This is a genomic window from Clostridium paraputrificum, assembly GCF_900447045.1.
GTDB classification, from domain to species: domain Bacteria; phylum Bacillota; class Clostridia; order Clostridiales; family Clostridiaceae; genus Clostridium; species Clostridium paraputrificum.
The window spans coordinates 57,672-220,567 of the sequence record NZ_UAWH01000018.1 but is presented as its reverse complement, the minus strand read 5'-3'; the positions used below and the strand labels follow the sequence as shown (position 1 = coordinate 220,567).

Annotated in this window: 186 protein-coding genes, 4 pseudogenes, 1 CRISPR repeat array and 1 riboswitch (1 of these 192 only partly in view); of the genes and pseudogenes, 32 read left to right on the top strand and 158 right to left on the bottom strand. The window is 28.8% G+C overall.

Annotated elements, in window-relative coordinates:
* Window positions 1-407: 407 nt before the first annotated feature.
* The 4 genes from DR024_RS16850 to DR024_RS16835 all read right to left on the bottom strand — a co-directional run bounded on the left by DR024_RS16850 (window position 408) and on the right by DR024_RS16835 (window position 5,014).
* Window positions 408-1,499 carry a DUF871 domain-containing protein gene (locus tag DR024_RS16850; protein ID WP_111919365.1) on the bottom strand — a complete coding sequence of 364 codons (1,092 nt, stop codon included), beginning with the start codon at window positions 1,497-1,499 and terminating at the stop codon, window positions 408-410.
* A gap of 157 nt (window positions 1,500-1,656) precedes the next feature.
* Entirely contained in the window at window positions 1,657-2,019 is a 363-nt protein-coding gene (locus tag DR024_RS16845) for a hypothetical protein (protein ID WP_027097771.1), read from the bottom strand.
* Window positions 2,020-2,046: 27 nt separating this feature from the next.
* Window positions 2,047-4,170: an ATP-binding protein gene (locus tag DR024_RS16840; RefSeq protein ID WP_051195917.1), complete on the bottom strand. Its 2,124-nt coding sequence runs from the start codon at window positions 4,168-4,170 to the stop codon at window positions 2,047-2,049.
* A gap of 265 nt (window positions 4,171-4,435) precedes the next feature.
* Entirely contained in the window at window positions 4,436-5,014 is a 579-nt protein-coding gene (locus tag DR024_RS16835; protein ID WP_055183835.1) for an HD domain-containing protein, read from the bottom strand.
* Between the two features lie 142 nt (window positions 5,015-5,156).
* Here DR024_RS16835 and DR024_RS16830 point away from each other — a divergent pair, with 142 nt between their 5' ends.
* Window positions 5,157-5,657, top strand: a complete 501-nt coding sequence (locus DR024_RS16830) for an HD domain-containing protein (RefSeq protein ID WP_055183836.1) — start codon at window positions 5,157-5,159, stop codon at window positions 5,655-5,657.
* A gap of 432 nt (window positions 5,658-6,089) precedes the next feature.
* Here the strand turns inward: DR024_RS16830 and DR024_RS16825 are convergent, their stop codons facing one another.
* The 6 genes from DR024_RS16825 to DR024_RS16800 all read right to left on the bottom strand — a co-directional run bounded on the left by DR024_RS16825 (window position 6,090) and on the right by DR024_RS16800 (window position 12,684).
* Window positions 6,090-8,984, bottom strand: coding sequence for a cellulose binding domain-containing protein (locus DR024_RS16825; protein ID WP_055253923.1), 2,895 nt, complete (start codon window positions 8,982-8,984; stop codon window positions 6,090-6,092).
* A 306-nt stretch (window positions 8,985-9,290) separates the two neighbouring features.
* Window positions 9,291-9,827 (bottom strand): flavodoxin family protein, encoded by a 537-nt coding sequence (locus tag DR024_RS16820; RefSeq protein ID WP_147589347.1) that lies wholly within the window; start codon window positions 9,825-9,827, stop codon window positions 9,291-9,293.
* A 23-nt stretch (window positions 9,828-9,850) separates the two neighbouring features.
* Window positions 9,851-10,435 (bottom strand): TetR/AcrR family transcriptional regulator, encoded by a 585-nt coding sequence (locus DR024_RS16815; RefSeq protein WP_027097767.1) that lies wholly within the window; start codon window positions 10,433-10,435, stop codon window positions 9,851-9,853.
* A gap of 379 nt (window positions 10,436-10,814) precedes the next feature.
* Window positions 10,815-11,219, bottom strand: a complete 405-nt coding sequence (locus DR024_RS16810; RefSeq protein ID WP_055183839.1) for a hypothetical protein — start codon at window positions 11,217-11,219, stop codon at window positions 10,815-10,817.
* Window positions 11,220-11,385: 166 nt separating this feature from the next.
* Window positions 11,386-11,727: a zinc ribbon domain-containing protein YjdM gene (locus DR024_RS16805; RefSeq protein ID WP_027097765.1), complete on the bottom strand. Its 342-nt coding sequence runs from the start codon at window positions 11,725-11,727 to the stop codon at window positions 11,386-11,388.
* Between the two features lie 69 nt (window positions 11,728-11,796).
* Window positions 11,797-12,684: a LysR family transcriptional regulator gene (locus tag DR024_RS16800; RefSeq protein WP_055183840.1), complete on the bottom strand. Its 888-nt coding sequence runs from the start codon at window positions 12,682-12,684 to the stop codon at window positions 11,797-11,799.
* A 118-nt stretch (window positions 12,685-12,802) separates the two neighbouring features.
* Here DR024_RS16800 and DR024_RS16795 point away from each other — a divergent pair, with 118 nt between their 5' ends.
* Entirely contained in the window at window positions 12,803-13,996 is a 1,194-nt protein-coding gene (locus DR024_RS16795; RefSeq protein ID WP_111919363.1) for a coenzyme F420-0:L-glutamate ligase, read from the top strand.
* 52 nt (window positions 13,997-14,048) lie between these two features.
* Here the strand turns inward: DR024_RS16795 and DR024_RS16790 are convergent, their stop codons facing one another.
* The 3 genes from DR024_RS16790 to DR024_RS16780 form a co-directional block, all read right to left on the bottom strand.
* Window positions 14,049-15,644, bottom strand: a complete 1,596-nt coding sequence (locus DR024_RS16790) for a beta-N-acetylhexosaminidase (RefSeq protein WP_111919361.1) — start codon at window positions 15,642-15,644, stop codon at window positions 14,049-14,051.
* Between the two features lie 146 nt (window positions 15,645-15,790).
* Window positions 15,791-16,381, bottom strand: a complete 591-nt coding sequence (gene plsY / locus DR024_RS16785; RefSeq protein ID WP_034865941.1) for a glycerol-3-phosphate 1-O-acyltransferase PlsY — start codon at window positions 16,379-16,381, stop codon at window positions 15,791-15,793.
* 72 nt (window positions 16,382-16,453) lie between these two features.
* Window positions 16,454-17,086 carry a pentapeptide repeat-containing protein gene (locus DR024_RS16780; protein WP_027097761.1) on the bottom strand — a complete coding sequence of 211 codons (633 nt, stop codon included), beginning with the start codon at window positions 17,084-17,086 and terminating at the stop codon, window positions 16,454-16,456.
* Between the two features lie 176 nt (window positions 17,087-17,262).
* On the opposite strand from DR024_RS16780, the gene DR024_RS16775 reads away from it, so the two are divergent.
* Window positions 17,263-17,583 carry a hypothetical protein gene (locus DR024_RS16775; protein WP_027097760.1) on the top strand — a complete coding sequence of 107 codons (321 nt, stop codon included), beginning with the start codon at window positions 17,263-17,265 and terminating at the stop codon, window positions 17,581-17,583.
* Window positions 17,584-17,672: 89 nt separating this feature from the next.
* Here DR024_RS16775 and DR024_RS16770 read toward each other — a convergent pair whose 3' ends face one another.
* A complete protein-coding gene (locus DR024_RS16770) occupies window positions 17,673-18,356 on the bottom strand; it encodes an ABC transporter ATP-binding protein (RefSeq protein WP_027097759.1) in 684 nt (227 codons plus the stop codon).
* Window positions 18,357-18,365: 9 nt separating this feature from the next.
* Entirely contained in the window at window positions 18,366-19,523 is a 1,158-nt protein-coding gene (locus DR024_RS16765; protein WP_055183844.1) for an ABC transporter permease, read from the bottom strand.
* Window positions 19,524-19,680: 157 nt separating this feature from the next.
* On the opposite strand from DR024_RS16765, the gene DR024_RS16760 reads away from it, so the two are divergent.
* Complete coding sequence (locus DR024_RS16760) at window positions 19,681-20,382, top strand: response regulator transcription factor (RefSeq protein ID WP_242983116.1); 702 nt, start codon at window positions 19,681-19,683, stop codon at window positions 20,380-20,382.
* Window positions 20,372-21,745, top strand: coding sequence for a sensor histidine kinase (locus DR024_RS16755; RefSeq protein ID WP_055183845.1), 1,374 nt, complete (start codon window positions 20,372-20,374; stop codon window positions 21,743-21,745). The genes DR024_RS16760 and DR024_RS16755 overlap by 11 nt, the downstream gene beginning before the upstream one ends.
* Before the next feature lie 45 nt (window positions 21,746-21,790).
* Here DR024_RS16755 and eno read toward each other — a convergent pair whose 3' ends face one another.
* From eno to DR024_RS16740, 3 genes are all read right to left on the bottom strand, one after another.
* Complete coding sequence (eno, locus tag DR024_RS16750; RefSeq protein WP_027097755.1) at window positions 21,791-23,083, bottom strand: phosphopyruvate hydratase; 1,293 nt, start codon at window positions 23,081-23,083, stop codon at window positions 21,791-21,793.
* A 300-nt stretch (window positions 23,084-23,383) separates the two neighbouring features.
* Complete coding sequence (locus DR024_RS16745) at window positions 23,384-24,055, bottom strand: potassium channel family protein (protein WP_027097754.1); 672 nt, start codon at window positions 24,053-24,055, stop codon at window positions 23,384-23,386.
* A 9-nt stretch (window positions 24,056-24,064) separates the two neighbouring features.
* Window positions 24,065-25,357, bottom strand: coding sequence for a TrkH family potassium uptake protein (locus tag DR024_RS16740; RefSeq protein ID WP_027097753.1), 1,293 nt, complete (start codon window positions 25,355-25,357; stop codon window positions 24,065-24,067).
* Between the two features lie 203 nt (window positions 25,358-25,560).
* Here DR024_RS16740 and DR024_RS16735 point away from each other — a divergent pair, with 203 nt between their 5' ends.
* Window positions 25,561-27,666, top strand: a complete 2,106-nt coding sequence (locus DR024_RS16735; RefSeq protein WP_172458966.1) for an ATP-binding protein — start codon at window positions 25,561-25,563, stop codon at window positions 27,664-27,666.
* 122 nt (window positions 27,667-27,788) lie between these two features.
* On the opposite strand, the gene DR024_RS16730 is transcribed toward DR024_RS16735, so the two are convergent.
* The 3 genes from DR024_RS16730 to DR024_RS16720 all read right to left on the bottom strand — a co-directional run bounded on the left by DR024_RS16730 (window position 27,789) and on the right by DR024_RS16720 (window position 30,116).
* Entirely contained in the window at window positions 27,789-28,643 is an 855-nt protein-coding gene (locus tag DR024_RS16730) for a YitT family protein (RefSeq protein ID WP_027097752.1), read from the bottom strand.
* A gap of 14 nt (window positions 28,644-28,657) precedes the next feature.
* Window positions 28,658-29,161 carry a GNAT family N-acetyltransferase gene (locus DR024_RS16725; protein ID WP_055183848.1) on the bottom strand — a complete coding sequence of 168 codons (504 nt, stop codon included), beginning with the start codon at window positions 29,159-29,161 and terminating at the stop codon, window positions 28,658-28,660.
* 85 nt (window positions 29,162-29,246) lie between these two features.
* Window positions 29,247-30,116 carry a methionyl aminopeptidase gene (locus tag DR024_RS16720; RefSeq protein ID WP_027097750.1) on the bottom strand — a complete coding sequence of 290 codons (870 nt, stop codon included), beginning with the start codon at window positions 30,114-30,116 and terminating at the stop codon, window positions 29,247-29,249.
* A gap of 216 nt (window positions 30,117-30,332) precedes the next feature.
* On the opposite strand from DR024_RS16720, the pseudogene DR024_RS18105 reads away from it, so the two are divergent.
* Window positions 30,333-31,175, top strand: a pseudogene (locus DR024_RS18105) (Cof-type HAD-IIB family hydrolase); the annotation flags it as partial.
* Window positions 31,164-31,985 carry a MurR/RpiR family transcriptional regulator gene (locus DR024_RS17870; protein ID WP_423236503.1) on the top strand — a complete coding sequence of 274 codons (822 nt, stop codon included), beginning with the start codon at window positions 31,164-31,166 and terminating at the stop codon, window positions 31,983-31,985. The pseudogene DR024_RS18105 and the gene DR024_RS17870, both read left to right, overlap by 12 nt.
* Window positions 31,986-32,084: 99 nt before the next feature.
* On the opposite strand, the gene DR024_RS16710 is transcribed toward DR024_RS17870, so the two are convergent.
* From DR024_RS16710 to DR024_RS16690, 5 genes are read right to left on the bottom strand one after another with little or no spacing between them, the layout of a single operon-like run.
* Window positions 32,085-33,329: an MFS transporter gene (locus DR024_RS16710; RefSeq protein ID WP_027097747.1), complete on the bottom strand. Its 1,245-nt coding sequence runs from the start codon at window positions 33,327-33,329 to the stop codon at window positions 32,085-32,087.
* Window positions 33,326-34,120, bottom strand: coding sequence for an ABC transporter ATP-binding protein (locus DR024_RS16705; protein WP_111919353.1), 795 nt, complete (start codon window positions 34,118-34,120; stop codon window positions 33,326-33,328). Before DR024_RS16705 ends, DR024_RS16710 begins: the two co-directional genes overlap by 4 nt.
* Before the next feature lie 2 nt (window positions 34,121-34,122).
* Window positions 34,123-35,130, bottom strand: coding sequence for a FecCD family ABC transporter permease (locus DR024_RS16700; protein WP_111919351.1), 1,008 nt, complete (start codon window positions 35,128-35,130; stop codon window positions 34,123-34,125).
* A complete protein-coding gene (locus DR024_RS16695; RefSeq protein ID WP_111919349.1) occupies window positions 35,130-36,122 on the bottom strand; it encodes a FecCD family ABC transporter permease in 993 nt (330 codons plus the stop codon). Before DR024_RS16695 ends, DR024_RS16700 begins: the two co-directional genes overlap by 1 nt.
* Window positions 36,109-37,059: an iron-hydroxamate ABC transporter substrate-binding protein gene (locus DR024_RS16690; RefSeq protein ID WP_111919347.1), complete on the bottom strand. Its 951-nt coding sequence runs from the start codon at window positions 37,057-37,059 to the stop codon at window positions 36,109-36,111. The genes DR024_RS16695 and DR024_RS16690 overlap by 14 nt, the downstream gene beginning before the upstream one ends.
* Window positions 37,060-37,262: 203 nt before the next feature.
* Here DR024_RS16690 and DR024_RS16685 point away from each other — a divergent pair, with 203 nt between their 5' ends.
* Window positions 37,263-38,267, top strand: a complete 1,005-nt coding sequence (locus tag DR024_RS16685; RefSeq protein WP_111919345.1) for a helix-turn-helix domain-containing protein — start codon at window positions 37,263-37,265, stop codon at window positions 38,265-38,267.
* Window positions 38,268-38,316: 49 nt separating this feature from the next.
* On the opposite strand, the gene DR024_RS16680 is transcribed toward DR024_RS16685, so the two are convergent.
* From DR024_RS16680 to DR024_RS16655, 6 genes are all read right to left on the bottom strand, one after another.
* Window positions 38,317-40,410, bottom strand: a complete 2,094-nt coding sequence (locus DR024_RS16680; protein ID WP_111919343.1) for a PAS domain-containing sensor histidine kinase — start codon at window positions 40,408-40,410, stop codon at window positions 38,317-38,319.
* Between the two features lie 256 nt (window positions 40,411-40,666).
* Entirely contained in the window at window positions 40,667-41,038 is a 372-nt protein-coding gene (locus DR024_RS16675) for a hypothetical protein (protein WP_111919341.1), read from the bottom strand.
* 421 nt (window positions 41,039-41,459) lie between these two features.
* Window positions 41,460-42,386, bottom strand: coding sequence for a 2-keto-3-deoxygluconate permease (locus DR024_RS16670; protein ID WP_111919339.1), 927 nt, complete (start codon window positions 42,384-42,386; stop codon window positions 41,460-41,462).
* Window positions 42,387-42,389: 3 nt separating this feature from the next.
* A complete protein-coding gene (locus DR024_RS16665; RefSeq protein ID WP_027097734.1) occupies window positions 42,390-43,844 on the bottom strand; it encodes a glycoside hydrolase family 1 protein in 1,455 nt (484 codons plus the stop codon).
* 22 nt (window positions 43,845-43,866) lie between these two features.
* The gene (locus tag DR024_RS16660) at window positions 43,867-45,723 is read right to left on the bottom strand and encodes a beta-glucoside-specific PTS transporter subunit IIABC (RefSeq protein WP_027097733.1); all 1,857 of its coding nucleotides are present in this window, start codon (window positions 45,721-45,723) and stop codon (window positions 43,867-43,869) included.
* A 171-nt stretch (window positions 45,724-45,894) separates the two neighbouring features.
* Window positions 45,895-46,725: a PRD domain-containing protein gene (locus DR024_RS16655; protein WP_027097732.1), complete on the bottom strand. Its 831-nt coding sequence runs from the start codon at window positions 46,723-46,725 to the stop codon at window positions 45,895-45,897.
* 280 nt (window positions 46,726-47,005) lie between these two features.
* Between DR024_RS16655 and DR024_RS16650 the strand changes: the two genes are divergently transcribed.
* The 3 genes from DR024_RS16650 (at window position 47,006) to DR024_RS16640 (ending at window position 49,237) form a co-directional block, all read left to right on the top strand.
* Entirely contained in the window at window positions 47,006-48,040 is a 1,035-nt protein-coding gene (locus DR024_RS16650; protein ID WP_027097731.1) for a TFIIB-type zinc ribbon-containing protein, read from the top strand.
* Window positions 48,033-48,854, top strand: coding sequence for a TPM domain-containing protein (locus tag DR024_RS16645; RefSeq protein ID WP_055183862.1), 822 nt, complete (start codon window positions 48,033-48,035; stop codon window positions 48,852-48,854). Before DR024_RS16650 ends, DR024_RS16645 begins: the two co-directional genes overlap by 8 nt.
* A 137-nt stretch (window positions 48,855-48,991) precedes the next feature.
* Complete coding sequence (locus DR024_RS16640; RefSeq protein ID WP_099313436.1) at window positions 48,992-49,237, top strand: TM2 domain-containing protein; 246 nt, start codon at window positions 48,992-48,994, stop codon at window positions 49,235-49,237.
* A gap of 351 nt (window positions 49,238-49,588) precedes the next feature.
* Here DR024_RS16640 and DR024_RS16635 read toward each other — a convergent pair whose 3' ends face one another.
* Window positions 49,589-50,488: a DUF7916 family protein gene (locus tag DR024_RS16635; RefSeq protein WP_099313437.1), complete on the bottom strand. Its 900-nt coding sequence runs from the start codon at window positions 50,486-50,488 to the stop codon at window positions 49,589-49,591.
* 47 nt (window positions 50,489-50,535) lie between these two features.
* A complete protein-coding gene (locus DR024_RS16630) occupies window positions 50,536-51,831 on the bottom strand; it encodes a PTS sugar transporter subunit IIC (RefSeq protein ID WP_027097728.1) in 1,296 nt (431 codons plus the stop codon).
* A 226-nt stretch (window positions 51,832-52,057) separates the two neighbouring features.
* Between DR024_RS16630 and DR024_RS16625 the strand changes: the two genes are divergently transcribed.
* Entirely contained in the window at window positions 52,058-53,245 is a 1,188-nt protein-coding gene (locus DR024_RS16625; RefSeq protein WP_027097727.1) for an ROK family transcriptional regulator, read from the top strand.
* 92 nt (window positions 53,246-53,337) lie between these two features.
* On the opposite strand, the gene DR024_RS17845 is transcribed toward DR024_RS16625, so the two are convergent.
* A complete protein-coding gene (locus tag DR024_RS17845) occupies window positions 53,338-53,502 on the bottom strand; it encodes a hypothetical protein (protein WP_155849286.1) in 165 nt (54 codons plus the stop codon).
* Between the two features lie 178 nt (window positions 53,503-53,680).
* Between DR024_RS17845 and DR024_RS16620 the strand changes: the two genes are divergently transcribed.
* The 4 genes and pseudogenes from DR024_RS16620 (at window position 53,681) to DR024_RS16605 (ending at window position 56,607) form a co-directional block, all read left to right on the top strand.
* Window positions 53,681-54,673: a sulfide/dihydroorotate dehydrogenase-like FAD/NAD-binding protein gene (locus tag DR024_RS16620; protein WP_111919337.1), complete on the top strand. Its 993-nt coding sequence runs from the start codon at window positions 53,681-53,683 to the stop codon at window positions 54,671-54,673.
* Window positions 54,670-55,668: pseudogene (locus tag DR024_RS18185) on the top strand (FAD-dependent oxidoreductase); the annotation flags it as partial. The gene DR024_RS16620 and the pseudogene DR024_RS18185, both read left to right, overlap by 4 nt.
* A gap of 17 nt (window positions 55,669-55,685) precedes the next feature.
* Window positions 55,686-56,093 (top strand): helix-turn-helix transcriptional regulator, encoded by a 408-nt coding sequence (locus DR024_RS16610; protein WP_111919335.1) that lies wholly within the window; start codon window positions 55,686-55,688, stop codon window positions 56,091-56,093.
* Between the two features lie 187 nt (window positions 56,094-56,280).
* Window positions 56,281-56,607 (top strand): hypothetical protein, encoded by a 327-nt coding sequence (locus tag DR024_RS16605; RefSeq protein WP_111919333.1) that lies wholly within the window; start codon window positions 56,281-56,283, stop codon window positions 56,605-56,607.
* 273 nt (window positions 56,608-56,880) lie between these two features.
* Here the strand turns inward: DR024_RS16605 and DR024_RS16600 are convergent, their stop codons facing one another.
* Together DR024_RS16600 and DR024_RS17840 are read right to left on the bottom strand one after the other, a co-directional pair.
* Entirely contained in the window at window positions 56,881-57,084 is a 204-nt protein-coding gene (locus DR024_RS16600; protein ID WP_111919331.1) for a hypothetical protein, read from the bottom strand.
* Window positions 57,085-57,332: 248 nt separating this feature from the next.
* Window positions 57,333-57,494: a hypothetical protein gene (locus DR024_RS17840; RefSeq protein WP_172458965.1), complete on the bottom strand. Its 162-nt coding sequence runs from the start codon at window positions 57,492-57,494 to the stop codon at window positions 57,333-57,335.
* Window positions 57,495-57,886: 392 nt separating this feature from the next.
* Between DR024_RS17840 and DR024_RS16595 the strand changes: the two genes are divergently transcribed.
* Window positions 57,887-58,129 carry a hypothetical protein gene (locus DR024_RS16595; protein ID WP_111919329.1) on the top strand — a complete coding sequence of 81 codons (243 nt, stop codon included), beginning with the start codon at window positions 57,887-57,889 and terminating at the stop codon, window positions 58,127-58,129.
* A 625-nt stretch (window positions 58,130-58,754) separates the two neighbouring features.
* Here DR024_RS16595 and DR024_RS16590 read toward each other — a convergent pair.
* The 38 genes and pseudogenes from DR024_RS16590 to DR024_RS16410 form a co-directional block, all read right to left on the bottom strand.
* The gene (locus tag DR024_RS16590) at window positions 58,755-59,588 is read right to left on the bottom strand and encodes an N-acetylmuramoyl-L-alanine amidase (protein ID WP_111919327.1); all 834 of its coding nucleotides are present in this window, start codon (window positions 59,586-59,588) and stop codon (window positions 58,755-58,757) included.
* Between the two features lie 47 nt (window positions 59,589-59,635).
* Window positions 59,636-59,887 carry a phage holin family protein gene (locus DR024_RS16585; RefSeq protein WP_055253826.1) on the bottom strand — a complete coding sequence of 84 codons (252 nt, stop codon included), beginning with the start codon at window positions 59,885-59,887 and terminating at the stop codon, window positions 59,636-59,638.
* 1 nt (window position 59,888) lies between these two features.
* On the bottom strand, window positions 59,889-60,119 hold the full coding sequence (locus tag DR024_RS16580) for a BhlA/UviB family holin-like peptide (RefSeq protein ID WP_055253824.1): 231 nt from the start codon (window positions 60,117-60,119) through the stop codon (window positions 59,889-59,891).
* 124 nt (window positions 60,120-60,243) lie between these two features.
* Window positions 60,244-60,498: a hypothetical protein gene (locus tag DR024_RS16575; protein WP_055253822.1), complete on the bottom strand. Its 255-nt coding sequence runs from the start codon at window positions 60,496-60,498 to the stop codon at window positions 60,244-60,246.
* 470 nt (window positions 60,499-60,968) lie between these two features.
* The gene (locus DR024_RS17835) at window positions 60,969-61,106 is read right to left on the bottom strand and encodes a CD1375 family protein (RefSeq protein WP_156333927.1); all 138 of its coding nucleotides are present in this window, start codon (window positions 61,104-61,106) and stop codon (window positions 60,969-60,971) included.
* A 1-nt stretch (window position 61,107) separates the two neighbouring features.
* Entirely contained in the window at window positions 61,108-61,449 is a 342-nt protein-coding gene (locus tag DR024_RS16570) for a hypothetical protein (RefSeq protein ID WP_055253820.1), read from the bottom strand.
* Window positions 61,450-61,458: 9 nt separating this feature from the next.
* The gene (locus tag DR024_RS16565) at window positions 61,459-62,262 is read right to left on the bottom strand and encodes a hypothetical protein (protein WP_111919325.1); all 804 of its coding nucleotides are present in this window, start codon (window positions 62,260-62,262) and stop codon (window positions 61,459-61,461) included.
* A gap of 16 nt (window positions 62,263-62,278) precedes the next feature.
* Entirely contained in the window at window positions 62,279-62,743 is a 465-nt protein-coding gene (locus tag DR024_RS16560) for a collagen-like domain-containing protein (protein ID WP_111919323.1), read from the bottom strand.
* Between the two features lie 19 nt (window positions 62,744-62,762).
* On the bottom strand, window positions 62,763-63,467 hold the full coding sequence (locus tag DR024_RS16555; protein WP_111919321.1) for a BppU family phage baseplate upper protein: 705 nt from the start codon (window positions 63,465-63,467) through the stop codon (window positions 62,763-62,765).
* 14 nt (window positions 63,468-63,481) lie between these two features.
* A complete protein-coding gene (locus tag DR024_RS16550; protein WP_111919319.1) occupies window positions 63,482-65,317 on the bottom strand; it encodes a phage tail spike protein in 1,836 nt (611 codons plus the stop codon).
* Window positions 65,317-66,018 carry a distal tail protein Dit gene (locus DR024_RS16545; RefSeq protein ID WP_111919317.1) on the bottom strand — a complete coding sequence of 234 codons (702 nt, stop codon included), beginning with the start codon at window positions 66,016-66,018 and terminating at the stop codon, window positions 65,317-65,319. The genes DR024_RS16550 and DR024_RS16545 overlap by 1 nt, the downstream gene beginning before the upstream one ends.
* Window positions 66,019-68,157: a phage tail protein gene (locus DR024_RS16540; RefSeq protein ID WP_111919315.1), complete on the bottom strand. Its 2,139-nt coding sequence runs from the start codon at window positions 68,155-68,157 to the stop codon at window positions 66,019-66,021.
* A 67-nt stretch (window positions 68,158-68,224) separates the two neighbouring features.
* Window positions 68,225-68,389 carry a Com family DNA-binding transcriptional regulator gene (locus tag DR024_RS16535; RefSeq protein ID WP_111919313.1) on the bottom strand — a complete coding sequence of 55 codons (165 nt, stop codon included), beginning with the start codon at window positions 68,387-68,389 and terminating at the stop codon, window positions 68,225-68,227.
* Window positions 68,390-68,407: 18 nt separating this feature from the next.
* Window positions 68,408-69,004 carry a bacteriophage Gp15 family protein gene (locus DR024_RS16530; RefSeq protein WP_111919311.1) on the bottom strand — a complete coding sequence of 199 codons (597 nt, stop codon included), beginning with the start codon at window positions 69,002-69,004 and terminating at the stop codon, window positions 68,408-68,410.
* Window positions 69,004-69,348 carry a DUF6673 family protein gene (locus DR024_RS16525; protein ID WP_111919309.1) on the bottom strand — a complete coding sequence of 115 codons (345 nt, stop codon included), beginning with the start codon at window positions 69,346-69,348 and terminating at the stop codon, window positions 69,004-69,006. The genes DR024_RS16530 and DR024_RS16525 overlap by 1 nt, the downstream gene beginning before the upstream one ends.
* 197 nt (window positions 69,349-69,545) lie before the next feature.
* A pseudogene (locus DR024_RS16520) lies at window positions 69,546-70,022 on the bottom strand (hypothetical protein); the annotation flags it as partial.
* 1 nt (window position 70,023) lies between these two features.
* Window positions 70,024-70,455, bottom strand: coding sequence for a chloramphenicol resistance protein (locus DR024_RS16515; protein ID WP_111919307.1), 432 nt, complete (start codon window positions 70,453-70,455; stop codon window positions 70,024-70,026).
* The gene (locus DR024_RS16510) at window positions 70,452-70,811 is read right to left on the bottom strand and encodes a minor capsid protein (protein WP_111919305.1); all 360 of its coding nucleotides are present in this window, start codon (window positions 70,809-70,811) and stop codon (window positions 70,452-70,454) included. The genes DR024_RS16515 and DR024_RS16510 overlap by 4 nt, the downstream gene beginning before the upstream one ends.
* Complete coding sequence (locus DR024_RS16505) at window positions 70,811-71,221, bottom strand: DUF6751 family protein (RefSeq protein WP_111919303.1); 411 nt, start codon at window positions 71,219-71,221, stop codon at window positions 70,811-70,813. The genes DR024_RS16510 and DR024_RS16505 overlap by 1 nt, the downstream gene beginning before the upstream one ends.
* A 6-nt stretch (window positions 71,222-71,227) precedes the next feature.
* Window positions 71,228-71,500 carry a hypothetical protein gene (locus tag DR024_RS16500; protein ID WP_111919301.1) on the bottom strand — a complete coding sequence of 91 codons (273 nt, stop codon included), beginning with the start codon at window positions 71,498-71,500 and terminating at the stop codon, window positions 71,228-71,230.
* A gap of 50 nt (window positions 71,501-71,550) precedes the next feature.
* A complete protein-coding gene (locus tag DR024_RS18180; RefSeq protein ID WP_111919299.1) occupies window positions 71,551-71,892 on the bottom strand; it encodes a collagen-like protein in 342 nt (113 codons plus the stop codon).
* An 80-nt stretch (window positions 71,893-71,972) separates the two neighbouring features.
* Entirely contained in the window at window positions 71,973-73,004 is a 1,032-nt protein-coding gene (locus DR024_RS16490; RefSeq protein WP_111919297.1) for a major capsid protein, read from the bottom strand.
* Between the two features lie 15 nt (window positions 73,005-73,019).
* Window positions 73,020-73,379 carry a hypothetical protein gene (locus DR024_RS16485; RefSeq protein WP_174887832.1) on the bottom strand — a complete coding sequence of 120 codons (360 nt, stop codon included), beginning with the start codon at window positions 73,377-73,379 and terminating at the stop codon, window positions 73,020-73,022.
* Window positions 73,380-73,382: 3 nt separating this feature from the next.
* On the bottom strand, window positions 73,383-73,571 hold the full coding sequence (locus tag DR024_RS16480; RefSeq protein ID WP_111919295.1) for a hypothetical protein: 189 nt from the start codon (window positions 73,569-73,571) through the stop codon (window positions 73,383-73,385).
* A gap of 13 nt (window positions 73,572-73,584) precedes the next feature.
* On the bottom strand, window positions 73,585-74,220 hold the full coding sequence (locus DR024_RS16475; RefSeq protein WP_111919293.1) for a DUF4355 domain-containing protein: 636 nt from the start codon (window positions 74,218-74,220) through the stop codon (window positions 73,585-73,587).
* A 191-nt stretch (window positions 74,221-74,411) separates the two neighbouring features.
* Window positions 74,412-74,738, bottom strand: coding sequence for a hypothetical protein (locus tag DR024_RS16470; RefSeq protein WP_111919291.1), 327 nt, complete (start codon window positions 74,736-74,738; stop codon window positions 74,412-74,414).
* Window positions 74,726-75,886: a minor capsid protein gene (locus tag DR024_RS16465; RefSeq protein WP_111919289.1), complete on the bottom strand. Its 1,161-nt coding sequence runs from the start codon at window positions 75,884-75,886 to the stop codon at window positions 74,726-74,728. Before DR024_RS16465 ends, DR024_RS16470 begins: the two co-directional genes overlap by 13 nt.
* Window positions 75,886-77,226, bottom strand: a complete 1,341-nt coding sequence (locus tag DR024_RS16460; protein ID WP_111919288.1) for a phage portal protein — start codon at window positions 77,224-77,226, stop codon at window positions 75,886-75,888. Before DR024_RS16460 ends, DR024_RS16465 begins: the two co-directional genes overlap by 1 nt.
* Before the next feature lie 12 nt (window positions 77,227-77,238).
* Entirely contained in the window at window positions 77,239-79,032 is a 1,794-nt protein-coding gene (locus DR024_RS16455) for a hypothetical protein (protein ID WP_111919286.1), read from the bottom strand.
* 19 nt (window positions 79,033-79,051) lie between these two features.
* On the bottom strand, window positions 79,052-80,656 hold the full coding sequence (locus DR024_RS16450; RefSeq protein ID WP_111919284.1) for a hypothetical protein: 1,605 nt from the start codon (window positions 80,654-80,656) through the stop codon (window positions 79,052-79,054).
* The gene (locus tag DR024_RS16445) at window positions 80,646-81,680 is read right to left on the bottom strand and encodes a hypothetical protein (protein WP_111919282.1); all 1,035 of its coding nucleotides are present in this window, start codon (window positions 81,678-81,680) and stop codon (window positions 80,646-80,648) included. The genes DR024_RS16450 and DR024_RS16445 overlap by 11 nt, the downstream gene beginning before the upstream one ends.
* A 286-nt stretch (window positions 81,681-81,966) precedes the next feature.
* Complete coding sequence (locus tag DR024_RS16440) at window positions 81,967-82,737, bottom strand: hypothetical protein (RefSeq protein ID WP_111919280.1); 771 nt, start codon at window positions 82,735-82,737, stop codon at window positions 81,967-81,969.
* A gap of 51 nt (window positions 82,738-82,788) precedes the next feature.
* The gene (locus DR024_RS16435) at window positions 82,789-82,989 is read right to left on the bottom strand and encodes a hypothetical protein (RefSeq protein ID WP_111919278.1); all 201 of its coding nucleotides are present in this window, start codon (window positions 82,987-82,989) and stop codon (window positions 82,789-82,791) included.
* A gap of 94 nt (window positions 82,990-83,083) precedes the next feature.
* Window positions 83,084-83,701 (bottom strand): recombinase family protein, encoded by a 618-nt coding sequence (locus DR024_RS16430; RefSeq protein WP_111919276.1) that lies wholly within the window; start codon window positions 83,699-83,701, stop codon window positions 83,084-83,086.
* 235 nt (window positions 83,702-83,936) lie between these two features.
* A complete protein-coding gene (locus DR024_RS16425; protein ID WP_111919274.1) occupies window positions 83,937-84,353 on the bottom strand; it encodes a helix-turn-helix domain-containing protein in 417 nt (138 codons plus the stop codon).
* Between the two features lie 144 nt (window positions 84,354-84,497).
* On the bottom strand, window positions 84,498-84,935 hold the full coding sequence (locus DR024_RS16420; protein WP_111919272.1) for an RNA polymerase subunit sigma: 438 nt from the start codon (window positions 84,933-84,935) through the stop codon (window positions 84,498-84,500).
* Window positions 84,936-85,276: 341 nt separating this feature from the next.
* Window positions 85,277-85,552 carry a hypothetical protein gene (locus tag DR024_RS16415; RefSeq protein ID WP_111919270.1) on the bottom strand — a complete coding sequence of 92 codons (276 nt, stop codon included), beginning with the start codon at window positions 85,550-85,552 and terminating at the stop codon, window positions 85,277-85,279.
* Window positions 85,553-85,554: 2 nt separating this feature from the next.
* Window positions 85,555-87,456 carry a phage/plasmid primase, P4 family gene (locus DR024_RS16410; protein WP_111919268.1) on the bottom strand — a complete coding sequence of 634 codons (1,902 nt, stop codon included), beginning with the start codon at window positions 87,454-87,456 and terminating at the stop codon, window positions 85,555-85,557.
* Window positions 87,457-87,535: 79 nt separating this feature from the next.
* On the opposite strand from DR024_RS16410, the gene DR024_RS16405 reads away from it, so the two are divergent.
* A complete protein-coding gene (locus tag DR024_RS16405) occupies window positions 87,536-87,904 on the top strand; it encodes a DUF2513 domain-containing protein (RefSeq protein ID WP_111919266.1) in 369 nt (122 codons plus the stop codon).
* 22 nt (window positions 87,905-87,926) lie between these two features.
* Here DR024_RS16405 and DR024_RS17825 read toward each other — a convergent pair whose 3' ends face one another.
* The 30 genes from DR024_RS17825 to DR024_RS16275 form a co-directional block, all read right to left on the bottom strand.
* Window positions 87,927-88,103 carry a hypothetical protein gene (locus DR024_RS17825; protein WP_156333926.1) on the bottom strand — a complete coding sequence of 59 codons (177 nt, stop codon included), beginning with the start codon at window positions 88,101-88,103 and terminating at the stop codon, window positions 87,927-87,929.
* A 103-nt stretch (window positions 88,104-88,206) separates the two neighbouring features.
* Window positions 88,207-88,467, bottom strand: a complete 261-nt coding sequence (locus DR024_RS16400) for a hypothetical protein (protein ID WP_055253759.1) — start codon at window positions 88,465-88,467, stop codon at window positions 88,207-88,209.
* A 279-nt stretch (window positions 88,468-88,746) separates the two neighbouring features.
* Complete coding sequence (locus DR024_RS16395) at window positions 88,747-88,977, bottom strand: hypothetical protein (protein WP_055253757.1); 231 nt, start codon at window positions 88,975-88,977, stop codon at window positions 88,747-88,749.
* A 457-nt stretch (window positions 88,978-89,434) separates the two neighbouring features.
* Complete coding sequence (locus tag DR024_RS16385) at window positions 89,435-89,707, bottom strand: hypothetical protein (protein ID WP_111919264.1); 273 nt, start codon at window positions 89,705-89,707, stop codon at window positions 89,435-89,437.
* A 28-nt stretch (window positions 89,708-89,735) separates the two neighbouring features.
* Window positions 89,736-89,945 carry a hypothetical protein gene (locus tag DR024_RS16380; protein WP_055254742.1) on the bottom strand — a complete coding sequence of 70 codons (210 nt, stop codon included), beginning with the start codon at window positions 89,943-89,945 and terminating at the stop codon, window positions 89,736-89,738.
* A 4-nt stretch (window positions 89,946-89,949) separates the two neighbouring features.
* Window positions 89,950-90,321 carry a hypothetical protein gene (locus tag DR024_RS16375; RefSeq protein WP_111919262.1) on the bottom strand — a complete coding sequence of 124 codons (372 nt, stop codon included), beginning with the start codon at window positions 90,319-90,321 and terminating at the stop codon, window positions 89,950-89,952.
* Complete coding sequence (locus DR024_RS16370) at window positions 90,318-90,572, bottom strand: hypothetical protein (protein ID WP_055254738.1); 255 nt, start codon at window positions 90,570-90,572, stop codon at window positions 90,318-90,320. The genes DR024_RS16375 and DR024_RS16370 overlap by 4 nt, the downstream gene beginning before the upstream one ends.
* 6 nt (window positions 90,573-90,578) lie before the next feature.
* Complete coding sequence (locus tag DR024_RS16365) at window positions 90,579-92,282, bottom strand: hypothetical protein (protein ID WP_111919260.1); 1,704 nt, start codon at window positions 92,280-92,282, stop codon at window positions 90,579-90,581.
* On the bottom strand, window positions 92,282-93,028 hold the full coding sequence (locus DR024_RS16360) for an SANT/Myb-like DNA-binding domain-containing protein (RefSeq protein ID WP_111919258.1): 747 nt from the start codon (window positions 93,026-93,028) through the stop codon (window positions 92,282-92,284). The genes DR024_RS16365 and DR024_RS16360 overlap by 1 nt, the downstream gene beginning before the upstream one ends.
* A 5-nt stretch (window positions 93,029-93,033) precedes the next feature.
* A complete protein-coding gene (locus DR024_RS16355) occupies window positions 93,034-93,630 on the bottom strand; it encodes a DUF5651 domain-containing protein (RefSeq protein WP_146742891.1) in 597 nt (198 codons plus the stop codon).
* Window positions 93,599-93,886: a hypothetical protein gene (locus DR024_RS16350; protein ID WP_111919254.1), complete on the bottom strand. Its 288-nt coding sequence runs from the start codon at window positions 93,884-93,886 to the stop codon at window positions 93,599-93,601. The genes DR024_RS16355 and DR024_RS16350 overlap by 32 nt, the downstream gene beginning before the upstream one ends.
* A 57-nt stretch (window positions 93,887-93,943) precedes the next feature.
* Window positions 93,944-94,396 (bottom strand): DUF669 domain-containing protein, encoded by a 453-nt coding sequence (locus DR024_RS16345; RefSeq protein WP_111919252.1) that lies wholly within the window; start codon window positions 94,394-94,396, stop codon window positions 93,944-93,946.
* 61 nt (window positions 94,397-94,457) lie between these two features.
* Complete coding sequence (locus DR024_RS16340; RefSeq protein WP_111919250.1) at window positions 94,458-96,164, bottom strand: AAA family ATPase; 1,707 nt, start codon at window positions 96,162-96,164, stop codon at window positions 94,458-94,460.
* 13 nt (window positions 96,165-96,177) lie between these two features.
* Window positions 96,178-96,342 carry a hypothetical protein gene (locus tag DR024_RS17820; protein WP_172458964.1) on the bottom strand — a complete coding sequence of 55 codons (165 nt, stop codon included), beginning with the start codon at window positions 96,340-96,342 and terminating at the stop codon, window positions 96,178-96,180.
* Window positions 96,343-96,344: 2 nt separating this feature from the next.
* Entirely contained in the window at window positions 96,345-97,151 is an 807-nt protein-coding gene (locus DR024_RS16335) for a hypothetical protein (protein ID WP_111919248.1), read from the bottom strand.
* Window positions 97,144-97,473, bottom strand: a complete 330-nt coding sequence (locus DR024_RS16330; protein WP_055254723.1) for a hypothetical protein — start codon at window positions 97,471-97,473, stop codon at window positions 97,144-97,146. The genes DR024_RS16335 and DR024_RS16330 overlap by 8 nt, the downstream gene beginning before the upstream one ends.
* 124 nt (window positions 97,474-97,597) lie before the next feature.
* A complete protein-coding gene (locus DR024_RS16325; protein ID WP_111917940.1) occupies window positions 97,598-97,894 on the bottom strand; it encodes a VRR-NUC domain-containing protein in 297 nt (98 codons plus the stop codon).
* A 98-nt stretch (window positions 97,895-97,992) separates the two neighbouring features.
* Window positions 97,993-98,247: a hypothetical protein gene (locus DR024_RS16320; RefSeq protein ID WP_055254719.1), complete on the bottom strand. Its 255-nt coding sequence runs from the start codon at window positions 98,245-98,247 to the stop codon at window positions 97,993-97,995.
* A 1-nt stretch (window position 98,248) separates the two neighbouring features.
* Window positions 98,249-98,743, bottom strand: coding sequence for a siphovirus Gp157 family protein (locus DR024_RS16315; protein WP_055254717.1), 495 nt, complete (start codon window positions 98,741-98,743; stop codon window positions 98,249-98,251).
* A gap of 13 nt (window positions 98,744-98,756) precedes the next feature.
* Window positions 98,757-99,134, bottom strand: coding sequence for a hypothetical protein (locus DR024_RS16310; protein WP_055254715.1), 378 nt, complete (start codon window positions 99,132-99,134; stop codon window positions 98,757-98,759).
* 2 nt (window positions 99,135-99,136) lie between these two features.
* Window positions 99,137-100,384 (bottom strand): DEAD/DEAH box helicase, encoded by a 1,248-nt coding sequence (locus DR024_RS16305; RefSeq protein WP_111919246.1) that lies wholly within the window; start codon window positions 100,382-100,384, stop codon window positions 99,137-99,139.
* Complete coding sequence (locus DR024_RS17815; RefSeq protein ID WP_172458963.1) at window positions 100,381-100,524, bottom strand: hypothetical protein; 144 nt, start codon at window positions 100,522-100,524, stop codon at window positions 100,381-100,383. The genes DR024_RS16305 and DR024_RS17815 overlap by 4 nt, the downstream gene beginning before the upstream one ends.
* Window positions 100,508-100,897: a DUF3846 domain-containing protein gene (locus tag DR024_RS16300; protein WP_111919244.1), complete on the bottom strand. Its 390-nt coding sequence runs from the start codon at window positions 100,895-100,897 to the stop codon at window positions 100,508-100,510. The genes DR024_RS17815 and DR024_RS16300 overlap by 17 nt, the downstream gene beginning before the upstream one ends.
* A complete protein-coding gene (locus DR024_RS17810) occupies window positions 100,869-101,027 on the bottom strand; it encodes a hypothetical protein (RefSeq protein ID WP_172458962.1) in 159 nt (52 codons plus the stop codon). Before DR024_RS17810 ends, DR024_RS16300 begins: the two co-directional genes overlap by 29 nt.
* Window positions 101,024-101,221, bottom strand: coding sequence for a hypothetical protein (locus tag DR024_RS16295; RefSeq protein ID WP_111919242.1), 198 nt, complete (start codon window positions 101,219-101,221; stop codon window positions 101,024-101,026). Before DR024_RS16295 ends, DR024_RS17810 begins: the two co-directional genes overlap by 4 nt.
* Window positions 101,208-101,429 carry a hypothetical protein gene (locus DR024_RS16290; protein WP_111919240.1) on the bottom strand — a complete coding sequence of 74 codons (222 nt, stop codon included), beginning with the start codon at window positions 101,427-101,429 and terminating at the stop codon, window positions 101,208-101,210. Before DR024_RS16290 ends, DR024_RS16295 begins: the two co-directional genes overlap by 14 nt.
* Window positions 101,429-101,704, bottom strand: a complete 276-nt coding sequence (locus DR024_RS16285; RefSeq protein ID WP_055254704.1) for an AbrB/MazE/SpoVT family DNA-binding domain-containing protein — start codon at window positions 101,702-101,704, stop codon at window positions 101,429-101,431. The genes DR024_RS16290 and DR024_RS16285 overlap by 1 nt, the downstream gene beginning before the upstream one ends.
* A gap of 55 nt (window positions 101,705-101,759) precedes the next feature.
* Entirely contained in the window at window positions 101,760-101,909 is a 150-nt protein-coding gene (locus tag DR024_RS17805; RefSeq protein ID WP_172458961.1) for a hypothetical protein, read from the bottom strand.
* A 60-nt stretch (window positions 101,910-101,969) separates the two neighbouring features.
* On the bottom strand, window positions 101,970-102,779 hold the full coding sequence (locus DR024_RS16280) for an ORF6N domain-containing protein (protein WP_172458960.1): 810 nt from the start codon (window positions 102,777-102,779) through the stop codon (window positions 101,970-101,972).
* Between the two features lie 13 nt (window positions 102,780-102,792).
* Window positions 102,793-102,987 (bottom strand): helix-turn-helix domain-containing protein, encoded by a 195-nt coding sequence (locus tag DR024_RS16275; protein WP_111919236.1) that lies wholly within the window; start codon window positions 102,985-102,987, stop codon window positions 102,793-102,795.
* A 190-nt stretch (window positions 102,988-103,177) separates the two neighbouring features.
* On the opposite strand from DR024_RS16275, the gene DR024_RS16270 reads away from it, so the two are divergent.
* From DR024_RS16270 to DR024_RS16250, 5 genes and pseudogenes are all read left to right on the top strand, one after another.
* Window positions 103,178-103,537: a helix-turn-helix domain-containing protein gene (locus DR024_RS16270; protein ID WP_111919234.1), complete on the top strand. Its 360-nt coding sequence runs from the start codon at window positions 103,178-103,180 to the stop codon at window positions 103,535-103,537.
* Window positions 103,534-104,565: an ImmA/IrrE family metallo-endopeptidase gene (locus DR024_RS16265; RefSeq protein ID WP_111919232.1), complete on the top strand. Its 1,032-nt coding sequence runs from the start codon at window positions 103,534-103,536 to the stop codon at window positions 104,563-104,565. Before DR024_RS16270 ends, DR024_RS16265 begins: the two co-directional genes overlap by 4 nt.
* 102 nt (window positions 104,566-104,667) lie before the next feature.
* Window positions 104,668-106,095, top strand: coding sequence for a GIY-YIG nuclease family protein (locus DR024_RS17910; protein ID WP_242983115.1), 1,428 nt, complete (start codon window positions 104,668-104,670; stop codon window positions 106,093-106,095).
* Between the two features lie 70 nt (window positions 106,096-106,165).
* Complete coding sequence (locus DR024_RS16255) at window positions 106,166-107,731, top strand: recombinase family protein (protein ID WP_111919230.1); 1,566 nt, start codon at window positions 106,166-106,168, stop codon at window positions 107,729-107,731.
* A gap of 63 nt (window positions 107,732-107,794) precedes the next feature.
* Window positions 107,795-108,085 (top strand): annotated as a pseudogene (locus DR024_RS16250) (FAD-dependent oxidoreductase); the annotation flags it as partial.
* Between the two features lie 43 nt (window positions 108,086-108,128).
* Here DR024_RS16250 and deoC read toward each other — a convergent pair.
* Together deoC and DR024_RS16240 are read right to left on the bottom strand one after the other, a co-directional pair.
* Complete coding sequence (deoC, locus tag DR024_RS16245; RefSeq protein ID WP_027097724.1) at window positions 108,129-108,794, bottom strand: deoxyribose-phosphate aldolase; 666 nt, start codon at window positions 108,792-108,794, stop codon at window positions 108,129-108,131.
* Between the two features lie 72 nt (window positions 108,795-108,866).
* Entirely contained in the window at window positions 108,867-109,727 is an 861-nt protein-coding gene (locus DR024_RS16240) for a D-alanyl-D-alanine carboxypeptidase family protein (RefSeq protein ID WP_055183866.1), read from the bottom strand.
* A gap of 140 nt (window positions 109,728-109,867) precedes the next feature.
* Here DR024_RS16240 and DR024_RS16235 point away from each other — a divergent pair, with 140 nt between their 5' ends.
* The gene (locus DR024_RS16235) at window positions 109,868-110,431 is read left to right on the top strand and encodes a DUF2953 domain-containing protein (RefSeq protein WP_172458959.1); all 564 of its coding nucleotides are present in this window, start codon (window positions 109,868-109,870) and stop codon (window positions 110,429-110,431) included.
* Window positions 110,424-110,909 (top strand): GerW family sporulation protein, encoded by a 486-nt coding sequence (gene ytfJ, locus DR024_RS16230; protein ID WP_027097721.1) that lies wholly within the window; start codon window positions 110,424-110,426, stop codon window positions 110,907-110,909. Before DR024_RS16235 ends, ytfJ begins: the two co-directional genes overlap by 8 nt.
* Window positions 110,910-110,972: 63 nt before the next feature.
* Here the strand turns inward: ytfJ and scpB are convergent, their stop codons facing one another.
* The 10 genes from scpB to DR024_RS16180 form a co-directional block, all read right to left on the bottom strand.
* A complete protein-coding gene (gene scpB / locus DR024_RS16225) occupies window positions 110,973-111,593 on the bottom strand; it encodes an SMC-Scp complex subunit ScpB (protein ID WP_034865976.1) in 621 nt (206 codons plus the stop codon).
* On the bottom strand, window positions 111,574-112,323 hold the full coding sequence (locus DR024_RS16220; RefSeq protein ID WP_027097719.1) for a segregation/condensation protein A: 750 nt from the start codon (window positions 112,321-112,323) through the stop codon (window positions 111,574-111,576). Before DR024_RS16220 ends, scpB begins: the two co-directional genes overlap by 20 nt.
* A gap of 118 nt (window positions 112,324-112,441) precedes the next feature.
* On the bottom strand, window positions 112,442-113,623 hold the full coding sequence (locus DR024_RS16215; RefSeq protein WP_055183869.1) for a D-alanyl-D-alanine carboxypeptidase family protein: 1,182 nt from the start codon (window positions 113,621-113,623) through the stop codon (window positions 112,442-112,444).
* Between the two features lie 170 nt (window positions 113,624-113,793).
* Window positions 113,794-115,098 (bottom strand): pyrimidine-nucleoside phosphorylase, encoded by a 1,305-nt coding sequence (locus tag DR024_RS16210; RefSeq protein ID WP_111919226.1) that lies wholly within the window; start codon window positions 115,096-115,098, stop codon window positions 113,794-113,796.
* Window positions 115,099-115,118: 20 nt separating this feature from the next.
* On the bottom strand, window positions 115,119-116,288 hold the full coding sequence (locus DR024_RS16205; protein ID WP_027097716.1) for a phosphopentomutase: 1,170 nt from the start codon (window positions 116,286-116,288) through the stop codon (window positions 115,119-115,121).
* 53 nt (window positions 116,289-116,341) lie between these two features.
* Window positions 116,342-117,220 (bottom strand): tyrosine-type recombinase/integrase, encoded by an 879-nt coding sequence (locus tag DR024_RS16200; protein ID WP_027097715.1) that lies wholly within the window; start codon window positions 117,218-117,220, stop codon window positions 116,342-116,344.
* 85 nt (window positions 117,221-117,305) lie between these two features.
* The gene (spoIIM, locus tag DR024_RS16195) at window positions 117,306-117,938 is read right to left on the bottom strand and encodes a stage II sporulation protein M (protein WP_027097714.1); all 633 of its coding nucleotides are present in this window, start codon (window positions 117,936-117,938) and stop codon (window positions 117,306-117,308) included.
* A gap of 271 nt (window positions 117,939-118,209) precedes the next feature.
* Window positions 118,210-118,743, bottom strand: a complete 534-nt coding sequence (locus tag DR024_RS16190) for an NUDIX domain-containing protein (protein WP_027097713.1) — start codon at window positions 118,741-118,743, stop codon at window positions 118,210-118,212.
* Between the two features lie 117 nt (window positions 118,744-118,860).
* On the bottom strand, window positions 118,861-119,697 hold the full coding sequence (locus DR024_RS16185) for a hypothetical protein (RefSeq protein ID WP_065254356.1): 837 nt from the start codon (window positions 119,695-119,697) through the stop codon (window positions 118,861-118,863).
* Window positions 119,698-119,722: 25 nt separating this feature from the next.
* Window positions 119,723-124,825: a M60 family metallopeptidase gene (locus DR024_RS16180; RefSeq protein WP_146742890.1), complete on the bottom strand. Its 5,103-nt coding sequence runs from the start codon at window positions 124,823-124,825 to the stop codon at window positions 119,723-119,725.
* A 116-nt stretch (window positions 124,826-124,941) separates the two neighbouring features.
* Window positions 124,942-125,025, bottom strand: a riboswitch (cyclic di-GMP riboswitch).
* Between the two features lie 243 nt (window positions 125,026-125,268).
* Here DR024_RS16180 and DR024_RS16175 point away from each other — a divergent pair.
* The 4 genes from DR024_RS16175 to DR024_RS16160 all read left to right on the top strand — a co-directional run bounded on the left by DR024_RS16175 (window position 125,269) and on the right by DR024_RS16160 (window position 129,027).
* The gene (locus DR024_RS16175; protein ID WP_055183877.1) at window positions 125,269-126,933 is read left to right on the top strand and encodes a hypothetical protein; all 1,665 of its coding nucleotides are present in this window, start codon (window positions 125,269-125,271) and stop codon (window positions 126,931-126,933) included.
* A 17-nt stretch (window positions 126,934-126,950) separates the two neighbouring features.
* The gene (locus DR024_RS16170) at window positions 126,951-127,487 is read left to right on the top strand and encodes a hypothetical protein (RefSeq protein WP_027097710.1); all 537 of its coding nucleotides are present in this window, start codon (window positions 126,951-126,953) and stop codon (window positions 127,485-127,487) included.
* Window position 127,488: 1 nt separating this feature from the next.
* Entirely contained in the window at window positions 127,489-128,277 is a 789-nt protein-coding gene (locus DR024_RS16165; RefSeq protein ID WP_055254681.1) for a hypothetical protein, read from the top strand.
* A 63-nt stretch (window positions 128,278-128,340) separates the two neighbouring features.
* Window positions 128,341-129,027 carry a hypothetical protein gene (locus DR024_RS16160; RefSeq protein WP_055183879.1) on the top strand — a complete coding sequence of 229 codons (687 nt, stop codon included), beginning with the start codon at window positions 128,341-128,343 and terminating at the stop codon, window positions 129,025-129,027.
* A gap of 73 nt (window positions 129,028-129,100) precedes the next feature.
* Here the strand turns inward: DR024_RS16160 and DR024_RS16155 are convergent, their stop codons facing one another.
* The 38 genes from DR024_RS16155 to DR024_RS15985 form a co-directional block, all read right to left on the bottom strand.
* Window positions 129,101-129,346 (bottom strand): hypothetical protein, encoded by a 246-nt coding sequence (locus tag DR024_RS16155; RefSeq protein WP_055183880.1) that lies wholly within the window; start codon window positions 129,344-129,346, stop codon window positions 129,101-129,103.
* Between the two features lie 128 nt (window positions 129,347-129,474).
* Window positions 129,475-129,978, bottom strand: coding sequence for a hypothetical protein (locus DR024_RS16150; RefSeq protein ID WP_111919222.1), 504 nt, complete (start codon window positions 129,976-129,978; stop codon window positions 129,475-129,477).
* An 84-nt stretch (window positions 129,979-130,062) separates the two neighbouring features.
* On the bottom strand, window positions 130,063-130,923 hold the full coding sequence (locus DR024_RS16145; protein ID WP_111919220.1) for a M15 family metallopeptidase: 861 nt from the start codon (window positions 130,921-130,923) through the stop codon (window positions 130,063-130,065).
* 256 nt (window positions 130,924-131,179) lie between these two features.
* Complete coding sequence (locus DR024_RS18295) at window positions 131,180-131,311, bottom strand: hypothetical protein (protein WP_423236504.1); 132 nt, start codon at window positions 131,309-131,311, stop codon at window positions 131,180-131,182.
* Between the two features lie 113 nt (window positions 131,312-131,424).
* Window positions 131,425-131,862, bottom strand: a complete 438-nt coding sequence (locus DR024_RS16140) for a sigma-70 family RNA polymerase sigma factor (RefSeq protein WP_111919218.1) — start codon at window positions 131,860-131,862, stop codon at window positions 131,425-131,427.
* A gap of 55 nt (window positions 131,863-131,917) precedes the next feature.
* A complete protein-coding gene (locus DR024_RS16135) occupies window positions 131,918-132,160 on the bottom strand; it encodes a hypothetical protein (RefSeq protein WP_111919216.1) in 243 nt (80 codons plus the stop codon).
* A gap of 6 nt (window positions 132,161-132,166) precedes the next feature.
* Complete coding sequence (locus DR024_RS16130) at window positions 132,167-132,367, bottom strand: hypothetical protein (RefSeq protein ID WP_111919214.1); 201 nt, start codon at window positions 132,365-132,367, stop codon at window positions 132,167-132,169.
* A 25-nt stretch (window positions 132,368-132,392) separates the two neighbouring features.
* The gene (locus DR024_RS16125; protein WP_111919212.1) at window positions 132,393-134,282 is read right to left on the bottom strand and encodes a phage tail spike protein; all 1,890 of its coding nucleotides are present in this window, start codon (window positions 134,280-134,282) and stop codon (window positions 132,393-132,395) included.
* Window positions 134,283-135,002, bottom strand: a complete 720-nt coding sequence (locus DR024_RS16120; protein WP_111919210.1) for a hypothetical protein — start codon at window positions 135,000-135,002, stop codon at window positions 134,283-134,285.
* A 47-nt stretch (window positions 135,003-135,049) separates the two neighbouring features.
* Window positions 135,050-135,796: a hypothetical protein gene (locus DR024_RS16115; RefSeq protein ID WP_111919208.1), complete on the bottom strand. Its 747-nt coding sequence runs from the start codon at window positions 135,794-135,796 to the stop codon at window positions 135,050-135,052.
* A gap of 14 nt (window positions 135,797-135,810) precedes the next feature.
* Window positions 135,811-137,268 (bottom strand): phage tail tape measure protein, encoded by a 1,458-nt coding sequence (locus DR024_RS16110; RefSeq protein WP_111919206.1) that lies wholly within the window; start codon window positions 137,266-137,268, stop codon window positions 135,811-135,813.
* A gap of 18 nt (window positions 137,269-137,286) precedes the next feature.
* Window positions 137,287-137,568, bottom strand: a complete 282-nt coding sequence (locus tag DR024_RS16105) for a hypothetical protein (protein ID WP_111919204.1) — start codon at window positions 137,566-137,568, stop codon at window positions 137,287-137,289.
* A gap of 38 nt (window positions 137,569-137,606) precedes the next feature.
* Window positions 137,607-138,116 carry a hypothetical protein gene (locus DR024_RS16100; RefSeq protein ID WP_111919202.1) on the bottom strand — a complete coding sequence of 170 codons (510 nt, stop codon included), beginning with the start codon at window positions 138,114-138,116 and terminating at the stop codon, window positions 137,607-137,609.
* A gap of 57 nt (window positions 138,117-138,173) precedes the next feature.
* Window positions 138,174-138,734, bottom strand: a complete 561-nt coding sequence (locus tag DR024_RS16095) for a hypothetical protein (RefSeq protein WP_111919200.1) — start codon at window positions 138,732-138,734, stop codon at window positions 138,174-138,176.
* A 15-nt stretch (window positions 138,735-138,749) separates the two neighbouring features.
* Window positions 138,750-139,127 (bottom strand): hypothetical protein, encoded by a 378-nt coding sequence (locus DR024_RS16090; RefSeq protein WP_111919198.1) that lies wholly within the window; start codon window positions 139,125-139,127, stop codon window positions 138,750-138,752.
* Entirely contained in the window at window positions 139,127-139,456 is a 330-nt protein-coding gene (locus tag DR024_RS16085; RefSeq protein ID WP_111919196.1) for an HK97 gp10 family phage protein, read from the bottom strand. The genes DR024_RS16090 and DR024_RS16085 overlap by 1 nt, the downstream gene beginning before the upstream one ends.
* A complete protein-coding gene (locus tag DR024_RS16080) occupies window positions 139,440-139,754 on the bottom strand; it encodes a hypothetical protein (protein WP_111919194.1) in 315 nt (104 codons plus the stop codon). Before DR024_RS16080 ends, DR024_RS16085 begins: the two co-directional genes overlap by 17 nt.
* An 8-nt stretch (window positions 139,755-139,762) precedes the next feature.
* Window positions 139,763-140,050 carry a hypothetical protein gene (locus DR024_RS16075; RefSeq protein ID WP_111919192.1) on the bottom strand — a complete coding sequence of 96 codons (288 nt, stop codon included), beginning with the start codon at window positions 140,048-140,050 and terminating at the stop codon, window positions 139,763-139,765.
* 65 nt (window positions 140,051-140,115) lie between these two features.
* Window positions 140,116-140,976, bottom strand: coding sequence for a hypothetical protein (locus DR024_RS16070; protein WP_111919190.1), 861 nt, complete (start codon window positions 140,974-140,976; stop codon window positions 140,116-140,118).
* A gap of 127 nt (window positions 140,977-141,103) precedes the next feature.
* Entirely contained in the window at window positions 141,104-141,724 is a 621-nt protein-coding gene (locus DR024_RS16065; RefSeq protein ID WP_242983117.1) for a DUF4355 domain-containing protein, read from the bottom strand.
* A gap of 48 nt (window positions 141,725-141,772) precedes the next feature.
* Window positions 141,773-142,435, bottom strand: coding sequence for an NUMOD4 domain-containing protein (locus tag DR024_RS16060; RefSeq protein WP_111919186.1), 663 nt, complete (start codon window positions 142,433-142,435; stop codon window positions 141,773-141,775).
* A 124-nt stretch (window positions 142,436-142,559) separates the two neighbouring features.
* Window positions 142,560-143,444, bottom strand: a complete 885-nt coding sequence (locus tag DR024_RS16055; protein ID WP_111919184.1) for a minor capsid protein — start codon at window positions 143,442-143,444, stop codon at window positions 142,560-142,562.
* Complete coding sequence (locus tag DR024_RS16050; RefSeq protein ID WP_111919182.1) at window positions 143,431-144,816, bottom strand: phage portal protein; 1,386 nt, start codon at window positions 144,814-144,816, stop codon at window positions 143,431-143,433. The genes DR024_RS16055 and DR024_RS16050 overlap by 14 nt, the downstream gene beginning before the upstream one ends.
* Window positions 144,817-144,831: 15 nt before the next feature.
* Window positions 144,832-146,112, bottom strand: a complete 1,281-nt coding sequence (locus DR024_RS16045; RefSeq protein WP_242983114.1) for a PBSX family phage terminase large subunit — start codon at window positions 146,110-146,112, stop codon at window positions 144,832-144,834.
* Between the two features lie 62 nt (window positions 146,113-146,174).
* Entirely contained in the window at window positions 146,175-146,855 is a 681-nt protein-coding gene (locus DR024_RS16040; RefSeq protein WP_111919180.1) for a hypothetical protein, read from the bottom strand.
* A 443-nt stretch (window positions 146,856-147,298) separates the two neighbouring features.
* Window positions 147,299-147,700 carry a terminase small subunit gene (locus tag DR024_RS16035; protein WP_111919178.1) on the bottom strand — a complete coding sequence of 134 codons (402 nt, stop codon included), beginning with the start codon at window positions 147,698-147,700 and terminating at the stop codon, window positions 147,299-147,301.
* A 29-nt stretch (window positions 147,701-147,729) separates the two neighbouring features.
* Complete coding sequence (locus DR024_RS16030) at window positions 147,730-147,942, bottom strand: hypothetical protein (protein WP_111919176.1); 213 nt, start codon at window positions 147,940-147,942, stop codon at window positions 147,730-147,732.
* Window positions 147,943-148,098: 156 nt separating this feature from the next.
* Window positions 148,099-148,431 carry a hypothetical protein gene (locus DR024_RS16025; RefSeq protein WP_111919174.1) on the bottom strand — a complete coding sequence of 111 codons (333 nt, stop codon included), beginning with the start codon at window positions 148,429-148,431 and terminating at the stop codon, window positions 148,099-148,101.
* 870 nt (window positions 148,432-149,301) lie between these two features.
* Window positions 149,302-149,538 carry a hypothetical protein gene (locus DR024_RS16020; RefSeq protein WP_111919172.1) on the bottom strand — a complete coding sequence of 79 codons (237 nt, stop codon included), beginning with the start codon at window positions 149,536-149,538 and terminating at the stop codon, window positions 149,302-149,304.
* A gap of 198 nt (window positions 149,539-149,736) precedes the next feature.
* Window positions 149,737-150,066, bottom strand: a complete 330-nt coding sequence (locus DR024_RS16015) for a hypothetical protein (RefSeq protein ID WP_099327556.1) — start codon at window positions 150,064-150,066, stop codon at window positions 149,737-149,739.
* Between the two features lie 360 nt (window positions 150,067-150,426).
* A complete protein-coding gene (locus DR024_RS16010) occupies window positions 150,427-152,157 on the bottom strand; it encodes a DEAD/DEAH box helicase family protein (protein WP_111919170.1) in 1,731 nt (576 codons plus the stop codon).
* A gap of 27 nt (window positions 152,158-152,184) precedes the next feature.
* Entirely contained in the window at window positions 152,185-152,352 is a 168-nt protein-coding gene (locus DR024_RS17800) for a hypothetical protein (protein WP_172458958.1), read from the bottom strand.
* Window positions 152,353-152,454: 102 nt separating this feature from the next.
* Window positions 152,455-155,496 carry a hypothetical protein gene (locus DR024_RS16005; RefSeq protein WP_111919168.1) on the bottom strand — a complete coding sequence of 1,014 codons (3,042 nt, stop codon included), beginning with the start codon at window positions 155,494-155,496 and terminating at the stop codon, window positions 152,455-152,457.
* A 46-nt stretch (window positions 155,497-155,542) separates the two neighbouring features.
* On the bottom strand, window positions 155,543-155,674 hold the full coding sequence (locus tag DR024_RS18175) for a hypothetical protein (RefSeq protein ID WP_278335691.1): 132 nt from the start codon (window positions 155,672-155,674) through the stop codon (window positions 155,543-155,545).
* Window positions 155,675-155,692: 18 nt separating this feature from the next.
* Window positions 155,693-156,160, bottom strand: coding sequence for a hypothetical protein (locus DR024_RS16000; protein WP_111919166.1), 468 nt, complete (start codon window positions 156,158-156,160; stop codon window positions 155,693-155,695).
* Entirely contained in the window at window positions 156,160-157,011 is an 852-nt protein-coding gene (locus DR024_RS15995) for a type II toxin-antitoxin system HicA family toxin (protein ID WP_111919164.1), read from the bottom strand. Before DR024_RS15995 ends, DR024_RS16000 begins: the two co-directional genes overlap by 1 nt.
* Window positions 157,011-157,730 carry a hypothetical protein gene (locus tag DR024_RS15990; RefSeq protein WP_111919162.1) on the bottom strand — a complete coding sequence of 240 codons (720 nt, stop codon included), beginning with the start codon at window positions 157,728-157,730 and terminating at the stop codon, window positions 157,011-157,013. The genes DR024_RS15995 and DR024_RS15990 overlap by 1 nt, the downstream gene beginning before the upstream one ends.
* A gap of 464 nt (window positions 157,731-158,194) precedes the next feature.
* Complete coding sequence (locus tag DR024_RS15985) at window positions 158,195-158,536, bottom strand: hypothetical protein (protein WP_111919160.1); 342 nt, start codon at window positions 158,534-158,536, stop codon at window positions 158,195-158,197.
* A gap of 152 nt (window positions 158,537-158,688) precedes the next feature.
* Here DR024_RS15985 and DR024_RS15980 point away from each other — a divergent pair, with 152 nt between their 5' ends.
* Both DR024_RS15980 and DR024_RS15975 read left to right on the top strand, forming a co-directional pair.
* Window positions 158,689-158,904 (top strand): LLM class flavin-dependent oxidoreductase, encoded by a 216-nt coding sequence (locus DR024_RS15980; protein ID WP_111919158.1) that lies wholly within the window; start codon window positions 158,689-158,691, stop codon window positions 158,902-158,904.
* 81 nt (window positions 158,905-158,985) lie between these two features.
* On the top strand, window positions 158,986-160,332 hold the full coding sequence (locus tag DR024_RS15975) for an RNA-guided endonuclease TnpB family protein (protein WP_172458957.1): 1,347 nt from the start codon (window positions 158,986-158,988) through the stop codon (window positions 160,330-160,332).
* A 220-nt stretch (window positions 160,333-160,552) separates the two neighbouring features.
* Window positions 160,553-160,844: direct repeats of the CRISPR family, unit length 31 nt; unit sequence GTTTAATATTAACAAAGGTTGTATTTAAATT.
* Between the two features lie 175 nt (window positions 160,845-161,019).
* Here the strand turns inward: DR024_RS15975 and DR024_RS18170 are convergent.
* The 3 genes from DR024_RS18170 to spo0A all read right to left on the bottom strand — a co-directional run.
* Window positions 161,020-161,145 (bottom strand): hypothetical protein, encoded by a 126-nt coding sequence (locus tag DR024_RS18170; protein WP_278335690.1) that lies wholly within the window; start codon window positions 161,143-161,145, stop codon window positions 161,020-161,022.
* Between the two features lie 523 nt (window positions 161,146-161,668).
* Window positions 161,669-162,673: a tyrosine-type recombinase/integrase gene (locus DR024_RS15970; protein ID WP_111919154.1), complete on the bottom strand. Its 1,005-nt coding sequence runs from the start codon at window positions 162,671-162,673 to the stop codon at window positions 161,669-161,671.
* Between the two features lie 158 nt (window positions 162,674-162,831).
* A protein-coding gene (gene spo0A / locus DR024_RS15965) for a sporulation transcription factor Spo0A (protein ID WP_027097704.1) crosses the window boundary here: on the bottom strand, window positions 162,832-162,896 show its 3' end. Its footprint extends 748 nt past the window's final position; only the last 65 of its 813 coding nucleotides appear in the window; its start codon lies beyond the right edge, outside the window; the stop codon is at window positions 162,832-162,834.

The window sequence follows — 162,896 nt, the reverse complement described above, 5'->3', positions numbered from 1 at the left end:
ATAAACTAATTTGCAGTCTACCATCTAATGAGTCAGCTAACTTTTCCTCAGCCGGAAAGCTAAAATTATCTCCTGAATATGCATACAAAGCATTTTCTTCATCAATAGAAATTAATTTGTATATGCCCTCATATCCCCCGCTCATAATACTTCTCCTTATTTATTTTAAAAGATTTTATATTTCATATTTTAGCATATATATACATTTATATAGATATCCATATTTATTCTCTTAGTATATATTTTTTAACATTTTATGAATCATTTCTGCGCTTTGTTTACATTATATTAACCTTTTTACCGATTTATGTTTGGTAATTTTATATCTCTCTTCCATTATTATTACATATATTTTAATATATTTATCCATAATAAAAGAGGAACTAACTATCGTTAGTCCTTTTATTTTAATCTTCAATAATGAACTTTTTGCCATACTTAATGTAATCTAATAAATCTAAATAATCCTCTTCAATAGAACCTATTACACTTCTTCTATTATCTATTTTTAATTCTTCTCTTGCAATTATTAATTCACCTTTATAATTTAGATATTCATCATTATTTATAAGAACAGTACCTCTTTTAACCACCTTGTTTCCAGTATTATCACTTGGAATAGATGTATTCTTAAACTCTACTCTTCCCATTGAATATCTTATTATTTGCTCACTACTTTCATGTCTATCATTAAGAACCTTATTAAAGAAACTTTTTTCCACTTCTGTTAATTTCTTTGATGCTTTAAACTTAAGATTAATTATATCTTTATCTAGATTTGCCAAAGCTTCTAACTCTTCATTGGTAGCAAAAGCATTTCCTATTATTACATCATCAACACCTAAGGCAAATAATTCATCTGCTTGAGCTACTATATCTTTATATCTGTGTTTTTCTAATGTTGGAAGACCATCATTAGTAGGCCAAGGTCCCATCTTGCCCCCCTTAGTTCCATTTACAAAAGCTGCAGTCTTTAATCCTAATGATTTATGTCTCTCCATACAGCTATTAAAAAACTCTAAAGAAAGACCTGTATACTCTTCAGGATAGAAATTATGGCATACAACTAGCTTCTCTTTCTTGCATCCAAAATCAACTATATTATTTGCATAGGATGTATTTAAGGAACCATTTATTTCTATATCTAAATTATACTCATTATATGTCATCATCATTTCATGAATTCCATTAAATATTCCATCTAACCTTATTCCTGTAACACCCAAGTCAAGGAAAAACTTCAAGTCAGTTGGATCTACTCCAATATTCTTAAGAACCTGAGGATTTATATCTATAAACACTCTCATTCCTAAGTTTTTAGCATAATTCATTATTTCTCTATAACACTCTATTTGTTTAAGTGCCTTTTCCTTTTCAGAATCCACCTCAAGCATTGATGTAAAAATTCTTGAATAACCTAAATCATAAGCTTTTTTTATGTAATTTATGTTATCCTCTTTTGAACTTAATAGTGGATAAATACTTATTCCTATTCCCATAATCCCCCTCCTAATACTAATATTTATGTTTACAATTACATGTTATACAAATTTTCTGTGTTTATCAATATTAATATACTTTTTCATAAAAATAAGATGCAAGATTTACTTTTGCACCTTTCTATAAATTAAACTTTTTCTTTATCGCCTTAATACTCTAGTCATTTCTTTCTTTATAATTTAACCTTCTACCAAAATATATATTACTATCTTCAATATATTCTCTCTTATATCCATATAACAATATATCTTCATATAGTTTTGTCTCAATATCATCGGTATTAAGCTTAGTTAGTATATCTCCTACCTCATTAGTATTTTCAATAGAATTTACATTTATCAATTGGTACATTGTATTTACATCTTCTACTGAAAAACTGCTAAACCCATAATATTTTAACATTTGTAAAATAAACCGAATCTGCTCATAAAATGACATACAACTAAAGTTAACTTTGCTATATTTACTATTACATGCAAACTTTATCTCATTTAAGTTTAAATTTACCCATCCCTTCACAATTACACCTCTTATCTTTTTTATAAACTAAATTTCATATATATCAGAAAACTCAATCTCAGCACTTTTAAATGATGAATCCCAATTTTTTTCTATATTATATACTATTTCTTTTGGCCCAATTCTATCTATAGGTAAGTAAAAGCCAAACTTAGACCCAACCCCTAATTTACTTTCTAATAATATTTCTCCACCATGCATTTCAACAAATGCTTTTATTAAAGAAAGTCCTATTCCACTTCCCTCTACTCTTCTTGAAAATGTATTATCTACTTGTTTAAATATTTTAAAAATTTTCTTTATATTTTTCTCTGAAATACCTATACCATCATCTTTTACATATATATATACTTTACTTTCTTCCCAATCTGTTTCTATATAAACCTCTATATTTCCATTCTCATCAGTAAACTTAATAGCATTTGAAATAAGGTTTAAAATTACTTTTTCTATTCTTTTAATATCTATAGATAAAAAAACTTCCTCTTCATCAGTATCAAATATAATTCTTCTCTTCATCCTAGCAACATAATCAACTATAGAATCAACTATGTCTTCTATAAATGAAACAATATTTATAATTTCTTTATTAAGCTTAATTTTTTTACTTTTAATATTATTTAAATCAATTAAATTATTTATAAGGCGTAATAATCTATATCCATTATTTTTAACAGTAGAAAGATATCTATATCTTTGACTATTTTTATTATCTCCTTCATATAATTCTAAGAGCTGTATCGTTGAAAGTATTATGTTAATTGGAGTTCTAAATTCATGAGAAATATTAGATATAAATTTTGATTTATAAACCTCCTCCTTCAGTTTATTTTCAATATCTTTTAGTTCCTCCTCTAATCTAAAAACAAAGCTTATCTCTCTTCCAATTATGTATATCTGATCAGTAGCTGATTCATGATAATAATACCATTCCATAACTTTTAAAAATCCATTTTTACATCTAAGCTTAAATATACCTCCATAGCATTTATGACTATGATTCATATAAATTTCATTTAAATTTATACTTCGCTCTGTTAACTCCGTAATATTATCAATTGTCATCTTAGATAGTTCTTCTTTTGACCACCCTAAAAGTTCTATTGCATTAGAACTAACTTTCTTTATATTTCCTTTTAAATCTAATATAATACATAAGTCAGTTGAAAGTTTCAAAAAAATATTTAGATCATTTTCTATTTTCACTTTTTTAGAAAACTGTTCTGCTATTACTTTTGATAACTTTATATTTTGAATTCTATAGGCAATTCTACTAGCTACACTTTTTAAATACTTTTCAGTTTTCTTTGTATAAGTTTCCATATTACAAAATAAATTTATGATTCCTAATAAATTGTTGTCTGCTAGTATAGGAATAACTAATTTGTCTGTATCCTTAAATAGCTTATCATAAATTTTATCAAGTTTATTTTTTCTGTAAAAGTCCGCTATAATTTCCCTGTATTTAGGTAGTAACAAATCTGAATTAACACTCTTTAAATAATGAATATCCTGCCTAGATAAGTTTACTTCATAATCATATAAAAATTTATCTAATACACCAACCCCCACCATCTTATTAAGTTTTGACTTATCTTTAAGTATCCATACACTAACACCAAAAACAGATTCATTATCATTAACTTCTTCTATATAACTTAATACATCATTATAGTTATTTAAGTTAATCTTCTCTCTATTTTCTGTAATAATAGCTGTAAAGTCGCCATAATCCAAATATTTCTCATCAGTAAGCTTATTACTATCTAACTGTTTTGCTATTGCAATTAATGATAAGCATTTATCATCATTATCAATTATAGGAATCTTGTGAACATGCAGCAAACACTCTTTGCCATTTATACACAGATACTCATTTATAATACTATATTTCTTATTTTTAATTACCCCTCTGTCATTTTCCATATCAATCTTATAACATCTTCTATCAAATATTTCTTTGCAATTATTTTCTAGTAAATACTCTTTTTCTAGTCCTATAACATCACAAAAACTATTATTAACATAAAGATATTTACCATTTATATTTTTAATCCATATGCACTCATCATATTTATCAATAGAACTCTTTAATAATTCCTCAATCTCTGTTGAAGTAACATAACTCTTATTAACAAAACTATTAAGCATATTATGCCTCCTAAATCAACTATATAATATATTATAACTTTAGCCTTACATTTATCAACATTTTTGTAATATTTTATATATATAATTTTAAAAATATTCATATTTCTACCTTCCTATACTTCTTAATTAATATATACGAAAGCAATAATTACACAAAAAAGGACTATGAATATTTAATTACATAGTCCTTTTTACTATTTTAAATTTTCAAGTTCTAACACCTTTTGTATACATTCATCATCCAATTAATTCTCTTTCTTTCATACTACACTGTAATTTCTTCATTAACTCTTCCTTCACAAGATCTCATAGCAATAATTGTCATTTCCATAAGCTTCTCTAAGTCCCATCCCAACATTTCAGCACCTTGTCTTATAACATCCCTTGAACAACCAGCCGCAAATTTCTTATCCTTAAATTTCTTCTTTAAGCTTGATACTTCCATATCCATAACACTCTTTGATGGCCTCATTCTTGCTGTTGCACCAATTAGCCCTGTTAATTCATCAGTTGCAAAAAGAACTTTTTCCATTTGATGCTCAGGCTTTATATCAACTGTAATTCCATAGCCATGACTACATACAGCATGTATTAACTCATCACTTCCCCCTTCATTCTTTAATAGTTCAGGGGCTTTAATACAATGTTCATCTGGATACATCTCAAAATCTATATCATGCAAAAGTCCTGCCATTGCCCAAAAGTCTTCCTCTTCCCCATATCCTAGTTCTTTTGCAAAGTATCTCATTACCCCTTCAACAGTTAATCCATGTAATATATGAAAAGGTTCCTTATTATATTTCTTTAATAAATTTAATCCTTCTTCTCTAGAAATTGTGTTCATTACTTTCCCTCCTAAAACTTTGTATATATATAATTTTAGCATTTAAATTTTATAATACAATAATTTACTATTTGTTGAATATTATCCATCATTGTATTATAATTAATCCAATTAAATTCATTTTATAAATAGGAGAAGACATATGAACAAAGAATCTAAACTTATGCTTTCAGCACTTAATTTTGAAGAAGGTCATAACCGTAGAAGCAATCACATTTTAAAAGTCTATGCTCTAGCAAAAACCATTGCAGACTGTGAAGGTCTTTCAGAAAAAGAAAAACTAGTACTACATGCCTCAGCTATATTACATGATATAGGGATAAAAATTTGCAAAGAAAAATATGGAGATGCAAGCCAAGAACTTCAAAGAAAAGAAGCTCCCCTATTAGCTCGTGAGTTCTTAAAAAATGCTGGGTATGAAGAAAAAGCAATTCATAGAATACTATATTTAATAAAAATGCATCATAGCTATGAAAAAATTGATAGAATGGATTTTCAAATTTTAGTTGAGGCTGATCTTATGATTAATGTTTTTGAAGAAGGATATTATGAGATTGGTTTGGATAGAATGAAAGAAATTATAAAAACTAGAACTGGCAAAGATTTATTACATAATTTTCTTAAAACTAAATTGATATCTTAAATATGCAGCTTGCTCTCTTTAACTAATTTATTGGTTATATTGCTTCACAAAGAAAAAACCAGCTTTCTAGGTTTTTCTTTTATGATAGATAAGGACATGCTATCTTATTCTATATATCTTTATATTTTCAAATATAATTTACCTTATTTAAATACATCTCATGTTAATGTTAATCCATTGGAAATAAGCCATTCAATAAATCTATTATCCCCCTAATCACTTATTAATTCAAGATTCACATTTTTTTACCAGGTAAATGAACATTAGGTATAGTTTTTCTTCTTTCACCTCCTATCACTGTAATATCAACAACTTCAAGATTTCTCACTTAAAAATCACTTGGTAAAATTGCTCTTATTAAGGTTATCAAAAAATATTGTTAAATAATAAAAAGAGCTTATACTAAATCACACTTTAGTATAAGCTCTTTTCCTAATTTACTTTTACATTATATATATTTAAGTTATTTACGTTACCTTCACATCCACCAAACAAAACAAGCTTTCCACCCTTAGGTATAACATTATTCCATGATTTTGGTGTTATAGTATAAGTACTTCCATTCTGTGTGAAATTAACATCTGGAAGTGAATTTATTTTTTTATCAAAATCAAAGCATAAAGTCCAATTTACTAAATCCATGTCTGTATTATTAAATATAGTAATTTGGAAGTTTGCACCTGTTCCCCAGTCAGCTGTTGTAGCATATTCAACCTTTATTCCATTTTCAACTACTGTAGGATTACAACTTACAGTTATAGTATCACTCTTAGTTGTAGCATCTTTATTAATTAAATCCACTCTATAAACATATGTGCCCTTAATCTTATTAGTAAAATTAACATTAATTACTTGTGGAAGAATTGAAACATCTCCTGTTTTTATAATTTTGTCATCTTCATACAAATTGTAGGAAATAGCATTAGACTTTTCGGGTATAGAAATAGCTAAGTTATAATTACCATCATTAGAACTTTTATCAACTGTTAATGTAGCTTTTAGTGGAACATCTATAGGTGGAACCACATTATTACTTACTTTTACTGTTATAATTTGACTTGTACTAGATGCACTTCCATTAATAAGTTCAACCTGATACATATAAGTTCCAGTTGGTTTATTTAATATTTCATGTCTTACTGTTGTTTCAGAAGTAGCAACAGAGCCATTCTTTATAACCTTACCATTTTCATATAGCTTGTACTCTTTAGCTTTAGAGTTTGATGGAATTTTAATATTTAAAGTATAATTGCCATTACTCTCCAATGATGATGAAGATATTTCAGGACTTAATGGCTTTTCATCAGAAGGTGCTGGTGGATTTATTGTAATATCAAGACTTAAAGGATTTTTTAAATATCTTTGTGCTTTTGTAATCCACCAATAATTATCTGGGGCTGGTGATCCCACTGCATCAGTACTTGCATTAACGCCAGCACCAAATAAGATTGATACAACACCAGCATCCTTTGTCTCTTCCATATGCCCTCCCCAAGTAATTTTATTTCCTTCTACCTTTATTTTTGAATCATTAGCAAGGTTTTTACTAAAATATTCTTTTCTTGCATCAGAACTAGCATTAAAAGTATCTCCAAAGAAATAAGTTGGTGCAGAGTCTTCATAGTTTCCTACAGCGTTGGTTAAATCATCAAATTTGCCTCCATTATATGGGTTAGGCTCTTCACTACTATTTAAGTGCCCTACTGGAATTTGCCATAGAATAACTGGTTTTTCTGTGACTTCATGCAAAGTTTTGGTATATAGCAAATAGTTATTCCATATATCTGCATTCCACAACCATTTTGACCCTTCAGGATTTGTTGCTGCGTTGTCTTCATATGCACCATCTAGTCCATATTTATCAATAGATATAAAGTCAGCATCATATGAAGTAATTCCAGCTGATTTATAGTAATCTGCAGTTTCTTGAGCAACTTGTTTTATAAACTGTCTACCATTATCCCAGCCAATAAACTCTGTTTTATGAAGTAGTCCTTGATTAGGTATTTCTGTACTATCATAAGACCAAATATTAAATTGCCATCCAAAATATGAATTCTTATACTCTTTTCTTACTGTATAGTTTATAGATTCTACTAATCCCTTAACTGAATTTTCAAATGTCGGATCTTTTCCTTTTTCAAGGACTCCTGAAGTGTATGCTGTATCTACTAGTGCACTTATTGTTGATGGATCTTTCTTATTCTGTTGCATCATATAACCTAAAAAGTCTGGTTCAAAAATCATCCCAACAGTCTCGTCACCTGCATACTCATTACAAATATCTAAAAAGAATTTCAAATCTTTATAATATCCTTCCATATATGCTTTGTCATTTATATGCTTTAAATCTAATTCATAGCTTTCACCACTATCTGGTATATTGTAATAAACAAAGAATGGTATCATACCAAGCTTTAAACTTTCACGAATGTAGCTTTTTACTCTATCTCCATCTTCTGTTGTCCAACTTCTCCATCCACCAAATGGTCCTCCATTAACATAAATATATCTTATGTCGCAACGTTTATTAGTATCATTATTACTTGTATCTTTCCAAAAGTTCAAATCATTATCAGTATCCTCTGATACTTGTCCAATTGATAAATAATCTGGCATACCAGGTAAAGATCCATCAGAATTCTTTACTCTAAAACCAATTTGTCTTATATCACCAGTAGATTCATCTACAATTTTAATTCCTGATCTTCCTGCTGATACTCCTTCAACTACTAAAGTATTACCATCTTTAATTGAAGCTTTTACAACAGAAGTATTACTTGAAATAACACTAAATTTTGATGAAGTATTTTTTCTGTTAGTTATCTTATAACTTTCTTTACATTGAGCAATTGTAGTTTGATATTGAATGCCTTCATTATCAACTTTATCTATAATAATCTTAGCATCCCCATCTTTTCCTACTCTTACCTCAAGTACATCACTACAAGCACTTCCATAACTATTTATAAACTCTGCATAGTAACTGTAAATACCTATATTTTGTCTACCTCTTACCTCTATAACCTTTGATTGAACTGCAGGTGTACCATCTGTTAACTCACCTTCTGAGATAACCTTATACTCTCCATTAATTCCATACCTCTCATAAAGCTTATAGCTTGTTGCATTATTCCCATAATACATGTTCATTGTAATGTTATAGTCACCATCATAATCAACTCCATACTGATCAGATGACAATGTTGGTTTTCCAGGTACTCCCGAAGCAGAAGCACTAGTTAGTTTACATGGCATTAGTGTAAATAGTATTCCTAAGAATACTACAAAGGCTGCCATCCTTTTAATTCTTTTTTTAATATGCATAGCATATTCCCCCTTTATACCTTTAGTATTTTTATTTACCAGACACTTTGGTAAATACTGTATACAATTTATATTTTAAAAACTACTCTGTTCATATTCAAGTTATTTTCAGAAAATTCACATAATGTTTTCCAAACTACTTTGTGATTTTATAAATAAGAAACTTCATTAGTAATATAATTTTGAAACTATCACAGTTTAATTCCAATTACAATTTCCTAAATATAAAACGAAAAGCCCTAGCGTAATTCTAGAGCTTCCCATATTTATATATTGATATATTTATAAAAATATATATTTACATATTTATTTGTTTATGCACTTTTCTATAAAGCTTTTTATTACCTCCTCTTGTCCCTTAGACACTTTGATACCCTTAACGCTCTTTGCTCTAGAAGCTTTACCTTTCAGCAATTCCAATTCCTGCTTTTCATCCAGTGAACCTCCAACAGAATAAACTATAACGTCCTTCCCTTCTAAAGGAGCATTATTCATATATTTTTGTAATGGCCCTGATATTGTTCCCATATATACAGCACTACCAAATACTAAAAGATCATAATCATCAACATTATAATTCAATTCTGAGGATGGATGATTTATAACTACAGTGTATCCATTTTGGTTTAACTCTTCAGCTAATGCCATAGTAATATTAGTAGCAGTATCATGCTTTGATTTTTGATATAGTACTAAAGCTTTCTTATCAGTGTTTCCATTTAACATCTTTTCATTTGGACTTAATTCTTTAGTGTTAAGATTTAAATAGCTCTTGAAAAATAACATAGCTGCAATAAACAGTACAATTAAAACACCTAAAATAATTAAAATAACTTTTCCCATTCTTTTCAATTCCCTTCTCTCCCTTATTTTTTTAATCCACCAAAAATTAATGATGTTTGAACCTTAAATAACTCTTCAGCTTCTTCCATAGTTATACCATTAGTTTTACTCATAATTAAATTGAAGCCTAAAAATGAACTCCAGATACAAATGGCTGTTTTCTTCACATCTACCTTTTTGATTTCTCTAAGCTCTATCCCCTTTTCAATATTAGCTTCTAGTAGCTGAAGAAATTGACTATTCTCTTCATTCTTATTTGTAGAATACTTATCCAAAACAATAAGATTGTATCTTTCCCTTTCATTAATGGCTAATTCCATTACGCTATGAAAAACTCTAGTAGCATTCTCTATAAATCCCCTATCTGGCTTTAGTACTGCTAAAATTCTTTTCTTCATCTCTAAGTTAGCATTTTTTTGAATCTCATCAATTATTTCTTGCTTATCCTTAAAGTGATGGTATATAACTCCTGTTGTATAATCCATCCTATCACTTATTTTTCTAACTGTTAGAGCTTCAAATCCTTCTTCTATCCCTATTTCCATAGCTGTATTTAATATCTCTTGCTTAATACGTTCACTTCTCTTACTTTGTCCTTCTCTTCCCATTCACTTTTCCTCTTCTTATATCGTAATTATTTTTAATAACATTGTTATGTTTTTATATTACCATTATCTTCCGCACACTGCAACATTCATTTTATAAAAAAGGTGTGGCGGATATTTATTTCCCTTGTTCCGTAGCAAGCTCCAAGTCACATGGAAACAAATATCCACCCCACGCGTACTAAAGTTAAGGAAATTATAAAATTACTATCCTTTATTTTATATTTTTTAATATGAAAATATAATAATACCTTTGATTTATAGCTAATTGAAATTTTATAATTTACTAGACGGTAAAAAAGAAGAAACACTAGCACAAGCAGCGTTTCTTCCACATCCTTTTTACCTTCTCTATTTTATCCTAAGTATCTAGATTACCTTTTTACCTATCTTCATTATCCAAATTAATAGTTCCGTAATTTCCTTCTTCTTTTACTTCTTCAAAATCTACATTCTTAACAACAGTACCTTTTTTTGCATCTGTTGTTTTTGTCTTAACAGAGCTTATCTTTTCACTTATTCCATCTCCAATATTCTTGCAGATTTTACTTCCTGATTCTACTGCATTATCAACCACATCTAATGAAGTATCAGCTATTTTACTTGCACCACTCTTAATATTAGCACCAAGCTTCTTTCCCATGTTTTGATATTTTTCCTTGCTCTCTGGGTTATCATCAATCTTTTCTGCTATTGCACCAACAGCATCAGCCCCAAGTTCAACCCCAACCTTAGCAGCAGTACCAACAACATTTATTGTATTCTTTACAAATTTACCTAACCCCATATTCATCACCTTTCAAAAAATGTACTTTATATTATTATATTCCAAATTACACCTTACGTTAAAGAGTAAAATGTATAAAATTCAATTAATATCTCTACTTTCATCATTTTATGTATATAAAACAAAAAATTAACTGGACATCTGTTTTGTCCAGTTAATTTTTATACTAAAGTTTTTTTACAAATTCAGATTTAAGACTCATAGCACCAAATCCATCAATCTTACAATCTATATTGTGGTCACCTTCTACTAATTTTATGTTTTTAACCTTAGTTCCCTTTTTTAAAGCAGATGATGCACCTTTTACTTTAAGGTCCTTAATTATTGTTACAGTATCTCCATCACTTAAAATGTTTCCATTAGAATCTTTAACAACTAAAACATCCTCGCTAGCTTCATTGTTTCCTTCTTTACTCCATTCATGAGCACATTCTGGACAAACAAAAAGACTTCCATCCTCATAAGTGTATTCAGAATTACATTTTGGACAATTTGGAAAATCGCTCATAATCTACATTTCTCCTTCGTATCTTATATTGAGATTTTATAATATCATAGTATTATGTTATTTACAATTCTATATGCCATTATTAATTATTTCAACAAACTTAGTTGAGGCTATAGACATAGGAACACTTTTCAAATGACAAATACCTATACTTCTTCTTGGAATATCTTCTTTCAATTTCACTTGGTATATAGTACCTTCATCTAAATATTCCTTAGTGAATTCTTTTACAACACATGCTACCCCTAAATTTATCTTTGCAAATTCTAAAAGTAAATCATATGAGCCAAGCTCAAACTCTGGAGATATTTTAACACCCTTAGATAGCAAAAACTTTTCAACATACTTTCTTGAATTAGAATTAGGCTCTAAAAATATTAAAGGATATTTACATATCTCACTAAATTCTATACTTTCTCTTGATAAATGCTTAAATTTTTCACCACATATAAAAATATCACCTACTTCAAAGCAAGAACTGGATTCAATTGAAGGATCTTCTATAGGAAGATTACATATAGCAATATCAATATCTCCTGATTTTAATAATTCACAAAGTTCTAATGTTGTACTATTGTTAATTTTAAACTTTATATTAGGATATTTATTATGAAACTTTTCTAAAAAAGGTACTAGAAAATATTTAGATATTGTATCTCCCACTCCAATCTTTAACTCTCCAATTGCAAGGTTCTGAAACTCTAATATCTTTTCTTCACCAAGTTTTATTAAATTCATTGCTGAATTAATATATTCAAATAATAAACTCCCCTCATTAGTAAGAGATACTCCCTTAGGAGTTCTATTAAACAATCTTATATCCAACTCTCTTTCAAGGGCCATTATAGCTTGGCTAACAGCTGGCTGTGTCATATACAATTCTTTAGCTGCTTTAGAAAAACTTTTACTTTTTACTACTTGGCTAAATACTTTATATAAATCTAACTTTGTAATCATATAAGCACTCCTTATACCTACTATTTAATCTATTTATTTTACTTATATCATTATATGGAGTATATTACAAGCATATGGAAATAATTATTATATTTTTTGAATAAGGGGAGATTGTATAGTGGAAAGAGTAGTAGGAACTGTTGTTAGAGGGTTACGTTGCCCTATTATTAAAGAAGGTGACAGTATTGAAAATATAGTTGTTGAAAGCGTATTAAAAGCATCTGAAGTTGAAGGATTTGAAATTCAAGATAAGGATGTAGTTACAGTTACTGAATCAATAGTAGCTCGTGCTCAAGGTAACTATGCTTCAATAGATAATATAGCTAAGGATGTACAAGCTAAATTTAGTGAAGATACAATAGGTGTTATATTCCCAATTCTTAGCCGTAACCGTTTTGCTATATGCTTAAGAGGAATTGCTAAAGGAGCTCATAAGAAAATAGTTCTTATGCTTAGCTACCCTTCTGATGAAGTTGGTAATCACTTAGTTGATTTAGACATGTTAGATGAAAAGGGAGTTAACCCATGGACTGATGTTTTAACAGAAGCAAAATTCCGTGAGCTATTTGGATATAATAAGCATCCTTTCACTGGTGTTGACTATGTTGAATACTACAAGTCATTAATTGAAGAATATGGTGTAGAATGTGAAGTAATCTTCTCTAATGATGCAAAGACAATTTTAAATTATACAAAGAGTGTACTAGCTTGTGATATTCACTCAAGATTTAGAACTAAGAGAATCTTAAAGGCTAATGGTGGAGAAAAGATATACAGTCTTGATAACATATTATCAGAATCAATTGATGGAAGTGGATGTAATGAAGCTTATGGTCTTTTAGGTTCTAACAAATCTACAGAAGACAAAGTTAAGCTTTTCCCTCGTAACTGTCAACCAATAGTTGATAAAATTCAAGCTCTATTAAAAGAAAAGACAGGAAAAGAAGTTGAAGTTATGGTTTATGGAGATGGTGCTTTCAAGGATCCTGTAGGTAAAATATGGGAACTTGCTGACCCAGTTGTATCTCCTGCTTATACTGCTGGATTAGAAGGAACTCCAAATGAAATTAAATTAAAATACCTTGCTGATAATGATTTCGCTGATTTAAAGGGTGAAGAATTAAAGAAGGCTATATCTGAATACATTAAGAATAAGGATGCAGACTTAGTTGGTAATATGGCTTCTCAAGGAACAACTCCAAGAAGACTTACTGATTTAATAGGTTCTTTATCTGATTTAACATCTGGTAGTGGTGATAAAGGAACTCCTATTATATACATCCAAGGATATTTTGATAACTATACTAAATAGTATAATAATTAAGGGTTAAATTCTCACAATGAGAATTTAACCCTTTTATTTCTTATTTCCAAAGGCTTGGATCTTTATAATAATTAACTCCCTGAAGTTCTAATCTCTTTGCATTTTCTTTCATTCTTTGAATATATTCTCCAGTATTTCTACCTTCTTTAGGAGTCCATCCTATTTCTGCATATCCTAAGACTCTTGGGTAAATCATATAATCCATATCCTCTTGATTTCTTAAGGTTTCACTCCAAAGAGGAGCTTCAATTTCTAAAATCAACTCCTTAGGAGCACAATTAGTAGGATCCCAATCATATCCTTTAATTATTGAAATATATCCAGCCCATTTTAACCCAAGCTTTATATCTTCATGATACTTCATATCTAAATATGATTTTTTAGCTATTGAAATTATCATTTTTAAATTCTTTTCCCTTGCTACCTTATTAGAACCAGACCAGTTTTGAAGAATGAAGTTAGAAGATATATCTTCTGATGTATCTGCTGGATCCCATCCAATTGGAACTTTTCCGTGATTCTCTACTATTTTAGAAACTCTACCCATAAAATACTTATAATCTTCTTTTGATGTACTATCAGCCTCATCACCACCTATATGAATGTATTTAGAAGGTGATATTTCTGAAACTTCCCTTATTATATCTTCAATAAATTTATAAGTTTTCTCATCTCTACACATTAAAGAACTAAATCCAATATCTATACCTGTATAATGCTCCTTCTTCTTACCATCAGAATTTAAGAACCCATAGGATGCTAACGCAGAATTTGTATGACCCGGCATATCAAATTCTGGTATAACCTCAATATATCTATCAGCAGCATATTTAACTATTTCCTTAAAATCATCTTGAGTGTAATAACCACCTTTTCCTCCACCAACCTCACTTTTAGAGCCAATATTAGTTAAATCAGGCCACTTTTTAATTTCTAACCTCCACCCTTGATCATCACTTAAATGTAAATGAAGCTTATTAATTTTATATTGAGCCACTAAATCTATCTGCCGCTTTATGTCTTCAACAGGAAAAAAGTGCCTTGCTACATCTATCATTATCCCTCTGTATTCATATTCTGGCATGTCCTCTATTTCTACAAAAGGAATGCTCCAATGATGATTTTTTACAACCTCCCTTGACTCTATCTCTACTGGTAATAGCTGTCTTAAACTTTGTATTCCTCTAAATATTCCTTCAGGTGAGTATGCAACAATTTCAATCCCTTTCTCTGTTACAAATAACTTGTATCCCTCATCACCTAAGTTTTTTTCCCCATTTACAGTAGTTAATGTTATACTATTATTCATTTCACCTAATGACTTATGAATAATTAGTTCAAAGTCTGTAGATGGTTTAATCTTATCTTTAAAATACTTCCCTATCTTATATATCTCTTCTGTTTCTTCTTCACTATTTCCTTTTACATATATAATTGTATCCTTTGATAATGAAAATTCCCCTTCTCCTTTTTTATAACTTAAAGGTTTAGGTAGAATATAATTATCTAACTTAGGTGTTTCCTTAACAGTTAGTTCATTATTATCTGCACAACCTATAAAATTAAATATTAGTATTACCCCAAAAAATAAGCATAAAGTTGAAATATTAAAGTTACTTTTGAATTTCCCACTCATAACCTCCCCCCTTTGAAATTACTCATTATAAATTCCTATTGCTTCCATATAATCAATATACACTAATATCCTAAAATATTGTATATAGTAGTAGTTTCCTTAAATTAAAAACCACCTAAAATTAGGTGGTTTATTACTATACCTTATTATTTTTCAGTACCATTCATTATTCTAATAATATTTGATTTATGCCTTACAATTAATAATAGTGTAGATAAAAACGCTGAAATTGTAATTGTCATATCTGCTCCTGTTAATAAACAAGTGATTGGCATAGATATTCCAAGAGCTATAGACCTAATAGATACTATTTTAGTAAAATACTTTAATATAAAATAAGTAGCTACTCCTACTACTACTGATAAAGGACTTAATAAAAAGAAAGATCCTAGAGTTGTGTTAACTCCCTTTCCTCCCTTAAAAGATAGAAAAGGTGTAAAATTATGTCCTAGTATAGAAGCTAATGCTACTAATGATACATATAGAGAATAATCCATATCTATAAGTCCACTTTTATGTATCCCTATTGCTATTGCTACAGGTACAAGCCCCTTTAATACATCAATAACCTGTGTTGCTACTGCCAATTTATGACCTAATACTCTTCTAACATTTGTCGAACCAATATTTCCACTACCTTCAGTTCTTATATCTACTCCCTTAAACTTCTTAGCTAAAATAAATCCTGTAGGTATAGCCCCTATAAAAAATGAAGCAATAATACTTAATATTGTCATAAACTCCTCCATCTGTCTTAGTTTTTTTCGTCTTATTATAACAAAATTTGCGCTTATAGTCAGTTAAAAATCCTATTTAATTTGCAAATTTAATAACTTTGTTAGATGTAACGCTTGCATCGTTGTAACAATAGCTCCCCTAACATCTTCAATATCTACATTTATACCATCTATGTCACAGGAGGTTAAATCCACCTTTTCAAAGGAAGTTTTGTTACAATATGCATTTATAAAACTACTTTCCTCAACTGATAACTTCTTATGTTTAACCTCTTGAAAGGTTGCTTCTTCAAAATCACTATTTAATATATTCATCCCATTTACTTTTGAAAAAGAGAAATTAGAATATCTTCCTATAGAATCTTTAATTAGTACATCCTTTATATTACTTTCATCAAACCTTGTACCAACAAGCTTACAATTTACAAATTCTACTCTATGAATTCCACTATTACTTAAGTTAACATTTGATAAATCACAGCTTTCAAATCTAGTATCTATTAAATCAAGATTTTCAAAAGAACAATTTGTAAATACAACATTTTTAAACTTGCATGAATCTATAGTTAATCCTCGTTCATTTTTTCCTTCTATAGAATATCCCTCAACAATCTTACTTACTATTTCTTCTGCATATATAACTTCATCATAAAAATCTTGAACATCTTCTAAATTTATAAATTTAGGCTTCTGTATCTTAACCATATACCTCTCCTACTATCTATATAAATTCTTTATTAAGCTAGTCTACTTTATATAATTCCTTAGATATTATACTCCTACATGGTGCAGATGCCAATTATTTATTTTATATTTAACTAGCATTTAAAAGCTATCTATATTATTATTAATTTAAACATTAATTAAAGGTAGGTACAAAAATGAATACATATTTAATAACTTATTATTTAAAAGAAGAATCTCATTCTTGTGGATGTGAAAACCACGGTGACCATGATCATCACCACCATCATCATGAAGAACGTGATGACTATGAAGTAACAGCACATATTAAAACATTAGGAGCATGGGCTCATTTAATGCCTACAAGTTTCTTAGTAAAAACTGATAAGAACTCTGAAGAAATAGTTTCATTCTTAAAAGACTTCTTAGAAGAAAAAGATATGATTTTTGTAAATAAAGTTGATAAAGAAGATTTAGCTTCACTTACACCTGGTGTTGTAGAATGGATTAGACAATAAAATTAGAGAGGGTATTTATTTTGCTTATTCTGTTCAAAATAAATATCCTCTCTTTTTATAATAAAATCAATGATTTATTACTTCTTCAACTAATTTAAATAGTCTTTTATTATATTTCCATCTAATACTTCTATAACTCTATCTGCCTTTTCAGCTATTCTGTTATCATGAGTTATTATTACAAAGGTTGTATTATACTTTTTATTAATATCTCTAAGTAGATTATATATATCATTAGTCGTATTTGAATCTAAATTTCCTGTTGGTTCATCTGCCAAAATTATTTTAGGACTATTTATTAATGCTCTAGCTATTGCTGCTCTTTGTTGCTGTCCTCCAGATAAATCTGTAGCCATGTTATTTTTAACTTTAGTTAATCCTACTAAATCTATAAGCTCATTAGCCCTTTCTAGGATTTCCTTGTTTACTTTCTTTCCTGATATGGAATAAGGCATTAATATATTTTCAATAACTGTAAATTCAGGTAAAAGATAATGAAACTGAAATATAAAGCCTAGTTCACTATTTCTTAAATCAGCAAGTTCATTCTTGTTCATACCTTCTACATTAATACCATTAATATAAAGTGTTCCACTACTTCCTTTAGATAAAGTTCCCATTATGTTTAGCAATGTACTTTTACCACTTCCACTTTGTCCTATAATAGAAACAAATTCTCCTTCGTTTATTGTTAGATCTGTATTATTTAATACCTTAGTTTTTACTTTTTCTCCATATACTTTTGTTATATTTTTAAGCTCTAATGCACTCATAACTTCCTCCTAATTGTTTCTTATAATATCTATCGGATCTAATTTAAGTGACTTTTTAGCTGCTATTATTGAAGCTAAAACTGCTGCTAAAATTGAAATAACTATGCTCATTAAAATAAACCCATAATACATATTTCCTGGAACTAATGGACTTCCATCAGATGTTTTAACCATAACTGTGAATATTTTAAATAAGGTTATTCCTAATATTCCTCCAGATAAAGCTCCAACTACACCAAAAATTAATCCTTGAAGTATAAAAATAGCTGCTGCACTTCTATTTCTTATTCCCATTGCCTTAAGTATTCCTATTTGCTTTGACTTTTGAATAACTGAAATAGCTAACACTCCAGCAATACTCATAGTTACAGATATTATAATAAATACTTGTATTGTAATACTTGATGTCTTCTGTCCACTTAATGCATCTAATAAACTTTCATTATCCTCTTTCCAATTTACAATATCTAAATCACTAGGAATGTAGGAAGATATACTTTTACTAATTTCATCACTCTCAAAAACATATTCATTATTAATCCTCATTTCTATAGAAGACACTTCCCCATCTTTAGAAAAAATATTTTGAGAGTTAGTTAATGTTGTAATTACCCATGAATCATTCATTCCTTTTACTTTCAAGTCAACTATTCCAGTTACCTTAACCTTCTTTTCCCCAATGCTAGGTGATGAAAACATTAATTCATCATCCACTTTTAAACTTAAATCTTCACTTAATCCCTTACCAATTAACACTTCATTTTCATTTTCAGGAAATTTACCTTCACTTATTTTATTAGTTAAATCATAGATATCATTTTCTTTAGATAAATCTAATCCTCTAACTATAATTGATTTATTAGAATCTCCTTCTTTTACTATTGCAGGATTATCTAATACCCCCATTATATTTGTAATCTTATCTTCTTTATCTTTTATATTAGATATAATCTCATTATAATTAGATATCCCCTTATCTTTTGAAGAAACTGTTATCTGAGAGGTATTACCTATTGTTTTATTTAATAAATTATCATTTAAGTTATTAATAAGTAACCCTAAGAAAAGTTGTACTGTGACTCCTAAAGCAATACCTAATGCTATTAAAATTGTCTGAGCTTTATTAGACTTTATAAATCTATAAGCTATTTTAAAATTATTTCTCATTGTTTTTCCCTCACTTTTTTCTTTTGTCACTACTACTTTAATGGAGAGATATTTATTCTAAATAAAAATGGTCTTAATTCCATCTTAATTAATTTACATAAATATTTTAGGAAAAACTATTTATGTTATAATTTATAAAAAACAAAGGATGATTGAAATGAATAAAATTTTATTAATAGATGATGAAATTGAAATTTTAGATATTTTAACTACTGTTTTAGAAATGGAAGGTTTTAAGTATATATATAGGGCAACTTCAGGAAAAGAAGGAATAGAATTATTTAGAAAAGAAAATCATGATATAGTACTTTTAGATATAATGCTTCCAGACATTATAGGATATGATGTTTTTAAAGAAATAAGAAAAATAAGTGAAGTTCCAATACTCTTTCTTTCAGCAAAATCAGAAGAAGTAGATAGACTTCTAGGCTTTGCCCTAGGAGCTGATGATTATATTACAAAACCTTTTAGTGCAAGAGAAGTTGCTTTTAGGGTTAAAGCTCGTCTTAGAACCTTTAGTAAAATCAGTATAGATGATAATAAAATAATTAAATTTGACAATATAGAAATACATAAAGATAAAGGAACAGTATATAAGGATGGTAACCTTTTAGAATTTACTGCAAAAGAGTTAAAGCTTCTTTTATACTTTATTGATAATCCTAATAGAATTTTAAGTAAAGAGATGATCTGTAATGAAGTTTGGGGTGAAGATTTCTTTGGATATGACAATACTATAACTGTTCATATTAGAAAGCTTAGAAAGAAAATTGAAAAGGATCCCTCAAATCCTAAATATATAACTACAGTAATAGGGCTTGGATATAAATTTATAAAGGAGGGTAAAAATGATATTTAAACCTTCATTAAAATTTATAGTTTCTTCTATAATTGCAATAATATTAATTTGCATAACAATAGGACTATATGATGTAAGTGTTAAACATAGCTTTGCTTCAGACTATTATCCTTCTGACTTTATTAATTCATTTAAAACACATATACATTTAGATAATAATGATAATATTTATGTAGATTCTGAAGGTTTAGCTTTACTAAATAGTAATGATGTAAAACTACAAATACTAGATAAAAATAATAAGGAAGTTTATAGCTATAATAAACCAAAGGACTATCCAAAAGAATATAATAATGAAATCTTAATTAATCTATATACAAATACAGATCAAACTATGTTTTTATTTTCCAATTATTTCCAAGGAAATGATTATACTACTATTTTGTTTTTTAATCCTAATAAAGTTGAAAGATTAATATTTGCTTATAATAAAGACCAATTAATTAAAGCTCATAACTTTCCATTGTTTATAGCAATAGTTATAATTTTTATACTACTTATTAGCTGCATTTATTTAATACATATTACCCGTCCAATTAAGAGATTAGTCCATAGAATTAATAACCTATCCAAAGGGAAATATTCTATAGAGAATGTTGGGAAAGGAATATATTCAGATGTTAGAGAAAGTCTAAATATACTTTCAAATAGGCTGTATACTAATGAACTTGAAAGAAATAAACTAGAGGAAATGAGAAAAGAATGGATTTCAAATATATCTCATGATATAAAAACTCCCTTAACTTCAATTAGGGGAAATGCAGAAATAATGTCTGTAAAAGATTATAAAATTAATGATGAACAAAGAATTCGGTATTCTAACATAATTATTAATAAGGTTGATTACATTAAAAATTTAGTTGAGGATTTAAACCTTTCCTCTCATCTTAAAGATAAAAATTTACTATTAAATAAAAAAGAAGTTAATATTATTTCCCTAATAAGACATGTAATAATAGATATAATGAATGATGACAAATTTAATAATGGCTCAATTAATTTTACTTTTTATGAGAAAGATATAAAGATTAATTTAGATGAAAACTTAATTAAAAGAGTTTTTATTAATTTAATTATAAACGCCTTCCTTCATAACGACTATAAGGTTAATGTAGAAGTAAAGGTTGAAAGAATAAATAAGTCTAAGGTGAAAATTGTAATAAAAGATGATGGCAAAGGTGTATCCCCAAAAGACTTAAGATACATTTTTGAAAGATATTATAGAGGCACTAATACATCAAGCCAGATAGAAGGTTCTGGATTAGGTATGGCAATAGCTCACGATATAATAGAAGCACATTCAGGGGCTATTTATGCTGAAAGTCTTGAAGGTAACGGAATGAAAATAACTATACTTTTATAGACGTAAGAAAAGAACTGCCTAAGGCAGTTCTTTTAAAATTCTTTACTATTTTATATTGAAAAATGCTTTTCTTCCTCTATATTCAGCTACATCTTCTAATTCTTCTTCAATTCTAAGTAATTGATTGTACTTAGCAACTCTTTCAGATCTTGCTGGTGCACCAGTTTTAATTTGTCCTGCATTAACAGCAACAACTAAATCAGCTATTGTTGTATCTTCAGTTTCTCCTGATCTATGAGAAACTACTGCAGTCATTCCTGCTCTGTTAGCCATTTCAATAGCATTTAAAGTTTCAGTTAAAGTACCGATTTGATTAAGCTTAATAAGAATTGAGTTAGCAACTCCCTTTTCAATTCCCATTTCTAATCTTTCAGTGTTAGTTACAAATAAGTCATCTCCAACTAATTGAACCTTCTTACCTAATCTGTCAGTAAGTAGCTTCCATCCTTCCCAATCTTCTTCAGCCATACCGTCTTCGATTGAAATTATTGGATACTTATCAACCCAAGCTTCTAAGAAATCAACCATTTCTTCAGCAGTTAAAGTCTTTCCTTCGTGTTCTAATACATACTTACCATCTTTATAGTATTCTGAAGATGCAGCATCGATAGCTATAAACATATCTTCTCCAGCCTTATATCCAGCCTTAGTTATAGCTTCGATAATAACTTCGATAGCTTCTTCGTTTGATTTAAGGTTTGGAGCGAATCCACCTTCATCTCCAATAGCTGTTGAATATCCCTTATCATGTAATGTCTTCTTTAAAGTGTGGTACACAGTAGCGCACATTCTCATAGCATCTGAAAAAGTTTTAGCCCCTACTGGCATAACCATGAATTCTTGTAAATCAACTGAGTTGTCTGCATGTGAACCACCATTTATAATGTTCATCATTGGCACTGGTAAAGTCTTAGCATTAACTCCTCCAATATACTTATAAAGAGGTAATCCTAATGAGTTAGCAGCTGCTTGTGCACATGCTAAAGATACACCTAAGATAGCATTAGCACCAAGCTTTCCTTTATTTGGTGTACCATCTAATTCAATCATAATTTTATCAATATATGTTTGGTCAAATACATTGCAACCTATTAATTCTTCTGCAATTATATCATTAACGTTTTTAACAGCATTTTCTACGCTCTTTCCTAAATAATTATCTTTGTCACCATCTCTTAATTCCACAGCTTCGTATATACCTGTTGATGCTCCTGAAGGTACAGCTGCTCTTCCTACTGTTCCATCTTCTAAGTAAACTTCAACCTCTACAGTAGGGAAACACCTAGAATCCAAAATTTGTCTTCCAACTATGTCGATTATTTCTACATAAGTTTTCATAAATATCACTCCTTTAATCTATATAAATAAAAATTTAGCTATTTTACAAAAGAGACCTACACATAGTGTATAGGCCTCCAACTATTTATAATTATGCAGTACAATTTATATGATTCATGATGTATTCAATTAAGTCAATGTAGTGTGTAAGTACATTGATAAAAATATTGTACCTTTCCATAATTGTAATTACTAATCACTATTGATTATTCTTCTCACCTAGATAATACTATTGTATAAATATTTTGTCAATACTTTTATTTAAATACCAACTGTGTATACTTTCTCCTAAAGTATTTACTAATCAACTAAATATTCTTCGAAGCTAGTTATATTATTCTTTTTCCCTATAACTACTATTAGTTCACCAGTCTTTAATATATAATCAGGTGATATTTCTAATATGGTTCCCCCCTTTCCTTCAATGGCAATAATATTAAGCTTGTACTTTTTTCGGATGTTTGACTCTCTTATTTGAATTCCATCAAGTTTTTTAGGAACCTCCATTTCACAAATATTTATATCATCGTTAAGCTCTATAAAATCTAAAGCCTTTGAATATAAAAGTCTATTAGCAACTCTTATAGCCATATCATTTTCTGGATATACTACTTCTGCCCCAATCTTTGTTAACACAGATCCATGGTCAAAACTTACTGCCTTTGCTATAACTCTTGGGATTCCCATATTAATTAAATTTAAAGCTGTAAGAATGCTAGCATCCATTTTTTCACCAATACATACAACTGCTGTCTCACAATTTTGTATTCCTGTCTCCTCTAATGTTTCTCTATCTAGTATCTCTACAACAAAAGCATTATTTGTATATTGCCTTATTTGTTTTATTTTGCTCTCATCACTATCTATAACTAATACTTCTTTTCCAGCTTCTATTAAAGTTTTTGCTAGAGCAAACCCAAACCTACCAAGTCCAATTATTCCATACTCCATAAATTTATTCTCTTTAAACATAAAATCCTCCTATCCAATAATTACAGACTCTTCTGAGTAATGTGCTTCTGGAAGCTTCTTTTGATACCAAATTGTTGCCATGGTAATAGGTCCAAGCCTTCCAATAAACATAATTAATACAATAATAAATTTACTTAATGAGGTAAGATGTGGCGTTATACCAGTAGATAATCCTACAGTTCCAAAGGCACTTGTAACCTCAAATAGTAATTGCATGAATGAATTTTCTGGCTCTAAGATACATAAAGTAAAAGTTCCTATTATAACTACTAAGAAAGCTAGAATAATAAGATTAAAAGCCTTCCATATTATACTTACAGGAAATTTCCTTTTAAATGCTCCACAGTGTTTATTAGTAGAATTAGCATACAAACTCTTAGCTATAATAAAGGCCGTAGTAGTCTTTACACCACCACCTGTTGATCCAGGGGATGCTCCTATAAACATTAAGATTATCAATGTAAATAACCCCGCATTTGTAAATGTACCTAAGTTATATGTACTAAATCCTGCTGTCCTAGCTGAAGTACTAAAAAAGAAAGCTCCAAGCCAAGATATATTTTCTGTCATCTTTAATAGAATGGTACCAACTACAAGCAATAAAGTAGTCATTAACAATACAACCTTTGTATGAAGACAAAACTTCTTAAAAGATCTTTTTTCAAATATCTCCTTTATTACTAAAAAACCTAAACCGCCAAAGATAATAAGAAAACATGTTGTTAAATTTAAAAGAATATTACTTTGATATGGGATAAGATTTTGTAATCCCCCTAATATATCAAATCCAGAATTATTAAATGCAGCAATGGAGTGAAAAATACTTATTCCTAAAGCCTTTAATGGCTCGTAATCCTGGGAGAATACAATGTAACTTAGTATTACTCCTACTAATTCAAATAGTAAAGTCATTAAAAGCACCGCTTTAACTATTTTCACTAATCCTTTCATGCTCTCTAAATTCATAGCTTCTTTAATTATTTTACGTCCTTTAATACTTACCTTCTTACCTACTAGAAGTATAAAACCAACCCCTACTGAGGTAACACCAAGTCCACCAACTTGAATAAGCATTGCTACTACAGTTCGTCCAAAAACATTAAATGTATCTGCTGTATCAACAGCAATTAACCCTGTTACACATACAGCACTAGTAGAAGTAAATAATGCATCTATAAAGGATATTTCTACTCCTTCATTTAGCGAAATTGGTAACATTAATAATATGGTTCCCATAATTATAACTAGTGCAAATCCTAATACAATTAATCTGCCTGGACTAATCTTTTTTATTAGCGGCATACGATACACTCTCCTCAACAATAATTAATATTATTAAAATATTAAATGCTATTATATATCTGGTTTGTTTCCATAAATAAAATATAATGTTAAATGTTGGTTAACTTTTTTAAAAACCTCTTTATATACATTTCAAAAAATACGATACTATAATTATGGCTTTATTTTTATTAAAGAGATGGTATAAAAAGGAGGAGACTAAAATGTTTAAACTGCTAGATAAGATAACTACTTTATCATATGATCCATTTTATAATTTCATCAATTTATTTATGAATGATCTTGAAGATTGTATATGTATAAAAGACATTAATGGCAAATATATTAATGCCAATAATGCTTTTTGCAATTTACTTGGAGAAAAAAATAACAGTGGAGTAATCAATAAAACGTCTAAAGACTTCTTAGACTATTATAGTAATATGCAGGCTGAAAAAAATGATAAAAAAGCTTTTGCTAGTAAAGAAAAGTCTATAGTTGTGGAGAAAATTAAAATAAACAATACTACTATTTTCACCAAAGTTCATAGAATCCCTATAATAGATAATAATGAAGAATGTTACTCACTAATTATTATTCGTCAGATTGTACAACTTCATAATAAAGCTCATAATATTGATTTTAATAACAATTACACTATTCCATACCCGCAAAATAGCCTTTCAAATCCTATTAATGAAATATATGAATACATTGCTGATATATATAAAAACCTTAACCTAAGTGGCATTAGTCTATGGATATATGACCATACTACAAACCAGCTAAAAAAAGACTATGCATTAGGAATTTCAGAACTAACTCCAAAGAATCTTTGTTTCACTTTAAACTATAGTGCTGAAGAAATTCTATTAGATTGTAGTACCTTTAATAATTCTTTCAGTTTAGCAGAAGATTATTTATGGAATAATTATAATATTTTAAATCACCCTTATTATAAAAGAATGTTTAAAAATGAATATATGACTGTTTATCCACTAGTATCTGGTCATAATCTTTTAGGACTTATAACTGTTTATTTTACTAAAGATAATTTTAATTCTACTGTGAATAATTACATAAATAGCATAATTAAACGACTTATATTATCTCTTGATAACTTATATCTAACCAACTCATTAAAAAAAGAGTTAGAAGTTAAAGAGGAAATTAAAAAAGAATTTGAATACTTTCTAAATATATCAACAGATTTATATATAATCACTAATGATGATGGTATTATAAAAAAAGTTAGTAATAGCTTTTTAAAACTTTTAGGATGGTCAAATATAGATGTAGAAAATAAAAATTTAAATCTTTTATTAAGCCCTTTTTATAAAAATACATTACCCTCTATTAGTGAAATGAAAGAGAAATGTAACGATACTCATATCTATTGTAAGATATTAGCTAAAGATAATAGTACAAAACTAATAGAGCTTAGCTACTCTTATGATAAAAGCACTAAGCAAATTTTTATTATAGGAAAAAACATGGATGAATTATTAACTTTGCAAAATAGAATAAACTTAGAAACTCATAAATCTGAGTTTTTGGCAAATATGTCCCATGACTTTAAAACTCCTTTAAATATAATTATATCTGCTTCTCAATTAATTTTAGAAAATTTCGAAAACGATACCACAAGCGTTAATAATAAATATTGTAACTATCTAGAAAGCATAAAACATAATTCTTATCGACTGTTACGTCTAATTAATAATTTAATCGATGTAACAAAACTAGAAGATGGAGCTATACATTTATCTAAAGAAAATGTAAATGCAGTATATTTTTTAGAAAGCATTGTAACTTCTATTTCAGATTATATACATACTCTTGGTAAAAATATAATTTTTGATACTGACGAAGAAGAAGTATACTTATGCTGTGACCCTGAAAAAATTGAAAGAGTTATTTTAAACTTAATATCCAACTCTCTAAAATATACAAGTGATAATGGAATCATAAACATAACTATATCAACTGATTGGAAAAATAAAAGACTATATGTTTCAGTAAAAGATAATGGTATTGGTATATCAAAAGAAAATTCTCATTATATATTTAAAAGATTCACTCAAGTTAATAATGAAATAACAAACTCTAATAAAGGTAGTGGTATTGGTTTGAACATTGTAAAATCTATTATAGAGATGCATAACGGAGAAATTTATTTAAATGAGAAATATACCGAAGGAACAGAATTTATTTTTTATCTTCCTATTAAAAAATGTACTAATAACGAAATCAATTCTAAAACAAAATCTATTGATTCAAGAGTAGAAAGGTTTAACATAGAACTATCTGATATATATAAATTTAATTAATATATTAAAAATTGGCAGTAATAAGAACTATACTGCCAATTTTTATACTATATGACACCCCATACTTTTTATGCAAATATTTTATCTATAATATTATATTCCAAATTAATTCTTTTGTTAACTTATATAAGAGACTTATCTATAAACTTTCCTACAACTTCTACGGTAGGTTGAACATTAATAAATGCTTCCTCGTCAACCTCCATAAGAACTTTCTTTATAAAAAGTAATTCATGCTTTGAAATTACAGTAACAATTGAAGATAAAGGATCATTAGTATATCCACCTTTTAATGCAGTATGGACAGTAACACCCCTTAAATTATTAGCTAATAATGCTTTAACAACTTCCTTTTCTTTTCTTGTATATATATTTACTGTAAGTTTATATTGTTGAACATAGAATATATCCACAAGCTTTGTTGTAGCAAATATAGATACTAAACTATAAAGCCCCATCTCTATTCCATACATTATTCCTGCCAGAGAAACTATAATACCATTTAAAATAAATCCAATAACTCCAACTGATTTACCTGTAAGCTTTTGTACAACTAAAACAATTATATCCGTTCCAGCTGTTGAAAAGCCCGCCCTAAAACAAAGTCCTGATCCTACTCCAGTTAAAGCTCCTCCAAATATTGCAGCTAAGAAAATATTTTCAGTTATTAATGTCTCTGGTATAACCTTAATAAATAATGAAGCTGAAATTACAGCTAATAAACTATATATAGTAAATTTGTTGCCAAGCTTCTTCCAAGATAAATATAAAAGTGGCAAGTTAATTATTAATACCCAAGCAGATATATCAATATTAACTCCTATAAAGTCATTTCCTATTGATGATAAAAGCATAGATAACCCTGTTACCCCACCTGAATATACCTTTGCAGGTGTTAAAAAGCAATTTACACCTATTCCTGCTAGTATTCCATATAATAAAATTATTCCTATCCTTTGTAAAACTTTTTTATTCATTTTCAGCCCTCGTCCTATATTAGTTTTTCAAATGCTATTCTTTTGTTTCCATCTTCTAAATATATAATTCCACAATATTTAAAATCATTCTTTTCTAATAACCTTTGCATAGATATATTATCTTCATGTGTATCCACCTTTATACTATGTACATTCAAATCTAATGCTATCTTCTTAACACATTTAATCAAATAAGAAGATATTCCATTACCCTTTAAGTCATTATCTACAGCTATTCTATGTATTACAGCGTATTTTTCATTACTTAACCATTCTCCCTCATATATCTTATTATAAGTTACCTCCCCATTAAAGGATAAAGCTAGAGTCGCAATAATTTTATTATCCTTTTCTAGTACATAACTATAGCCATTATTAATATCCTCCATTATAGTATTCTCATTAGGATAATTATTTTGCCATTGATCGATACCTTTTGATTTAAAGTAACTTTGCGATTGGGATATTATTTTCATAACACTATTTACATCACTTATATTAGTCCTCCTAAATTCCATAACTCTCCTCCTTTGTTTTTTATTTTATTATACATAATACTTAAAATAAAAAAAACTAGCAAAGTTGCTAGTTTTCTTCATTTTATTAATAAGTTAATATCTCTGCTCCATCTTCAGTTATTAAAACTGTATATTCCCATTGAGCTGATGGTGAACCATCTTCTGTAATAGCTGTCCAATCATTATCAGAATCTACATATATATCTTTCTTACCCATATTAATCATTGGCTCTATTGTAAATATCATTCCTGGAACTAAAAGCATATCTGTTCCCTTCTTACCTACATGGGCAACAAATGGATCTTCATGGAATTGTATTCCAACTCCATGCCCCCCAAACTCTCTAACTACTGAATAACCATTTTTCTCAGCATGTGTTTGACAAGCCTCTGAAACATCCCCTAAGAATCCCCATGGCTTAGCTGCTTGAAGCCCTAAATCTAAACATTCCTTAGCTACTTTAACAAGCTTTTTAACCTCTGGATGCACGTTACCTATCATAAACATTCTTGATGCATCTGAAAAATATCCATTATATATAGTAGATACATCTACATTTATTATATCTCCATCCTTAAGTATTATATCCTTACTTGGAATTCCGTGACATACCTCTTCATTTATAGAAGTACAAACACTCTTAGGGAATCCTCCATAATTTAATGGTGCAGGAATTGCACCCTGTGAAACTGTAAAATCGTGTACTAATGTATTTATATCTTCTGTAGACATTCCTGCCTTTATATTTTCAGCAACTAAATCTAATACAGCTGTATTTATTTTAGCACTTTCTTTTATCCCTTGGATTTGAGCTTCATTTTTTATAATTTGTCTAGGTGGAACAATAGCACCTCTTAATCCATAAGATAGGATTTTTTCATCAAAGTTTAGGTGACAGTTCTTATATTTTTTTCCGCTACCACACCAACATGTGTCATTTCTACTTAATTTCATCCATATCTCTCCTTTTCCTTATCTATTATATACTATACTCCTATATTAACAAAATATAAACATCATACAAGATTATTCTACAATGAAAAATTTATTCCATTGTTTTGTTAGATAACTTTACTATTTTTGATATATATTATTCAATCTTAAGTTAACCTGTTTATTCCTAAACTTAGTATTAGTATAATGAAATATATAACAAAGGGGGAAAGATATATGAGTAACATAAAAGTAATTATTATGGATGTTGATGGTACATTAACAAATAACAGAAAAGAAATTCCTAAAAAAACTAAAAATGCTCTAATTAAATCCCAAGAGCTAGGAGCTATCCTAATATTAGCTTCTGGAAGACCTACATCTGGATTAATGGATTTTGCAAAGGAATTAAAAATGAATGAAAATCATGGTCTTTTAGTTTCGTTTAATGGATCAAAGGTAGTTGACTGTGAAACTAATAAAGTACTATTTAATGAAACCATGACCGTAGAACAAGGACAATCAGTTCTTGAACACATGAAGAAATTTAAAGTAAAACCTATGATTGATAAAGATAACTACATGTATGTTAATAATGTTTTTGATAATGAAATCCAATTTAATGGATCACCTTTTAATGTAATTAAATACGAATCTCGTGGGGGCAAGTTTAAACTATGTGAAGTAGATGATTTAGCTGCTTTTGCAAACTATCCACTAAATAAAATTTTAACTGCTGGAGATCCTGACTATTTACAAGAACATTATAAAGAAATGATGGAGCCTTTTAAGGATACATTAAACTGTATGTTTACAGGACCTTTCTATTTTGAATTTACTGCAAAAGGTATTGATAAAGCAAAGGCATTAGACACTGTCCTTATTCCTATGGGATATAAAAAAGATGAAATGATTGCTTTTGGAGATGGCCACAATGATGCTTCAATGGTTGAATATGCTGGTATTGGAGTTGCTATGGAGAATGCTGTAGATGATTTAAAAGCTATAGCTAATGAAATTACATTATCTAACGAAGAAGATGGTATTGCTTATACCCTAAGCAAATATATAAAAGGATTAGAAAATGAAAAAACATTAGTATACTATATGCAGAATAATTCTGAAGACTTTATAAGAATGAGTGCTTCTGAAATTAGTAAAGCTTGCTTTATTTCAACATCAAGCATTTATAGACTATGTAAAAAAGTAGGTTTAGCTGGCTTGGCTGAATTAAAAGTACAAGTCTCCCTATCAATTAATGAGTATTTAAAGGAACAAAATTCTCTTAATTTTGATTATCCATTTAAACAAAATGAAACACAAAATCAAGTTGTATTAAAAATGAAAGAACTATATGAACAAACTATACAGTCTTCTTTAAATTTGATAGATTTAAATACATTAAAATTGGTAGCAAGTATTCTAAAAAAAGCTATATATATTGATTTTTATACTTCTGCTGGAAACATATATTTTGCAGAAAATTTTAAGTTTCAAATGCAAGAAATCGGCACTTTTATAAATGTTCCTATAGAAGAATATCATCAACTTTTAACTGCTTCTACTAGTGATGAAAAACATGTTGCAATAATTGTTTCTTTTGAAGGCAGAGGACTAATAACAAAAAACTTAGCTAATATTTTAAAAAAGAATAATACCCCTATCATTCTAATTTCTTCTACAAATGATAATCCAATTACTAAATATGCTGATTATCATTTGTATTTAAGTTCAAATGAAAATCATTTTAATAAAATTTCATCCTTTTCAACAAGACTATCATTATTATATCTTTTAGATTGTATATATACTTGCTATTTTAAATTTGACTACGAAAAAAACGTTAACTATAAATTAAGCACATACAAAAAATTATCTAGTAAAGTATAAAAAGGTGTAGCGGATATTTATTTTGCTTGTTCCGTCGCTGCGCTCCAAGTCTCATCAAAACAAATATCCACCCACTTATACAAAATATAAATGAAATGTTTAATTTAATTCTCTTACATTCCACTTAACAAATAAAATAAGTCCACCGTTAACTATAGCTGTTATTATCAATATAACTCCTATATGTATTCCCATATCTATTACTTGTCCAAACAATAACTGTCCAGGAGCTACACTTATAGTTGCTACTGCTGTAGAAAAGGCTGATACACGTCCTAGCATATTTGAAGGCACCTCTTGTTGAATGAAAGTTAATGTTAACACATTTGATAATGATAGAGATAGCATAATTGCCATACCACTAACACCAAAAAGTCCAGCCAAAACATAATTATTTAATCTAATAAATCCTAACGTAGCCATTAAAGTAACCCCTACTATCATAGGAATATATGTATAATGTACTTTCTTCATTAAGAACATCTTTGGTTTTATACTTATCCAAAAACCACCTAAAATCATACCTAAAACGCATATTCCTTCTACTACTCCATAAACTTGTGAAGGTAGTTCAAGTAATATATTGATAAAGTATGGTGCTACTATTGATAATATAGGTACTAAGAATATATTACATAAAGCATATGAAGCTATAATTCCTAATATTATCTTCTTTTCTTTCTTTAAGTATATAAAGCTATCTCCCATATCTATAAAGGATTTCTTTATAAAGTCCATAGATAACACCTTGCCCTTATCTGTATCCTCATCTGTCTTAACCACATCTGGAATATCTAAGAATAGCTCCATTATTGCTGATACTAAAAAGCTTATAGCATTTATTATTACTATTAATTTTATACCTACTAATCCATAAAGTACTCCTGCAAGTATTGGCCCAAGGAAGTTAACAACAGATCCTACTTGATTAATTATTCCATTTGCTGATGTTAGCTTATCTTCTTCAACTATTTGTGGAATTGAAGACACTACTGCAGGTCCATACAGAGTATAACATACAGATAACATAAACATTACTATGGCTACTATTAACTCACTATCTCTTCCTCTAAGTAATATAAGTGCATATATCCCTATCAAAATTGAGCAGAATAGATCTAAATAAACCATTATCTTTTTTCTATTTATTTTATCTGAAAGCCTTCCTGCAATTGGTGCAAATAGTATATAAGGTATTGTTGATATTGCTAATATATTAGCAAAGGCAGCTGTACTCCCTGTAAATTCTAATAAGTATAGAGACATACTAAATCTTTGAATAGCATTTCCAAAAAGTGAAATAATCTGCCCTATAACTATTATTATAAAGTTTTTATTTCTCATGCACCCTCCCTAAAAAGCTCATACTCTGTACATATTGGATATTCACCATTTTCACTTTCTTTAAGATTTGCATCTATCCCGTAAATTTCTTTTAATGTTTCTTTATTAATTACATCCATTGGTTTTCCTTGACATATTACTTTACCTTTTTTAAGTCCAATAATGTTATCTGCGAATCTACATGCATTATTAAGCTCATGTAAAACTATAACTACTGTAATATTCTTTTCTTTATTAAGCTTTTGAAGCACCTCTAATACTTCAAGTTGATAAGACATATCTAAATAAGTAGTAGGTTCATCAAGCATTATAATTTCTGTTTCTTGTGCTAAAGTCATAGCAATCCAAGCTCTCTGTCTTTGACCACCAGAAAGATTTTCAACTTCTCTATCAGCAAATTCACTAAGACCTGTTTCTTTTATAGCCCAATCAATAACTTCCTTATCATGATTATTAAGTCCACCTATCATTTTTTGATGAGGAAATCTTCCAAAGGCTACAAGCTCTCTTACAGTAAGACCACTTGGACAAACAGGTCCTTGAGGAAGAAAGGCAACTTCCTTTGCTATATTCTTTTCCTTTATCTTCTTTATATTTTTATTATTTATAAAGATATCTCCTGCTTTAGGCTTATTAATTCTGGATATGGTCTTAAGCAAAGTTGATTTTCCACATCCATTTGCTCCAATTATTATGCTTATTTTTCCCTTCGGAAAACTTAAATCCATATTTTCAATTATTGTATTATTTTCATATGATACTGATAAGTTCCTTACACTAATAGCTTCCATAATTATTTCTCCTTCATCATTAAATAAATAAAATATGGTACTCCAAATATAGACACTGTAATTCCCACTGGAATTTCTATTGGAGAAAATAGATTTCTTGAAACTGAATCCGCAAGAAGAACTATTATTACGCTAATCATTGCTGATATTACAACAAAGTTCTTATGATATGGACCAACTAACTTTTTAGCTATATGAGGAGATATAAGTCCTAAAAATCCAATATTTCCTGCAAAAGCTGTTGCTGTACCTGCTAATATAACTGCATAGCTTAAGAACTTCTTTCTTTCCCTTTCTAAATTTAGCCCTAAAGATAAGGCAAGTTCATCAGAAAGATTTAAAACATCTAGTTTCTTATGATTTAACATAACTACCCCAAACATAAGTGTAACTATTGGAATAATTACTTTAGCATAGCTCCATCCTGATCCCCAAAGGCTTCCTGATGTCCATACTAATACTCTATTATAATCTCCAACTCCTCCTCTAAAAGTGAAGAAGGTTATAAAGGCATTTAATCCTGCATTTAGTCCTATACCTATTAATAAAAGTCTTTTAGGCCTTATTCCATGTCTACTAGATAGCATGTATATTACAAATGAAGTTAATGCTGCACCTATAATAGCCATAAGTGGCAATACAAAAATTGAAAGTTGCCCAAGCTCACTATAATAATTAGATGTTTGATATGTAATAAATAAAACTGCTGCTACTGCTGCACCAGCATTTATACCTATTATTCCTGTATCTGCCAAATCATTTTTAGTTATAGTTTGAAGAATTGCTCCTGCTGTTGATAGGGCAATTGCTACAAATGCACCAACTAAAAGTCTAGGTAACCTAATATTTAATATTGCTGTATTTTGAAGTCTTGTACCATTACCAAGTAAGGTATTTATGACTTCTCCTACAGAAACCTTATAAGTTCCCCAACATAAGGTAACTACAAAAGAGAGAACTAATAAAGCTAGTAAAACTATTAAAGCAATTTTAAATCTTTTTTTCTTCATTATCCTCTCTCCTTTCTAGCTACTGATATAAAGAATGGTATTCCTATTAAGGCTGTAAACACACCAATTGGAGTTTCATAAGGAGCAAATAACATTCTTGCTGCAATATCTGCATAAGTTAAAAGAACTGCTCCTAGTAAAAAAGCACAAGGTATGTTTCTTCTATAATCTTCACCAAGTAACTTTCTAACTATTTGGGGAACTATAAGTCCAACAAAGGCTATATTTTTCCCTACTGCAACTGCTGCTGCACACATTGGTATCATAACCATAAGAGTTAAAAATCTTATCTTTTCAGGACTTTCACCAAGACCTATGGCAACATCGTCCCCAAGATTTAAAATATTTATTTTAGGTGATAATAAAATTGCTATAATAAGTCCAATTATTCCTACAATAAATACAAGTTTAAAATCAGACCAGCTAGCATTTCTAAAGCCTCCTGATACCCAAAAACCTATCATTTGAGATTGATTTGATAATAATCCTATTACTGTTGTTAATGAAAGAAAAAATGTACTCATAGCTGTTCCTGCTAAAAGTATCTTTGCAATAGAATTATTATTTGCTTTCTTAGATATAAATCCTAAAACTATAATTCCTGTTATTAACGCTCCTATAAAAGAAGCTATCATTACATTTTGAGTATTTATAGCAATACCCATTGCATAAAAAATAGCTATTACTAAGGTTGCCCCTTGGCTTACACCTAATATAGATGGTTCAGCTATTGGATTTCTAGTAACGCCTTGAATCATGGCACCTGTTACTCCTAAAATACCTCCTGTTAATAATACAGAAAGTGCTCTTGGAATTCGTACATCCCTAATAAGCATAAGCTCTAATGTTTCACTATAATTAAAGATACTATTCCAAATGTCTGAAAAATTAATATGGACGGATCCTAGCCTTATAGCCAGAATCAGTCCTCCTATTAAAAGTAACAAACTACCAATTACAAAAATTGTTGTATGTTTCTTACTTTGTTCCATTTAACATTTCACCTATTTCATCTACTAATAATTGTCTACCTATTGAGCTATATCCTTGGTTAAAGTAAGGTGATGATTCTAATACTACAACCTTACCTTCTTTTACTGCAGGTAAGCTATTCCATATAGCATTACTTTCAAGTTGCTTTAAATCCTCTGGTGTTGAAATTAAGAAGATATAATCTGATTTAATTGAAGCTAACCCTTCATAAGTTACAACTGGTAAACTAATATCACTTTGTTCTGGCATTCCTTCAGGTTTAGCTAGCCCCATATCTTCATATAATACGCTACCAAATCCTGCTCCATCAAAGATAAAGAATTGTCCTCCACTTGCTAAGAATGAAAGATAAGTTGTATTTTCACCATATTCTGCTTTAATCTTATCTCCAGCTTCCTTAGCCTTTGCTTCATAATCTGCTAACCACTTATTAGCAACATCTTCTTTATTAAATACCTTTGCAAAAGCCTTAACATCATCTTTCCAGTTTAATGCTTCTAATTGAATCATAACTGTTGGAGCAATTTCACTTAATTGATCATACATCTTTTCTTGAACTGTTGATATAACAATTAAATCTGGATTTAAGTTCATAACTGCTTCTACATCCATAGTATCTTGCATGCTATAACCTAGAATTTCTGCTCCCTTTAAAGTTTCTTCTAAATATGTAGGGAACTTAGTGTAATCATAAGCATCACTATTTGCAGTTCCTACAACCTTATATCCTAAGATTGATAATATATCACTATTTCCACTTAAATCTACTATTCTTTCAGGGTTTGCAGGTATTTCAACTTCCCCTCTTACATCAGTAACAGTAATCTTCTTTTCTGATGATTTATCATTATTTGACCCACCATTAGTTCCACATCCTACTAACATCATAGCAGCTAAACATGAAACAACTAATGTCTTTAATATATTCTTCTTCATATCATACCTCCGTATTAATCTATAACTAAATTCTATCTTTATTTTACTGGTCTAATTGTATGTGAGATTGATTCTCATTTCAATCTCTTCACCTAATTTAATAATTTTATCATCCAATATGATTATTTTCTGCTATAATAATCTAAGCTCTTAACAATATTATAACCAAGAGCTAAATAAATATTTTAACAAAGGAATAAGCTATGATTTGCAAAACAACGAAAGAATTTCAAAATAAAGTTTTAGAATATATTACTTTTACTCCATATCCTATGGGAGATTACACCATATACAAAAATAAAGAAAAACCAGAACTTGGTTTTTTTATTAAATATTCAAGGGAGGGATATTATGATTTTGGAATTGGAGATTATACAATTCCCTCTAACTTTTCACTTTCCTTTAACCATGAAGAAGAGCTAATACGTTTTGGAACAGTATATAAAGGTGAAACTAATTTTCAAATTGAAGATAGCCCCCTTTCCTCTTTTTCTCCCTCTTCCTTCTTTGTGGCAGAGAGAGGTTTAAAGGGAAAACAGGCATGGAAGAAAGGTCAGCACTTCCACGGAGCAGAAATAACTATATATAAAAAGTATTTTGATGAAATTATTAATCCAAACTTTCCAAATACAATGAGTTTTGATAGTTTTATCATAAACTATACTTATCACTATCTTCCTCTTGAAATAGCTACAATTATACAAAACTTAAGAAGCTTAGCAGAAATTAATGAACTTAGTCTACTATATTTAGAAAGTAAGATTCTAGAATGTATAGCTTTAATTAATAAAGAAATAAAGTCCTCTTCTAAAAATGTTTTTACCAATCAATTAAATTATGGAGAAATAAAAATAGGAAAAGATAGATATGTAACATTAACAGCTTCAGATGCAAATGCAATACAAAAAGCTCATGAGATTTTAACTAAGGAGGCATGCAATCCCCCTACTATAAAAAGCTTAAGTAAGATGGTTTTTCTAAATGAACAAAAATTAAAGGCAGGTTTTTCTGCTAAATATCATATGTCCATTAGCCAATATACCACTTCTATAAGAATGACTATTGCAGAAAACCTACTATCTACTACTCAATTAAGTATAGATGAAATAGCTAAATTAGTTGGATATAACTATAGTGGAAACTTTATAAAGATGTTCAAAAAAGTTCACGGAAAAACTCCCTTGGAATTTAGAAAGATAAAAACTTAATATAGCAAGGCTGCTTAACTAGTACTTAAGCAGCCTATTAATAATATATTTATTCAACATTATATATATCTGAAAACTCTATTCTACACTTTTCTACTCTACTTGAGTTATCTAAAATATTTCTTACCTTTTCCTTTTTATCCTTAACTAAGTTTTTAGGAATAGTAAAAATAAACCTACTTCCTACTCCCTCTTCACTTTCAACCCATATTTCTCCACCATGCATTTCTACTAAACTCTTAGCAAGAGCAAGACCAATTCCACACCCTTCTCTTTTCTTAACAAGTGTTCCCTCAACTTGTTCAAACCTATTAAATATACTCCTAACTCTATCCTTAGGAATTCCTGTTCCCGTGTCCTCTACTGATATTTCAACTACACTTTCCTTTGACATTATATTAATTAATATATTTCCACTTTCATCAGTATATTTTATAGCATTAGATAATAAATTTAATACTATTCTCTCAATTTTATCAGGATCACAAGCCACTATTTCTTCTTCTGTTTGTGTATCAAATACAAATTCTATTTTTTTTGATGCCATATAGGGTTCAACAGATTGAGCTATTTCCTCTACAACACTAACTATATTTATATTTATAGGATCTATTTTATAAAATCCCGCCTCTATTTTACTTATATCCAAAAAATTACCTACCAATTTTAGTAACCTATATGAGTTTTGCTTTGTTATATTAATATAATTTCTAAGTTTCTCCTCTTCTATATTATTATTTTTATGGTTTAACTCCATTAATTGACTACTGCCAAGAATTATATTTATAGGTGTTTTAAGCTCATGTGATATATTAGCAAAAAAGTCATTTTTCATATTTTCAATTTCAATTTCTTTTTCCATTTCTCTTAACTTGTTTTTTATGGTCACATTCTCTGTAATATCCTTGGCAATAATAATGTATTCTTCCATATTCTCAATATACTTACTTCTTACATTTAAATATTTATAAGAATTATCTTTTGCTAAATATCTATCAGTAAAGCTATATGACTTACCATTATCCCCTATATTACTGTTATACAATTGAAATCTATCTGGACTATCTGAATCAATTAAATCATAAAAGTTCATTTGTAAAAGTTCATCACTACTCCATCCTAAGACACTAGTCCATTCTTTGTTAACCTTCTTAAAATTCCCCTTCCTATTAAGAATAGCTATTAGATCTGTTGACGCTTCTATATAGCCCTCTAATTCTTCCTCTATATAAAACCTTTCTTTACTTTCATTTATTATATTCCCATTAATCTCATAACTTTTATATATGATAGCTATTTCTGAACAAATAGATTTTAAATAATCATGTTGAATGTTCATTAAACTATCCTTCTCCTTAAATTTCACACATAAAATACCTATTATCTTATTTCTTAAGATAATTTTATACATAGCAAATTGACTACCACTTATTTTTACTCCCGTTCTTCTTTCTAAATACTCCTTATCCTTTTTATTAAGAAGCCCATCATCTAAAAGATTTAAATCTTCATATTTAAAAACTTCATCATTAAACTTCATAGAGTCTACACCCTTAATATCTCCAGCTTTAGCATACATCTCCATACGATTTTCTTTAGAATTATACAGCCATATATTAATACCTATACAATCTATATAATTCTGGATTCTTGAAGCTATAAAGTTAAGAGAATTTTTTAAGTTGAGCTTGTTTGAAAAATAATTGGTATCTAGTTCATTACTATTAATCATTTTTACAATTTCTCGCCTAATATTCATCTCCATAGGCAATAATTGGAATACCCCTATGATTCCAATTATATTCTTTTCCTTATCTTTTAAACTATTTTTAACAATGCTCATTTGCATCTCTTTGCCATTTTTAATTATTGTAAATTCACGTCTTATATTCTCATCATTATGAATAACCTTCAAATCTTCTTCTTTTATTATCTCCTTATGTATTTTTCTAGCTTCATGTAAATTGCTATCTTTAAGTAACTCTTTTAAGAATCTATTTAAATATACTAATTTTCCATCTATTCTTTTTATATAAATACCACACTTTAAATTATCAAATATATTTTGAAAATCTATTGATTGGCTTATTAGCTCTTCCTCTATCATAAAATCACTATTATATTCTCTTATATCATTACCCATAACACCATCCCCCTTATATACAAAATTATACAACCCATAACTTATGCTGTAAATATAGACAATATTTTCTTATACTACGCATAATATTTTTCTGAATATTTAAAAATATAAATAATTTTACACTAAACTTAATAAAGAAAATAATGAACCTAAAAAGATATGGTCACTAGGGGTAAGTATTCCTTCAAATAATGACAAAGAAAATATACTTACTTAATAACTATATGGTAGAATTATATTTACTTTTTGTTAATTATTATCTATAAGTAACTTCATCATCAAAGATTATCTGATAATACTTAGATTTACCTTCTGAGCTAATTAATGAAATTGAACAGACGTTATCCTTCCAAGAATATCGTACTGAATCTTCAGTAGGATGTGCGCCATCATTTTCTAGACTTGTAGAAAAAAGCTTCTTTTCAAATATCATAGAATCCTTTTTATAGTATACTTTTATTCCTGTTGATCCAAACAAAAAGGCATCTTTATAGTAAATTATAACTTGGTTATTTGTTTCACTTTTTAATGTCTTTAAATGAGTTTTATTAAAAATTATTAATATAGATAATATCAAAAATATAAAAATAAAAAGCCTTCTGAAAAACCTCCACATCTCTTTATCCATAAAAAAATATCCTCCCATATAATTTTTTTCTTCTTATCATAAATATAAGTTTCTATTATTCATATGTAATATAAGTTAATTTAACTTCTGCTACTATATCACTATTAGTTATATAGTTTGTCTAGTTTTCTTCACTCATATTTGGTAACAACTAAACAAAGTTTTTTTGTTTTATTTTACCATATTTATATATTTATCTCTAAACCCTTGTGTTATATTCCAACAACAAAGTTACAAGTATTATAATTTATTAAATAATACTATTTCTGTATTAGCCTTTATTGATAAAATATTAAACGCAACAAAATTTCTGCTTCTGCCTCCCTCTTAAAGTGTAGTAATACTATCTCTACCGAAATTATAAAAAAGAATAACGCTAATATTGCGATTAAAAAAACAGATACCCCAATAAAGGTATCTGTTATTTATTAATTACATATTTAATTATTGTAGGAGTTATTACACTTGTTATTATTGATGCTAGTGCTATCTGAGACATTGCAACATCCATAGAAGGAAGATATACTTTACTCATCTCAGCAGCCAAAGATGGTACTGAAATAGATAACCCTGCTACAGATGACATTGCAATAGCTGCATAACCAGGGCGTTTTCCAACCTTTCTATCTAATATTAATAGAGGAAATAAACATACTAAATAGAATAATGCTGTAAGAACTATTCCTGATACTCCTGATTTTAAAGCTACCATAATATTTATGCTACTACCAAAACATATTCCCATAAAAGGTAGTAGTATTATTGTAGCAGGTGCATAAAGTTTCTTAAAATCACTATCTAAATTTCCTAAAATCATTCCTAATATAAATGGAAATAGATTTGCTATTATTGTTTTTAAATCTATTCCTTGTCCATTAGCTGAACTTAATATCATTATTGGAACTGCAGGTACCACTATTAGATTTAAAAATCCAAAAGCGGCTCCATCTATTTCATCTCCATAATCATTAACTAAAGCTAGGTATAAACCTGGATTACAGCTTGTTACTGTAGCAATAATTGCAACTGCTGATATTCCAAAGACTCCTTCTATTCCAAAAACTTTAATTACTAATAGTCCAATAATATATGATATTATCAACTTTCCAACACATAATAATCCAGCTCTTTTTATAACATCTACTATATTTCTTATACTAAATTGAGTACCAGAAGCAAATAGCATAAGACCTATTAAAACCATAGTACTTTTATTAGTAAAAAGTGCTGTAGTTGGATTCCCTATTTGAAAGATATTAGGAAAGAAAGTGTTAATTATTGCGGTAAGTATCATGGGAACTATAAGCAGTCCCCCTGGTACTTTCCTAATACTCTTTAGTATTTTCATATACTATAGCTCTTCTCCATTTGTGGCTATAACATTTTTATACCAATAGAACGAATCCTTCTTGTAACGTTTCATTGTTCCATTACCATAGTCATCTTGGTCTACATATATAAATCCATAGCGTTTTGACATTTCTGAAGTTCCTGATGAAATCATGTCAATTGGTCCCCACATTGTATAACCAATAACTTCTACTCCATCTTCAATAGCAAGCCTTAATTGTTCAATATGCTTACGTAAGAAATCTACTCTATATGGGTCATGAACTTTATTATCCTCTGTTAATTCATCAAAGAACCCAGAACTATTTTCAAGTATGAATACTGGTAATCCAAATCTATCGTATACATGATTTAATGTATATCTTAATCCTATTGGATCAATTTGCCATCCCCATTCATTTGCATCAAGGTGTGGATTCTTATAAACACTGTGAACATTACCAGCAGTAAGTTCTAATTGATCTCCATCATTACTTGATATCATAGAATTGTAGTATGACATTCCTACAAAATCAGCTGTATGCTCCTTTATAACTTCTAAATCTCCCTCTTTAATATCTAGGTTAATATTATGTTCTCTAAAATATGTCTTTGAATAATAAGGGTACTTACCACCATTTAGAATATCTAAATAGAATAGATTTTTCATTTGGTCATCTTTTTGCATTGCTAAAGCATCTGCAGGCTTACATGTATAAGGGTAAGTAGTAAAGTAAGCCACCATGCTACCTATCTTATTTTCTTTATCTATTTCATGAGCAAGTTTTGTAGCCCTTGCAGCTGCAACAAATTGATGATGTAACGCTTGGAATAACATCTCTTCATAGTTTTCTTGCCCTTCATCAATTACTCCCATTGTTTTAGGACCAGCTTTAATACTCATGTTTATTTCATTAAATGTTACCCAATACTTAACTTTTCCTTTATATCTATTAAATATTACTTCACAATATCTTAGATATAAATCTATTAATTCTCTGTTGTACCATCCACCAAATTTTTCAACAAGAACTATTGGAAAATCAAAATGTGATATTGTTATTAATGGTTCCATTCCATTTTTTAAACATTCATCTATAACACTATCATAGAACTTTAATCCTAATTCATTTGGCTCTTTATCATCACCATTTGGGAATAAACGTGCCCAAGAAATTGAATATCTAAATACCTTAAATCCCATTTCTTTAAATAAGGCCATGTCTTCCTTATATGTATGATAAAAATCTATTCCTCTTCTCTTTGGATACTTAACTGTATCTGGATCATTTTTAGCTTCCTCTATCATTTCTCTTGTAATTTTAAGCTGTTTAGTTACTTTTCTGTCATTCTTAGCGTTAAATTGCATCACTTCTGGAATAGTAAGTGACTTACCATCTACATTGTAGGCACCTTCAGCTTGACAAGCTGATAAGGCACCTCCCCATAAAAAGTTTTCTGGAAATACTGTTTTCATATTAATCTACCTCTTTTACTACTTATATTAAATTTAATAAATCATCTTTATTTGTTACTTCACCATTTTTTACTGCCATAACATCCTTAAAGTTATCAGAGTTTGTTATTATAACTGGAGTTATAACATCATATCCTTCTTTCTTAATTGCATCTATATCAAATTCTACTAACAGGTCTCCTGCTTTTATAGCTTGACCTTTTTCTATATGACTCTTAAAATGGTTACCTTCTAAATTTACAGTATCTAATCCAATGTGAATTAAAACTTCTGCACCATCCTTAGATTTTAAACCAATAGCATGATTTGTTTTAAAAATAGCTTCTACTATCCCATCAAATGGAGCTACAACTTTACCAACCTTAGGTTCAATTGCAATTCCTTTTCCCATTAAACCTTCTGCAAACACATTATCATTAACTTCTGCTAAATCTTTAACTGTCCCTTCAACTGGGCTCTTTACAATAATTCCTTCATTAGAAACTACAGTTTCTTCTTTAGCTTCTACTTTCTTATCTTCACCCATTACAAAATCGTCAACCCCTGCAATAAGTGTAAATACACATCCTAACACAAATGCTGCTACAACTCCAATTATGATGTAAATATATCTATCAGCATTATAAGTTGAAAGTGATAAAATACCAGGAAGAGCAATAGCATTTGCATTTGCATTTACTAATCCAAAGAATCCACTTACTAAACCTGCTGCTAAACATCCAGCAAAGAAAGGTTTCTTATATCTTAAAGTAACACCATAAATAGCTGGTTCTGTAATACCAAAAAGAGCTGTTAGAGAACTTGAACCTGCTGCTGCCTTCATAGTCTTATTTCTAGTCTTTAAGAATACCCCAAATGCTGCACCTGCTTGTGCAAGATTAGCTGCTAAAGCACTTGCAGTTAATACAGTAACTCCTGTTTCTGCAACTTGTTGAATTTGCATTGGCATAATTGAGTAGTGCATACCAAACATAACAAGTATAGGTCTAAAGAATCCTAATAAAGCACCTGCAACAATTCCACTTTTTGCAAACAATATGTTTAATCCTTCAGCTATCCATGTACCTACATATGAACCAAATGGTCCTATTGCTATCAATTGAACTGGAACCATAATTAATAAAGTTATCATTGGAACAAGTAATACCTTAAGTAAATCTGGAACTATCTTTTCAACAAACTTATAAACATAACTTAAAAGCCATACTGATAAAATTATTGGTATTACTGTTGAAGTATACTTAACTAATAAAATAGGTAATCCTAAAAAGTCTATTTTATCAATACCAGTTTCAGCAATTTTACCTGCAGCATCTAAAATTGTTGGGTGTAATAAACATCCTGCTAAAGCTATTGCTAAATATTCATTAGTTTTAAATTTTCTTGCTGCACTTACAGCTAAGAAGAATGGCATAAAATAAAATACGCAGTCAGCTATCATATTAAATACTGTAATAAAACCTGTAGAAGGATCTACCATACCTGTTGATGTCATTAGTGATGATAAACACTTCATCATACCACATCCAACTAGTGCTGGAAGTATTGGAGTAAATATTCCTGAAATAGTTTCAATAAAGGCATTGACTGGATTTTTCTTTACCTTTGGCATATCAGATTCATTATTATTTGTAAAGCTTCCAAGCTTAGTGAATTCATCATAAATCTTGTTTACCTTAGCTCCAATTACAACTTGTAATTGACCACCACTATGTTGTGCTTTTAAAACACCTTCTAAACTATCTATTGCTTTTAAATTTACTTCTGCTTCAGATTTCACTACAAGTCTTAATCTAGTAGCACAATGAGTAACATATGTAATATTTTTTTCTCCACCACTTAACTCAAGAATCTTTTGAGCTAATTCTTTATTATTCATGTATCTCTCCACCTTTGTTTAAAATATATATTTAAAACCTTTAAATCTTAGCTAGCATTGATTTATTAGTTATTAAACTAAAATAGAAATGACCAAAGACTAACATAATTGTAGTTATAGCTATACAATCACATTAATTTTTGGTCATGCCTGATCGAATCAGTAACAGTCCTAGTTATTTTGTTTTCTTATTCTTTGAATATGAAGCATCAAATATAATTTTTCATCATTTGTACACTTCCATCCATAATTTTTATTTAAATGTTTCTCTATCATATCAACACACTCTAACTCTTCAGTCAGTTTATCTTGCATAAGAGTAAACATATCACTATTTTCATTTTCTAATGGCTTATTATTTACCTGCCTCATTATAAAGTATCTTATATGAGTTACAAACCTTGTAAATTCAAATGAATCTTCATCAAACTCTATTTTGAATTTATACTTTATTAAACTAAGGATTTCTCCCATTATACTTGTTATCTTGGTTGTTTCAGTCATATCATGCTTACCCAGTTGAGCATTTATAAAATGTAATGCTATAAATGCAGCTTCATTTTTATGAAGTCTAATACCCAATTCTTTTTCAATAATATCTAAAGAATTATTTCCTATAGTATACTCTTTAGGGTAAAGATGTTTTATTTCCCACTGAAGTGGGTTTCTCATTTCTATCCCTTCTTTATTTCTTTGAATAGCAAAATTAATATGATCTGATAAGGCTAATAAGATATCTGGACTAAATCCTATATTAAGTTCTTTATATCCATATCTCATAATCATTTCTGTTACTTTGATCACTTCATTAGGGATAGAATCTAATATATCAAAAGCCTTTGTGTTTTCAGGAATTACATACTTCTTTTCAATTAATGATAAATCCTCTAAAACATATGGTGTCTTACGGAAACCTAATCCCTTTCCAACAACAATGATTTCTTCATCTTTATCATTTAAAGCTAAAACAACATTATTATTTAACTTTTTAATTATCTTCATCTTTATTATCTCCATCCCTTGTTATATTTGAAAATAAAAAATGACCAAAGATTAATATAATCACCCATAGATAATCACATTAATTTTTGGTCATGCCTGATCGAATCAGTAACAGTCCTTACAATGTATACGATAACAAGTTTTTGATAGCTTGTCAATACTTTTATTAAAATATTTTTTAAGTTCATACAATAGTCCTAATTTCAATTTACACCACATATAAGATTATGATACCATTTGTATGGAATATACTATGGATTATTTTATCGGAGGAGAAAATATGAGTACTATAACTGAATATAATTGTCCTAATTGTAATGCAGGATTAGAATTTAATCCTGAAATTCAAAAATGGAAATGTAATTACTGCTTTAGTGAATTTAATGAAGATGAAGTTGATGCTATAACTAAGGAAAATACCAGTCATACTGAAGAACATATAGGTGATTTAGATAGTTATACTTGTACAAATTGTGGTGCAGAATTAATAGCAGATGATACAACAGCAGCAACATTTTGTATTTATTGTAGAAGTCACTCTATAATAAAAACTAGATTTTCTGGAAAATTCGCACCCAAAAGTGTTATCCCATTTAAAATAGGTAAAGAAAAGGCTCAAGAAATCTATAGAGCTTGGATTAAGAAAAAGAAATTTGCCCCTAAAGGGTTTAAGGAAAAGAAATGTATTGAAAAAATCACTGGTATATATGTGCCTTTTTGGTTATTTGATAATAATGTAAGAGGAGAACTTAGTGGTAAAGGTACAAAAGTTCATTCTTGGTCAGATGGTGATTACAATTATACAAAAACTAAGTACTATAATATTATAAGGGAATGTACTTCTAAATATAACGGAATACCTGTAGATGGACTAAAAAAATTAGATGATTACTTAATGGAGGAAATAGAGCCATATAATTATGGTGAACTAACAGATTTCTCTATAAAATATATGTCTGGATTTATGGCTGAAAAATATAATGTAGATGCAACAGAAGCAAAAGACGTTGCAAGTAAGAAAGTTGAAAAATATCTAAGCTCTAGATTAGCTGAAACAGTATCTGGTTATAGCACTTTTAACCCAAACTCTAATAGAGTTACCATAACTAAAACTGATTATAGTTATGCTATGTTACCAATTTATTTACTAGTTAATGAGTACAAAGGTAAAAAATATGAATTTATTATAAATGGACAAACTGGGAAAGTTATAGGTGAAGCTCCTACTGATCATGGCAGTCAAATTAAATATGCATCAATTATATTTATAATAACTTGGTTAATTATTGTGTTTGGAGGTGCTGCAATTGTCTAGAAAATTTAAATCACTTATTTGTTTATTTATATTTTTAATAACTTTATCACCCATTAATGTTAAGGCAACTGAAACTAAAAATATAAAGGACTATTTAAATTATTTATCAGAACCTGAAGTTCAACAATTACAAGGTAGTATTGATGAAATTGCAAATAAATATAATTTAGACACAGTAATAGTTATTACTGATAATACAGAGGGTAAAACTTCAATGGAGTATGCAGATGATTTTTATGATTATAATAATTATGGTTTTGATTCCGAAAAATCAGGTGTTTTACTATTAGTAAATATGGATGCTAGAGAAATTTGGATTTCTACAACAGGAAAGGCAATTAATATATTTAGTGATACTAGAATAGATACTATGATAAATGATATAACACCTTATTTATCAGATGGAGATTATGAAGGTGCTAGTAGCAAATTCCTAGAAAGCATTGATTACTATGGTACTAAAGGAGTAGTTACTGATGATGAGGATTTAAGTATTGAAGAGAACTCTACTCCACCTTCTTTTTCTAGTAGATTAAAAGAGAAAATTATATCTCCAGCTACTTATGCTATTGCTTTAATAATATCACTATTAGTTACATTAGTAGTTACATTAAAATCTAAGCGAAATGTTACTGTTAACAATAGAACTTACGAAGATAAAGGATCTTTCTCCTTAACTAATAAGCAAGATATATTTGTTGGAGAAAATACCACTAGAAGAAAGATTCAAAAGCAATCTAATAATTCAAGTCATAGTACAACTCATACTAGTAGCAGTGGAAGTACTCATGGCGGAGGCGGCGGCAGCTTCTAAGATTAATTTTACAAATAATATATGGAAAGCAGATAGTTGTATAAACTTACTCTATCTACTTTCCTTTTTTATTTTTATAAATTTACAATTAATGGTGTATAATATAAGCAAATAGTATTTTAGATTGGAGGATACATATGAAAATTATAGATCTATTAAGAGATCCTTATGAAGAATATAATAGCTTACCTAAAAAAGAAAAAAGTAAATGGACTGCCCTTTTACTTTGCCTATTCTTTGGTTTCTTAGGAGCACATAAATTTTATGAAGGCAAACCTACCGTAGCTGTTCTTTATGCTTGTACTGCTGGTTTGTTTGGATTCGGCTGGCTCAAAGATACTATAACTTATATTTTATTTACACCATATGTATACACTCCTTAATTATAAAAAAGGTTTAGCGGATATTTATTTTGCTTGTTCCGTCGCAAGCTCCAAGTCACATGGAAACAAATATCCCCCCACGCCTACTAAAGGTAAGGAAATTATAAAATTACTATCCTTTGATTTATAGCTAATTCAAATTTTATCCTTTCCTCGTATAATAAAAGTAAGAGGATAGCTAGTTGCTATCCTCTATTTTTGTATCTTAATTTAAAATTTAAATTCCTTAATAATAAACTCCTACTATGATTTAAAAAAACAAATTTTAGAGTTCCTCTCAAAAAAATTCTAAGAATCCTAATTTTAACTATATATTTATATATTTATAACAATATATAAATATTTATTTAATTAACGATTTATTGAACGTGCAATCATGGATACAGTATGACGAACACCACGAATAGCCTTGCTCATGGCCAAAATATTCTCATAAGGTGCAACCCCACCATAACCTGCATCTCCAATATGTTGAATATCCACTCCACAAATCTTGTTACGAATAGCAATTTGTTTGATAGTATCCTCATCAGAGCTTTCTTGGCTAGTTCCAATTGCACTTAATACAAGCGCACCTTTACTATGTGCTAGTTTAACTACTTCTTTTAATTCACTTTCATCAAAACCAGGTACTGTTCCAACTGCTGGAACCAAAATAACATCTGCACCTGCCTCAATGAATGACTCAATAGCTTTCATATCAGCAACTGGTTCATCAACACCAGCACCATGCATCTTGCCTGCAATAATTAAACCAGAGAAATATTTTTTTGCCAACTTAATTGTCTTTTCAATCTCTGTATTTGTTACACCTGTACCAGGATTTCCAGTAAAGCAAACAAAATTCATTCCAAGTCTTTCAATCTCTTTAATTGTCTCAAGATTAGCTTGTCTACCCTTACTGATTGTTAAACGATCCTCGGCCATATTTGCCTCTAAATCTACTGGCTCTAAGTTTACACCTATAGGACGTCCCACTAAATTTTGTAGTTCCTTTACAAAGGATTCTTCCTTAACTTCTAGTCCAAATATATATGGTTTTAAAACATCTACTCCATTAAGAAGAATTAGATCAGCTCCAAAAGCTCTAGCAATTTCTGAATTAGTAATATCTCCTATAAATGATTCCCTTGTTGCTACATTTTCTGAAAGAATAACCCTTCCTTCACTTGCTTTAATACTTTGTTTTAACTCTTCTGCGTTCATTCCTAATATTTCTGAAGCATTTGCACTAATTAATCTTTTACCCATAACTATTCCTCCAAAACTTTATCTATATCAACTGCATTTATTTTAACTTAATTTATTTCAGCTGCTTCTAATTCTAAATTCTTCTTTTCAACACTTTGATAGAAGAACCAATAAATTGCTATATCAACAAGTATTAATACTATTTGTAAAATAGAACCGCTTATATGTCCTCCAGTTGTAAGGAATCCACTAATAATTGGTGGCATTGTCCATGAAACAGCAATACCTGTGGTAGTAGCAACTAATCCTGAAGCCATCGCTGTATATGAAATTACTGCATTAGCTATTGGTGCTAAAACAAATGGTATCAATAAAGAGAAATTCATTACTATTGGTAATCCAAACATAGCTGGCTCATTAATATTGAAGATACCAGGTGTTAATGTTAAAGGTGCCATCATCTTACTAATTTGGCTAGCTCTCTTACGTCTTGCTACAATAGCAATAACTATTACTAAACCTAATGTAGCTCCACCACCACCGATATATACAAAGTTATCCATAAATGGCTCTGTAATAATATTAGGTAATTTTGCAGTAGCATCAGCTTGGAATATTAGACGGTTTGCATCTGAATTCATAAGCCAAATTGGCTTAAGAATGCTATTTACAATATTACCACCATGAATACCAACCATCCAGAATAAACTATTTAAGAATACTGCAATAATTGTTCCAAAAATATTGTTACCAAGTAATCCTAATGGACCTCCTAGGACCTTTAAAAGTAAATCATGTATATTTCCAATACTAGCTTTATCCATAATTCCAAGAACAACTAGCCATAATGTTATAATAACTGCACCTGGAATTAATGCACTAAAGCTTCTTGCAACTGCAGGTGGAACTGCATCTGGCAACTTTATTTGTATATCTTTTTTAATGAACCACTTAAAAATTAAAGATGAAATAATACCCACTATCATAGCTACAAATAAACCTTTACTTCCCATAAATCCTACTGGGATTCCTGCTCCTGCTTCACCACTTACAAAAGGTGTTACAACAACAAAAGAAGAAAGAGATATAATTCCTGCTGAAACACCATCAACATCATATTGACGTGCTAAGCTATTAGCAATACCAAAACTTGCAACTAATCCCATTAATCCAAAACTACTATCAACGCCCTTCCATAAATAAGCATCAACACCTACAGCTGTTAACCAATCAGTCCAAGCCTTTACTGGAAAACTTGCTATAATCATAAATAAAGAACCAATGATAATTAAAGGCATGCTTAATGTAATACCATCACGTATTGAAATAAGCACTTTGTTTGAGCCTAATTTTGATGCTATAGGCATCAACTTTTCTTCTAAAAATTCACTTAAATTTTTCATATTAACCTCTCCCTCTTTTAGTTAATTATAAAATATAATTTAATAATTATATTTAAACATTTTCAAAAGATATATTGATAATAAATAATTATTTATTAACTAAATAATATATTATCAGCTATAATTTGTCAACAATATTTTCAAGTTTATATGGATAGTTGTTTATAAATTATAATTAATATATACTTATATTAATAGGAATATTAATATTGAAAGGATGACTATTATGAAAATCACCAAAACACAAAGAAACATAAGATTTAAAATTTTAGATAAAATTTATTCTAAAGGACCTATTTCTAGAATAGATATTTCAAAAGAAACTAACATAACTCCTGCAACCGTTAGCGAAATTACTGGAGAAATGATCAATCAAAAGCTTATTCACGAAATTGGAGAAGCTATCCCTGAACAGAGCAAATCTGGGAGAAAAAAAATACTACTAGATATTTCTCCTAATCATAGTTTTTATATAGGAAGTGAATTATCTCAAAAATATATATCTTTCTGTCTAACAGACAATACAGGTAAAATTATTAAAGAAAATTCCTTTGTATTAAGTCATTATGATTTAAACAACACTTTAAGCGAATATTTTTATACTAATAAATTACAAGAATTCATAGAATCATGTGCTGAATACAACCCTAAAGGAATTGGAATAGCAATTCCAGGTCACTTCCATGATGAAAGTAAATCCATTATTACTAATAATCCATTTTGGAAAAACTTTAATATTAAAGTCTTACTAGATAATATTCAACTACCAATCTTTTTTGAAAATAACGTTAAATGCATGACTTTAGCAGAAAGATTACTATTTAATAATGGTAATGATGATAACTTTATATTTTTCCATGTAGGTAGAGGAATGTTTTGTTCATATATGTATAATGGTGAACTATATGCTAAAAATAATTATCTAGTTGGAGAAATCGGACATATAGTTGTTCACCCAGATGGAGAACTATGTGAATGCGGTAAGAGAGGCTGTCTTCAAACTTATGCAAGTGAAGCCTGGATAATAAAGAAAGCTCAAATTATTTTTGATAACTCAGAAAGTACATATCTAAAGCAATTAGTTAGTGAAAAGGATAAGATAACAATAGATACTATATTAAAAGCTTATCTGTTAGGTGATGAAGGTATAATACATATACTTCATTCTGCAATTAAATATCTTGCAATTACACTTAATAATTTATATATGATGATTGATTCAAATAAAATTATTATTCATGGAGAGTTATTTAAAGAACCTTTATTATCAAGTTTATTAAAAGAACACTTAGATAAAGAATTAAATTTACTAGGTTTACAGAATAATAAAGATGTTATAATTAAGAACTATTATAATTATACTGGAGCTTTAGCTGCTTCTGCTCTTTGCATAAATGAACTACTTATTAAATAATAAAACCCACCTGTAAAACAGGTGGGTTTCTCTGTATTTATAAGACCATTTATAACTTATTAATTTGACATAGCTTCTTCTAAAACAATATCTCATATATACATAAAATATAATCCTTTTTTAGTTTCTACATTAATTCTATAGAATGATAGTATATAACTTTCAGTTTCAATACCTTCCATAGTCTTGCAACTTTCTACTTCTATCTTATTATTATCAAATACAACTTCATTTACATTGATATTTACAAGTTTCATCCCTATTATTTACTTTACCAAAGCCCGTTCCCTTCTACCCTCTTCTATTAAAAGCATAATCACTTAATAAAATTAACTTTGTTCTACTTTTATGAATTAAACATTAACAGTGTAACAAAATATTCTACAGAAAATACCTTAGTATAAGAAGTAATTTTCTTTAAAAAAGGAGTGCTTAATGATAAAAGAAAGAATGGACTGTATAGATTGTGGCACTGAATATTGTCCTTGTCATCTGGCAGAATCAGGAGAATGTATTATGTGTTCACAACTTCAAGGGGAATGCTTTTGCGACTGTGTAAATTGGAAAGGTGTCTGTGTTTATCAAGAACTTTTTAATAATGGAATGAAGGCTAAAGAAGGAAGAAAAACATACAATTGTGAAGTTACATTTGCAGAAGAAATAGACGAAGGTGTAATTATGATTAAATTTATAGCACCTCATAAACTAGCAATAGATCTAGTTAAACCTGGTAGCTACATTTTTATTAGGACAGATGAGAACAACTTCTTCGATGTTCCAATATCCATTATGGAATCTGATGTAGAAACAGATATTATTACCATTGTAATTGAAGTCAGAGGAATTAAAACAAAGAAAATAAAAGAAACAAAAGTTGGTCAAGAAATAGTAATTAGAGGACCTTATTGGAATGGAGTTTTTGGTTTTGATAATATCTCAAAACAGAAAGAAGAAAATTGTTTAGTTTTAGCAAGGGGTATTGGAATGGCTCCAATGATGCCTGTCATAAGAAAGCTTGTAACCTCAAATAATGAAGTTGATGTTTTTATTGATAAAGCTCCTTTCAAGAATATTTTTGCAAGTGAATATTTAGATAAGTTTAATATCTTTCCTAAGGAAACCAACTTACTTAACAAAGGCAAATTATCAGATGAAGGTAAATTTATTATTTCCCAATCCATCCACGATAAGAATATAAGTCATATTCACTTAGCTGGTGCAGATATTCTAACTTATTCAGTAATTGAATATTTAGATGAACTTGATAGAGCTGATATTACACTTTCATGCTGTAATAATTTTAAGATGTGTTGTGGTGAAGGAATCTGTGGTGCTTGTACTGCTAGATTTTCAGGGCATAGAGTTAAGAGGTTCTGTAAATTGCAATCAGATCCAAGAAATATTTTTGAGGGGAGAAGGTTTATATGAGGATTATCATTATTGGCGGTGGCTGGGCAGGATGTGCAGCTGCTATTAGTGCAAAAAAAGCAGGAGCAGAAGTTCATATATATGAAAAAACAGATTTATTACTTGGACTTGGAAATGTTGGCGGTATAATGAGAAACAATGGAAGATATACTGCATCTGAAGAACTTATTGCTTTAGGCGGTGGAGATTTAATTAATATTACTGATGCAAACTCAAGACACAAGGGCATAGATTTTCCAGGGCATAAACATGCCAGCCTTTATGACGTCAACAGGATTGAAGGTGCTGTAAGAGATTATATCAAATCTTTAGGAATAGTAATTCACATGGAGAAAAGAGTTAGAGATGTTGAATTTGATGGACATAAGATAAAAGGTTTATACTTAGCTGATGATAGCTTTGTAGACGGGGATATTTTTATTGAAACAACAGGAACTACAGGTCCTATGGGGAACTGCTTAAGATATGGAAATGGATGTTCAATGTGTATTTTAAGATGTCCATCATTTGGACCTAGAATTTCAATAAGCGAAAGATGTGGTGTTCCTGACATTCAAGGAGAAAGAGCTGAAGATGCTTTGGGTGCTATGTCAGGTTCCTGTAAATTAGCAAAGGAAAGTCTTTCCGATGAAATTAATAAGGTGTTAAATGAAAAAGGTGTTGTTGTTTTAAAGGTTCCTACTGAAGATGTTAACTACGGCAAATTAGATACAAAGGTTTGTCAACAATACGCCTTAAAAGAATTTGCTGAAAATGTAGTACTTTTAGATACTGGACATGCAAAATTAATGACAACTTATTATCCTTTAGAAAAATTAAGAAAGATACCAGGACTAGAACATGCTAAGTATGTGGATCCATATGCAGGAAGTAAAGGTAACTCAATGAGATATCTATCTGTTGCTCCTAGAACTAATGACATGAAGGTTCAAGGAGTGGATAATTTATTCTGCGCTGGAGAAAAAAGTGGTCTTTTTGTTGGACATACAGAAGCTCGTCATTCCAAATTGCGATGAATATTAATAATTTACTATACGATGACATGCCAATAGATACCTTATCAAATAGAATAAAAAAGGCTAAGTTAGTAGCTGGAATAACTCAAAAAGAATTGGTCAAATTAACAGGATTAAGTCGATCAACTATTAATGAACTAGAAGCTGGATATAGAGATAATATTACTCGCGAAACTTTACTTAAACTTATATCTGTATTAGATAAAGATATTATATGTGATGATTATTTGTCATACATATTAAACCAAGAAAGAAATATAAATTTATTAATTAATACTTATGGAATTGAAAAACTGTCCTCTATATTAGAATGTCATCACTCCGCCATATATAGATGGAAAGTTTTTAAATACCAACTACCAAAAAATAAATATATATTAATAAAAAAATTAGACCAGAAATAATTTCTGGTCTTTCGTGTTAAGTAAACCAAACATATGAAAGCAATATCAATTAACTGAAGTGTATTTCTTTATGAAATCTATAAAGTTTTATATTTACCATTATTTGTGTATAATTAAATAAAAAAGTAATTTAAAATCGTAATATACTATATATATGAAGGATAATAAAAATTGAAGGAGAAGATCTATGAACTGTATAAAATGTAAGGATAAGTTTACATACAAAGAAAGATTAAAGTCAGTCTTTCAATATAAAGGTAAAATAACCTGTAAAACCTGTAAAAACAGCTTTGTTAAAAAGAAATATTATATCTTTGTTGATTTATTTGTATATATTGTAATGAATATTTTTATTGGCGCTTTTATTATACCTATTTTAGATAAAAAGTTTAATAACCCTTTATTAGAATTACTTTTAACATTTATTATATTAGTTGCTTCAATACATATATATGGGTTAATAACACAAAATTTTTGGCAATACGAATTATATAATAAAGATTTTAAAAAATAGGAAACTATAAAGACTAATTTTATTATTAATTATAATCAATTATTTAAACAAATATAATTATTAAGTTTTTATTATAAATCAGACAGTTTTATTGATTTTATTCCCTTGATATTATATATTACTGTTAAATCTCACCATAGTATTAATAACTACAAAAGTAGAAAAAGAGTGATTAGTCCCCCTTATTGATTGGTCACTCTTTTTCTTCTTAAATAATAACAATAACATTTATGATAAAATGGAACACTAGGATATAGTTAGGTATCCTAGTCTTTAACATAACTTGTTATTTTCCTTTTTTAACACCTCAACCCTCTCTTTAATTAATACTTCTAATTCACCTATATCTTCTAATGTAGCTCTATTTCTAATAAAGCATCTTGCACTAGTCCTATTCTTTAAATAATTTGCATGATCTCTATTTTTTTCTCTCCATCTTTTATCTGCATTCCTTTGTGCTTCACTTGTTTTCCTCATTTTAACCCTCCTACTTTACTAAAAAGATTAACTATTATTGTTACAAAAACTAAAAGCTTTGTTGCTTTTTTAAATTTTTTATAAAGATTATTATATAAATGTAAACCTTGGTCAATACTTTTTATATATTTTTAACAAGCATTTAACAAAAAAAGCTAGTAAGTAGAAATTAATCTACCTACTAGCTTTCTAGGATTCTACAAATTTAAAATTAATATAATTTCAGGAGGTACCTTAATTATTATATATTATTCAAGAGCAATATATTTTGTTATATTTAATATAAAGAAATAGCTAGCAAGTAATATTTTCTTAAAAATATTTTTATGTTTCTCATAAATCTCTAATAAGTTTTTTATTACTACTTCTGCTACCTCATCTGTAACCTCATACTCATATTCATAGTGCATATTACCACTCTCCTATAAATAGCATTTCACTATTTTAAAAATTTTATTATTATAAACAAAACTAAAAAATAAAAAAGCTAGCAAGCAAAACTTCTCTTACCTACTAGCTTAAATTGAAATATTAGTAATATAGTAATCATTATTATTATTTCCTAACATTTTAATTTTATTCATAAATAAAAAGTAGCAAATAAGGATTTGTCCCTATCTACTGCCTTTTTATAAGTATAGTACTATTATTAATTATGACCAATTAATTGAATTCATTAAAATAAAATAGTAAAATTAAACAAAGTAATTAACGAAGATATCTTTCATATAATAGTAAAAATCACATAAATATTTATAGTGAAAAAAGATTTTTATTACATGGCACAATAGAGGTGATTATTATGAATAAAATTTATAAACTCATTATTTATATTCTATTAGGATTGGCAATAAGTATAACGCTTTATTCTATATACTTAGTAAATATAGAATTTATATTAAGAGGTTTTATTCATATAATATTCTTAACTTCGTTGCTATTACTAGACAAATTAGATGGTAAAAATAGAAAAATAGTAGAAATAACTTTTTGGATTTCTTCTATGATAATAATTATTTCTGATTTTTATAAAATATTTTTGTAAAATAAAAAAGGTAGCAGATAAGGACTGATTCCTTAACCACTACCTTTTTATAAGTATAGTACAATACTATTTATAAGTATAACCAAATACTTAGATAAATATAACATTTATAAATCAACCCTATTTCCGACATAATTAGAGTAAATTTATTGACTTCCTTCCATTTTTATGCTATTTTGTAATTGATATAATAAACCAGTATTAGTTTTAATTTAATTAATACTCTTGAACCTATATATAAATATAAAGAGCGATTAATCCACCCCACAATTAAGATTAATCGCTCTTTTGATTTTCTTATTATTGTAGTACAGTACACATTTACATTATTATTATTATTATTTAAATACAATATAAATCTATTTAATATTTCTACTTATTTATCTTCTAAGTGTCTATTTTTAATATGTTCTTTTACATTTATTGATTAATAATGAAAATTATTGTACTTTATAGTTGTAAAATCCTCAATATAATTTACAAGGAAGAGCAGTTTTTAACTTATTATTTTATTCTGTAATTGCTCTTTACAACTTTATAAAACAACAAAGAGACAGCAACCAAGGAAATTATCCCTGATTACTGTCTTTTTGTTTTCTTGTTTTATAAGCATACTACAGAACTATTATTTAGTTAAAATATACTCCCAACATGCAGGACCTAAATTACTGTCGTTCTTAAATCCTAATTTAGCATTTAAATTTACGACAGCTTGATAAAAACTTCCGTTTCCCTTAGCTGGACCATATGAACCATCTATAGGTCCATTATATAAACCTAAAGCTTTCATACTTGATTGTGCTAAAAATACATAAGTTCCCTTTGCTCCATATTTTAATACATTATCTTTACACTTTTCTAACAATTTTGACTCCTCCTCTATTGTTGATTCACTTTCTACTGGTTTATGACTTTCTACATGCTTATTCTCGCTTGGTACTTGTCCTGTAATTCCTTCTACTATTGCATTAGCGATAGTTTCTACCCCTAAGTTATTCCACTTTATAAAGTCGTCTTCTGTGTCTACAAAACACATCTCTAGCAACATAGCAGGAGCATTGGTATGTCTTAATACATAAAGTTCAGAGAACTTGTATCCTCTATTTTTAAATCCTGTTCTCTTGCAATAAGTTTCTATTAATTTCTTAGCTTCTTCTTTAGCTCCACTAGTATTGGTAGTGTATATCTCTGCTCCAGTTCCTCCACCAGCATTAAGATGTAAGCTTAAAAATAGATCTAACTTTTGTGCATTAGCTTTATTAACTATAGCTGCTAGCTGTTCATTTACAGAGCTAGCACTATTACAACTACAATCTATTACTGTATGGTCTAAAGCTCTTAACTTTTGTATAACCTTATCTCCAACTTGTCTATTCTCTTTAGATTCATTAAGTAAACCTACAGCTCCACACGGACTTTTATCCCATGTACTATGTCCTTTGTCTATTCCTATTATCACTTAAAATCACTCCTTTTAAATATAAAGTAAAAGAGTAGCCTATTTGACTACTCTACTTTACTAGATTGTTTTACTACTTGGTTTGTTAATACTGTGGCACCAACTACCAATATACCTTGAATAACAGATTCTGCACTAAGCCCCATTACTGCAACTGCTCCAGCTACACCTATAGGTAATAAGATTACTGGTATATACTTATCTACAACACTCTCTGTTTTCTTTAAAATGAACCCTATAACATATAGTGCAGGTATTAAGACTAAAGCATTCTCCATTATAAAGTTTGTAAATTCCATTTTACATCTCTCCTCTTAAATTTGATTTTATTTCTTCAACATCTTCTTTGATGTCCTCAACTACATTAAATTTTTCAGCTAGCTCTGAAATTACTTCTTGATTCTTATTGATAACTCTCTGTAATTTTTCCTCTCTAACCTTACTCTCTTTTCTGGTGTCTATTAGTAGCCATACAAAAAGAACTGCCCATGCTCCTTGATTTAATATAACTTTAAATAAGTCATTTTCCATACATTATTACCACCTCTCTTCTAATTTTTTTGTATAAAAAAGAGACTAGAATTTCTTCTAATCTCTTTTAAATCTTTTATTCAATTACTTAATCATTTTTTATTAAAATTTGATTAAATACATTTTACTGAATCTTGCTTAACCTTTCCTCACGATCTATTAACTTCAATTTCAAACGCAACTCACTCATCTTACTGAGTATATCATTTATCTTCCTGGTGTCTGTTAGCTCACAGTTCTCTAATTCCTGCATAATTTCTTTAAAAGAATTTTCAATATTATTATACCCAACATTTTTTGTTATAGAATATTTATAAGATATTCTATGTATTAATCCATTTAAATAATTTGTTTTTGATACAATTTCCAATACCTTCACAATATCCCTCCGTATTTTTAATTACTTCTGTGCATTTAATGTTTCATTAGTACATATATATCCATTTAAATCTCTTAAATTGCAGCAACTATTTTTTATAATTCCACACTAAATATTTTAAATCAAACATAAAAAAATGTCAATTTTTGCATATTAAACAATTTTTATTTTATTTGTTGGTATTTTTTATCTAAAAATAGTTATTCTTAGCAAATACTATATACTTAATTTAAATATAGCTAAGCTCAAGTTATTTTCCTAATAGATTCCATTTCTCCGTATTTACAAGGTTGCAAATATATTTGATATCTATAAATTTCAGTAATAACTCTTTTTCCATATGTTCCTCCTTAATACAAATGCAAAATCTAGAATTACTATTACTCTTTTTTGAATCTTTTGTTTATATAGCTCTCCCTATGGTTAACTTAATTTTATCTTTTTATAAAAAAGAACCTATCAAATTGGTTCTAACTTATTTCATATCCTCTCTTTTTAAGTTCTTCCTTAACTCCATCTAAATATTTATCTGGCACTTTCTTTATTCCATCTGCTCCGTCTAAACTTCTTTCTTTTGCCTCTACTAAATCTGCATAAATCTTAATCATATTAAATTAATCCTCCTTCCACTATTTCTGCTAACGCTAATTCCAAATCTAATATTTTTTGATCCTTCTCTTCCGAAAGTTCTGCCATAGCCAATTTAAGTTGTAAGTTTTCTTCAACTAAGGCCTCATAGGACATTTCTTTAATATCCTGCTCACTTAATTCAATAAATGACTTTGTTTCTTCATCATATCTATAATTTAAAGATTTAATTTCGTCATTTATATCTTCTATCATCTTCAAGTAAGACGGATAAGAAGAAGGAATAAATGTCACCCCTGCTTCTTTGGGTATTATCTTTTCAATTGTATTATTTCTTAAAGTATTCACTAAAATATATTTCATATAATCCTCCTAATACCATTCTAAAGTGTAAGCACAATTTTCTAATTTATAGCCTGCCTGTGAATGTTCAAAGGTTATTTTTTGTATAGACTCATAATCTAATTTGTTAGTAGATGTTGTTAATCTATAAGACATATCGCTATTTCTCATAGCACAATGTAGATTCATTGACATTACATATGAAGTTCCACTAACTTTCATAAATTCTACTACCATACTAAAGCTTGCTCCTACAGTCCAGTCAGTAACATATTTCCCATTAACATTTACATATACAGAAGACAATTCTTGTTTATTACCACAACTAAATGTACAACGTATAAAATTAGCATTAGGGTTTGGCATAACAATATCAAATTTAGTAGCAGTTCCTAACAGTTCATATTTTGCTTTGTTTGTCCCTAACCACTCTAATATAGCTTGTACATCACTGCAAAATCTAATATTATTGTCAGATGAATTATTAACTCTATAAGCTAGAGCCCCATTCATTCTGTCCTGATTTGGATAAGTACTCTTAAAGAATCTAGTTGTTAAGTCCCCATTACTATCTCTTTTGGCGATAGTATTAGCCGTGCCTGATGTAGACTCTGTTGCATTATTAAGCTTTGATGAATCAGCAGCTTTACCATTAGAAGCTAAAGCACCTATAGTAGCAGGAGTTATTGCTTTACCTCCAACTCTTCCATTATCACTATATAAAAAATGTCCATTTGTTAATCCTGTAGTAGTTGTTGTAGTAGATACTGTATTAGGTCCAGCAGGACCTTGAGGACCTCTAACATTTCCTAAATCAATTTCTTTTAATGCCACTTTTTCTCCCTCCTTATTAAGATATCGTTACGTATAAATGTCCATCTTCTTTTATTGTAAAAGCTAATTGTGGCGTATCTCCTTTAGGACCTTGTGCTCCTGTAGGCCCTGCTGGCCCTGCAGGGCCTTGAGCTCCTCTATCTCCTTTTGCACCAGCTGGACCTGTTGGTCCTTGAGCACCTTGTGCTCCAGTTGCACCTTTAATATTTCCAGTTTTAACCCAACTTCCAGTAGCTTTACTATATACATCAAAATTTGAAGTATTTAAATAAAAATCTCCTGTTTTTCCTTGAGTAGATGGTGCTACTGTTCCTGTAATCCATGTTGCCCCATCTGCTCCTTTTGCACCCGCTGGTCCTGTAGGTCCAATTGGTCCAGTTTCACCCCTAGCACCCGCTGGACCTTGTGGTCCTCTTTCTCCTGTTGCTCCTTTAGGACCTTGTGGTCCAACTACACTTCCTAAATCTAATTCTTGAGCCATTAACTACACCTTCCTTCAATTAATCTATCCTATATATTAAATGTCCTCTTTCATCTATTTCTAAAGGTGGTATAGGTTTGCTGTCATTTACCATTGCATATAAGTGTCCGTCTTCCTTTATTTTCATTCCAAAAAATCCTGTATCGCCTTCATCACCTTTATCACCTTTTGCTCCTGGATCTCCCTTATCTCCTTTTTCACCTTTATCTCCTTTAGGTCCTTGTGGTCCTATTAACTCTTCTTTAGGAGGAATTTTTTTAATAGCTTCATCTACCCTTCTTACAGCATCTTTAGCCTTTTCTATCCATTCCTTCATAGTCTCAATTATTTTTTCTATAACTGTATACTCGTTTGAACTTTCTATACTACTGTTAGAACGTAAGGACTTCTTAATATTTACATCAAGAATAAAAGTTGATATTGTATCTTCATTTTCTTTTATTTCAATTTCTAGTTGTAATATACCTAGAGTAGATAAAGCCCCACTTGTAAGCCTTAATTCACATTCTCCTTTAGTTGCCGAGGTTATTGTCATATCATTGTATATTTCTTTTCCGTCGGGTTTCTTACCAAAGAACCTTACAGTTTTTCCTGTTAAATCAAAAGGTACTCCATTATCTAGTATTCTAAATAATAAGTACCTTGCATTATCACTTTGTTTAACTTGTATAGGATTATATAAATCTTTACTAACATCTATATCAACCTTCTTAGGAAATTTCATATTATATCTCCTTCCTATGCTATTACATTAATAGATATTTTAGCTGTAATCTTTTTATTTCCCTTGTAGGACATTAAATAAGTTTTATTATCTGCTGTATAAAATTCTATTGCTTGCGAAATTATAGTACCACTTAATTTTATTAATCCTTTTTCATAATCCACATCTTGATAAATTCTTTGGTTTCCAAATATAGTTAAAGGATATGATGATAGAATTTCCTTGTAATTACAATCTACTATAAACTTTTTACCTTTAAATTCATTCGGTAAAGCAATCTCTAAGTTCCAAGTACCTGTACTACTTGCTGTTATATTCTTTAAATCATAGTAATTCAAATGATAATATTCCCTTTCACTATCTCCAAACTTATTATAAAAGCCTTTCTCTGGACTTATAACTATTTTGCTACCATCAGGTAGTTCACTTTCAAATGTACCAGTTTCCATCCATATTTTTGTCATTCCATTCTTAGAAGAAAATAATCTTCCGACAATCTTATCAGCTATTATCCCCTCTGCTGTAAATGCACTTGTAAAATCCCAATCCTTTCCGTCTGGAGTTCTCTGCTGACTAATCTGTATTCCAGCACTTCCTCCAATCATACACCCATATGTAGAAGAATTAGAATCTAAGTCTTCCCAGATAAATGCTCTTACATCTTGTAATTGTCCTATCTCTTTTTGAGCTTTTAACTTAGCTTTAGTAGCATCTAAAAATCCCTGTATTTCATTTGCTTTTACGCTACCATCACCATTCAAAATGCTTTCTACTTTATTTCTAACATCAGTCTGCTTACTAAAGAAGCTTTCCTTAAATTCTCCAACATCTACAGTCTCATATTTCCTTGTTAGTATGTTCCATGTATATCCTATACAGCGTGATGCAAAATCAATATCTAACTTCTCATGATAAATTGTTATTGTGTCCCCTAGTCCAATATTAACTAATCCTTTGACATACTTATATTTAGTAGTGTTCTCTAAAGGAGCAACTTTTGTAGTACCTGTTACAGTTGGCTTATCAAGTCCACCATCATACAACTCTTTCATTCTAATTCTCATTGATTTATATAACTCTTCAACAGTATCAAATCCTTCACCATCACTAGAATCTTCTTTTAGCTTTAAATCGGACATTTCTACAAAGTCCTCTTTAATTTCTCTGTATCTATTTATTAGTGGGCTATCTATGTATTTTTCCGGAAGCATTCTTCCATTAAAGGCTACAGGATAACCTCTTGTTATTACATTATCCTCATTATCTTCTAAACCTAGCTCTAACATATTATTGCCATAGTTTATATAAGCCCCATAATCACCACCGATATGATCATTTACAGTTACATTATAATTGTCTAAGAATATCTCGCCACCCCACCTAGAAATAAGTGTATTATCAGTATTCCCATTAATAGCAGCAACCCTATTCATTTTTACAAAATATGCTGTTGCTAATTTTTTTATATTAGATTTTCCACTAAATTTAGTTTCATTAAGGATTATATCTAACGCCTCTTGACATGTTTTATTCTCAGCTCTATTATCTAAAATAATACTTTTATTTAAATCAAAGAATATATGTCTGGCCTTTATATTTAAGCCACCTACCATATTCTTTTTAATACTATAAACATGAAATAACTGACCATTAGAATAAGGAGTTGGAGCTTTAATAATTCCATCATTTTTTATAAACTTCCATCTACCTTCTTTATCACATGGATGTGATAACTCTATTTCACAAATTCCATTTAATTTAATTTTAAATAATGCTTTATTAGGCCTTAATGTAACATTACCATCAGATTCAAAGTTATTATTATCTGGGTTATAAAACTCTATAGACATTACAAACACCTCCAGTTTGGAATAACTGTAATATTAAAATTACCATTCCAATTAAATTTATTTTCCCCAGGCTTAAGATATAAATCTTCCCACTTACCAGTTTTTCTATTATTCTCAATAGCTCCTTCTCTATAAATAAGTTCTAGATCTGTGTCAATAAGTATCTCTTGTCCTATGTTTAATTTAATTAGATTATCATTAACATATAGATTAAGTACTCCTTCACCCTTTATACGGTAAATAGGTTTAGATACATCTCCATAATTACACAATGTTGGAGGTAATGAAATTTCATGAATCCCATCTATATCATAAGTGTATGGATCACATATAAAATTTATATTGGCTTCACCTAATCCATTAAATACAGTCTTAAAATTATTAGGTACTTCAACTTTTTTGACCTTATAAAAATAACCCAAGTCAGTAGAAAACATTAATTTATTATCCTCTATCTGATTGAGCCATCTTTTAATACTTCTATATCTGTTTTTTATTATTTTCTCATCTAGAATATCTAAATTTACCGGAATAACTATATCTTCATAACCACCTAAATCTTCATACAAATCACCATCAGCACCATCTATACTTATAGGATTCATATGTTTATTAGGGAAAGGAATTATAACTTCATTTAGTAACTTAATTTTAAAATCTTTATAACTATTCTTATTATTGAATACAATAAATTCCGCCATCTAATTTCCTCCCCTTGATACACTATAACTATTCTGATCCTCGCTTATATTTTCTATAACCATTGGAGTTGTTACCTCTGCAATAACTTCACTATCTAATGGTACAGAAACTTTAGCTATAATATTAAAACTTGGATTATAATTTTTACTAGCACTATTAGTGTTTTCTACATTAACATTATTCTCTGCAACTACTCTAGCTGTAGTTCTAGCAGTCTCATAATCTACTGTGCCTTTCATTTTAGCCAATAAATCCTTCATGTTTGCATCAATATCTTTTTCTAAATTAGGAGTCTCTATATCAATACCTACACCAATACCTTTTACTATGTTAGTACCTATCAAATCTCTCATTACACGAGAAGGCGAATGTATCCCAAAGAAATCTTTAATTCCTCCAATTATATTACTAGCAAAGCCTCCTATTTTATCCATTATCCAGCCACCCATATTAGAAATACCATTCCAAAGACCTTGTATAAGATTCTTACCAATACTAGCTGCACTATCCCAGCTCAGTATATTCTTTAACCCTTGAATTGCACTTATTGCAACATTTTTTGCAGCTTGTACCAAATTCCCTACCGAACTACTTATACCATTAGTAACCCAACTTATTAAGTTCCTACCAATACTTCCTCCTGAGGTAAATATCCCTTTTATTCCATTTACAACACTTTCAGCCGTAAACTTAGCAACTGTACCTATATTAGATACCATAGATTTAATTCCATTACCAATACCAGTTATTAAATTCTTACCAATACTAGCCCAATTCATTAAGGTAAATACATTTACTATAGCCATTATTATTTGTGGAATATTAGCAACTAGTGTTGGTATAGACTGAATCAATCCTTTAATAAGCATTCCTATAATTTGAACACCTGCCATAAGTATTTGAGGTAACGCATTGTATATAGCATTTGCAAAACTATTTATTATCCTAGGAACCTCTGCAATTAACGTAGGCAAAGCACTAACTAATCCTTGTACTAAAGCTAGTATAATATCTATTGCTACATCTACTATCAAAGGTAAGTTTTCAATTATCATGTCACACATAGAAACCATTAAGTTAACTATAGTTGGTATTAAGGTAGGTAAATTCTTTGCTATACCTTTCCCTAATGTTGTCAAAGCTTGTAACCCTATCTCTAAGAGCATTGGTAATGACTCAACAATACCATTTACAAGTGAAGAAGTTACATTAATTCCTGCTTGTACCATTCCAGGTAATATAGAACTTATTAATTCCGGTATTTTATTAATAATTGATGGAAGTAATTTATCGATTAACTTTCCAATACCATTTATAGCAATTTCTATTCTTGGCAATAAATTTTCCCCTAAAGTCCCCACACTATTAACTAAATTATCTACTAGCTTATCAAAATCAGCACTATCATCAGCCATACCAGTTAATAAATTAGTCCATGCAGACTTAGTCATACTCAAACTACCTTCAATCGTAGAAGCAGCTTCCTTTGCTGTTGTTCCAGTTATACCCATTTCATTTTGTATAACATGAATGGCTTCTATTATGTCACTGAAATTACTAATATCATACTTAATACCGCTAATTTTACTAGCTTCTTGGAGTAACCTCTGCATTTCTTCTTTAGTTCCTCCAAAACCTAATTTAAGGTTATCTAACATTGTATAGTTCTGCTTGGCAAACCCTTGATAAGCATTTTGTATAAGTTCTATACTTGTACCCATCTTATTAGCATTATCAGCCATATCCTCAACAGCCATATTACCTATTTTAGCAGCTTTTTCAGTGTCTCCACCAAGTCCTTGTAATAATGAAGCTGCAAATCCTGTAATAGTATTCATATACTCGTTTGCAGACATTCCTGCTGCCTTATATGCATTATTTGCATACTCCATTACTTTATCGCTACTGTTCTTAAATAATGTTTCAACCCCACCAGTCAATTGTTCATATTCAGCATATTGTTTTACCGATAAACCAGCCAAAGTTGCTACTGCAGTTGTAGCAGCAGCGACCATCCTAGCTACTGCTGTTGCACTAGTTTTAGCCATACTACCAATTTTGCTACTAAGACTTTTTATATCTTTTTCTGCACCTGAATTATCAACCGTAGTATCAATAATTATTTTTCCATCAGCCAAGTTGTTCACCTACTTTCTTTATAAAATAAAAAAAGCAGGCATTGGCTCACTACTCTATGGTGTGGCTCTAAGCTCTGTCTTTTGGATCCTCTAATTTAATTATCTTTTTGAATCTAGGGCATTTAATTTCACCTTTAACAAAATCAGCTTTTAAGAGTAGCTGATTGCAATTTGCACATCTTATATCTTTAATTCTCATCACCTCATTATCTATAAAAGCACTAATTTTCATTTAAGATAATTAGAATATTTACAACACTTTACTTAAATCACCACCATGTAATAAAGCTATAGTTATATCATCAAGTTTATTCTGCTCATCCTTAGAAATTGGTATTTCATATAACTTCTGCATTCTCTTATAATAAGCCTTTTGTTCTTTATCCTTAACTTTAGATAAATCCATGCTCCTATATCCCATAATCTTAACTATCATATTATCATCTTTAAGAGACTTGAACATAGCCTTAAACTTCCACCAATGCAAATACTCTATACCTTGTAAATCTATATTGTATTGGTCTAAAAACGCAGAATATATATAATCATCATCATATTCAAAGCTGTAAATTTGAGTAACACCCTTACTTTTACCATTTCCTTTTGATGAAGATACATCTTTACCACATCTATAAAACCACAGCATTTGTTCTATAGCTTCTTTAATATTTTCAGGTATATCTGGATAATAAAGTTGTAATGCCATAAGAATTTTATCATCTTCATCTATAGTTCCATCTTGCATTAATAATTCAAATAAAATAGAAGTACGAAAATCACTATTAATCTCGTACTCCTTATTATCAATGTTAACTGTAGTTGGAACTAAGTCGACCAAAATATTCATTATTTCTTACTTCTTCTAGTAGCTCTATTAGGGGAGTATTTATTCATTAGCCTGTCAAGTTCTTTCTTTTGCTCATTCATTTTTAGAACAAATTCCTCTAAAGCCTTTATACAAACCATCAGATTAACTTTATTTCCAAAAACTTTTTTATCTGTTCCTTCTCCAAACATAGTATTAAATACTTCGAATATAGCTGTGCATAATGTTCTTATACCTTCAACGTTATTCATCCCTCGAACTTCTTCTTTTACAAGTTGTAAATTATTCAACACTTCATCGAACTTTTTAGCGACTTTAAGATCATATATATCTAAATCCTCTAATTCAACTCCGTTAATTATCATTTAACGTTCCTCCATTTCTATTTTATAGTCCAACTACTTCCTAATGTAGCAGTCTTTAAAGCTCCATTATCTTTAAATGTAAATTTATCTAAATCAAAAGGAACTCCTTTAAATTTATCTTCACTATCATTGAACGTTATTCCTGGCACAGATATTTCAGTTATTGAACCAGTATTGCTATAACTTACATCAACGACCTTCTTAGTAAATCCTTCTTCAAATGTCTTTGTAGAAGTATCAAAAGTTCCTTCAATTGGGTCACTTTGTCCTAAAAAAGTACCTGAAATTCCTAACTCCCCATCATTATCATCAAAGCTATCGACAGCAATCGCAACTTTAAATTTTCTAGCTCTAAATTTATTTTCTTCAGATGCTTTCTTATCTAAATCAACTATTATATACTCTGTTTCTGTATCAGCACCAGTTAATAACATCTCTCCAATATTTCTTATATACTCAATTGCTTTATCAGAAGCTATTTGATCTGTATTAAATGATGTTGACCACTCATAACCAGTAATACTTTGAGTAGCACTTACTTGATTTATATATCTTTTATTAGCAGTTTGAGCACTAGGGCTTTCATTAAGTTCTGTAAAACCAGTTCCTAAAAGTTCAAATATATCATTCACTTTTAAATAATTAGCTTGTATACTCCTCTTTCTAATTCCCATTCTATCTTCCTCCTTTTTGAAAGTAAGTAATTCTCATTTGAATTTGATATCTAGCTTTATCAACATCTGTTTGAAATGCATATCCAGTAGTTAAACACTCTATTGTTCTACACTCTTTATCATTTAAATCCGGTAAATTGCCTTTTATATTTTCTTCTTCTATCCAATTTGCAAAATCCTCGTAAAATCCACTATTGGAAATATTATTTAATACATCTGGACCATATGACTCCCTACTAGCAAATATAAATTCAAACTGTCTTATGCTAGATCCATCTACATATTTTTTTACTATTGGATTACATGGAGTTTCTTCAATACTGTACATAGTTGATTCCTCACCAAGATAATCAACATTTACTTTTACTGCTCCATTAAATTCCTGCAGATAAGGGCATGTTCTTATAAATTTTCTAATACTATCTATAATCACTTAGCTCTACCTCCTACAAAATCAACTATTGTTTTAACTACACTATTCCCTTTATCGGCCCAAGCTCTTTTATCCCATCTCCTACCTCTTAAGCCTCCAAAGCTAGTACCTTGTTTACCATTTCCGGCATTCTTATAAAATTGTTCAGCTGCATATGGAGCGTTATATTCAATATTAGTAGGATTAACTTGAACCATCATATCCTTCAATCTACCAGTTAAGAAAGGTGTATAAGGATTCATAATTTTGTAGCATTCCTTAGTAAATCTAACTTGAGCTTTTCCATTCTTATTAAGATACCTCTTAAGTAATATCTTTTCTGTTTTATCCATTTCAATTCTTACAGTTGTAGCCATTACTTACACTCAACCTCCCAATGACCTGACCACTCCTGAACACCAAGAATATTAACAACATCATCATATTCTCTTTCTAAATCAGCTATTGAGTTAGGTTTAAGTCCTGTAATTTCAAAATCAATTTCACCTTTAACAATTATGTCATTAACTCCAAAAGTAAAATAATTAGGTCTTTCTTCATTGGTTAACTTAGCAAATCTTTTAGGGCTAACATACCCTGGTATTTTATCAATAAAAATAAGAATGCTATCATCACGATTTAATCCTTTATCGCCAACAGTAGCATTCCTTTTACCTTGCCAATTAACTTCCCTTATAACAACTCTTTGATACCTATCAACATCATTTTCTTTATCATAATACTTATTATAAAGAGTGATATCAGCATTCTTAAATAATACCCCCATAATATCTCACCCCATTAACTTAAGAAATGGAGCTGGTAATAACTCTTTAATATCATCAGTTATGGTCCATTTTCCTTCATCAGAGAAAGTCATGCTTTGACCACCCTCACTAAATGATTTCACTCCTGGCATTACTTTATAACTTTCAGCTTTTTCAACTAAGAGTTGAACAGCTATTCCATAATTGGATAAAACATATTCTTTAGTCCACTTAGGATTACCAGTAACATTTAAATAGCCTTTAATCTTTTCTATTGCAACATCCTCATTAGAGTACATTTACCCCCTCCTTAATATAAAATAAAAGAGAGTAACTAAGTACTCTCCATTTATGATTCATTCATAAGCCCTTTGGCTTTTAAATCTGCAATTAAATTATTAAATGTTGTTACTACTGCTGCAACTTGTGCCCCACCATCTAAAGCATCTACTTTATTTAATTTATTAATTACTGCATCTGATCCTTTGGGACCCTGTGGTCCAATAGCACCAGTTTCCCCTTTATCACCTTTAGGTCCTGTTGCTCCTGCAGGTCCAGTTTCTCCTCTTTCTCCTTTTGGTCCAACAGGTCCTGGAGTAAGTTCTATTTCTGATATACCATTTTCTATAGCATTTAGCCTTTCATGTGTAATTAATTCTCCATCTTGCCATGTATGTTTTTGATATGCCATTTATATCACCTTCCTATTCTTTGCCTACTTTTGCTTTGCCTACCCTAGCTTTACCGACTTTAGATGTCTCTAGGGCAGGATTAGGGTAAAGTGATAGTTCCTATCCCTAATTCTTCTCCATGAGGTAATGTTGGTAATGCAGTAGCAACAGCTTTAGTAAATTCTCCAACTGGATCTATAGATGTATAAGTTCCAACGAAAATCTTATTATCTAACATAGAAGCTTCTTCCATCTTTTCATCACCAATAAGCTTAACTTCTTCGGCTGTTAAACCATAAATAGTCTCCCCTAATGTTTCATCTCCAAACATAGATATTACATCTTCAGGGAAATATCTAGCAGTAGTATATCCTTTTGCAGTTTCTTTCTTGTATTTTCCTTCATAAACCACTATTTGAGGTAAATCTAATTGAGCTAATAGTTCATTTAATGTAGCTAAAGTAACAATCTTGTCTGAGTTAACTCCATAAATAGCTTTTCTTACACTTGCACAACTGCAAATAGTTTTAACAACTTTTCTAGAAGTTAATGCCCTTGTTGGTCTTGAACCACTTTCATTTTCAACTGCATCAGCTAATGCTGCTAAATCATCTAGTGGAGTATCACTTTCAGGTGCTTGCCATGTAAATGCCTTTTTGTTTCCATTTGGAACTTTATAATCCATAGTTACTTTAATTTTATTTTCATTAATAGCAATTTTACCTGTAGATAATAACTCCATTCTCATAGCTTCAACTCTAACTCTAACTGAATCTGACATCTTTTCAGCATCATTGTAAAGTAAAGATAAGACAAAAGCTAATTCTGAATCTGTTCTTGGATTATTTATCTTAATGATTTCTTTTTCTGCAATTTTAATCTTTCTCTTAATAAGAGCTAAGCTTGCAACACCTTTTTCAATTGCTTCTCTTGATGCTAATTGAGTTTCTGCATCAAAAGCATGAACTTCTGCACTTACAGGAAGTCCCCCTGTTCCTAAGATCATGTCAAATTCAATATCTTGAATTTTACGCTCTGGGAAAAGTGATTCCCCTAACATTGGAGTAACTTTTCTTTCTTTAAAATAATTAACTAACTCATTTGTGTTAAAAACTTCTTCTAATCTTGGCATTTATTATTCACCTTCCTATCTAAATTTTATATTTGGTACTTTTGCTTTAGCAGCAGTTTTAGCACCTTCGTCAAAACCATCGAATACTCTATCTTCTCTTAAGTAACCTTCAACTATTATTGAAGCTGGAGCATCTCCATTTGTTACATCTACTGTTTTATAAAGAACCCCTATTGGATTACCTTCAAAACTTGATCCACTTGGTTTTACAACTGCACCTGTAGCATCAATGAAAGAACCAGCTTTTACAATTTTCTTTCCTTCGGCATTAGACTCAACACCACTTGCTACAACTGTTCCTGAAAAAGTAACTAAATTCTTTTCAGTAACTAAAATCTCCATATCATTTTCATAATTTGATCTTTTAAAATACATATTCTACTCCTCACTTTCACAATAAACTTTATCAATATTAAATTTTGATATACAAGGCCATAAGTGTTCAATTGTAACAATTACTTCACCATCGTTATTCTCATTAATTCCTTTTAAAACCCCTTTTATTTCACTTCCGTCGCTACCTCTAGCTATTACTTCTTTATTCATTTGAAATTCAGTAATATTCACTTTATCATCCTCCTTATTTATCACCCCAAGGATTACTTGGAGCACTTGATCTTGAATTGTTTTGAGCTGCAATAGAAGCCCCAATACTAATTGGTTTTCCATCTGATCCATTACCAGGTACATAACTAGACTGTTTCATTTTTTCAGTAACTATTGCCTCAAGTCCCTTTGACCAATCTTCAGCTATAGAGTCTATAACCTCCTTAGTCTTATCAAAATCTTCACCTAAGCACTTCTCAACTACACTAGCTGGCAGCTTCTTATCTTTTGCATATTTCATAGCTTCAGCTAAAAGATCTTTTCTTGCATTAGCTGCTTTTTCATCAGCTAGTTGTTTCTCTAAATCAGCTAACTTCTTAGCCATAGGATCAGTAACTAAATCTGGATACTTTTCCTTAATAAAAGGTTCAAGCTCCTTCTCTAAATTATTCTCCTTCCAAGTCTTTAAAGCTTTATTGTGATATTTATCATGTTCACTCTCCATATAAGCTTTAAAGTCTTTATCATTTTTCATTTTTTCCTTAAAGGCCTCTAAGGTAAGTCCACTTTCTTTTAGTGACTTAGCTAAATCACTATCTTTTACTAATTCATCAATATCTTGATCATCAGTAGCTTTTTCAATTAGTTTTAATAAATCTTTCTTTAACATATATCCTCCTTATCCCACAAACCTCTTTATGAGCCTTGTGACACAAAATTATTTAACTTAGTTAGTATTTATATCCCCTTGTACAAGAAAGCTTCCACAAGACGATTACAGGCAAAATAAAAAGCCTTAGTTTCCTAAGACTTAAATTTATCCATAATAAAAGCACCTACCCTTTAATTTAGTAAGTGCTTTTATAAAACCTTTTTCAATACTTCTTTATACAATTCTCTTAATGTCACATCTTTAAGATCTAAAGCTAATTCATCATCTTTATAATCTAAAAGTCCAACATCAGGTAAACATTCTTCTTTGTCTATGTTTTTATAAACCTTTTTTAAATCTAATATCTCAATACTAGCTAAATCATCAGTTTCTCCTACATAATGAAGAAGAACCTCATAATCTGGTGTTTCATATCCATCAGTAGTTATATTGTTACAATCATTTATAAAACAACATTTAGATATAATTTCATCATTTATTTCATTTAAGCTCAATGATTTTACTACTTTCGCCATAACAACACCTTCTTTTTTATATTATTATTTAAATACCTTTTATTAGGATAATATGCTGTAATTATATCACTATTAACTATCACTATCAAATCTTTTCCTTTTATATTTTTAATATATACATTTTTACCAAATGATAGTCTTATCTCATCTGGATTTTTTAAACTTTCTACTATTTCATCTATATTAGATGGATTTAAAAATTCCTTATGGTCCTCTAAGATATGCCAGTATTGATCTATACTTTTTCTACTTTTATTTATAACTTCTATAGGTGTTACTATTTCTTTTTTTATAGCTTTTTCCCAATACTTCATTCCATTTTTAGCTTCGTTTTCGTCCAAAATACCTGAATTAATTTGTGATCTTAATATCTCCCAATTACTTTTCTTAGCAAACAATTGTAAATTCATCACTAAATGTTTTTCATCATCTTTCTGGACATAAAAGCATTGACAATTTGGATGTCTAGGTAAACTTGGTCTATTAGAATCATCAACATTAAATACCTTATTATGATCACTCATACATTTATCACAAGCATTACACAAACAAGCATTATACCTAACTTTTTTAATTCCATATTCCTTGAAATAATTTTCTGTAACTTTACTTTCTATTCTAGCTATCTCTGTGTCAACTAATCTTTTCACATTATACTTATTAACATCAAATTGCTTTTCAATATGAGACTTAATTTGATTTGCATTTATTTTACCATTGAGAAAATCCTTAATCTCCTTATGAAGCATTTTGGAAATATCATTACCATTATTCCAAACTCTATCTGAGAATTTTAACCCTCTATAGTGTTCATTAACTAACTTTTCAATAAACCTTTTATTATCCTTTAACCCATAATATTTAAAATTCTTCTCTGCCACATCAACTAATATATTATTAATGGTTTCAGTAGAGTTCTTAATCTCAGCACCAAACATGCTTAAAATCAATTTGGATAGTTTATTGTAACAACTATCTTTTTCTTTTTTACTTAAGTTCAACACACTATCAACAATAGTGTAAGTAAGCAAAATCATAGCTATTTCTTTTAAAATATTTTCCTTATTTTCTTCCTGCTCCCTATATACTTTCTCTAAATCTTCCTCAGATGACTTATAAATATCTTCTAAAAATTTCTCTCTATCCATTATTCATCACCATGTCCTATATCAGGAATATTTTTCATTTCTTCTTGATTTTCTTCATCAACCTTTTTTCCTTCAGCTACCTTATTATTTACAAAACTCAACAAGCCTCTTCCAGTATCTTTTGAAACAACTCCTTCTGGTAGCTGAGCTAACATTTGAGCTGTTGCCAAATCATCACTAGGTATATTAGGAGTATATAAGAACTTAACATCTTTATAATCAAATTTCTTATTCTTTTTTATATCTAAATACTTAAATAGAAATCTAATTCTATTTTTAACCATGTTTTTATGTGCTTTTATTTCAAGTGAACACTTATTTTCCAATACGATCAATCTAGATCTTAAAGCTATACCACTTAAGTTGCTTTGTAATTTTTCATTATGATTAATGTGACATGAAAGTTGATACATTACATCCTCATATCTATCTAACGTATTTTGAATAAATGTATCATTAACATTTTTAATCAACCATTCTGCATCACTATTTTTATTTTTTAATTGAATTATTCCCAATTTCTTCATTTCAGGAATTTTTTCTGGCTCAACTGATGCATTTTTGAATAGCAAATAAGCATTTCTAAAATCGCTTATTTCATTACCAATGTCAGAAAGATTAGTTTCAAAAGCATCTTGAAGTCCCTTTAAATCTTTATAAAGGCTATCATCAACACCTTCTTCCGTTAAATCTCCAATAGTAACTGGCACTTCTCCAAAAATATTTGCAGTAGGCTGTGATATTTCATTAAATTTACTATCAAAGTGATAGATTTTATCTGATGTATAAACATCTATATAAGAAATTGTATTTTCAAAATCATTTTTAAAAGCATGAATAAAAAATAGAACTTTTCCTGATATACTATCAAAATAAGCATAGCCATCAGTTGGTTTTATAATCTTACTACAAAAATCCGCATTATCATCTATGTAATATATTTCATAAACCTTTGTGAAAATCAGTAAATATTTCATTAAATCAGAGTCATGTAATTCATTCCAATGAGCTGTATAGTATTCAATATTCTCAACAATTTCATCATTATCACTTCTGGACTCATAAGTAATATCATTTCCAACTGTATAGGCAACTTCTTCTCTTATAAACTTTTTAATATAATTGGTATTAATCTTAAGATTAGACCTTTCAGTAACAAATAAATACTTCCTTATAGCATCTGTATCCCCCCTATAATAGCGATACATCTTCAAGTAAATATTTCTAAAAACACGATATGATCCATACGCTTTCTTTACTAATTTAAGATGTTCTGGATTATTTAAATCTAATCCTATTTCTTTCTTAAATAACTTTTTTATTAATTCACTTATTTTCAACCTTCACACCTCCTACAAACCAAATAATCTTCTATCCAATAATTGAATTTGTATACTTCCTTCAATAGTATCTATCTTCAACCAAAATTCAGCAGATACATCAGCGGCATCATCATGTACTGTGAATTTTTGTCCAGCAAATTCCATAAGTTGATTTGTAAATTCTTCATCTTCTTCAGCAAAAATAAAAGTACCATTATTTACATATGGTACTATTGTTGAAATCTTATCATCCTTATTTTTTCTTTGCATTTCATTAATTATAGTTATATCTCTAAACTTCAGAATTGGATGTTCCTTAATTGCTTTTTCCAACTGGTTTGCATCAGCACCATTAAAGGTGTTCTTTTCAATATTTACATGGGTAATCTCTTCATACTCAAGCAGATAATCAACCATTTTCTGAATATATTTATCAAACTCTTTTCTAGCGTTTATTTTTTCTAACTTCGCTTTTCTAGCATACTTATTACCATTACTAGATTCAGAACCAACTAAAAATGCACAATAGTCATTGTTTGCACCACCACTTGCAGCAGGATCCACACAAAGCATAGTTTTAATAAAGTCATGAGTTTCTATAGTTTCTCTCGGTTCAGTACTTAATCTCTTAAAATATTTTTCACCTATAGAATCAACATCCCCTTGAACCTCTTGTTTAAAACTATTTGCATTTTCATAGTAATCTAACGCAAGCTCTAAGCAATCCCAGAATTCACTCCATAGAGTTTTAAATTGCATTTCCTTTTCATGCTCATAATAAAACTCTTTAGCATCTTCAAGTCTATCTTCATTTTTAAAGTTAAAAAGTATATCTCTAAATTCTTTCCATAGTCCAGTTGAAAAATAATGATCCAATCCATTAACTTTTTCCCCATTTTCATTGATAAAATCATCTATAAATACACCTTTATATTTCTTAAATTTCCAAGTTGCCGATTTCAATAACCTACTATAGAAACATTCTTTATGTTGCTGGGTTCCCCAAGCCATAAGAACGGTACCTTTTTTAACAATCTTACCATTTCTTTTAACTGGTCTTTGCTTTGCAAACTTAACGTCATCTGAGTATCTTTTCCACTTTTTCAACCTGGCTTCTTCTGTTCTAACATCCTCTTCAGATTGATAATCATCGAGAATGATTAAATCAGGTCTAGTATTTCTATATTTTCTACCTCTCATTGGTGAAGTAGAAGAAATTGCTTCAACAAATGTTCTATTAGTAAACTCTAATTGAGTTGCATTACACTTATAGTCCTTATTTGCATCATCAAGCAACTTTCCAAATGCATCTTCAATGTATTTATTTTCTATGACATTATCTTTTATATCCTTAATGAACTTTTCAGCAGTAGATCCTATATCAGAACAAATCAAAACATAAGTTTTATGTTTATAGGCCATACTCCAAATACTAGGTCCTAAAGTACCAAATGCACTTTTTCCAGTACCTCTTGAAACTACTCTACCTAATTGTTCTGGTCCATCACCAATAATAGAATCTTGGATATCCTCCCAAAGTTCGTGATGTACTTCAGCTAGTGGAGCTGCAGTATTATCTTCCTTAGGTAGATATATATCCTGTAAAAAATACAAACAAAAAAACTCTAGAGAAATCTGTCCTAGTTGCCATGCTAATCCATGGAACCCAAACAAATTCTTAGAGTTTTCAAGTATACGATTTTCTGTTAATTCCTCAGCCTTAGCTTCTGGAATACCTATATCAGTATAGGATTTTTTCAAATAGTGATAAAGCAACCATTTGTTTCTTGCTTCATCACTGGGGAACTCAAATGGTATATTCAAGCTTTATCACTCCTCTTTTTTATAAATTTATCGCAAAATTTTTGAGTTCTATTTCTAAATCTTTTACATATTGATGTTTTAATAATTTACACACATCATGATTATTATAACTTATTTGATTAACATATTCTAAGGAATCATATTTCCCATTTTCCTCATTTTTCAATGTTACTGTAAGGATAACTTGATTCTTAAAATTTCTAAGTATTTTTAATAATCTATTTTCTTTTTCTGTAGATAACTCACCATCACGATAACAATCTATTATTATTGGATAATTATGTTTTAGTACTTGTGCAAATGCACACATTTTAGCGATATAATACTCATTCCCCTCACTTCCTGAATACACTACACCTCGCTGTGAAAAAAGACCTTCAAATTTCAAATTACCTTTCGGATCTATGCTTTTGTATACTTCATACATTTTATTAGTTAATTCATTATTTAATATATTTTTCTGGTTTTTAATTTCTTCTACATCATTTTCATTTATTTCCAGAGACTTCATCAACTCATTAATTTCTTTATCAATTGATACAATACGTTCATCTGCGTTTGAAGCACTACTTATATCATTTTTCATAAATAAAATCATTTCTAGACTTATATCATCTATTGCTAATATTTTTTTTAATTCTAACTGTTTTTTATTAATATCTAGTGTAATATCTTCTATTTCTTCAGCATATAAATCTATTTTTTCCTTAATTGAATTTATTATTTGTCTTCTGATTTCCACACTTGATATATCAAATGTACAATTATTATCTTTTGATGTATACCCAATATTAGTTGAACTACACTCAAGACAGTGTAACTCTCCGACTTTTAAAGTTTGATTTAATGAATTTAACTCTTTTAGGGTTATTTCATTTTTTGTTTTCCTAGCAATAGATTTATTTCTACTTTTAGTTAGTTCAACTATAGTATTTTTTAGTTCTTCCATTTTAGTTAGCAGTTTTTCTAATTGTTCTCGATCTGTTGACATATTGACTAACCGTGATACATCAGTTTTTGATTTTAATATTTTATTTTCTTTTTTTAATAATTTTTTTTCTTCTTTCAAAGCAAAAATCTTGTTATTTATTTCATCTTTATTGATATCATTTTCTAAAAATAAAGGAATTCCATAATAACTATAAATCATATTAATAAAATCCTGTTTATTATAATATCCATTATTAAAAATATTTGATGTATTTTTTTTATCTTGACCAACAAAAAATATTTGAAAAAATAAGACAGGATCAACAATTTTCTTCCTTTTATCTTTTATAATTATAGGTAATGAAAAAATATTTTTATCAAAAAATCTCTTAAACTCTGTTAAAGAATCCTGTATATATAAATTTCCACCTTTTACAACCACAAATGTGTCTTTTTTTCTACATATCTTTATATCTTCTCCATCTATTTCGAATTCTACTATATGATAGTATTGTTGAAAAGGAAATGATGAAGGAAATATTGGATCATTTCCCATTGCATATAGCATTGACTGTATTACAATAGTTTTACCTTTGTTATTGTCATCACTAAATATAATATTTATACCATCATTAAACCTATTCTCAATAAATGCTTCATCCTTATTGCCTACAATTACTTTCTTAATCTGCATACATACCATCCTTTACAATTGCCATGAAATACTTTACTGATACTACATCTAACAAGTCCATTCTATTTAATATTCTCCTATCAAGATTCCTATACAATATGTCTATTGTTTCATTAGGATTTTTTGATAACACTTCATAAATATTACTAAAAAATTTCCAAAAATTATCTGCATTATTCTTATCAAATAGCATTTTTGCAATACTCAATTGACAATCTTCTAACTTATCTTTTTTAATTTCTTGAGGAAATTTAGAATATATATCTATAAAAGAATGTGGAACTCCTTTTTGCATAATATTATTATTTACTAATCTACTTAAAACCATCATTCTAATTTCATTTACATTTAAATGTCGATTATAATATAAAAACTCATCTGTAGTTCTTATAGTTACACCTTCAATATTCCCATTATTTTTCTTAGCTGATTGAGCGTCTCTTATTTGATTAAATATTTGTTCTAAAACAATATCGTCTGGAATAATAATAGGATTCACTTCAATAATACTCTTTACATATTCACACTTGGTTTTATCATCGACCACAAAACTAACTTTACTTAAAAAATCTTCTATTGATTTATCAGTTATCTTACTTTCATCTATATATCCTTTTTTCCTACTTTCTTCAACTAAACCCTCTTTAATTTTTTCAATCGCCTTAGCTTTAATATTGTCAATACCAAAAATGGTTATTTTATTATCAATTCTAACTGAGTTTGAAACTCCACCTAAAAATATAATGTATGATTCAAAATTTATTTCTGAAATATAATTTTTTAGTAGTGTTACTAATTCCTTTCCAAGTTGTTTGGGAGAAGTATTTTTATTTCCTTTAGATTGGACATCCCATAATTTATCTGAAAACCTATCTACACCTGTTAAATCATTAAAAAAATCTACAACAAAATAATATACTTCTTTGCAATCTTTTGAAAAATTCATTAAATACAATAATGCTTTAGTTTCATACTCAGCTCCACTAGCTGTTGTCTTTTCCGATGATTGTATTTTATATTCCACAGTATCCCCCTATATATTATATATAATTATTAAATTAAATATATCTTAATATACATAATTATAGGTTAATATACTTTTTTTTACAATAATCTACTTTAAAGAATTCCTAATTCTTTATCAAGCTTAAACAAGTGCGCTATGTGGATTTTTTATATTTTTTAGACTTTATTACTTCTCTAAGATAATTAGACTCATATTCTTGGATAAATTTCTTACATCCACAATGAGCACATGCAATATATCTATTATATAATAAAAAGAACCCTCAATTATGAGAGTTCTTCAATTAATTGCACATATTTTGCAATGTTTGCCACATACCCAAAAAAACAGGTCCATATTTTGCTGTTGCTGCTATAAACTTTGGAACAATATGTTTAAATGTATCTTTATTATTATTATTATCTTTAAGTTCATTTACTATACTTAAAGCCTCTTTTTTCTCATTATCATCATTAATATTTTCATTAATTAGTTTAATAATATCTTCAAATACATCTACTGAATTATTGTTTTGTGTATTATTATTACCTATAGCTAAATTTCCATTAGTATTACTTACACTCCCAATATTTATTATGCTCATATATTTAGCATTTACCTCCTCTTCTTCTGGAAGATCTTCAATCAAATCATCTATTCTGAATAAAATCTCCCTAAAACATGGAGTAACAATTTCATTATTCCATATTTCTGCATTTTCATGTAAAGACTTCTGCTTAAATACATTATATAAAAAATCAAGTTCAATTAACTTATCGTCATAATTTGAAAAATATTTAATTTTTTTAAGTACATATGCTATTTGATAATCTATAGAATCTGGAATATTCAGTTCAATCCATCCACAATCGGCTTCTTCAACGTTACTAACATCTAATTTAAAGAAAGGATCTGTTAAGAACTTTAGAACTTTATCAGATTCTAAAAGATTACTAAATCTTTTTATGTTAACATGGTACATAGTTCTTCCAACATTGTTAACAACATCTTCCATACAAGCTTGAATATTTCTTCTTGCTCTCATAATTTCCTTTTTATTAAACATACTAACCACTACTTTCACCTCCTCCCATAGAAATAATTCTACAGAATTTGGCATTTTCCTTTATTTAAATATATCAAATATACTAAAAGTTGTCTTTTTATATACTTTATTATAAGCAGCTTTCTTTGGATCCTTTAACCATCCTGTACCTTTCTTTCCATAGCCAGGTATCACAGCTTTCTTCACTGCTCTTTTTGCTTTACCAGTAGTTCTTGCTTTTATACTTTTCTTTAGTGAAGGTTTCCTCATACCTATTTTCATAACAAACACCCTCTTAAAACCTGTATTAGCCTTGTACAGCCTCTTTATTTTTAACCAATAACTTATTTTCTAACACCTTCACAAGCCTAATACACTACTTATTTTCATATTGCTTAATTAATTTATAGAAAGATGTCTTTTTCATACTGGTTAATTCCATAGCTTTTACAGCTGTAATTTTTCCATCCTTCAATTTCGTATAAACCTCTTCCCAATTATCAGGATAAGATATTCTTGGCCTTCCAAATTTCTTACCTTTGGATTTAGCTGCTGCGATTCCCTCAGCCTGTCTTTGTTTTATCTTAAGTCTTTCTTTTTCAGCCATATAACTAAGTAACTCAAATACTATATTAGATATTAAAGTTTTTTCTAAATCAGATTTCCCAACAGTATTAAGTATCGGAGTATCTATAACAACTATGCTTATTCCTTTTCTTTCAAGGGACTGCCATTCTTCCTTAATCATAGTCATATCTCTACCAAGTCTATCAAGTTCTTTAATTATTAATGTATCACCAGAACGTAATAAACTATTCTTTAATGTTTGATAACCTTCTCTATTAAAGTCTTTACCAGATTGTTTATCAGTTATTATATCTCTTTCTTGAATTTCAATATTATTATCTTCGCAATATTTAAGAACACTTTCTCTTTGTCTATCAAGATTCTGGTCTTTAGTAGAAACTCGTAAATAAGCAAAAGTTTTATTCATCACAAACACCTCGGTTTTTCAAAAATATTATAGAAATTGTGTAACTGGTCAAACGGGGAATTTCCACTTATCATTTTAGAAGGTACCCCTACAGCTCTTATCTATAAATACATTATAAACCCATCGTTCGCAAAAGTAAATATATTTTAACGAACGTTTATAAAGTGTTTTCAACACTTATTTGAACCAAAATATAATAATGTTATATTAGTTTGTAATACTCTACCATTACGAACTACTTAACAACAGTTAAATTCTTGATATCTTCAAGCTCCTTCTTTAATTGGTTACTATCTTTATTATTATTATTATCACCAGGATCACTATTATCTTCCTTAGCAGCAGTAGGAACACCAAGAGATCTGTCTAATAGATACTTAATAGCGTTATATTTAACACGTTGGTCAGTACTTTCTTTAGCTAATTTAAGCATTTCGTCAGCTAAATAATCAACCTTACCAGTAATTTTGTCATTAGCAGACTTTCTAAGCTGTGCTCTTCGTGACTCTAGCTCAGCCTTAAATTCTTCATTCTTTAACCATCTATACAACTGAGATCTATATATTCCTGTTTCTTTAGCAATCTCAGTCATCTTGTGCCCTTCAAGCATTAAATCTATTACATTACTTTGCATTTCACTAACATTACTCATATATAAACCTCCTTAAATAAAAATGAGACACCTTTTTTAGATGTCTCTGTCTTTGATATTTTTCTATATTACTATTATATAATGTCATAATACATCTATGTTAAACTCTCATTAATCACATATGAATTAATCTTGAATGTAGTCTTAATCACTTATTAATAATGGTATTAATTTATTAATTACCTTATTCTTATAATCACATGATGTTTGCTCAGTGACACTAAATATACTAGCAATATATTTATTTGCTTTTTTATTAAAGTATCTTTCTCTAATTAATAGCTGTTCATCTTCTAATAATGATTCATAAGCATCACCTATATTAGCAACTTCTATTTCTTTTAATCTAATCTTATTTTTAATTCTTTGGATCTTCTCTGCTCTCTTAATAACTTCATTCTCTACATCAGAATTAAATTTATTAGTTGAACCTGTCTTCTCTTCATATCCTATAGCTCCAGTTCCTCTATAATCATTTTCTAATATTTCTAAATCTCTTTTTAATATTTTTATTTCAGCAACTGTGTTTTTATAGTTATAAAGCATTGCTTCTACTCTTTTAAATTTATCATTTGTACTCATAAAATCCTCCTTAATCGTTGGTATTAGACTTAATTAAGTAAGGGTACTAAGATACTAAGATGAGTACTAAGATAAAAAATACATCTTAGTACCCCTTCAAAGTGTTTATTTAACTTACTTTATAAGTGTTTTTTCATTCAAAAAAGGTACTAAGATATATATATATTTCTTTATATATATAAATAACTTTTTTTGAGAAGTAGTAATTTTATAATAAAGAAGTTAAATTTATCTTAGTCATCTTAGTCCTATATATTCTAAACCGTTGCTATTACTGCGTTTGTATGGGACTAAGATGTTATAAAAGTATCTTAGTCCATCTTAGTACTATCTTAGTTTAATTAAATTCCAAAGCCACCATTAGCAATATCTAATTGACTTTCTAGATATCTTAATTTTTCTTTTGTCATTTTAATATCTTCTTGGATTTTTGCTTTTAAGCTTTCTATAGCATCTTCTTCTGTTAATCCACAGCATGTGTTATACATTGATTCCTTTTTAATAATATGAGTGAATTCTTCCAAATCTATTGTATAAGTAGTTTCTGTCTCATCAATAATTTCATATGAATTAACCTTAAGTTCTATTGGAGTTGTGCTTGCAATGTACATTTTCATTTTTATTCCCCCTTTATAAATATTGAAATTCTTTTACCATTTACTTTTGATTGTTTTGTAATATACCCATGCTTACAAATTTCTCTACTAAAAGCTATACGTGATAAATGTTTCAACCCATTCTCACTGCAATATGTTTGATATTGAAGATATACATCTTTAGTTGATTCATTTTCAATTTTTCCTTCCTCTAAAAATCCTAGTATTGGATTATTACGTTTTTCGTAATCTTCCCAAGCATCATTAACTGATTTAGGTGTTGTAAATTCCCTATTATATAAAATTCTATCTAATCCTTCTAATGCTATTTTTAATAAATATTCTAATGACTCTGATGATAAAAGCTTGTCTACTATAAATGGATCATAATCAGGATCTGATTTACTAAACTTAGCATTGAAAGGGATGAATATGATACGACGTTTAAGTCCATCGCTCAGATCATTGATTCTAGGAATTTCATTACATGAGAAAATTAGTTTTGAATAGTTCTCAAAATCAAAAGGATCTTTACCCTTTCTTTCTACATTAACTGTTTCTCCAGTAACTAATTTTTTAAAGGTACTATTATCTTCAATATAACCATTGCTAATATCATCACCTATATTGGCCAACTTACCTTCTAATTGGAATGTACGGAAACGATCATTCAATTCATTCAGAGCCACACTTGAAATATTCTCTTTACCAATGAGTCTTTTGATTACATCCAGTAAAGTAGATTTACCATTAGCACCTGAACCAGTTAAAATAAAGCATTTTCCAAGCTCATTCCTTCTAAATAATATATAACCAATCATTTCTTCTATAAGCATTCTAAGTTGTTTATCATCACATGATATTTTATTTAATGTCTTGTCCATAATTTCTGAATACGCAGTTGGATTATAATTAATTGGCACCTTATTTTTAATCTTATAATCAGAACTAAATTCTAATAACTGTTTTGTTTCCAAGTTTAATACTCCATTGTTTAAAGATATCAATGTTGGAGTTTCCATTCTTACTTCTTCAGATTTAAGTTCCAGGTACCTCATTACTTCCAATCTTGGAGTCCTTGTTGAATTGACAATGTACTGAAGCATAATTCTTTCAATCTCATCTGTTTCAGATGTATAATAACCTTGCTTATATACATGAAGATTATCATTTATTTTTACAACATTATGTTCTCTAATTAAATAAGTAGCTAGTTTTTCATACTGTAGCTTTCCTTTAATGTAAAAAGACTCCTTAAGAAAGGCCTTATCTCTTAATATAACTTCTAATTCTTTATCACTAACTGGTTCCTTAAGTATAAATTGATTAATTACTTTTATTACTTCTCTTATCTCATTCTTAGTAAGTGATTGCTGCTGAAGAGTTAAAATATAAGCAAATAACGTATCATTTCTTCCGTCACCTTCCTGGAGTTTAGAGAAATCTGTAGAAAATCTTTTACTCAATGGAATTAACCATACAGGAAGCTTGTCTAGTGAATCAGTTGAATAAATAACTTTACGAGTTTTACCATTTAACCTTATCGGAGTTACTACATTTTGATGTGGATACTTAGTTTCTGTTTTTATTCCTAATGGAGTATAATAATGCTGCTTATTTGACTTAATATTAGTGTTAGCAAAGTGAAAATGCATACCACTCGATGTTTGGATAATTATACAGTTAGTATTTAATTTTTCAATTATTTTCTTTACTTTAAGAGCTTTATCCATATCATCAATATCAACCATAATGGTGCTTGGTTTAAGTGTAGCTCCATAGTCCTTCTGGGTTTTTATTTCTTCGTAAGGAATTGAATTTTCTTCTGATACAGACTGAACATTTGGTTTTTTAGTTCCAGTAATTAAAGGATAATAATGTTCAAATATTAAGTCATATACCTTTTTATCATTAGTTTTTTTCATGATTTACCTCCCTATTCTTTAATTACTATTTTATCACTTTTATAGTATAATTAGGATTATAAAAGTGAGGTGATTTTAAATGCGTTTAGATAATGATTGTATTAGGGATATAATGTTATATATTGAAGATCATACTGACTATGAAAAGTCTCGTACGGATGTAGATACTTTGTGTAACTTCTTTGAAGATAAATATGATTTAAATAAAATCTACTACCATCTATCTAAGCTAAATGAAGCTGGATTAGTTCCAGTAACTTTTGGTGGAAATAGACCGATAATTACTAGAGCTCTTACATGGGAAGGTCATCAATATTTAGATAACATTCGTGAAGATCATATTTGGAAAGCCGTGAAAGAAAAAGCTAATACAGTTGGATCTGTTTCTTTACAAGTAATGATTCCACTAGCAACAGCTATAATTCAACAGAAATTAGGTCTAAGTTAAAGGGAGAGCTTGTCTCCCTTTCTTAGTTATTATCTCTATAAAGTTGGTTAACTTCACATTCTAATAACACTTTTAATTTCTTAGCTCTTCTTAGCATACTTCTCATTAATTCTTCCTGCTGTTTAGATGTCCTATTTTTATGAAAGAGTTCCACGCTATCTTCATTTAAATCGTTTATCAATTTTTCTATTTGCTTCATTTAAATTATCCTTTCTTAGAATTGCGAATAAAAAATACCGCATATTCTTTTTGAATAATACGGTATTTTAGCAACTTATATTTAATTTTGTATTCATAAAAATTTAAGATTGTTGGTTATTATAGTTATCAATTGCTTTTAATATCTTATATAATGAATCACATAAAAATTTAAAAATAACTATTATACCTACTGGTTTACAAATAGTTCCTAAATAAAATATTCCTATAGCTATATATTGTCCTATTTCTGAAGATGCACCTGATGTTCTTGCTAAGCATATTAGAATAAACCCAATAAAATATACTATACCACCAATAAATATCCCTCTAACTATTTTGTCTGCTCTATTTTCTAAAAACATATTAATATTCTCCCTCCTTTAATGTGTTATTTATTTTTATATGAAATTTATTTTTATAATATACCTATAGCAATCATTATTGTTTGAACAAAAATTTTACAAAACAAAATAAATATCTTAATATAATAACTTATATCTCAATAATAGTAACATATTAATTCTCAATACCTGTTAAAAACAACAACTTACATTTACTAGTTAATTATACCATATACTACAAATACCGCACTATTCAATTTTCAAAGATCACTTTTTAACGCTTTCTAATTAACACCTGAATCACTCATTAATACTAAAATCTATTTTATTAATATAAATAAGAGTACATGATTTTAATCTCATTTCACTATCATAATTATTTTTATAATACTCATACATTTCATTAAATTTATTTCTTCTAAAGGTTATAATTTTATGACCTATTGGTTCAGAAATCTTTAGAGTTATCTTTCTAATATCTTCATCAGCAATACACATTTCAAATATTTTTAAAAACTTCTTTTTATCCATCTCTTCATCTCCTTACTTCATACTTTCTTAGTATTACGACATAAAAAATACCGCATATTCATTTTGAATAATACGGTACTGTTATTAATTTAATATTTAATTTTATCTTCGTAATACTTTAAAACAAAGCCTTGAATTAATACAGATTAAAATAGCTTAATAGAAGTCTCAATAGATTTGAACATACATAAATCATCGCAAATATTTTTGCCTTTGCATAGTTTTTATTTTTTAAACCAATCAAAAAACAAACAATCATTGCAATAAATGAAACTAGGATAACAATAGCAAGTGAGTATCTAAATAGCTCTTGAATACTAACAGTCATTTTATTATAGCCCCCTTATTCAACTATATGTAAATCATACTATTACAAATTCATTATAACATATTTTGTAAATACCGTACTATTCAATTTTCAAAGATCACTTAGTTCGCACTTTCTACATAGTCTTAATTACTCATTATAAAATTTAACTACTGTCAATCTTTTTGAATTAGCTGGCCAATGCATATAAGAACCTCCACTTTCATCCATTAGCCTAGCCTCAATTTTATTATCATGTCCTAAAATTAAGCTTGTAACAATATGTTTATCAGTTTCTTCACCATCAAATATTACAACTGCACCTGGAATAATTCCTTTATTAATTGCTTTATGCATCTGATTAATTACATTCTCTTTTACACTTTGCTCTAAGAAACTTAATTGCTCATCTATTTTAATCACCTTCTTCAGCCTTTCTTGTAATTACGACTTACCAATTACCGAACCATATGGTTATACAAGTCATTAACGCATTACAAATATATAAAATTAAACATATAACTATTAAAATTATAGATATTACTTCTATACCGACTATTAAGTCATTAAGCTTACTCTCATTATTTATGAGTATTAGTGGAATTAAACCAAATAAAAATGTAAATACCGATAATCCTAATAAAATTTCTATATAATGCATAATTCTATTCCTCCAATTCCTTAAATATAAAACCTCGTTGCTCTAATTTCTTGTAATGCTTATACTGATCCATGCAAATAACTTTAATTGGAATATTACGCATATCTAAACAATTCAATTTAGTTTGTATTGAATCATGAAACTCTTCTATTGCATTATCTAAATCATTCTTCAATACAGCTCTTTGAAATTCATCATCTTCCTCCTTACATTTATTAAGTTCATGAAACAGTGTAGGTTGTCCAATTTTAGATTTCTTAAAGTCTATTGGATTCAATGTAATTGAATTTTTGTATACTTTATTAATTGATTTAAAGAAATTTATGTATAAAGCTATAGCTAACAAATATACACCAATAATTAATACAACCATCATTTCACTACCACCTCCTTAATAAACGCTCTAAGCTCTTTAACTTTATTTACTACAGTTTTAAAATCTTCTATTCCAGTACCATTAATCTCTTTATCAACTATACTATTTAAAGCTTGTTCAACTGTAGCATGAAAGCTTATAGGCCTCCACTGTGGTATTCCTGCTTTTTTACCTTTTTGAGGAATAAATTTCTCCCTAACTATAACATTTAATTCATCCGCTTTAACTTCGTATTTATCACTTATTTTCATCTTTGGTTACACCTCTCCTACAAAATCTTTAATTCTCTTCTTAGCTGTATCTATATACCATTGTTTATCTAGTTTACGGGGAACTTTAATTCCTTTTATATCTCCATTTTCTATAAAGCACCTTTCAGGAGTTCCCCCTATTTTATCCTTTGTATCTTTATATTTTTTAAGCTTATATACTCCAGGATCTCTTCGAGATCTTGAAGCAAATACCCTTAATATATTTTCATTAAGTACCTGGTCACCATATAAGCTAAATTTATATTTACTAGATACTTTAACTACTTTCTGAAATTCTATTAAGTCATTACAATTATTTATAGTTTCTTCTACTGGTATTCCACTAATAAAATATTCCATTAGTGCCTTATTAACTATTGGTAAATCATAATCTAAGGAATTTAATGATTTAACATAGGCGCCTTTAGATTTTATTTTTCCATTATCCATAACTATGATGTAGTTATTAACATCTTTCTGAATTACTTTCTTTATTAAATCATGCTCCAATCCCATTCTTGTTCTAGTTTCCCATTCCTTACATACATCTTTATAAATATCTATAGTTTCCTCATTGGGTAGCTTAAACATAACACCATCTGTATTGGATTGTATTAATTTTGCACCTGGTATTTTATCTGTTACATGTTCAATTAAGTCCAATAGTAAAAGTTGACCGTTGATACATACATTATTAGCTTGAAGTGGATCAAATAAATTGTTGTACTTATCTTTACTAGCTCCATATGTACTATTAAGTACAATTTTATATGGGGCCTGTTCTTTTTTCTTACCTTCTTTTTTTAATTCAACTCTAATATCATATATTTCTTTAAATTTCTCAGCGTGTCGTACATTTCTAGATAAAAATCCATATTCAATCATTAAACTTGGATAAAAACTTGTAACATCTGAATTTATAAATATTCCTTCATCCTGGTACTTAACCCTTGCTCCATGTAATCCACCCCATCCAAATAAATGAATTACATCAGCCACCTCAATTTCAAGTTTCTTTTTGTAATCTAAATTAACAGGATTTCTATACCAATTAACGATAGACTTATATTTTTCAACTTTTAATGTATCTACTATAGTTATTTCAAATTCATCATCATGCTCTCTTTTATCAGCTTCTAAAATAATTGCAGACAATTGAGCCTTAGTTTTATTTATATATTTTAAAGGTAACTTGAATGTCTTAATTAAATTCATTTGGCTATCAAATTCTTCTTTTCTATTAATGAAAACTTTCATTGTTTGTTCTACATCATGATTACAGTAGAAAAATGTTTCTTCTATTTCTTTTGGAGTCAGCTTTCTATCTATATTAAAATTTACAGTTGTTTCTCTTATATCATTTCCCATAAATCCTTCAAGCTGCTTAAGCCCTTTGAATTTATCTGTCATAATATCAAAATTGTAAAATTGTATCTGATTAAAAGCTCTACTATATTGCCATCCACCTAAATTTTTAACTATTATATGGTCATTTATTTTCTTTGGATCCATACCAAGTAATATACCTTTAAGAATATATTGGTCATAGGACCTACTATTATAACCAACCCAAATATTATTTTTGTTCTTCTCATATATTTCTCTTAAAGCATCAGGATCATTAAGTATTTTATTAGTTGACCTAGTATCTGTATCTTTAATTACCACTAACCAATCCTGTGAGAATACTTCAAAGTCATAAAAAAGCATTAACAACACCCCTTTGATCTAAGCCTGTCTGGAATACTCAAATGAGTTTTATTAAGTTTTTTAGCTATTGAATATGCATCATACCCTTGGTTATAAAGATTAATCATTAAATTATCTTCCTCATCGGTCCATTTAATATGATTATCAAGTGGAATTGGTCTATATGGTACATTTAAATCCTTTAACCTCCTTTTTATAGCTGCTTCAGTTCTATTAAATCTACTAGCTAAATCTTTATAAGTATATTTATATGTTTTTATTAAAGAAATTAATAAGGTATCATCTTCTTTAGTCCATGGTCTATTGTGAAATACTTTAGATGGGTTGCTTTTGTCAGCTTTTCTTTTTTCTTCTACCCAACTAGGCTCTTTTCCTAAATTTCCTTTTTCAAATCTTGAAAAGTTTAATAATTGTTTATGACATTCAGCCCATTTCCAGAAAGTTTCTAAATCAACCTTAATCACCTCCTTATTAAGTACTCTTTTAGTTACTCTTGGTAACCCATTATTTAAGAATTTCTTTTTGGTCCATGAATAGCTGTTAAATAACCCTAGTGCTTTTATTAATTGGCATAAAGTTAAAAACTCACCTGCCTGCACAAATCCTCCTAATTTCATTTTTTGAGCTTTAACCATTACAGCTCTTTCTGTTCTATTTAACTTTTTTGCTATATATGAAACTGATAAATTTCCCCATTTATCTTCTAAATAATTCAATTCTTCTTTAGTCCAAATTCTATTTCCCATGAATTTTACTCCTTATAATATCTATTTTTCTTTTTTAATCTAACTTTAGTTTCTTCAACTTTTTTCTTCTGCTCCGGAGTAAATTCAGATAAATCAGCAGCGTAAGGACAATTAGGTTCTTCTCCTAAATAAGGAGTACTTATATCATCTAGTAGCTTATATATTGCACATCCTCTATAATCAGACTTACAACCTACGCACCTAACTTCTGCTATATCAACTAACACATCTTCTAACTTTTCACGTTCTATTACTGCGTACTTTATATGATCATTCACGTCTCTCAATAATTTTTTAACTGTATAATCATCTATTAACTTATAATCAAATTTCATTAGCTGCTTGTTTAATTTACTTAATTCATGAGAATTTAAATTCTCCTCTATCTCATAACAAAACTTCTTAAGATAAGTGTGTACAAGTTTAAGATTCTTTTGCATTCCTGGTGTAATCATCCCTCTTTTAGACCATTCCACCCATATATCAGATGTTATTTTATTATCTAAGTTTCTTTGCCCTTCAATAGTTTGAATGAAAGCTTTAGATATCATATAGAAGTTCTTCTCCTCACTATTTAGATACTCTCTTTTCAATCTCCCCACGTTTTTCACTCACCTTTCTCTGCATTATAATTGAAACATCATCTAATATCATATTAGCCTTAATTAAACTGATATTGTTCTTCTTAAATGCCTCTGTAAGACATTCTGAAAATAACTTTTTAAACACTCCAGTTTGTCTAGTTACTTCATCTTGTATATATTGTTTATTTATATCTCTTTCCAACTTATTGAATTGATCTGTAGTTAACCTTTTCTTAATATATTTAGCTTTTTTTCTTGATTCTGCTCTTCCCATTTTTTAAATTCTCCTACTTTTGATATTAAAAGAGGGAGCATCAAACTCCCTCAGCTGCTATTTCTCAAATACGTCTACTATTTTATATGTGTTATATCCCTTGTTATTTTTTCCATACTCTATTGCGTATTCCAATGTACCTGTTACAGCTTCAACTATGTCCAGTAATATATCATGATATTTACTGAAATTTATGAACTCTACTTCCACACCCGAATCTAAACTTCTAAGCATTTCATTTGCATTATGAATACCAAAACCTTGACTCATGACTTGATTATAGAATATTAAGTTTCCTTTATATTCTCCTGCAATGATTTTGAACCATATGCTTAACATTGGATCACCTTTACTAGATTTCTTTAACTCCATTTTATTAACTTCAACTTCGTAAGTTCCAAGTGGTACTTCCTTATAATCCCCACCATTTTCAGCAGCATCCTTAGCATCCTTAGCTAACCCTTCAGTATCAATTTTTTCATCAAATTCTTCCCAAATATTTTTTGACATATTTTTTTCTCCTTTGTTTAATTTATTTGAGGGATTATGGTTCCCTCAGAACCTTAATTAACTATTCAGCTTTTCTTGATCTTCTTCTACGAGGTTTTTCTTCCTCTTGTACAGGCTCTTTATTTTCAGAAACAGCATCTTCTACTTTGGTTTCTTCCTTAGTTCCTACTTCTTCTGCTTTTGTTCTTCTACTTCTTCTAGACTTGTCTTCTTTCACTTCTTCATCTTTTGTTTCAGGTAATTCTTCCTTAGGTTCTTCTGTCTTTCTAGATCTTCTTGATTCTCTTGGTTCATCTACCTTATCAGAAACATATCCAACTAATTCTTGAGCCCCAATTAATGCTTCAGTAAACTCATTCATATCTAACTTACAAGTCTTAGTTTTAAAATTAAATCTACCTCCACCAAAGACATTTTCATCTTTAGCTAACTGAATAAATCTATCTTCACCCTTCATGTAAGCTCTTATAGTTAAATCTACTGTTCCAGCTAATACATTGGCTACTTTATCACCTATATTAGGTTTATAAGTTGTATACTTATTACCATTCTTTTGAGTTACTTCTGTTGCTACTTCTTTAGATATATAAATTATTTGATATCCTAAAGCTTTAAGTCGCTTCATGTTACTTAGAAACTCAGTCTTAACTAAATCATAGCCTTTACCATAACCTCCATCTGACTCATGCTCCCAACCATACTTGTCATATACATATAACCTACAGTGCTCATATAAATCCTCAACTAAGTCAATACATACTCTTTTAAAGTCATTTTCTTTCTTTTCAAGTTCTGTAATAACATCTAAGAATATCTCCCACGCAAATTGTTTTTTCTGAATTCTTCCTTCATACCAAACTTTATTAGCTATTGGTATAACTGGTGCTGTAGTATTATCTGTGTTACCATCAGTATTTAGGAATAATAAATCTTCATATTGGTCAATGAATGTAGACTTTCCTACATAACTTTGAGCATAAATCCATAAATCAGGATTCTTGTCAATTTTCTTTTCTCTTCTTTTGTTACTTGGTAATATCATGTAATCCTCTCCTTTAATACATAATTCTTCATATTCACACCAGGAACAATATCCCGATGGATTTTTCTTATATTCAACATCTTCAGTAATATTGATTATGTTATTCATATACTTAATTACTTTAGATGCATCATATTTAACTTCCATGATTTTTATTTTTGAGTTTTTTAACTCTTCCTGGAGTCTCTTTCTAAATTGATATAAAGACTCTTCTTTCTTTTGTTTAATGGATATTTTGGGAATAAATATAAATCCTAATTTCCTAACTTTAAAACCAGCTTCTTCTAAGAAATACTTATAAAGATGTAATTGTGGCGACTCTGAATACTTCTCATAATTGTTACTGTACTTATAATCAAATACATCTACTGTTCCATCTTCATTTTTAGTTATTAGATCCACGATACCTATAAATCTATAATGATTGATTTTAAATTCTTTTTTATAGACATATATATTAGCTAATAGCTCATGAATTTTCGGTATTAAATACTCAAACTTCATTACTTCTTCTATGTGCCTATCACTAATTATTGGATAGTTATCGTAATACCATTTAATAGCCGTTTGTAGGTCTTTTTCTGCTCCAAGGTGAATTGTATTACCTACGATTAGAGGATCATCTGCATTTGGCGCTTGTATTGTTTTAAGCTTGTCTACATAGCGCAACTTATATTTGTAAGGACAGCTTAAATGTGTTTCAACTCTTGAATGTGAGTATTGCATTTAATCACATCCTTTAAATTAATACTTTTTGAATTGGTTCTATTTGAATATCCCATCCAGAAGGATCACTGTTAACTATTAAACATTCCTCACTTCTAGATAAAGGACATTTCTCACATTTTTCTTGAGCCTTACATGTTTCTTTTATTAAGTTTAAAGCTTTAATTAATTCATCCATATTTATCCCTCCACATCAAAATTAACTTCTAACATCTTTCTTGATGCTAAGTAATCACATAAGTGAACAAAACTTTGAATTACTGATGTTGGTTTGTCCAATATTTCTTCTTTGGATTTATAATCGGTATTCCATTGTCCCATGTGAGTAGCTATACATTGAGCTATTTTATCCCAAGGACCATCTTCCATAATCTCAATTACTTCATCTGGTAATTCATCTTCTGGAACTTCCCAATATTTATCTTCTAGATATTTAATTACTTCCAAAGGATGAGTTGCTACTGTGTGAGAAGCTCCATCTACCCCATGCTTTACTCCATCGTGTAACAATAATGAGACTCTTATAATGTCTTTTTCATTATCAGTGAAGTTTTGTACTGTTTCATTTTTGAATAACTCTTCAGCTATTCTTACAGCTGCTATTGTATGTCTGACTAATCCACCTTCACCTAGGGCATAAGCTGGGTGATATTTACCAGTACTTGAAGCTGCTACTTCATAGAAGTAATCAGGTAATTGCTTTAAGCCCCATTCAGCAAATACTCTTAGTGGTTTATATTTAATAAAGTTTAACTCTCTCTTAAAATCATACTTTGGTGCTACATACTCCTGATCCACATCTTCAGATATATCTAAATCATCTTGGAATAATTCTTTTAACTTATGAATAGCTTGAAGTGGTAAATCCCAAGATTTATTACCTGGATTATATTTTCTTCCTGATATTGTTTTTATCTTTGACACTGTATCTGCATCATAATCGAATGAAGCATTTAGAGTATCATTGATTTTAATAACTTTAATCACCCATATACCCCCTTACATTTATAAAGTGAACTTTAATATCTTTTGTAAGATCCTTCATGTTAATTTGTTTTATCTTTCCTTTATTAACTCCGTCTACAGTTTCAACTACACTATCTTTAACAAGCCCTTCTCTTTCAAAGTCAACAAAGTTAGCCTTTCCATTTGCTCCTACATATTCAGATACTCCATAATCCTCTAGTAATTCTATTAATTCCATTTTTGCTGAGTCTAAATCTTCTTTATTTCTCTTTCCTTTCTCTTTTAGGTCAAGTATTATGTCAATAAGGTCATCAGCTTTTTCTTGCCATTTTTCTTTTGTCATTTGTGTTTCCTCCTTGTTTTTTGTATTTTTAAAGCATTTTCAATAAGATGTGAGTCAACGTCTTTTGCTCTAAGTCTTTTTTTATAATAATCATTTATTACTTTACTCATAAATTCTGATTTAGTTAGCTTTTGCATATCTCTAATAGCTCCGTCTTTAACTTTTCAAAGTCATTAGGATAAACTATCCTTGAGTAACCTCCACACTGGTCTATAAGCCTAATATTGCGTTTTTGAAGTTCACTAGCACGTCCATTTTCTGCTTTAACTTCTAAAGCTACAAAGTGACCATTAACAACTCCTATTATGTCTGGAATACCTGATTTACTATATGGGCCACTCCATACTTTGAAGTACCATGTATTAGGTAGCTTATCTAAAAACTTCTTTATCTGATTTTCAAAGGTCTTCTCAGCTGCCATTACTCTTCATCCTCAACTGGTACATATCCATCTTCTAATAAGCTAGTGAACTCAACTGTCATATCATTATTTATTTCAAATGTGTATCCTGTTTCCATTTATTTTTCCTCCTTTAAAAACTTAATCTCATAGCTTCCATCGACAACATCATTGATTCCAATGTTAAATTCAACACATTCATCATCAATTTCACTATAATAAGTAGCAGTTATTTCTAATGGGCTGGAGTATGTTATTATTGCATTGGCTTTAATATATGGATAACATTTCTTGTTAACTTTTATCGCTTCCCCTACCTTAAACACTTCTTTATCGAATTGAGGTTTATTAACTATCCCTTTAATATCAGACATATTACTTATCCCCCTTCAATTTAATCCTTATAGAGCTCTTAACATTAGAAGTCTTACTATACTTACTAAATACATCTGGAAGCTCTTTTTTAAGCTTTGAACTATCAATACTTGTCCTAGTTGTTGAAGCTGTATAAGTTACTGTCATAACCTCGTTATCCCATTTCTTTACTCCATGAGTTTCCATAGCATTAAGAAGATCTTCTTTTAACCTCTCTTGTTGTTCTTTAATTGATTTAGCTTGTATCTCTAAATCCTGAAGCTTTTGTAATGCTGGCATGACTTCAATAGGTAGGCCTGGCACTTCTGCTTTGAATTCAATCCCCACCAAAGCTTTGTCGTAACATTCTTTACATTTAGCTATGCTGCAAGCATCATCAATAAATGTATCAACTAATCCGAAATGATTAGGACATAGTTCTTGTTCCTCTGTAAATTTGTCAAATTCCTTTCTAGTCATTTCCTTGCTGTACTCTTCTACTGTTTTTAAATTCATAATCTTTTCCTCCTTAGTTATCCTCAAAATACTTCATCATTCCTGGTGACAATTTCTCATCTATAATTTCCTTATAATAGATATCTTCATAATTGAATTTACTAATATCCTTACTTTTCTTTAAGAAGCCTTGACTATCTAAATCTGAAATAACCATTTCGACTAACTTAGGTATTACTCCACTCTCTTCTATTTGTTCTACAAATATTCCATCTTCAATGTAAGTAATCATTCTGCTATCAGGTGTGTTCTTCTCATCTTCAGATAATTCAAAAAGTGCCTCAACCACTTCTGAGCCTAGATTTTCTTCTATGATGGTAACTACATCCCCATAACTCATTACAGTTTCTGTTTCATTTTTTAACTTTTTATAAGTTATAACTTTGGGCATATTCAGTCCTCCAATTCCTCAAATAACTTATTAGTGAAATCTCTACGTTGTCCTAATACTTCATATATTTTTTCTTCTATACTTCTTTCAGTGATTAAGTAGTAATAGAAGCAACTATTCTTTTGACCTATTCTGTGAATACGCTTTTTACTCTGCTCAAATAACTCTGAACTAAGTGGTAAGCTAAAATATATGATTTTATTAGCTTTCTGAAGATTAAGTCCCATAGCTCCAGCTTGATACTGAATTAATGTTACAGAGTCCTGGTCTTTCTCATAACATTTAAGGTCCTTACGCTGACCATTAACAACTGATACTGGTCTTTCCATTCTGATACACATATCTTCTATCTTTTCTAACTCTTCATTAAAGTTATAGAAGATGATTACTCTATCATTAGTGGACTCTAATAAATCTCTTAACATCGTTGTCTTATTACTGTTATACTGACTAGCTAATTGTCTTTGATATAGAAGCTTCGTCAAGGACGTATCCCCTACCAACTCTTTACCATCAATTTCAATAAGTCTGTTCTTAACAAACTTCTTATATTCTTTAGTAGACTCAACTTTAATTACGTTATCTAATTGCTCTGGAAGATCTAATACTTCTTCTGTCTTCATAAACACAGCACCGTACTCTCTTAACTTAGCTTTAAGTCTATCTACATTCTTATAACCAACTACTATTGGAATACTGAATCCGTTAATATCCATCTTCCTAGTAACAATGTAAGTATCCCAGAAGGCTTTCTTGTTAATCTTCCAGCCTAGCAGCTTACATTGGGAATATAACTCTTCATACTTTCCACCTGTTGGTGTTCCACTGAGTAATATTACATTTGATGGTTTAAGTTTTAATATGAACTTAGTTCTATTAGATTTTTCATTTTTAATGCAGCTTGATTCGTCTAACATTAAAGTGAAATCTTTTAATTCTAATAATTCTGGTCTTCTCCAAACCAAATCATAATTTATGATTATTACTGAATTTGTTGGAATACTTTCCATTGACTTTGAATATATAATAGTGTTATATTGTGGATAATAAGTTTTGAAGTGCTCACACCAATCTTGTAACTTTGATTTTTGGCAGATTATCAAATTCATATTGGCGTTGAGCTCTTTTAATTTTTCTGAACCAACGAATGTTTTACCTAACCCCATGTCAAGGTAATATGCACATCTATTGAAATCTTTAGTGGCAGCTATAGATCTTTCTTGATGTGGTAATAATGTTACTTTACTCATCTAATCCTCCTATCAATAGCATTGCTATTTAGAAGTAATAACTTTTGGAGTTTCTTTTCTTCCTTTTCAAAATATCCTGGAGTAACTAATCTTTTAAGCCTTTTAAAAGAAAGTTTACTATTGTCAATCTTCCTTCCCATCAGTTGATACCTCCTTAATCCCAAATGCTTTTAATCTAACCTTAAACTGATCTATTTCTTCATCTGTAAGACCTCTAAAATCCTCCATATGAATTGTTTCAGCAATTAAAATCAAATCACCTACTATTGGATAATAATTTAGTGCATTACCGTTATATAATACTGTTCCAAATTTATTTAATGCTTTTTCTTTCAACAACCCTTCTTCATCAACTATGAATAAAGTTCCTGGTAATAACATTTCTGTTTGATATGCAATTGTAGGATGTACTGGTTCTATTAGACCACCTACTATATTTTGCAACTCCCTATAATCGTTATTGATGTTAACAATCTGATAAGTATCATTTGTTTTTACTACTATTACGTTCACCCTTTATTACCTCCAATTCCATTTTATATTTCTCATAAGCTTGTCTACGTGCTGTTTCGAATTCTAACCCCTGCTGCATATTATCTTTTATCTCATCTGATATCTTTAAATAGACTTCAATAATTTTCACATCTTACAGCTCCTTAGATACGCGTTTAAACTCATATAAAATATATCCATGAAGTCTTTAGAACTTGTTCTTTTAGAAAAATGAATCCTATTTGCTTTTATATCAGCTGTAGTCATATCCATAACTCTTTTTAATACCTTGGAACCATATTCTTTTATTACACATTCTATTTCTTTAATTTCAGCTTTCCCCATTGTTATTACCTCCATAGTACTTGTCCAATTCAATTTTAATTTTTTTATAAAGATTCTTTTCTGTTTTTAAATCTCTAGATAATATTCTTGAAGTGTCGATATCTCCAATAGAATTGCATATATCAACTGTGTTTTGTTTTCTTTTTATGCTTGTCCCTAAGGCATGCTTTAAAGCATTTAACTCATACTTACTCAAACCATTAAACATTATTTATCTCTCCTAATATCATCAACCATCTGTCTATATTTATTAAATTCATCTATACACTTTGGACATAATTTTATTCCTAAAACCTCTGTTAAGTTATCTGTTTCATTACAACAATGACATCCTGGAGTATACTTTTTTAAAATTATGTTATCCCCATCTGTAAAGAATTCTACAGGATCACCTTCATTGATATTTAATACTTTTCTTGTTTCCTTTGGTAAAGTTACTCTTCCTAACTCATCAAGTTTTCTAATTATTCCAGTTGCTCTCATGATATTACCTCCTAAAAATTAATAAAATCCTACTTTTTAATCATTTGATATTTAACTATTTCGCTATTTCACTCGCCTTCTCAAGCACTCCTTTCATAGTGTTAGCGCCATATTTTTTTATTAGCCCATTTGCTAAGATTCTATGGAACTCTTTAATAGTTTCTTCATCTGGAGCTACTCCAACAACAAATTCGAAATCTTTCATACAAAATTCCTTTAAAAAATTAATCTGTAATATACTATTCAAATATAAGTTTTGAGGTTACTAAGCTTTTGATAATATTTCAGCTAATACTGGAATTACATTATCGTAATACCTAAAGCTCTCAACTTCTTTACTTGAATATCTAGATTTATCATGAAATAGCTTCCCGTATTCTTCAGTTTTTAAATTATACTTATTAGCAAGAATCCCAACCTTAGTAGAAGTTATACCTAACTCATTTCCAATCTCTGTAGCTGAGTAAGTTTTTCTTTCTGCTACTGGTAATGGCAATAACTTTTCTCCTGTAACTATCTCTGTAGCCTTACTTTGTAGGACTTGTACATATTCTTTAGATAAATTAGGATTATTAGATATCTTAAGTAATATATTTGCTTCTCTTGCTCTAGCATTTTTCAATCTTGCTTCAATTTCTTTTTCTTTAATTGAATTGTCTACTGACTTGGTTTTATTTTTTGTTTCTGCCCTCATATTGAAATATCCATCAACCAACTTCTCGTATTGTTCCCATGCAACATCATCTTCTAGTATCTTAAGAAGTTTTGAGTATCCTCTTTCACTTAATAAGTAGATATTATTTGCATTTGCATATGACTGATTACTGTAACCCAACTCTAAACTCAGTGATTTATACTCACCCACTTTTAAATCAATAATATCTAAATAGTCATTAAATCTTTTTCTATTATTGTTTATATTTCTATTTATATCTTTTAACTCTCTTCCATGAATATTAGCAATCTCTTTAACTAACATTGCTTTCTTGCCTTCACCAAACCCTCCTTCTATATCATGGAACTTCATTCCATCTATTTCTTTTAATCCATTAATTTTTATGATTGGGTTATTCATTTCCATATCTCCTTTAACTCATAATCTCTGTTATTGATACATTAAGAATATCTGCTATTTTAGCTAACTCATTTGCTTTTAAAGCTCTTTGTCCATTCTCAATCTTGCATATTTGCGATTGATTTAATATTTTAATTTTTTTAGCTAATTGGGATTGAGAAATATCATTTGATTCTCTGATCTCTTTAATTCTTAAACCGACTTCCATTTTGTTCACCTCAATTCTATTTTTGAATTAATTACATTGTAGAATCAAACTTCTCAAATCACAATTCCATTTTGGAATTATATAGTTAAAATATCTTTTAATTCCTCTATTTTCCTTTTAATTGCTTGACATAATTCTATTTTTGAATTATTCTAAAATAGAATTATTACTATATAGAAAGGTGATTTTTATGAAACCTTATGAAAAACTTAAATCTATTAGAATAGAAAAAGGTTTAACCACATATGAGTTATCTGAATTAACAGGTATCCCACAATCAACAATTAGCAAAATGGAAAATGGTAAAAGAAAAATTGAAACCGACTCAATTCAAGCATTAGCTAAAGCATTTAATGTTCCTATAAGTGATTTTTTTGATGAAAAAAATATATCTACTAATATAAATAATACTGATACAAATGATGAATTCGACGAAGAAACTAGAGCTATTGCTAGAGATATGAAAAACTTATCTTCAAGTAAAAAGCAACTTCTAAAAGAATTAATAAAAAGCATGTCCATAGCAGGAGATGAAGAACTTAAAAAATGATTCCGAAATATGCACGTTATAAATATTGTATAAATAAATCTATAGAATTTATATTAAATGAAAATATCAACAGGTTTCCATTTGATAGTGATACAATAATAAAAAATCGTAAATGGGCTCGTATTAAATACGAAAATTTAGCTGAAGAACATAATGTAAATTTAGCTGATATTATTGAGGCTTACCAAAGTGAGGATGGTTATAGTATTTACAATGGACGAAACTATACTATTGCATACAATAATACTCATATTCCAAAAAGAATTTATTTTACAAAGTTACATGAAATAGGACATATATACTTAAATCATTTTATTGATTTTGAAGAAACTATTTTAAATCGTTCAAATATGACAAAATCTAAATATAAAGTTTTGGAAAATGAAGCCAATTGTTTTGCAAGAAATGTTATCGCTCCTGCTGTAATTGTTAAGCACCTAAAATTAGATACACCTATTAAAGTATCAAAATATTTTGGAATAACAAAACAATGTTCTGAAACTAGATTGGATCTATTACAATATGATTTAAAACATATTTCTAAAGAAATTGAATCACAACAATTAGAGTTTTTTAAAAAATATCTATACAAAAAGCAGTGCTTAAACTGCAAAAATGGAACAACAGATGAGAATATATTTTACTGTCCAATATGCGGACATAATAAATTAATATGGGGAGATGGTGAAATGAACTATGATTATATTCTTCTAAATGACAGAAGTAAAGCTAAAATTTGCCCTACTTGTGAGAATGAAAATACTAATATCGACGGTAACTTCTGTCAAATTTGTGGAACTCAAATACTAAATGAGTGTACTAGTCATAAATGTAAATCTACTTTATCCGGCGATGCTAGATATTGTTCCTTCTGTGGTTGTGAATCAACTTTTAGTAGAGACGGACTCTTAAAAGATTGGCAAATAGTAAAATCCGAACAAGAATTTTTAGATTTAGACACAAAGCCAATAGATTCATTTTCATCTGCTCAAAACGATTTTGAACCTATTGTTGATTTTCCATTTTAATAAATAGGTTACTAATTACCAGTCAAAATATATACAAATATATATTTTGACTGGTTAATTTATAAAATAAAAAAACATATTTTTGCAAAGGAGATGATTTTTATGGATTTATTTAATAAAAAGAAAGTAGCTGCCCTTTCTAAAGAAATAGAACGATTAAATCAAGAACTGAATACTCTTAAAATTGTAAAAGATCAAGAAATTTATAAATTAAATCAAGAACTAGAACATCTTAAATTAACAAAAGATGAATTAAGTTATGTAAATCTAAAAAAAGATTTAATAAAATTAAATGATGATATTAATTCTAAACAAAACAATATTAATAATTTGAATAACCAAGAAAAATTATTGCTTGAAGAATGTGCAAGAATAACTGATAAAATAGAAAAAGATTCAAAAAAACTTTCAAAAATTAAACCATTATATTCATCAATTCAAAATATCATAAATAAATACTCAGAATTAGACATATTTAATAATAATATTGATAAAATCAGGTTAACATATCAAAAAGAACTTATTGATGAACTTGCACCTACTGTTACCTTACATCTGCATAGTATGGATGTGAAATCTTTAAGACAAGCCTTCAACATAAACAAAAAAGCTATTGATGCTGTTTTAGCAAAATACGAAAAACGCTATACTACCAAAGCTAACTTGGCAATATACAGACTTATGGTAATTGCACTAAGAGCAGAATTACAAAATGTACTATTTAATCTGAAATATAGTCAAATAGATAAAACAATACAGGATATAAAAAGTATAACAACAAAATATTTAGCTATAGCTGATGATGGAAACAAACAAATCTTAGGAACTCTAACTAAGTTTATATCCGAAATAGAATATTTATTTATAGAAGCTGCACAAATAGAATATGAATACTATATTAAAAAACAAAGAGAAAAAGAAGAACAAGCAGCCCTTAAAGAACAAATGAAACAAGAAGCTGAAGAAAGAAAACTCTTAGCCCAACAGCAAAAACAAGTTGAAAAAGAAGAAGAAAAGTATAAAAATGAAATTTCGAAAATTCAAGAATTAATAAATAACTCTGATGATGATATTAAATTGAAAGAACTACAAGATAAAATTTTAGAATTACAAAATTTACTTGAAAAAGTAGAAGATAAAAAAGATGAAATAATAAGTAGACAAAATGGAAAAGCTGGTTATGTATATGTAATAAGTAACCTTGGTTCTTTCGGTGATAATATATTTAAAATCGGAATGACCAGAAGAATAAATCCGATGGATAGAATATCTGAATTGAGTAGTGCATCAGTTCCATTTTCTTTTGATGTACACTCATTTATTTTCTCACATGATGCTGTTTCTTTAGAGCAAGAATTACATAGAATATTAAATAATCAAAGGGTTAATAAAATCAATTTAAGAAAAGAATTTTTCAAAGTAAATATAGATGACTTAAGAAAAATAGTTGATAATATAGATCCTTCTGCTGAGTTTAATACTACAATGTTAGCAGAACAGTATAGAGAAACATTAGCTCTTGAAGAATAAGTATTCAGCTACTTTGTAGCTGTTTATTTTATAGTTTAAAATAACATCTATTCGTTAAGGAGATGATAAATTGAACACCATTGCTATTTATACTCGTAAATCTAAATTCACTGGAAAAGGTGAATCTATTGAAAATCAAATAGAAAAGTGTAAAAAATTCATCGAATTTAAATTTAATATCGATAGTGAAAATGTAAATATTTTTATTGATGAAGGTTTTAGTGGTAAAAATGAAAATAGGCCTCAATACCAATTAATGATGGAAAAGATTAAAAAGAAACAAATAAACTCTATAGTTATATATCAACTTAATAGACTTGGTAGAAATGCTAGAGATATACATAATACTATGCAATTATGTGATGATCTTGGAGTCATAATTTATAGTGCTACTGAAGGTTTTGATAGCTCTACTAGCTTTGGTAGAGCTGTTATAGGTATACTTGCTTCATTAGCTCAACTAGAGCGTGAACAACTTGCTGAACGTGTCAAAGATAACATGTATACCCTAGCTAAAATGGGTAGATGGCTTGGAGGTCAATCACCTTTAGGTTTTGATGGTTCTAGAGAATACTATATTGATGAAACTGGTAAAGAACGTTCTATTACCAAATTAAAAAAGAATGAGGAAGAATTAAAGTTAGTTAAACTATTATATGATAAATATCTTGAAGAAAAATCTTTATCACAAGTTGGAAAATGGGCGCTTATTAATCATCTTACGGGAAAGAACGGAGGCAATTTAAATAAGAACGCAATCAATGTAATTCTCCAAAATCCTGTTTATGTAAAATCTTCAAAAGAAGTATTTGAATATCTATCAAATGAAGGTTATGAGGTATGCGGTGAACCAAACGGAAATGGTCTTTTACGCTATGGTAAAGATGATGAACCAATAGTAGCAACTGCTAAACATAAAGGGGTAATACCTTCTGATCAATGGATAGAGGTTCAAAAGATATTAAAGGATAATGCATACAAAGCCCCACGTATGGGAAAAACTAACACTGCTCTTCTTACTGGTTTATTACGTTGTAAATGCGGTTCTACAATGCGAATCTCCTATGGTCAAAAAAGAAAGGATGGAACTAAACCATTTTATTATATTTGTAATATGAAAATTAATAGCGGTGGTGCTAGATGTAATTTAAAAAATTTAAATGGTAATTTATTTGAAAAGAATTTCATTAAATTTCTAAAAAATTATAGTAAAGAAACATTATTTGCTGAATTGCAAAAACTACTAAATAACAGTAAAGATTTAGAGTCTACTATATCATCTAATAAAATTGATGTTGAAATTGAAAAATCTAATAAAGCTATAAAGCAAATATTAAACAAACTAAAATTAACTGATGATGATGAACTTTCAAAAATATTATTACAAGAAATTAAAGTTGAAAACAATAAGCTAAAAGCATTAAGTAAACAAAAGGAAGAATTACTAAATGATCAATCTGAGGTTGTTATCACTCAATCTGAAGTTCTTGCAATCTTAGATGATTTAGATAATTTTCAAAAAACTTTTGATGATTTAAATTTAGAAGATAAACAAAAAGCATTAAAATCACTGATAGAATCTATCACTCTAACTGATGATAAATTTATAGTAGACTTTAATATAAAAAAAAACTAGATAATGCTATAAAAAAATTATCTAGTCTATTCGCAAAATATAAATCATCGCAATTAAGACATCCATGCAGAAGCTATATGTACAGGCACCCTAGCTGGCCATAATTCAGTAAGACTAGCACTAGGATTGCCACTTCTTATCCTTCCAAGTTCAATTGCTATTGGAGATATAATTTCATATGAAAATGAACAATCTAAAACTAGAGATGGAAGAAAGGTAAGATATACTTTTGCAGGTGCTGGCTACTTTAAGAGAATGCAAGAACTAGGACTATATACACTTAATATAAAAGAAATCAAGAATAAAGTAACTAAACTTAATTTAGATAATATATTTAATACAAAACTTTGTTAAAAGCATAAGTAAAAGAGCTGTTTATTAAAACAGCTCTTTGTTATTAATATCCTGTTACTTCTTCTTTGTTAATTATCTTTATAATTGAACTTGTTCCAAGTCTTGAAACACCAAGGTTAATAAAGTCTTCTGCAGTAGCTAAATCTCTTACTCCTCCAGCTGCTTTTATCTTTACATTTGGTCCAACATGCTTAACGAAAAGCTCTATATCTTCTCTAGTTGCTCCACCTGTTCCAAATCCAGTTGAAGTTTTAATGAAATCTGCACCTGCATTTGTTACAACCTTACACATACTAATCTTTTCTTCTTCAGTTAGGAAGCAAGTTTCTATTATAACCTTAAGTATTTTAGAACCACAAGCCTTCTTAATTTCTCTTATTTCTTCTTCAATTAGGTCATACTTCTTATCCTTTACATGACCTAAGTTAATAACCATATCTATCTCATCTGCACCATTTGCAATGGCATCCATTGTTTCATAGATTTTTGTAGCTTTTGTCATATATCCATTAGGGAATCCTATTACTGTACAAAGAGCTAATTTATCTCCCACATAATTTTTCGCTTCTCTTATGTAAGATGGAGGAATACAAATTGAAGCAACTTCATACTTCATTCCTTCATCACAAATTCTCTTAATATCTTCCCATGTAGCTGTTTGAGATAACAAAGTATGATCAACAGTGCTTAAAATTTTCTTTTTATCCATAACATTACTCCTTTAATTTTTATTCACTTTTAGATTATCAAAAAAAACTAATAATGGCAAACCAACTTTATCCTATTCTGTCATTACCATCTCTTTCATATTCTCATTCTGAAATGCCATCTTTTCAGCCACATGCTTATAAATCTTATCAGTTTGATTCCATCTATCAGGACAATTTAAAACTACTATAATTATATCTCTTCCATCATGATTAACTGATGATACAAGACATTTTCCAGCTTGACCAGTGTATCCTGTTTTAACCCCATTAGCTCCCGGGATTTTCCAAAGTATTTTATTTATATTATTGTAGTCTCTTGAGAAGCCATAAGTATCTTTTCTTATTTCCTTTGTTCCAACCACTTCTCTAAACATATCATACTCCATTCCCTTAGCTGTTAAAACAGCTAAATCATATGCAGATGAATAGTGACCACTTGAATCTAAACCATGAGGAGATTCAAAATGGGAATCAAGTAATCCTAAGCTCTTTGCATAGTGATTCATAATTTCTGCAAAGCCTTCAACTGAGCCACCAATTCCTTCAGCTAAGGTAATTGCTGCATCATTACCTGACCTATACATTAATCCAAATAATAATTCTTTTATGGCAATTTCCTCTCCTGCTTTATAACCAACCTTAGAGCCTCTTATAGAAGCTGCATTTTTACTTACAGTAAACTTTTCATCTAAGTTTCCTCTTTCTATGGTAATTAAAGCAGTTAATATTTTAGTTGTACTTGCCATTGGTACTAATTCATATCCATTTTGATTAAATAGAATTTGTTTGGTTTCTCTATCCATAGCAATTGCATTTCTTGCACTTACTCTAAAGTTGTCCTTTGGAGATGCAAGTACATTCACTTGCATGAATAAAGAACTTAATAATACTGTACTTAATAATATTGATAATTTTCTCGCATAAAGTTTCATCAAAACCACCCTCTAATTCTCTTTTCTAAGTGTAGTTTGTCTAAATAACTAAAAAATAAACCTCTTACCATAAAAAAATAAGAAGTTTATTTTGGTTTAAATAGGCAATAATATAAATGTTATATGTTTGGAGGAGTACTATGAAGATTTTTCTAATTATTATCCTTCTTATTTTATTGCTCCCTATTCCTATTAAGCTTAGTATTTGCTACAGTAAAGAAAATTATTATATAAAATTATATAAGTTTACAATTTTGAAAAAAGGCACAAAAAATGGGGTAGAAAATAATAAGAAGAAAATCAATGAAAAAAAAATAAATGAAACTAAAAAGAAAAAGACTTCAAATTTCTTTTTCACAATATCTTTTGATCCTAAGAAAATAGTTAAGGCTTTAGATAGGAATAAATTTAAGCCAACACTAAGGCTTGAAGGCTCTCTTTCATACTCCTTAAATGATGCAGCTAAAACTGCAATATCATATGGAGCTATCTCTGCAACAATGCCTTTAATACTTAGAATAATAAATGTATTTTTTAAATCAAAAAAATTTAAATTTCCTATTACTCCTCAATTTAAAGATGATTTTATAGTAAATTTTGATATAAAAAGTATAATTTTCTTATCACTAGCTCAAATTATATATATGTTATTTTTAATAGCAAGAGGGTCAGTACCCAAAAAGGAGGTAAAAGACAATGAATAATGAACATCCAGTAGAAACTTTAATGAAAAGTACTATGGAAAACTTAAGAGATATGGTTGATGTAAATACTGTTATAGGTGATGTTGTAGAAACTAAAGACGGTAGCTGTATTATTCCAATTTCTAAAGTATCCTTTGGATTTGCATCTGGTGGTTCTGAATTTGGAGAAGCTAATACAAAAGTAAACTCTAACAGTGACTACCCATTTGGTGGTGGTTCAGGTGCTGGAGTATCAGTTAAACCTGTAGCATTTCTAGTAGTAAAGGATAATGCTGTTAGATTAATGCCTGTAGAACAAGACAATACATATGATAGGATTGTTGATACTGTACCACAAATTATAGATATGGTTAAAGACTTATTTAAAAAGTCTGGAAGTTGCAATGAACAACCTTCTAGTAATACAACACCTGATGTAGACCTATATCCTGATGATTTTGAATCAACAGATAAAGCAATTCATTTAGATAACCAATAATTCTCCTCTTAATGTTAAAGGGATATTAGAATTTCAATTAATAATTCTAATATCCCTAATTATTTATTCTTCACTATCTAATGCAATCTCTTCTTCAAGCTCTTGCTCTTCTTCTACAGCATAAAGGTCAAGAGATGGAAGCTCTTTAAGATCGTGTAATCCAAATTGTCTTAAAAATTCTTCTGTTGTACCATAAAGAATTGGTCTACCTGGAACTTCTAATCTTCCAACTTCCTTTATTAAGTCCTTCTCTATAAGCTTTTGAATGGCACTATCAGACTTAACTCCTCTTATTTCATCAATATCAATTCTTGTAATAGGTTGTTTATATGCAACTATTGCAAGACTTTCTAATGAAGCCTGTGAAAGAGACTGTCTTTTATTCTTCTTTAATAATTTTTGTATGTAATCGCTATGCTCTGCCTTAGTAACTAATTGATAAGCACCATTTATAGATATAAGCTTTATTCCTCTTGATACTTCATCATAATCCTTAATCATTTCATCTAATAACTCTTCTACATATTTAGGAGTAGCTTCAAGGTTAATTGCTATATCTCTTAATGATAGAGGTTCTCCACTTACAAATAGCATTGCTTCAATTATTCCTTTTTGAGTATCTTTTCTTGATACTTCCTTAAACTCGAACTGTCCTATGTCAAATTTATTCAACCTCTTCTTCATTCCTTTCAATTAATATTTCTCCAAAGCTTCCTGTTTGGTATACCTTTACCATTCTTTGTTTCATAAGTTCTAAAAGCGCTAAGAAAGTAACAACACATTCAAGTTTACATTCACATTCCATCATAAGGTCTGAAAACTCTGTAATCTTTTTTTCTTTTAACTTTTCAGAAAGATAATCAAATTTATCTTCTATCTTATATTTATCAACATATATTTTCTTCTGTATTACATTTCCTTTATTTTGTTTATTTAAATATATTTCCAGAAGATTATTATAAATATTATATAAATCAAGTAAGGTTACATTTCTTAATAATTCATCATTATCTACTGGTCCTTTAATCTCCTCTATCACTTCTGGCTTCTTGGTATAAATATTACCAGAGCTTGTATACTTTCCTTTAAAGAACTCAGTTGCTTCTTTAATCTTTTTATAGATAATAAGCTTTTCTAATAACTTCTTTTCTATATCTTCTTCATCTTCCTCTTCAACTTTGTGCTTAGGAAGAAGAGTCTTAGATTTTATCTCTATTAAAGTTGCAGCAACTACTATAAATTCAGAAGTTATCTCAAGATCCATTTCCTTCATCTCATCTAAATATCTTAGATATTGATTAGTAACCTTATATATCTCAACATTATAGATATTCATTTTATTCTTTTTTATTAAATGCAGCAATAAGTCAAAGGGCCCTTCAAAGTCAGCCACTTTAATCTTAGGTAATTCCATTAAAATTCCACCTTACTCTTCTATTTCATACATTTAGTCATACCTTATTATAATACCAATTTTGAGCTAATTAGACAAGCTAAAAAGGTGATAGAAGTACACTTCTATCACCTTTAAATTACTTAAAAATATTCTTTATATTATACTTGATAGAATCAAAGATTCCACCCTTCTTAACGTCTCTATCACAATAAATCTTAACTTCTCCTACCTTTTCTTCTCCAAGGTATACTTCACATTTACCTACTATATCTCCTGCTTTGTATTCGTCCTTAACTTCATCCATAACGACCTTTTTAACTAATTCGCCGCTATTTCCCTTTGGTACTACAACTTCTAGATCATCCTTAGCCTTAGCCATAAAGAACCTATCAGTTTGTTTACCCATTTGTACCTTATCTACATCTTCATCCTTAGATACAAGCTTCTTTCCTTCATATTTAGAGAAGCCATAGTTCATTAATATACCTGCATCTCTATTTCTGATTTTATATGTAGGTGCCCCCATAATTACAGCTAACATTCTTACTCCATTTCTTTTTGCAGTAGCTGAAATACAATACTTAGCCTCATTAGTAAAGCCAGTTTTTAGTCCATCACAACCTTCAAAAAATCTTACAAGTTTATTATGATTAACTAATTCAATTGGGGATTTTCTTCCTTCAGAGATTGTTTCCATATAAGTTCCTGAATATTTTAATATAGTTGGATGTTTCAACAATTCACGAGACATTAATGCTATATCTCTTGCTGTTGAAAGATGCCCTTCACATGGAAGTCCATTACAATTTTTAAATGTAGTATTTTTCATACCTAATTCTTGGCATCTTTTGTTCATCATGTTTACGAAATCTTCTTCTGTTCCACCTAGGTATTCAGCTAAAGCTACAGCAGCATCATTACCAGATGCTATTGCTACACCTTTTAATAACTCTTCTACTGTTCTAACTTCTCCTGTATCAAGTAACATTGTGCTTCCGCCCATTTTTTTAGCATTTTCGCTGCATGTTACCTTGTCATCTAATTTAATTTTACCACTATCTACAGCCTCCATAGTTAATAACATTGTCATTATTTTCGTTACAGAAGCTGGAGCAAACTTTTCATCTATGTTGTTTTCATATAGAACTTTTCCTGAAATAGGCTCCATAAGTAAATATGATTTTGCTTCTATACTATTTACTCCTCCACCTTTAGACTCTTCTTCCTTAGCACTTGTTAATATTCCTACAGGTAATAATAAAATAGATAGTATAATCATTAATGATAGAGATATTGATTTAATTATTTTCTTATTCATTTATCTTCCTCCCTTCAAGAATATTGTTTCCAAGTAATAAAAAAATATCACACTTTGTCGAATTATATAAATTTAAAGAGAAAGAAATTGAATAGATATTGCTTTTATATAAAGCAGAAAAACTGTCTACGCAGATGATTTTAATCATCTACGAGACAGTTTTTACTTAATTAACGTACTATATCATATATTAATGGAATCTTATCTTCATATTCATCTGAAATTTGAATATCCCTAAGTATCTTCTCAACAGCTTTATGTCCTTTGTTTTCATCGTTAGCATATATTCTAGCTAAGATGTCTCCTTCAGATACTTTTTCTCCTCTTTTCTTACATAAAACAATTCCTACAGCTAAATCTATAACACTTTCCTTCGTTGCTCTTCCTGCACCTAACTCCATTGCAGTTAAGCCCATTTCTTCAGCATGAATTTTTGAAATTGTTCCAGACTTATTAGCTTTAACTTCTATAATATATTTAGCCTTAGGTAAAAGATCTGTATTATCAACACAAGCTGGATCCCCGCCTTGTGCTTTAACAAATTCTTTTAATTTCTCTAAAGCTTTACCGTTTTTAATATTTTCTAAAAGAAGCTTCTTTCCTTCTTCAAAGTTTTCAACTTTATTAGCCAAAATAAGCATATTGCTTCCTAAAGTTAATGCTAATTCAAGCAAGTCTTTAGGTCCATTTCCTTTTAAGGTATCAATAGCTTCCTTTATTTCTAATACATTACCAATAGCATATCCTAATGGTTGATCCATATCTGAAATTACTGCTATTGTATTTCTTCCTACATTTTTACCTATAGAAACCATTTCTTCTGCTAAGGCCTTTGCATCCTCTGGAGTTTTCATAAACGCTCCATCCCCAACCTTAACATCAAGAACTATTCCATCTGCACCTGAAGCTATTTTCTTGCTCATTATACTTGATGCTATAAGAGGCATGTTATCAACTGTAGCAGTTACATCTCTTAAGGCATATAATTTCTTGTCAGCAGGTGCTAAATTAGCTGTTTGACCAATTACTGCTATTCCTATATCATTTACATTTTCCATGAACTTTTCTTCTGAAAGCTCTACTGAAAATCCTTTAAATGATTCAAGTTTATCAATTGTTCCACCTGTATGACCAAGTCCTCTACCACTCATTTTTGCAACTGGCACTCCACATGAAGCTACCATAGGTGCTAAAAGTATAGTAGTAGTATCACCAACTCCACCTGTTGAATGCTTATCAACTTTAATTCCTTGAATTTTATCTAAGTTTAAAGTTTCTCCAGAGTGAACCATAGACATTGTAAAGTCTGCTGTTTCTCTCTTATTCATACTATTAAAGAAAATTGACATAAGCAAAGCTGATGCTTGGTAATCAGGTATTTCTCCCTTTGTAAATCCTTGAATGAAAAAATCTATCTCTTCCTTAGATAGTTCTTCTCCTCTTCTTTTTTTCAATATGACATCATACATTCTCATATGCCACAGTCCTCCTATCTTTAGATAATCTCATTTATAAAGGATTTCCCTTCTAAGTTATTATCTATTCCTAAGTAATCCAAAACACTTTTTCCTATATCCGTAAAGGAATCTCTTATTCCTAATTCAGTTCCACCCTTAACTTTTTTACCATATACAAGTATTGGTATGTACTCTCTAGAATGATCTGTACTTTCTGTTGTAGGGTCACACCCATGGTCAGCTGTAATAATTAAAATATCTTCATCTCTTAGCTTTGAATATATTTCATTAAGTCTGCCATCAAAATCCTCTAAAGCTTTTCCATATCCTTTCGGATCATTTCTATGACCATAAAGCATATCAAAATCCACTAAATTTGTGAATATTAACCCATTATCAATCTTATCCATATATTCCAGAGTCTTATCAACTCCATCCATGTTATTTTTTATGTGAACAGCCTCTGTAACGCCTTTTCCATTATATATATCTTCTATTTTTCCGACAGCAGCTACACTCATTCCATTTTCTTTTATATATTCTAAAGCTGTCTTACCAAATGGATCTAAAGCGTAATCTCTTCTGTTTGAAGTTCTTTTAAATGATCCAACTTCTCCAACAAAAGGTCTAGCAATTACTCTACCAACAACATCCTCTCCAACTAACATTTCTCTTGCTATTTCACACATCTTATAAAGGTTACCTAACCCAACAACCTCTTCATGTGCAGCTATTTGGAACACACTATCAGCTGATGTATATATTATTGGATATCCTGTCTTTACATGCTCTTCTCCTAGCTCTTCAATAATTGCAGTTCCAGAGGCAACCTTATTACCTAAAATCCCATCTATCTTTGCTTTTTTCTTAAAATCATTTATTATTTTATCTGAGAAACCATTAGGATAGGTATTTAGAGGCTTATCAAGAATTACGCCTCCAATTTCCCAGTGTCCTGTTACAGTATCTTTACCAATTGATTTCTCACTGCTCTTTCCAAAGGCACCAATAACACTTTCTTCTTTTCCTAATGCCTTAACGCCCTCAATATTACCAAGACCTAACTTCTTTAAGTTTGGTATATTAAGTCCCTTGCAAGCTTCAAAAGTATGGTCTAAAGTATGACTTCCTTTATCTCCATACATTTTAGCATCAGGCATCTCTCCTACTCCAACACTATCTAAAACTATAAGTACTACTCTTTTCATAAGTAAAACTCCTTTCTATTCTATACTTATCTTTTGTAAAATTGATAAAATTATTATGCTCTAGGATGAGTATTACGATAGATTAAATTAATTTTATCACTATTTATTATTTCATAATAGGTATCCATATAAGTTAACACTTGATTTCCAAGTAACTTTTGCACCGCCCTAACATTAGCTCCATTTTGAAGTAAATGTACTGCAAAAGAATGCCTAAATGTATTTAGATTAACATCCTTATCAATTCCTGCTCTATGAGAATACTCTTTTACTATTCTCCATATGCCTTGTCTTGTTAACTTTTGGCCATTTAGATTTACAAAAAGATTTGTTACTCCTGCATCTGCAACTTGATCCCTTATTGCAAGATACTCTTCAATTGCTCTACAAGCACTTCTTCCTATAGGAATAAGTCTTTCAAAATGCTTATTATCTATACATTTTACAAATGATAAATCTAAATTTACATCTTCAACATTTACAGATATCAATTCTGATACCTTCATTCCTGTTGCATACATCAACTCTAAAAGCGCATTATCTCTAATTCCCTTTGGTCCATCTTTATCAACAGACCTTATTATTTTATCTACTTCCTCAACAGTTAAAATTTGTGGTAATTTCTTTGTGGTTCTACTGCTCTTATAACTTATCTTTGGAATATCATTAACTAGTGACCTACTTTTTAAATAGCCATAAAAACTCCTCAAACTTATAACTATTCTATTAATAGAACGCTCAGATTTACCTTGGTTTAAGAGATGTTGTATATAACCCATTATTGCTACATTATCTGAGGTATACAGATTCATTTCTTTCTTTTCTAGGTACTTGGAATAAAGATTTACATCAGTTACATAGGCATATACAGTGTTCTCACTTTTATCATTTTGTAACAAATAATCTTTATAATTATTTATAATTTCTATCATTGCTCTCTCCTACACCATTATTTATATTATATATTCGACAAATTAATCTTTTTCCCTTCATTTATCTTCCTATGTTTCTTTCTTTTTATAAATAGAATTTAGTAACCACAAATTTAACTATGCTTGGACATACGTAAGTTTCAAGTATAACCCCTAAAACAAATAATCCTAATAAAACAATAAGATAACTTCCTATACCATTTAGATTAATATTTACAGGAATAGACTTCTTTGAAAACTTTTCTTTTAATTTTTCTGTAGACATTGATAATGCAAATACACTTAAAGCAACATAGCACGGAATGTAAATTAAGTTCTGAGGAATTGTAGCAGCTAAGGCTAGTCCAATTCCTTTTCCTTCAAAAGTTGTAAGCAAAAAACCAAAAGTATATCCTAAGGTGAATCCTTTTATTAAATCTAATATTAATATTATAGGTGTTCCAAAGAATGTAAACCCTAGAACTATTATTGGTATTATTAATATAAAGTTCTTTTTAACTATGTCCAACAATAATGCTCCATAGTCTACAGGTCTTTCACCTATACCATTAACAAAGACAGTAAAGTAACTTGCTAAATCATTTTTATCTCCTTCGTTCATATACTTTACTAAATAAACTCCTATTACAATTCCTACACAAAAGAACAATAAGACTAATAAATAGTAAATCTTGTTTTCCCTAAAAGTTTCATTAATTTTTTCCATAGCACCCTTCATCTCTTACTCCTCCTAAAGTATGTATACCCTATAATATGATTAGAAAAGTAAATTTATGCATAAGACCTAACCATAAATATGTAAATACAATTATTATTAAACGAACCTTTTTCCTAGTATTTTACTTATAGAACCACCAAGAGAGTAATTTATAAATATTAGTCTTTTAGTAATTATGGTACTCTCAATAATCTACTTATTAAAATTTTTAATTCCATAGAGCTAAAAAAACAGGTTAGCGTAAAATATTAAATTTACACTAACCTGTTTACTATTGGCATTGAAGCATATATTGACATAAACAATTAATAGATTTTGTATCTATTATATCTCCTTTTTTAACCATTTCTTTCATTTCTTCAATTGAGACCTTAATGATTTCTGTAAACTCATCTTCATCTCCACCCTTAATTCCTTCATATATTCCAGTTGCAAGGTATAGATGAATTATTTCATCACAAAAGCCTGGTACCGTACATATCTTTCCTAAGTATTTAAATTCCTTTGCTTTATATCCTGTCTCTTCTTCTAATTCTCTTTTTGCACATAGGATAGGTTCCTCACCTTTTTCTAGCTTTCCTGCTGGCACCTCAATAATTACTTTATTTAAAGCTGTTCTAAACTGTTTAACTAAAATTACTTCACCATCATCAGTTAATGGTAAAATTGCAGATGCTCCTGGATGTCTAATAACATCTCTACTAGCTAGGTTTCCATCAGGTAACTCAACATCTATATTAGATACTTTTAAAAAGTTTCCTGTATATCTTTCTTCTTCTTTTAAAATCTTTTCTGAAATATCCATTTTATCTTCCTCTTTTCTAATATAATTTCTTATTTCTATTATACTTAATTATATGTTAGCTATCCACTTTTCTATAGAATAAAGAGTAGCCATCATTACTATGACTACTCTTTTACATTAAGCTTTTCTCTTTTTGAAATTATATATTAAGATAACTCCACCTGAAAGCACTATTAACACAATAAAAATATTCTTTAATAAATTATCACTTGTTTCTACTTCATTAGATGATGCATCTTCTTTATTATTTGAATCATTATTTTCTAATGACTCATTAGGCTCTTCATTACTATCATTAGAGTTTTCATCTTTATCCTGACTATTATCATTATCTGGATTCTCTTCATCTTGACCTAAATTATTATCAGTACCTGGCTTTTCTCCGTCTTGTCCTGAATTACTATCATTCTCCGGTTTTTCCCCATCTTGGCCTAAGTTGTTATCATTATCTTGTCCATTAGATGCCTTAATAAATTTAAACTCTTCATTATTATTTGATGGTAAACTATCCATTTCACCATCTTTATTTTTATCAGAATAGATAAATTTAAATTTGCCCTTACCATTTATATTATAGTTAGCATTCATTTCACCTTTAACTTTAATAGATGCTACCTTAAGATTACCGTATTCAACTAAGTTTTTGCTTGAAGTAACATAGATATCCACTACGTTTTCTACACTATCATACTTATAATTTTTAACTACGCTTTTATCACTCAAAGTATCACTCCATGTTAAAGAATCAAGAGTTACATCTCCATCTATCTTTAAACTAAGGCTAAAAGATTTAACTTCATAATTTATTTTATCAACAGATATTTCTACAGTGTTTGCTTTTTCTTCTACTCTTTTTATATTTGTTTCCACTGATGCAGAAGTTATTTTATATGGCATAACTATCATCATAGCAGACAACATAAAAAGCCCAACTATTTTTTTTATGTTCTTCATAGTATCCTCCTATATAAAGCTTTATTTATCTCATGTTTTCTGGAATTATTCCACCTTCAAATTTTATTTCAGGTAATACCTCAGGTATATTTACATATAAAGTATCACTTACTAATCTTTGACCTTCTAGAGTTTCAGCATCATTTACTCTATATAATTCAGCTCTTATTTCCTTTGGTAATGTATTTAGCTTGTCTGGAATTAAGTAGAATATCCATGTTCCACTACTTATTTCTCCAAGGTGTCCATTTTCAGGTACTTCTGCAAGAAGAATTTGTTCACCTTCAATTACATTATCCTTCTTATCTCTTAAAAGAACTGCATTAAATGCTGGGTTTCCTCTGTATTCTCCTGTAAATACAATTGATCCCTTTGGAATAACATCTCCTTCATTCTTTCCATAAATAAAGTCTTCAGAAAGGGCACCTACACCAGATTCCTTTAAATCAACATTATCTCCAGGCGGTGCAATAATATCAAGTTCCGCTATTGATATTCCACTAGCCTTTGGAGCAACAATTTTTACATATGATGCTTCATATGACCATAATTGTTTACCACCTGTAGAATCTTCCTCATTAAAGTATATAGTTTCTGAATTCTTATCTACACTTAAATCAAATTTACCACTATTAGCTAAAGTCCAATTTTCTTTGTCCTTACTTACAAATACTTGATAATTTGAAATTGTATTATTTGATAAAGCTCCATCTTCAATACCAGCTGTATATCTTAATCCAACTATATTTTGAACTTCATTTAAATTCAAAATTACATATGGATCTTGATTATTAGCTCTATCACCCTTAAAGATTGTATTATTTTTATTATCTTTAATCTTATTTATAGCTGGGTTATCTACTGGTCCTGTTGTGTTATTTTCGTCATTAACATCTTCACTTGATGATGTATTAGTTTCAACTTCCCATAAGTTTTTAGTTAAACTTCCATCATGTGATACCTTTATTGGATCTAGAGTTAATTTTTCTGTTTTATTTAAATGATAATCATAAGCTACTACTTCATATGTAAATACTCTATTATTAGCTGAAACATAATCAATAAAGTTAGAATCAGTAGTAAAGCCTATAACTTTTCCATTTCTATAAATTTCATATCCTAATATTTTATCTGAGTCTTTATTAGTTCCAAGCGTTAATTCTACACTCTTTGACTTAGCGCTATCATCATATGACAATGAAGCTTCTACACTTGTATCCTTTGACATTGCTTTAACTCCCGCAAGGATTTGTCTTCTTCCATTGTCATTAAGATATTGAATCTTTCTACCTTCTTTTTCATATCCTTTTTCAGCCATATAAGCTACATTTTCTTCTGAAGGAACTATTCCCCATGACTTAAAGAAATCAGTTAAGTCTTTTTGAACTACATCTGATGCATATCTTACAATCTTTTGCTCATAAGGTAACTTTGAATCCTCTGCAGAAGCTTCTCTAGCTCTCTTAGACAATCTTCCATAGAAGGAATCATTAGTTAAATCATTATCTCTATCAGTTATAAACATTACTGATGTTGGATTTTCATCATATGCTAAATGTAACTGCCAGAACATACCTAGTTGAGTAAATACATCTCCAGGTAAACCTATTGTTTCAGATGTTACCTTTTCATATATATCTGTATACTTATCTGAATTCTCTAATCTTGAAGGTGCTTTATCATCTAGTGTTTGAGCAAGTAATGCAATAACGTTATTAGTTACCTCTGCTTTACCCAGTCCATTCATTTCAGTTACGTGTCCTATTTCATGGGCAATTCCCCATCCAAATAAAGAACCAGACTCTTTAACTGTTCCATCTTCATTAAATGTATATGGTTTTCCATTAACTAATCCGCTTGCTGAACCATATTCAATTCCAACATGGTGACCAGATGCATACATAAATGCTCCTGCAAACATTCTTTGATACTTTATATTAACTCTACTTCTTGGTTGTAAATGCTTCTTCTCTGATGCATCTAAAGTTCCATCATTATTAAAATCAGGGTTTTCACTTACACCTCTTTGAGCATACATTAACTCCATTATTTGTTCTAGAGCTTGAAGGCTATCATATAGTCTATCAACTTGTTCATCTTCTGTTGCAAGATCTGATGTTATACCATTTAAAATAGCTGAAGCAGGTAAATTTAAAGTAGCCTTAGTTGTTTCTATATCAGTAGTATTTACAATGCTTGTCTTTTCATCATATTTGTAATTATTATTTGACTTATTTGCAAAGAACTTTGGATACTCATCCTTCATAGTATCAACATAATCCTTTAAGCTTCTTATATATTCTCTGATACTTTCCTTAACTTCTCCTTCTTTGCTGCTATCATTTATGTCTCCATAAACATTTAAATGAGGAATTTTCTTAGCTCCACTTACTCTTATTTTCACTTCATTATTAGAAGGATTTCCATTTGGATATCTAACGTATATACTTCCACCCTTTTCTACATCTAAATTATGTATCTCAGGCACTTGTAGTACATTCTTACCCTTTTGAAGTTTTACTGTCTTAATAAACTTTCCACTTTCTCCATAATGTTGAGTAAATGCAAGTTCAGGTAATACATTTCCTTCTGTTCCAACATAAACAACAATTTCTTCCCCAGCTTTTGCTGTGTATCCTAAAGCTTGATAATCATTTGAAAGCCCTAAATTATTACCACTATTGTTTATGTTTTGATTTACTGTAAATGTATTTTTACTTATGTTTTTATCATTAAGTATATCTTCTGCAAGTTTAAGCTCATCTAATATAATAGATTGATTTGGATGATACTCACCACTTACTACATCACTAGTGTTAGCTCTTTCTCTTAGTTCATTAATTTTATCATGAGTTACATTATCATTTAATTCTATTAATAAATCATCCTTAAATAAATTTCTTACATCATCCTCAATAGAATCATAATGATAGAATTTCATTTCTGAAACTGTTAGTATTCCTCCACCATATACGCTTAAGTTTAATTGAACCTTCTTTGCCTTAATAGCTTCTGGTAATTTCACTACATAATATGGCTTTCCATTACTAACCTTCTTAGTTGCTCTTATATCTCCATTTTCTATTTGGTGAAGATTTCCTTCCTCATCCCAATATCTAAGTACATAATTGTAAAACTCTCTAGTATGCTTATCAAATCTTGGAGAAAACATTATAGTATCCATTGCATATGTATCATCAAATTCAACTATTGGAGCTGATTTGCTATACATTGAACTATCCCAGTCATTATGTACCCATGCAGATGTAAAGTCTCCATCTACTATAGCAAACTTGTTTTCATCAGTTACTTCATTACCATCTATTCCACCTCTAGGATATGTTACATCTACAATATGATTAGTAACCTCTCCTATTTCATTAACTGTATTTAAAAGCTTATAGTTTGGTATCTCTGGAGCTATTAAAGAAAGTGTAGTTCCTGTATACATTTGTGATTTACCACTTTCACCAAAGCTATTATATGAAGTTAAATAAACCTCATAAGTAACATTATCTTCAAGTCCAGTTATTATAGTAGAAACACCAGTTATATTAGAAACTTTATTAAAGTTTTCTTCTCCCTTAGCTCTATAGAACAGATTATATCCTTCTGCCCCCTTCATCTTCTTCCAAGACACATTAAGTTGTCTGTATTCACCAACAATATTTATATTTTCTGGAGCATCTGGAGCTTTTTTAGGTGCTGGAGTGGCTTTTACTATTTTTGACCATTCACCCTTCCATGTTTCACCACTATAACTTCTTACCTTTATTTCATACTCTTCAAAATTTTCAAGTTCTGATAATTGTATTGAATTTCCTCCAACCTTAGTTACCTTTTCTGATGTATCTTTACCAGTATTAGTTTTATAAGAAACTTCATATCCATCAATATTTACTTGTTCTGACCATTTTAATTTGACTGTTTCATCATCAGTTTCCACTTCTAAAATTGTAGGTGCTGTACTTTCTGCCTTTGGAACTTCTTGATATACATCATTTAAAAATTCAACCTTACCTATTTGAGCAAGATTATTATTAGTTGGATCTGTAGCATTAACCTTAATAGTAATCTTTTTAACTGCAACTTGCTTTTCTAAATTAATTACTACTTTATCTGATACTGGATTTTCAGCTGATCTAGCAAGCCTTGCGTTATTATTTATCTTTTTCTTAATAACTCTACCATCTTCTGTTTCAACTAATATATTACCTTCTGTAATTCCTTTAACATCAACGACTACTTCTTCTGCCTTTATTTTAGGAACCTCAATAGATAATTTTCCAACTACTTTTTCACCATCTTCATCTACTTCTGGATTACTACTTGGCTCAATTGTAATTCCTTTATCAGAATCATCAAAAAGATCCTTTACTTCACCATGAACTACACCAACCTTTTCCTCTTCAAGGATTACAACCTCTGATGGATCAATTATTGCAGAAGTATCATATATACTTTCCTTCTTCTCTTCATTGTTCTTATTCATAGATTCATGAACAATGGCTAAGTCTGCAATATCAACTACTCCATCTCTATTTAGATCATATAATAGATTGCTTGTCCCTATATTCTCTAAAATTGATTCATAATCTTTCTCTGTAGTAACCTTATCACCATCTACGTCTACTACTAAAGAAACATCTCTATCGTTTCCTATATAAATTCTCTTTGAATAATCATTTATTTCAACTTTTTCTTTTAATACTATTGGAGCAAAACCTTCCCCATTAATCTCTAAAGTATATTTCCCCTTTGGAAGATTGTTAATAATAGCATTGTAATAGTACACATCACTATCATTAGTTTCCTCTAAATAATAATCTAATGCTGATATTTTATAGCTTATACTTCCAACGTACTGTTCTCCATCATTATTTCCAACAGGAATCTTAACTACCTCTTTATCCCCTAATTTTAAACTTAAATTTAATTTAGTTTCTTCTGTTTTTCTAAGTTTTAGTGGAACATCAAACTTTAACCTTACTTCTAACGTCCCTTGTAAACTGCTATTTATGCTTGCATTGCTACTTTTTGTTGTGGCATAAACAGAAACTGCTTGAGTTGATATAATTTCAGTTGCCATTACAGTAGCAATTAAAATAGCTAAAGCCTTTCTTTTCACCAAATTTTCCTCCAATCGTATATATAAAATAAAAAAACTATCCACTAAAGGATAGTTGCCATAGAATTTCATATTTTTTCAAATACTAATTATTATGAAATTAAAGAATATAATTCTTTAGCAACTGGCTAGCATAGTTTTAAACCTTAGCTCCTTTAGCTTTGCGTCTTTAGATTTCTCTAAATTTGCCAATATATATAGTTTTCACGTATATTCTACTATAATTTTCTTCAATTAGAAATAGTTTTTTAATTTTTATTAACAAATACTTCTTATTATTTAGGAAGTATTTACTATTCTTATACCAAAATATAAGAAATTTACAAAAAAGGCTTAATTTTTCTTTTAGGACACTTTTCTTAAATTCTTATTCAGTTTCCATTAACATAATCTTATTATTATTAATAATATATTAGTAGTAAATATTAATTGGAGGAAAGGCTATGAAAGAGTGTAATTTTATAAAAAATTGCTTTTACAATAAAAACTATATATTTATTTTATTTAATCAAAATATGACTCTTTCAGGGGATTATAGTATATTAAATTCAAACAATTATCTTATAATAAAAGATTCACTAAAAATAAAATTAACTAAATTTTATAGCAATGTTTATTCCTATAACTCCAATTATGCTACTTTTAGAATAAATGATTCTTATTTCTTTGAAAATGCTTTATTGAAGTGTGGATATATAGATACAAATAATGTTAAATTTATAAATAGCGCATCTGGATATACCCAAGACATTTGTACTACTATACCTATTGAAAAAAAAGATTTTTATTTATCTATTACAAAATGTAATTTTTATTCCTATAAAAACAATTCAGTTTCCTTAATAAATAAAAATAGTATCCCTTATTATGAACTATTTAAGGATGACTTCTTTGTTATTACACCACTTGGAAAGTTTGTACCTAATTCAATTATAAAAAAATCTGTAGATGAATATGAATTTTTATTTAATGAAGAAATAATAAGTACTCCTGAGGATGAAATAACACTATATTCAATAGCTTCTCCTTTATCTACTGATGTTCTTGGTGATAGGATTAAAGGAAATGAAAGCAATAAAGTTTATAATTCAATTCCTACAACTATTAAAAATGTAAGTATAACTTCATACTTATATAATATTTTAAAGCTAAGAGTAGATTTTAACTCCCCTATTCTTAGATATGATTCAAGTGATTTTGATGTGTATATTAATGGAGTTATTGCTCCATCCTATGGTCATTCTTCCTATAAATCTGAAGGAATTTTTCTAACCCTATATAATATTAATTCCTTTAATTATAACTATGATGAATTACTTGTTAAAAGTTCAAATAATACCTTCATATACACCTTAGATTTTCGTGGTTTTAAGGTATATGACCCAGTGGGAAAAGCTGCTGATACTTTTATAGCATTATGTGGAACCATAGAGAAAGACATTTCCTCTTCAATTTTAAAACTTAATTTAGAATTCAATAAAACTCTATTTAAGAACTTTGCAACCTTATCTAAAGGTATCTTATCTTCAAGTAAAGATAAGATTTCACTAAATATTGAAGGTATAGGGACATTAAATTTATATGGAAGTGACTTTTATAGTTATGATAATAAAGAATATATAGCTGAATGTACCATAAATGAAGATATTTTAAATATAGCCATAGATTTAATTGAAGATGATTTTTACTCTACTAATATAAATAAAACAAATTATATTTCCTTTTCACCTAACCAAAACCTACAAAGTGTAGATGGCACTTATATTTTAATATCCTATGAAGCTTCAGTAACATTTTCCCCTCCTCCAACTTTAACTATCTATCCTTTGGATGAAGGTAATGAATGGAGCATACTAGGTAAAACAATAGCCAATCCTGTAACCCTAATAGTAGATAGAAGTAAGACCTTAAGAAACTATGGCAATCTTAATGAGAAAACTACATTCTTAAATGACTTATATATAGTTCATGATGATTCCAAAAATATTTATGATGATGTTACTATTACTTTTACAAATATTAAAGCTTCAAATATCTATGTTAACTTACCAGATGAATATAACTTAGTTATTGAGTCATCAACTATTGATTATCAAAAAATATACTAAAGAGGAGTAATAAAAAAATGGATTATATATCAATTGAACCCCCCATGTTAAATAAGGACACCCTATCCTTTAAACTATCTAAGAATATAGATATATCCTTAAATGATATTTACTTATACAAAGATAAAAGTGAAATTTCAAAACAAGCTTTAACCTTATCACAAACTAACAATGAAATTTATCTAACCTCACCTTTGTTTCAAGATAAGTTCTCTATATTCTCAATATTTATAAAAAGCTCACTATACTTTTCAAACTTAATATATATTTACCATTTAAAAAATATAGCTAATACTAAAGAACTCTCCTTCTTATTATCAAAGGCATATTTAAATAAAGATTTATATAGCAGCAACTTTAAAGTAGACAAGATTACTATTAACAATTTTAATTTCATTCCAAATGAAATATACATTAGCTTCTGCAATGAAATAAACGAAGACATATCCTATTTTTTTCAGCAGGATAGTTCTATATTTCTATTTGATAAATTTTCAAAACCAGTTCCTAATGGTAAATACTTAATAAAAATATCAAATAAAGAAGGTGAATAAAATGAAAAGTATAACCTTTAAAAATTCCACCTTATCAAAACTAGATAGTTTATCATTAAATCAAATTAAAATTGAAAATATAAATTCTAAAATTGAAAATATAAATATCTCTAACTCAATGACAATATTAACTGGAACCTTCTATGGAAACCTAAATATAAACAAAAGTTCTTTTATTGTTTTAGACAGTGATTTCTCTTTATTAACTGGTTCCATCAACCTTTTAAATGAAAATACTCTAAAATCAGAAATTCATATTTATGGTTTATTAAAGGATTTAAAAGATGATATTTATATAAATTGCCACTCAAATATTACTTCAATGCTATATATATCCTCTTCTAGTCATAAGATTATTTACTCCTGTATATCAAGAGAAGAAAGTGAGAATAAATTTATAGTAGAGAAAATAGTAACTAAAGATTATACTAGTTCAAATTTAATACCAATTGATCTTAGGGCTCCTTTTACTGGATCACTTAAAGTAAATATAGACTTAGACACAATAGATTTTAAGAACAGTAGCAATATAAAACTTTCAATTATCCCCTACACTAGAATTAACTCATATAATAATTTAAGTAACTCTTCCCTATCAGGAATATCTGGTGATATAGAAACTATAAATCACTTAAAAACTCTAGTACCCAACCTTAAAATTAATGGGACTTACTTTATGGTTAACTGTGTAGATGGAAAAGGAAATCTATCACTATCAGACATAGATATTGGGAACACTAGGCTTTCAGTAATATTAAATGATAAAGAATATTTCATAAATAATTATTAATCACAATTCTCCAAGATTAACATAACCTATTATTAGGTAAATTTTATAATGGAGATGAAATATATGTTATTAAAAATAAACTCTGCAAATATTGTTTCTAACAATGACTCTACTTTAAGTGCTGTTCTTCTAAACGATTTAGGAACAACTCCTATTGATACCCAAAGCATCTCATCTGAAACCAATTCAAAAGATTGGTTCTCATTGAAAGGGTATAATGGATTAACTTTAACAGACCTAGTAATTACACAAGTAACACAAGGCTCTACACCTGCTAATGGTGAAATTACTATTACCTTTACCAATAGTTCTAACCAGGCATCTATTGGAGATATACTAATTCTTTCACCAGGAACAGTGATTCCAACCAATTCACCTTTCTCTAAAATCAAAAATACTGCATCATTAGATACAGGCTTTTCAGATACTTCTCCAGTTGCTTCAGTTACAGAAACTACAATAGCTCCAAAGGCCTATAGTACAAAAGATAATCAATATAACTTCAAACTTGACATAATAACTAAACAAGGTGATTCCATAAGTACTATTACAACAACTACAAATGATCCTATTACCGTTAATGGATTAGTAGTAACTAAAATAGTTTTTGATATAGCTGATAGTGATAATATTTATGATTCTTTAGAAACTTGTAACTACACCATTTCCTTCTTTGATTCATCTGATAATATAATTTATTACGAACCAAGCACAACAGATATTATTTCTGTTTCTTTTGTACCAGTTTAATAAAAAACTAAAGCTAAATAATTTAGAAAATTAAGAGACTTAGATTTTATTCTAAGCCTCTTTTCTTAAATTCTTATTCAACTTCTATTTTGCTTACTATATACTCTTCTTTATAAAGCGTGCAGCCATTCTTTTTCACCTTGATATCTCTATACTTTATTTTCCCACATGCATCTACATAATCAGTAATAAAAATATCATTATTGTTTATATAGTATCTATTGTGGTAATGATTAACCCTTATATTCTTCTTTTCTCCTTGAATATCTATATAGAAATCCTCTTTTTCATCCTCTTTCTTCAATTCTTCATAATTCATAGAAATTTCCTTCCTTATATAAATTAAGCTCAAATTAATTCAAAGAATTAAATTGAGCATATACCTATAGTTATTTAATTTTCATAGAAAAGGAGAAAATATTCTCCTCTACAAAATAATCCTTCTGTTTAGTACCAACAGTCGTAATCTTTTTCGTTCTTCTCTTCTTTGCAATCACACCAGTAGTTATGACCACAATCTTCATCTTTCTTTTCCCATTCAGATACATCGATATATTTTTTACATTCTTTTTTACATTCTTTTTTGCATTCTTTCTTGTATTCTTCACACTTTGGTTCATGACACTTAGGTTCTTTCCATTCACATTTCTTTTCTTCAATAGTAGAACATCCTAAATACTTAGTTCCTAAATCTATTGTTTCTACCTTATGATGAACTCTATTACAGTCCTCAACATAATTCTTAACAAAGTGACAATCAGTTACCATAATATCATTGAATCTAGTAAAATGGTTGTTATGATAATGCTTGTTAACGATAGTTTCCTTCTTACCACAAACTTCATATTCTTTATCATAGCACTTTGTAGTGCCCTCTTTTACTTTAACTTCACACTTTTCTTCACATTTATCTTCAGGTTTATTGTTATATTCATAATCTTCTTTATACATTCTGATATCCTCCAAAAACAAAATTTAATTATAGTTTATATTATGTATAATTCACATAATATGTGATATATTTCTTCTAAATTTTTATTTTATTTTTGAAGTTATTATGTATCCCCCTCTATTATCCTTAGATATCTCTATGGTTTTGTACTCTTTTGGAATATCTAAAGAATTATTATGAGAAGATTGATATGAAATTATATATTCACCATATTTATAGAACTTATCTTTTTCATAAAGATGGTAATATTCTTCTAGAGTTAGTCTATTATTATAAATAATATTAGAATGAGGTAATCCAACATACCTTATATGCCAAGGTTCATAATTAAAACCTGTCTTGCTCTTTCCTAAAAAAGGATACCTTATTATAAAACCATATTTGTAAGCATTACTATTAACCCACTTACCTACTTGTGATTTTATAAAGTTCTTTTGTGCTAGTGTATGTACATATAAATCTAAAGCCAGTCCAATCTCATGCTCACTATATCCAACCTTTGCAGCAAGAGAACTATCCTCCTTATATAAATCTTCTTGTTCTCTCTTATCTCTATAAGTAGACATAATTAAAAGCTTGTCCTCAGTATACTCTTTTGAATCCTTAAGTAAGGATTCTAATGGCTCTACCACCTCTCTATTTACAAAAAGATCTGTATCTCTAAATTCTACCAAATTCAAATTATCGTTATAATCTAGCTTATTATCATTATTTACAAGCCACATATTGTTGGTATATTTTATATTATTATATTTTCCTTCCTCTATATCTGATATATCTACCTTCTGTGTTACAATATCAAGTTCTTCTAGTGTAATACTTTCTCTTTTATCAAATAAAGTCATAATTCCATATTTAATATCAGGTCTTTTTATAGCTGTATAAGCTATCATAATAATTATTATTGCTAGCGTAATTAATATCATATATTTATTTTTTTTCATATAAACCTCCAACAAATTAAGTACTATTTAAATTTATCAATAAGTTCTTATTATTAATTTATGGAAACTTATATTAATCTTAGCAATATCTTAGGATTTTCTTAAAGTTTTTAGTTAAAAAAGACATCAACTAATCAGTTTTTAACAACTGATTAGTTGATGTCTTTATTAATCATATAAATATTTATAGATATAACTTTATATTTGTTGGCTATACTTTGTAAAGCTTACATGCTCCAAAGCTAATAAAATAACCCTAAGATACCTTATTTTTAAGTCTTAATTTATCAGCTATAATTGCTATAAATTCCGAATTGGTAAAGTGGTTATTTTGTTGACTAATTGTAGTAAACATACTGATTTCATTAGCTTCTAACCACATTTTCATATCAATAAACTTTTATCAAATATACTTAAATTATGTAACAAAAAACCTGATAATTAGTTGGTGTCATTACATAATATTTATTGCTATTATTATATAACTATATTTACTAATTATCAAGATATTCTTTTTCTTAATGGTCTACCTAATCTATCTCCTCTATCTCCTCTTCCATATCTCATTTCAATTGTACTTCTTGAAATTCCTGTTAACTCACTTAATTCTGACAATGTCATATCTTTTCCACGGAATAATATATGAATAGTATTTCTTTTATTATTGGCTTGTTGATAATCTGTTGCCCACCTACAATTTGAAGGTTCATAGTCACCATTTGAATCTATTCTATCTATACTTAACCCTTGACTATATCCATTAGCATATGCCCAATTATGAAACTCTAAATAATTATTTCTCCATACATCGCACACCTTTACTCCTCTAGCTCCATAATTATAATAATCTTTATTGTTAGGATTATAGCAACGTTGTTTCATCATAACCCATATACCATATAACTTTGTCTTTTTACATAATCCATGTTTTATTGCCATATATTAAAAACCTCCTTTATAAATAAAAAGACGAGTACAAAATTGTACCCGCCACTTATGTATCTAGTTCATTTGCTATTTTATCTACCTTATCTTCTATAATTCCTAATTTTATATTCATGCTAGAACATAATTCTCTATTAGTCTTTACTAATTCTTCATTGACTTTAGTTATTCTATTCATCTGTTCTACGATTAATCCCCAAACCTTTTTATAAAAGAACCATAGCAATAATAATACTAAAGCTATTGGGAATCCTAAATTTGTTACTAATTGTCCCAAGTTATTTATATCCATTTATCTTTAGTCCTCCTTTTCTTTTAATGTTTGTTTTACTGTAGATTGTCCAAAATAAAAAGATACTATCATTACGCCCACAGTGCTAAACTGTTCTGCTGAAATAGTACCTCTTATTGCTAATCCACAATATACACTAATAACTAAAATAGCTATTATCTTTTTTACGCTTATTAGTGCTGTTAATCTATTTACAAATTGATTCATACAGATACCTCCTTTGTTTAAGATTTTATGCAATAACATTTATAGATATTTTCACAGTAATAGTTTTACTATCCTTATGTTGCATCAAGTACGTCTGACTTCCACTTGTATAAAATTCAACGCATAACGGAAATACAGTACCACTTAATTTTATAATTCCATTAGTATAATCGACTTCTTGATAAATTCTTTGATTTCCAAATAAGGTAAGTGGATATGTAGAAAGAATTTCCTTATAGTTGCAATCTGCTACAAACTTTTTACCTTTAAATTCATTCGGTAAAGTAATATTTAAACTCCAAGTACCAGTATCACTTACTGTTACATTCTTTATATCATAGTAATTCAAATGATAGTATTCTCTTTTACTATCACCAAATTTATTATAAAATCCTTCAGTTGGACTTATAACTACCTCGCTTCCATCTGACTGTTTAGATTTAAATACTCCACTATTTAAGTCTAATGTTGTTGCCCCATTATCACTTTGTATTAATATTGCTGATAATACACCAGTTCTAATAAAATCAGCTACAATTGTGCCATCCATAGTCATAGCTATATCAGGATTACTATTAAATCCATCCTTAAAATATCCTATTCCCCCCAAAGTAGCTTTCCACCCTTTAGTTGCTGTATTTTTATCAGGTGTGTCCATAATAGCCCACCCATTTTTATCATATACAAAATACCCGTCTTTACCTAATGTGTTAATCATATTTCCTGCCAACTCTTTAGCTTGTGTTAAGTATGAGCTAGATGAAGGAATTGCATCTAATTTTTTTAGTATTTCTGATATACTAACCTTACTAACTTGAATAGGATTATTGGATAATATAGTGTTTGTAATTTCCTGTTTTACTGTATTAAATTCAATATCCACAACCCTAACAGCTATTTTAATGCCATATTTCTCTTCGTATACGTGAACCGTATCACCCTTACGAACTATCTCTATTAAACCCTTTATATCCTTATATTCTTCTGTATCGCCTATGAGAACAAAGTTAATATTATAAGTAGCTTTTAACTGGTCTATATGGTTTTCTGTAAATTCTTTTTCTGCTAATTCTGCTAGTTTAGCATATGCTTCTTCTTCAGTTTCGCATATAATATCACCTTCATCAGCGACTATATTTTCTCCATTAAGTTTTACATTTTCATACTTTAAACTTTTAGTTAATATCTTACCGTCATAACTTTCTAGGTATTCACTATCAATAAAATAAGGCAGTTTAAGAGTATCGAACCCTCTTACATCTAGTCTAGTAAAAACATTATCTAAATTAATATCTTCCTCAAAGCCTTGTAGATTCTTTCTACTTCTTATCTCATAGCCTCTGTCTTTACCTTCTCTTTGCAGTAAAGAAACTCTATATCCTTCTCTTTGTACCTCTCCACCCCATCTGTTTTGAAAGGACTGGTCACAATCATGTAAGGCTTGATATAATGACATTCCTTGATAATACGCCGTAGATACAGATCCTAAATCAGAATAAAACTCAATGTCTTTTGCATATTGTCTATCTTCTCCATACTCTACAGAGTTTTCCTTAATGTATTGTAGAGCACTTAAAGCACTCTTGTTTTCCGGTCTTACATCCCTTAAATAAATATCTAAAGTATCTGATATAGTTATCTGCCTAGCAAATACTCTAAGGTAATTTAAATCTTTAACTGTATTTTCAATTCTAAAAATCTCATATCCATAATGTACTTTTATTTTAAGTATACAGTTTCTTTCTATATTCTTATAAAGTCCCTCTTCATCTATAATAAAGCTACCTTCCCAAGTATACTCTTTATTCTTAAATATACCTTCAACTTGAATATCATTAAGCACAATACCATTGTTATTTAATACCTTACTCTTAGGCGTTTGTGGAGGAAATACACTTATAATAACTTCATTCATCTACACCACTTCCTTTACTAAGTTATATAGTTTATTGTAAGCAATACAAATATTAACTCTTCCATCGGTTTTAAATTTAATAGCATTAATACCAACAGGAACATTAAAATATTCCCCAGTAACAGTTCTATTAATATCTCCTACCCATTTGTTATGTAGTATTTGCTTTTTAAAATCTATTTCAAACTCATCATTATTTTCTAAATTAATTTTTAACTTTTTATTAGTCTTTGCATTAGTTATTTCTATGTATGTAGCCCCTCTATTTTCTATACATACCGATGGATATAAAGGAAACTCTCCATTATTATTAATTTCATAAACGCGTTCTTCATTTTTTACAACTTTATTTAGACAATAAGTATTACTATGTTTTATCTTTTTTATTTGCATAATAACGTTTATTTTTCCTGTATTATATCCCTTAAACCACTCTAATTTATCTTTTATAAAAAAGCATTGATAATTATAGCAGTCGCCTAATAATACCATTGTTTTATATCCATTTTTAAATATACTTTTATCTAATTTATCTAATTGAGAACTAACAAATGGTACTATATTCCCTCTTCTATCTTTGTTAACTAAAGTTACTTTTGTTCTTATATATTCATCTGTTTCAACTTTTTCAAATCCATTTAGATTTTTACACTCCTCTATTTCAACATAGTTATCGTCATGGAATAGTGTAAAACTTTTACTATTATAAGAGAACTTCATCCTCTTACCTCCTTTCTATATAAAGAAAATACAGGCAAGAGTTAGTCCTACCTGTATTTGTTCTTGAATTTTATTATTACATTTTCAAAAGTACCTTCGCATTTAATTGTATTTACTCCCTTATCCAATATAGGATATGAGCCTTGTACATCTACGCTTTTATCTTTGTTGTTAGTTTTATCTAGGCAAATAAACCTATCTATTAATATATCTCCATTTACATCTTCTATAGTAGTAGTTTTATCATTTATAGTTATTGTGATATCTCCACTACCTCCTATAATCTCTACAGTAGGTTCAACTTTAAAGTCTCCTTGAACTAGAGTTGTATGCTCCAAATTATCACGTATTGTTGGAACTGTTTCTATCCCATCCTCATACATAAAAGGCTCAACAACAAAAGTAATTGTAAATTCTCCATACATTTTTATTTCTTTAACTATATTCCCTATTTGTACCTCTCTAACTACAAAATATTTATCTCTTCTATCTATATAAAGTTTATTACTATTTATTCTACCAAGTAACCATTCTTCAATAGATTCAACATAATCCCACATAGCATTAATATCTAACAATCTTACTTTTAAAGATATATTATCTCTTTTATATGTACCTTTCTTTTTTTGGTAAGATTCGCTTTTACCTTCTATAGATATATACTCTACATCCTCCCGAATCCTAGGAATAGAAGGATATTCTGCTAAAACTAAATCAAATCTTAGTGAATTGCTATTATTAAATATAAAACTATATTCTTCGTTGTTTACAGGTATACCATTATCAAAAAACATCTTCTATCCCTCCTTTAGTACTGATAATCAACGCGTCTTACTTCCAATTTATCTAGTCTGTCTTTCATCTTGTAAGCTGTTTTATTAACAAATTCATCTGCAGATATATAAACTAATATAGGTCTATTAGCTATTGCATCCATCTTATCCCAAAGAATATCTAATGGTATTATAGCTTCACTATTATTTCCTTGTCCTTTATTTGCATCTCCAACACCTATTCCACCTGGCAATATTGTTCTCTTGTTAAAGATAGCACCTGAAGAATACCAATCAACCCCTAGCCGTGGAACACTTGGTGGCATTAAACTAAATTCACCTTCTAGTTTAAAATGTGGCATTTTTAGTTTAGGAAATTCCCAATCGAATTTAAAAAATCCTTTTATTTTATCTATTGCACCACCGATTATATCTTTTATTTTCCCAAATATTTCAGACGCTTTTTCTTTTACTGTGTCCCAATTTTTATACAGTGCTATACCTGCTGTAACTAAACCTGCAACTACTGCTATTACGGCAAGAGCGGGACCCATTATAGTTCCAATCGATACACCACAGGCACCAGCAATAGTAGCTACTCCCGTTAACATTCCTATTAAAGATGGTAATAATGCAACCAATCCTCCTGTAACAAGAACAACTTTTTGAGTTGTTGGACTTAGATTATTGAACCAATTTACAAGCTGTTGAATCCATCCTACTAATTTACTAATAATAGGCAATAACAAAGTCCCTGCTACTTCTTTTAAATCTCCTAAATCATTTATGAGTTGTGTTTGTTTCCCTTGAGGTGTATTAGCAATTTCTTTATTTAAATCACCATAATTTGCTTTTAATACATCTGCTATAACACTTGCCCTTTGTTGCTCAGTTCCAGTTTCTATTATTTTCTTTTGGTGTTCGTCCATTGTTACACCAACTCTTGTTAATGCAGTTGCTTGTCCCTGCATAGCTTTACCAATCATGTTCGCATACCCCATCATATCTTCCTGAGTAGCATTAACACCCTTTTGGTTTACTGCAAGATTATACATACCATCACTTAAAGTTTTAATAGAATCCGAGGTCAAGTTAAAAGTAGCTAATTGAGACATTCCTGCCATACCTACCTCGTCTCCAATTACACCTACTTTCTGAAGTTGACTAGCATACTTCTTTAAGTCTTCGACATTAGCCTGAGTAGCTTTTCCAGTAGCCATTAAATTATTCTGCAACTTCGTTTCTGCCATGATTTGAACATTAGCACCAGCCACACATTCCTCTGCAAAAGATTTTATTTTGCCCAAAGAAAAAGTAGAAGCAATTGTTAACCCTACGCCTTTTAAAGCGTTAGCAAAACTTTTACCTCCACCTTCTGTTTTTTTCATATTTTCACCAGTTTGTTTAACGCCCTGATCTACTTTCTTTAATCCGTCTAAAACCTCTTTACTATCTAGTTCTATACTTCCTTGTAATTTAAAAACTTCACTCATTTAATCTCACCTCCAATTCTACTTTTTTTCATTAAGAAATGATGCTAAAAGTTTACTTGCGTTATCTTTTCTATTTTTAATATCCTCTTCTTTTATAGCTGTATTATTTTCACTATTAAGTGTATTTTCTAATCTTATCTTTTCTTTGTATTCTTTATAAGATAGATTTTCTCCAACAACTTGAAGAAGTAAGTTATCAAAACAATACTTTTGAAATATTCTACTATCGTTATATTCTTTTATAACCTCTCCGATTATATATAAAGATTGTCCTAACTCTATATCTTTTATATAAGACATGCAACCACTTTTAATTAGTATTCCTATTAAACTAGTTCCTACTTCTTCAAGTTGGTTGCTAATTTGAAAAAACCTTGGAAAGTTGGACTTTGAATAATGCCTTTAATCATTTCAGCAGTTTCAGCAACATCTTGCTCTTCAATTTTCTTTGCATCTGTTTCAAATATCTTAGCCAATACCCTATATACTTCCTTTTTAGCACTAGGTATTCTTAGCACAAAATCTAATCCAAATTCACTGTCTAAAGTGTCTTTTTCTTCTTTTATATTATTTAGTTTTTCAGCTATATCATTATGTTCTTCTAATATTTTATCCGCCATTAAAGACTTTTCAGCATCTGAAAGTGCTAAATACTTTTCTGTATCTCCAATTCTATCTATTAAAAGATTTTGTAGTTTTCTATACTCACTGCTTTTACTATTTTCTAATTTTGAATCTGTTTTTATATAATTAACTAATATATCTTTTAAAGATAACTTATTTAATAATCCTAATAAATCTATAGCCTCATCTGTAGTAATTTTTAAGCTCTTATCTTCATTTAACATTTTAATACCTCTTCTTTCTTTTAAATATAATAAAAGAGATTAGATTTCTCTAACCCCTTAAGCTACCTTTGGAAATGCTATCTCAAACGGATGTTTGTCAGTTTTATAGCATCCCTTAAATTTCATAGATATACCTGCTTCATCTTTGTCCTTGCATTCAAATCTTACACCTTCTGGATTATAAGAGTTAAATACATGGACTATAACAGGTTTTTCCGAATTATGCTTTTTACCTACAACTATTAAGTCTTTATAATTTGTAGATTTAAAATCTTTTATTGGAGCATAAACATCAAATTCTGTACTAGCACTTTCTGTCTTTTCTATTAAACTTGCATTTAATACATTTTCGTTAAAATCAAGTATAGTTGTTTCTGCTGTTACGTCCCACTTAATAATCCTTTGCCAATTTACTTGATCCCTTTCAAGGCTACCTGCATGTTCTATATTTCTAATTTCAGGCTTTGCTTCAAATTTTAAAGAACCCTTTGCAACTCCTAATTCTTTTCCCTTTATAGTTTCTAATATATTATCCATGCCAGTTCCACTTAGGTCTCCAAAATCTCCCCAATATAAAACAGCATCATCTACAACAATATTTATATTATTTGTTTCCATTTATATCCTTCCTTCCTAATAATAATTTATTATGTAATTTAACGTAGTATAGTGTTTCTTATCCTCAAAATCATTTATTGGAATAAAATAAGAATTTTCTCTAACTATCCTACAATTACAAGGCTCTAAATAAACCTTATTTATAACTTTATCTATATCAACTGCTTGTTTCAAAACAGGTGTTTCATTTTCTAATTTGCTTATTATCTGTATCTCTAAATTAACTTCTTTTTTATATACTTCATCGGCTATATTGGTAAATTTATATACAGTATAGATATTGTTAAAATCTAATTCTTTATCATTTTCATCTTTAGAAGGTAAATGGCTAAAAAAAGGATCATATGGTTTTAATAATTTATATATTTCTTTTTGTAGAATACTAAACTCCACTATCTGCCAACCTCCTTTAAATGCCTTGATATTATATCTATAGCATTATTACTATAATCTCTTATTGAATTTTGAAACCAACCATGTGTGCTAATATTAGGTCTTAAAGTGGTATACGGTGCATAATCTAAAGACGAACCAAATAAAATAGAATAACATTTATCCCTCTTCGCTTCTTTAAATGTTAATGATCTTCTTAAGTTACCTGTTTGGACAGGAGTATTAGCTTGTAAATTAGATGTACCACCTATGCCTATTTCTTTTAAAGCTCTTTCTATAGCTTTTTCAATTTCATTAGCTGTTTGGCTACAATTATTTATTATCTTCATTTATTTTCACATCACTTTCTTGGATAGCATAGCAATTATATAAGCTATCCTCTATTTCATAAACTTTTCCTTTGCAATATATTAAATCATTAACATTTAAACTTTCATCACAAAATATTTGCTTTTTAGATTTTATACTTTGCCCCCATGTATAAGTTCTTTCTTTCTCGCTTATTGGCTGTAAACTTACTCTGTATATAGTTTCATCTAATAAAAAAGTTGTAACTATTTTACCTGTATCATCTTTTATTTTACTTTTAATTACTTTTTGCATATCTGCATTTTTAAAGAAAACCATTTTCCCACCTACCAAGTCATAAAATTAATAGGTCTAGGCAATACTGCTTTAACATCTTCAGTAATAACTATATTTTTAATATTAGTATTAAAGCTAATAGACTGATTACCTTGAGAAATAGAAGATACATTGCTAATTCCACCACAAACTTCATAATTAGCTTTTAAGTTATTTATTATTATTTTAATTGCAATTGTAAAGTTATTCTCTATATACTCTTTTGTGTATTTAGAATTATTTAAATAATTTTGTATAGATATAATTGCTATCTCTTTTAACTCATTTTCACTATACATATATATCATCTCCTTTTTATAAAAATAGGACAGGAAGGAGATTATCCTATCCTATCCATTAAAAATTAGCCTACATTTTCTTCTTTTCTCTTTACAAGCACAGCTTCAGGTTTTGTTACATCTACACCATAAACAAGTCTACCTTGTACAGCAGATGCCCCAATAAAGTTACCACTTCCAGCTAAATCTTGTAAGTGAACTGGTACAGAGAATTCCATAACTCTAGAAGCAAAAAGTGGATGTCCTGCGATTAATTCTGTTGTAGTCTTTTTAGAACCTACCTCTTCTGTATTTTCAAACATCATGTTCGCTGATTCAAAACAAGCAAATCCACCAATCATACCAAAAGCACCTTGCTCAACTAATTTTTGAGAAATATCTCCTTGCTTTATAAATTCAGGATCTTTTAAAATTAAAGCCTTTGTTTCAGGAGATACTATTAGCCATCTACCCTTTGTTGGTACACCTGCTCTAGTCATCTTAGCAAACATATCTAAAATAGTAGAATAAGCATTAGATTTTGTTAAAGCTGTCTTAGTATCTAATACTGTTCCCTTCTTTTCTAAAGCATTTATAGAGTCCTTATCTACTTGTAAAGATAAGCCATATCCAGCACTATCTAATCTATCAGCCACAATTCCATCAGGTACCGCTTGTGCATCGAAACCGTCTATAATTTCATTCACTGCCTTGTCCTTATCTATTAATAAATCCTTATATGTAGTAGACCTCGTTTCTCCCTTAAGACCATTTGCTTTGTCATAATCTTTTACATTTACTTCCCCTCTTACAGGAATCTTAACTTTACCTGCCTTTGGATCACCTTCATAGGAATTATTAAAAATTAAATTATCTCTAGTAACTAATTCCTTTCTTAATTTTGCTAATACTAAATTTGAATATCTTTCTTGTTGTGTATGTGCCATAAAAAAACACGCTCCTTTTCTTATAATATTTATTTTTAGGATTTTATTCTTTACCCCCTATAAGTCACCCACTAAAAAAGGGCATAAAAAAAAAGACTAGTTATATATCATTTCAAACTAATCTTCATTATTGTGGTGCTAAATCTCCATTCATTTCATAGAATGCTTTTTCAACACCAGTTAGTGCTACCCCTCCGCCAGAAGTAGGAGGAATATATTCATTTTTATTTAAAATTTCATTTGTGCTAGAAGTGACAGCACTTTGCAATATAGTGTTTATTTTTTCTATATTTCCATTAAATACTTCTTCTTCATCGGCATAAATAAAATCTAACAAATCTACAGGTAACCCCTTTTCTGTTAAAACCTTAGAATAATTAGCTTTATTAGTAGCTATAGTTTTTTCTTTTTCCATTTCTGCTAATTTAGTTTCTAATTCTTCAAGTTTTATTTGTTCAGGAGTTTTTCCCTCATTTGATTTTGCTTTAACAGCTTCATCTATAAGTTTTTGCATATCATTTTCTTTAAATTTGGCTATTGCATTACTTTTAGCTGTTTCAATAGCTTTACTACTATATATATCACAAATTCTATCCAACCAACTCCTACCCTCTCCTTCTTTAGTCCACGCTTCCACAGACTCTCTATTAATTTGAGGTTTCATTGATTCCATAAATTCTTTTACTTCCTCTGTTTCACTATTATCGTTTAAATATTTTTTTATTTCTTCAATATCCATATGTATCATTCCTTTCACACGCTAACCCTTAGACTAGCACATATTTATTTTTATTTATTAAGCTACATTTTTAGTTTGTAACCACTCATCATAATACATCCACCTTAAAGGTGTACCATCTTGTAATTTTCCAGCACTTTTACTATATTTTCTACGTAAACAACATCTAGATATAATTTCCGGATATCTTATTCCATAATAATTTGCCCCCTCTTTTACACTATTAAATACCATAAAGGTAGTGGTACAAATTATTTTTTTGCTACTATAATCATTTCCAATTAGTGCATTACTGATTTTATTTTTGGTTTCCTCTGATAATTTTTTACCCTTATTACATTCACTTAAATGTTTTCTAGTTAATTCATTATTCTGATTTTCTTTTCTAGTAACCCATCTTAAATTTTCTACTCTATTATCTGTTTTTATAGTATTACTATGGTCTATAAATGGTTTATTTTGTGGGTTTGGAATAAAAGTCATAGCAACTAATTTATGGATGTTATGAGTTTTTCGTTTCTTATTTTTATACAAGTTGACTTGTAAATACCCAGTAACCTTATTAATTTTAGGTTTTAATATTATTTCTTTTGTATAATACCCTACACCTTTTATTTTAGGTAAACTCATAATTCTCCCACAATTACTCACTCGGTATAAATCTTCATACCCTTCTATGTCTCGCCATATTTCATTTTCATAATTAACTTTACTACTCATTTATATAAATCTATCCTTTCTACTATTTTTTACATAATAAAAAGGATAGGCTGGTAGGAACATACCCTACTCATGCTTTAACCTATCCATTAATTAATTTTAAATACAATAAAAACCTATACTTCTATAAGCCTTGTTCTTTTTTCCAATCATTATAAGAATTCCAACTTATAATTTCTTTAGTTTCATTGTCCATTCTTTTATTAGGTTTCCAATTTGGATTAGGAATTGCTGAATAAGTACACCTACAGCCAACATGCACAGGAGTTTTAACTGGTTCTTCTCCCCTTTTATATACTTGTCCATCATATTCTCCACAATCATCACACGTATGGTTGTCCAATGTTCCCATATACATTACATATTCAACTCCTAAATCGTTCATCCATTTACTATTACTCTCTTCCATTACCCTAGCTGTTTCGTTATTTATAAGTCTTTTAGTTGCATATGCACTTTGATTAAATCTATCTTTAAGAATAGTGCTTATATTATTTACAGATGTTTTGCCTTCTATAAAATCTTTTATTTCTTTTTGTAGTATTTTAGCTATATTATTTTTATTAGACCAAATTCTATCAGAATAATTCTTTCCCTTAATAGTCTTATTAATAATCCTGTTAAGTGTTTTAGAATCAATCTTTTTTAAATTAAAGTCCAATCCTAAAGATAGATTAAAGCTATTTAGATAATATTTATCTTTTGCTATATTATTTAATAAGTTACCAATATCTTTACTTTCAATTTCTGCTTGTTCTTTAAAAGTAGATGTAATAGAATTAGTTATTTCTTTATTTATCTTCATCTTTTCAATATCTGATAAATTCATTACATTTTCAGTAATTTCATACTTCAGCATTATGTTAGCTACTTCATTCAATATTTTATCTCTATCTTTTTTATGTAAAGACATTAATTTCTTTATATCCCTATCATATATATCAAATAGCAACTTATTAATTTCTATATTATTATCAGTAAATTTAATCTGATACTTATTCGGTTCCATCGTCTAACCCCTCTTTATTGGCGAAATTATCCATATCAAACATATTATCCTTAGCTTTTTTATCTTCCTCTTCAATTTTAGCTTCCTCATTAACGCTAACAGAAGACAACCAAGATCTTTTAGTTTCGTTACTAACAACATCATGAGGTATTTTAGAGATTCTATCTGCTATTCTATCCTCATCAATAGGAACGTTAGGGGTAAATTTAACCTCTATTAAGTTAACATCATACCTCTTTCCTTGAGTCATATCTAAATACTTAAACATACATTCTAGTCTCGTTCTAAGCAAGTTCTCAAAAGCTTTTGCATTATAAGTACACTTACTTTCTAACCCTTGTAATCTACTACGTAAAGCTACTCCACTTAAATTAGATTGTAGTTTTTCATTAGTATCGATATGATTAGTTAAGACATACATTAAATCCTTAATATCATTTCTAGTATTTCTTATAAATGCATCGTTAACATTTTTTATCAACCATTCTGCATCAGGCTTTGAATCACCTTCTCCATTAAAATACATGATTTGATTATTTCTAATTATAGGCTCTTTCTTTTTTACATTCCCATTTGCATCTAATATAGGATTACCTTCTTTATCTACTTCATCTTCTAATGTAATATTAAATATCTTCAAAATTGCATTTCTTAAATCGGATATTTCCGAAGCACTATCTCCTAAATTAGTTTCAAAGGCATCTTGTAGAGTTTTAATTGTTCTATATATAGTTTTATCACCTTCTATATAACCTCTATCTTCGTTATAAGAATTACCTCCAATCATTCCTACACCTACCGGAACAATACCAAAAAAGTGTGGTGTTGGAGTTGAAACTTCATTGAAACTATGGTTAAAGTGATAAATAGTAGTGTTTGTATATACATCTATAAACTCATCATCTTTAAAAGGCTTTTTAAAAACATGAATAAACATTACAGGCTCGTCATCTTCATCTACGAACATATATCCGTTTAAAGGACTTACCTTCTTACTTTTAAACTTACCATTCTTTCTATAATTAATTTCATAGCAAATTCCGTATTTAATTAACTCCATTCCTAGGTTAATATCATAATCAGCCTTGTATCCACTTAAAATATAATCTATATCCTTAATAACTTCTTTATTATTATCTTTAGATACATATGTAATGTTATTTCCAAAGCTATAACTTGCCTCTTCATCAACAAATTTTTGAACAAAATTAGTTCTAGGCTTTAAATTTGCTCTACCTGCCATTGGTTTGAAATTAACTAAACTATCTGTGTTTCCATAGTAATATTTATTAATTTTATCGTAGTACTCTAATTTACTGGAATACATTTTATAGCACAATTTAGCTAATCCAATTACTGCATTTTCATTCATTTACTTTTCTCCTTTCTATCTGTATAAATCTGTAATAGAACCTATTCTTAAAGTTCCACTCTTATTTTTACCTCCTACTTTATCCATGACACTATATCTAAATGCATCCATAAAGTGGTTATATTTATCTATTGGTTTATTAATATATTCATTTGTTTTTCTGTCTTTTAACCAAGTATAGTTCTTAAATTCCTCTTGAACTTGTACACAACTAGGATGTATATATATTTTATATTGTTGTATAAGCTGGATACCATTATTTATACTATCATGCCCTTTACTGGCTCCTATAACTCTTCTACAACCTAATCGCTTTAATTCTTCTATACTTTTGGGTTCAGAACTATCACACACCAATCTCTCTTTAACTAGTCTATTTTCTTCTAATACTTTAAAAATATCTTCATTTGTCATGTGTGTTTGTCCATACTCCCAATAAATATATATTTCTTTATCTTTTTCATTTATTAAGGACGCTATAATCGCTGTTTTATCGTTTGTGAATCCCCAGTCTAATCCAAAAATAGCATAATATTTGTTAGTTTTTAGCAATTCTATATAGTCAAAATCTTTAACTTCCCAATTTGTATATACTAATTTATCTAAGGTAGCAAACTCTCCAAGAGCATAAATGTTATAATATGCTGGGTTTGTTTTCTTCATCTCCAACAAATTATTTATGTAGTCCTGTGGTAAAAACCTATTGTCTAAATATGTTGTATGCAAAATTGTTGTTGTATCTTTGTTGTAATCTGCATCTTCTGCAAACCACTTTTTGTAAACCCAATTAGATTTAGATATAGGGTTAAATGACACAATAACTTGATTAAATGGATTTTTAGAACGTAGTCTTAAACATAGTTGGTCGTAATCAAATTCATCAATATCTGTTGCCTCTTCTATCCAAATATCATCAATATTAGCTATGGACTTAATCTTTTCAGGGTCATCTAATCCTTTGCACAAAAAAAGACTACCATTAGGTAGTTCTATTGTTAATTCTGTTTTGTTTATCTTACATTTATCATACAATTGCCAATCCGATAGTGTACTTTTAAATAATGCAAATACAGAATCTCTTAGGGTATTATTTATTTTTCTAATTACTAAGCATTTTCTGTTTGGATATTTAAGGTATTTATAAAGTAATTTCTGAGTGACAAAAACAGATTTACCACTACCACCTCCACCATAATACACTTCGTGCCTTTTATTATACTGCTCTAAGTACGGCAGATACGCATCATTAAACATTTTCTTAGATATTTTAAACTTTGTAGTAGCTATATCTACCACCTCCTTTTGTCTAATTTGGGGTATAAAAAAAGAACTAGAATTTTATATCTAGTTCTCAAATTCTATCGAGATATTGATTTTGATATTTTTTCTATATACTTTATGCTTTCCTCAATTTCTATGGACTTAATTTGTAATCTACATATATCATCTTTAATACTTTCTTTTAGTTCAACATTTGCATTTATTCTATTACGTCTTTCCAATTCATCATCAATAAATATTACTAATGTTTCACAAATTGATGCTTTATCAGCTTTCTTTAGTGTTCTTATACTAATTACGCCTATAAAAATATATAATGCAATTATAGGAAGAAAACTACTATTAATTAATTTTAACGCATTACTTAGATTATTTTCCGGAGCCTCTTTATATTCTTTCATTTGCTCATTTACATAATCTATATATTCTTCATTTGAATGTTCTAATTTATATAATTCGAATTTTTTATCATACATATATCTTAAATGTGCATCTGTAGAAACTGTAGTACTACTATCTATCCCTTGAACAATAGTCATGAACGATATAATTATTGTTACTAAAATTGTAAATCCACTTAAAACATTTTTATAATTCCTATTCGTTTTACCACATGCTATTAATTTATATTTCTCTTTATTTAGTTCTTCCTCACTAAGTTTCTTTAGTCTTTTGATTTCATTAACAATTTTATCTTCTTGTTTTTCTTTATCCCTTTTTCTACTTTTTTTAATCATTCTTCTAATTTTTTTAATCATAATTTCACCTCAGCAAAATAATTCTACATTATATATTATTTTCCTGCATTATGTTATATAGTTCCTTTTTATGAGAAAAAATATTTTCTGTAGGTATACCCTAATATATAGACCTAAAATTTAGAATATACCCCCTATCTAATCAATTATTTCCCTATATTTTAAACACAAAATATAAAACTTCACTAAATAATCAATTTCACGAAATAATCTTACACACTACTCTAACCCTTGGTACTAAGCCATTCCTTAGTTATCCACAGCTATTATATTCTCAATTAGATGTACATTTTTGTTTAATTATACTAAACTTTTTGGCTCTTTTTTATTACTTCGTGTAGGTCAACACGAATTATCAATTAGAACTGCCTAATTATTTCCCTACATTTATATAGTAACTACAATAGAACCTACATATATTATATGTAAGCTCTTTCTAATTACTAGTCCTCTAATGATACTTCTATAGTATTAGTAGTTTGTACTACCTCTTGCTTATCTGCCCATCCAAAATTCTTTAAAGAGAATATGTAACTGACTGGATTCTTACTACAAGAAGGATCTAACATCTTCTTTTCGCTATAATTTTGGCACATTAAATATGCCCTTTTAACGATGTTACTAAGTTGTTGTTTCGTATCTATATCCAGTTGTTTTAATATATTAACATCATCAACACAGTTCTTGTAATCTCTTAAACTCTTCATGGATATCCCTAATACCAATGCTAATCCTGTTACTGTATAAGGTTCATTATTATCATCACATTCTTTAAAATAAGCTTCAATTGTATTTGCTACTTCTTCAGCATCTTGAAATTTTGGCGGTCTACCTGTAAACTTCATTATATCACCTCCTAATACGCTTAACAAGTTTACAGCTTTAACCCATCATTAATAGATTTCAAAGCTGTTTTGGAATAAATTTCATTAACATACTCTTCAATTACACTTTCTAAATCATCATTTTTAACTATAAAAAACACCTTAGTACCATTCAATAATCCTTCAATTATTTTATTTCCTAACAGGTATGGATTTTCTTTAATTCTTAGGTTTTTAAATTCTATACTTTGTTCATTTAACATTATATTTTATCACCTCCTTATTCTTTATAAAAATAAATACCAACTAATTCATTTTCCTTAATGTTATTTTTATCCATAATATCTCTAATTCTTCTAATATATCTTTTTTATTATTTATAACAAACTTTCTATTATAAGTTTTTAAAACTATTCTCATTATCTTTCACCTACCTTGTGATAATGAGAAAATATATCTTCATTTTCCTCATAAACAAATTTATGTGTGTCCTCATTTAAAATATCTCTTTTATTGCTTACTAAATTATTTCTAAGGTATATAAAATCTCTTAAGTCAACCATTTGAGACGCTTCTCCCCTCATAGCCTTTCTGTACTCTCTGTTTATTGCAACTATTGCAACATTATAAGGAAATACAAATTCTACCTTTCCATCTTCGCATTTTTCTACACTAGGCAATATACTACTTTGCAAAGCAATATAAGTAGCAGTATTAACACTTGTAACTCTAAATTTTCTCGATTCTTCCATCTTTCAACACTCCTCTTAATTAAAATTCTAGGTACAAAAAAAGCACCACATCAACCTTCTAATTAGAAAGCTCATATCGTGCTTTTAAAAAAAATAGTTGGGAGGATACCCCCCCTCCCATCATAAAAATTTAGACTAGTTTTGTTCTAGTCTTTTTATTATGCAAAAAAAGTTATTAAAAATCATATTTTAGAAATTAAATTAAAATTAAATTAAAAAGTAATTAATAAATATATTGATTTTAATAAATTCATAACAAGTATTATACTAATACATTAATTTCATCTTCTTAACTCTACTTATTCGCTTATAGATGCAACTACTATATTAAAATAAGTTTATATTAAGGTTGCACAAGACAAAACTAATATAAAAATAAAATACTTATAACAATACACCATTAAATGTAATCTTATAAATATTCTTTAAATCCGATTTTTCAGCACTTTAGGGTAAATCGGGAAACCAAAATAATAAATAGAGCGATGGCGTTTTAACCACAGAAAGGAAATTACCTATCTTATACCTGTATATGGACTGCCCTTACTAAGTTAAGCAAATGTGCAAGGAGGTGGCTGGATTGGCTACCAGCAAGTAACTTAGAACTTTTTGAATGAGATTAGAATATTGATCCAATCAAGCAGATTAAACATCTATTTTTATCCTTTGTAATAGGTGATTAAATGAAAAGATTTTTTCTTTCCACAAACTCTAGCAAGGAACGGTTTAGTGACTTGCTAGAGATTGGTTCTAGTTATATCTTTTTAAAAACTGAATTTTATTGCAATAAAAAGAACTATCCAAATAGATAATCCTTATATAAAATCAAGTTTAGTTTTTAATTAAGCAATAATTTCCACACTATATTTATTATAATTCTTTCAAATAAATAGCATCTATTGAAACACCAATATTATCAATAGTGCAACTATTTACCTTCAAATATCCTTCTTTCTCTAATTTCTCAACACAACGTTTATCTTCTGCGTATGACCTTAAATCACCACAAATATACATTGCAATAATTTTTTGGTCTATTCCATTATTATTTTCTTTAATAAACTTTTTCACATAATTCATTCTATCCATACCCTTTACTCCCTTCATTTAATATTAACTTACCTTCACCACTTCCCTCAGTTACTTAAATATTCCACAAAAGTTTTCCAATTCCTTCATAATATTAAAATTTTATTCACATTTATTAATTCCCCCATTTAGGTGAACCATTATAACTAATAGTTAGAGTCCTTTATCCTAATAACCACTCTTACTTTAACTACGAGTCCTTTAAACTAAAGACAATTAACCAACCACTATATCCTTCCAGTCTCCATCTCCTTGGTAGCTATAGTTAATATCTAACTTCTTAAGTAAATTAATAAGGCTAATTTTACCTCTATTTATAGCTCTAAGTTTATTAAATAAATCAATTTGGTGTTTCTTATCTAATACATTGCCATTCTTATCTATATAATTCTCTATTATTTTCCTAGATGCATCTAAAGTTTTATCTACTTCTCCACTTTCTATTTTTTCTATTTCTTCTAACATTCCATTTACTACAAATGCGATGTTGCTTATGTCACCTTTAACCTTCATTAACTTTTCTTTAAACTCTTTTAAATCTTCCATACTTACTACTCCTTTCTCTACGAGGTACTAACGCCCTCATAAATTCGGTTGTTTAAATAGACAAACAAAAAAAGGCAAGTGTCGGTAAACCTCCACTAAAGCCTTTCATTATTTATCTATTTAGATTGTAATTTTTTCTTTGTTTTATCTTTAGACCCTTTAAAAGTCTGCAAGCCATTGGTATTACTAGCTTATAACCACTTTTTTTCAATTCTATTTGTCCCAAATTAAGGGATTTTTTAACTTTCTTATATTAGTAATATAGTAAATCCACTTTTCCCCTAAAAACGGTACAAATAGAAACATAAAAATACATCTCAAACCACTGATATCACTAGCTTAGATCGTTTTTCAAAGGTACTAATATTTAAACATATATTTAGTCTTTCTTAAACCTTTAACAGTTCCTATTTTAATTCTATTATCTTTTAAAAACATATTGAACTCATCATTTTCCAATATCTTGTCAAAACTTTTCCTTCCAAAATCCGTAGCATCCATTATATCAGATACAGTAATTCTTTTTTTATCCCATTCATTTAAAATCCAACTCTTTAAATTCTCTATATTATTCATGCTCCTCACCTCTTTTACACTATCTTTTTTTAACTCTTCATTTTTTCTAAATATATAAGTAGAATTATTATCACTTTTTACTATGTAACCACTATTAATTAAATCTCGTTTAACAGTTTTCCAAATAACCTTCTTATCCGTAAATCCTTTAATTCCGTATTGAAATATAATTTCATCTTTTAATGCTTTAGTTAACTTAACACCTATATATTTCTCATCTATTATTTTCATCCAAGGCAAATATATTCGTTCACTCCTATAAGTTGAGTTTCCTATATATGTTTCTTTTCTTACTAATTCTCCATATTTAGCTTTTTCATAAATATATCCGTCACCATCAAAAAGTGTTTCTAAACAACATAAATAATCTATATCTTGTCTAATTCTATGCCTAGCTTGATACTGCTCATCTTTATCAGATACATCTATTAAGCATATTTTAAACGCCTTATCTTTTAAATTCCATCCTGTTTCATACGCCCCGTTAACTATAAGTACATCAACATCAATGTTCTGTTCTTCATCCTCTTTGTATTTTTTAGTTAATAATTTTCTTAATTCTAATTGTCTATCATTCATGGTAGGAATAAACTCTTTAACTACTTCTCCCCATTCATCTACAGTAATATTATATTTTCCATTGTTTACACTACACAGCCATTCAGCCTTGATATTGTTATTGGTAAACCATTGTTTATATTCTTTAGATTTTCTAATTGTTTTGGTGTAAATATACATTTTAAATCCTAACTTTTTCATTTTTGAGTAATTTAATGTCTTTATTATATTAAATGTATTATTAGTATAATCTGGTTCAAAATTATGAGTATATAAATTTTTTCGCTCTTTACTAGAGAAAATCATATATATATCAGCATATTTCCCATACTGTTGCATAAAGTCATTTATTGGCTTTGGAGTTCCAGTTAATCCTATTACTAGTGATCTTTTAGTTATAAAGTCAAGTTCATCAATTAAATTTACATATTCACCATCATTAGAAAATACTTCATTTCCATCTTCATCTTTATATCTATTATGTTTTTTACAATATTTAAAAAGATTTTGAATCTCATCACAAATTATTATATTAAAATTATCTGTAATAATACTTTTATCTTTTTTAATGTAATAGCCAAGAGAGGAATATGTCATTACTTTAATCTCTCCATTATCCTCTGCATTTAAAATCTTAGATAAATCATTAAATTTCTTTGAATCTATAATAGAGCCTTTGCTAAACCTAGCTGTTATTTTATCATTCTCACTTAACACAGAATCTTTTAGCATAGTTGTATCACACACGTATAATATCTTACTTAATCGTAAATCATATGATAGTTTATCTCTTTCAATAGGATTCTCTATATATTTACTAGTTTTATCTAAAAAATCACCTAAGATAAAGCTAGTTTTACCACAACAAGGTGGAGCATTAACAATATTTAATCTATTATATTTAAATTTCTTTTCATATTCCTTAAAGGCTTCATTTAATCTTAACTTTTTACCCATAAATTCATCAATCCTTTCAATTCAATTTTATCTAACCCTTGTACACCACTTATCATATAACTGTTGCGTTTCTGTATCATTAAATACAAAAAATATCTTTCCAGTTTTCTTATGTATTTGTGGCCTTTCTTTTGGCATAACTCCATTCTCCATATAAAAATAAGCTTGTTGCCAATTAAAAATCATTCTATTCATTTCTAATCAATCCTTTCATTCATAAATTTGGAACAAGTTCTTATTAATAAACCTGTTCCAATAATTCAAGGTAAGGAGGGAGTTATCCCTCCAAAACCACTACTAGAAACTAACTTCTAAATAATTCTTGCTTTTATTGACTTCTTTAACTTTTATAACTTGTCCATCTACCACTTTATCAGTATGATCTTTAAAGATATAACCAACCTTTAAACCATCTGCACTTCTATAAACATTATAATTAATGTATTCTTTATTCTTCTCCACTTTTATTAATAATTCATCTGTTATCTCTAAGTCATTTCTATTTGTAAATTTAATAGTATTTGCCTTATCAACTTTTTTAGATAGATTAAATTTTGTTTCTGAAAACATATCTTTAATGCGTACATTTGAGAATAATTTTTCTTTTGTATACTTTGAAAACATCCAATCTATTTCTCCATCATCACATTTTTTGTATTGATATATATTTTCCACAATAGGCTCATTAGATTTATTTCTTTCTAATATTTTATTTTGTACTGTTCTCCACAAAAACACTTCAATAAATCTAACAGTTGGTTTAAGCTGCTTAATAGTTGCCACTACATCATTATCAGATATATTAAGTTCATCAACTCTTTTTATGATTGTATAATCTACAGTATCAAGCTCCTCATTTTCTGCTTTAGTATTTAATAGAGAGTTTCTAATACTCTTGTAATCTTCATAGATTTTTATTAATTCTTCATTAACTATTCCATCTTCAGCCTTATAATCCATCGCCTTTACTAACTTAGAAGCATTTTCATTTCCTGATATAGCATCATATGTTTTACTTAAAAGTTTTCTATTTATGTAGAAGCAATATCCATCCATCATGTTACTGTTCTTTTTTACATTGCCCTCTTTACCCCAATGCAGAATATCTTTACAATCATCTATTTTTCCTTTTCCCTTGCAACTACATTTAGCTAAAAGGTGCATGAATACAGGTTTCATTAGCATTTTATAAGTCTTTAATTCGTCTTGTAAGTATTCAGGAATTGGCTTTAAACTCTTTGGCATATCTATAGCGAGCTGGCTTGCTAGTAATATACTAAAATATTTTTCTTTGTTAGCTAAAAATAGCTGAGTTATAAACTCTTTCTGTTTATCTTTACTAAATTCTTTAACTTGTTTCCACTTTTCTTTATTGCTTAGCATTTTATTAATATTAGCTTTTATTTCAGCTCTTTTTATTTTTAATTCTTCTTTTTCAAATTCAGATAAATTAATTCCATTATTTTTACAATACCTTTCAACCAACATATTCCATGTATAAGCTTTCTTTTCTTTAAAAACCCAATTATCTAGTGAAGTACATACAGCATTAAGTTTAGCGTTGCTTATAGCAATTTCTCCTATTAAGTTACCACTAGAAGCTAATATATCTTCATATAATTGCTTTCTAGTAAACAAGTGTGGTACTTTCTCTCCATCTGCTTTATTAATAAAAGGGCTGTCTATTTCAACAATAGAATCATATAAAATATCGTTTTTAACAACTCCGAATCCATCTCCGTCTAAATCTGCTGTAGACATTAGAAATAGCCTATTATCAAATCCATTAAAAAACACTATTTCAGGGGTATAATCCTTTAACCACTTATCTAATGTATCATTTTTAACTAGTTCAACTTTTTGCAACTCTTGGAATAATGCTATTGGATTACGGTACATAACTCTCTTGCCTTCTTCTCCTGCAATATAATATTCGTTTTCCTTTAGTCCATTATCCCCTCTATCACCTGTTAAAAGATAGTTACAATAAGTTATAGGATCTAAAGCACCATACTTATATCCACCTTCTAGACACATCTTTCCACCTGCAAGTAGCTTTAATTGTTCTTTTATTAATCTAGCTATCTGCCTTTTAATTCTTCTCATTTTCAAGGCATCTTCTTGTAAATTAGCTAATAAAAAGTGTAATTTTGTACTGATTGTGTATTCATAATCTTCACTATTTTCGTCCACTTCTTCTGCTAAGTCTCCAATAAATAACCTAACAGCATCTATATCATTAAAGTCCAACAATCTATTATAGTAATCTATAGTCTTTTGAGCCATTTCTATTAACTCTTCTACAGTTAAATTTGTATTTTGTAAAAGTTGATAGTTTACTTTCAAAAAATTCTTTAAATCTTTTATATTTTTAGATACTTTTGTAACATACAAGCAATCTAATATATCTCTATAATCCTTATAGAATTCATCTTCATATTCCTTATTCAGTTCTTTCATGGAATTCCAATTGCCTATCCATTTCGCTTGACTTTCGTTTAGTAATAAATCAATCTCATCTACATTATTCCATTCTCCAAATATATCTTTAATATAGTAATTTCCGTTTTCTTTTTTAAAACTATTGTTATCTTCCTTATAATTTTTCTTAAAGTAATCTGCAAATGGGAATCTTAATGCGAATCCTTTTATAGCTAGTCCTTTATAACGGCGAATTATAGCAAAGTCGGGGGTATACCCCAACTTTAAATCCTCTGCGATAATGTTTGCCATATTATCAGACATTAGTCCTCCACCATCATTTAATATGAACTTTCTTTCTAATTTTTCTTGCTTATATTCTTTATTTTCTGTTAGAATAGTGTAACGATCTTTTTTTAAGTAAGTGGCTTCTGGTACAATTACTATGTTGGGAGCATAGTTAATTTTGTAAGCACTAGATGTTGTTAAACCTATACGGGCAACAATATCTTTTACCAAGCAGAATGTATCTTTACCTTCTTTTTGTGCTAATTTGTTGCCACTTACCAATTTTTCAAATACTGTTCTAAATTCTTCCTCATCTTTTTTTATAAAGTAATACTCTAATTTATAATTACCATTATCACTTTTTTCTTCTTTCTTTTGCATACTAGGAGATGTAACTAACGGAACATATATATTATCCTTATATGTAATTCCATTTATTAATTGATCTAAAGCAATTTCCTTATCTGCATCTAATATAACTTTTATTATTTCATCTAATCTTTTACTATTTTTAAACTGTTCTTTCTTATAAACCTCGTATGCTCTTAGCATAAAATTCTCAGGTAATGAAACCTCTTTTGTAAACTCTCCATTTTTAACATAATCAATCTTTAACATTTTACTCTTCATTCTAACACCCTTCCTACCTAACATTTTCAGTTCTACTATCCTATTTTTAAAATGGTACGTCATCTTCCTCAAATTTATCTTCTATGTAGTCTGTCTCGTTTTTCTCCAGTATATTGTTTTCGTTCTCTTCTAATGCTCTAAAAATTTTTTCAAATAATTTTTTATTTTTCTCATTCATTCTTATCTTTCTCCTATACTAATAGCTAATTCTATCCACTATCTTGTTGTTTTCATCTATAAATATTTCACCAACAAACATACTATCTATTCCATTTGCCCAAACACTTCTAATATTTTTATTAAGTAAATGTTCCCTTTCTTCAACGTAATCTTTTTTAAACTCTTCATCAAATTCACCGCTGCTATCTTCTAAAAGTTCTTTAATAGAATCATCCAAGGAAGTAATTTCATCTTCTAGTTCATAATTTTCTAATTCTCCAAATTCATATTCTGCTTTTACATCTTTTAAAATTTCATCTATATCTTTAGATCCTATTCCTACCCTTCTACTTCTATCTCCTTCAGTTTTCCATCTCATAATATTAAAAACAATTTCTTCCTTAGTCCTTGGATTTCTTCCTGTAACAACATCAAACTCAACTTCTTCTACCTTAAACCCCATTCTTTCTAATTCTTCTTTTACAATTGCCTTTACATTTTCCACTACCTAAACATCTCCTCATTAATTATTGTTAATTTTGTATTTTTGCTATTGTTATATAATTGTTTTTGTAGTCCATACATTAAACCTTTATTAAAATCTCTTGTATGTTGGGGTATAGGTACTACATTATTACTTGTCTTATGTCTAAACGCTACATGAGATCCATTCTGTCTAATATCTTCATATCCTAATTCATTAGCAAATTTACACATTGTTCTGTAATCAAATATCTTTTGTGGTTGTCTTTTGTCTTCCTTTTTTATTTCTTTTTTATTACTATTCTCTATACTTTTCTCTAATCTAATTATCTCTTTCCCTATAAATCTTTTAGTTTTAGTTTTATACTCGTTTACTTTTGAATTAAATTCCTCTTTTAGATTTAGTAATATTAGAGCATATATCTGACCTCCACTATATACAATATTATCCGTCCTCCCCATATAAAGAGCTTGTCTATTAGACATCATTTTTGCATTATACAAGCCAAACTTTCTATTTGCCCCTATCATATCGCTTTTAAAAACATCGATACATTCTTTAAGTCTTCCGTGCTGATTCATTTTCAACTGCTTTTTAATCCCCTTAATATCTTCACAATTTCTAGTAAGTAAATCTGAAAAAGTATCATTTATTCCTTTTATTTCATCTGTAATACTGTCATATTCCTTCATGTATTTCTCATTTATTTCAATTGCCTTTTCTACTTCATCCATTCTAGCCATTGTTATATCAATTCTGTTAAATAAATCCATATATTCATCTTCATATTTCAAGCAATTTTCTATCACAATTTCTGTTGCATAATCTATAAATTCCCTATCTACTTGATTAAACTTTTTAATCCACTCCATTACATCTCCACCCCGTATCTATTTATGTACAAAGAATCACTTTCATCCTTAAAATTAACTATAAACTGTACGTCATTAGGCTCATATTCAATTGACTCTATATTCTTTATATCTCCAAGTATGCAAGGCTCTTGACCTTTTTCCTTAAATAATAATTCGCCTTTTTCCGATTCAATTTCATATCCATGAATTGTTAAATAAGTATATTCGTTTGGGTTTAAATCTAATTTACTAAAATAATTTACTTGTCCATTTTTAAGATTTATTACTGCGGTACTATCTTCTAAAAACAATGAAATAAATGTTCTATCCTTAGATATTTTTAATCCTGTTAGAGAATTAGGATCAACATCTAAATCATTATTTCCCCATATTCTACCCTCTATTAAGTTGTAGTAAGAGTGTTCGTTTTTTTCTATACTCTCAAAGATATCTGCAACAATATTCTCCATTGGTAAAATAGTTCTTTTTACACCTTTGTCATAGCACACATTTAAATAGAAATCATGATAAACGCTATCATAGTTAGTTTTCTCATCATACTCTCCCTTAAACAATTCTACATACTCTCTTGGATGTACAATGCCTATTACATAAGTGCCATCACTCGAAACCTGATGTGTATACTCATACCCATTATTTAGACTATTATACTTATCACACACCTCCTTTACTACTTGATTTGCATTTACCATGCTCTCTCTCATTTTTTTATTCATCCTTAATACCTCCATGTTTTTTTATTTTGAGCCTTATATAGACTCATACCTAGCCCCCTTAGGGGCTACTTATCAATCTATACTTGAAAATTTTACTTTTTTATAATAAAATGAGAACATGGGCTTTTTGTATATAAGATATTTTTATGTTATAGTTTTGTATCAATATTACTTACTAATTAATCTATAATCTCACCAATATTTCCCTCTGAATCTAATATTATTTATTTTTTTTTACAATGTCAAATTTACCTTCAACCTTTTTGCAATTTAATTGTATATCACTTTCAAATACAATGTCAAAAAAGATATTTAGACACAATCTGACTTTCACAAACCTTTTAAAATAGCTGTTAGTGATATATAACGTTCATTATATGCTGTTAACTCTGCAAGTTACATTTCTTTACATTGCATTTTTATTTATAACAGAATTATTGATTATACTGTCATTGATTGTGCTGTTATTGTTCATCCTCTAAATCTCCAAAATCTACATCTTCAAATATTTTAAGATATTTAGAATAAATATAATGATTATCCGTAAATGTAACCTTTAATGTCGTTTCATTTACATCTATAAATTCAGCATTACAAAAAATTAAGTTTTTTATGCTTTCGCAGAAATCCTCTATCGTCATATTAATCCCTACATCAAATCCATATTTTTTAACATTAACTATATTGCCATTAAACGCTTCTACATCCCCCATAAATGTAAGGAATTTGCAGAATTCATTTTCTGCACTTTCTACGTAACCTTCTAAAACATCCATAACATTATTAAACTTTAATTCTTTTTTCATAATAATCATCCTCCTATTTTTAAACTTACAAGCTTATTTTTCAACTTTATAGTTTAATAATACCCCCTTCTTTTTAAACTGTCAAGTGCTTTTTTAAATTTTTCAGTTGTTTCTTCAACTTAATATGATATAATAAATATGAGGTGATATTTATGGGACTAAAAGAAGATATAAAATCTTACATAGTGAAGAAAGGATGGACTGTTACCAAAATCGTAGAGGAATTAAATAGAAGACACGAAAAACAACAAACAGTTCAAAATTTGAGTAAGAAAATTAATAATGAGACTCTTAGATATGATGAAGTTTTAGAGATTGCAGAAATAATTGGATATGAAATTAAATGGATAGAAAAAGAACTAGATTAACCCTAGTTCTTTTTTCAATGTATATTTTTTTTAATATTAATAAAAATAGAAATATATTAGTATTAAAAAGGAATGAGAATTATGAATTTTAATAAATGTATAAAAGTAACATTAATAAAATGTTTAAATTATGATTATAGAAAAGTTAAACAAATAATAAAGGATTTTCAATATAAGTATAGTAAGGCTTATAATATGGCAACCAATTACTTATATTTGTGGGATACAAACAGTATGAATTTAAAGAATCTTTATGATACTAAAATAGTAGATAAAGAATTATTAGGCAAATCTAAAGGTGCATGGATTGAAAATAGAATGAATGAAATAATAGAAGGTGCTTTATCTAATAATGTAGCACAAGCTAGGCAAGATATTATTAATAAATATAACAAATGTAAAAAAGATGGATTATTTAAAGGTAAAGTTTCGTTGCCAACGTATAAACTTGATTCTAAAGTAATTGTTCATAATGTAGCATATAAGCTAAGAAACCATAATGGATATTTTATAGATATAGGATTACTTAATAAGGGTAAACAAAAAGAACTGAATGTAGGAAGATTTGAATTTCAAATAGATAAGCTAGATGGTAATAAAAAGGCTACAATTAATAAAATAATAAATGGAGAATATAAGCAAGGTTCAGCACAAATTAGTATATCTAAGAAAGGTAAAATTGAACTAATTATATCCTATAGTTTTGATAAAGAGGAAATTCCAGTATTAGATAATAATAGAATCTTGGGAATTGACTTAGGTATAACTAATGTGGCAACAATGAGTGTATATGATTCTATCAAAGATGAATATGATTATTTTAGTTGGAAAACAAATGTAATAAGAGGAAAAGAATTAATAGCATTTAGACAAAAGTATTATAATTTACGTAGAGATATAAGCATAGCAAGTAAGACAGCAGGCAAAGGAAGATGTGGACATGGTTATAAAACTAAAATGAAACCAGTTGACAAAGTTAGAAATAGGATTGCTAATTTTGCTGATACTTATAATCATAAGATTAGTAAATATATAGTTGAATTTGCAGTTAAGAATAGATGCGGAATTATACAAATGGAAGATTTAAGTGGTGCAACAAGTGAAGTACATAATAAAATGCTTAAAGATTGGTCTTATTATGATTTACAACAAAAGATAGAATATAAAGCTAAAGAGCAAGGAATAGAAATTAAGAAAGTTAATCCTAAGTATACAAGTAAAAGATGTAATAATTGTGGTTGTATACATGAAGATAATAGAGATTGTAAGAATCATCAAGCTAGGTTTGAGTGCAAAGTATGCGGGCATGGTAAAGATACAGATGTAAATGCTGACGTAAATGCAAGTAGAAATATTGCTATTCCTGATATAGATAAGATTATAGAAGAAACCGAAATATTACATAGTGAAAATAAACCGGCTAGTTAATTCTAGCTTACAATAAAGGTTGATTTACCAACCTAAATCGAGTATCTATAACATAAAACTAAGAATATTAGCAAGTTTATAGAAGAATATCTCGATAATGCTTCAGGTGTTAAATCACTTGGTAAAGGTTGTGTAGGGGAGTGGCTTTAAGTCAGAGTTCTACACCGATACAACTCTTTGAATGAATATAAGTTTAAATACAAATAGCTTATTTACAATGGTTTAATATTAACAAAGGTTGTATTTAAATCTCATATTAACCCTTTCTTGAGTAGTACCAAATATTGTTTAATATTACCAAAGGTTGTATTTAAATTTAGTGGATAAAACTTTCCCTTCGACTTTTTCAACGTTTAATATTAACAAAGGTTGTATTTAAATTGCTGTGACATATACTCATCTTTTTGACAAGTAAAGGTTTAATATTAACAAAGGTTGTATTTAAATTGTGATTCTTTTTCCCATAAATTCAAACTTTCTTGTTTAATATTAACAAAGGTTGTATTTAAATTTGCACAGCAGGGATTAGCAGAAGTGGAGCTGTAGGTGTTTAAATTAACAAGAGTTGTATTTAAATCTCCGTAAAAACTTTATTGGCCATAGATAAATCTGTTTAATATTAACAAGAGTTGTATTTAAATGCATATCTTATTAGTCCTAAAAATATAAAAAGTAAGGCTAGAGAACTTAATCCCTAGCCTTTAGATAGTAATTGTAATATTCTTCTTTTGTGCATCTCTTCTTATAGCATTTCTTTCTTTTTATCTTTTTGTAGTAGAATTTGCTTACTAAGTTATAAATCCTATCTAGCATAATCTTACCTCCAAATTATTTATATAAAACACTTGCAATCTAGTAGCGAAGCGTTAGAATCGTTGGGAACTGGTTGAGAATTTTGGATATAGTAAAGCCGAGAATATCGACTTATTTACTATCGTTGGTTTACTGTATATCGAACCCCATCAATAGCCTTACTAATTGTTTCTACTATCTATACACCCATAGCATTAGTAAGGTAGCACAATGTATATTCCTCCACCTTAATATTTAAAGTCCTTTAGGCATTGGACTTAACGTAACTAATAATTATGTATTAATTCCGACCTCAATTTATGCATCGACTAGGCTATCTACTAGAATTATTTATAGTTGCTCTAGTGCCTAACAACTAAACTACACTATTTTAGAGTATAGTTAATAAAACCTTGCAAAATCCATATTTTTTTGATACCATTAAATTACGGTTTAAGATGGTATCTCCTAGTGGGATATACAAAGATTTATAAAACAATATTTAATTGTAATGTAGGTATTGGCGTACCTACTATTTTTTTGTTTATTTTTTCATGTTCTCTAAAGGGCTATAATTTTGGTAAGACCTTCTTAAATCTTCATTGGCTAAATCTAAATACGCCTTTTCAGTTACAGTAACAGAACTGTGTCCTAATATCTTACTTAATGTATAAATATCTTTACTTGCTATCAGAAACCGCCTTGCAAAGTTATTACGAAGTGCATGGGGGGTTATATTTTTATCTATTTGGGCTCTTGCTTTATAAATTCTAAAATTACGCTCAAAATTTGACGCTGTTAATGCTCTATTAGTTCTTTGAGTTGGAAATAATAAATCATTTTCTTGTATTAAATCCTTATATTTAATCCATCTTGATAGCATCTTAGACATAGTCATACTAAAAAATACAACTCTATCTTTTTTCCCTTTGTTTATTTCAGCAGGTATTAATATGCTTCTCCTAACTATATCTATATCGTTAATTGTTAAATTGAGAGTTTCTGTTAATCTCATGCCAGTATCTAATATCAAATTTGTAATTATATAGTCTCTATACTCGTTAAACTTAGTTAAATCCATAGACTTAACTAATCTCTTCCACTCTATATCAGATATTTGGTCTTTAGCTTTTCTTTTTAACTTTATAAATTTAACTTTAGAAACCGTATTATTCCTAATAATTAAATTCTCTTCTAGCCAATTAAAAAACACCTTTATATTTCTCAAATAATTATTTAAAGTCGCATCACTTAGTTCTTCACCTAAATCTTTTCTTTTCTGTTGGTAATTCAAATTTAAACTCTCTACATTTGCTATGTAAGAGTATTTTCCTCTTTCCTTTGTAAACTCTAAGTAGTCTTCCACAACCTCTTTGTCCACTTTTGATATATCACCAATATCTTTTTCTTCTTCTAAATATCTTGCGAATAAAGTTAAAGTTTGGTAATAACTCATAATTGTCTTTTTAGATAATCCTTTAATTCCACAATAATCAATAAAATCTTGGATATATACTTGAATATCTTTAATTTTCTTTATCCTAGGCACAAAAAAACCTCCAATCAGTTAAGTTTTTACACCTAACCAATTGAAGGTTTAATATTACATAATTTAAATATATTTATTGTTATAAAACCGTAAATCTATGTTTAGTTTTATATAGTTTATCGACATAAGCTTTTCAAACTTTGGGTCTATTACTGCTATTAAGATACCTTATTTTTAAGTCTTAATTTATCAGCTATAATTGCTATAAATTCCGAATTGGTAG

Bases quoted from the DNA above. Each gene is read 5' to 3' on its own strand.
- DR024_RS16850 (WP_111919365.1), bottom strand. From the start codon at position 1,499: ATGGGAATAGGAATAAGTATTTATCCACTATTAAGTTCAAAAGAGGAT.
- DR024_RS16840 (WP_051195917.1), bottom strand. From the start codon at position 4,170: ATGCTTAATAGTTTTGTTAATAAGAGTTATGTTACTTCAACAGAGATT.
- DR024_RS16835 (WP_055183835.1), bottom strand. From the start codon at position 5,014: ATGAACACAATTTCTAGAGAAGAAGGATTAAATTTATTAAAGAAATAT.
- DR024_RS16830 (WP_055183836.1), top strand. From the start codon at position 5,157: ATGAACAAAGAATCTAAACTTATGCTTTCAGCACTTAATTTTGAAGAA.
- DR024_RS16825 (WP_055253923.1), bottom strand. From the start codon at position 8,984: ATGCATATTAAAAAAAGAATTAAAAGGATGGCAGCCTTTGTAGTATTC.
- DR024_RS16820 (WP_147589347.1), bottom strand. From the start codon at position 9,827: ATGGGAAAAGTTATTTTAATTATTTTAGGTGTTTTAATTGTACTGTTT.
- DR024_RS16815 (WP_027097767.1), bottom strand. From the start codon at position 10,435: ATGGGAAGAGAAGGACAAAGTAAGAGAAGTGAACGTATTAAGCAAGAG.
- DR024_RS16810 (WP_055183839.1), bottom strand. From the start codon at position 11,219: ATGGGGTTAGGTAAATTTGTAAAGAATACAATAAATGTTGTTGGTACT.
- DR024_RS16805 (WP_027097765.1), bottom strand. From the start codon at position 11,727: ATGAGCGATTTTCCAAATTGTCCAAAATGTAATTCTGAATACACTTAT.
- DR024_RS16800 (WP_055183840.1), bottom strand. From the start codon at position 12,684: ATGATTACAAAGTTAGATTTATATAAAGTATTTAGCCAAGTAGTAAAA.
- DR024_RS16790 (WP_111919361.1), bottom strand. From the start codon at position 15,644: ATGAGTGGGAAATTCAAAAGTAACTTTAATATTTCAACTTTATGCTTA.
- plsY (WP_034865941.1), bottom strand. From the start codon at position 16,381: ATGACAATATTAAGTATTATTGCTTCATTTTTTATAGGGGCTATACCT.
- DR024_RS16780 (WP_027097761.1), bottom strand. From the start codon at position 17,086: ATGGTTAAGATACAGAAGCCTAAATTTATAAATTTAGAAGATGTTCAA.
- DR024_RS16775 (WP_027097760.1), top strand. From the start codon at position 17,263: ATGAATACATATTTAATAACTTATTATTTAAAAGAAGAATCTCATTCT.
- DR024_RS16770 (WP_027097759.1), bottom strand. From the start codon at position 18,356: ATGAGTGCATTAGAGCTTAAAAATATAACAAAAGTATATGGAGAAAAA.
- DR024_RS16765 (WP_055183844.1), bottom strand. From the start codon at position 19,523: ATGAGAAATAATTTTAAAATAGCTTATAGATTTATAAAGTCTAATAAA.
- DR024_RS16760 (WP_242983116.1), top strand. From the start codon at position 19,681: ATGAATAAAATTTTATTAATAGATGATGAAATTGAAATTTTAGATATT.
- DR024_RS16755 (WP_055183845.1), top strand. From the start codon at position 20,372: ATGATATTTAAACCTTCATTAAAATTTATAGTTTCTTCTATAATTGCA.
- eno (WP_027097755.1), bottom strand. From the start codon at position 23,083: ATGAAAACTTATGTAGAAATAATCGACATAGTTGGAAGACAAATTTTG.
- DR024_RS16745 (WP_027097754.1), bottom strand. From the start codon at position 24,055: ATGTTTAAAGAGAATAAATTTATGGAGTATGGAATAATTGGACTTGGT.
- DR024_RS16740 (WP_027097753.1), bottom strand. From the start codon at position 25,357: ATGCCGCTAATAAAAAAGATTAGTCCAGGCAGATTAATTGTATTAGGA.
- DR024_RS16735 (WP_172458966.1), top strand. From the start codon at position 25,561: ATGTTTAAACTGCTAGATAAGATAACTACTTTATCATATGATCCATTT.
- DR024_RS16730 (WP_027097752.1), bottom strand. From the start codon at position 28,643: ATGAATAAAAAAGTTTTACAAAGGATAGGAATAATTTTATTATATGGA.
- DR024_RS16725 (WP_055183848.1), bottom strand. From the start codon at position 29,161: ATGGAATTTAGGAGGACTAATATAAGTGATGTAAATAGTGTTATGAAA.
- DR024_RS16720 (WP_027097750.1), bottom strand. From the start codon at position 30,116: ATGAAATTAAGTAGAAATGACACATGTTGGTGTGGTAGCGGAAAAAAA.
- DR024_RS16710 (WP_027097747.1), bottom strand. From the start codon at position 33,329: ATGAGAAATAAAAACTTTATAATAATAGTTATAGGGCAGATTATTTCA.
- DR024_RS16705 (WP_111919353.1), bottom strand. From the start codon at position 34,120: ATGGAAGCTATTAGTGTAAGGAACTTATCAGTATCATATGAAAATAAT.
- DR024_RS16700 (WP_111919351.1), bottom strand. From the start codon at position 35,130: ATGAAGAAAAAAAGATTTAAAATTGCTTTAATAGTTTTACTAGCTTTA.
- DR024_RS16695 (WP_111919349.1), bottom strand. From the start codon at position 36,122: ATGGAACAAAGTAAGAAACATACAACAATTTTTGTAATTGGTAGTTTG.
- DR024_RS16690 (WP_111919347.1), bottom strand. From the start codon at position 37,059: ATGAAGAAGAATATATTAAAGACATTAGTTGTTTCATGTTTAGCTGCT.
- DR024_RS16685 (WP_111919345.1), top strand. From the start codon at position 37,263: ATGATTTGCAAAACAACGAAAGAATTTCAAAATAAAGTTTTAGAATAT.
- DR024_RS16680 (WP_111919343.1), bottom strand. From the start codon at position 40,410: ATGGGTAATGATATAAGAGAATATAATAGTGATTTTATGATAGAGGAA.
- DR024_RS16675 (WP_111919341.1), bottom strand. From the start codon at position 41,038: ATGGATAAAGAGATGTGGAGGTTTTTCAGAAGGCTTTTTATTTTTATA.
- DR024_RS16670 (WP_111919339.1), bottom strand. From the start codon at position 42,386: ATGAAAATACTAAAGAGTATTAGGAAAGTACCAGGGGGACTGCTTATA.
- DR024_RS16665 (WP_027097734.1), bottom strand. From the start codon at position 43,844: ATGAAAACAGTATTTCCAGAAAACTTTTTATGGGGAGGTGCCTTATCA.
- DR024_RS16660 (WP_027097733.1), bottom strand. From the start codon at position 45,723: ATGAATAATAAAGAATTAGCTCAAAAGATTCTTGAGTTAAGTGGTGGA.
- DR024_RS16655 (WP_027097732.1), bottom strand. From the start codon at position 46,725: ATGAAGATAATTAAAAAGTTAAATAATAATGTTGTTTTAGCTTTAAAT.
- DR024_RS16650 (WP_027097731.1), top strand. From the start codon at position 47,006: ATGAGTACTATAACTGAATATAATTGTCCTAATTGTAATGCAGGATTA.
- DR024_RS16640 (WP_099313436.1), top strand. From the start codon at position 48,992: ATGAAAATTATAGATCTATTAAGAGATCCTTATGAAGAATATAATAGC.
- DR024_RS16635 (WP_099313437.1), bottom strand. From the start codon at position 50,488: ATGGGTAAAAGATTAATTAGTGCAAATGCTTCAGAAATATTAGGAATG.
- DR024_RS16630 (WP_027097728.1), bottom strand. From the start codon at position 51,831: ATGAAAAATTTAAGTGAATTTTTAGAAGAAAAGTTGATGCCTATAGCA.
- DR024_RS16625 (WP_027097727.1), top strand. From the start codon at position 52,058: ATGAAAATCACCAAAACACAAAGAAACATAAGATTTAAAATTTTAGAT.
- DR024_RS17845 (WP_155849286.1), bottom strand. From the start codon at position 53,502: ATGAAACTTGTAAATATCAATGTAAATGAAGTTGTATTTGATAATAAT.
- DR024_RS16620 (WP_111919337.1), top strand. From the start codon at position 53,681: ATGATAAAAGAAAGAATGGACTGTATAGATTGTGGCACTGAATATTGT.
- DR024_RS16610 (WP_111919335.1), top strand. From the start codon at position 55,686: ATGAATATTAATAATTTACTATACGATGACATGCCAATAGATACCTTA.
- DR024_RS16605 (WP_111919333.1), top strand. From the start codon at position 56,281: ATGAACTGTATAAAATGTAAGGATAAGTTTACATACAAAGAAAGATTA.
- DR024_RS16600 (WP_111919331.1), bottom strand. From the start codon at position 57,084: ATGAGGAAAACAAGTGAAGCACAAAGGAATGCAGATAAAAGATGGAGA.
- DR024_RS17840 (WP_172458965.1), bottom strand. From the start codon at position 57,494: ATGCACTATGAATATGAGTATGAGGTTACAGATGAGGTAGCAGAAGTA.
- DR024_RS16595 (WP_111919329.1), top strand. From the start codon at position 57,887: ATGAATAAAATTTATAAACTCATTATTTATATTCTATTAGGATTGGCA.
- DR024_RS16585 (WP_055253826.1), bottom strand. From the start codon at position 59,887: ATGGAATTTACAAACTTTATAATGGAGAATGCTTTAGTCTTAATACCT.
- DR024_RS16580 (WP_055253824.1), bottom strand. From the start codon at position 60,119: ATGGAAAATGACTTATTTAAAGTTATATTAAATCAAGGAGCATGGGCA.
- DR024_RS17835 (WP_156333927.1), bottom strand. From the start codon at position 61,106: ATGATTAAGATTTATGCAGATTTAGTAGAGGCAAAAGAAAGAAGTTTA.
- DR024_RS16570 (WP_055253820.1), bottom strand. From the start codon at position 61,449: ATGAAATATATTTTAGTGAATACTTTAAGAAATAATACAATTGAAAAG.
- DR024_RS16560 (WP_111919323.1), bottom strand. From the start codon at position 62,743: ATGGCTCAAGAATTAGATTTAGGAAGTGTAGTTGGACCACAAGGTCCT.
- DR024_RS16555 (WP_111919321.1), bottom strand. From the start codon at position 63,467: ATGAAATTTCCTAAGAAGGTTGATATAGATGTTAGTAAAGATTTATAT.
- DR024_RS16550 (WP_111919319.1), bottom strand. From the start codon at position 65,317: ATGTCTATAGAGTTTTATAACCCAGATAATAATAACTTTGAATCTGAT.
- DR024_RS16545 (WP_111919317.1), bottom strand. From the start codon at position 66,018: ATGGCGGAATTTATTGTATTCAATAATAAGAATAGTTATAAAGATTTT.
- DR024_RS16535 (WP_111919313.1), bottom strand. From the start codon at position 68,389: ATGAAAATTAGTGCTTTTATAGATAATGAGGTGATGAGAATTAAAGAT.
- DR024_RS16530 (WP_111919311.1), bottom strand. From the start codon at position 69,004: ATGAATATTTTGGTCGACTTAGTTCCAACTACAGTTAACATTGATAAT.
- DR024_RS16525 (WP_111919309.1), bottom strand. From the start codon at position 69,348: ATGATAATTAACGGAGTTGAATTAGAGGATTTAGATATATATGATCTT.
- DR024_RS16510 (WP_111919305.1), bottom strand. From the start codon at position 70,811: ATGGCTACAACTGTAAGAATTGAAATGGATAAAACAGAAAAGATATTA.
- DR024_RS16505 (WP_111919303.1), bottom strand. From the start codon at position 71,221: ATGGGGGTATTATTTAAGAATGCTGATATCACTCTTTATAATAAGTAT.
- DR024_RS16500 (WP_111919301.1), bottom strand. From the start codon at position 71,500: ATGTACTCTAATGAGGATGTTGCAATAGAAAAGATTAAAGGCTATTTA.
- DR024_RS18180 (WP_111919299.1), bottom strand. From the start codon at position 71,892: ATGGCATATCAAAAACATACATGGCAAGATGGAGAATTAATTACACAT.
- DR024_RS16490 (WP_111919297.1), bottom strand. From the start codon at position 73,004: ATGCCAAGATTAGAAGAAGTTTTTAACACAAATGAGTTAGTTAATTAT.
- DR024_RS16485 (WP_174887832.1), bottom strand. From the start codon at position 73,379: ATGTATTTTAAAAGATCAAATTATGAAAATGATATGGAGATTTTAGTT.
- DR024_RS16475 (WP_111919293.1), bottom strand. From the start codon at position 74,220: ATGTTAAAGAAAGATTTATTAAAACTAATTGAAAAAGCTACTGATGAT.
- DR024_RS16470 (WP_111919291.1), bottom strand. From the start codon at position 74,738: ATGGCGAAAGTAGTAAAATCATTGAGCTTAAATGAAATAAATGATGAA.
- DR024_RS16465 (WP_111919289.1), bottom strand. From the start codon at position 75,886: ATGGATAGAGAGAAATTTTTAGAAGATATTTATAAGTCATCTGAGGAA.
- DR024_RS16450 (WP_111919284.1), bottom strand. From the start codon at position 80,656: ATGCAGATTAAGAAAGTAATTGTAGGCAATAAGGATGAAGCATTTATT.
- DR024_RS16435 (WP_111919278.1), bottom strand. From the start codon at position 82,989: ATGAAAATAGGTATGAGGAAACCTTCACTAAAGAAAAGTATAAAAGCA.
- DR024_RS16430 (WP_111919276.1), bottom strand. From the start codon at position 83,701: ATGAATAAAACTTTTGCTTATTTACGAGTTTCTACTAAAGACCAGAAT.
- DR024_RS16425 (WP_111919274.1), bottom strand. From the start codon at position 84,353: ATGAGTAATGTTAGTGAAATGCAAAGTAATGTAATAGATTTAATGCTT.
- DR024_RS16420 (WP_111919272.1), bottom strand. From the start codon at position 84,935: ATGAGTACAAATGATAAATTTAAAAGAGTAGAAGCAATGCTTTATAAC.
- DR024_RS16415 (WP_111919270.1), bottom strand. From the start codon at position 85,552: ATGAAAATGTACATTGCAAGCACAACTCCAATAGAACTTAAGGTTAAT.
- DR024_RS16410 (WP_111919268.1), bottom strand. From the start codon at position 87,456: ATGAAAAAAACTAATGATAAAAAGGTATATGACTTAATATTTGAACAT.
- DR024_RS16405 (WP_111919266.1), top strand. From the start codon at position 87,536: ATGCGTTTAGATAATGATTGTATTAGGGATATAATGTTATATATTGAA.
- DR024_RS17825 (WP_156333926.1), bottom strand. From the start codon at position 88,103: ATGAAGCAAATAGAAAAATTGATAAACGATTTAAATGAAGATAGCGTG.
- DR024_RS16400 (WP_055253759.1), bottom strand. From the start codon at position 88,467: ATGTTTTTAGAAAATAGAGCAGACAAAATAGTTAGAGGGATATTTATT.
- DR024_RS16395 (WP_055253757.1), bottom strand. From the start codon at position 88,977: ATGGATAAAAAGAAGTTTTTAAAAATATTTGAAATGTGTATTGCTGAT.
- DR024_RS16380 (WP_055254742.1), bottom strand. From the start codon at position 89,945: ATGCATTATATAGAAATTTTATTAGGATTATCGGTATTTACATTTTTA.
- DR024_RS16375 (WP_111919262.1), bottom strand. From the start codon at position 90,321: ATGATGGTTGTATTAATTATTGGTGTATATTTGTTAGCTATAGCTTTA.
- DR024_RS16370 (WP_055254738.1), bottom strand. From the start codon at position 90,572: ATGAAAATAAGTGATAAATACGAAGTTAAAGCGGATGAATTAAATGTT.
- DR024_RS16365 (WP_111919260.1), bottom strand. From the start codon at position 92,282: ATGCTTTTTTATGACTTTGAAGTATTCTCACAGGATTGGTTAGTGGTA.
- DR024_RS16360 (WP_111919258.1), bottom strand. From the start codon at position 93,028: ATGGGAAATAGAATTTGGACTAAAGAAGAATTGAATTATTTAGAAGAT.
- DR024_RS16350 (WP_111919254.1), bottom strand. From the start codon at position 93,886: ATGGGAAGAGCAGAATCAAGAAAAAAAGCTAAATATATTAAGAAAAGG.
- DR024_RS16345 (WP_111919252.1), bottom strand. From the start codon at position 94,396: ATGTCAAAAAATATTTGGGAAGAATTTGATGAAAAAATTGATACTGAA.
- DR024_RS16340 (WP_111919250.1), bottom strand. From the start codon at position 96,164: ATGCAATACTCACATTCAAGAGTTGAAACACATTTAAGCTGTCCTTAC.
- DR024_RS17820 (WP_172458964.1), bottom strand. From the start codon at position 96,342: ATGGATGAATTAATTAAAGCTTTAAACTTAATAAAAGAAACATGTAAG.
- DR024_RS16330 (WP_055254723.1), bottom strand. From the start codon at position 97,473: ATGACAAAAGAAAAATGGCAAGAAAAAGCTGATGACCTTATTGACATA.
- DR024_RS16325 (WP_111917940.1), bottom strand. From the start codon at position 97,894: ATGGCAGCTGAGAAGACCTTTGAAAATCAGATAAAGAAGTTTTTAGAT.
- DR024_RS16320 (WP_055254719.1), bottom strand. From the start codon at position 98,247: ATGTCTGATATTAAAGGGATAGTTAATAAACCTCAATTCGATAAAGAA.
- DR024_RS16315 (WP_055254717.1), bottom strand. From the start codon at position 98,743: ATGAATTTAAAAACAGTAGAAGAGTACAGCAAGGAAATGACTAGAAAG.
- DR024_RS16310 (WP_055254715.1), bottom strand. From the start codon at position 99,134: ATGCCCAAAGTTATAACTTATAAAAAGTTAAAAAATGAAACAGAAACT.
- DR024_RS16305 (WP_111919246.1), bottom strand. From the start codon at position 100,384: ATGAGTAAAGTAACATTATTACCACATCAAGAAAGATCTATAGCTGCC.
- DR024_RS17815 (WP_172458963.1), bottom strand. From the start codon at position 100,524: ATGGGAAGGAAGATTGACAATAGTAAACTTTCTTTTAAAAGGCTTAAA.
- DR024_RS16295 (WP_111919242.1), bottom strand. From the start codon at position 101,221: ATGGGGAAAGCTGAAATTAAAGAAATAGAATGTGTAATAAAAGAATAT.
- DR024_RS16290 (WP_111919240.1), bottom strand. From the start codon at position 101,429: ATGTTTAATGGTTTGAGTAAGTATGAGTTAAATGCTTTAAAGCATGCC.
- DR024_RS16285 (WP_055254704.1), bottom strand. From the start codon at position 101,704: ATGAGAGCAACTGGAATAATTAGAAAACTTGATGAGTTAGGAAGAGTA.
- DR024_RS17805 (WP_172458961.1), bottom strand. From the start codon at position 101,909: ATGAAAGATTTCGAATTTGTTGTTGGAGTAGCTCCAGATGAAGAAACT.
- DR024_RS16280 (WP_172458960.1), bottom strand. From the start codon at position 102,779: ATGAATAACCCAATCATAAAAATTAATGGATTAAAAGAAATAGATGGA.
- DR024_RS16275 (WP_111919236.1), bottom strand. From the start codon at position 102,987: ATGGAAGTCGGTTTAAGAATTAAAGAGATCAGAGAATCAAATGATATT.
- DR024_RS16270 (WP_111919234.1), top strand. From the start codon at position 103,178: ATGAAACCTTATGAAAAACTTAAATCTATTAGAATAGAAAAAGGTTTA.
- DR024_RS16265 (WP_111919232.1), top strand. From the start codon at position 103,534: ATGATTCCGAAATATGCACGTTATAAATATTGTATAAATAAATCTATA.
- DR024_RS17910 (WP_242983115.1), top strand. From the start codon at position 104,668: ATGGATTTATTTAATAAAAAGAAAGTAGCTGCCCTTTCTAAAGAAATA.
- deoC (WP_027097724.1), bottom strand. From the start codon at position 108,794: ATGGATAAAAAGAAAATTTTAAGCACTGTTGATCATACTTTGTTATCT.
- DR024_RS16240 (WP_055183866.1), bottom strand. From the start codon at position 109,727: ATGAAACTTTATGCGAGAAAATTATCAATATTATTAAGTACAGTATTA.
- DR024_RS16235 (WP_172458959.1), top strand. From the start codon at position 109,868: ATGAAGATTTTTCTAATTATTATCCTTCTTATTTTATTGCTCCCTATT.
- ytfJ (WP_027097721.1), top strand. From the start codon at position 110,424: ATGAATAATGAACATCCAGTAGAAACTTTAATGAAAAGTACTATGGAA.
- scpB (WP_034865976.1), bottom strand. From the start codon at position 111,593: ATGAAGAAGAGGTTGAATAAATTTGACATAGGACAGTTCGAGTTTAAG.
- DR024_RS16220 (WP_027097719.1), bottom strand. From the start codon at position 112,323: ATGGAATTACCTAAGATTAAAGTGGCTGACTTTGAAGGGCCCTTTGAC.
- DR024_RS16215 (WP_055183869.1), bottom strand. From the start codon at position 113,623: ATGAATAAGAAAATAATTAAATCAATATCTCTATCATTAATGATTATA.
- DR024_RS16210 (WP_111919226.1), bottom strand. From the start codon at position 115,098: ATGAGAATGTATGATGTCATATTGAAAAAAAGAAGAGGAGAAGAACTA.
- DR024_RS16205 (WP_027097716.1), bottom strand. From the start codon at position 116,288: ATGAAAAGAGTAGTACTTATAGTTTTAGATAGTGTTGGAGTAGGAGAG.
- DR024_RS16200 (WP_027097715.1), bottom strand. From the start codon at position 117,220: ATGATAGAAATTATAAATAATTATAAAGATTATTTGTTACAAAATGAT.
- spoIIM (WP_027097714.1), bottom strand. From the start codon at position 117,938: ATGAAGGGTGCTATGGAAAAAATTAATGAAACTTTTAGGGAAAACAAG.
- DR024_RS16190 (WP_027097713.1), bottom strand. From the start codon at position 118,743: ATGGATATTTCAGAAAAGATTTTAAAAGAAGAAGAAAGATATACAGGA.
- DR024_RS16185 (WP_065254356.1), bottom strand. From the start codon at position 119,697: ATGAAGAACATAAAAAAAATAGTTGGGCTTTTTATGTTGTCTGCTATG.
- DR024_RS16175 (WP_055183877.1), top strand. From the start codon at position 125,269: ATGAAAGAGTGTAATTTTATAAAAAATTGCTTTTACAATAAAAACTAT.
- DR024_RS16170 (WP_027097710.1), top strand. From the start codon at position 126,951: ATGGATTATATATCAATTGAACCCCCCATGTTAAATAAGGACACCCTA.
- DR024_RS16165 (WP_055254681.1), top strand. From the start codon at position 127,489: ATGAAAAGTATAACCTTTAAAAATTCCACCTTATCAAAACTAGATAGT.
- DR024_RS16160 (WP_055183879.1), top strand. From the start codon at position 128,341: ATGTTATTAAAAATAAACTCTGCAAATATTGTTTCTAACAATGACTCT.
- DR024_RS16155 (WP_055183880.1), bottom strand. From the start codon at position 129,346: ATGAATTATGAAGAATTGAAGAAAGAGGATGAAAAAGAGGATTTCTAT.
- DR024_RS16150 (WP_111919222.1), bottom strand. From the start codon at position 129,978: ATGTATAAAGAAGATTATGAATATAACAATAAACCTGAAGATAAATGT.
- DR024_RS16145 (WP_111919220.1), bottom strand. From the start codon at position 130,923: ATGAAAAAAAATAAATATATGATATTAATTACGCTAGCAATAATAATT.
- DR024_RS18295 (WP_423236504.1), bottom strand. From the start codon at position 131,311: ATGAAAATGTGGTTAGAAGCTAATGAAATCAGTATGTTTACTACAATT.
- DR024_RS16140 (WP_111919218.1), bottom strand. From the start codon at position 131,862: ATGGCAATAAAACATGGATTATGTAAAAAGACAAAGTTATATGGTATA.
- DR024_RS16135 (WP_111919216.1), bottom strand. From the start codon at position 132,160: ATGGATATAAATAACTTGGGACAATTAGTAACAAATTTAGGATTCCCA.
- DR024_RS16130 (WP_111919214.1), bottom strand. From the start codon at position 132,367: ATGAATCAATTTGTAAATAGATTAACAGCACTAATAAGCGTAAAAAAG.
- DR024_RS16125 (WP_111919212.1), bottom strand. From the start codon at position 134,282: ATGAATGAAGTTATTATAAGTGTATTTCCTCCACAAACGCCTAAGAGT.
- DR024_RS16120 (WP_111919210.1), bottom strand. From the start codon at position 135,002: ATGAAGTTCTCTTATAATAGTAAAAGTTTTACACTATTCCATGACGAT.
- DR024_RS16115 (WP_111919208.1), bottom strand. From the start codon at position 135,796: ATGTTTTTTGATAATGGTATACCTGTAAACAACGAAGAATATAGTTTT.
- DR024_RS16110 (WP_111919206.1), bottom strand. From the start codon at position 137,268: ATGAGTGAAGTTTTTAAATTACAAGGAAGTATAGAACTAGATAGTAAA.
- DR024_RS16105 (WP_111919204.1), bottom strand. From the start codon at position 137,568: ATGTCTTATATAAAAGATATAGAGTTAGGACAATCTTTATATATAATC.
- DR024_RS16100 (WP_111919202.1), bottom strand. From the start codon at position 138,116: ATGTTAAATGAAGATAAGAGCTTAAAAATTACTACAGATGAGGCTATA.
- DR024_RS16095 (WP_111919200.1), bottom strand. From the start codon at position 138,734: ATGGAAACAAATAATATAAATATTGTTGTAGATGATGCTGTTTTATAT.
- DR024_RS16085 (WP_111919196.1), bottom strand. From the start codon at position 139,456: ATGAAGATAATAAATAATTGTAGCCAAACAGCTAATGAAATTGAAAAA.
- DR024_RS16080 (WP_111919194.1), bottom strand. From the start codon at position 139,754: ATGGTTTTCTTTAAAAATGCAGATATGCAAAAAGTAATTAAAAGTAAA.
- DR024_RS16075 (WP_111919192.1), bottom strand. From the start codon at position 140,050: ATGTATAGTGAAAATGAGTTAAAAGAGATAGCAATTATATCTATACAA.
- DR024_RS16070 (WP_111919190.1), bottom strand. From the start codon at position 140,976: ATGGCACATACACAACAAGAAAGATATTCAAATTTAGTATTAGCAAAA.
- DR024_RS16065 (WP_242983117.1), bottom strand. From the start codon at position 141,724: ATGATACATATGGATATTGAAGAAATAAAAAAATATTTAAACGATAAT.
- DR024_RS16060 (WP_111919186.1), bottom strand. From the start codon at position 142,435: ATGAGTAGTAAAGTTAATTATGAAAATGAAATATGGCGAGACATAGAA.
- DR024_RS16055 (WP_111919184.1), bottom strand. From the start codon at position 143,444: ATGGAACCGAATAAGTATCAGATTAAATTTACTGATAATAATATAGAA.
- DR024_RS16050 (WP_111919182.1), bottom strand. From the start codon at position 144,816: ATGAATGAAAATGCAGTAATTGGATTAGCTAAATTGTGCTATAAAATG.
- DR024_RS16040 (WP_111919180.1), bottom strand. From the start codon at position 146,855: ATGATTAAAAAAATTAGAAGAATGATTAAAAAAAGTAGAAAAAGGGAT.
- DR024_RS16035 (WP_111919178.1), bottom strand. From the start codon at position 147,700: ATGAAGTTTACAGGTAGACCGCCAAAATTTCAAGATGCTGAAGAAGTA.
- DR024_RS16030 (WP_111919176.1), bottom strand. From the start codon at position 147,942: ATGTTAAATGAACAAAGTATAGAATTTAAAAACCTAAGAATTAAAGAA.
- DR024_RS16025 (WP_111919174.1), bottom strand. From the start codon at position 148,431: ATGGAAGAATCGAGAAAATTTAGAGTTACAAGTGTTAATACTGCTACT.
- DR024_RS16020 (WP_111919172.1), bottom strand. From the start codon at position 149,538: ATGAAGGGAGTAAAGGGTATGGATAGAATGAATTATGTGAAAAAGTTT.
- DR024_RS16015 (WP_099327556.1), bottom strand. From the start codon at position 150,066: ATGGAAGATTTAAAAGAGTTTAAAGAAAAGTTAATGAAGGTTAAAGGT.
- DR024_RS16010 (WP_111919170.1), bottom strand. From the start codon at position 152,157: ATGGGTAAAAAGTTAAGATTAAATGAAGCCTTTAAGGAATATGAAAAG.
- DR024_RS17800 (WP_172458958.1), bottom strand. From the start codon at position 152,352: ATGAATAGAATGATTTTTAATTGGCAACAAGCTTATTTTTATATGGAG.
- DR024_RS16005 (WP_111919168.1), bottom strand. From the start codon at position 155,496: ATGAAGAGTAAAATGTTAAAGATTGATTATGTTAAAAATGGAGAGTTT.
- DR024_RS18175 (WP_278335691.1), bottom strand. From the start codon at position 155,674: ATGAATGAGAAAAATAAAAAATTATTTGAAAAAATTTTTAGAGCATTA.
- DR024_RS15995 (WP_111919164.1), bottom strand. From the start codon at position 157,011: ATGGAGTGGATTAAAAAGTTTAATCAAGTAGATAGGGAATTTATAGAT.
- DR024_RS15990 (WP_111919162.1), bottom strand. From the start codon at position 157,730: ATGAATAAAAAAATGAGAGAGAGCATGGTAAATGCAAATCAAGTAGTA.
- DR024_RS15985 (WP_111919160.1), bottom strand. From the start codon at position 158,536: ATGAAAAAAGAATTAAAGTTTAATAATGTTATGGATGTTTTAGAAGGT.
- DR024_RS15980 (WP_111919158.1), top strand. From the start codon at position 158,689: ATGGGACTAAAAGAAGATATAAAATCTTACATAGTGAAGAAAGGATGG.
- DR024_RS15975 (WP_172458957.1), top strand. From the start codon at position 158,986: ATGAATTTTAATAAATGTATAAAAGTAACATTAATAAAATGTTTAAAT.
- DR024_RS18170 (WP_278335690.1), bottom strand. From the start codon at position 161,145: ATGCTAGATAGGATTTATAACTTAGTAAGCAAATTCTACTACAAAAAG.